At 39.5% G+C, this 203,475-nt stretch carries 173 protein-coding genes and 1 pseudogene (1 of these 174 cut by a window edge); 92 read left to right on the top strand and 82 right to left on the bottom strand.

The genetic code is table 11. The features are described 5' to 3' along the window. Positions 1-141: 141 nt before the first annotated feature. The gene (locus tag ACFE6N_RS11625; RefSeq protein WP_378936578.1) at positions 142-1,797 is read right to left on the bottom strand and encodes a glutamine--tRNA ligase/YqeY domain fusion protein; all 1,656 of its coding nucleotides are present in this window, start codon (positions 1,795-1,797) and stop codon (positions 142-144) included. Positions 1,798-1,910: 113 nt separating this feature from the next. Between ACFE6N_RS11625 and ACFE6N_RS11620 the strand changes: the two genes are divergently transcribed. The 7 genes from ACFE6N_RS11620 to ACFE6N_RS11590 all read left to right on the top strand — a co-directional run bounded on the left by ACFE6N_RS11620 (position 1,911) and on the right by ACFE6N_RS11590 (position 6,988). Further along, a complete protein-coding gene (locus ACFE6N_RS11620) occupies positions 1,911-2,333 on the top strand; it encodes a cobalamin B12-binding domain-containing protein (RefSeq protein ID WP_378936576.1) in 423 nt (140 codons plus the stop codon). 3 nt (positions 2,334-2,336) lie between these two features. Next, positions 2,337-3,116, top strand: a complete 780-nt coding sequence (locus ACFE6N_RS11615) for an enoyl-CoA hydratase/isomerase family protein (protein WP_378936574.1) — start codon at positions 2,337-2,339, stop codon at positions 3,114-3,116. 147 nt (positions 3,117-3,263) lie between these two features. Then, positions 3,264-4,682 (top strand): sigma-54-dependent transcriptional regulator, encoded by a 1,419-nt coding sequence (locus ACFE6N_RS11610; protein ID WP_378936572.1) that lies wholly within the window; start codon positions 3,264-3,266, stop codon positions 4,680-4,682. A 64-nt stretch (positions 4,683-4,746) separates the two neighbouring features. Then, positions 4,747-5,796, top strand: a complete 1,050-nt coding sequence (locus ACFE6N_RS11605) for an AI-2E family transporter (protein ID WP_090981049.1) — start codon at positions 4,747-4,749, stop codon at positions 5,794-5,796. Positions 5,797-5,867: 71 nt separating this feature from the next. Continuing rightward, entirely contained in the window at positions 5,868-6,134 is a 267-nt protein-coding gene (locus ACFE6N_RS11600; RefSeq protein ID WP_047800161.1) for a YtxH domain-containing protein, read from the top strand. 52 nt (positions 6,135-6,186) lie between these two features. Next, on the top strand, positions 6,187-6,564 hold the full coding sequence (locus ACFE6N_RS11595) for a hypothetical protein (protein WP_090981047.1): 378 nt from the start codon (positions 6,187-6,189) through the stop codon (positions 6,562-6,564). Further along, positions 6,551-6,988 carry a hypothetical protein gene (locus tag ACFE6N_RS11590; RefSeq protein WP_378936569.1) on the top strand — a complete coding sequence of 146 codons (438 nt, stop codon included), beginning with the start codon at positions 6,551-6,553 and terminating at the stop codon, positions 6,986-6,988. The genes ACFE6N_RS11595 and ACFE6N_RS11590 overlap by 14 nt, the downstream gene beginning before the upstream one ends. 209 nt (positions 6,989-7,197) lie before the next feature. Here ACFE6N_RS11590 and ACFE6N_RS11585 read toward each other — a convergent pair whose 3' ends face one another. The 21 genes and pseudogenes from ACFE6N_RS11585 to ACFE6N_RS11485 all read right to left on the bottom strand — a co-directional run bounded on the left by ACFE6N_RS11585 (position 7,198) and on the right by ACFE6N_RS11485 (position 27,946). After that, positions 7,198-7,611 (bottom strand): hypothetical protein, encoded by a 414-nt coding sequence (locus tag ACFE6N_RS11585; protein WP_378936567.1) that lies wholly within the window; start codon positions 7,609-7,611, stop codon positions 7,198-7,200. 441 nt (positions 7,612-8,052) lie between these two features. Beyond that, on the bottom strand, positions 8,053-8,328 hold the full coding sequence (locus tag ACFE6N_RS11580; RefSeq protein ID WP_378936565.1) for a hypothetical protein: 276 nt from the start codon (positions 8,326-8,328) through the stop codon (positions 8,053-8,055). 52 nt (positions 8,329-8,380) lie between these two features. Next, complete coding sequence (locus ACFE6N_RS11575) at positions 8,381-8,767, bottom strand: hypothetical protein (RefSeq protein WP_378936563.1); 387 nt, start codon at positions 8,765-8,767, stop codon at positions 8,381-8,383. Between the two features lie 112 nt (positions 8,768-8,879). Next, positions 8,880-9,344 (bottom strand): hypothetical protein, encoded by a 465-nt coding sequence (locus ACFE6N_RS11570; protein WP_378936561.1) that lies wholly within the window; start codon positions 9,342-9,344, stop codon positions 8,880-8,882. Between the two features lie 723 nt (positions 9,345-10,067). Beyond that, positions 10,068-10,475: a hypothetical protein gene (locus ACFE6N_RS11565; protein ID WP_378936559.1), complete on the bottom strand. Its 408-nt coding sequence runs from the start codon at positions 10,473-10,475 to the stop codon at positions 10,068-10,070. 471 nt (positions 10,476-10,946) lie between these two features. Beyond that, entirely contained in the window at positions 10,947-11,477 is a 531-nt protein-coding gene (locus ACFE6N_RS11560; RefSeq protein WP_378936557.1) for a hypothetical protein, read from the bottom strand. A 1,459-nt stretch (positions 11,478-12,936) separates the two neighbouring features. Further along, positions 12,937-13,374: a hypothetical protein gene (locus ACFE6N_RS11555; RefSeq protein ID WP_378936555.1), complete on the bottom strand. Its 438-nt coding sequence runs from the start codon at positions 13,372-13,374 to the stop codon at positions 12,937-12,939. Further along, positions 13,364-13,522, bottom strand: coding sequence for a hypothetical protein (locus ACFE6N_RS11550; protein ID WP_378936553.1), 159 nt, complete (start codon positions 13,520-13,522; stop codon positions 13,364-13,366). Before ACFE6N_RS11550 ends, ACFE6N_RS11555 begins: the two co-directional genes overlap by 11 nt. A 146-nt stretch (positions 13,523-13,668) precedes the next feature. Continuing rightward, the gene (locus ACFE6N_RS11545; RefSeq protein ID WP_378936551.1) at positions 13,669-14,154 is read right to left on the bottom strand and encodes a hypothetical protein; all 486 of its coding nucleotides are present in this window, start codon (positions 14,152-14,154) and stop codon (positions 13,669-13,671) included. 24 nt (positions 14,155-14,178) lie between these two features. Next, positions 14,179-14,727 carry a hypothetical protein gene (locus ACFE6N_RS11540; protein ID WP_378936549.1) on the bottom strand — a complete coding sequence of 183 codons (549 nt, stop codon included), beginning with the start codon at positions 14,725-14,727 and terminating at the stop codon, positions 14,179-14,181. A 139-nt stretch (positions 14,728-14,866) separates the two neighbouring features. After that, entirely contained in the window at positions 14,867-15,574 is a 708-nt protein-coding gene (locus ACFE6N_RS11535; RefSeq protein WP_378936547.1) for a hypothetical protein, read from the bottom strand. 16 nt (positions 15,575-15,590) lie between these two features. Beyond that, entirely contained in the window at positions 15,591-16,286 is a 696-nt protein-coding gene (locus ACFE6N_RS11530) for a hypothetical protein (protein ID WP_378936545.1), read from the bottom strand. A gap of 9 nt (positions 16,287-16,295) precedes the next feature. Further along, a pseudogene (locus ACFE6N_RS11525) lies at positions 16,296-16,514 on the bottom strand (RHS repeat-associated core domain-containing protein); the annotation flags it as partial. A 21-nt stretch (positions 16,515-16,535) separates the two neighbouring features. After that, positions 16,536-19,394 (bottom strand): DUF6443 domain-containing protein, encoded by a 2,859-nt coding sequence (locus ACFE6N_RS11520; protein ID WP_378936543.1) that lies wholly within the window; start codon positions 19,392-19,394, stop codon positions 16,536-16,538. Positions 19,395-19,459: 65 nt separating this feature from the next. Next, positions 19,460-22,618 carry a DUF5977 domain-containing protein gene (locus tag ACFE6N_RS11515; protein WP_378936541.1) on the bottom strand — a complete coding sequence of 1,053 codons (3,159 nt, stop codon included), beginning with the start codon at positions 22,616-22,618 and terminating at the stop codon, positions 19,460-19,462. Then, entirely contained in the window at positions 22,543-23,397 is an 855-nt protein-coding gene (locus ACFE6N_RS11510) for a hypothetical protein (RefSeq protein ID WP_378936539.1), read from the bottom strand. The genes ACFE6N_RS11515 and ACFE6N_RS11510 overlap by 76 nt, the downstream gene beginning before the upstream one ends. A 562-nt stretch (positions 23,398-23,959) precedes the next feature. Further along, entirely contained in the window at positions 23,960-25,705 is a 1,746-nt protein-coding gene (gene aspS, locus ACFE6N_RS11505; RefSeq protein ID WP_378936537.1) for an aspartate--tRNA ligase, read from the bottom strand. Between the two features lie 148 nt (positions 25,706-25,853). Beyond that, on the bottom strand, positions 25,854-26,489 hold the full coding sequence (locus ACFE6N_RS11500; RefSeq protein WP_378936535.1) for a DUF4272 domain-containing protein: 636 nt from the start codon (positions 26,487-26,489) through the stop codon (positions 25,854-25,856). A 37-nt stretch (positions 26,490-26,526) separates the two neighbouring features. Then, positions 26,527-27,096, bottom strand: coding sequence for a Crp/Fnr family transcriptional regulator (locus tag ACFE6N_RS11495; RefSeq protein ID WP_378936533.1), 570 nt, complete (start codon positions 27,094-27,096; stop codon positions 26,527-26,529). A gap of 29 nt (positions 27,097-27,125) precedes the next feature. Continuing rightward, complete coding sequence (locus ACFE6N_RS11490) at positions 27,126-27,350, bottom strand: DUF2798 domain-containing protein (RefSeq protein WP_090981030.1); 225 nt, start codon at positions 27,348-27,350, stop codon at positions 27,126-27,128. A gap of 191 nt (positions 27,351-27,541) precedes the next feature. Further along, the gene (locus ACFE6N_RS11485; protein WP_378936531.1) at positions 27,542-27,946 is read right to left on the bottom strand and encodes a hypothetical protein; all 405 of its coding nucleotides are present in this window, start codon (positions 27,944-27,946) and stop codon (positions 27,542-27,544) included. Positions 27,947-28,931: 985 nt separating this feature from the next. On the opposite strand from ACFE6N_RS11485, the gene ACFE6N_RS11480 reads away from it, so the two are divergent. The 4 genes from ACFE6N_RS11480 to ACFE6N_RS11465 all read left to right on the top strand — a co-directional run bounded on the left by ACFE6N_RS11480 (position 28,932) and on the right by ACFE6N_RS11465 (position 32,063). After that, positions 28,932-29,489: an RNA polymerase sigma factor gene (locus ACFE6N_RS11480; protein WP_186462311.1), complete on the top strand. Its 558-nt coding sequence runs from the start codon at positions 28,932-28,934 to the stop codon at positions 29,487-29,489. After that, complete coding sequence (locus ACFE6N_RS11475) at positions 29,482-30,009, top strand: hypothetical protein (protein WP_244950698.1); 528 nt, start codon at positions 29,482-29,484, stop codon at positions 30,007-30,009. The genes ACFE6N_RS11480 and ACFE6N_RS11475 overlap by 8 nt, the downstream gene beginning before the upstream one ends. 148 nt (positions 30,010-30,157) lie before the next feature. Continuing rightward, entirely contained in the window at positions 30,158-31,444 is a 1,287-nt protein-coding gene (locus ACFE6N_RS11470) for a hypothetical protein (RefSeq protein WP_378936529.1), read from the top strand. Positions 31,445-31,511: 67 nt separating this feature from the next. Then, positions 31,512-32,063 (top strand): TlpA family protein disulfide reductase, encoded by a 552-nt coding sequence (locus tag ACFE6N_RS11465; RefSeq protein ID WP_378936527.1) that lies wholly within the window; start codon positions 31,512-31,514, stop codon positions 32,061-32,063. Positions 32,064-32,081: 18 nt separating this feature from the next. Here ACFE6N_RS11465 and ACFE6N_RS11460 read toward each other — a convergent pair whose 3' ends face one another. Further along, positions 32,082-32,972, bottom strand: coding sequence for a bestrophin family protein (locus ACFE6N_RS11460; protein WP_090981024.1), 891 nt, complete (start codon positions 32,970-32,972; stop codon positions 32,082-32,084). Between the two features lie 151 nt (positions 32,973-33,123). On the opposite strand from ACFE6N_RS11460, the gene ACFE6N_RS11455 reads away from it, so the two are divergent. The 13 genes from ACFE6N_RS11455 to ACFE6N_RS11395 all read left to right on the top strand — a co-directional run bounded on the left by ACFE6N_RS11455 (position 33,124) and on the right by ACFE6N_RS11395 (position 51,196). Next, positions 33,124-34,647, top strand: a complete 1,524-nt coding sequence (locus ACFE6N_RS11455) for an MFS transporter (RefSeq protein ID WP_378936525.1) — start codon at positions 33,124-33,126, stop codon at positions 34,645-34,647. Positions 34,648-34,652: 5 nt separating this feature from the next. Further along, positions 34,653-34,904, top strand: coding sequence for a DUF6814 family protein (locus tag ACFE6N_RS11450; RefSeq protein ID WP_090981022.1), 252 nt, complete (start codon positions 34,653-34,655; stop codon positions 34,902-34,904). A 315-nt stretch (positions 34,905-35,219) separates the two neighbouring features. Next, positions 35,220-36,176 carry a pectinesterase family protein gene (locus tag ACFE6N_RS11445; protein WP_378936522.1) on the top strand — a complete coding sequence of 319 codons (957 nt, stop codon included), beginning with the start codon at positions 35,220-35,222 and terminating at the stop codon, positions 36,174-36,176. Between the two features lie 158 nt (positions 36,177-36,334). Beyond that, a complete protein-coding gene (locus ACFE6N_RS11440; RefSeq protein ID WP_378936520.1) occupies positions 36,335-38,008 on the top strand; it encodes a glycoside hydrolase family 28 protein in 1,674 nt (557 codons plus the stop codon). Positions 38,009-38,012: 4 nt separating this feature from the next. Next, complete coding sequence (locus tag ACFE6N_RS11435; RefSeq protein ID WP_378936518.1) at positions 38,013-39,947, top strand: glycoside hydrolase family 88 protein; 1,935 nt, start codon at positions 38,013-38,015, stop codon at positions 39,945-39,947. 186 nt (positions 39,948-40,133) lie between these two features. After that, positions 40,134-41,156: a pectate lyase gene (gene pelA / locus ACFE6N_RS11430; protein ID WP_378936516.1), complete on the top strand. Its 1,023-nt coding sequence runs from the start codon at positions 40,134-40,136 to the stop codon at positions 41,154-41,156. Between the two features lie 75 nt (positions 41,157-41,231). Further along, complete coding sequence (locus ACFE6N_RS11425; RefSeq protein WP_378936514.1) at positions 41,232-42,743, top strand: tagaturonate reductase; 1,512 nt, start codon at positions 41,232-41,234, stop codon at positions 42,741-42,743. Position 42,744: 1 nt separating this feature from the next. Then, positions 42,745-44,391, top strand: coding sequence for a UxaA family hydrolase (locus ACFE6N_RS11420; RefSeq protein ID WP_378936512.1), 1,647 nt, complete (start codon positions 42,745-42,747; stop codon positions 44,389-44,391). A gap of 361 nt (positions 44,392-44,752) precedes the next feature. Continuing rightward, complete coding sequence (gene uxaC, locus ACFE6N_RS11415; RefSeq protein ID WP_378936510.1) at positions 44,753-46,153, top strand: glucuronate isomerase; 1,401 nt, start codon at positions 44,753-44,755, stop codon at positions 46,151-46,153. 114 nt (positions 46,154-46,267) lie between these two features. Beyond that, the gene (locus tag ACFE6N_RS11410) at positions 46,268-47,317 is read left to right on the top strand and encodes a PfkB family carbohydrate kinase (RefSeq protein ID WP_378936508.1); all 1,050 of its coding nucleotides are present in this window, start codon (positions 46,268-46,270) and stop codon (positions 47,315-47,317) included. Beyond that, positions 47,314-47,976 carry a bifunctional 4-hydroxy-2-oxoglutarate aldolase/2-dehydro-3-deoxy-phosphogluconate aldolase gene (locus ACFE6N_RS11405; RefSeq protein ID WP_378936506.1) on the top strand — a complete coding sequence of 221 codons (663 nt, stop codon included), beginning with the start codon at positions 47,314-47,316 and terminating at the stop codon, positions 47,974-47,976. The genes ACFE6N_RS11410 and ACFE6N_RS11405 overlap by 4 nt, the downstream gene beginning before the upstream one ends. A 28-nt stretch (positions 47,977-48,004) precedes the next feature. Continuing rightward, complete coding sequence (locus ACFE6N_RS11400; protein ID WP_378936504.1) at positions 48,005-49,450, top strand: MFS transporter; 1,446 nt, start codon at positions 48,005-48,007, stop codon at positions 49,448-49,450. 120 nt (positions 49,451-49,570) lie between these two features. Further along, positions 49,571-51,196 carry an NADP-dependent glyceraldehyde-3-phosphate dehydrogenase gene (locus ACFE6N_RS11395; protein WP_378936502.1) on the top strand — a complete coding sequence of 542 codons (1,626 nt, stop codon included), beginning with the start codon at positions 49,571-49,573 and terminating at the stop codon, positions 51,194-51,196. 669 nt (positions 51,197-51,865) lie between these two features. On the opposite strand, the gene ACFE6N_RS11390 is transcribed toward ACFE6N_RS11395, so the two are convergent. The 5 genes from ACFE6N_RS11390 to ACFE6N_RS11370 all read right to left on the bottom strand — a co-directional run bounded on the left by ACFE6N_RS11390 (position 51,866) and on the right by ACFE6N_RS11370 (position 60,389). Then, the gene (locus ACFE6N_RS11390) at positions 51,866-52,606 is read right to left on the bottom strand and encodes a rhamnogalacturonan acetylesterase (protein ID WP_378936500.1); all 741 of its coding nucleotides are present in this window, start codon (positions 52,604-52,606) and stop codon (positions 51,866-51,868) included. 4 nt (positions 52,607-52,610) lie between these two features. Continuing rightward, complete coding sequence (locus ACFE6N_RS11385; protein WP_378936498.1) at positions 52,611-53,633, bottom strand: pectinesterase family protein; 1,023 nt, start codon at positions 53,631-53,633, stop codon at positions 52,611-52,613. A gap of 178 nt (positions 53,634-53,811) precedes the next feature. Then, positions 53,812-55,377 carry a DUF4957 domain-containing protein gene (locus tag ACFE6N_RS11380; RefSeq protein ID WP_378936496.1) on the bottom strand — a complete coding sequence of 522 codons (1,566 nt, stop codon included), beginning with the start codon at positions 55,375-55,377 and terminating at the stop codon, positions 53,812-53,814. 10 nt (positions 55,378-55,387) lie between these two features. Further along, positions 55,388-57,184, bottom strand: a complete 1,797-nt coding sequence (locus ACFE6N_RS11375; protein WP_378936494.1) for a RagB/SusD family nutrient uptake outer membrane protein — start codon at positions 57,182-57,184, stop codon at positions 55,388-55,390. A 22-nt stretch (positions 57,185-57,206) separates the two neighbouring features. Next, complete coding sequence (locus ACFE6N_RS11370) at positions 57,207-60,389, bottom strand: SusC/RagA family TonB-linked outer membrane protein (protein ID WP_378936492.1); 3,183 nt, start codon at positions 60,387-60,389, stop codon at positions 57,207-57,209. A 261-nt stretch (positions 60,390-60,650) separates the two neighbouring features. Here ACFE6N_RS11370 and ACFE6N_RS11365 point away from each other — a divergent pair, with 261 nt between their 5' ends. Both ACFE6N_RS11365 and ACFE6N_RS11360 read left to right on the top strand, forming a co-directional pair. Then, positions 60,651-61,667, top strand: a complete 1,017-nt coding sequence (locus tag ACFE6N_RS11365) for a LacI family DNA-binding transcriptional regulator (protein WP_378936490.1) — start codon at positions 60,651-60,653, stop codon at positions 61,665-61,667. 123 nt (positions 61,668-61,790) lie between these two features. Further along, a complete protein-coding gene (locus ACFE6N_RS11360; protein WP_378936488.1) occupies positions 61,791-62,975 on the top strand; it encodes a class I SAM-dependent rRNA methyltransferase in 1,185 nt (394 codons plus the stop codon). Positions 62,976-63,075: 100 nt separating this feature from the next. Here ACFE6N_RS11360 and ACFE6N_RS11355 read toward each other — a convergent pair whose 3' ends face one another. From ACFE6N_RS11355 to ACFE6N_RS11335, 5 genes are all read right to left on the bottom strand, one after another. Beyond that, positions 63,076-63,510, bottom strand: a complete 435-nt coding sequence (locus ACFE6N_RS11355) for a carboxymuconolactone decarboxylase family protein (protein ID WP_378936486.1) — start codon at positions 63,508-63,510, stop codon at positions 63,076-63,078. 338 nt (positions 63,511-63,848) lie between these two features. Further along, a complete protein-coding gene (locus ACFE6N_RS11350; RefSeq protein ID WP_378936484.1) occupies positions 63,849-64,418 on the bottom strand; it encodes a Crp/Fnr family transcriptional regulator in 570 nt (189 codons plus the stop codon). Positions 64,419-64,523: 105 nt separating this feature from the next. After that, positions 64,524-65,297: a GLPGLI family protein gene (locus tag ACFE6N_RS11345; RefSeq protein WP_378936482.1), complete on the bottom strand. Its 774-nt coding sequence runs from the start codon at positions 65,295-65,297 to the stop codon at positions 64,524-64,526. 51 nt (positions 65,298-65,348) lie between these two features. Beyond that, positions 65,349-68,159: an outer membrane beta-barrel protein gene (locus ACFE6N_RS11340; RefSeq protein WP_378936480.1), complete on the bottom strand. Its 2,811-nt coding sequence runs from the start codon at positions 68,157-68,159 to the stop codon at positions 65,349-65,351. A 550-nt stretch (positions 68,160-68,709) separates the two neighbouring features. After that, positions 68,710-70,251: an aldehyde dehydrogenase family protein gene (locus ACFE6N_RS11335; RefSeq protein ID WP_378936478.1), complete on the bottom strand. Its 1,542-nt coding sequence runs from the start codon at positions 70,249-70,251 to the stop codon at positions 68,710-68,712. A gap of 116 nt (positions 70,252-70,367) precedes the next feature. On the opposite strand from ACFE6N_RS11335, the gene ACFE6N_RS11330 reads away from it, so the two are divergent. The 9 genes from ACFE6N_RS11330 to ACFE6N_RS11290 all read left to right on the top strand — a co-directional run bounded on the left by ACFE6N_RS11330 (position 70,368) and on the right by ACFE6N_RS11290 (position 80,445). Then, positions 70,368-71,246 carry a TraB/GumN family protein gene (locus ACFE6N_RS11330; protein ID WP_378936476.1) on the top strand — a complete coding sequence of 293 codons (879 nt, stop codon included), beginning with the start codon at positions 70,368-70,370 and terminating at the stop codon, positions 71,244-71,246. A gap of 69 nt (positions 71,247-71,315) precedes the next feature. Next, positions 71,316-73,823, top strand: coding sequence for a M1 family aminopeptidase (locus ACFE6N_RS11325; RefSeq protein ID WP_378936474.1), 2,508 nt, complete (start codon positions 71,316-71,318; stop codon positions 73,821-73,823). A gap of 529 nt (positions 73,824-74,352) precedes the next feature. After that, positions 74,353-75,756 (top strand): tetratricopeptide repeat protein, encoded by a 1,404-nt coding sequence (locus ACFE6N_RS11320; RefSeq protein ID WP_090980999.1) that lies wholly within the window; start codon positions 74,353-74,355, stop codon positions 75,754-75,756. Positions 75,757-75,816: 60 nt separating this feature from the next. Then, positions 75,817-76,584 carry a phosphosulfolactate synthase gene (locus ACFE6N_RS11315; RefSeq protein WP_090980997.1) on the top strand — a complete coding sequence of 256 codons (768 nt, stop codon included), beginning with the start codon at positions 75,817-75,819 and terminating at the stop codon, positions 76,582-76,584. A gap of 84 nt (positions 76,585-76,668) precedes the next feature. Continuing rightward, the gene (locus ACFE6N_RS11310) at positions 76,669-77,412 is read left to right on the top strand and encodes a shikimate dehydrogenase family protein (protein ID WP_378936472.1); all 744 of its coding nucleotides are present in this window, start codon (positions 76,669-76,671) and stop codon (positions 77,410-77,412) included. A gap of 47 nt (positions 77,413-77,459) precedes the next feature. After that, positions 77,460-78,047 carry a gliding motility lipoprotein GldD gene (locus ACFE6N_RS11305; protein WP_378936470.1) on the top strand — a complete coding sequence of 196 codons (588 nt, stop codon included), beginning with the start codon at positions 77,460-77,462 and terminating at the stop codon, positions 78,045-78,047. Positions 78,048-78,090: 43 nt separating this feature from the next. Then, positions 78,091-78,729 (top strand): MBL fold metallo-hydrolase, encoded by a 639-nt coding sequence (locus ACFE6N_RS11300; protein ID WP_378936468.1) that lies wholly within the window; start codon positions 78,091-78,093, stop codon positions 78,727-78,729. A 17-nt stretch (positions 78,730-78,746) separates the two neighbouring features. After that, positions 78,747-80,060, top strand: coding sequence for an ABC transporter permease (locus ACFE6N_RS11295; protein ID WP_378936466.1), 1,314 nt, complete (start codon positions 78,747-78,749; stop codon positions 80,058-80,060). Between the two features lies 1 nt (position 80,061). Next, positions 80,062-80,445, top strand: a complete 384-nt coding sequence (locus ACFE6N_RS11290; protein ID WP_090980986.1) for a hypothetical protein — start codon at positions 80,062-80,064, stop codon at positions 80,443-80,445. A gap of 346 nt (positions 80,446-80,791) precedes the next feature. Here the strand turns inward: ACFE6N_RS11290 and ACFE6N_RS11285 are convergent, their stop codons facing one another. From ACFE6N_RS11285 to ACFE6N_RS11270, 4 genes are all read right to left on the bottom strand, one after another. Beyond that, complete coding sequence (locus ACFE6N_RS11285) at positions 80,792-82,153, bottom strand: IS5 family transposase (protein WP_378936464.1); 1,362 nt, start codon at positions 82,151-82,153, stop codon at positions 80,792-80,794. 330 nt (positions 82,154-82,483) lie between these two features. Continuing rightward, entirely contained in the window at positions 82,484-84,151 is a 1,668-nt protein-coding gene (locus tag ACFE6N_RS11280) for a sodium/sugar symporter (protein WP_090980983.1), read from the bottom strand. 260 nt (positions 84,152-84,411) lie between these two features. After that, on the bottom strand, positions 84,412-85,743 hold the full coding sequence (gene xylA / locus ACFE6N_RS11275) for a xylose isomerase (protein ID WP_378936462.1): 1,332 nt from the start codon (positions 85,741-85,743) through the stop codon (positions 84,412-84,414). 74 nt (positions 85,744-85,817) lie between these two features. Then, positions 85,818-87,302, bottom strand: coding sequence for a xylulokinase (locus tag ACFE6N_RS11270; protein WP_378936460.1), 1,485 nt, complete (start codon positions 87,300-87,302; stop codon positions 85,818-85,820). A 186-nt stretch (positions 87,303-87,488) separates the two neighbouring features. On the opposite strand from ACFE6N_RS11270, the gene ACFE6N_RS11265 reads away from it, so the two are divergent. From ACFE6N_RS11265 to ACFE6N_RS11250, 4 genes are all read left to right on the top strand, one after another. Continuing rightward, complete coding sequence (locus ACFE6N_RS11265; protein WP_090980978.1) at positions 87,489-87,824, top strand: tRNA-binding protein; 336 nt, start codon at positions 87,489-87,491, stop codon at positions 87,822-87,824. A gap of 249 nt (positions 87,825-88,073) precedes the next feature. Beyond that, positions 88,074-88,541, top strand: coding sequence for a nucleoside deaminase (locus tag ACFE6N_RS11260; protein ID WP_145858573.1), 468 nt, complete (start codon positions 88,074-88,076; stop codon positions 88,539-88,541). A 273-nt stretch (positions 88,542-88,814) separates the two neighbouring features. Then, positions 88,815-89,423, top strand: a complete 609-nt coding sequence (locus ACFE6N_RS11255; RefSeq protein WP_090980972.1) for a superoxide dismutase — start codon at positions 88,815-88,817, stop codon at positions 89,421-89,423. A gap of 96 nt (positions 89,424-89,519) precedes the next feature. Next, a complete protein-coding gene (locus ACFE6N_RS11250) occupies positions 89,520-89,981 on the top strand; it encodes a hypothetical protein (protein WP_090980970.1) in 462 nt (153 codons plus the stop codon). A 273-nt stretch (positions 89,982-90,254) separates the two neighbouring features. On the opposite strand, the gene ACFE6N_RS11245 is transcribed toward ACFE6N_RS11250, so the two are convergent. After that, entirely contained in the window at positions 90,255-91,187 is a 933-nt protein-coding gene (locus tag ACFE6N_RS11245) for a LysR substrate-binding domain-containing protein (RefSeq protein ID WP_378936457.1), read from the bottom strand. Between the two features lie 198 nt (positions 91,188-91,385). Between ACFE6N_RS11245 and ACFE6N_RS11240 the strand changes: the two genes are divergently transcribed. Next, a complete protein-coding gene (locus tag ACFE6N_RS11240; RefSeq protein WP_378936455.1) occupies positions 91,386-92,516 on the top strand; it encodes a glycoside hydrolase family 130 protein in 1,131 nt (376 codons plus the stop codon). Positions 92,517-92,567: 51 nt separating this feature from the next. Here ACFE6N_RS11240 and ACFE6N_RS11235 read toward each other — a convergent pair whose 3' ends face one another. Further along, entirely contained in the window at positions 92,568-93,494 is a 927-nt protein-coding gene (locus ACFE6N_RS11235) for a GDP-L-fucose synthase family protein (protein WP_378936453.1), read from the bottom strand. Positions 93,495-93,607: 113 nt separating this feature from the next. Here ACFE6N_RS11235 and trmB point away from each other — a divergent pair, with 113 nt between their 5' ends. The 5 genes from trmB (at position 93,608) to ACFE6N_RS11210 (ending at position 96,079) form a co-directional block, all read left to right on the top strand. Beyond that, complete coding sequence (trmB, locus tag ACFE6N_RS11230; protein WP_378936451.1) at positions 93,608-94,258, top strand: tRNA (guanosine(46)-N7)-methyltransferase TrmB; 651 nt, start codon at positions 93,608-93,610, stop codon at positions 94,256-94,258. Beyond that, the gene (locus ACFE6N_RS11225; protein ID WP_378936449.1) at positions 94,258-94,593 is read left to right on the top strand and encodes an MGMT family protein; all 336 of its coding nucleotides are present in this window, start codon (positions 94,258-94,260) and stop codon (positions 94,591-94,593) included. The genes trmB and ACFE6N_RS11225 overlap by 1 nt, the downstream gene beginning before the upstream one ends. Positions 94,594-94,649: 56 nt before the next feature. Then, on the top strand, positions 94,650-95,003 hold the full coding sequence (locus ACFE6N_RS11220; RefSeq protein WP_378936447.1) for a carboxymuconolactone decarboxylase family protein: 354 nt from the start codon (positions 94,650-94,652) through the stop codon (positions 95,001-95,003). A 102-nt stretch (positions 95,004-95,105) separates the two neighbouring features. Further along, on the top strand, positions 95,106-95,480 hold the full coding sequence (locus ACFE6N_RS11215; RefSeq protein ID WP_378936445.1) for a four helix bundle protein: 375 nt from the start codon (positions 95,106-95,108) through the stop codon (positions 95,478-95,480). 8 nt (positions 95,481-95,488) lie between these two features. Beyond that, the gene (locus ACFE6N_RS11210; RefSeq protein WP_378936443.1) at positions 95,489-96,079 is read left to right on the top strand and encodes a DNA-3-methyladenine glycosylase I; all 591 of its coding nucleotides are present in this window, start codon (positions 95,489-95,491) and stop codon (positions 96,077-96,079) included. Between the two features lie 52 nt (positions 96,080-96,131). Here ACFE6N_RS11210 and ACFE6N_RS11205 read toward each other — a convergent pair whose 3' ends face one another. Further along, complete coding sequence (locus ACFE6N_RS11205; RefSeq protein ID WP_378936441.1) at positions 96,132-96,812, bottom strand: hypothetical protein; 681 nt, start codon at positions 96,810-96,812, stop codon at positions 96,132-96,134. A gap of 56 nt (positions 96,813-96,868) precedes the next feature. On the opposite strand from ACFE6N_RS11205, the gene ACFE6N_RS11200 reads away from it, so the two are divergent. From ACFE6N_RS11200 to ACFE6N_RS11190, 3 genes are all read left to right on the top strand, one after another. After that, positions 96,869-97,567, top strand: coding sequence for a type II CAAX prenyl endopeptidase Rce1 family protein (locus ACFE6N_RS11200; protein ID WP_378936439.1), 699 nt, complete (start codon positions 96,869-96,871; stop codon positions 97,565-97,567). A gap of 95 nt (positions 97,568-97,662) precedes the next feature. After that, positions 97,663-100,470: a DNA polymerase I gene (polA, locus tag ACFE6N_RS11195; RefSeq protein ID WP_378936437.1), complete on the top strand. Its 2,808-nt coding sequence runs from the start codon at positions 97,663-97,665 to the stop codon at positions 100,468-100,470. A 137-nt stretch (positions 100,471-100,607) separates the two neighbouring features. Next, entirely contained in the window at positions 100,608-100,994 is a 387-nt protein-coding gene (locus tag ACFE6N_RS11190) for a hypothetical protein (RefSeq protein WP_378936435.1), read from the top strand. A 201-nt stretch (positions 100,995-101,195) separates the two neighbouring features. On the opposite strand, the gene ACFE6N_RS11185 is transcribed toward ACFE6N_RS11190, so the two are convergent. The 5 genes from ACFE6N_RS11185 to ACFE6N_RS11165 form a co-directional block, all read right to left on the bottom strand. After that, positions 101,196-101,873, bottom strand: coding sequence for a metal-dependent hydrolase (locus tag ACFE6N_RS11185; RefSeq protein ID WP_378936433.1), 678 nt, complete (start codon positions 101,871-101,873; stop codon positions 101,196-101,198). 53 nt (positions 101,874-101,926) lie between these two features. After that, positions 101,927-102,232 carry a YbaB/EbfC family nucleoid-associated protein gene (locus ACFE6N_RS11180; protein WP_090980942.1) on the bottom strand — a complete coding sequence of 102 codons (306 nt, stop codon included), beginning with the start codon at positions 102,230-102,232 and terminating at the stop codon, positions 101,927-101,929. A 23-nt stretch (positions 102,233-102,255) separates the two neighbouring features. Then, positions 102,256-103,239: a hypothetical protein gene (locus ACFE6N_RS11175; RefSeq protein WP_378936430.1), complete on the bottom strand. Its 984-nt coding sequence runs from the start codon at positions 103,237-103,239 to the stop codon at positions 102,256-102,258. A gap of 4 nt (positions 103,240-103,243) precedes the next feature. Next, positions 103,244-104,473 carry a serine hydrolase gene (locus tag ACFE6N_RS11170; RefSeq protein WP_145858605.1) on the bottom strand — a complete coding sequence of 410 codons (1,230 nt, stop codon included), beginning with the start codon at positions 104,471-104,473 and terminating at the stop codon, positions 103,244-103,246. 68 nt (positions 104,474-104,541) lie between these two features. After that, positions 104,542-105,093: a cupin domain-containing protein gene (locus ACFE6N_RS11165; RefSeq protein WP_378936428.1), complete on the bottom strand. Its 552-nt coding sequence runs from the start codon at positions 105,091-105,093 to the stop codon at positions 104,542-104,544. A gap of 268 nt (positions 105,094-105,361) precedes the next feature. Here ACFE6N_RS11165 and ACFE6N_RS11160 point away from each other — a divergent pair, with 268 nt between their 5' ends. Then, positions 105,362-105,739 (top strand): GxxExxY protein, encoded by a 378-nt coding sequence (locus ACFE6N_RS11160; protein ID WP_378936426.1) that lies wholly within the window; start codon positions 105,362-105,364, stop codon positions 105,737-105,739. A gap of 421 nt (positions 105,740-106,160) precedes the next feature. Here ACFE6N_RS11160 and ACFE6N_RS11155 read toward each other — a convergent pair whose 3' ends face one another. Together ACFE6N_RS11155 and pdhA are read right to left on the bottom strand one after the other, a co-directional pair. Further along, positions 106,161-107,837, bottom strand: coding sequence for a 2-oxo acid dehydrogenase subunit E2 (locus ACFE6N_RS11155; RefSeq protein ID WP_378936424.1), 1,677 nt, complete (start codon positions 107,835-107,837; stop codon positions 106,161-106,163). Positions 107,838-107,867: 30 nt separating this feature from the next. Further along, complete coding sequence (gene pdhA / locus ACFE6N_RS11150; protein ID WP_090981414.1) at positions 107,868-108,863, bottom strand: pyruvate dehydrogenase (acetyl-transferring) E1 component subunit alpha; 996 nt, start codon at positions 108,861-108,863, stop codon at positions 107,868-107,870. Between the two features lie 496 nt (positions 108,864-109,359). On the opposite strand from pdhA, the gene ACFE6N_RS11145 reads away from it, so the two are divergent. The 3 genes from ACFE6N_RS11145 to ACFE6N_RS11135 all read left to right on the top strand — a co-directional run bounded on the left by ACFE6N_RS11145 (position 109,360) and on the right by ACFE6N_RS11135 (position 111,446). Then, on the top strand, positions 109,360-109,917 hold the full coding sequence (locus ACFE6N_RS11145) for a C40 family peptidase (protein WP_090980930.1): 558 nt from the start codon (positions 109,360-109,362) through the stop codon (positions 109,915-109,917). A 204-nt stretch (positions 109,918-110,121) separates the two neighbouring features. Then, positions 110,122-111,219 carry a CapA family protein gene (locus ACFE6N_RS11140; RefSeq protein ID WP_378936421.1) on the top strand — a complete coding sequence of 366 codons (1,098 nt, stop codon included), beginning with the start codon at positions 110,122-110,124 and terminating at the stop codon, positions 111,217-111,219. A gap of 44 nt (positions 111,220-111,263) precedes the next feature. Next, on the top strand, positions 111,264-111,446 hold the full coding sequence (locus tag ACFE6N_RS11135) for a hypothetical protein (RefSeq protein ID WP_378936419.1): 183 nt from the start codon (positions 111,264-111,266) through the stop codon (positions 111,444-111,446). Positions 111,447-111,519: 73 nt separating this feature from the next. Here ACFE6N_RS11135 and ACFE6N_RS11130 read toward each other — a convergent pair whose 3' ends face one another. Then, positions 111,520-111,705 carry a hypothetical protein gene (locus tag ACFE6N_RS11130; protein ID WP_090980928.1) on the bottom strand — a complete coding sequence of 62 codons (186 nt, stop codon included), beginning with the start codon at positions 111,703-111,705 and terminating at the stop codon, positions 111,520-111,522. 118 nt (positions 111,706-111,823) lie between these two features. Next, entirely contained in the window at positions 111,824-113,866 is a 2,043-nt protein-coding gene (locus ACFE6N_RS11125; RefSeq protein ID WP_378936417.1) for a M13 family metallopeptidase, read from the bottom strand. Between the two features lie 166 nt (positions 113,867-114,032). On the opposite strand from ACFE6N_RS11125, the gene ACFE6N_RS11120 reads away from it, so the two are divergent. The 3 genes from ACFE6N_RS11120 to ACFE6N_RS11110 all read left to right on the top strand — a co-directional run bounded on the left by ACFE6N_RS11120 (position 114,033) and on the right by ACFE6N_RS11110 (position 116,986). Next, on the top strand, positions 114,033-114,965 hold the full coding sequence (locus ACFE6N_RS11120; RefSeq protein ID WP_378936415.1) for an SPFH domain-containing protein: 933 nt from the start codon (positions 114,033-114,035) through the stop codon (positions 114,963-114,965). A gap of 198 nt (positions 114,966-115,163) precedes the next feature. Next, complete coding sequence (locus ACFE6N_RS11115) at positions 115,164-116,057, top strand: SDR family oxidoreductase (RefSeq protein WP_378936413.1); 894 nt, start codon at positions 115,164-115,166, stop codon at positions 116,055-116,057. Positions 116,058-116,065: 8 nt separating this feature from the next. Beyond that, positions 116,066-116,986, top strand: a complete 921-nt coding sequence (locus ACFE6N_RS11110; RefSeq protein ID WP_378936411.1) for a helix-turn-helix domain-containing protein — start codon at positions 116,066-116,068, stop codon at positions 116,984-116,986. Between the two features lie 60 nt (positions 116,987-117,046). Here the strand turns inward: ACFE6N_RS11110 and ACFE6N_RS11105 are convergent, their stop codons facing one another. From ACFE6N_RS11105 to ACFE6N_RS11090, 4 genes are all read right to left on the bottom strand, one after another. Further along, the gene (locus tag ACFE6N_RS11105) at positions 117,047-119,236 is read right to left on the bottom strand and encodes a carboxy terminal-processing peptidase (RefSeq protein WP_378936409.1); all 2,190 of its coding nucleotides are present in this window, start codon (positions 119,234-119,236) and stop codon (positions 117,047-117,049) included. A 242-nt stretch (positions 119,237-119,478) separates the two neighbouring features. Further along, the gene (locus ACFE6N_RS11100) at positions 119,479-120,165 is read right to left on the bottom strand and encodes a hypothetical protein (protein ID WP_378936407.1); all 687 of its coding nucleotides are present in this window, start codon (positions 120,163-120,165) and stop codon (positions 119,479-119,481) included. A gap of 29 nt (positions 120,166-120,194) precedes the next feature. After that, positions 120,195-121,037, bottom strand: coding sequence for an isoaspartyl peptidase/L-asparaginase (locus ACFE6N_RS11095; RefSeq protein ID WP_378936405.1), 843 nt, complete (start codon positions 121,035-121,037; stop codon positions 120,195-120,197). A gap of 86 nt (positions 121,038-121,123) precedes the next feature. After that, positions 121,124-121,999 (bottom strand): cyanophycinase, encoded by an 876-nt coding sequence (locus ACFE6N_RS11090; RefSeq protein WP_090980911.1) that lies wholly within the window; start codon positions 121,997-121,999, stop codon positions 121,124-121,126. Positions 122,000-122,296: 297 nt separating this feature from the next. On the opposite strand from ACFE6N_RS11090, the gene cphA reads away from it, so the two are divergent. Next, positions 122,297-124,912: a cyanophycin synthetase gene (gene cphA, locus ACFE6N_RS11085; RefSeq protein WP_378936403.1), complete on the top strand. Its 2,616-nt coding sequence runs from the start codon at positions 122,297-122,299 to the stop codon at positions 124,910-124,912. 161 nt (positions 124,913-125,073) lie between these two features. Here cphA and ACFE6N_RS11080 read toward each other — a convergent pair whose 3' ends face one another. The 12 genes from ACFE6N_RS11080 to ACFE6N_RS11025 all read right to left on the bottom strand — a co-directional run bounded on the left by ACFE6N_RS11080 (position 125,074) and on the right by ACFE6N_RS11025 (position 135,848). Continuing rightward, a complete protein-coding gene (locus ACFE6N_RS11080) occupies positions 125,074-125,529 on the bottom strand; it encodes a PA2169 family four-helix-bundle protein (protein WP_090980907.1) in 456 nt (151 codons plus the stop codon). 125 nt (positions 125,530-125,654) lie between these two features. Next, positions 125,655-126,572 (bottom strand): glycosyltransferase, encoded by a 918-nt coding sequence (locus ACFE6N_RS11075; RefSeq protein WP_378936400.1) that lies wholly within the window; start codon positions 126,570-126,572, stop codon positions 125,655-125,657. 399 nt (positions 126,573-126,971) lie between these two features. Continuing rightward, on the bottom strand, positions 126,972-127,733 hold the full coding sequence (locus ACFE6N_RS11070) for a class I SAM-dependent methyltransferase (RefSeq protein WP_378936398.1): 762 nt from the start codon (positions 127,731-127,733) through the stop codon (positions 126,972-126,974). Positions 127,734-127,745: 12 nt separating this feature from the next. Beyond that, entirely contained in the window at positions 127,746-128,393 is a 648-nt protein-coding gene (locus tag ACFE6N_RS11065) for an FkbM family methyltransferase (protein WP_090980899.1), read from the bottom strand. Continuing rightward, a complete protein-coding gene (locus ACFE6N_RS11060) occupies positions 128,390-129,709 on the bottom strand; it encodes a flippase (RefSeq protein WP_378936396.1) in 1,320 nt (439 codons plus the stop codon). The genes ACFE6N_RS11065 and ACFE6N_RS11060 overlap by 4 nt, the downstream gene beginning before the upstream one ends. 248 nt (positions 129,710-129,957) lie before the next feature. After that, entirely contained in the window at positions 129,958-130,476 is a 519-nt protein-coding gene (locus ACFE6N_RS11055; protein WP_378936394.1) for a DUF1569 domain-containing protein, read from the bottom strand. Positions 130,477-130,495: 19 nt separating this feature from the next. Continuing rightward, a complete protein-coding gene (locus tag ACFE6N_RS11050; RefSeq protein WP_378936392.1) occupies positions 130,496-131,200 on the bottom strand; it encodes a DUF4476 domain-containing protein in 705 nt (234 codons plus the stop codon). Between the two features lie 79 nt (positions 131,201-131,279). Next, entirely contained in the window at positions 131,280-131,969 is a 690-nt protein-coding gene (locus ACFE6N_RS11045) for a YjjG family noncanonical pyrimidine nucleotidase (protein ID WP_378936390.1), read from the bottom strand. 854 nt (positions 131,970-132,823) lie between these two features. After that, on the bottom strand, positions 132,824-133,153 hold the full coding sequence (locus tag ACFE6N_RS11040) for a low molecular weight protein tyrosine phosphatase family protein (protein ID WP_378936388.1): 330 nt from the start codon (positions 133,151-133,153) through the stop codon (positions 132,824-132,826). A 52-nt stretch (positions 133,154-133,205) separates the two neighbouring features. Next, positions 133,206-133,850: a uracil phosphoribosyltransferase gene (gene upp / locus ACFE6N_RS11035; protein ID WP_090980885.1), complete on the bottom strand. Its 645-nt coding sequence runs from the start codon at positions 133,848-133,850 to the stop codon at positions 133,206-133,208. Between the two features lie 85 nt (positions 133,851-133,935). Next, positions 133,936-135,204, bottom strand: a complete 1,269-nt coding sequence (locus ACFE6N_RS11030) for a DUF7033 domain-containing protein (protein ID WP_378936386.1) — start codon at positions 135,202-135,204, stop codon at positions 133,936-133,938. Between the two features lie 137 nt (positions 135,205-135,341). Continuing rightward, positions 135,342-135,848, bottom strand: a complete 507-nt coding sequence (locus ACFE6N_RS11025; RefSeq protein ID WP_090980881.1) for a DUF6702 family protein — start codon at positions 135,846-135,848, stop codon at positions 135,342-135,344. Between the two features lie 185 nt (positions 135,849-136,033). On the opposite strand from ACFE6N_RS11025, the gene ACFE6N_RS11020 reads away from it, so the two are divergent. The 6 genes from ACFE6N_RS11020 (at position 136,034) to ACFE6N_RS10995 (ending at position 143,686) form a co-directional block, all read left to right on the top strand. After that, positions 136,034-136,618, top strand: coding sequence for a HupE/UreJ family protein (locus ACFE6N_RS11020; protein ID WP_378936384.1), 585 nt, complete (start codon positions 136,034-136,036; stop codon positions 136,616-136,618). A 12-nt stretch (positions 136,619-136,630) separates the two neighbouring features. Then, a complete protein-coding gene (locus ACFE6N_RS11015; protein WP_378936382.1) occupies positions 136,631-139,003 on the top strand; it encodes a M1 family metallopeptidase in 2,373 nt (790 codons plus the stop codon). Positions 139,004-139,644: 641 nt separating this feature from the next. Beyond that, complete coding sequence (gene uvrB / locus ACFE6N_RS11010; RefSeq protein WP_090981410.1) at positions 139,645-141,687, top strand: excinuclease ABC subunit UvrB; 2,043 nt, start codon at positions 139,645-139,647, stop codon at positions 141,685-141,687. A gap of 76 nt (positions 141,688-141,763) precedes the next feature. After that, on the top strand, positions 141,764-143,056 hold the full coding sequence (locus ACFE6N_RS11005) for a DUF3472 domain-containing protein (RefSeq protein ID WP_378936380.1): 1,293 nt from the start codon (positions 141,764-141,766) through the stop codon (positions 143,054-143,056). A gap of 56 nt (positions 143,057-143,112) precedes the next feature. Continuing rightward, a complete protein-coding gene (locus ACFE6N_RS11000; RefSeq protein WP_086548157.1) occupies positions 143,113-143,310 on the top strand; it encodes a YwbE family protein in 198 nt (65 codons plus the stop codon). 127 nt (positions 143,311-143,437) lie between these two features. Further along, a complete protein-coding gene (locus ACFE6N_RS10995; RefSeq protein ID WP_090980868.1) occupies positions 143,438-143,686 on the top strand; it encodes a DUF4834 family protein in 249 nt (82 codons plus the stop codon). A gap of 604 nt (positions 143,687-144,290) precedes the next feature. Here ACFE6N_RS10995 and ACFE6N_RS10990 read toward each other — a convergent pair. The 4 genes from ACFE6N_RS10990 to ACFE6N_RS10975 form a co-directional block, all read right to left on the bottom strand. Beyond that, a complete protein-coding gene (locus ACFE6N_RS10990) occupies positions 144,291-145,211 on the bottom strand; it encodes a TIGR01777 family oxidoreductase (RefSeq protein ID WP_378936377.1) in 921 nt (306 codons plus the stop codon). A 5-nt stretch (positions 145,212-145,216) separates the two neighbouring features. Next, positions 145,217-146,032 (bottom strand): DUF393 domain-containing protein, encoded by an 816-nt coding sequence (locus ACFE6N_RS10985; RefSeq protein WP_378936375.1) that lies wholly within the window; start codon positions 146,030-146,032, stop codon positions 145,217-145,219. Between the two features lie 219 nt (positions 146,033-146,251). Beyond that, on the bottom strand, positions 146,252-146,791 hold the full coding sequence (locus tag ACFE6N_RS10980) for a GbsR/MarR family transcriptional regulator (protein WP_244950703.1): 540 nt from the start codon (positions 146,789-146,791) through the stop codon (positions 146,252-146,254). An 18-nt stretch (positions 146,792-146,809) separates the two neighbouring features. Next, positions 146,810-147,904, bottom strand: coding sequence for an alginate lyase family protein (locus ACFE6N_RS10975; protein ID WP_378936373.1), 1,095 nt, complete (start codon positions 147,902-147,904; stop codon positions 146,810-146,812). 130 nt (positions 147,905-148,034) lie between these two features. On the opposite strand from ACFE6N_RS10975, the gene ACFE6N_RS10970 reads away from it, so the two are divergent. The 18 genes from ACFE6N_RS10970 (at position 148,035) to ACFE6N_RS10885 (ending at position 169,050) form a co-directional block, all read left to right on the top strand. Beyond that, positions 148,035-150,530: a YfhO family protein gene (locus ACFE6N_RS10970; protein ID WP_378936371.1), complete on the top strand. Its 2,496-nt coding sequence runs from the start codon at positions 148,035-148,037 to the stop codon at positions 150,528-150,530. Positions 150,531-151,288: 758 nt separating this feature from the next. After that, entirely contained in the window at positions 151,289-152,143 is an 855-nt protein-coding gene (locus tag ACFE6N_RS10965; protein WP_378936369.1) for a UDP-2,3-diacylglucosamine diphosphatase, read from the top strand. Between the two features lie 20 nt (positions 152,144-152,163). Beyond that, a complete protein-coding gene (locus ACFE6N_RS10960; protein WP_378936367.1) occupies positions 152,164-153,153 on the top strand; it encodes a glycosyltransferase family protein in 990 nt (329 codons plus the stop codon). Between the two features lie 490 nt (positions 153,154-153,643). Further along, positions 153,644-154,624, top strand: coding sequence for a DUF6427 family protein (locus tag ACFE6N_RS10955; protein ID WP_378936365.1), 981 nt, complete (start codon positions 153,644-153,646; stop codon positions 154,622-154,624). 155 nt (positions 154,625-154,779) lie between these two features. Further along, complete coding sequence (locus ACFE6N_RS10950; RefSeq protein ID WP_378936363.1) at positions 154,780-155,514, top strand: type III pantothenate kinase; 735 nt, start codon at positions 154,780-154,782, stop codon at positions 155,512-155,514. A gap of 1 nt (position 155,515) precedes the next feature. Next, a complete protein-coding gene (locus ACFE6N_RS10945; RefSeq protein WP_244950704.1) occupies positions 155,516-156,808 on the top strand; it encodes an OmpP1/FadL family transporter in 1,293 nt (430 codons plus the stop codon). After that, entirely contained in the window at positions 156,808-157,380 is a 573-nt protein-coding gene (locus ACFE6N_RS10940; RefSeq protein ID WP_090980845.1) for a hypothetical protein, read from the top strand. Before ACFE6N_RS10945 ends, ACFE6N_RS10940 begins: the two co-directional genes overlap by 1 nt. 257 nt (positions 157,381-157,637) lie before the next feature. After that, on the top strand, positions 157,638-159,722 hold the full coding sequence (locus ACFE6N_RS10935) for a SurA N-terminal domain-containing protein (protein ID WP_378936360.1): 2,085 nt from the start codon (positions 157,638-157,640) through the stop codon (positions 159,720-159,722). Between the two features lie 65 nt (positions 159,723-159,787). Then, a complete protein-coding gene (locus tag ACFE6N_RS10930; protein ID WP_090980841.1) occupies positions 159,788-160,303 on the top strand; it encodes a DUF2480 family protein in 516 nt (171 codons plus the stop codon). A gap of 349 nt (positions 160,304-160,652) precedes the next feature. Then, the gene (locus ACFE6N_RS10925) at positions 160,653-161,426 is read left to right on the top strand and encodes a DUF3108 domain-containing protein (RefSeq protein ID WP_378936580.1); all 774 of its coding nucleotides are present in this window, start codon (positions 160,653-160,655) and stop codon (positions 161,424-161,426) included. A 2-nt stretch (positions 161,427-161,428) separates the two neighbouring features. After that, positions 161,429-161,992: a DUF3109 family protein gene (locus ACFE6N_RS10920; RefSeq protein WP_090981404.1), complete on the top strand. Its 564-nt coding sequence runs from the start codon at positions 161,429-161,431 to the stop codon at positions 161,990-161,992. 432 nt (positions 161,993-162,424) lie between these two features. Then, complete coding sequence (rfbB, locus tag ACFE6N_RS10915) at positions 162,425-163,477, top strand: dTDP-glucose 4,6-dehydratase (RefSeq protein WP_090980840.1); 1,053 nt, start codon at positions 162,425-162,427, stop codon at positions 163,475-163,477. Next, entirely contained in the window at positions 163,477-164,025 is a 549-nt protein-coding gene (rfbC, locus tag ACFE6N_RS10910; RefSeq protein WP_293743985.1) for a dTDP-4-dehydrorhamnose 3,5-epimerase, read from the top strand. Before rfbB ends, rfbC begins: the two co-directional genes overlap by 1 nt. Next, complete coding sequence (rfbD, locus tag ACFE6N_RS10905) at positions 164,022-164,879, top strand: dTDP-4-dehydrorhamnose reductase (protein WP_378936357.1); 858 nt, start codon at positions 164,022-164,024, stop codon at positions 164,877-164,879. The genes rfbC and rfbD overlap by 4 nt, the downstream gene beginning before the upstream one ends. A 68-nt stretch (positions 164,880-164,947) precedes the next feature. After that, positions 164,948-165,808, top strand: a complete 861-nt coding sequence (gene rfbA / locus ACFE6N_RS10900; RefSeq protein ID WP_145858687.1) for a glucose-1-phosphate thymidylyltransferase RfbA — start codon at positions 164,948-164,950, stop codon at positions 165,806-165,808. Between the two features lie 238 nt (positions 165,809-166,046). Beyond that, positions 166,047-167,324 carry a nucleotide sugar dehydrogenase gene (locus ACFE6N_RS10895; protein WP_378936354.1) on the top strand — a complete coding sequence of 426 codons (1,278 nt, stop codon included), beginning with the start codon at positions 166,047-166,049 and terminating at the stop codon, positions 167,322-167,324. A 273-nt stretch (positions 167,325-167,597) separates the two neighbouring features. Next, positions 167,598-167,981 carry a PleD family two-component system response regulator gene (locus tag ACFE6N_RS10890; protein ID WP_090980831.1) on the top strand — a complete coding sequence of 128 codons (384 nt, stop codon included), beginning with the start codon at positions 167,598-167,600 and terminating at the stop codon, positions 167,979-167,981. Beyond that, positions 167,968-169,050 (top strand): sugar transferase, encoded by a 1,083-nt coding sequence (locus ACFE6N_RS10885; protein ID WP_378936352.1) that lies wholly within the window; start codon positions 167,968-167,970, stop codon positions 169,048-169,050. Before ACFE6N_RS10890 ends, ACFE6N_RS10885 begins: the two co-directional genes overlap by 14 nt. 110 nt (positions 169,051-169,160) lie before the next feature. Here ACFE6N_RS10885 and ACFE6N_RS10880 read toward each other — a convergent pair whose 3' ends face one another. From ACFE6N_RS10880 to ACFE6N_RS10865, 4 genes are all read right to left on the bottom strand, one after another. Next, positions 169,161-171,299: an OmpA family protein gene (locus ACFE6N_RS10880; RefSeq protein ID WP_378936350.1), complete on the bottom strand. Its 2,139-nt coding sequence runs from the start codon at positions 171,297-171,299 to the stop codon at positions 169,161-169,163. Between the two features lie 3 nt (positions 171,300-171,302). Further along, positions 171,303-172,223, bottom strand: coding sequence for a type IX secretion system membrane protein PorP/SprF (locus tag ACFE6N_RS10875; RefSeq protein WP_293743993.1), 921 nt, complete (start codon positions 172,221-172,223; stop codon positions 171,303-171,305). Between the two features lies 1 nt (position 172,224). Then, positions 172,225-175,827, bottom strand: a complete 3,603-nt coding sequence (locus ACFE6N_RS10870) for an Ig-like domain-containing protein (protein ID WP_378936348.1) — start codon at positions 175,825-175,827, stop codon at positions 172,225-172,227. A 176-nt stretch (positions 175,828-176,003) separates the two neighbouring features. Next, positions 176,004-176,624 carry an acyltransferase gene (locus ACFE6N_RS10865; protein ID WP_378936346.1) on the bottom strand — a complete coding sequence of 207 codons (621 nt, stop codon included), beginning with the start codon at positions 176,622-176,624 and terminating at the stop codon, positions 176,004-176,006. 84 nt (positions 176,625-176,708) lie between these two features. Here ACFE6N_RS10865 and ACFE6N_RS10860 point away from each other — a divergent pair, with 84 nt between their 5' ends. The 6 genes from ACFE6N_RS10860 to ACFE6N_RS10835 all read left to right on the top strand — a co-directional run bounded on the left by ACFE6N_RS10860 (position 176,709) and on the right by ACFE6N_RS10835 (position 184,687). Then, complete coding sequence (locus ACFE6N_RS10860) at positions 176,709-177,410, top strand: TolC family protein (protein ID WP_134204576.1); 702 nt, start codon at positions 176,709-176,711, stop codon at positions 177,408-177,410. Continuing rightward, a complete protein-coding gene (locus tag ACFE6N_RS10855; protein ID WP_378936344.1) occupies positions 177,410-179,566 on the top strand; it encodes a GumC family protein in 2,157 nt (718 codons plus the stop codon). The genes ACFE6N_RS10860 and ACFE6N_RS10855 overlap by 1 nt, the downstream gene beginning before the upstream one ends. Positions 179,567-179,664: 98 nt before the next feature. Next, the gene (locus tag ACFE6N_RS10850; protein ID WP_378936342.1) at positions 179,665-180,750 is read left to right on the top strand and encodes a glycosyltransferase; all 1,086 of its coding nucleotides are present in this window, start codon (positions 179,665-179,667) and stop codon (positions 180,748-180,750) included. Between the two features lie 23 nt (positions 180,751-180,773). After that, complete coding sequence (locus ACFE6N_RS10845) at positions 180,774-182,186, top strand: O-antigen ligase (RefSeq protein WP_159435199.1); 1,413 nt, start codon at positions 180,774-180,776, stop codon at positions 182,184-182,186. Between the two features lie 89 nt (positions 182,187-182,275). Beyond that, positions 182,276-183,445, top strand: coding sequence for an acyltransferase family protein (locus tag ACFE6N_RS10840; protein WP_378936340.1), 1,170 nt, complete (start codon positions 182,276-182,278; stop codon positions 183,443-183,445). A 21-nt stretch (positions 183,446-183,466) separates the two neighbouring features. Continuing rightward, entirely contained in the window at positions 183,467-184,687 is a 1,221-nt protein-coding gene (locus ACFE6N_RS10835; protein ID WP_378936338.1) for a glycosyltransferase, read from the top strand. Positions 184,688-184,981: 294 nt separating this feature from the next. Here ACFE6N_RS10835 and ACFE6N_RS10830 read toward each other — a convergent pair whose 3' ends face one another. The 6 genes from ACFE6N_RS10830 to ACFE6N_RS10805 all read right to left on the bottom strand — a co-directional run bounded on the left by ACFE6N_RS10830 (position 184,982) and on the right by ACFE6N_RS10805 (position 191,229). Continuing rightward, positions 184,982-186,193, bottom strand: coding sequence for a glycosyltransferase (locus ACFE6N_RS10830; RefSeq protein ID WP_378936336.1), 1,212 nt, complete (start codon positions 186,191-186,193; stop codon positions 184,982-184,984). A gap of 15 nt (positions 186,194-186,208) precedes the next feature. Continuing rightward, positions 186,209-187,027 carry an alpha-1,2-fucosyltransferase gene (locus ACFE6N_RS10825; protein WP_378936334.1) on the bottom strand — a complete coding sequence of 273 codons (819 nt, stop codon included), beginning with the start codon at positions 187,025-187,027 and terminating at the stop codon, positions 186,209-186,211. After that, on the bottom strand, positions 187,024-188,361 hold the full coding sequence (locus ACFE6N_RS10820) for a flippase (RefSeq protein WP_090980803.1): 1,338 nt from the start codon (positions 188,359-188,361) through the stop codon (positions 187,024-187,026). Before ACFE6N_RS10820 ends, ACFE6N_RS10825 begins: the two co-directional genes overlap by 4 nt. Next, positions 188,362-189,339: a hypothetical protein gene (locus ACFE6N_RS10815; protein WP_378936332.1), complete on the bottom strand. Its 978-nt coding sequence runs from the start codon at positions 189,337-189,339 to the stop codon at positions 188,362-188,364. Between the two features lie 111 nt (positions 189,340-189,450). Next, a complete protein-coding gene (locus ACFE6N_RS10810; RefSeq protein WP_145858719.1) occupies positions 189,451-190,227 on the bottom strand; it encodes a glycosyltransferase in 777 nt (258 codons plus the stop codon). A 102-nt stretch (positions 190,228-190,329) separates the two neighbouring features. Further along, complete coding sequence (locus ACFE6N_RS10805; RefSeq protein WP_378936330.1) at positions 190,330-191,229, bottom strand: glycosyltransferase family 8 protein; 900 nt, start codon at positions 191,227-191,229, stop codon at positions 190,330-190,332. Positions 191,230-191,414: 185 nt separating this feature from the next. Between ACFE6N_RS10805 and ACFE6N_RS10800 the strand changes: the two genes are divergently transcribed. Further along, positions 191,415-192,218, top strand: coding sequence for a glycosyltransferase family 2 protein (locus ACFE6N_RS10800; protein ID WP_378936328.1), 804 nt, complete (start codon positions 191,415-191,417; stop codon positions 192,216-192,218). 250 nt (positions 192,219-192,468) lie between these two features. On the opposite strand, the gene ACFE6N_RS10795 is transcribed toward ACFE6N_RS10800, so the two are convergent. Together ACFE6N_RS10795 and ACFE6N_RS10790 are read right to left on the bottom strand one after the other, a co-directional pair. After that, positions 192,469-193,380, bottom strand: coding sequence for a hypothetical protein (locus ACFE6N_RS10795; RefSeq protein WP_378936326.1), 912 nt, complete (start codon positions 193,378-193,380; stop codon positions 192,469-192,471). Positions 193,381-193,382: 2 nt separating this feature from the next. Next, the gene (locus ACFE6N_RS10790) at positions 193,383-194,723 is read right to left on the bottom strand and encodes an MBOAT family O-acyltransferase (protein WP_378936324.1); all 1,341 of its coding nucleotides are present in this window, start codon (positions 194,721-194,723) and stop codon (positions 193,383-193,385) included. 424 nt (positions 194,724-195,147) lie between these two features. Here ACFE6N_RS10790 and ACFE6N_RS10785 point away from each other — a divergent pair, with 424 nt between their 5' ends. Both ACFE6N_RS10785 and ACFE6N_RS10780 read left to right on the top strand, forming a co-directional pair. Next, entirely contained in the window at positions 195,148-196,068 is a 921-nt protein-coding gene (locus tag ACFE6N_RS10785; protein WP_378936322.1) for a glycosyltransferase family 2 protein, read from the top strand. 30 nt (positions 196,069-196,098) lie between these two features. Next, the gene (locus ACFE6N_RS10780) at positions 196,099-197,265 is read left to right on the top strand and encodes a glycosyltransferase family 2 protein (RefSeq protein WP_378936321.1); all 1,167 of its coding nucleotides are present in this window, start codon (positions 196,099-196,101) and stop codon (positions 197,263-197,265) included. 616 nt (positions 197,266-197,881) lie between these two features. Here ACFE6N_RS10780 and ACFE6N_RS10775 read toward each other — a convergent pair. After that, positions 197,882-198,559 (bottom strand): hypothetical protein, encoded by a 678-nt coding sequence (locus ACFE6N_RS10775; protein WP_378936319.1) that lies wholly within the window; start codon positions 198,557-198,559, stop codon positions 197,882-197,884. Positions 198,560-198,768: 209 nt separating this feature from the next. On the opposite strand from ACFE6N_RS10775, the gene gmd reads away from it, so the two are divergent. The 3 genes from gmd to ACFE6N_RS10760 form a co-directional block, all read left to right on the top strand. Further along, positions 198,769-199,902 (top strand): GDP-mannose 4,6-dehydratase, encoded by a 1,134-nt coding sequence (gmd, locus tag ACFE6N_RS10770; protein ID WP_378936317.1) that lies wholly within the window; start codon positions 198,769-198,771, stop codon positions 199,900-199,902. 71 nt (positions 199,903-199,973) lie between these two features. Further along, on the top strand, positions 199,974-202,436 hold the full coding sequence (locus ACFE6N_RS10765) for an SLBB domain-containing protein (RefSeq protein WP_407951644.1): 2,463 nt from the start codon (positions 199,974-199,976) through the stop codon (positions 202,434-202,436). Positions 202,437-202,475: 39 nt separating this feature from the next. Then, on the top strand, positions 202,476-203,475 hold the 5' portion of the coding sequence (locus ACFE6N_RS10760; RefSeq protein WP_378936313.1) for a Wzz/FepE/Etk N-terminal domain-containing protein. Its footprint extends 95 nt past the window's final position; the window shows 1,000 of its 1,095 coding nt (coding positions 1-1,000); it begins with the start codon at positions 202,476-202,478; its stop codon lies beyond the right edge, outside the window.

Below are 203,475 nucleotides of genomic sequence, written 5' to 3'. Positions count from 1 at the left end.
CCTGGCAATAGGTGAATATCATCGGTTGTCAAGAGATACTGTTTCAACAAACCGCTGTATACCGAACGGTACGTACAGTGGTGTGAGAGGACAGATAGGGAACTAATCCCTATCTTCCTACTCGATTGGTTTAAAATATTATTAATTTGGCTTCTTAAATGTATCTTTTAGCGTTACTGTTCTATTGAAAACCAATTTATCGGCTGTTGAATCTTTATCTAAACAGAAATAACCTTTACGGATAAACTGATAGCGGCTTTCTAAATTGGCATCTGCCAAAGCAGGTTCGATATAAGCGTTTGGCAATACCGTTAAGCTTTCAGGGTTTAAATAATCTTTAAAATCACCTTCTTCAGCATCTGGTGTTTCTGAAACAAATAACCGGTCATAAAGGCGGATTTCGGCTGTTTTAGCGTGTGGTGCACTCACCCAATGGATGGTTCCTTTAACATTGATCCCGCTCGTGTCGCTTCCGCTTTTCGATTCCGGAATGTAAGTACAATGAATTTCGGTCACGTTTCCATTTTCGTCCTTCACAAAATCTTCGCATTTAACAATATAAGCGAATTTTAAGCGTACCATTGCACCAGGAGCCAGGCGGAACCATTTTTTTGCCGGCACTTCCATAAAATCTTCACGTTCTATCCAAAGCTCATTGCTAAAAGGGATCACTCGTGTGCCACCTCCGTCTTCAGCTTCAGGATTGTTTTCACCGATTAAATCTTCTGTTCCTTTTTCGTAATTCGTAATGACCAGTTTAATCGGGTCTAAAACTGCCATTACGCGATTAGCCGTTTTATTTAAATCCTCACGGATGCAGAATTCCAATAAGCTGAGTTCAATTAAGTTTTCGCGCTTGGCAATACCAATACGTTCGCAAAACTCACGGATACTTTTTGGTGTAAAACCTCTCCTACGCAAACCGCTGATGGTAGGCATGCGCGGATCGTCCCATCCATTTACCAGGTTTTCGTTAACCAGTTGAAGCAGCTTACGCTTACTCATTACTGTACTGGTGAGATTTAAACGGGCAAATTCATATTGTTTGGAAGGAAAAATTTCTAATTTTTCGATAAACCAATCATATAATTCGCGGTGCGAAACATATTCTAAGGTACAGATGGAGTGGGTAATATGCTCAATACTATCGCTTTGTCCGTGAGCAAAATCGTACATTGGGTAAATGCACCATTTATTGCCTGTTCGGTGATGTTCTGCATGTTTAATGCGATAGATAATCGGATCGCGCATCAACATGTTCGGACTGGCCATATCGATTTTAGCTCTCAAAATATACGCACCATCAGGAAATTCTCCATTTTTCATTTTTGTGAAAATGTCTAAATTTTCTTCAATGCTGCGGTTTCGGTATGGGCTATCCTGTCCTGGTTCAGTTGGTGTGCCTTTTAAAGCTGCAATTTCGTCTGCAGAGCTTTCATCAACATAAGCCAGACCTTTTTCAATCAGCTTAACGGCAAAGCCATACAGCTCATCAAAATAATCTGAAGCATATAATTCATTTTTCCAGTTAAAGCCCAGCCACCTGATATCTTCTTGCTGACTGTTTACATATTCTGTTTTTTCGGTAACCGGGTTGGTATCGTCAAAACGCAGGTTGGTATAACCGCCGTATTTTTGTGTTAGTCCGAAATTTAAGCATATCGCTTTAGCGTGGCCAATGTGTAGATAACCATTAGGTTCAGGCGGGAAACGCGTAACCAAAGTTTCATACTTACCACTATTTAAGTCGTTCTCAACAATTTCTTCAATAAAGTTCAATGACTTTTCTTCACTCATAAAAACCTGTAAATTAGGAATGCAAATGTAAAAAGATTAGTGCAATTCTACTTGTTTTAGTTAATGATTAATTTGAAAGCCAAAATCGATACATTTACATCAACTTAATATGAATGATGAGCAAAGTATTAAATCGGCCTATCCGTGTTTTAGTAGCTAAAGTTGGATTAGATGGCCATGACAGAGGCGCTAAAGTAATTGCAACTTCCTTAAGAGACGCCGGCATGGAGGTAATTTATACCGGCTTGCGCCAGACCCCTGAAATGGTGGTCAATACTGCACTTCAGGAGGATGTAGATGCCATCGGGATCTCTATTCTATCTGGTGCACACATGACGGTTTTTCCAAAGATTATTCATTTTATGAAAGAAAAACAGTTGGATGATGTGTTATTAACTGGTGGTGGGATTATCCCCGAGGTAGATCGGTTGAAACTAGCCGCTATGGGTGTTGGAGAGCTGTTTCCTCCGGGTACAACAATGGCCAGTATTGTAGAATATATTCAGAATTGGGTAACAGAAAATAGAAATTTTTAAGCTATGGCATATCAGAATTTAATTTCAGAACTAAAGGAAAACATTTTATACGTTACGATAAATAGGGAAAAGGCACTAAATGCTTTAAATAAAGATACGTTGGCAGAACTTGCAGATGTAATTGCCTATGCAGATAAAACGGATGAGGTAAGAGGGGTTATTTTAACAGGCGCGGGTGAAAAGGCCTTCGTTGCAGGAGCCGATATTAAAGAGTTTTCTGATTATAGCGGTAAGCAGGGAGAAGATTTAGCCAAACTTGGTCAAGATAAGGTTTTTAATGCTATTGAAAACTCTCCAAAGCCATTTATTGCCGCAATTAATGGCTTTGCTTTAGGTGGCGGATTGGAGTTGGCTATGGCCTGCCACATGCGTATTGCGGCAGGCCATGCAAAGTTGGGTTTGCCGGAAGTTACTTTAGGATTGATTCCGGGTTACGGAGGTACGCAGCGTCTTACCCAATTGGTTGGAAAAGGCAAAGCGATAGAAATGATTACAACTGCAGGCATGATTACGGCTCCGGCGGCAGAAAAAATAGGCCTGGTAAATTACGTTGTTCCGCAGCCTGATCTGATAAGCAAGGCCGAAGAAATATTGAATTTGATCAAACACCGTGCACCATTAGCTGTTTCGGCTGCCATAAAAGCGGTAATCGCAGCGGTAAACAATAATAATGGCTATGCTACCGAAATTGAGGCGTTTGGGAAATGTTTCGAAACGGCCGATTTTAAAGAAGGGGTATCTGCATTTGTTGAAAAGAGAAAGCCAAACTTTGCCGGAAAATAAGATTAGTGTAGTATTAATCTGATGTTTTGTATAACAAAAATGTTGCAAATCCTTTTCAATGCAAATTTTTTTGAGTAACTATGTTATTTAATTATTAACTCTATATGTTGTCGATGTATATGGGTTTTTAGGATAACAACGCTGCTCATGAAAAAGAAGATACTCATTGTTGACGATGAAATTAGCATCGGCTTATTGCTCTCCAGATTTTTAACCAAAAAAGGATTTGAAGTTTCGAATGTAACAAGCGGTAAAAAGGTGATGCAGGCGCTTGGAAAAGAGCGGTTCGATCTGGTATTGTGTGATTATCGTTTAGATGATACAGATGGGAAGGAAATTTTAATCTATATTAAAGAGCACTATCCACATACCAGTGTGATTATTATTACGGGCTATTCAGATATTAAACTTGCTGTAGAACTGATCAAACTTGGGGCTTTCGATTATATTGAGAAACCGCTTTACACGGATGAAATTTTAAATACCATTAATAAGGCCCTGGAAGCGCAGGGCGAATTAAGATCTGTTAAACATTTCGATCATGCCGGATGCAAGGGTGTTTCTGATCGGTTTAATTGTCAGGAGTATATTAATGGCGAGAGTGCAGCTTCAGCGTTCTTGCTGAAACAGATCCAGCTCATCGCACCAACAGGTTATACCGTTATTTTAACGGGGAAAAGTGGAACGGGAAAAGAATGTGTGGCCAAAACCATTCATTTAAATAGTTCTCGTCGTGAACAGCCTTTCATTGCCATGGATTGTGGTTCGTTAACCAAAGATTTAGCGGCCAGTGAATTTTTTGGACATGAAAAAGGAGCATTTACCGGTGCTGCCTTTACTAAAATTGGTCATTTTGAACAAGCTAATGGTGGTACATTATTTCTTGATGAGGTCGGTAATTTGTCGTACGAAATCCAGGCAACCTTGCTCAGGGCGGTGCAGGAGCGGAAAATAAAGCGGATTGGCAGTACAAAGGAGATTGATGTGGATGTACGGCTTATTGTAGCTACCAATGAAAATTTAAAGGAAGCGATCGAGAAGGGTGCATTTAGGGAAGATTTATATCACCGATTTGATGAATTTTCGATACACGTGCCGGCATTGAAAGATCGTGACCAGGATATCCTGATTTTTGCCGAACACTTTTTGGCAACAGCAAACCAGGAACTGAATAAAGAAATCAAAGGCTTTTCTTATGAAGTGAAGCAGTGTTTATTGGCATACAACTGGCCTGGTAACGTACGCGAGCTGAAGAACGTGATCAGGCGCATTGCCTTATTAACTGATGGCGACTGGATTGAACCGCATGTTTTGCCACTGGAATTTGGGATGGCTGATTACCCGAAGAAACCGGGTGAAAAAAAAGCCGCACTTTTTCCGCATAGGTCAAATCACGATCCGTCTCTCAATTTACGCCATGCGGCTAAAGAAGCTGAATATCATACTATTTTAGAAGTATTGAGGACGGTTAATTTTAACAAAACCAAGGCTGCAAAAATCTTGAATATCGACAGAAAAACACTTTATAATAAAATCAAATTTATTGATCCTGAAAAAGGAATATAAATCTTAAATCGGGAAAACAAAACCGGCTATTTTAGGATTTAAAGAATAACCTTATTGTCTAAAAATGTCAGTATTTTCTTATAAGCAACGAAATAACATCAACCTGGTTATTATTATTGCGCTTGGGGTGTTAATTGCGTATTCCCTTCAGAGTATCTTTGGTGCAATTTTAAGTACTTTGGTGTTATATACGATCATGAGGCCAGCCTATATCCATTTGGCTGAACACAGGGGATGGAACAAAAGAGTAACGGCTATTTTCCTCATTGTCATTTCCATTATACTTATTGTGATGCCTTTTTATGCGTTAAGCAGTATGGTGATCAGTAAAATTTCAGAATTGAAGAATAATGAGGTTTTTTTCAGGAATTTACTGATTAAACTACAGCACCTCATTCCGTTTAAAATTAACCAGGGTCTTATTCAGGAAGGATTAAACCGCTTAGGCAATTGGGCTACCGACCTTTTTCCTTCTTTACTATCAAGTGCAGTAAATATTGTGTTAAGCTTGTTGGTCGTTTACTTCTTACTCTACTTTATGCTGATTGAGCGGGAAAGATTCGAATTTTCCCTGATAAAATATGCCCCATTTAGGGAACAAAACGCGCTTCGTTTTGGCGATGAAATGAGAAATACCACCTATGCGAATGTATTGGGCCAGGGATTAATCTGTCTTGTTCAAGGCTCATTGGTAAGCCTGTCTTTTTATGTTTTGGGTTATAAAGACCCGATGTTTTGGGGTGTAATTACAACTTTTATTTCCTTTGTACCTGTTTTAGGACCTCCTGTTGTTTTTGTGCCCGCTGCGATTTTACAGATCGCAAACGGAAATAATTTTGCAGGTTGGGCCATGCTTGTTTTCGGTTTTGTAGTCATTATCAATATTGATAATGTGCTGCGGTTTATGATTGCAAAAAAAGTTGGCAATATTCATCCTATAATAACAGTAATTGGCGTAATTATTGGTATACCTTTATTCGGAATACTGGGCCTTGTTTTTGGTCCGCTACTATTATCTTATTTTATACTGCTGGTTAAGATTTACGAAACCAGCACGCTTGCATCAGAAAGATTGGAAAGAATTAAAACAAATAATGAGCATAGCGAGTTATAATATAGCTTAACAATAAATAATGTAGTAGTTTTATATTGTACATCATTGTTAAACCCTTAAAATAATTAATTATGAATGATAACTCAAAAGTTGTAGTTGCGCTTTTAGCTGGCTTAGCTGCCGGTGCAGCTCTAGGAATTTTGTTCGCACCAGATAAAGGTGATGAAACCCGTGATAAGCTTAGCCAGTCATTGAAAGATCTTGGCGATTCTATCAAAGATAAAGCTGCAGATGAGATTAATAATCTGGCTAGCCTGAAAGATAAAGTAGTAGACTCGATTAAAACTAAATTGAGAAGCGTAGAAGAAGAATATAGCGACGACGTAGAGCACGCATAATAAATAAACATTGCATAGCCGGGTTTTTACCCGGCTAAATCTCATCTGAACTATGCAAGAGAATAAAGATAAAAGTATTGAAGATCTGATAGATGACGCCAAAGGCTTTTTAGATGCCAGGGTTGAGTATACCAGACTTTATATTGTAGAAAAAGCGTCGAAAATTTTTGCTGATCTGGTAACCAGTACCACTGTTATCGTTTGCTTTATTTTGGCCTTTTTATTTGGCTCTGTAACATTGGCACTATACGTATCCGACCTTTTGGGCAGTTATGCAGGAGGTTTTGGCTGTGTTTCCCTATTCTACATTTTACTGGCCGTTATTGTTTATTTAACCAAAGATAAATACATTGAAAAAGCCATTATCAATATAGCGATCAGGAAATATTTTGATAAACTTGCAGATAAGGAGGAAGATGAGAAGTTATAAAGACATCCGTAACCTGGAAGACTTACAGGCCAGAAAATTAGAACTTAAGGTGGAGTATACGCTTAAGCAAAATATGCTTAAAACAGATACCAAAACTTTCTTTAAACAATTTACACTTAGTGCACTGATAAAGAAATATGCAACGCCTAATAACCTGTTCAAAGCCGATGAAAAATTAAATATAAGCGGTACAGCCATGTCATTGCTTTTACCTATGGTGATGAATAAAACCCTATTCAGAGGTGCTGGTTTTTTAACTAAGGCAGCTGTGGGATTCGTATCTGGTAAGGTTGGTAAATCGCTTGATGCGGAACATTTATCGGCAATTTTTAATTCTGTTAAAGGCTGGTTTGGTAAAAGGAAAGAGCAAAAACAAAAGAAATTTATAGACTATGGGATTCCACCCGATAGCGAAACTTATTAGTTCTTTATACAAAACTTAATATTGAAAAGCGCCAAACAAATTTTGTTAAGCGCTTTTTTGGTAATTTAATTGAAAAAGATTCTGTAGTCTTACTTATGGATTGTTTAGAAGTTCATGTCATCGTTAGAATAACTTAACACCGATTCTTATCGACCACACTACCTTGATATATATATATCACAGTTGTTTTGGGCCAATTAGAAATTTCTTTATTTTTTTTTATAAACAGTTATACTAATAATTGTTCCATATTCACCTCCATAATTTACAATCTCAACCTCAATTGGCAAATCTGATTCTAGATTCAATTTCTCAAAGCGTTTAGCAGCCGAGGCATCTCGATTGTTTAAAGCCTTTCCAAAATAATAACTGGCGTTTCTTATATATTTATCACTATCTGTATAAAAGTCAAGCATCATGAAAGAACCATTATCCGTTATTCTGATACTTCTAAATTTTTCGTTTTTGTTCAAAGAATAATCTCTGAACTCTACGCATTGTTGAGACCAGTATCCATGGTTTGTGCCTTCTAAATTGATATCCGTCAGGCTATTCGTTGTTATGATTGTCCACAAAAGAACATTGCTCTTTACAAGTGACATGAAGTAAGGTATTTCTTTCATACTTTATATTGTATCGGCCGGAGCCACATAAACTTTCTCTGTGGTATTTTTATTTGATTTTTATTATTCCATTTGTAAGTTTTCAGGTATTTTTAGTTCTTTTCTTTTTTGTTGGTATTTGTTTCACCTTTTAAATTCTCGGAGCAGATATTTGTTGTTACCAAATCCAGCTTTGAGATTCCGTTTTTCGCTACAGGGATATATTTTATTTTTTGAAAAGAAGTATTTAACAATAAAAAAGCTAAATTAAGAATCTAAGTTTTAAAAAAACCACTTATAGGATGAAGGTGTGTTCTAAACCTAATAGGTATAACTTAGACAACGAAAAGTAATATTGCTTACTACCATAGGTTTGTTAAATTGATAACGATAATGTTTATTATGATCTACGGATAATAATAAGGTATTGGCTAATCCTTCATTCGATCCTGCTCTTTTAGGCTAGGAAACTTGCAAAAATCTATCATTAAGTATTTTAACATACTCTAAATCCATATAATCCACTAAATAGATTGTGTCTTTAGCACAAGTAATGGCTAATGTCCCCAAAGCTGGATTATAAGCCAGTTGAACCTGAACTTTAGTTCCATCAAAGGACTGCAGTTGAAAGGTCTGTGCATTTACTATATTAAATAAACAAATAGTCGTTAAGAAAATGAATATCATCACTTTCATTGTTATTATTCTCATATGTGTTGTTATCTTTTCTAAATCCAAAGAGTGTTGAGTTACCGGCTATCGTAGTTATATAAAAAATGCCTTGATAGACTCATTGAAAATTGGAGTCCGTACCACGCACACCAGGCGGAGGGCTTGCACTCCAACTAATGGCCCCTTTTGAATAATCCATTATCGCACGATTGTCGTAAGCCTCTAACGCGCCAACTATATAGGGCAATTTACTTGCCCTAATTTGATCCATAGTCATACTCATAACCATTTTGTATTCATATCGGTTAGGATGTCTAAGAATTTGATAGTTACCTTTTACAGTGCCTCCGAAACCTTTGCTATGAATAGATGCCGCCATCCAATTAGGATCATTTAAATTTGACTTTACTGCATCCAGCCTATTCAGTAAAGCACTTCCTATTGCTCTGGCAGAAAGACGGTTTCCAGCTGCTTCACCCAATGCGATCGCTATGAAATCTTTCAACCCTAACGGGTGCCCCTTTGTGCCATTTTTATCTTGCTCCCTAGTTTGCGTACGAAAAACGGTATGCGATATTGATCACTCTAGACATAGAAGCCCATGCCAAAATAATTAACTATAATAAGTTTTCTTGTGGATATAAGGTAGCATCAATAAGTTGGATTGAACGCTGGGTGCTTTCCATGGGGATACGATTATCGTGAATATTATTGCCTTTCAAAACCTCCTTAGGTTTGGGAAAAGGTATAACGAGTGTTAATTTTTGAACGTAAGATAATGTATCGTTAAAAACACGACTAAATGTTTTCTGACCATTATAAATTCCAGAAGCAGAAACCGTCTTGATTCTTTTTGGGTAATTGAAGTAGATATGGGAGTCGAGGTTTCCCGGAATACCACCTACTGTATCAAGTAAAACCTCATTATTTACTTTTACTAATAGCCTCTCATTTGGATAAAGCATAACTACGGCAACAGTAAAATTTGCATTGCCTTTATCTGACGTCCTATAAGTCTTATTTGCTGCATTTTTACATCCCAAAAGGCAGATTCCAAGCATTACATATAATAAATTTTTCATCTCATTTTTTTATTTTGTCGCCATAAAAGTAAAACATAACATGCAATAAATCAGAAGATAATCTTATCCGAAAATAATACAGATATTTAAAATCTAACTCTCATTCTTTTTGAGTCTCTACATTTGACTCTAATAGAATTTCTGACAGTAAGTCTTTACTTGTCGATTTCAAAGAAGATATTCTAAGCATAAATTGTAATATCGCTGGCACAACCGCTAATAGACCATAGGAATTACCAATTACCACTAGACTCAAAAAAATGCTATCGCGAAGTTGTCTACCTGAAAGGAAATCGTCTTTTCTTTCTCATCTGTAATAAGATAGCTCTGAAGTCTTGATATTTTTAAAAAAATATTATATTTTAAATCTCTCAAATTCGATCTAGAATACATAAGGATCTTAAATTTTAAATTCATATTGTAAAAAAGAAATGCGCTTCTTAATCAATTCAAACCAAATCTGCGAATATAACTATTCGTAAATTCTCCATTTTTTGGTGCCATAAGAATTGGTTCACCTATTAGATAAGTGTATCCAATTGATACTGAAGCAGAGTTTCTAAATACATAACTTGCACTAAGTCCTGGGCCTAGAGTATGGTAGGTAGATGACTGACTATATGGAAGAGAACCATAATAAGCACCACCTGAAAGTGCGTATACCGGTCCAGCGATATCAGAAAATGTTGTATTCTTTCCCTTTACTAAATACCCATGAGAGGCTCACCCCACTCCGAGAGCAAACGTGTTTGTGTAGTAAACAGTATAGTAATATTGAGCATAGTTTTTATTTGAGGTGACATAGCCATATTCTATTGTCCCCCCCCATTTCAAAGAAGCTGTAGCTGTGATATTAAATGCGGTTTGAACTTTCCCGTATTTTGCTAATTCAGCAGCATGTGGATCCCTCTTTGAGCCATTTTTATCTACTTCTCTTTGCGGACGAGATTGTGTGGCATAAGCCATCGAGAAACTTGACCAGTCAATATCACCTCTTTCAAACGATGGTATATACAATCCGGACTTGTTGTCATATTTGTCCCGTCCAAACATGTCCTTGCCGGAGCCAACGATACCCTCATCCATGTCATCATCAGAGTCGTGTCCTCCTTTGGAGTCTTTATCGGCCATACCACTTGGGTCTATAAACCTTAACGGGTTATTTTTTCCGTAAGTATATGGCGACTATTACACAGCGACTTCCCCCAGCGCATCTACGCCAGTCCACCTGCCGATTCGACATCACAGCAAGAGTTTTTGAGTTTTTTCAAAATACAATTATTCGAGCTTCAGCTACTTGATAGCAATACTACGCTTAAAATGCAGCTTGGCTTCTATCTCCTTATTGGCACTATCTTTTAATTATAAAAGCATCCTATTACGCATAATCATTAACCAGAAACCAACCCCTATCATAATAAATGAAAACAATATATATATTAATACCATGATGTTTCCTTTTTTAATTTTGTTTTTTGTCTCCTTCTTATAAGTTTTAATGAGTGCCTTATATTTTTTTTATGAACAAAGAGGAAATAATTAACCATAGTTATTATACCAATAATTAGAGGGCCTTCAATAAAGGGATTGCCGAATTGAAGTTTAACACCGAAAAAAGCGTATAAAACAAACCCAACGGTAAGAAAATTCAACATAATCAAGAAGCTTAAAAATATAAGTGATAATGATAATGCAACATCTCCATTTCCCACGGACACCTGAAATCTGTAAAATCGATAATAAATGTAATTGATTTTTTTTCGCATTTTTATTTAATTGCTCCATAGCCACCGAAACCTCCGGTTGCTGAATCAAGAATAAAATAGTTGCGCTAATACCGAACCCAATTGGACCTAGAAAACCAACTCCGGTCATCACTATGTCTATGCCGGCCTTTATTCCAACGGAAGCATCAGTACCACCATTATAATAATACATTCCCGCTCTTGTTGCTGTAATTCCCGTGGCAACAACCGCTGCTGTTACACCCAAAACCTTTGTTGCGCTCAGAACTTTAATCCCTGCCTTACCCAAAGCATTCGTCATTCTCCATGCTTTTTGTGTCTCTCGCAATGCATTAAATTCACTCCAGCTTCGTGCAGATTTGAAATTTGTTCTTACAGCAAAATCCATTAGCTCGTTTTGGGCACTTATCCCGACAGAAAAGCTCCTACACTTGAATTTACATTTCCTAAGGTCCTTTGAAGCACCTCTCTCTGACTAGCTTTCTTATAGGCTAGTCCAATTTCACCACCTTTTATTTCCACTCTGCTCCGGCCATCGGCTTACTGTCTTGCATGATAAGGTACTAATGTACACAACTGATTTTTATTTTTTCAATCGAGCTTCTTCAGTTGAAAGAAAAAAGAGTTGGCCGTTCGCATCGCCGGACGTTTTAACAGAACAGGTTATTGTTGTACTGCCGTCCGATAATGCCATTATGTTAAGCAGCAAAGCTGCGCATATCCAGTTGGCCTGCGCACCTGATAAAGCCGATCATCTGTTACGCAAAGGTAGCCCCGAAGCTAGTGCAGTAAAGGGACTTTCGCGGCATAACCCCACGCAGCCTTTTACGTACAACCCATTTATTCCACGTTCCCTTGACAGCCCCGTCTTCTCCCGCTTTTTGTTGCTTAACAGAAGATCACCTAAACATCTATGCCCATATTTATATATGCAGATAGACGTATAAACAGCTAAAGACATTAAATAACTAGCAGGTAAAGTAATTGTCCGATAAGTACCAGAACATCGATCGGGATGCTTTGAACCGGCTGAAACTGATCGAAAAGCTACCGCAGGATGAACGCTCGCACCTCTTTGCTACAATGGATGTGTTCTTTGCCAAGCATAAGCTGCAAACTCTGCTGAAATAAATTAGACAAACCAAGTCGCGCAGGTTTGCCAACTCCAATTCCGCAGGGCGGCAATGGCCAAGTAGTTTTTGTGGCACCCAAAAACACAACTTGCAGCCTTAAGAAACAAACGTATTAACAGATATATAGATAGTTGTATATAGAGCTATATAACTTCTAATCTCAATAATAAAGGATCATTTTGTTCTTTTTCTTAAGAGTTTTGATGAGTTCGTCAAATATTTTTATACTCTCTTTACAGTAATATGCAAAGCTTAAATATGATAAAATACATCTCGGAGAATTATTATTCCAAAGCCTATTCCAAAAATAGGAGCAAAAAATATTATTATGAAGAATAGGCTAAATGTAAAACCGCTAAATTTATACTTGTTTTTATACCTCTCAATGACTGATTCATAACTTAACCTATACCTTTTTTTTACTAACAAGAAAATAAAAGAAATTAATACGATTGTAAATACAGCAAAAAAAAACTTACTATATTCAAATATGCGTCTACTAATTAACCACATATACAGGAAGGAAAAGATAAGAATAAGATAATTAAATATATTGATACACAAAACATTAATACATCTGCTTTTGATGTCGTTATTTTTTTTATTCACCAAGATCAAAAAACCATTCGTAATAAAAATTATAAAATCTACTATCATTCAACTTAGTTGCTATTCATTAAACTAAACATAATGAAACTGTGTCATTTTTTCTTCTTAGTTTTTCTTCCGATGTACACCAAACACAATTATTAAAGCTATTGGCAAAAGAAAGGTAAGTAAAATATAAAAGCCTTTCAAAATTCTGGTTTTCTTTGTTTCGTCTTTCCAATAAAAGCGATATTGATTGTACTTCCCATTGTATTTCTTATAATTATAAAGCATAAAGAAAAGAGAAATTGCAATTCCAAGGTAACCGAATGGTTTCGAATAAAAAGCTCTTTTATCTGCTGTCAATAATTGCTTACTTATTTCCAAAACGATTACTCCAACGGAAATAGTCTGCAATATTGAAATGAAGGCTATCCCAGTAAAGCCAGTCCGGCCATCTCTTTTAAAGAAAAGCTGAGTAATCCTATAATAAATATATTCAAAAAAGAAGTTTGCTTTGCGATCTGATGAGTTCATGTATATCTTATTGTAGTTAATTTCCAATGGCACTATCAACCCCATCTTTAATTCGATCAGTTAATGTTTTACCTGTTACTAGCCCTGTGCCTAAATCGAATACGCCATAAACAAGCCCAAACACTGGAAATACAACTCCAACTCCTAAAATAAGTGCCTTAGCTTCACTTTTCACTATATAAACTTTAAATCAAGTAGTTGTCTGATTCCTAACCCTTCTATAAATAGATGTCTCTCTTTTACTCTACTAATGGGAAGCGTGTGAAAACCTATGATATCAACGAAGCAAAAAATAACATTCTGGCTAGATATTTTAGATACCTAATCCACTTTATGAAGACCTTTAATACTAGGTACGAAGTTGGAGTTGAAAAAATCTACAAGCGGTTTTATTCCTACACTTTCAGCTTGATAACCACCCGAGATTTTCGTCTTATTATAGGCTTTAGTCAAATAAACGTTTGTTTTAATAGGCTTAACTGTTTTGTTTTGTGGTTCAACTTTTAACTCGAATTCAATTAAATCCCGATTGACTTTTAATTCTATAGTTGTTCTGATAGCATAATCGTCGCTAATATCTCCAACTGTATCAGTTATATAATATTTTCCAAATGGTTTTGATTTAATATATTTATCAATATCTGTTACTAATTCATCAATACTCCCTTGATATTCATAGTCTTGAATAGGTGCCGTTTGTTGACTTATACCACCCACAAAATAAGCCACTATACCTAAGGCAGTAAGTATTATAACAGAATATATTGCAATTAAGATTTTTCCCATTTTAGCCGAATTTTCAGGCATTTATTTAATAAAATTACATTCACATCAATTAATAATATGAGTTAATTTCAAATTCAACTCCTCAATTAACCTGATGACTTCTGTTGGAAGTGATCTGTCATAAGAGATTTCTTTCAAATATTTAAATTGCTTGATTGCATGAATTAATTTTTTGTCATTGCTATATTTAATATTTTCAAAGATCAGGTGTTGTATGGGCAAATCGATTAAATAATTTAAATTATCTAATTCAACATATTCCAGACGTAAGGACTCTATCTTTTTAAAGTTAGAGAGCCATTTAGGTATAATAGAATATGTTACGGCATTGCGTGTTTCAATCGAAAAGCTTGGCTGAAGAATGATTTCTTTTACTTCATAAATATCTTTGCTAATATTTAACGGTAAAATATTTTCATTAAATTCAGGAGTGGTAAATAGCATATAAGGGTTATTATATAATCCTACAACCGTGCATTCCAGACTTACGTATAGTAGGTTTCCTGTTCCTTTAGAAGTATTTAAATCCGCGTGAATAACTCCACTTCCTTTTATAATTGATCTAGGAATTTCTTCCTGGTATGGTTTTTTCATATCATTAAAAGAAAAGAGAGTTAACAAAACCGTATTAAATCTGTAACCTTCCCTAAAATGTTTCCCCCACTTTTGTAGCTACTTATGCCACAAATAATGTGATAAGCCCGAAACACATGGTTCCGATAAACTGGCTTATTTACAGCGACATAGAATAGAAATCATTTTTGTTTTTGGTATACCAATTACCTTTTATATAATAATATTTATCTTTTTCTATCTTCACGACAGGTACATTACCTTTAAAGTTGCTTTTATTATTGTTATTATTTGAATCATGAAACGTGTAATACCCCGTTATCGGTTCTAAATAACTTAAGAAAACTCTATTCTTTTTATCAAAGTTTAGGAATGCAGTTTTATTAAATTTATAGTTAGACTTAAAGTTATTTTCGACACTTTTTTCATTATGAATATTTAAATTTAACCTATACGTGTTCATATTATATCCAGATAATTTTACCCCTACTTTAAAAAGAGAGTATTCAATAGGTCTCATATCATAAGTTGTAAGTGAGTTGATATGTAATGCTTGACGAAGCCTACCATTAGATACATATAGTATTATTTTATTCATAGCATCTTCATTAGATCCAGCTCTCTTGACGTATTCGATTTGTAAAAACACTTTGTTTAGAACATGAATAGTATTGATGCTCATGTAGTCATTTATAAATATAGAATCTTGCAAATAACTAGTCGTTAATATTCCGCTAGAAGGTGCGTAGAACAAATTAATCTTTACTTTCTTACCTTCGAAAGATTCTAATCCATAGGATTGAGCATTTGCAAGATTTGTAGTGAAATACAATCCAAATAAAAATCCAATAATTATCTTTTTTATCATAGCTTAAATTTATTTGTCATCTAAATCTAAAAAATGTGGAGTTCCCCGCCACTGTAGTAATTGTAAATATTCCAGAATCAACTTGCTGAAAATTACTATCTCTAGCCCTTGCTTGAGGGGTTAGGGGTGTAGCACTCCAACTAATTGCTCCATTAGAATAATCTGTAGTTTCTCGATTATCATATGCCTGCAATGCACCAACTATGTATGGCAGTGAACTAGCCCTAATTTGGCTTATTGTCATACCCATAACCATTTTATATTCATATTGATTAGGATGGCGAAGGATTTGATAATTACCTTTTACAGTGCCTCCAAGACCTTTACTATGTATTGAAGCTGCCATCCAATTAGGGTCATTTAAATCAGATTTGCCGGCATTTAATCTATTTAATATGGTGCTTGCTATTGCCCTTGCAGATAAGCGATTACCTGCGGATTCGCCAGCTGCTATTGCAACAAAATTTTTTAACCCAGCCGGATCACGTCCTTGATTGACATTGTCATCTCCCAACTTACTCTGTGGCCTGTACTGTGTAGCATAGGCCCTGGTTAAATTTGACCAGTCAATATCCCCTCTTTCAAAAGCTGGTATATACTGTCCAGACTTGCTGTCATATTTATCACGTCCAAACATGTCTTTACCGGAGCCAAACATGCCATCATCCATGTCATCATCGGAATTACCGCCCTTTGAATCTTTATCACCCATACCGGTCGGGTCGATATACCTTATCGGGTTATCTTTTCCATAGGTATATGGCGACCATTGCATAGAGATCTCTGCCAGTACATCTACACCTGTCCACCTGCCGATTAAAGGATCATAATGCCTGGCCTCATAATCATACCAGTCTGTTTCTTCCTGTAGCTCTTTTCCATTGTAAAGATAATTATTTTTTGGGCTGTTTACCGCTGATCTGCTGGCAATGGCAGAACCAAAAGCATAGTAGTCATTCCTTTACAACAAGATTGGGGTGAGCTGATTAGTGGCATCAGCAGGATCCCAGGTAAAGGTAAGCCTTGTATTGCCCTGGTAGTCTTTAATGTCATATTCATATTTATATACAGCACCTGATTTCCTGGCCCGCCCCTCTTCGGTTTGTACAAAACTAATGGAGGGGGTATTGCCGGTATACTCGTATTGAAGTCCGTTGATGTATTCAATGATGGTGGTGGTACCATTACTGCCGGAGAGTTTCCGGAGTTTATTTCCATCTGCATCATATACATAGCTTACCGTACTACCATTAGATTTGCTTATTGTTTGCGGAAGATCCAGCTGGTTAAATACAAGGCTGGTCAGTCCCTTATTCAGGTCTTTAATCGTGTTGCCATTTCCATCATAAGCATATTCGCCCGATTGTTTCACCGCATCGTTGAAGCCACCGGCTACTGTTGCCGCATCATCAATGCGATCGTGTTGCAGACCGGTATAGGTATAGCTGAGGTCATCAATAAGTGCCGGCGAGGAGCCGTTTTTTTCATAACGCTTCAGGCTGAGGATGTTACCCATCCTATCGTAACTCATGCTCTCGTTATAAAAACCATCATTAGGGTTCGCAGCAGAAGATACGGTCGAAGTCAGGCGGTTCAGCTTGTCATAATTCAAATTGAACAGTAAGGCATCATAGGCAATGCCTGAATAAGGAGCTGTTTTATAATTTACGGAACCAATATTCCCGCTATACTGTGCATTGCTTGCATTATCGTATTTCAGTTCCATACCGAAAAGGTCATTGTTATCTGCATTGGTGATTCCACCATCGTGATTAAGTACCGGATTATTAATGTGGGTAATCCAGCCCCTGGCATTATAGCGGTAATCTACATTTTGGAGAAAGGAAGACCCATTTAGTGAGTGTAATCCTTTTTTGACGGGCTGCCCGATCTCATTGTAATCGATCTTACTGAGCATCACTGGTGCCTGCGCCGTAGCCGCCTCATGGGTGATGGTATCCTGTGTGCTGATTTTACGACCCATATGGTCGTACGTATAAACATCACTGGTGGTGAGCTTCAGGCTGGCGGAGCTACCGTTGGAAACATAGTGCCTTTTGCGCATCCAGGTTGGCTGTTTCAGGAAATTATATTCAACCGTAACATCATCATAGTTAGATGTACTCAGGCCGGCATGCCCCCCCAGATAATGTTGCGCAAATGTCCTGACAACAGTGCCCTGATCATCATAATACTGTACTGTCCATAAGTAATCTGAAGTATTCAGCACTAGGGTTTTGGTTGCGGTAACCATACCGTTGGTTTGCCTGGTGTATAAATTACTGTTCTGAAGGTCGTATGCAGGGGGTAGTCCTGGAATGCCTGAATAGCTATCATAATACATGATCTTCAGTACGCCCGACATTCCTGTTGGCCAGGCGGTATTGGAGTAGCCATTTGCCGTACTGGCAGGGGCTTCCCATAAGGTACCTGAGGCATCTACCGCATTTCTGATATCAAGATTATAATTGTTTCCGGCTGTGGTACCATATTCATAAATGCCGGTGATCACCGTTCTTCCCAGCGCATCGTATTTAGTTACCGTCCATTGCTGCGGGCTTTTCATCCGTTGTACGGAATCCTGAGTAGCCACCAATTGGTCAAGTTTATTGTATACCAGGTATTCCCAGCCTTTTCCTGGTACTTTCTTTTGGACCAGCCTGCCCCTGGCATCATAACGGTACTGGTAGGCCATTGTGTTGATAGATGCCGCTGATAGCGGCGAAGGGTCGTCCGCATTCATCCCGGGAGTCAGTACATAAGCCAGCTGATTACGCTCATCATACACGTAATATGTACTGAGCATTTCTGCTGTAGCTCCTTTAATGTTATAGGTCCTGGTCAGTACGGTATTTCCTTCCTTGTCTTTATACTCTTCCGTGGTGCCAAAGCAGCCATCGCCGGGTTTCCAGTTTTCGTTTTTAAGGATGCTTACAGTAAGCAATCCGGGTGCGTATGTTGCGGTGTTACCCGTTCTCACCAGGCTATAACTGCCGTCCGAATTCACGATAGCCTGGTAATAGGCTACCTTTCTGCTTCCCGGATTATTACCGGTATTGGAGGTGTTGAAAGTGCTGGCCTGGTCATTGCTGGTAAATGATGCCCTCAGGGTGTGATCATTATCCGGAGCGGAACTGGTTTGCCAGGCCATTCCGTAATTGCCCTGTTCTACCACTCTGGCCAGAGACGAATTTTCAAATACGGTTTGAGCAAAAGGCGTTGAAGTTTGTATGATACCGCCAACCCGGTTGCCATCAGTTGTGCTTCCGGATGAGCTGCCGTAAAATGCAGCCTGTTCTGCCAGGGCTGCTGATTTGTAACTGCCGTCACTACTGGCCGCTGCCGCGGCATAGAGAAGGTATTTTGTCGACTGTCTGCCCAGCTGATCATAGGTAATGGGTTGCACCAGATCCCTGCCCGAAGGGCTACCTTTTACCTGTATGCTTTGTGCCGGCCGGCCAAGGCCATCCAGGTATTGTACCGTTTGCATGAGCTCACAGGCCGTACGGCTGTTTAACGATCCTGCATCGGTGATGGCAACCCTGGGGATGCTTCTGAGGATGTAATTCTGATTATTAGATGGTGCGGCGTTTAATGATAAACAACTGCGGATATACAGGCGCAGGCTCCGTCCTTCCGATGAGGTAAAACTGAATCCGGGATTCAGTGTAATACTCGATGGACTATAATATTCTCCGGGATCTGCGGGGCTATCCATTGGCGCGCTGACTAAGGTCTGTGCGTTTGATGGCGCATGGTAAAGTAAGCAGAGCGCTAAAAAAACACCCTGAATGATTTTGATGGGCTGGAGGTTAATCATGACTGGTCTGAGGTATTTAGGCTAACAGTGAGCGGAACAGATAATAATTTTTTTGTTCAGGTTTTTTAATCTAGTGGAGGTTGGGTAGAACACGTATCGTTATTCATCATAAAATTAAAATATTCGTTTCCGGAACTTCCTACAGTCACTGTTCCCCATGAAGAAGGATTACAGCTTTGAAAACTGTTGTTGCGGTACATCCTGACGCTACCTATAGGCCCCGTTGTGGTGACGGTAATGTTATACTGCCCCGGCGGAACACTGAAGCTGCCCGAAGTACCCTTGGCTAAAGCGGTGGTTGAATAAGTGATGCTGCTTCCGGTTTTGGTAAACTTCACCTGAATGGTACTGGTGGTATTCTGGTTATTGGCGACATTTACCGTAATAGTGGGCAAATAGCAGCTTCCTAATCCGTTAACGGCTGCACCCTGGCTGCTGATATAGCTGGCGGCCTGTGCATCGGCATTGGCCTGAGAAATCTCTGAGCTGTATTTTCCTGCCGGCACCGAAACGATATAGGGCGCAGCTACCTCTGGTGAAACACAGTTTGATCTGTAAAAGGTACCTTGCTGGGCAACATTATAATACACACACCGGCCCAGCAGATTTGCATTGGCCTGTCCGTTGGCCGAAACTTCATTCTGTGCCTGGTTATCGGCATCGGATTGAGATATTGCGGATACATAACTTCCGGCACCAACGGCATAAGGAATGATTGTACCCGTTCCGGTGCCGCAATTACTTTTTTGATAATCACCGGTTTTAACAGTATTATAATAAAAAACTTCGGGATTGCTGGTTACAGGTGCAAAATTATAGGCGTATTGCTCCAGTATGTTTTTCTGATCATCACGGACCGTTTTGAGTCGCAGCATGGCATCGTATTCATAACTTTTCGACCGGCCTGATGCATCTGTCTCTGCTGTCAGCTGGCCGCGTGGAGAGACATAAGCACTCGTCAACATTTTTGCCGTTTCAGGGTGTATCCTCAGTTCGTCGATCAGCTGGTAACCACTAATTGATGAGGGTAACGTGGTATAAGCCGTGGAACTATATGTCCAGTTTCCACCGGTGTTTTTATACCAGAAGCTTAGCAGATACTTTCTGTTACCACTGAGGGCAGGCATGACGGGCAAAGTGTAGGCACCACCATTCAGCAATTTGCTTTTAACGCCAGTTTTACTGTCGCTGGATATATTGGAAACCTCTTCCTCGAAACCATTGAAGTAAATTTCGGAAACGGCAGCATTAACTACTTTCGCTACAGGTAGCTGGTTATTGTAACCCCAGATTACAGCCGTTGACGTGCCATTACTAATGTCGCTTTGGATAAGATTGGCGTAAGTCTGGTTGTAAGTGTAGTTAGCAACGCTTCTGTAGTGCTGGTCCATATTAAAAGCGCCCTTACCTGTATTATAAGGCAATGCGCCTGGTGTGCTGCCTGAAAATTTAAAATTACCAAGGTCTAAAGCTGTCAGGCTTTCCAACTGAAAGTCAGCAGTTTTTAGCAATGGGTTGGTGGCATCATAGGTCTGTAATTTACCAGAAATGATCCGGATGTTCCCGGTAGCCGGGTCAGTTACATAACGGACATTTTCAATGGGCTGCTCTATAATATGATTGGTCAGCATCTGGTTAATGAAACCGCTTCCTGTCTGGTAATCCTGTGGATACAAGGTGAGGTCAGTCGTCTTTTTGCCATCTGTTCTGATGACTTCTGTTCGGGTAAGTAACTTATTTAAAGGATTATCATAATAATAGTTAACAGTCTTCACCACAGGTGTCGGACCATCAAATAAGCTGTCAACGGCTGTAATGGGCACGTAAGGGTAGGTGTAAAACTTATATGATCCTCCTTCATAAACATAGGGGCCGCTGAGGGAGGCTCCCGCAACACCATAATCACATACCTGGTATCTTTTGGCGTCCGTTTGTCTGACAAAGGTTCGGTTATTGCGTAGTGGCTGGTAAGTAATGGTGGTTGATTTCAATTTGCTGCCATTATTGTTAAATACAGCAGAATATTTGAGTTTACCCCTTTCCAAAGCCAAGGATGAAAAGTTATTGGTTAAACTTTTTTCGTAAAAAAGTGTCCCTAGTACGTTTTCATCAAGATGTCCATCGTCATAATTCGTGTATTTGCTGACCACATAACTATTATCGGCATAAACCTCTGCAACTTCGGAGTATCCGATCGGACTTCCTTCTGCATTTTCGCTCATGGGAATTACAGAATTCTGTGATTTCAGCGAAGATTTAAATTTTTCACCGCTTAGTAAAGTATCTGTAAAAAGCCGGTAGTGCTCCGGTTCATTTTTGATCACGCCACTGGACAACTTAACCAACTGGTTAGGTGAAGTAAAGTTTTTAAGGTAGTAATACTTAATGCCCTTTACCTTTTTGGATAAGGGATCATAGTCAAATATCGATTTAATACGCAGACCTCCACCTATTCTGTTCTTGTTCAGTAAAGATTTGTCTGCATCATTAACCGCCAAAGAGTAGCTGTTGGACTCAAAGAAGAAAAGTTTATATCCTCTGGTTGGGTAGACGATCCGTCTTAACGTCGCCGTAGTACAATAGGCAGGATCCACCAGGCGGGGTAAGCCAATGTCATCTGATACAGACGATGGACTTGTACGGTAACCCCAGTCATCTACATATTTAGATAAGTAATTGCCTAATGGGTAAGTATCCTCGTAATAAAAACGGTAAGGTGGAAGGGTGTCAGCAACACTGGCAGAAGGGTTGCTCTCCTTTAAAGAAAGTAAAGTGAGCCTTTTGTTGTTATCGTTGGTGTAATTGAAACTAAATTGTTTGATTACCTGATTATTATATTTATCCTTTAGTGTAAACTTGTCGAGTTTTTTCCATTGCAGGTTATTCAAAATACCAGGGTAGGTTGTTAGTCCGTTTTGTCTTAAATAGGGCATAAACTTATAAAGTGTAGTATCAATGCTGGCCTGTCTCTCTGCGTCTGTCTGAAACGTTTGTTGTTGGGATGCAGCACTATTTGACCTCACTTTATCATAAACTGCATAATTAGAACTGTAAATGGAATTGGAATACCGCAGTTCTGTTGTGGTAGAGCGGTCGAATTGTACATACTCATTAGTGGTTTCGATGGACTTCAGGTACACCGGGGCAATCAGATTGCCTCCGAGAGATGCCGATGTCCGGTCCGTAATGGCGGCAGAATTACATACCTGTTTATTGGAAAGCACAATATCAGATAACTTTGAAATTTATTCCAATACAGGACATTAGTGTATTGATCTCTTTCATAGGTCAGATTGATGCTGTGTTTGCTATCGGCGGAAATAACCTGTGTTAAGTACCAGGATGTGGCTGTCCATTGGGTAGAATTCTGACTGAAAAAATCAAGGCTGTAATCTATAGCATTATTGTTGCCACCGAATATGTATTGGGTGCCATCTCCCGTGATAAGCGTAAATTTGCCAAAATTCCGGTGATAATTAGTGATCCCGTTGGTGTTGGGCGGGGCTGTAGTTACAAATGGCGCAATAAAATCGGCGGGGTTAAAAATAACCTTTACATCACGGTCGCACCTGACTTGCCAGTTTCCCTGGTCATCCAATAAAAAAGTTCCTGAAATTCCACCCGCACTGAAAGAGAATTCATCTGGTGATGCATCTATATTATTGTCCGCCTTGATTTTGAGTTTGTTAAGCGTGTACCAATCTGTGCCAGCCATCGAAGGATAATTATCGTAAAAGCCGCCCTTGTCTGTTTCCAGTTCGTCTTCCAGGCCTTTTACGATTCTCGTAATACATCCGCCAGCGCGTAAAGACCAGCCCAAACCGACCCAGCCTGGATGATTATCTACCTTAACTCCACCGGCATGATAGCTCAGTTCTAACGGTATTTTCAGGCTTCCGTCAGATATAGTATAAAGCGGAATAGATATAGATGGTATGCCGGTATATTTTGAGACCGGCACTTCCATATACATACCCAGGTTTGCAGCGTTTGCGCTCGGCATGCTGATTGGAAATTGAGGCTGTAGTTATGCAAAAGATGTTTGTGCAACCAAAAAGGTTACAGCAATAGTGAGTGCGTTAAATAATCGCATTAGTGTAGAGGTTTAATATTAGACGATATTTAAAATAACAAAATTTGTCATAAATATAAACTTTTTATCAGTTTAAATATACGTTGATTAATATAAAAAATGGTATGAATTACAGTGTAGTGCTGAAATGATCAACTAAAACGATATTCCATTGTCTCAAAAATTAGTATATTTTTTTAATTATATCATTTTCTCCCCTATGCTTCCCTAAAATTCTTAAAGTGAGTACAATAAGATGTAATGTTTGGAAGCATTTAGAAACAGAATGAGTATCTGATCAAATTAAAGTTTGTTTTTGGATGTGATATATTCTGTTTGATGGTTTGAATTGGGAAATTTATGCCAATAATATTCTCTATCTAGGCCAATATGGCTATAATTATTTAGCCATAAACAAAAATCCTCTGGTGAATTTGACTGGTTTGCCAGATTCGCCAGAGGATAATGGTATTTACTCAGATTAAAATGGGTTTTACAAATCCGTCTTTATCTTCAATTCTTTTAATTGTTTTTCGTCAATCGTACTTGGACTATCAATCATCACATCTCTGCCCGAATTGTTTTTAGGGAAAGCAATTACATCGCGGATAGAATCCAAGCCAGCAAAAATTGAGGTTAAACGATCGAAACCAAATGCAATACCGCCATGCGGAGGTGCACCGAATTCGAAAGCATCCATTAAGAAACCGAATTGCTTTTGTGCTTCTTCCGCGCTAAAGCCTAAATGTTTAAACATTAAAGCCTGCAACGCGCGGTCATGGATACGGATAGATCCGCCACCTACTTCTGTCCCATTAATGACCAAATCGTATGCATTGGCGCGTACTTCTCCAGGATTGGTATCCAATAGAGCGATATCTTCTGGTTTTGGCGAGGTGAACGGATGGTGCATGGCATGGTAACGTTCGGTTTCTTCATCCCATTCCAAAAGCGGAAAATCCAATACCCAAAGGGCAGAGAAGGTATTTTTATCGCGTAAACCTAAACGGTTACCCATTTCTAAGCGAAGCTCATTCAGTTGTTTACGTACTTTATCTGTAGAACTGGCCAATATCAATAACAAATCGCCTTTTTCTGTTGCGAAAGCCTCGCTCCATTGTTTGAGGTCTTCCTCATTAAAAAATTTATCTACAGAAGATTTTATGGTTCCATCGTCATTATGACGGGCATAAATCAAGCCTGTAGCGCCAATTTGCGGGCGTTTGATAAAATCTGTTAATTCATCCAGTTGCTTGCGTGTATAACTTGCTGCACCTTTAGCATTGATACCAACAACTAACTCTGCGTTGTCAAATACAGGAAAGCCTTTGCCTTTTACCAGGTGGTTTAGCTCTACAAACTGCATGGCAAAACGGGTATCTGGTTTATCAGAGCCATACAAACGCATTGCATCTGCATATTGCATACGAGGTACCTCTGGTAAATCATAGTTACGTACTTCTTTAAATAAAGTACGGATCAGGCCTTCAAAAGTATTTAAGATATCTTCCTGCTCAATGAACGACATTTCGCAGTCGATCTGCGTAAATTCCGGCTGACGGTCGGCCCTTAAATCTTCATCCCTGAAACATTTTACAATTTGAAAATAACGGTCAAAACCCGATACCATCAATAATTGCTTAAAGGTTTGTGGCGATTGAGGTAAAGCATAAAACTCACCTTCGTTCATGCGGCTAGGCACCACAAAATCTCTCGCTCCCTCTGGTGTCGATTTAATTAATACAGGCGTTTCTACCTCAATAAAATCTAAGGCATCTAAATAACGGCGAACCGATTGCGCCATTTTATGACGTAAAACCAGGTTATTGCGCACCGGGTTACGGCGTAGATCCAAATAACGGTATTTCATACGCAACTCATCACCACCATCTGTTTCATCATCAATCATGAATGGAGGTAATTTCGCCGCGTTTAAAATCTCCAAAGCAGAAACTTTGATCTCTACTTCACCGGTCGGCATTTTTGGGTTTTTATTGCTTCTTTCTACAACTGTACCTACCGCTTTGATCACAAATTCACGGCCTAAAGTACGTGCGGTTTCACAAAGCCCGCGATTATCGTCCATGTTAAAAACCAACTGGGTAATACCATAACGATCACGGATGTCGATAAAAGTCATACCGCCTAAATCTCTTGATTTTTGTACCCAACCACATAGCGTAACACTTTCGCCTAAGTTATTTAGGTTTAATGCACCACAAGTTACTGTTCTTAACATATATATAATCTAAATTGAGTGGCAAAAATACCGATTTTGTTTTAAAGTTTAAGATAGAAGATTTAAGGAAAATTTTGCTAATGATTATTATTGCTTTGACCACAAAGGCACAAAGATCACAAAGAAAAATAGTTGGCAATTTCAACAATTAGGTATCTGTTGTAATATGATCCCAGTTATCTTCATAAAACGTGATCCAATTAATTGCCCGATGCCATTCCGGAACTACATCCTGATTGATATTTTGAACTTCTATATCATCTATGCCAGACTGTCTTACTGCCCAATGTATTCTATAAATTAAATCAGAGGCATCAAGGATTTCAGTAGTATCCCTGATCACCGCCCCATTTATAAACTCTTCACTTGACTCCATATATCCTGGGATCAAATTGACTGTTCCAGATGCCTCTTCCCTAGGTAAACCTAAATCATCGATCTTATTTATGGCCCAGAGCATTACATAAAGACATTCAATTGTCCAAGAAATGCTAATAGTCTCTTTTTCACTTAATATATCTTTAGTGAAAAGTTTTTGCTCTCTTTGAGAAACGTGGCCCCATAACTTTTCTGTTTTGAGATAAGCGATAATATCTTCTCTATCATCACGATTATCAATTGTGGTATTTAAATATGCAAGAATCAAAATCCGTTTAGCAATATCTGCGGCAGGTCTGATTACCGCTTCGCTTTCTTCCTCTATTAGGGGTAAATATTGATTTATCGGGATGTTATTTTCTTTTAGGATTATTTCAGTTTGGTTCTTACGTTGTTGGGCAGTCATCTTTAATGATAATTTAATTTAGCATCACAACCTAAATTTATGCTTTTGATTTTAATCTGCTCAGCGTTTCTTGTGATATGTTTAGGTACGAAGCCACCATCCTATTAGGCAGGCGCATTACCACAGTTGGATTCTGCGCCAGCAACTGGCGGTAACGCTCGGTCGCATCAAGTGTAATAAACGACATTAAGCGGTTGGTATTGGTTACGTAAGCATATTCCAGATAATGGCGGTAAAATTTCTCCCACTGCGGGATCATTTGAAGCAACTGTTGAAAATCGTTTTGCGAAATGTAGTATAGACTCGTATCTTCTACAGCTTGGACATATTCCTTTGAGATATCGTTGGTAATGAAACTTACCAGGGCTGAGGCAAACTGATTTTCAAAAGCAAAATGCCGGGTGGCTTCCGTACCACCGGCCGTTAGGAAGAAAATTCGTAAGCAACCTTTATCAATAAAGTAAAGACGCTGACATGTTTCCCCAGGACTGATCAGGATTTCGTTTTTCTTTACCTGCACCATCTTGAAAAAAGACAATACCTGTTCGAGCTCCGCATCGCTAATGATAATTTTTGCACTGATATAACTGGAAAGCTGTTCTTGCATGATATGACTTCTGCCAAATGTAACAATGTTTAGGTTTTGGAGGTAACCTTCTCAGCCAGTTTACGTGCGTTGGGAATAATAATGAAAGCTGCCAGATAAGCTACGGGTAACATTACGCTCCAGGCCTTCAAGAATTTGAGGAACCAATCCTCGCCAAAACCATAGTTTCGCATTAAACCCACAAATGCCATAATTAATGTCATTGGGATCACCACAAAAAGTGTGTTGATGTGTTTGAAATGTTCTTTTTTCATATTGATTTTTTTAATACATCAAAGTTGAGGGTATTAAAAAACTTAACCTTTGATGTAAGTCAAAAAATGAAAGCAAGCTAAATTTAAGTAACATGACAAACCTGATAAAAATATTTATTATTTCTTATGAATAGAATTTAGAAACCTGAATTCGATTCATGATTTTTTTCGAAGATATTCATAATGAAGATTTAATATTTTTCTTCCAGCACAATTTCAAGCGTAATTACTTTCCACTCTCCCTTAATATTTTTCCAATGATAAATTTCTTCAGTCTGTACGGTCTGTTTTTTTGAAAAAATAAGCAGGTTTGGTTTTATAAGAACCGATTTACGTGCAATTTTCTCAGTAAAAATATCATTCTCTGCAGAAGATCTGATTCTATAATGACTGGTTTGTATAGTTTTGGCTCCGCTGAAATATTTTTTTAGGTCGATGGTAAAATCACGTTTGTTTATCGCAGTTTTTTCAAAGGGTGTGAAACTCAAATCGTCGGCAAATATATCCGTATACGCTACGACATCTTTACTCTCCAGCGCCAGGTTTGCTTTTTTATGTATTTCGTTTATTGCTGAAATGATTAAGTCGGTTTCCATGCCATGAAGTTAGCGGTTTGGATCAGGGATTTCAAATTTATGATGAACTCGCAGCTGAATTTCCATAAATGTTAAAAAGCAAAGGCATTTAATTGCCGATACTTATCAATCATTTCTGTTTTCTGGAAATGAGCGGCAGCATTTTATCGTCCTGCATTTCCCAATACTAAAAAAAGTATTTCTATTTTTTTGGAAATGAAAGGTAGCATTTCATAGGTGCTTTCGTCCCGCCATTCGCTTGTAGTCCTCATTTCGTTTCCCTCCATTCCGGGCTACTCGCTGCTGTCGGGTTTATTAACAAAGGTTTGTTCAAAATAGCAGTCTCTTCCGGAGGCTAAGGTAAGATAAACCCGGATTGTCGGGGAGCGCTTCCGATCCTTCATCGGAACTCGTACCAAAGCGGGACTGAAATTGCGAAAAGTGCAGAATCCTGCATTTCCCAATACTTAAAAAGTATTTATATGTTTTGGAAATGAAAGGCAGCATTTCATAAGTGCTTTCGTCCCGCCATTTGCTTATAGTCCTCATTTCGTTTCCCTCCATTCCGGGCTATCCGCTGCTGTCGGGTTTATTAACAAAGGTTTGTTTACAATAGCTATTTTAAGTGGTTAATTAAAGATTTGGGTTTCTAGCACATGCTTAGGTTAAATAAACCTGATCGGACGGACGCCAATTTCCTTCAAATTGGCTGGAGGGAGAGCAGGACTGAACATGCCAAAGGCACAGGACCCCTTGTTTCCAAAAACCTGAAATCAATAGTCATCTGTTGAAATAGTGCTTTAAAAGAACCTGATTTATATGTATTCGTCATGCTGAATTTATTGACGATTCAGAATTGAAAATATCTTACCTGAGATAATTTAAATATACTATGTTTCAGATATTTCCGCAGTGTTAACCAGAAATTAAGATATTTTAAAATTTTTTCTACCTTGATGCAACGTTTTAAAATCACTGATGTCTTATCATCAGAATATTCGAAATTTTGGAAGCCGTATACATCGATAAAAACCTCGAACTCGTAAAAAAATGCATGCAGGGCAGTCGCGCAGCACAGTTTGAATTATACAAGCTGTATGCCAAGGCAATGTATAATGTGGCACTGCGCATTTTAAATTATGAGGAAGAAGCAGAAGATGTTTTACAGGAAGCATTTTTAGATGCATTTACCAGAATTGTTGATTTTAGACAGGAAACTACCTTCGGCCTTTGGCTAAAGCAGATTGTGATCAACAAATCCATCAATTACCTGCGTAAGCGCAGGATGGAGTTTGTAAGTACAGACGAAATATCGGAAGTGCCTGATGAAGATAGTTTTGATTACAGTGAAATGCAGTTACAGGCCGAAGAGATAAGGCAGGCCATTACCCAATTGCCAGACGGTTACAGGGTGGTGCTGAGTTTGTACCTGTTAGAGGGGTATGACCATGAGGAGATTGCACACATTTTAAAAATAAGCGAAAATACCAGCCGTACACAGTACATGAGGGCTAAAAAAAAGTTAAAGAGTATTTTAGAAATGAAAGGGATGAGAGATGAATAATAGATTAGAAACCTTTGTAAAAGAAAACCGAAAAGCTTTCGATATCATGGAGCCTTCGGCAGATCTTTGGGCAAAAATTGAACAGGGTTTAGATCACAAAAAGAAAAAAAAACCGGTAAAACTGTATTTATGGATGAGCGCAGCGGCAGCTGTAGTGGTCGTTTTTGGTTTGGTCTGGTTATACGTAGGGAAATTGCAAAACAAAGATTTAGAAATAGCCGACGTTAGTGCTTCATATGCCAAAAAGGAAGTCCATTTTACGGGTCTAATTACCGAAAAGAGGGATAGCTTAGCCATTTTTGCCTCTGCAAATCCGGAACTTTATAAAAAATTTACGGCTGATTTAAGAAAACTCGATGAAGATTACGAAAAATTAAAAGCAGAGTTGCCAACTTCGCCCAACCAGACTTTTGTGGTAAAGGCTATGGTTAAAAACCGTGAAATACAATTACAGTTATTAAAACAACAATTATTAATTATTAACCAGGTTGATGATTACAAAAGAGTTAACCAGATTTAATACAAGGCGAATAAAACAGCTCTAATACTGAAATCGGTCTTGATGTTTGATTCAACATACTTGATACTAAGAGGAGAACGCTCACCACATCGAAAGTTTAAGGCCAGCCGGCAGGTTTTAAGCATACAGGTGTTTAATATTTAACAACATGAAAACAATAAAAATATTTTTGGCCCTTTTGGCTTTAATTGCCGTAAAAACCAGTGCGCAAGAAGTGATGGTGAATAGTCCATCGGAGAAAGTGCTTATAGAAAATGTGGAGAAATCATCGCTGATAGCGATGGTAAGTAACTCAAAATATAAGCAAACGGGCAGCGATGCGGAACGTTCAAAATCATTTAGCAAAAGTTTTAATGTAGATAGAAATGATAAGGTGAATTTAAATAACCAGTTCGGATCTATTTTAATTAAAACATGGGATAAAAAAGAGGTGCGTGTGGATATAGATATTAAAGCCTATGCCAACTCAGATGGCGATGTACAGAAATTGATCGATGGCGTAAGTATTGATGCTACTAAAAATGGCGACGTGGTTTCATTCAAAACTAACATGGGCGACAGGAACGGACGTTATGGACGTGGGGTAAAAAATGGAGTAACTACCTGGCGAAGGGAAGTAAAGGTGAATTATACGGTGTTTATGCCGGCAGTAAACCCTTTAACTGTGCTACAACAATATGGTAATGTTGAAATGGGTAATTTTGCAGGCCCAACCTCACTAAAAGTGGAATACGGCAATCTTGTAGCCGGAAACCTCAGCAATACCAACAACTATATCAATGTTCAATACGGGAAATGTGATATTCAGGATTTAAATGCAGCTGTGATTAAGCACGAATATAACGGACCTGTAACCATCGGTGCTGTAGGGACTTTAGAACTCGTTGCTGAATACGTAGCCGTAAACATCAATACCATCAGAAAATCTGCGGATCTTAAAGTAGAGTATGGAAGAGGCTTAACCGTTGGCACTATTGGTGGCAACTTGCTCCTGAGTGCCGAATATGCCAAAGTTAACATCAATACGGTCAAAGGAAATGCGGTAGTGAAACAAGCTTACGGCGATTTGAATATTGCGTCAGCAGGTAAAATTGCAGTTAATGCAGAATACTCGAATGTTAATTTAGGTACATTGAATGGTGATGCCACTATCAAAATGGACTACAACCGTCTAAATGTGAACGAAATTACTCCGGCCTGTAAAAACTTCACTTTCGGCGGTGAATATGCAAATGTTGGATTGGGCTTTGCAGATCGTTATAATGGTAATTTCAATGTTTCTACCTCTTATGCCGGCTTTAAATATGGTTCAAACGTAACATCAAGTTTGGTCAGCAAAGATGATGAAACCAAACGGTATACGGGCAAAATCGGTAGCGGTGGCGCTGCAAACGTATCCATAAAATCTGAATATGGTTCCATTACCTTTAAATAAGATTTTCTAAACCAAACAAATTTAAAGTCCTGCCTTAATGGCCGGACTTTTTTTATATTTATTGCCGATGAAAATTTATCTGATCATCCTGTTAAATATCTTTTCTTTTACCGCGCTGGCTCAAGATGCCCCGGTTAAATGGGCTACGCAGGAAACTTTTTTCGAAGATCTGATTGGGAAAAGCTTACCCACTTTTAATGGGGTAACGGTCAATAACAAGCCGTTCTCCAATATCGACCTTAAAAACCAGGTGGTAGTGATTAACTTCTGGTTTGAGAAATGCCCACCCTGTATAGCCGAAATGCCAGAATTGAATAATTTTGTAGATAAATATGGTAAAAAGTCCGTTCGGTTTATTGGCATTACACATGATGGCCCTGCCAGTGCCAAACGATTTCAAAAGCGCAACGGTTACCAATATGAAATTGTATCGTTAAGCAAAGATGAGATTAGCAAACTAAATATCAATCACGGTTTTCCGTCGAATGTGTTGGTTGGGAAGGATGGTAAGATTGTTTATGCCACAGCCAACATTTCTTTTTGCGATCCGCAATTTAAAGCTAAATCGGCTCTTTTTGAAGAAAAATTAAAAGCGTTATTAATAGAAGAACTGGATTGAAGTAAGAAAACCTGAAATTTAAAGAACGTATTCGTCATTTATAGGTTTAACGGGCTCTGGAATTTCTTCTTCTTCAAGCATTTGCAGTAGATTGATTTCTATCGTTCTTGTAATTTGGTTAAGCGGAACACCAGCCGAATTGTTTTCGAAAGGGTTAACCAGGCTCATTCCATTAATCTGCGTAGAAACAAAAACGAAACCGATCAACCAACCCAAAAATATAGATGCCGGACCTGCATCCTCACTGATTACCAGGGTAAATGTTACGACAAACAGCCAGATAAATACTTTAGTCAGATAAGAATAGGTAGTAGGGAAAATGGTGTTTTTAATACGCTCACTCATGCCCATTGAATCCGAAAATCTGGTCAGCATTTCATTAATTTCAATAAAACGGAAGCCATCAATGGCATTTGATTTTGATAATCTTTGCAAATCTCTTGATTGGATATTTAAAAGGGCATTATGCTTATTGGTATGTTTTTCTATTTCTTTCAGATCGGCCTCAGTTAAATATTTGGTATAAATCTCATCTATCGTTCCTCTTAAATTGGCCTTTAAAGCATATAAAAAACCAATATGCCTGTAAATCATACGTTTTACGCTTTCCTCGTCTTGATCAACATAATTGAGCAGCGCCCTTGCAAAAGAGCGTGAATCATTTACCAAAGCGCCCCAAACTTTTCTTGCCTCCCACCATCTATCGTAAGCCTGGTTATTGTTAAAACCGATAAAAAAAGCAATGGCTGTACCTAAAAGTGTTGGGATGATAGATGGAACGGAGAAATGATGTGAGATTAAATATTCGCGTACGAGATAAGCTACGGTGCAGGAGGCAATCATAATCAGGTCAACTTGCCACGTATTTCTTAAAATTCTACTTAATCTGATATTCTGTATTAACAACATATAATATAACGGAAAATGAATGAGCTACGGATGAAATTACAAAACTAAGGCCAAAATGTTTGATCATGTAACAAATTAAGTGACAAAGATTACAGGTTGCCGTTTATGGCGTAAATGTTTATCTTGGTAAACCAAATATTCCTGACCATTTATGAGCGACCATTTACCCAAGAACAATATTTTTAAAGTAATCGGTGCATCCTCTTTGGGTACATTGATTGAATGGTATGATTTTTACATCTTCGGCAGCCTTGCGGTTATCATTGGTCATCAGCTATTTCCGGAGGATGCAGGTGCATCAGCCTTAATCAACACGCTGGCTATCTTTGCGGCGGGTTTTATTGTTCGTCCGTTTGGTGCATTGGTTTTTGGCAGACTTGGTGATTTAATTGGCCGCAAGTATACTTTTCTGCTCACTTTGGTGCTTATGGGCGGATCGACTTTTTTTATCGGTTTAATCCCTTCTTATAAAAGCATTGGTTATGCTGCCCCAATTCTGGTTTTAGTTTTGAGGTTAATCCAGGGTTTGGCTTTGGGTGGCGAATATGGTGGTGCAGCTACTTATGTGGCAGAACATGCCCCAAAAAACAAACGTGGCTTTTTTACCAGCTGGATCCAGACTACGGCTACATTGGGTTTATTCCTCTCGTTAGGGATTATTGTGATCACAAAAAATATCCTGGGTGCCGAAACGTTTGGAAATTGGGGTTGGAGAATCCCTTTCCTGTTATCGATTGTACTGGTTGTGGTATCGATTTACATCCGCATGAAAATGCACGAGTCGCCCCTGTTCTCTAAACTGAAAGCTGAAGGAAATATTTCGAAGAATCCATTAAAAGAAAGTTTTAACAATAAGGCTAATTTTAAAATGGTGCTCCTGGCATTATTTGGCGCCACAATGGGTCAAGGCGTAGTCTGGTACACCGGACAGTTTTATGCACAATCCTTTTTGGAAAATACCTGTAAGCTGGATTTTAACGATTCGCGGTATATTTTACTCTGGGGAATTGCTTTTGCTACGCCGTTTTTTGTGGTTTTTGGTGCCTGGAGTGATCGGGTGGGACGAAAGTGGATCATGTTAAGTGGAATGCTTTTAGGCATTCTGTTTTACCGGCCAATATATCAGGTCTTTTTGGATGATACCGATTATACCAAAATTGAACAAGCTGATATTTTATCTGTAACTCCAGCTCGCGCAACTGCTGTTTTAATGGAAAATTTAACCGATAGCTTACGAACCGTTTCTACCAAAGTAAGCCTTAAAAACGGAGCTTCCTTTAACAGGGTGCAAACAGATACCGTTTCTGCAACAAGGGGGATTCTTTTGGGCAAAGAAATTATAAAAGATAAAGTTTTGCCAACACCGGTATTCTGGAAATTTGTTGGCTTGATTTTCTTCCAGATTTTGCTGGTTACCATGGTTTATGGTCCAATTGCGGCTTTCCTGGTCGAATTATTTCCGACCAAAATCAGGTATACCTCTATGTCGCTGCCCTATCACATCGGCAATGGTGTTTTCGGGGGGCTTGTACCATTTATCGCCACACTAATTGCAAGTTTTTCAGGCGCAACACCATTGTCCGGTCTTTGGTATCCAATTGGGGTGGCAGCGCTAAGTTTGGTTATTGGCACAGTCTATTTATCAAATAAACGAGACGAAAAAATTAATGACTAAATAAGATGAATACGTTAAAGAAATTTTTAGGACTGGTTTGGATGGTTTTAGGACCATTAACGATGACTTTTTTGTTTATCCAGGCGATAGATAAGGTAGGCTTAACGCATACCGATATCGAACGTACCAATACCATATTGCAGTGGGCAATTATTCTGTTTATTTTCCTCCCCATTAGCCTGGGTTTGATGATATTTGGCTTTTATGCCTGGAAAGGTGAGTACGATCACCTGCCAGAAAGTTCCGAAGAATTGTAGTTTTTTAGCTAAGCTCTTCACAGATTTAGCTTCCGGGCCTTGGTATCCTTGACCTCGCTATACTCCGCCACCATTGCAGAATTCTTTAATGTGGTCGATCTTAAACCGGAGTAGTGCAGAACGGAGAGATCTATAAAGTTAAGTTAATACTATGCAATCGTTCCCGGCATCGTTTGCAATGTTTAATTTATAAAAAACTTCATTCTGCTGAGTTTTAATGTTTAAAATTGTTCATCATATATTTTAAAATACGGCTGCGTAATAAAGTTTAACCTTTTACGTGGCCGGTTTTAATTTTAGCCTAACCAAATGGATATGAAAGTAATCAGCCTGTTCTTTCTGCTTGTATTATCATTTGCCGCAAATGCCGCTGATGTAAAACCTGATTTTATTGTGGCTGCAGATGGAAGTGGAAATTTTAAAACCATACAGGAGGCCATTCATGCGGTGCCTGATTTTAGGAATAAAACAACTGTAATCTTTATTAAAAAGGGTATTTATAAAGAGAAATTGATATTACCTGGCTCTAAAAGGAATGTGAAATTTATTGGCGAAAGTTTAAACGAAACCATTTTAACTTATGATGACTACGCCCGGAAAAAGAATATTTTTGGTGAAGAAAAAGGGACATCCGGCTCATCAAGCTTTTACATTTATGGCGAAGGCTTTTCAGCTGAAAATATCACTTTCCAGAATTCATCAGGCCCTGTGGGACAAGCCGTAGCGGTTTGGGCAGGTGGAGATAAATTAATTTTTACCAATTGCAGGTTTTTGGGCTTTCAGGATACGCTTTATACTTATGGAGGCAATAACCGTCAATATTATAAAAACTGCTATATTGAAGGTACGGTTGACTTTATCTTCGGGGCATCGACGGCCTGGTTCGAAAGCTGTACCATTTTTTGCAAAAAAGCAGGTTATATTACGGCTGCCTCAACGGCTGATACCACAAAATTTGGCTACGTTCTCAACAAATGTACAATCAAAGGCGATGCACCAGCCAATAGCTTTTATTTGGGCCGTCCATGGAGGCCATACGCAAAAGTGGCCTATCTCAACTGCGAATTACCTGATTTTATCCGACCGGAAGGCTGGAACAACTGGGATAAAGAAAGCAATGAAAAAACGGCTTATTTTGCTGAATATAAGAGTACCGGAAAAGGATCCGATCCTAAAAACAGGGTAAAATGGTCACACCAACTGACAGATGAAGAATATAAAGGCTATATTTTAGAAAACGTTTTCCGTGGATGGAATCCTGAAGCAAAATAATGTTGTAAACGTCTGATATACTGTGTTTAAAGTTCTGTCTGTAATGAGTGTTTTGCTGCATTTTCCGGCAACGATTGCATAGATTTCTCTTCTGTTTTAACTTCAAACAACGTACACTTGTTATTACAATAACCAAGTATAATTTAACAGCGCAAATAATGAAACATATTTCTGGCCGTTTATGCCATATTAAAGTAGCTCTCGCTTGCTTAGTTTTAACAGCAGCTGGTTCTGCCATGGCGCAACAAAAGCCAGGCTTACCCATTATCCGGCAGGTTAAATTTAAAGAAGATACCACGAGCATTGTTGCTTTTGGCGCAAAAGGCGATGGTATTACCTTAAATACCGAAAGCATTAATAAAACCATTAGCAGCGTGAGTGAAAAAGGCGGAGGAGTGGTGTTAATCCCGTCGGGCTTGTGGTTAACTGGCCCTATCGAACTAAAAAGCAACGTAAACCTGCACCTTAAACGCGATGCCATCCTACAATTTACCGCAGATTTTAATCAATACAAATTGGTACAGGGAAACTGGGAAGGTCAACCCGCATGGCGGAACCAAAGCCCGATTTCAGGTGTAAACCTCGAAAACATTGCCATTACCGGAACAGGAATTATCGACGGGAATGGTGGTGCCTGGCGTATGGTTAAAAGAGATAAACTTACTGAAACACAGTGGAAGAATCTCGTAGCATCCGGAGGCATCGTTAAAGCCGACGGAAAGATGTGGTACCCATCTGAAAAAACCCTTAAAGGCTCGAATACCAAAAATGCCGGTGTAATTGAAGCGGGCAAAACTGCTGCAGACTATGATGATATCAAAGATTTTCTCCGTCCGAATTTATTGGTGTTAACAGGCTGTAAAAAAATACTTTTAGAAGGGGTTACCTTTCAGAATTCGCCGGCGTGGAATTTACATCCTTTGCTTTGTGAAGATCTCACCTTAAGAAATTTGCAGGTAAAAAATCCTTGGTTTGCACAAAATGGCGATGGTGTTGATGTAGAATCATGTAAAAACGTATTGATTGAAGGCAACACTTTTGACGTTGGAGACGACGGAATCTGCATTAAATCAGGAAGAGATGAAGCGGGCCGCAAACGGGGTATACCAACCGAAAACGTGATTGTTAGAAACAATGTGGTTTACCATGCGCATGGCGGTTTTGTAATCGGTAGCGAAATGAGTGGCGGGGCAAAAAACATCTGGGTGTACAACTGTTCTTTTATCGGTACTGATATTGGTTTACGCTTTAAAACTACGCGTGGCCGTGGCGGTGTGGTCGAGAATATTTATATCAATAACATCAACATGATTGATATTCCCGGCGAGGCCATTTTATTCGATATGTATTATGCAGCTGTTGATCCGGTTCCCCTGGCTGGCGAAAAGCGGGAAGCCATTAAAACTGTTACCGTTCCTGTTACCGAAGCTACCCCACAGTTCCGAAACTTTTACATCAAGGATGTAGTGGCTAATGGTGCCGAAAAAGCGATATTTTTTAGAGGTTTACCTGAAATGAACATTAAGGATATCTACCTGGAAAACGTAACCATCAAAGCCAAAAAAGGAATCGAAATCATTGAAGCTACCGGAATTTTTCTAAAGAACATCAACATCATTGCAGAAAATACCAGCCCCTTGGTGATGATCCAGAATGGATCAAATATTAATATCAGCAGCTTAAAGTACCCTGATAACAGCAAATTGCTTTTTGATGTTTCCGGCGAAAAAACAAAAGGTGTAAAAATTGTTGCAACGGATGTTTCTAAAGCTAAAACAGCTGTCGTTTTAGGTACAGGTGTAGCAAAAAAAGCACTGGAAATTTCAAAATAACAACATGATGAAACAATCGATCTTATATACAATAGTTGCATTTATTGGTTTTTCTGTTTTAACACACCGTGGGTTTGCCCAAAAAAAGTTATCTGAACAGTTAACCTTAACTGCGATGGAAAAACTGTTTCAGGATACGACGCTGCTAAAAGGTGCCAAGGGCCCCAAATGGACGTACGACATGGGGGTTGTTCTGGAAGGTGCAGCTGCCGTTTGGCGAAATACCGGCGACGGGAGGTATTTTAAATATATCCAAAGTTCGATGGATGCCTATCTGGATAAGGAAGGCAACATTGCTACCTATAAACCGGAAGATTTTAATATTGATAACATCAAAAATGGCCGCTCATTATTGCTGTTGTATAAAGTTACCGGGCAGCAGAAATACCTGTTAGCCGCAACTAAATTATACGATCAGCTGCAAAAACAACCGCGTACCAGGGAGGGTGGTTTCTGGCACAAGAAAATTTATCCAAACCAGATGTGGCTGGATGGTTTATACATGGGTGAGCCATTCTACGCTGAATATGCTAAACTGATGAAAAAGGATGCTGCTTTTGATGACATTGCTAAACAGTTTATCCTTATGGAAAAAAACTCGCGTGATGCAAAAACAGGGTTGCTTTACCATGGCTATGATGAAAGTAGAAGCGAACAGTGGGCGGACAAGACAACCGGACGTTCGCCAAATTTTTGGGCCAGGGCAATGGGCTGGTACATCATGGCTTTGGTGGATGTGCTGGATAATTTTCCTGCAGATCATCCGCAAAGGAAAGAATTACTGGCTATTTTAAATCGTACGGCAACTGCAGTAGTGAAATACCAGGATCCAAAATCAGGTGTTTGGTTTGATATTCTAGATATGCCAACCCGAAGAGGAAATTACCTGGAAAGTTCGGCATCGAGCATGTTTGTGTATGGCTTGGCTAAAGGCGTTCGTAAAGGCTGGTTAGCATCATCTTTTATGGCTGCGGCTAATAAAGGTTATGCGGGTTTAAAGAAAGAGTTTGTGGAACAAGCAGGAACTGAAAGGATAAATTTGACTAAAACAGTTTCCGTATCCGGTTTGGGCGGAAAACCAAAATACCGGGATGGAAGCTTCGACTACTATATTAGTGAAAAAGTAATTACCAATGATCCGAAAGGCGTAGGCGCATTTATTTGCGCTGCTGTTGAAATGGAAATAAACCAGTTGCCAAAACCGGGAAAAGGATTAACCGTTACCATTGATAATTTTTTCAACAATGAGTATATGGTTGGCCCAACCGGAGATAAAATCCCTTTCCATTACTTGTGGGAAGAAGATGATAACAATGGATTTTCTCTATTCGGAAAAATGTTTAACGATGCTGGTGTAAAAACCAATACGCTTAAAGTTGCACCAACAACTGTAAACTTAAAAGGCAGCAATATTTACATTATTGTAGATCCGGATACTGAAAAAGAAACTGCGAAGCCCAATTATATGAATGCTGAGCATGCGAAGCAAATTGCAGCCTGGGTGAAAGCTGGTGGGGTTTTGGTACTGCTCCTAAACGATGCAGGCAATTGCGAAATTTCAAAATTCAATGTTTTGCCCGAAACTTTCGGGATCCATTTTAATGAAGATAGCCGCAATAAAGTTCAGGGTGCGAATTTTGAACAAGGGGCAATAAAAATCCCGGAAGGAAACGCTATTTTCAAAACAGCTAAGAAAGTATACATCAAAGAAATATCGACTCTTGTGGCTAAGAGTCCGGCTGTTTCTGCTTTAGCCGATAAGGGAGACGTGATTGTTGCCACCGCAAAATATGGCAAAGGGACAGTTTTCGCCGTGGGTGATCCATGGTTTTATAATGAATATATCGATGGTAGAAAACTACCTGCAGCGTTTGAAAATTTTAAAGCCACGAATGATCTGGTGAATTGGTTGATCAAGCGAGTGCCGGGGAAGAAATAGGTTTATTAACCACAGATGAAGTGGATGAACACAGATAAATAGTGGTTCGTGGAGACACGAACCGTGGCATAAGAAGGAAAAGTACTCCGTGCTAATCTGTGTCTCGGTGGTAAAAACTAACCATGGCGTAAAATAAAATTAGTGATCTGTGATGACACAGACCACGGCACAAACAGAATGATGAAAATGAGAATATTGTTAACCCTAATCTGCAGCACTTTATTATTGTCGTGTTATGCACAACAATCTGTTGATTCTACAGCAGATAAAATGCTGGTTTATCAATTGGGCAATGGCGGCTGGCCAAAGCAACTGGAAGATAAAAGTGTAGTTAACTACGACGCTGCTTTAACGCCAGCCTTGTTGGCCAAAATAAAGGCAACTAAAGATTTACATGCCACTTTCGATAATAAAGCTACCAGTAGAGAAATTGTTTACCTGGTAAAGGCATATAAAAAAAAGCAGAACAAAGCTTATTTAGCTGCTGCTGAAAAAGGCCTTGATTATATTTTATCGGCACAGTATGCCAATGGTGGCTGGCCACAATATTATCCTGATCAATCTTCTTACCGATCGGAGATTACTTACAACGATGATGCAATGATCAATGTGCTGAACATATTACAGGATATTGCCATGCAAACAAACGATTTCGATGTGGTAAACCCAGCCTACATGAAAAAAGCAGGAAAAGCAGTTGCGAAAGGCATTGATTGTATTTTAAAAACGCAGGTGAAACAAAATGGCGTGTTAAGCATTTGGGCTGCACAGTATGATAAAGATTCGATGTTGCCCGCAAAGGCCAGGGCTTTTGAGCCAGCCTCATTGAGTACCAGCGAATCTGTAGGGATTGTGCGCTTTTTAATGCGGATCAAAAATCCTTCGGTTGCAGAAAAAAATGCCATTACTGCAGCAGTAAAATGGTTCGATACTTATAAAATTGTAGGCTTCCGCTTTGATAGGCCGAAAAATCCTAAAGCCAATGTCAAAGCTGCGGCCTTGATCCAAGATTCAACGGCAATTGCCTGGGCGCGCTTTTACGACCTTGATCAAAATACCCCGATTTTTGGTGATCGCGACAATGCCATTAAAACAAAATTAGAAGAATTAAGCCTTGAAAGGCGCAATGGCTATGCCTGGTATGGCAACTGGGCGCAGAAATTAATTGAAAAAGAGTACCCTAAGTGGTTAACCACAAATGGCAAATAAACAGAAGTATACTCTTCAAAAAGAAATATAATTCACCTTGTGCCTCGTTGCCCTGGTGGCCAAATAACATTAGCAATGATTTTAAACAAAGAAAATTTAAAGAACATTAACGGCGAAAAGGTTACAAAACCTACACCCGAAATTTTAGCATTACCAGAGCGGGTAATCCAGTTTGGTACCGGGGTTTTACTGCGTGGTTTACCTGATTATTTTATTGATAAAGCCAATCAGAAAGGAATTTTCAACGGTCGTGTACTTGTTGTTAAATCCACAGCAAAAGGTGGTGCTGATGCCTTTTCGAAACAGGATAATTTATATACACTTTGTGTAAAAGGCATTGAGGATGGGGTTAATGTTGAAGAAAATTCGATTAATGCTTCAATAAGCCGGGTTTTAGCAGCTTCGCAAGATTGGACGGAAATTTTAAAAGCTGCCCATCAGCCCGAAATGCAGATTGTAATTTCTAACACCACAGAAGTAGGCATTGTAAAAAGCGAAGATAAAATCACTGACCATCCTCCACAATCTTACCCTGGCAAACTGCTTGCCTTTTTGCACGAACGCTATAAAGCCTTTAACGGCTCAGTAGAAAGCGGAATGGTGATCGTGCCAACAGAACTCATTAGTGATAATGCCGACAAACTGAAAGAAATTTTGCTTGATCTGGCTATCCACAATAAATTAGGCTGGGATTTTGAAAACTGGTTAAAAACAGCCAATCATTTTTGCAAAACCTTAGTTGACAGAATTGTGCCAGGAAAACTTCCGGAAGCAGCGCAAAAAGCCGTTGAAAATGAACTGGGTTATGAAGATGAACTGATGATCATGGCCGAGCCTTTCCGGCTTTGGGCGATCGAATCATCAAGCGAAAAAGTGAAAGAAGTATTAGCTTTTGCAAAAGCAGATAAAGGTATCTTTATTGTTCCTTCCATTGATAAATTTAAAGAACTTAAACTCCGTTTGCTTAATGGTACACATACCATTAGCTGCGGGCTGGCTATTTTAGCAGGCTTCGATACCGTAAAAGAGGCCATGGCAAATAAAGATTTCTCGGACAATGTATTAAAACTGATGAAAGATGAAATTGCGCCTGTGGTGGTGAATGAAGATATTGCCTACAGTGAAGCAATTGCCTTTGCAGAAAGTGTAATCGACCGTTTTAGTAATCCATCTTTAGCACACCAGTGGCAGGCCATTACTCTAAATTTTACCTCAAAAATGCAAATGCGTAATATGCCGCTCATCAGGAGATATTATGCTTTAAAAAATGAAGTGCCTCAGCTTACTGCTTTAGGTGTGGCTGCCTACATCCTTTTCATGAATGTGGATAAACAAGGTGATACTTACACAGCAAACGTAAACGGAAAAACCTACCCCATACAGGATGAATTTGCGGAAATTTTATACGAATACTGGAAAAACCCAGAAACCGTTGTAGATAATACCCTAGGCGACAGGCGCCTGTGGGATAAAAACCTTAATAATTATCCAGGCTTTAACGCAGCCGTAAAATCGTACGTTGATTTATTACAGAACAAAGGTGCAAAAGAAACTTTAAGTAACTTGCATTCAGAAACAGCAATTTAAAATGGTTACTAGAATTTTAAAAATCCATCCTAACGATAATGTATTGGTTGCTTTGCAAAACCTGGCAAAAGGCGAAACCATTATTCACGATGGACAGGAATATATTTTACAGGATGACATTCCGGCCAAGCATAAATTTTTTATGCAGGATATGAACCCAGGCGATCACATCATGATGTATGGCGTATTGGTAGGAAAAGCACAGCACTTTATCCTTAAAGGTGGTTTAATGGATACCGAAAATACCAAACACGCGTCTGATCCTTTCGAATTCCGTCCGTACCATTACGAATGGCAGGCACCTGACGTGGCTAAGTTTGAAGGCAGAACCTTTAATGGTTACATCCGTAGCGATGGCAGGGTAGGTACTGCAAATTATTGGCTGTTCATACCGACCGTTTTCTGCGAAAACCGCAATCTGGATGTCATCCGCGAAGCCTTACACAACGAGCTGGGCTATGCAGTAACAGATAAATACAAATCATACGCGCATCAACTGGTTGAAGCCTATAAAAATGGTGAAGTTTTAGGTGAAGCCGATCCGGAATCTATGGGTATGGCTAATCCATCTGCCAACCGGGTATTTAAAAACGTTGATGGCATTAAATTCTTGAATCATCAGGGCGGTTGTGGTGGTACGCGTCAGGATGCTGCTGTGCTAAGTAAGTTATTGGCTGCATATGCCGATCATCCTAATGTGGCTGGTGTAACGGTATTGAGTCTAGGCTGCCAGAATCTCCAGGTGCACGATTTTATGGAAGATCTGAAGCATCGTAACCCTAATTTCGATAAACCTTTGTTTGTTTTTGAACAACAACAATCGCAGAGCGAGGAACAGCTGATTAAAGAGGCCATCCGTAAAACCTTTATCGGTTTAACCGAGATCAATAAAATCGAGCGTCAGCCAGCGTCCTTAAGTAAACTGGTGCTGGGGGTAAAATGCGGCGGTAGTGATGGTTTTAGCGGGATCAGTGCCAACCCTGCTGTGGGCTATACTTCCGATTTATTGGTGGCTTTAGGAGGTACCGTGCTCCTTGCTGAATTCCCTGAGCTTTGTGGCGCTGAACAACAGTTGATTGATCGCACTAAAGATGAAACAGCAGCACGTAAGTTTATCCAGTTAATGACGGCTTATAACCAGGCTGCAGAAAATGTAGGTTCCGGATTTTTTATGAATCCATCACCGGGCAATATTAAAGATGGTTTAATCACTGATGCCATTAAAAGTACCGGAGCAGCCAAAAAGGGCGGGACATCACCGGTAGAAGATGTGTTGGATTATACCGAGCCTGCAACTAAGCCCGGATTAAATTTAGTTTGCACACCTGGAAACGACGTGGAAGCCACTACAGGAAAGGCTGCATCAGGTGCGACCTTAATTTTGTTCACCACCGGTTTAGGAACGCCAACAGGCAATCCGGTTTGTCCGACCATCAAGGTATCAACTAATAATGCTTTAACGAAGCGAATGAGCGATATCATTGATATCAACTGTGGTCCTGTAATTGAAGGCGAAAAAACAATCGAACAAATGGGCGAAGATATCTTGGAATATTGCATTAAAGCGGCTAGCGGTGAAGTAATTCCTAAAGCGGTGTTGCTTAATCAGGATGATTTTATCCCATGGAAAAGGGGGGTGAGTTTGTAGTCCGAAGTCGGAAGACCGGGGTCGGAGATTTGCGTGGCTATCCTTGCAACCGCCTTTAGCTTGCAGTTGCCGCTGTCTGTGTCCCATTGCCGTGGTCTGTGTCCCCACAGACCACAAACAAATAAAATACAAATTGAGTTCCGGTCTGTGAGGACACAGACCGGGGGTTAAAAAAATAAATAGATAAGTATTTTAATTGCCGTGGTCGGTGTCCCGTCGCCGTGGTCTGTGTCCCCACTGACCACCAACAGATAAAATACAGATTGAGTTCCGGTCTGTGAGGACATAGCCGGAGCATAAATAAAACATGAATAGATAAGTGTTTTGATCATTTCAAATCTACTGTCTCAAATAACATAGAATGAAACCTTTTTTAGACGAAAATTTTCTTTTGCAAAGCAAAACTGCTGAAAAGCTTTATCACCATTTTGCAAAATCACTACCCATTATCGATTACCATAACCACCTGATACCGGAGCAGATTGCCAATAATACGCAATTTGCCAACATCAGCCAGGTTTGGCTTGCTGGCGATCATTACAAATGGAGGGCCATGCGTGCTAATGGAGTGGATGAAAAATACATTACCGGTGTAGGATCTGATTACGAGAAATTTGAAAAATGGGCCGAAACCGTTCCTTATACCTTACGCAATCCGTTATACCACTGGACACATTTGGAACTTCAACGTTATTTTGGTATAAACGACCTGCTTTCGGGCAAAACGGCCCGGAAAATTTATGATGAATGCGCTGCTAAACTGCAAACGCCTGAATATTCAGTACGTGGTTTGTTAGCCAAAATGAATGTAGAGGTTGTTTGTACTACCGACGATCCTTTAGATAGCCTGAACTTTCATCAACAACTGGCAAGAGAAGGCGCTAACCTTAAAATGTTGCCAGCTTTCCGCCCGGATAAGGCCATGAACAGTGATGATATTGAAGGCTTAAATGAATATATCGACAAACTGGAAACGGTTGCCGATAAAAGCATTAGCAGTTTACAGGATTATATTGATGCTTTAAAAGGCCGCCATGATTACTTTGCAGCAAACGGCTGCTCGGTTTCCGATCATGGTTTAGAGCAGATTTATGCTGAAGACTATACCGAAGCTGAAATTGCATCAATCTTTGATAAAATCCGCGGTAAACAAACTATTTCCTACCAGGAAAACCTGAAATTCAAATCGGCTATGCTGGTTTATTTTGCAGAATGGGATCATGAAAAGGGCTGGGTACAACAATATCACCTTGGTGCTTTGCGTAACAACAATGCCCGTATGTTAAGACAATTGGGACCTGATACCGGTTGGGACTCAATCGGCGATTTTAGCCAGGCCCGTATGCTATCGAAATTTCTAAATCGCCTGGATAATCAGGATAAACTGGCTAAAACCATTATCTATAACCTTAACCCGGCAGATAATGAGTTGATTGCCACCATGATCGGTAACTTTAACGATGGCTCTGTAGCCGGTAAAGTGCAGTTTGGTTCAGCATGGTGGTTTTTAGACCAAAAAGATGGGATGATCAAACAGTTAAATGCCTTATCAAACATGGGGCTTTTAAGCCGCCTGGTAGGGATGCTTACCGATTCGCGCAGTTTCCTTTCCTTTCCCCGTCACGAATATTTCAGGAGGATTGTTTGTAACCTGTTTGGAGAAGATATGGAGAATGGCGAATTGCCTAATGATTTGGAATGGGTGGGCAAGATTGTGCAGGATATTTCGTATTTTAACGCAAAAAATTACTTTAAATTTTAACCAAAATCAGGCTTTAGAAGGGTATTTTATTGGAATCAAATCATTTCAATCGTTTTCCTTTCATTTTCATTCGGTTGCCGAAAACAGGATGAAATACGCCGATCAGATATAAAAATGAGTACCCAGATATTCGCTTCATCAGCAAAAGGAAAAAAAGTTTTAAGCTTTGGTGAAATACTTTTACGCATCTGTCCGGATATGGACGGAGCATGGTTAAAAGAAAATAAATTACCGTTTTACGTGGGTGGCGCCGAACTCAATGTGGCCACTGCCTTAGCCTTATGGAACGTACCTTCGGCCTACCTTTCGGCGGTGCCTGATAATTCGGTTACCCGCGAAATCGTGGAATACCTTAATGTACGCAATATTGATACTACACCTACGGTTTACCATGGCGAACGTTTAGGTTTGTACTATTTGCCTAAAGGGAAAGACCTTAAAAATGCCGGGGTAATTTACGACCGGGCCAATTCGGCCTTTGCGGGTTTAAAAGTTGGACAGATTAACTGGGACGAAGTTTTTGAAGATGTTGCCTGGTTCCATTTCAGTGCCATTTGCCCTGCCATTAACCAAAATATTGCTGACGTTTGTTTGGAAGCCTTAAAAGTAGCAAGTGCTAAAAATATTACCATTTCACTTGATTTAAACTATCGGGCAAAGCTTTGGAAATATGGAAAGGAACCGATTGATATTTTGCCTGAGCTGGCTCAATATTGCACGCTGATTATGGGGAATGTTTGGGCAGCCAATAAAATGCTGGGCACTGCGCTTCACGAAGATTTAACAGTGGCAGAGGGTTATGCAAAGGAAACGTTACTGCAACAGGCAACTGATACTTCTAAAGAAATATTAAGTTTGTTTCCGGCGTGTAAAGCGGTTGCCAATACTTTCAGGTTCGATCATGGAAAGGGAATACGATATTATACCGCCATTTATACAGACAACGAATTAACGGTTTCGGAAAAATACGTTTCTGATGAAATTTTGGATAAGGTGGGCAGTGGAGATTGTTTTATGGCTGGCCTGATTTATGGCTTTTACAACCAGTTACCGGCCCAAGAGACCATAAGTTTTGCCACAGCAGCGGCATATGATAAATTGTACATTCCAAGCGATGCTACAACCAGTACTGTAGCTGATATAGAAAAAAGAATAATAAGATGATTAGCAACAAGCACAAAATTTTAGATGCCATTTTAGAGCAGGGCATGTTACCGCTTTTTTATCAGGATAGCGAATCAGGCAGCATAGAAATATTACGCACCTTGTATAAAGCCGGTGTTCGTGTTTTCGAATACACCAATCGTGGTAAATCGGCTTTGTCAAACTTTAAAAAGTTAAAAGAAATCCGTGATGCAGAAATGCCCGATCTTTATTTAGGTATCGGAACCATTAAAACGCCTGCTGATGCCAATGCTTTTATCGAAGCTGGAACCGATTTTATTGTGGCACCGATCGTAAATCCGGCAGTTGCCGAAATTGCAAACAAAATCGGAATGCTTTGGGTACCGGGGTGTATGACACCGACAGAAATCAGTGTGGCACAGGAACACAAAGCTATGCTGATAAAAATTTTCCCGGCAAATATTTTGGGCCCTGAATTTATTTCTTCAATTAAAGATCTTTTTGCCGGACAACTGTTTATGCCAACAGGTGGGGTAGAAATAAATGCTAATAACCTAAAAACCTGGTTTAAAGCTGGTGTTTGTGCCGTTGGGATGGGAAGCAAACTAATCAGTAAGGATGTAATGAGCAAAGGGCTTTACGATGAGCTTTTCGACAATACCCAGCTGGCACTTGAACTTATCAAGCAAAGTAAATAACCCCAACCCCTAACCACACACAAACGAAATGAGCCAACCAAAAATCAGCAATTACAGATGGACTATATGTGCACTGTTATTTGTTGCAACTACCATTAACTATTTAGATCGACAGGTACTCTCGCTTACATGGAAAGACTATTTTGTTCCCGAATTTCATTGGACAGATAGTGACTACGGAACCATTACGGCATTATTTTCCCTTTTTTATGCCGGATCAATGTTGGTAGCAGGACGGTTTGTTGATTGGATGGATACCAAAAAAGGTTTCCTTTGGGCAATTGGAATTTGGTCTGTGGGTGCCTGTATTCATGCTTTTTGCGGTATTGCTACTTCGGGAATCATTACAGGTTCGTGGGTGATGAGCTTTGCAGGTGCAAAAGAGGCATTGTCTACTGTTGGCAATACTACATTAATTCTATCAACCAGTCTTTCGCTATTTATTTTTGCCCGTTTTGTACTGGCCCTTGGTGAGGCCGGAAACTTTCCGGCAGCCATTAAAGCTACAGCCGAATATTTTCCTAAAAAGGACCGCGCATTTGCCACCAGTATTTTTAATGCAGGTGCAACAGTTGGTGCCCTGGCTGCCCCAGTTACGATTCCCTACATTGCCGATGCTTATGGCTGGGAAATGTCGTTTATTATCATCGGTGCCTTAGGTTTTATCTGGATGCTTTTCTGGATTTTACTTTATGGCAAACCTGAAAACCACTCAAGGGTAAGTCAGGCAGAGCTAGCTTATATTCAACAGGATATTGTAGCACACGATCAGATTAGCGAAACGGTTACCGCAGCATCACCGGTAAAAAAACTATCTTTTGTTGATTGCCTTAAATTTAAACAAACCTGGGCCTTTGCTTTTGGTAAATTTATGACCGATGGTGTTTGGTGGTTTTATCTGTTTTGGTCGCCCGCATACCTTAAAGATATTTATAAAATGAGCGGTACCGAAAGTGCTTTTCCCCTATTTATACTCTACGTAATTACCTTGTTATCCATTATTGGAGGCTGGCTGCCATCCTATTTTATCGATAAGAAAAACATGAACCCTTACGATGGCAGGATGAAATCCATGTTAATTTTCGCCTTTTTTCCATTATTGGCATTGTTGGCCCAGCCTTTAGGTCTTTACAGCTACTGGCTGCCGGTAATTATCATCGGTATTGCAGGTGCCGCACACCAGGCATGGTCGGCCAATATATTTACTACGGTGAGTGATATGTTTCCTCGCCAGGCCATTGCAACCGTAACCGGAATTGGTGGTATGGCCGGAGGTGTAGGATCTTTTTTCATTAACAAAGGTTCAGGAGTACTGTTTACCTATGCCGGCGATACACAGATGGCTTTTATGGGGTTTCAAGGTAAAGAAGCTGGTTATTTTATCGTTTTCTCTTTTTGTGCGGTAGCTTATCTCATCGGCTGGACGGTAATGAAAGCCCTTGTTCCAAAATATAAGGTAATAGAAGTTAAATAATTCAACCCTAAAAGATTTAGGCAATATAATTGTGCTTAAATCTTTGATATCTTTTTTAAAGTGCTAATCTATACTTAAACTATAGACTTAACATTAATTTAACCTAATCACAAACCCAAATTGAGTACATTGCTAAACCTCGAAAGTATTTTCGTTGAAGAGAGCCAGATTCCAGATGAATTTAGGCTCAAGGAAGAAATCAATCAAAAGGAGTTTCTTTCTAATGGAGAAATGAAGCCATGGAATGGACCATGTAATGAAGTGTTTTCTCCTGTATGCGTAAAAACCCCTGAGGGTTTAAAACGAAAACGCATTGGTAGTTTTCCTGTTTGTACGGAGAAAGAGTCGGCAGAAGCATTAGATGCAGCCGTAGCAGCCTATGATAATGGTCGCGGACAGTGGCCTACCATGAGTGTTGCCGATCGCATTAGCTGTGTAGAAAACTTTACACAAAAGATGATTGAGCAAAAGGAAATTGTTGCCAAACTGATTATGTGGGAGATTGGAAAATCTTATGCCGATTCGGTTAAAGAATTTGACCGTACGGTGGAGTATATCTACGCCACTATTGATGCGTTGAAAGATATCGACAGGCAGTCGTCACGTTTTGAAATAGAGCAGGGAATTGTGGCCCAGGTGCGCCGTTCTCCCCTCGGCGTTGTACTTTGTATGGGTCCTTTCAACTATCCTTTAAACGAGACTTTTACCACGCTTATCCCGGCTTTGATTATGGGCAATACCCTCTTATTCAAACCACCTAAGCATGGTACCCTGTTGCACTATCCTTTGTTAGAGGCTTTCCGTTCTAGTTTTCCTAAAGGTGTAGTGAATACCATTTATGGCCGCGGCAATACCATCGTTCCAGGTTTGATGAAATCTGGTAAAATCAATGTGCTTACTTTAATTGGTTCAAGTAAGGTTGCTAATGAACTGAAAAAATTACATCCTAAGGTAAACCGTTTGAGGGCGATTTTAGGTTTGGATGCCAAAAATGCGGCCATCATCACTAAAGACGCCGATCTTGATCTGGCAGTTTCCGAAACGGTACTGGGTTCGCTTTCTTTTAACGGACAACGGTGTACCGCAATTAAAATCGTTTATGTGCACCGCAGTTTGGCGCAGGAATTCTTAAAGCGCTTATCTGCCGAAGTAGAAAAACTAAATTTTGGCATGCCTTGGGAAAAAGGCGTAAACCTTACGCCATTGCCTGAACTGAATAAACCCGAATATTTAAAGGAATGTATTGATGATGCTGTTTCACATGGTGCTAAAGTGATCAATACAAATGGGGGGCAAACCTTGGAAACATTTGTTTATCCGGCCATTGTTTATCCGGTAAATGGTAATATGAAACTTTATCGCGAAGAACAGTTTGGCCCGATTGTTCCGGTGGTACCATTTGATGACCTGGAAGAGCCTATCGAGTATTTAATTGATTCGCCACATGGTCAGCAGGTAAGTATTTTCAGCAATAATGCTGCGGTAATTTCTTCGTTGATTGATCCTTTGGTTAATCAGGTAAGCCGTGTAAATATCAATTGCCAGTGCCAGCGCGGACCTGATGTTTTTCCTTTTACAGGCCGTAAAGACAGTGCTGAAGGTACACTTTCCGTAGTGGATGCCTTGCGTTCATTCTCGATCCGTTCTTTGGTGGCAACCAAATTTACAGATGATAATAAAAAGTTATTGAACGAAATTGTTAAAGGAGATGATTCAAACTTTTTAAGCACGAAGTATATTTTCTAGTGGCTAGTTAACTAACATAGATCGTCATTGCGAGGAGGAACGACGAAGCAATCTTAATGCGTAAGCCAATAGCGATCGTTGTAAGATTGCTTCATCGGCTGAAAAAGCATCCTCGCAATGACGATTTTTCAATTTCGTATTCTCAGCTGTCATTCTGAACGCAGTGGAGAATCTTTATAGTTTGGCTTTATAATGGTCTCACTTTTAATTAGGATTATTAAAATCCGCATTCGTAATGCAGGATAAGTGCTTTGGCGATACAATCGCCTTTCTCGTTCATCTTCGTTTCAAACGAAGACGATGATCGCCTTCATACATCATTTGGTATACATTTATCTATTTATGCTGTTGTAAAAGAAAGGATCCTTTACTGGCGTTCAGTACGACAATGCCCAACGCTGTGTACTCAGTGAATTTCTCGGTGTACTCGGTGGTAAAAAAGATGCTTCACTGCACTACCATTGACAGAATCTTATAGAAGAATCGTCATTCTCGCGCATGCGGGAACCACGGAGTGCTCAGCGAAGCTAATCTTAAAGCGCTTGTATTAAGATTCCCAATCAAGTTGGGAATGACGATCTCTCAAGAGATATACCTACTTAAAATTTATCTGTCAAACATATTGATTTTTATAAAATAAATTATCCCTCAGGATGACAAATGAGACTTTTACTTCAAACTTTTAGCTAAATTCAACTTTAACTCCTTAATCCCTTTCATCACCAAACCAGCAACCTGTTTGGCGCCCTCCGGACTTAGATGCGTATCATCTTTTTTGCCTTTTGGATAATTTACATTTCCCGAATCAACATAGTTGAATAATTTGATGGATGGTTTATCTCCCAGTCGCATTAATAAACTTTCCGTTTTTGCCAGCATATCAATTAGGGGCACCTGAAGTGAATCGGCCACCTGACGGGTTATGCGCGGATAATCGCCATGTGAATCCACTAGCACACCGTTTTTGAAGCTTCTGCGGGAGATTGGCGTGAGTAAAACCGGAAAGGCATTTTTGTTTCTCGTTTCTTTAATATAGTTAATCAGATTTGTTTTAAAATCGGCCAGCGAAACACCAACCGCCGGCTTATCCACTTTCTCATCGTTATGTCCAAACTCAATGAACACATAATCACCTGGATTTAACTGTGCCAATACCGGATCCCAATGTTTTTCCGCCCTGAACGATTTGGTACTCCTGCCGTTTAATGCCCGGTTATCAACCGTAACATCGTTTTTAAAATAAGATTGTAGTGCCATTCCCCAGCCCGTTTCAGGATAGGCCTTTTCTTCTTTATTGGCTGCGGTAGAATCACCAATGATGTATAGCTTCGTTTTCTTTTGTATGAAAGCAAAGGAGCATAAAATGAATAAGGCTCCAACTGCAAAAAACTTAAGGCAATTTGTTCTCATTTTATTAGTTTTTAATTGGATTCCACTGATCCGCTCCACCCAGTATATTTTTTAATGTATATTTTCCTGCCTCTTGATCGCTGAGCTGTCTTGTCCAAGGCAATCTCGTATTAGGTGATGCTCCAGCGCCTTTACTTTTATATTCCGCATAAAAAACCGTTAATTCTTTGTCTGGAAACATCTTATCGCCTTTCCACGGGTTCCAGCCTTCGGGCAAAATATGTTTACCCAAATCACATTTGATGAATACTGTTTTTGCATAAGGCCGCCATGGTCTGCCGAGATAGGCTTTTGTTGCCATTGAATCTGCAATGAGCTTACAATTTAAAAAAACAAATCCGAATTTTTGCTGTGCAGAAGTTGAAGCGGCGGTTACATAAGAGTTACTTAAACTTTTGATTGTACAGTCATTAAAAACAACGGTTGCCTTGCCAAAAATGAAATCGGTAGTGCCTTCTACATAACAGTTTTGGTAATACTGGCGGCTATTTTCAATTGCTGCATAAAGCGTATCCTGATTGCCCAGAAACCTACAGTTTATTGCTACAAAACGATCGCCTTCTACATGCAGAGCAACAGCCTGTCCAACGCTTCCGGATGAATTGATAATGGTTAAATTTTCAAGGTGGATATCATTCCCCTGGACCAATGCGGTAAAAGAAGTATATGTGCTAAAGTTAACATTGCCAAATTGGTCTTTGCCAGTCGGATTTGGCTTCCCCGAATAATCATTATTGGTAATAATGGTATTTTCGGCACTTTCGCCAATTAAAGCAATTTTCGTTTTCCATGATGGGATAATCAGCTTTTCTTTATAAATTCCCTTTTTCACATAAATCTTAACTTCTTTCTCCCCTAAATCCCTTATCGAATTTACGGCCTCCTTTATGGTTTTATAATTTGCACTTCCATCCTGAGCAACGGTTATGGTTGATGGATATTTGGGATCCTGCGCATAAGCCCCTAAACAAACACTGATGTAAAGCAGCAAGGTAGCGCCGATATGGATTAGTACTGATTTGATCATTTAGTGGAAAAATTCTTCAGGCCAAATTGCTATTTAAAAAAAGACTATACCATTACTTGTATTTTAGCGCTAATTTTTCATGTTGAGCCTGTCGAAACGCCCTGTGAGAATTTAAGAACGCCGCTCGACAAGCTCAGGATGACATTATGCTTATGATACAGCTACTAAGATAAGTCTATTAATTTCTCCATCTCGGGTCGCCAATTCCATTTGTTTTTAAATCTTGCTGACTGATGGTAAAATTACCTGTAGCAGGTGAGGTAAAACCAGGATTAAGCGTCGTATATGTTCCGGCATCATATTTAGCACCGGCAGTTGCACTACCCGAAATAAAAGTTGGGGCAGCAAAATAGTTGTTCGCTGTAAAATTTCCCGCTACAATGTTAGTAGAAAGCTGGTTGGTTAAAATGCCACCAGAGCTGGCTACTATATTTTTTGAAAAGTAAATCTCATGTTTGGCTAATCGAACGTAAAACAACCTGTTTGAAGCGCCATTGCTAATTCCATTTAAGGTATTGGTAACAACATTTATAACGGATATTATGCTGGGGAAATTGGTTGAGCCTGCAGGGTCCATCCTGATAAAATCTCTGGCCATAACAGCGGCATAAACTGTGTTGTTGGTAAAATTTAATGTTTTGGTCAAACCCGATCTAAAATCGATAAAATCTCCGCCATTACATTCAATATTGTTAATGATATTTCCCTTAAAAGTTACCGACTCGATAAGTACCTTTAAATTTACATAGAAAAGCCCTTTGGTATAGTTTCTTACAACTGAATTTTCCAGTACGAAATTCCCGTAAGCGTTATCAGATGCTTCATCGTAAATAAAAGTTTGATTCCCATTTAACGATCCGGTGCCATCCAATATCACATCTTTCACCGTTAAACCTGCATTGGCCTTTAATCTCAGAACCATGCCGTTAATAATCGGTCTGTCAGTTGGTTTTGTTCCCCTGATGGTAATTGATTTTGATGCAATAACATCTGCGTTTACGGTATAAGTTCCTGGTGCAAGCCCAAAAACAGTCCCGGCAGTGGCATTTGCAATCAGGGCGGCCAGGTTATCTGACGGGCTTACCAGGGTTGCACCTGTAAAATTATAAAGTGTGGTAAAAGTTGCCGTTCCCCTAACTTTGCTTCCCGCGAGCAATTTTGCTGAGTAATCAGTTTCTCCGGTTAAGCCTGTTATGGTTGCTTCCCCAGCAGCAATCTCTGCTGCGGTAACTGTATGTGTGATATTTCCGGGTAATATGGTAATTGTTGTTGCTGTTTCGCCAGGGGTCCAGTTCAGCACAACTGAACTAGCGGTTAGTTTGGTTTGGTTTACCGTTTGGAAAATCTGTTCAGTATCTGTTTTTGCAGATGTGCTTACCCATTTGGAATCTGCAATACCCTGTGCAACACCTTTTACCCTGATTGCATATTGCGTATCGCCTATTAATCCGGTAATGGTGTAGGGTAATTGTGCTGTGGTAATGCTGGTTATAGATTTTACCGGAGTACCTGTAAAATCAGCATTATCGTATACCTCAATGGTATAAGATGTGGCATTCGGTACAGCGTTCCATGTTAATTTAACACCAGTTTTATTTACAATGGTCGCTGTTAAACCGGGAGTAGAAAAAACCCGGTCGACCTCAAGTTTGGTAATTTCTTCTAAGTTATTTTTTTTACATGCCGATAAACAAACTGTCGCCATGAGTAAGAAGTGGTATATATATCTATTAATCTTTTTCATAACCTCTGGTTTATAAGTTTAAAGGCTTATTATTTAACATTCCGTTAGATGAATCTAAAAATACCTGCCATATTGGCCAATATTGCTGAAGGTTGGGGTCTTTTGTATAGAGGGCGTTCCAGTATGAAACCGTTTCTCCGGTTGTAACCATCGTCCAGGCTTTATTTGAAGTGTATCCTAAAGCAACTCCCTGCGCGTCGGTATCTCCAAATTTCAACCCATAAATTTCTACCGTTTCGCCATTAGCAGCTGTCCGGTAATAGATTTTGGCGGGTAGGGCAGCATATTTACCCTGCCTGTTTTCTAACTGCTGTAATTTAGTTTTGGCTTCAGCCAGTTTTGTGCCCAGCAAGTTCCATCGGATCAGGTCACTTTTTCTCAACATTTCTCCTGTAAATTCCAGGGCTCTTTCATTCACTATTGCCTCAAAAAAGGCCGATTTAGATGCAGTTGCCGTGGCCATAAAAGCGGTAACTTTATTAGGTGCTGTAGGGAAGGCCCTGTCTCTGATCATTTTTAGATATGGCGCAGCAGCTGCCGGCCCATCAAGATCGTTAATGGCTTCGGCAGCCATGAGCACCACATCGGCATAACGCATGTACATCCAGTTTAACCCATCATCATTGGTTGCCGTTACCCTTCTTTTCATCCACTCGTAACGGTATTTGCCAAAATACAAACGGCCAAGCGACGAAGGTACCTGTATCGCACCTTTTGTTCCATCGCCACCGTCCCACTCATAAGGCACAACAGTTACATCCCTGCGTACATCATCATTATCATATTCGTACAGCATAATAGGGTTCGGTCCGTCAGTTCCGCCTTTATTCTGGCCTGTGTACTGGTCTGTTTTAATGTGTCTTACACCCAGATCAAAAATTACGCGTCCCCGGCCATCGCTAAATGGAATTTCCCACATCGACTCCAAACCTGCCGCACCGGTTTCCTCATTCAGTTTTCTAAAAACTTCTTCAAATCCAAGAAGCCTTAATTTGCCACTGTTGATAATATCAAGGCACTCTTTTTTGGCAATGGCATACATTTTATCGTGCGATAATTCAGGATCAGAGCTTAATTTAACTGTTCCATCAAGGCGCTGCGCATAGCCTCCTGCGGCTAATGCCAAACGCGCCCTTAAACCTTTTGCAAAAGCCTTGTTTACCCGCTCAACTCTCGCTGTTGTGGTGTTCTCGCCTGGCCATGGCAGGTAACCTGCAGCTTCATTTAAATCAGCTAATAATTGTTTATAGATGACATCACGGTCGCTTCGGGGCAGATAAGCTGTTGCAGTAGTAATGGGTTCAAAACGTGCCGGCACATCGCCCCAGCCTTTTATGAGGTCGTTGTATATCACAGCCCTCAAGGTTAAAATCTCACCGAGGATCTGTGCCATTGCAGGGTTGCTTTCTATATTGCCATAGGTTCTAATGCCCCTTATGGCCAGGTTAGCTCTTTCAATACCTTCGTAAAATTTAGCCCATGCATTATCGGTAGTATTCATTTGGCTATTGTTCACATTACAGTTGTAATTAGAGAGTTTAGCTTTGTCATCATCAACCGATTTTAATGTATTGTATACTTCTGTATCATTGTTAAGTCCGTAGAACACTAAAAAACGGCCCCTGTATGAATTGGTTTCCCCAAATGATTGAAGTACGCCAGCTATAGAGCCTTCAGCTAAACTTGGGGTAGAGAAAATAACAGACTCATCTAATGAAGATTTTGTTGGTGCATCTAACGTTTTTTTACAGCTACTAACAAAGGTTATTCCTGCAATTACAAATAACGTATATATAACTTTTTTCATTTTCTTGAAATTGAATGGTCTTCTAAAAATTAACGTTTAGTCCGAATAAGTAAGACTTACTTCTTGGGTAAGCAGAATAATCAACTCCGGGTGTAAGTGGTGTATTTCGTCTCGTCGAAACCTCTGGGTCGAAACTGGTATAATTAGTCCATAACCAAACGTTATAAGCAGAAGCATAAAACCTTAATTTTTTCATCTTTAACTTGCGCGATATTTTTTCAGGTAAAGTATACCCAAGGGTAAGTGTCGATAACCTTAAAAATGAACCATCTTCCACAGCCCAATCGCTTAAAACAAAAGTTCTGGTATATGGCGACCATAGGGTGGTGTTTGCATTCATGGCAGATAATTCAGCAGGATCGTTACTTATTGTTCCGTCTGCCCTTAAATTTGTCCAGCGCTGTCCGCTTTCCATAATCGAAATCAGGTTTCTGGAAGCGTATTTACTGGTAGAGGTATATTCGATCTTATTGGCATTATACACATCGTTTCCATAACTCCAGTTAAAATACGCACCAAGATCAAAATTGTAAATTCTTGAGTTAAGCGAGAAACCGCCAGTATTTAACGGGTTGGTGTTACCGATGATAGATCGGTCAGATAAATCAATTTTTCCATCCCCGGAGATATCTTCAATTTTCATTGTACCTGGGCGTACGGTGCCTACAAATGCAGTAGCATCAACTACGCCTGGTTTTAATATCCATTTGCCGCTGGTGGCATTATAACCTGTAAAGTCAGAGACTTCATATCTTCCGGCACTTTTATATCCGTAAATACGGCCAATTGATGCGCCTTCCTCTACAAGATAATCTACACCAATTTCTGTTGATGCCCATCCCGAGGTACCATTAATGTTTTTAACCGAGCCTAGGGAAATAACCTTATTGCGGTTAAAACTGATGTTCGCATTAACCGTTAGGTCGAAATTTTTTTCTTTTATGGCGTTCCAGTTTACAGAGAATTCTAAACCTTTATTCTGCGTTTGGCCCAGGTTACGGTATTGTGCATCATAGCCGGTACCTCCAACCGGGAATAAGATGAGAAGGTCTTTTGTTTTATTTAAGTAGGCATCAATTGTTCCGGTAACTTTTGAATTAAATAAGGCAAAATCAAGTCCGATGTTTCTGGTGATCGTTGTCTCCCACTTTAAATCGGGATTTGCCATAATTTTAGATGCCGCCCAATAGTTGTTGAAACCATTTATCCAGGTTGTGGTGGAGTTTTGGAACGATTGGGTAATTTGCCCTGGAGGGATATTGTTGTTACCTGCAGCACCATAACTTCCCCTTAATTTTAGATCTGTTAACCACGATTTTGTACCGTTCATGAAGTCTTCCTGAGAGATTCTCCAGCCGGCAGAAACCGATGGAAAGTAGCCCCAGTGGTTTTCGGCAGAAAATTTAGAGGAACCATCCGCCCTGAATGTTGCACTTAACAGGTACTTGCCTTTATAATCGTAATTGGCCCTGCCGAAAAACGAAAATAATTTATCATCAGGCAGAAAGTTGTTATCGATGATCGAAGCTTTACCTTGAGTGGTTAATACCCTGGTTTGCTCAAATCCAAAAGTTTTAGGAAAGCCATGCACTTCAGTAGTTAAAGTATTCTGCTCCGTTTTAATAAATTCCTGACCTAATAAAATATTAAGGTTATGGCTTTTGCCAAGGATCTTACTAAAGTTATAATTAAGCGTATTCGTATTTCTAAAACTATTTCTAGTGGTGTTCATGGAGTTCAGCGTCGGCAGATTAGGATAATCGGCAAGGTTTTTTACGTAGTAGGTTGTAATGCCGTAAAAGCGGTCCTGATCATTCCTAAATCCGTCGTAACCTACTTCAGACCGAAGTTTTAAATTATCGATAATTTCATAAGTTGCTGCTCCGTTGATATTATAGGTTTTACGGTGCACATACTGGTCGTTATCAGAAATGGCTACCAGTGGATTGTATAAATTAAATTCATCATTGGTATCTGTCGATGCCGTTAAGCCCGGTACCGGAAAGGATGGGTATAGAATGGCATATTTTAAACGGGAGTCGGCTGAAGATTTTTCATTTTGCTCATTTGCCCCACCACCATTGGTCTTGGTGTCGGCATAGCGAAAACCAAAATCTAACGTTAAGGCGTCATATAATCTGTGGTTTAATTTAAAATTAATGTTCTGTCTTTTAAAATCAGACATTTGCATAATGGCCTTATCGGTAACAAAGCTATGGCTTAGGCTGTATTTGGTTTTGTCGCTTCCACCTGTGATGCTTAAGTTCTGGTTAAAAGTGCTTCCTGTACGTCCGAATACCAGGTCTTGCCAATCGTTTTCAGCAACATTATCATATAAATCTATATCCTGGTAATTCCCGAAATATTGAGTGTAATCTGTTGGGGTACCATCCAATAATGCGCGTTCGTATTGCCAGTGTACGTAATCTGAAGCGGACAGTACGTCTAGTTTTTTGGCTAATTTTCTTATTCCACCGAAAACATTATAGGTAATATTGGTTTTTCCGTCTTTACTGTTTTTGGTGGTAACCAGTATTACGCCGTTAGCCCCTCTTGAGCCGTAAATGGCTGTTGATGATGCATCTTTTAACACATCAATTGATTCGATGTCCTGTGGGGCAATGTCGGCTATTGAAGTTACCGGAAAGCCATCAACGATATAAAGCGGGGAGTTATCTCCCGTAATAGATCCTCCTCCTCTTACCCTTACGTTGATCTGTGCATCCGGCGATCCTTCCGATGAGGAAATATTAATACCAGCTACCCGGCCCTGTATGGCCTCGAGCGCCGAAGATACCGGAGCGGCGGCGATTACATCAGCACCTACAGAACCAACGGCACCTGTCAAGTCTTTTTTACGCACAATGCCGTAACCAACATTAACAGTTACCTCTTGAAGATTGTTGGCATCTTCATCTAAAGTTACTGACAGTTTGGTTTCATTTGTGACCGAAACATTTTTGGTTTTATAACCAATGTAGGTAAAAGTTAAAACTGCAGCATTTGCAGGCATGCTGATCTTGAAAGTACCATTCGTATCGGTACTGGCTCCATTTTTTGTGCCAGCAACGGTAACACTCACGCCAACCAGCGGCTGGCCGTCTTTTTTATCTTTTACGGTACCGGTAACCTGCCTGGTTTGTGCATGAGTTACTGATAATCCAAAAAAAGAGAAAAATGCTAAAAAGAGTAGAACTCTGCTCATAATTTATTTATTTGAAAGTGATTTGGTTATTTAAGCTGTTGCAATCGCTTGCATGTAGAATATAATTCTATTTTGAGATGCTATAGTTGGTTTATATTTGGTTACATTAGATTAACAATTTTACAAACTAAAAAGCAATTGAAACCAGATTTAACTAAAAAAGTGTGCAAACGTTCCCAAAAACGTTGACTTAACGTTTATAATATTGCGGTACAAATCGCCTTAAAAAAATATTTTTTGTAACTTGTACGCAATACGAACATGAGATTTGAAACATCTACCATTAAGGATATTGCTAAAGCACTTGGGCTGTCAACTTCAACAGTGTCCCGTGCTTTAAGAGACCGTTACGAAATAAGTGAAGAGACTAAAAAGCTGGTTTTGGCCTATGCCGAAAAGGTTAATTACCGTGCCAATCCCATTGCGCGAAGTTTAAAAGAACGCAGAAGTTATTCTATCGGCATTATTGTGAGCGAAATTGCAAACAACTTTTTTTCTCAGGTGATTAACGGTATCGAATCGATAGCCTATGATAAGGATTATCATGTGATTATTTCACAAAGCCACGAATCATACAAGCAGGAAAAGCTAAACGTAGAGCACCTCGCATCACGCTCTATTGATGGCTTGCTGATTGCACTTTCGTCTGAAACGCAGGATATTGATTATTTAAGAGAATTATATGCCAAAGGCTTACCCATTGTGTTCTTTGATCGTGTGCCGGGGGATTTTGAAACGCATAAGGTAATTGCCAATAACTTTAAAGGTTCTTTTGATGCTACAGAACACCTTATTTTATCAGGAAAAAGAACCATTGCGCATTTAACCAATTCAGAAAACCTCTCTATAACGAAAGAAAGATTAGCGGGCTATAAAGCAGCTTTAGCCAAGTATCATATCGAATTCAGACCCGAATTGGTGAAATATTGCCAGCATGGCGGCATGCATAGCGCAGAACTGGAACAAGCAGTGAAAGAATTGTTGCCGCTTAAGCCCGATGGGATTTTCATTTCGAGCGACCGCTTAACCACAGGCTGTATTATGGCGCTAAAGAAAACCAATCCTGAGGTGGCGCATAAACTTGCTATTGCAGGTTTTACCAATTCTAATCTGGTCGATTTGTTCTCGCCATCTCTCACTTCTGTAAAGCAGCCCGCATTCGAAATGGGACGGGTAGCAACCGAATTATTAATTTCAATGATTGAAGCAAAAAGGCCTGTTACCGAGTTCGAAACAAAGGTTTTGGATACGGAGCTGGTACATATGACGAAGCGGTGAGCAACTGGCGTTAAGCGGGTGGCGCAGGCCGTATAGCGCTTATGAAACGCTTATCGCTAAGCCACAAATGCTTTGCTCCAAACTCCCAACCCTCAACTCCAAACTAATTATTACCTTTGTAGTATGGTAGAAATCATATTAAAAAAAGGTAAAGAAAAAGCAGCACTACAAAGGCATCCATGGGTGTTTTCCGGAGCATTAGAAAAAGTTAAGGGAAAACCGGAAGACGGTGATGTGGTAAAAGTTTTTGCTTTCGATCATGAATTTCTCGCCTATGGATACTTCAATAGCAATTCGCGTGTTGCCGTTCGTTTGTTAGAATGGGATGAAACGCAAACGATTGATCACAGCTGGTATCAAAACCGCTTAAAACAGGCCATTGCCTCACGTCAATTCATTTTAAACGAACAAACCGATACTTGCCGTTTGGTTTTTAGTGAGGCTGATTTTCTGCCGGGTTTAATCGTTGATCAGTATGCCGATTTCCTCTCGTTGCAGATTTTAAGTTCGGGAATAGAGAAAGTAAAAGCAGAAATCGTAGAAATTTTAAAAACTGAATTAAATCCAAAAGGAATATTCGATAAAAGTGATGCAACTGCCCGTAACCATGAGGGCTTGCCTGTTGAGAATGGGTTACTTTGGGGCGAAAATCCACCAGAGTTTTTGGAGGTAAAAGAGAACGGGATTATTTACCACATTAATATAGCCGAAGGGCAAAAATCAGGTTTTTACTGCGATCAACGTGATAACAGATACATTTTAGCCAGTTATACAAAAGGGAAGAAAGTTTTAGACTGTTTTAGCTATAGTGGTGGTTTTAGCTTAAACAGCCTGGCAAATGGCGCTGCAGGTGTTACCAGTGTTGATAGCTCGGGCCTAGCCATTGAAACCCTAAAGCAAAACGTTGCCCTCAACCAATTTGATGGCAAAAAAGTAACGGCGATCCAATCGGATGTGAATAAACAACTCCGGGCTTTTAAAGAAGCGGGCGAGTTGTTTGATGTGGTTGTGCTTGATCCGCCTAAATATGCGCCATCGCGTTCGGCGTTAGATCGTGCAGCGAGGGCTTATAAAGATTTAAACCGTTTAGGCATGCTATTGCTGGAAAAAGGTGGTCTTTTGGCAACTTTCTCCTGCTCTGGTGCCGTTGATATTGAAACCTTTAAACAGATTATTGCCTGGGCAGCGCTTGATGCAGGCAAAGAAGTGCAGATTATTAAACAATTCTGCCAACCAGAAGATCATCCCGTACGGATTTCCTTTCCTGAAGGAGAATATTTAAAAGGATTGTTGTTAAGGGTGCTTTAAGTCATGCAAACTATTTTAACTACTAAGACAAGTAGCCTGACGTTACTTTGAATGTAACGGTCATTAGGTGTCTTAGTAGTAAATTGAAATCAATAACTGATTATCCAACCATCACTTTAGCCGTAATGGCCAACCTGTTCCAGGCATTAATGGTCACTATAGCCATAATAACCTGCGCCAATTCCTGTTCGTTAAAAAAGCTGGACGCTTTTTGATAAGTCGCATCAGAAACATGATGACTGATTAAGGTCACCTCTTCTGTTAAAGCTAAAACAGCCTCCTCTTTTGGGGTAAACAAGGTTGTCTCCCGCCAGGCATTTAATAGATACAAACGTTGTTCAGTCTCGCCTATTTTACGGGCATCTGTTGCGTGCATATTTAAGCAAAATGCGCAGCCGTTAATTTGTGATGCACGCATTTTAATCAATTCCAGAAGAATGGGATCCAGTTTGCTGGTTGATAAATATTTCTCCAAACCATACATGGCCTGGTAAGCTGCGGGTTCTGCTTTTGCGATATCAATTCTACTTTCCATTTTATTTGTTTTTTGATTACTTTGTAAAGTTCCTGATTCCGTTATCGAAAAAACTTAATGTAGTTTAAGAAATGATTGTTTAACCGCAAAGGGCAATAAGGCTTTCGCAAAGTGCGCAAAGTAGGGCTAAAAGTCTTCTTAGTTCGCCATTTAAATGTTATTGGGAAAATTGATGCGATTTCTTTCGATCTCAGTGCAGAAATCTATGGGTAATTTATTGATATAGAACTTGCAGGTTTCTCTATTCCGCTTTGCTCCGGTCGAAATGATTAAAATCAGTAAGCCCAGCCCTGCGTGCTTCGCGTTTCTTCCTCTGCGAACTTTGCGGTTTACAACGATTATTTCTTTGCCCTGATTTTACTTAAAAATTCGGGGGTAAAACCCAGGTAAGAAGCCAGCATATATTGTGGCACACGTTGTACAAATTCAGGAAATAAACGATTGAAATTACGGTATCTTTCTTCCGCTGTTTGGCTATAGAGGAATTTTATCCTGCGTTGCGAAGCCTGATGGTTTTTTTGGAGGATTAATCTAAAATACCGTTCCAGCTTTGGTAATTTATGGAACATTTCATCATAGTGGTGGTTTTCAATGGCGATTACTTCGGTTGATTCTGCTGCCTGTATATAAAACTCAGATTGTTCCTGAAAAAGAAAGCTGGTTAGATCGGTAATCCACCAGTTTTCTATCGCAAATTGAGTAGTCTGTTTAGTACCTTTCAGATCTATAAAATATAGCCTTAGGCAGCCTTTTACTACAAAATAATTTGATCTGCAGGTTTGCCCTTGCTCTAGTAAAAAACCTTTCTTTTTAACAGAAATAAATTGAAGAAAAGACGCCAGAATTTCCTGCTCATCTTTATTCAGGTTTATAAATTTATTAATATGCTGATGAAGCGCGCTACCCATGGTTGATCATTAACTGTGCGAAAATAACGATAACCATCAGGATTCAGCTTCACTAGATTGAGGATAATTTAAATCAGAAGCAGAATACTGTAAATCTTTCACCGCTTACATATCTGCGGCTTTTAAAATGTCGCTTGCATAATTGCCCCAGTCTTTTAATGCGCCTTTTAAAATATCGCTCAGCTGTTTTTTACTAACAGGCTTTCCTTTAGTGGGTGCCTTAAGCTTGTCGTCAGCTATTTCTACATCCTTTACTCCGGTGGCGAACCAGGTAATATGTTCACGCGGCAATGCCACACCTAATATCATGCCCGGCAAACCGCTAAAGGTTTCCGGTCCTCCTGATACCGGAATGCTTTCTGCATAAAAAGCGACCACATAGATTGAATCCATTATCAGGGCGTTTGCCCTACGACAATCGTAACCAGCAATGGTTCTGAATTCGTCTGTTATTTTCCAGTTAATCTTGCGGATAGAATCTTTAACGAGGTAGGTTTCTTCGTAAACTGATTTTTGATTGACGCCCGTACCTGACTTTAAATTTGTTAATATAATATTGTTCTGTTTAGCAGAAGCGAAATTGTTAGCCCAACTGTTATTAGTGCTTTCATCAGCCATTGGATTAAACAGCGTCAGGTCGTTTTTAAAAATAAGCTCACTTTTTAAAGTTTTAAACTGCGGGTTATTTTTTTGGTACTGTTCCAGGGCCTGGGCACTCCAAAAATTATCCGGGTAACGTTTTGCCTGATCCTTAAGCAAAGCATATATGTTTATTTTCTTTTCAAACTCAATAATACCCTGGTGTACAAATCTGGCATTTTGCGCCATTGCATAATTTATCGTGCAGATTAGCGTGAGTATAGCGTGTTTTAGTTTCATTTATAATGCTTTAAAAGGTCTGTTTATACGGTTTCGTTATAGCTGATGCAATTATTTTTGAGGTGTTCCTCCACCCATTTTATTAAAATCCCAAACTAAAGAGAACATAAAATATCGGCTGATATTATTGTAATTGGTTTGTGTAATCATATTCGAATAGGCATACCGTCTAAATCCACGGTTTTGGTTGAATAAGTCATTTCCACGGATGGTGAATTTCAAATCTTCCTTTTTGAAGAAGGATTTTGTAATCGAAGCATTAATGATGATTTGCTCAAAACTAGTGTTAAATGCCGGCGATTTTGGGGTATAGGTATATTCGCCATCGGCCTGGAGTTTGATTTTCTTTGGTAAAGTAAAGCTCATGCCTCCCCAACCCTGTAAGCCCCATCCTTTATTAGACCGTTCTTTCTGTAACGAAGCAACCTGGGCGTTATAACTGGGGCCAAAACTTAAATAAATTTCACTCTTATCTTTGTATCGGTTAATATTTAATGAAGGACTAAAATTGGTGTTCACTATCTGGTTTAATTCTACCTCATCGCTGAGCTGACTTTTTACATAACTGTAACTGGTACTACCACCTGCGTTTAAACTTAAGCCTATTTCGGAATCAAATAAAAATTTCAGCTTTCTGTTGATGCTACTGTAGATATTGTAATTGATGGGTGTTTTTCCGGAGAGATTAACAGACTGGGCAATTGTTTTTCCAGTGCTATCAGTTTGCGTATTGCTAACAATGGCTTTATTTACGAACCCGAAACCGCCGCTTATGTATATTGATTGTTGGCTTAACACTTTATAAGAATTATAACTTGCATTAAAGCGGCTATTAAATGATGGGGCCAGGTTGGGGTTGCCTAAAGGTTGATACAGTGGGTTATCATTTACTTTTACAGGCTGCAACTGGTCTACCGTTGGTTGGGTGGTGTTTCCGTTATAGCCGATGCGGAAAGATTTCTGTGCAGAGAATTTATACTGATAACTGGCCTGTGGCAACCAGTTAACAAAACTCCTTTTATAACGCTGGCCGGAAAGCTGCTCCAGCTGATCGAAATTTACAGCACTTAACTTACTTCCTAAACTAATGGTTGTTTTTGTGGTTTTATAATTAAAAACTGCTCCACCCTGATTGATATATTGTGTGGCTTTAAAATCGTTACTAAATTCTTTATCCAGTATATTATAATTTCCTGGTGTCGATTGATTAAAGGATTTGCGGTCAGAACGGCTGTCATTAAGGCCAAATCCATAATTCAAAACTAACGCTAGCGACTTGCTCAGTGGTTCGTTATAGGTTAAATTGGTACTAAGGACAGCATTACGGGTAGTGTTCGTTTTAAATTGATCAGTTACTTCACCGCCCTTTTTTACACCAGCCTCGTCAAAATACTTTAAATCCGAATATAAAAAACCTTCACTGGTGATCTGGTTAACCTTTTGACTGATATTAACCGAATAATTACGGCCCGGTTTTTTAAGCTTCTTGGTATAAAGTGCAGAGATGTTAAAATTTTGCTCTTTACCATCATTGCTGTTCTTCTGGTCATTACTATTTAACTTAGAGTTGTCGCCTCTTAAACCCTCACTTTTTGAACTAGAGGTATTTTCGCTGTTTTTAAGCATTCCATCAATGGATACCTTTAAATTACTGGTAGTATCCAACTTCACGGTATAAGTGGCATCCAGTTTTTGCCTAAATACATTCCGGTCAGAAATTTCATCGGTATTGGTATTGATGATCCCATCTGGTAAATTATTTTGGCTTAGGGTATTTTTAGTGGTTTTAATCCCTAGAGCACCCAGTTTATAATTGGTATTAATCGTTTCCTTATCATTGTTCCATTTATTATCATAATGTGCACCCCCGGTTATTGCCCTTGGTATACCCTCTCCATAATAATTACCACTTTCAAGTTCATCTCCGCCACCATAGCTAAACCAGATACTTCCATCATCACCCATTTGCATATTATCGTTTCCTGCACCCAGTTTGTTGTTGTCCTGCCAGCTTAGTCCCGTTGTACCATTATTGCCAGCTGTGCCATAAACAGAAAACTTCTGTTTTGCTTTAAAGCGATTGAACAATACCTGGCCCTTATAAAAATCATGCGTACCGTAACCCGCATCAACTTTTCCGAAATAACCGCTTTTTTTATCTTCTTTTAGTTTAATATTGATTGTCTGTGTTTTCTGCCCGTCATCAACCCCGGTAAATGCTGCCTGGTCGCTTGATTTTTCGTACAGTTGTACCTTATCTACCATATCCGCCCGTAAGTTTTTAGTGACCAGTGTTGGATCATCACCAAAAAACTCTTCGCCATCAACCAGTACTTTCGGTACCGTTTTACCCTGGGCGGTTATCTTTCCATCTTTATCTACCTGTATACCGGGCAGTTTTTTTAGTAAATCTTCTACCTTATCATTCGGCTGGATATTATAGCTCGAAGCATTAAATTCTGTAGTATCACCCTTAATTTTAATGGCCGCTTTTTCTCCCTTGATAATTACATCAGCAAGTATTTTCGCCATTCCTGTAAGGTTAATGTTACCAAAATCTTTTACATGGGTGGTAGAATCGAGTGTGAAATGGTCTACAAAATCGGCATACTTCGGATAGGAAACCAGTAAAATAAATTTTCCGTTTTTAATTCCGGTAAGTTCGAATGTGCCATTGTCTGCTGCCCGGGTAAATTTTACCAAAGTAGAATCTTTTGCACTTAAAATGGCTATTGATGCTCCTGACAAAAGCGCTGTAGATGCGGTGTCAATTGTTCGGCCTTTAATGCTGTGAAGACCCTGCGCTTTGGAATAGGTGGTGATAAAAATAAAAAAGCTTAGCGAGAGCAGTAGACGTTTCATAGACAGGATTTGGTTTTGTTTACCGAATATAAACTAATGCATTAGTTATTTGTAATAGTTTAACTTTTTTTAACAAAAAAAATATGGTCCTCGTTTAAAACGAGGATCGTTGAGTGCTGCATTTTTAATGCGGATAAGAAATCTGGTTTGTTAGGATTTCAAATCCTGATTAATAGAAAAAGTTTGCGCTGGAAGCGCGTTTCTCATTCATCCTCGTTACAAACGAGGACGATTTTACCATTTCAAATCCCTGCTAGCATATAATTACAGATCGAATTTTATACTTGTATGGTCCTCGTTACAAACAAGGACGATTTTTATAATTTAAATCCCGACAACATTTAATTACAGATTGAATTTCATACTTGTATGTGTCCTCGTTTAAAACGAGAATCGTTGAGTGCTGCATTTTTAATACAGATAAGATATCTAGTTGGCCAGGATTCAAATCCTGACCAATAGAAAAAAGGTTTGCGCTGGAAGCGCGTTTCTCATTCATCCCCGTTACAAACGAAGACGATTTAAAATTTCAAATCCCGGATATCTCTGATTAGAGATCAAATTTAATACCCTGCGCGAATGGCAAGGTATTCGAATAATTGATGGTGTTGGTTTGCCGGCGCATATAAGCCTTCCAGGCATCCGATCCACTTTCACGGCCACCGCCAGTTTCTTTCTCCCCACCAAAAGCCCCACCTATTTCAGCGCCCGAAGTACCGATATTTACGTTGGCTATACCGCAGTCAGATCCATTTGCTGATAAAAACTGTTCTGCCTCTCTCAAATTTAAGGTCATAATGGCCGATGATAATCCTTGCGGAACAGCGTTTTGCAGGGCAATGGCCTCGTCTAATGTTTTATATTTAATCAGGTATAAAATGGGTGCAAAGGTTTCGTGCTGAACAATTTTATAATCATTCTGAACCTCGGCAATGCATGGCTTCACGTAGCATCCGCTCGCATATTCATCGCCCGCTAAAACGCCTCCTTCTACCAAAAAATGGCCGCCTTCAGCCTTACATTTAGCTATCGAATCTAAGTAGGCCGCAACCGCATCGGTATCAATCAGCGGACCCACATGGTTGTGTTGATCTAATGGATTGCCAATGCGTAACTGTGCGTAAGCTTTAACCAGCTTTGCGGTAAAAGCATCATATACACTTTCCTGGATAATTAACCTTCTGGTTGAAGTACACCGCTGGCCTGCAGTACCAACCGCGCCAAATACCGCACCGATTAAACTCATATCCAAATCGGCATGTTCTGAAATAATAATGGCATTATTACCGCCGAGTTCCAACAGGCTTTTCCCTAGTCTTGCACCCACAGCAGCTCCTACCGCCTTGCCCATGCGTGTTGATCCAGTAGCAGAAATTAAAGGAATTCTTCCATCGTTGGTCATGAGTTCGCCGATTTCCCGATCGCCTAAAACCAGGCTGCATACGCCTTCAGCTATATCATTATCGTTAAAAACTTTTGCTATAATATGTTGGCAGGCTATGGCGGTTAAAGGTGTTTTTTCTGATGGTTTCCAGATGCATACATTGCCGCAAACCAAAGCCAGGGCTGCGTTCCAGCTCCAAACCGCTACCGGGAAATTAAAGGCCGAGATAATGCCAACAATTCCCAGTGGATGCCATTGTTCATACATCCGGTGGCTGGGGCGTTCGCTGTGCATGGTTAAACCATACAGCTGCCTGGATAAACCTACGGCGAAATCACAGATATCGATCATTTCCTGCACTTCGCCTAAGCCTTCCTGTAAACTCTTTCCCATTTCGTAAGAAACCAATGTGCCCAGGGCATCTTTATTTTCACGAAGTGCATCCCCAAACTGGCGTACCATTTCTCCCCTTTTAGGGGCTGGAACCGAACGCCAGGCCATAAATGCCTCCTGTGCTTTGGTTACAACAGTATCATAATCGGCTGCGCTTGCAACTTTAGCTGAAGCAATCAGTTTGCCATCCACAGGAGAATAACTCTCCAATGTTTTCGCGTTTGCAGTCCCGCCCCAGTTACTTCCTGTGCTGTAGGCTGCATTTTCTGCTTTTACGCCTAATCTGTTTAAAATAGATTGAATATCTGTAGCCATATTTCTAACGGTTTACACAAAAAAACAAAAAATAAGGGAATGCAGGCTACATTTTGCCCTTAACTTTATCACAATTCTTAATATCTTACCCTAATTTTACTCATCATCAGTATTAAATGAAAAACATTAAACTATTATTGGTTGCGCTTTTATGCTTCGGACTCAGCCTTAATGCGCAGCCTAAAAAGGCTACCAACACCCTGCTTTGGGAAGTATCAGGAAATGGATTAAAGAAACCTTCTTACTTATTTGGAACACATCATTTTACAAACAAAGAGTTTGCAGATACAATGCAGGTTTTACAGGAGAAATTAAAATCGGTTAATGGTGTGGTGGGCGAAATTGTAATGGATGGAACCTTACAGGGCCGGATGGCCCCATTTTTAGTAATGAAAAACAATACACTTGACAGTGTATTTACCCCAGCCGAATACAAAGAGGTAGACGATTATATTAAAGCCAGAAATCCGGCTGTAAACTTAAAGCAATTAAACCGATTTAAGCCAGCAATGGTTGGTGTGCTGATTATGCTTCTTGACAACCCCGAAATGAGAAGTCTGACGAATGGCATAGACGAAAGCTTTCAAAAATATGCAAAAGCCAACGCTAAATCTATATACGGCTTAGAAACGGCAGAATATCAGGGCGCATTGTTATTTGATGACGATCTGCAAAAACAGAAAAAAGCCCTGCTTAAATCAGTCAGGGAATCGGATAAGAATAAGATTAAATTGCAGGAACTAACGGGTTATTACCTGGCGCAGGATATCGATAAATTAACCCAGTTCTTTAATGCACAGGATGAAGAAACTAAAGAGTTTATGACCGAGATGCTTAAAAACCGGAATCGACGCTGGCTGGACCAGCTCCCTGCCCTGATGGAAAAGGAATCGTTGTTTATTGCCGTTGGCGCCGGTCACTTAGTAGGTGACGAGGGCTTGATAAAGGGACTGCAGGCTAAAGGTTATACCTTAAAACCGATAGCAACCAAATAAAAGTAAATGGTAATTACCACAATTCTTAATATCTTGCCTTCAAGATACTGACTTATTAAAATCATAAAAATGAATAAAAAAATTATTGCCTGTGGCATACTATTGGCAGCGGTTTTTGCAAGTAATCCGCTTTTGGCGCAGGAAAAAGCCATAGAAAAATCAAACCTGGGCGTTTATCGGGTAACCCCAACCAAAATCAATGATCTGGTGCATACCAAACTCGATGTTTCATTTGATTACGCCAAGCGCTACCTGTATGGTAAAGCCTGGATAACTTTAAAGCCTCATTTTTACACCACCGATTCACTCACACTAGATGCGCAGGGGATGGACATTAAAACCGTTGCGCTGGTTGGAGCCAAAGCAAATACCCCCCTTAAGTACACGTATAAAGATAATAAGTTGTATATCAATTTAAATAAAAAGTATACCAATAACGAAAAATATACAATATACATCGCCTATACAGCGAAACCTGACGAATTAAAAGTAAAGGGAAGTGCGGCCATAACCGATGCCAAAGGTTTATATTTTATCAACCCTGATGGTACCGATAAAAACAAGCCTACCCAGATCTGGACGCAGGGCGAAACAGAATCTTCATCGGCCTGGTTTCCAACAATTGACAAACCCGATCAGAAAACAACCCAGGAAATTTCGATGACGGTAAAATCGAAATACACTACCCTGTCGAACGGGAAATTGGTAAGCCAAAAAAATAATGCCGACGGTACAAGAACCGATACCTGGAAAATGGATTTACCCCACTCGCCATACTTATTTATGATGGCGATAGGCGATTTTAAAATCACTAAAGACAACTATAAAGGCAAAGAAGTTAGTTATTACCTGGAGCCGAAGTACGCACCATACGCGAAACAGATTTTTGGTAAGACGCCTGATATGATCCAGTTTTATAGCAATTTGTTGGGTGTAGATTATCCATGGAATAAATATGCGCAGGTGGTAGCCAGAGATTATGTTTCAGGGGCGATGGAAAATACTACAGCCACTTTACATGGCGAACAGGTACAAAAAACAGACCGCGAGCTGTTGGATGGAAACGAAGAAGGTACCATTGCACATGAGCTTTTTCACCAATGGTTTGGAGATTATGTCACCGCTGAATCTTGGTCTAATTTAACCATGAATGAATCTTTCGCCACTTTTGGCGAGATCATCTGGCATGGGCGTGATGCCGGTAAGGATGCGGAAGATAAGTCGCGTTACGAAAAATTACAGTCTTATCTTGGTTCAACTAAAAAAGGCGAAAGTCCGGTTTTGGCCCGCTTTTATTACAATGATAAGGAAGACATGTTCGATAATATTAGTTATGCCAAAGGCTCGGTCATTCTGTATGCCCTAAAAAACCAAATGGGCGATGAAGCTTTCTACAAATCGCTTAACCGCTACCTCACTACCAATGCCTTTAAAAATGGCGAAACGCATCAGTTGCGTCTGGCAATGGAAGATGTTACCGGAAAAGACTGGAGTCCTTATTTCAATCAATGGTATTACAATGGTGGTCACCCGATTTTAAGTATCGATTATGGTTATGAAAATGGAAAAGCAACCATTAAAGTTAAACAAACACAGGATACCAGCGTACAAACCTTTACGTTGCCGGTTAAACTTGATATTTATGCAGGAGGTAAAAAAATCAGGAAAGAAATTCTGATCAATAGTCGTGAGCAGGATTTTAGTTTTGAGGTAAGTGCCAAACCAGATTTAATCGATTTTGATGTGGATAAAATTTTAGTTGGCGAAACCAATGACAATAAAACGGCCGAAAACTATTATTTTCAATACAAAAATGCGCCAAGTTATGCCAACAGGATTGAGGCTATACAGTTTATTATGCAGAGCAAAGCCAACAGCGGTCAAATGGTGCTATTAGAAGGTTTGAAAGATAAATCGGCAGATTTACGCGCGCTGAGTATTGCCGGCATTAATTTAGAAGATGCCCAGGTTAAAGCAGTAGCGTTACCTGTTTTACTTCAGATTGCCAAAACAGATAAAAATACAGATGCCAGAGCAGCTGCAATTGTGAAATTAGCTGAAACCGGAGACCAGGCCTATAAAGCTTTAATGTCAGAAAGTTTGAAAGACAGATCTTACAGGGTAATTGCTGCGGGCGTTGATGGTTTGGCTAAACTGGCACCGCAGGAAACGACGTCGGCCATAGCAGCGTTAGATGAAGAGACGAGGACGCATATCGCACCGTCAATCGCTACCTTATACGTCAGCGATCCAAAGGATGACTATCAGGCATTTTATGATAATATTATGCTTACAGGTGATAGGGATAAGATATTTGGTGTAATTGGTCAGTATTTTCAGTATTTAAGAGCAAATACCAACCCTGCAGTTACCGAACAAGGTATAACGAATATTGGTAATGCTATTGAAAGATTAAAATTGCAGCCTTATTTAAACAAACAACTTGCTGGTGCTTATAATGCTACTGCCCAGGGCAAAACTAAGCAGGCAAATGCTGCAAGCGGAGAAGAAAAAGCCAAATTGAATAAGCAGGCGGAGTTATTTAAAAAAGGAGCTGCCGATTTAGGAAAGGAGTAAATCTTATTCCTCCAACAGGTCGTCCTTTCGACCGGAGTGCAACGAAGTGGAGAAATCTGTGTTTGATAGATCTCTCCATTCCACTGCGTTTCAGTCGAGATGACGACTTTTTTTATTGATATGCAGTAACTCCTAGGATTATACAAGATCTATTTACAGGCTCTTTTCTCCCCGTATCAATAACGTAAACGGTTTGCCAGTCCTGGTTTCTTCATCGCTTTGAGCAAATCCCCTTATAATAAAGCAGACAAAAACAGGGCAAACACGGTTAATCCTTTCATCCCTCTTCATTAGTATATGCCATAAATTTATAGTATTTTTGTGGAAGAAGGGAAAAGGAACCGCGAGGTTGCAACAAATCTATCGATTATCCACACATCTTAACTATAGTTAACAGGCTTTATATTCAGCTGTTTAGCGCTTTTGCGGCTATTGATGTTAATAATTATTTTAAAAACGGATAATTAAAATTGCTAAAATTATAATGTGTTTTTCTGCTTATTGGCACGGTTCTTTAATAGTATAATATATGGAAGAAGAATTCTTTTTTGAATCCAACGAAGATGCACAACGTTCAGTAGAACGTTACGAAGAAATGCTGCGGAACCAGGATCAGTATTTTTTCGATGCAGGGGCATTCGAATACATTGTAGATTTTTACATTGAGAAAAATGATCCGGTCAAAGCTTTGCAGGTAGTTGATTTTGCAATCAGTCAACACCCTTATGCCACAATTTTTTTAATTAAACAGGCTCACCTCTACATCTTAACGAACAATAGCGAAAAGGCTTTTATCGCTTTGCAAAAAGCTGAGCTTTTAGAACCATCAGAACCAGATATTTATCTGCTCCGCGGTAATATTTTTCAGAATACCGAACGTTTTGACGAGGCTTTGGAAAATTATGAAAAAGCTTTGGGACTGGCCGAAAGTACGGATGAGATATTATTGCAGATGGCTTATGTTTATCAGAGTATGGGCGATTATGAAAGTGCCATTACCTATATCAAGCTTAGTTTAGAGCAGAATATGGAAAACCAGGATGGTTTGTATGAGCTTGCTTTCTGTTATGATGTGTTAGACAAACAAGAAGAAAGTATCAAATTTTATCAGCAATATATTGATACTGATCCATATTCTTATGCGGCCTGGTACAACCTCGGTAATAGTTTCCATAAGTTAAATCTTTTCGAAAAAGCGATCGATGCTTATGACTATGCCATCTTGATTAAAGAAGATTTCAGTTCAGCCTATTTTAACAAAGGAAATGCGCTGGTGCAGCTTGATAAATATGATGAGGCGATAGAAGTTTATAAACAGACTTTTGAGTACGAACAGCCCAATGCCGATACTTATTGTGCCATTGGCGAATGTTACGAGAAACTGGAGAAAATGGATGAGGCCCGTTCTTACTATAAAAAATCGGTAAAAATGGATCCTAAAATGGCTGATGCCTGGTTTGGGATCGGGGTTACACTTAATTTTGAGGAACGTTATTTCGAATCATTACACTTTTATAAAAAAGCGATAGACCTGGAAGCGGAGAATGCAGATTTCTGGTTCGCCATGGCCGATGCTTATTATAAGCTGGGCCAGATTGATGAGTCGATCGAAGCATATGAAAAAGTACTGGAGTTTAATCCTCTGGATGTTGAAGCCTGGCTGGATTTTAGTACTGTGCTCTATGAACAGGGAAAATTGCGTGAAGCAGCGGAAACAATGGCGGAGGCAATTAAAAATAACCCTGAAGCTGCAGAACTGTATTATAGGATGGTAGCCTATCTTTTCGCCATAGGAAACTATGCTGATGCATTGGGCTATTTGGAAACCGCTTTAACAACTGACCCAGATAAACATTATATTTTGTTTGAATACCTACCGCAATTACAGGATAATAGTGCCATTTTGAGTGTTATAAACCGATATATAAGGTAACGACCTTGTGAGAAAAATTTAACAAATAAATCTGAAAATTTTTTTCACTTTTGTACGCATATGAATTATCCTTTATTAAACGTTCCCGAACGTCCGACTAAACCGCGCCAAAAGGGCTTAACAATGGTTATGGATAAGGGATTGAGCCTACGCCAGGTTGAAGATTTTATTGAAGTTGCCGGCATACATACAGATATTGTAAAATTAGGTTGGGCAACATCGCATGTTACGCCAAACCTTAAAGAAAAACTGGCTTTATATAAAAGCGCAGGCATTCCTACCTATTTTGGTGGAACATTATTTGAAGCTTTTATTATCCGTAACCAGTTTTCAGATTACCAGCGTGTTTTAGATCAATACGGAATGGAATATGCAGAAGTATCTGATGGGTCTATCGAAATTGAGCACGACAAAAAATGTGGATTCATTAGCGAACTGGCTAAACAGGTTACCGTTATTTCTGAAGTAGGCAGTAAAGATGCCGCTAAAATATTTGCCCCTTACAAGTGGATCAAATTAATGCAGGCCGAAATTGAGGCAGGCTCATGGAAAGTAATTGCAGAGGCCCGCGAAGGTGGTAACGTTGGTATTTACCGTGGAAGCGGTGAAGTACGCGAAGGATTGGTTGATGAGATTTTAACGCAGATTCCGGAAGAAACCATTATCTGGGAAGCTCCTCAAAAAGAACAACAGGTTTGGTTCATTAAATTGATTGGCAGTAATGTAAACCTGGGTAATATTGCCCCGGCAGAAGTAATTCCGCTAGAAACTATCCGTTTAGGATTACGTGGTGATACTTTCGATTATTTCCTGAATAAGGTAAAATAAAGACAAAATTCGTCATTGCGGGGCGCATAGTTAAATAAAACTTACAGGTTTTAAAAGCCTGTAAGGTTTGCTTGTTATATCAATATGAAAACATACGGTTTAATCGGTTACCCACTTTCTCACTCGTTCTCTAAAAAATATTTCACCGAAAAATTTCAAAATGAGGGCATTACCGATCATCAATATGAGCTTTTCCCGATCGCAGATATAAAATCGCTGCCTGACCTGCTGAGTGAAAATCCATCACTTTTTGGCCTTAATGTAACCATTCCGCATAAAGTTAATGTGCTGTGTTATTTAAATGAAGTGGATGAAGCTGCAGAAAAAATTGGTGCTGTAAATTGTATTTCAATCAGAAGCTTTGAAGGTGAAAGCTATTTAAAAGGTTATAATACCGATGCTTATGGCTTTGAAGAATCGCTAAAACCATTGTTAGGACCTCAACATAACAAAGCGCTTGTTTTTGGCGATGGTGGCGCAGCAAAAGCGGTAAAGTATGTTTTGGAAAAGTTGAATATCGAATACCAGGCAGTGGTGCGTAAGGCAACTGCAGGAACCATATTATATTCGGAGATTACCCCAGAAATTTTGGCTTCGCATAAATTATTAATCAATACCACGCCGTTGGGCATGTCACCAAATGTAGATACCTTTCCGGATATTGATTACAGTTTAATCGGGCCTGAACACCTGGCTTACGACCTGGTTTATAACCCACTCGAAACTGCATTTCTGGTTAAGGCTGATGCTGGCGGTGCAAGAACAAAAAACGGACTTGAAATGCTGCATCAGCAAGCTGAAAAAGCCTGGGCCATCTGGAATAAATAATTTAGCTTATCTTTATCCTGTTAACCAGTAAGCAGATTTTTTGAGGAATGAAAATAAACCAGTTGATTTTTTTACTCTTTGCACTGCTTTTATGTGTAACAGCTTGTCAAAACCACGATTACAGCCCGAAACCAAAAGCCTATTTCAGGATTGTATTTCCTAAAAAAGATTATACCACATTTACCAAAGCAGTTCCCTTTACGTTTAAATACCCGACTTATGCTACGGTAGAGCAAGATCAAAGCCGCGATGCTCAAAAAAACTGGTACAATTTGCACTTTAAACAATTTAACGGCTTTCTGCATTTAACTTATTATGATGTTTCAGGGAAAAGTGAGTATGATGAAATGGTGGAAGATGCCAGGAAGCTTGCCTTTAAACACACCATAAAAGCAAGTGCGATAGATCAAAAAATGATTAATTATCCTGACCATAACGTTTATGGCGTTTACTATGCCATTGAAGGGAATACGGCATCTTCCGTTCAGTTTTTTTTAACAGATAGTGCTAAACATTATTTTAGAGGAGCTTTATACTTTAATGAACGCCCACAATACGATTCTATTGAACCCGTTGTTAAATTTATTAAAAAAGATATCGATACCTTGATTTCTACTTTCAGGTGGAAAAATTAGTTTATTATTTCTGTTCCTTTGAACAGACTTTTTTTAAATACTTATGATTACAGTAAAAACCTTCACTTTTAACGCTTACAGCGAAAATACCTATGTGCTTTATGATGAAACAAAGGAATGTGCCATTATTGATCCAGGTATGTACGAAGGTTTTGAGCAAAATGAATTGGCCGCTTTCATTAAACAGGAAGATTTGAATCCTGTTTTGTTGCTTAATACACATTGCCATCTTGATCATGTTTTCGGCAATAAATTTGTGGCTGAAACCTATGGTTTAAAACCACAGTTTCATGAAGGTGAATTGCCGATTTTAAATGCCGTTCCAGGTTATGCACCATCAATGGGCTTTACCCGTTATGAGGTATCTCCTTTGCCAGATACCTTTTTGCCTGAAACAGGGACGATTTCTTTTGGTAGTAGCAAACTGGAACTGATTTTTGCTCCGGGACATTCGCCGGCACACCTTTGTTTTTACAGTGCGGCTGATCATATGTTAATAGGCGGCGATGTGCTTTTTTATGGCAGTATCGGTCGTACTGATCTGCCAGGCGGCAACCATCAGCAATTAATTCAAAACATTTCCGATAAACTTTTTGTCTTACCTGATGAAACCAAAGTTTATCCTGGCCATGGACCAGCAACGAGCATTGGTTTTGAAAAACAACATAACCCGTTTTTTTAAGGTGAAATGTATAATGGATGTGGGATGATGTAATAACCCGTTCGCATATTCCATCTTACATCGTTGCATCTTACATTTTAACTATATTTACTGCTGTGAATACATCGTTTTACATTGCCAAAAGGTATCTTTTTGCCAAAAAGTCAACCAATGCCATTAATCTGATTTCGGGCATATCAATGGTCGGCGTAATGGTTGGCAGCGCAGCTTTGATTATTATCTTGTCGGTTTTTAATGGGTTAGAAACCGTGGTGCTGAATATGTTTGATACCATTACACCGCAAATTGCGATTACACCAGCTAAGGGGAAGACTTTTGATCCGAATACAGGTTATTTTAATCAGCTTAGAAAAAATAAAGATGTGGCGGCTTTTACCGAAGTGCTGCAGGAAAATGCATTGTTGAAATACAATAATAAGCAGGCTGTGGGAATGGTAAAAGGGGTAAGTTTAGATTACTTAAAGAACACAAAACTAGACAGTACCATTAAGGAAGGCCGTTTTATATTGCATAACAAAAGCGGTGATAATGCGGTAATCGGTTCTGCATTACAAAGTTATTTGGCTGTTAATACAGTTGATCCTTTTACTGAGCTGGAAATTTATTCACCAAAAAAGGATATCGCTGTAAATACGATCAATCCAGCTGATGATTTTGTGGTCAAAAATATCCGGGTTAGCGGTGTTTTCGAAGTGCAACAAGATTTCGACAATGGGATTATTGTTCCACTCGATTTTGCACGTGAGCTGCTTGGGGAAGATAAAAATGTATCTGCTATCGAAATTAATCTGCAACCAGGTGTTGATGTAGATGATTTTAAAGATGAAATAATCGAAAAGGCCGGTAAAGATTATGAAGTCAGAAATCAGGCCGAACAAAATAAGTCACTCTACCATATCTTAAATACCGAGAAATGGGCCGTGTATATTATCCTTACTTTTATCCTGATTATTGCTATATTTAATATCATAGGGTCGTTAACCATGTTAGTCATCGATAAGGTAAAGGATGTGGCCATTCTAAGCAGTTTAGGCGCAGGAAAGAAATTAATCAAACGTATATTTTTATTTGAAGGCATGATGATTACCATGTCTGGCTGTGTATTGGGGCTAATCATAGGAATTATATTTTATTATTTTCAACATACCTATGGGTTGATTAAAATGGGTGATGAAGTAAATAAAACATTGGTAAGTTCTTATCCGATTGCATTAAAATGGAAAGATTTTGTATTAGTTTTTATTACGGTAGGTATCTTCTCATTTTTGGCATCCGCTTTGTCATCCAATTTAAGCGTTAAAAAGATAGATCAAATTAATCAAACGATATAAAATGAAGTTATTTAAGCAAGCAATTGTACTTGTTGTGCTCCTTGGCGTAGCCGCTACAGCTTGTAACAGGAACGATAAAGCCGAGGGAGAAAAGAACAATCTTAAAATTGTAAAGGGTTTGTATACATTTGGCCCTGAAATGAAATCAATTACACTATGTGAGGATACCCGCGAATTTTGGGTTACAGACAGTGTGAAAAAATTAGAGTTATCGTACAGTAATTTAGGCTTCGAAAAGCCTTATGAGCCGGTATATGTAGAACTAGAAGGTTATTTTACCAAAACCGATACCGCTACCGTTGCAGCCGATTTCGATTCTACCCTGGTGGTTACTAAAGTGATCAAAATAAGCAAAGAAATTCCAGACGGACCTTGCGCACAATAATTTTCTATCCATAGAGTTAAGCGCAGCTCTCTACGGATTAATAAACAGAGTTGGGTTTTCAAACTCAATATTTCCGGTTAAACAAAGGTCAATTTATCGATTAAGTTCTTGTGAGCCGGGTTTGGTTAATTACATGGTCTTATTCTATTTTTTGAAGCGCGATTGCAATGCTGGTTGTTATTACAGTCATGCTTTAGGTTATCAGTACGGTCTCATGCTTCTTACCCTGTCCGTAGAGTTAGCGCAGCGTCTCTACGGGCTGATGAATAGGATTGAGTTTTCAAACTCAATATTTCAGTTAAACAGAATTTAATTTATCGATTAAGTTCTGGTGAGCCGGGTTTCGTTAATTACATAGTCGTTCCTTAAAAAGTCTTTGAACAAAGATTGTATCATATTTTGGTTGTTGCATGAATGTTTTTACGAGCTGAACAAAGCGTAAAAAAAGCGCCCAAAGATGATCTGTCCAGATATTCATCATCCTTTTGAAGTTCATCGCGGCGGCAGCTAACATTACATTGATTTTATCGCCTTTTATTCCTTTGTAAAAATTGCGGCTTAAGCGATGATCTGTTTTCAGATGCCCGATCTTAGGTTCGATGGCCGCTCTTTTGTTAAAGCCTGCCTTTAGTTTGGTCTTTCGGTAGTTCGTTAGTTTACTGCTGAAAGTTTTTGGGGTATGGATAGTAGTTCCGAGCGCCTCTTTTCTCCCCCGGTAACCCCGGTCTACAAAGACCTCTTTAAGCGTATGACCGGTTAACCTTTGCTGTTGTTCCAGAGCTGCATCCAGTGTATGTCCGTCGTAGTCATTCCCCTGAATATTGATTGCACCGATGATCACACCGCTGTTTTGGGTGACTGTGATGGATACTTTACTGCCAAACTCGTATTTTTTATGCTCTTTGCCTTTGCTGATGCATACTACATTCGGCTCATGCAGGCTATACACCTTGCTTTTGTCCTGCCGTTTTTGGAGGAGTACCCGCTCAAACAGCTCCAGGTCGGTTTTGTAGTTTTCTGCCGGTAATTTCCTTTGTAGTTCCCGTACCAGTCTGCCCGCTATTGTTTTTACTTTTTTGTCTGCTTTCCGCGCTTTGGCTCCGTTCTTAGGATGGTTGCGGAAACGCTGTTCAACACTCAACTTCTTTAAAGTGCGGGTATAACGCTGACGAAGCACGAGTCCTGCTTTGTCAGCTATCCCGATACATTTTTTGATGATCTTCCGGTGCAGTTTGCTATCGGTAGGATAAGTAATGTTCTTCTCCTGTACAGTAGTGTCTATGCTGGCATTATCTTCCTTGCCACCTTTTCCATTGATACGGATACTTTCCTTGAAGATCAGTTCCACACCTTCGGCACCGATACGGTTACGAAAGTGAACAAGCTCTGATGCCTCACAAGGGGCTTTTGCCGCAAATACCCGCTCTCCGCTGAAATATTGGTAGTAAGCATTCTCTGCCCACTGTTCTACAACACTTTCGTCGCTCAGGTTACGGATGTGCTTGAGAATCAACAGCGCTACCATCAGGCGGATCGGCTTGGCCGGGCGGCCAAAATTCTCCTTGTAATGCTTCTTAAAACTGTCCTCGAACAATTGCCAGTTAACATACTCCGCTAAAATGTACAAAGGATGTTTGTTCGACAATTGCTCCTTTAAACCCGGCTGTAAAAAACTTAATTGTGTTGTGTTTTTTGGTTGGTTAAGCATAAATATCTGCAAGCTTTTGATATAAATATAACCAAAACCCGCAATTTATAATACTGAAATTTATCAACAAATTATTGATAATCAAATGTTTAAATTGTTGTTAAGGGGCGACTACATAGTCTTATTCTATTTTTGAACCACAATTGCAATATTGACTGGTAATTGCAGTCCAGCTTTCCGTTATAAGTCCGCGCTCCCCGCCTGTCCGTAGAGTTAAGCGCAGAATCTCTACGGATAAGTGAAAAATTGAGCATTATTATTATTATATTATTAGAAAAACAAAAAGGCCCGCAATTTTCATCGCGAGCCTTTTGTATACTATTTTTAATTTTACCAGAAGGTAGAGTAAAGCGCAACTAAAATTCCGAATACAATCAGTGATCCAACGGCAAACGAAGGATGAACTTTGAACATGCTTGAATCTACTTCTAAACCATTAGATTTATCGCCTTTGCTGTTCTCGAACATACTGATGGCAAACATCACGATTATACACACTACAAATACAATTCCCATTCTATCCAGGAAAGGTATTTCATAAACTCCATCTGCATTGGCTACCGAGAATCCAAAATTGTGAAGGAAAGATAAATCCATCATTCCTGGCAAGAATTTTAGCAATACCGATAAACCAAAACCACCTATAGTGGCAAATAAAGCTGCATTAGAAGTGGTTTTTTTCCAGAAGAAGCCTAAGATAAACATCGCGAAAATACCAGGACTTACAAAACCTGTATATTCCTGAATAAACTCGAAACCACCTTTTTTGTCAATACCTAAGAAAGGAGAAATGGCAATTGCGATAGCCATTGCAACAATAACAACTACGCGTCCGGTACCTACCAGTTTCTTTTCAGAGGCTGCCGTATTAATGTGTTTCTTAAAAATATCAAGGGTAAAAATAGTAGAGATACTATTTATTTTACCCGCCAGTGAAGCAACAATTGCTGCGGTTAACGCCGCGAAAGATAAACCTTTAAGGCCTGTAGGCAGAATATTCAATAAAGTAGGGTAAGCCCTATCCGGACGAAGTTCGCCACCCGGCATCATTGAATTTACATCAATACCTGTTTTTTCTGTATATAACATATATACCGCAATACCCGGTAATACCACAATTAATGGCATTAAAAGCTTTAAAAATGCGGCAAATAAGATACCTGCCCTAGCCGTTTTCAGATCAGCACCTAAAGCACGTTGAGTGATGTACTGGTTACAGCCCCAATAGTTTAAGTTTACAATCCACATACCGCCAAGCAATACCGTCATACCTGGTAATGAGGCATAATTGGCACTATCTTTTTTGAAAATCATGTGGAAATGATCGGGTGCTTTTTCCCTTAAAAACGATAAACCATCTAACACGCCATGGCCACCAAAATGGTCGCTCACCAAGTTAAGTGCCAGATAAGTAGTTGCTAAACCGCCGAAAATTAAAAACGCCACCTGAATTACATCCGTGTAACCAATTACTTTCATGCCACCCAACGCTATGATTACAGAAAAAATGGCGAGGCCGATCATACAATACCAAAAGCCAATACCCGAAATACTGCTTACAGCGAGTGCACCAAGGTACAAGATAGAGGTTAAGTTTACCACAACATACAATAACAACCAAAACACAGCCATAATCATGGCTACCGTGCCATTATAACGCTGACTCAAGAATTGTGGCATGGTGTAGATCTTATTTTTAAGATATACGGGAATAAAAAATGTGGCTACAATTACTAACGTTGCAGCTGCCATCCATTCGTAAGTAGAAATGGCTAATCCCATTTTAAATCCATCGCCGCTCATGGCTACGAATTGCTCGGCACTAATATTCGAGGCAATTAAAGAGGTACCAATGGCCCACCAGGTGAGTGAACCTTCTGCAAGGAAATAATCCTTGCTGCTCATCTGCTTCTGCTTTTTACGATGGTAAATCCAAAAGCCATAAACTGCCACAATGGCAAAGTAGGCTAAAAAAATAATGTAATCTGTGACTTTCATTTAAGTTATTTGGTTTAGAAATCTAAATGTAGCAAAATCATAAATTAATCTCCGCTTTTTTTGAATTAAAAAATGTTAAAATGACGTTTATTAATTTTGGTCTTCCTCCAATTAAAGATTATTCGGCTAAGATGGGTTATTTGATTATCATTCGCAATAGAATGCGCCCTTCAGTAGAAGAGAAATTTAAGTTTGCTTGGTTTAGGTACTACCGCAGTCTGTGTATACACAGACTGCGGATAATATATTTATTGGGATAATTAAATATACCTGTTAATAAGGTTCTCAAGATATTCCTGCTTTCCGCTGCGTACCTCTGGTTCGCCGTTTTCTGCAGCGTAATTCCTTAAGTCTTCTAAACTTAACTTTCCTTGTTCAAATTCGGCTCCCTTTCCGCTATCAAATGAGGCATAGCGGTCGGCCCTTACCTTTTTGTATTCAGATTTCTGAAGAATGGCATCTGCAGTAACCAATGCCCTTGCAAAGATATCCATTCCGCCTACATGTGCATAAAACAAGTCTTTCTGATCAGTAGAGTTACGGCGGATTTTCGCATCGAAGTTTACACCGCCACCTTGCAAACCACCACCTTCTAAAATGATTAACATGGCTTCGGTTAGTTCATTAATATCATTTGGGAACTGATCGGTGTCCCATCCATTTTGATAATCGCCACGGTTTGCATCGATAGAGCCTAACAAACCATTATCTACCGCAACTTGTAGCTCATGCTGGAAAGTATGGCCGGCAAGTGTAGCATGGTTTACCTCCAGGTTTAATTTAAAGTCTGCCAAAAGATCGTATTCCTGTAAAAAGCCTTTTACTGTTGCCGCGTCGTAATCGTATTGGTGTTTAGAAGGCTCACATGGTTTCGGTTCAATAAAAAATGTTCCTTTAAAACCTTGTTTGCGTGCATAATCTTTAGCCGTATGTAAGAATTTTGCCAGATGCTCCTGCTCACGTTTCATATTGGTGTTTAATAAGCTCATATAGCCTTCTCTTCCACCCCAGAAAACATAATTTTCACCACCAAGGGCAATGGTAGCATCTAAAGCAGCTTTAACCTGGGCAGCGCCATGTGCCAGTACATGAAAATCAGGATTGGTAGATGCACCGTTCATATAACGCTTGTGGCTAAATAAATTCGCTGTTCCCCATAGCAGTTTTACGCCGCTATCTGCTTGTTTTTGTTTTGCATATTCAACAAGGGACTGTAATCTGCGCTCGTTTTCGGCAACGTCATCGCTATAATCTACCACATCCACATCATGGAAACAATAATAAGGAATCTGCATTTTCGTGATAAATTCAAAGGCTGCATCCATTTTATCTTTAGCCCTTTCTACTGCATCTTTTTTTTCATCCCATGGGAAAACGTGCGTTGCACCTCCAAACGGATCTGCTCCATTACCATTAAATGAATGCCAGTAAGCACATGCAAACTTAAAATGCTCACTCATGGTTTTGCCAGCGACTACTTTGTTGGCGTCATACCATCTAAATGCTAATGGATTATTACTTTCCAGGCCTTCAAATTTGATCTGCTCAATGCCTTTGAAAAATTCCGTTGCTCCGGTTACTACTTTTGTCATGTTTTTTTGTTTTTTGATTGATGGTTTGTTGGTCAATGGTTCGTGATAAAAACTCACGATAAAGCGATCAACCGTTAACCAGTTGCTAATTGTTTTTCTAATATTTCTTTCCAATCCTGATAGACCGGCTCATACTCAGCTGAATGTTGAGGCATTAACGTTTTGATGACTTTGTGATTGCTAAAAGCCTCTTCTGCGCTTTTGAAAATGCTGGCACCTATACCGGCACCCAAGGCTGCGCCGACACTGCCATCGTTTTCATAAAGTTCAACCGGAATGCCCGTAACATCTACAAACGTTTGTGCAAATACCTCACTTAAAAACAGATTGGCCTTTCCGGCACGGATAACTTTAGGCTGCATGCCATTTTCCCGCATGATATCCAATCCATAACGGAAAGCAAAAGCAATCCCCTCTTGGATAGCCCGGAAGATGTCTGATTGATTGTGGAGGTTGAGGTCGATGCCCAATAACTCTGCTCCTGTATATTGATTATTTAACATCCGTTCTGCACCGTTGCCGAAAGGAAGTACTTTTAAACCATTGCTGCCTATTGGTGCTTTCGAGGCCTGTATATTGAGTTCAGCATAGCTAGACAGTGGCGCGAAATTATGTTTTGCCCAACGGTACATGCTTCCGGTGCCATTAATACAGAGCAAAACTCCAGTGTGCTTTTTTTCTCCTGAATAGGTTACGTGCGCAAAGGTATTCACTCTTGATTGCTTGTCATAAGTAAGTTCATCGCTTACACCATAAATTACCCCCGATGTTCCGGCTGTCGCGGCAACCTCTCCAGGTTTTAACACGTTTAAGGAAAGTGCATTATTGGGTTGGTCGCCGGATTTATAAGCTACCGGGATGCCGGCAGTTAAATTTAATGCATGTGCAATATCCGTTTTTAAATAACCATGTTCCGAAAATAGAGGTTTTACGGTTGGGATCAGGTTGCTGGAGATGCCGTAATAATCCATTACATCTTTAGAGATTTCGTGGTTTTCAAAATCCCAGAAAATACCTTCGGATAGAGCCGAAATACTTGTAGTGATTTCTCCGGTTAATTTCATTGCAATAAAATCGCCGGGAAGCATGATTTTATCGATGCAGTTATAGATATCGGGTTCGTTTGCTTTTACCCAGGCCAGTTTCGATGCCGTAAAATTTCCAGGTGAGTTTAATAGGTGTTTTAAGGATTTTTCGTGACCGATAGTGTCAAAAGCGCTATTGCCCAGTTCAACAGCCCTGCTGTCACACCAGATAATGCTATCGCGGAGTACCTGCTGATTTTGATCTACCACAACAAGTCCGTGCATTTGATAGGCAATGCCAATGGCCTTGATCTCCTTCGGATCAAAAAGACCGGTTGAATTTAATTTGAGGATGGCCTGCTGAACATTTTTCCACCATTCATCGGGCGACTGCTCTGCCCAGCCTGATTGTAAAGATTTGATGGCTGTTTCTTGTTCCGGATATTGAGCGGTGGCTATATTTTTTTGTGTAGCTGCATCAACAACTGCAACTTTAATGGATGAGGTACCTAAATCAATTCCTAATAAATACATGCTTTCATCTTAATTTAATATTTGGTTATGCAAACGGTTGCATAAAGATAGTGGTAAAAATATAAAACGCAAATTTTTTGTAAATTCCTGTTGTGTTTAATGCCAAACGGTTAAATACTTCGCATCATTTGAAGCTGTATCTAATGCTTTAATATTTTATATTTTTGCGTCATATACATTAATCATATGGAACAAATTACATGGGGCGACTTCGAAAAGGTTGAATTAAGGGTAGGTACTATTCTTGAGGCTTTCGAATTTCCTGAAGCCCGAAGACCGGCATATAAATTAAAGGTAGATTTCGGCGAATATGGCATCAAAATGAGCAGCGCGCAGATTACCAAACATTATACATTGGAAGAATTACCTGGAAAACAGATTGTCGGGGTGATCAATTTCCCTAAAAAACAAATCGGGAAATTTATGTCAGAATTTTTAGTAACCGGTTTCGCTGATGAAAACGGAGATATTGTATTAACTACGGTGGAGCGTAAAGTGCCGAACGGAAGTAAACTGGTTTAATAGTTAGCTTCCGGAGTTTACACGTAATTGCTGCGGCCAATTAGCCCTGATTGCAGCGGAAAGCCCGCAATCCCGGTTTTCGCCGGGAGAGGACTTTGAGCGTAAAGCAGGACTGAAGCAGCCGATGAGCGCTGATACTGCGCTCCAAAACCTAACCAATTTTCAACTCAGACTTCAGCAGTTTTGCCGGCCCTTTGCCGTTGGAGCCTCCGGAAGCCTTTTTGGTCATTATTAACCTATATTTGCCTCATGAGTTTTTACAATTTCGAAAATACCGATCCCGAAGAAGAAGATATTCACTATATGAAACTGGCTTTGGAAGAAGCAAAAAAGGCTTTGGCTGAAGATGAAATTCCGATCGGTGCCATTGTAGTCAGTAAAAACAGGATTATAGGCCGTGGCTATAATTTAACCGAACGTTTTAACGATGTGACCGCACATGCTGAAATGCAGGCTTTTACCTCTGCCGCTCAAACCATTGGAGGTAAATATTTAAGGGATTGCACTTTATATGTAACCATTGAGCCCTGTGTGATGTGTGCCGGCGCAAGTTATTGGACACAGATCGGTCGCATTGTTTATGGCGCAAGGGAAGAAAAAAGAGGCTTTATCTCCAGGAATGCTCAACTGCTGCATCCTAAAACGCTTTTAAAAGGCGGCGTAATGGCTGAAGAATGCGGTATGCTGATGAAGGATTTCTTTGCGAAGAAGAGGTAGTGAGTCTGATTGTCCTCGTTTTTAATGAGGATTATTGAGGTGCGTATTTGTAATGCGTTAAGCGCTGGTATAGCAATTCAATCGCCGATATTGAGCATCCTTTGTTGTAAAGGAGGACGATGCTGATTTTACAAAAAACCTTCCAGCATTAAAGCCTTCAACATTACAACATTAACCCAGAAAGTGATTTGATGATAATAACATGAACAAATCTTAACGTTGTAATGTTATATTTGCTACAGAAATATTTTTTTAATCTTTAAACATAAAACTATGGCTTTTGAATTACCTGCGTTACATTACGCAACCGATGCATTAGAACCGCATATTGATAAAACTACCATGGAAATCCACCATGATAAACACCACCAGGCATATGTTACCAACCTAAACAAAGCGTTAGAAGGTAAGCCGGAGGCAAATTCAAGCATTGAGGAAATTGTTAAAAACATTTCAAAATACCCTGCAGCTGTTAGAAACAATGGCGGTGGACACTATAACCACTCTTTATTCTGGAACATTTTAGGTCCGAACAAAGGCGGTGAGCCAACCGGCGATTTAGCTAAAGCAATTAATGAAACTTTTGGCTCGTTTGCTGAGCTTAAAACTAAATTACAGGAGGCTGGTGCTACACGTTTTGGTTCAGGCTGGGCCTGGTTATCAGTAAGTGCAGATAAAAAACTTCAGGTTTCTTCTACACCGAACCAGGATAATCCTTTAATGGATATTGCCGAAGTAAAAGGAACGCCAATTTTGGGTATTGATGTTTGGGAGCACGCTTATTATTTAAAGTATCAAAACAAACGCCCTGATTATTTAGCGGCAATCTGGAATGTAATCAACTGGGATGCAGTTGCTGAACTTTACAAAAAAGCTTTGTAAGCGAAACGTTTTATAAAATTGAAGAGAAGTCCCGGTGTAGATCGGGACTTTCTTGTTTTAAGATATTTAAGTAACTTCGCATACAAAATATTCAAAATGAAAAGGCTTGTAGTTTTATTTTTAATTATTGTTGGCGTAAATGTGCTGGTACGTGCACAACAGAATAAAATGCCTACCCCGGCAGAAATTGCTCAAAAGAATGTAGATGATCTGGAAAAACGATTAAAACTAAACGGTACGCAAAAAAGTGTCATTTATAGTTATACCTATAACCAGGCAAAAGAACAAGCTGATTTAATTAAAAGACAACAGGCCGGTAACTCACGCGAGGAGGATGTAGATAAATTTTATAAGCTTCAGAACGAAACCTCGAAAAATATCCGCAACGTTTTAAGGCCAGAGCAACAAACCGAATATGATAAAATTATTGAGGAGCGTTTAAGTGGTAAAGGTTTAAAATCAAAAAACAAGAAAAAGAAAAAAGGCGAAGAGGAAGAAGTGGAGAGTGATATCAAAGGATTGCTATCTGCTCCTCCGGTAGAAAAACAAAATCAGTAATATTTTTTAATTAATCATTCTGATCTTTTTAGAATATAAAATCCTGAAGCTCAAAGTTATAAACTGGCGGAGCATGTGGATATGGATAGGGAATTAAGTTAGAAGGCTACGAAATCAATTAATCACAAAATCAATCCTGTAAAGAGTCGTCATCTCGACTGAAGCGTAGCGAAATGGAGAGATCTATCTAGGCAGATTTAGCTTCGCTGAGCCTTCGGGTTCTCGGCTACGTTGCACTCCGCTCGAAATGACGATCGCGGATTAAGTTCGAAATTAAATCCCCACAATATCTTTTTTCTTTTTTTGCTTCATCGCTTTTGGGATAATGACTAAAATCTCATCTTTTAAAGCGTTAAGCATCCGTTTCTTAATAAAGTTTTTATGGGTCACCAAACTAATCTCTCGTACGGGCTCTGGCGATTTAAAATGGCGTACCTTGTTGGTTTGTTTCGCATCCAGTTGTGCGATGGCCAATTCGGGTAATAGTGTTGCACCCCCATTTAAATCAACCATACGCACGAGGGTTTCTACACTACCTGTATTGTATTCGAGTCCCTGTAGCCTGTTGTTTTTTGTAGAACGGCAAATGTTCAATACCTGGTTTCGCATACAATGACCTTCATTTAAGAGCCAGATATTTTCGTCGTTCAGGTCTTCGGCATCAAGTGCTTTCTTTTTGTACAGCTTGCTGTTTTTACTGATGTAACTTACAAAATTTTCATAGTATAGGGGAGTTTCTGTAATGTTTGGATCGGTTAGCGGCGTAGCTAAAATACCGCAATCCAGCACACCGGTTTTTAAGTGATGAATGATGTCTTCGGTGGTATATTCCCAGATTAAAAGCTTTAATTCAGGGTATTTATCCAGCATGGCCGAAATCACCTCTGGCAATAAGTATGGGGCAATAGTTGGGATCACCCCGATTTTCAGCTCGCCCATTACATCTTGCTGCTGACTGCTGATCAACTCTTTAATTTTTCCGCTTTCCTGTAAGATAATTCTTGCCTGGGCAATAATCTGCGAACCAATTTCTGTCGGACTTACAGGCTGTTTGCTTCTGTCGAAAATTTTAACACTGATTAATTCCTCCAATTTTTGAACCTGCATACTTAAGGTAGGCTGGGTTACAAAACACTTTTCGGCTGCAGTTACGAAACTTCTATAAGTATCTACGGCAACAATATATTCGAGCTGAACTAAAGTCATATAGGCAAAATTGATTGATCATTCCAAATATATCAATTTTAACTATAAATAAAAATGATTGGCATTTTGTAGCATGATTTCAACTAAAATAATCGAATTATATGATTCTGTAAACAAAAAGTTGAAGAGCGATTTTGATCTGATTAATTTCAGGTAATTATACTATTACCAGCTTAGCAGATTAATTAGTATTTTAGTATGATGAACAGAACCATTTTGCGTTTATTCCTTTTTGTTGTTTTTCTTCCGCTAGCCCTTTCGGTAAATGCCCAGGATAAACTCCCAGATTGGGCACTTGGGCCGTTTCTAAGGCCAGAAAATGTAAATCCCATTATTTCGCCAAGTGCAGAAAGTTTTTTTATGGATCCCATACTCAGGCAAAAAATAGCCTGGGAGGCCGGCGATGTCTTTAATCCCGCTGCCGCTGTACATAAAAATAAGATCTATGTATTATACCGTAGTGAAGATCGTTCTGGCAATGGAATAGGTATGCGTACTTCCAGGATAGGAATGGCAGAAAGCAGTGACGGCATTAAAATGAAACGTAGTCCGGAGCCGGTGTTCTATCCTGGTGAAGATGAGCAGAAAGCAAACGAATGGCCGGGTGGTTGCGAAGATCCACGTATTGCTGTTACTGCAGAGGGTATATATGTAATGTTATATACACAATGGAACCGTAATATATTCCGCCTCGCCGTGGCCACTTCCAAAGATTTAAAACACTGGACCAAACATGGTCCTGCGTTTGGTAAAGCCTATCATGGTAAATTTAAAGACCTCAAATGCAAATCTGGTTCAATTGTTACGAAGTTAGAAAACGGTAAACAGGTAATTGCCAAAATAAACGGTAAATACATGATGTACTGGGGCGAACGTTTCATAAATATTGCAACCTCAACTGACCTTGTTAACTGGGAGCCTGCATTAAACGCAAAGAATGAACTGGATATGATTGTGAAGCCCAGGGAACACTATTTCGATAGCGATTTAACAGAATGTGGTCCGCCGGCGATTGTTACCGACCAGGGCATATTGGTAATTTATAATGGCAAAAACAGGGGCGATGCCAGAAGGGATACTAATTATGTAGCCAATACCTATTCGGCCGGGCAGGTATTATTCGATATTAAAAATCCTTCAAAAGTGATTGCGCGGCTCGATCAACCTTTTTTTGTGCCTACAGCCCCCTTCGAAAAAAGCGGGCAATACCCTTCCGGTACGGTTTTTATGGAGGGGTTGGTCTATTTCAAAAAGAAGTGGTTTTTATATTATGGCTGTGCAGATAGCCGGGTAGCAGTAGCCATTTATAATCCTGCTTCTCCAAAATAAAGTGCAAAATACAAGGGCGCAACGGTATGATAAACGCCCTTCTAAATTCATTTAATATCGGCTTTCGAAATCCTGATAAGCCAGGGCAATACCTTCTTTAAGCTCGGTTGTATGTTTCCAGCCTAAACGATGAAGTTTACTAACATCCATTAATTTGCGTGGTGTGCCATCTGGTTTTGTGGCATCGAATACCAGTTCCCCATCAAATCCCAGCACATCTTTGATTAGCAAAGCCAGGTCTTTGATGGTTAGATCCTGTCCGGTACCAATGTTGATCAAGTGTGGTTCGTTATAGTTTTGCATTAAGAAATAGCAGGCATCAGCTAAATCATCTGCAAATAAAAATTCGCGCATGGGTGAACCCGAACCCCAAACCACAACTTCTTTTTCATCGTTAACTTTTGCCTCATGCACCTTACGGATCAAAGCGGGCAAAACATGTGAGTTTTGAGGATGATAGTTATCATTAAAGCCATATAAATTTGTGGGCATTACGGAGATGAAATTACAGCCGTACTGATCGCGATAGGCATCGCACATTTTAATCCCTGCAATTTTGGCAATGGCATAAGGCTCGTTGGTGTGTTCTAAAGTGCCTGTTAAAAGGTAATCTTCTTTGAGAGGTTGCGGAGCCATTTTTGGGTAAATACAGCTCGAACCCAAAAACATCAGTTTCTTAACGTTGTTTAAGTACGCGTTATGGATAACATTATTCTGAATGGCTAAATTTTCATAAAGAAAATCGGCTCTGTAAGTGTTGTTGGCTACGATACCACCAACTTTTGCTGCTGCAAGAAAGACATAATCCGGTTTTTCTTCAGTAAAGAAATCAGTAACCGCCTGTTGGCTGCGCAGATCAAGCTCTGATGAAGTTCTGGTAATGATGTTTTCGTAACCCTCTTTTTGCAGTTTGCGGTAAATGGCCGAGCCTACCATACCACGATGGCCTGCAACATATATTTTTGAGTTTTTTTCCACGGTAATTTTTATAAGGCACAAAAATACGATTCCTAAATAAAATTGGCACCAATCTTTGCGGCAAAAGAAACCCCGATTATTGATTTAATTGTATTTTTGCAGAAAAAAAACTTTTGGGTAAAGATAAACTTAGGCGTTTTGCAGAAATAGAAACATTTGCAAACGTATATCAATTAGAACAAGGAAAAGCTTTAAAGGGCAGTTGGGCTTCAGCGCATTTTAAAAATGCAAACCCTATTGTACTGGAACTGGCCTGTGGAAAGGGCGAATACTCGGTAAATCTGGCGAGGCTTTTTCCGGAGAAGAACTTTATTGGGGTGGATTACAAGGGCAACCGCATCTGGCGCGGAGCCAAAACGGCTATTGAAGATGGAATAGATAATGTTGCTTTTTTAAGGATACAGATTGAAAATATACTGGATTATTTTAATGAAGGAGAAATCGACGAAATCTGGATCACCTTTCCGGATCCACAGCCTCAGGATAGCCGTGAGAAAAAACGTTTAACTTTTCCGGCATTTTTGAACCGTTATAAATTGGTGTTAAAACCAGGTGGATATGTTAATCTGAAAACAGATAATGATCAGTTATATGCTTACACTAACGAAAAGGTTGCAGAATTAAACCTTCCTGTACATAAAAATACCGATCATTTGTATACTTCAGATCTGGTTGATGAGGTACTGTCTATCAAAACCTATTACGAGAAGAAATACTTACTACACGATAAAAATATTAATTATATTCAGTTTTCTTTTGAATAATGAATACCAACTTTTATGAACAGGTTTATGAGATTGCCCGGTTAATTCCGAAAGGAAGGGTAACTTCTTATGGAGCTATCGCGAAAAGTTTAGGTGCAGCAAAATCATCAAGAATGGTAGGGCATGCCATGCTTTATGCCGGCGCAGCCTATCCCCAGGTACCTGCACATCGGGTAGTAAACAGCAGTGGATTGCTCACTGGAAAGTTCCATTTTAATCCACCTGAACTAATGGAAGAATTGTTGAAACAAGAAGGCATTGAAGTGAAGAACGATAAAGTGGTAAACTTTAAAAAAGTATTCTGGAATCCGCTGGAGAAATCAACTTTGATTTAATAAAATTAACGTCATGCGCTCACTCAAAAAATCATTCATTCAATAATTAATTATTTATGGGAAAGCTTGTAGAAGAGTTTAACGGCTATCGTGAAAAAATGAACGATAGGATTATGGAAACGGCAAATACAAATATCAAACGTTTTTTTGCGCTTGATACAACCACTTATGCCGATGGAGCTTTAGACGTTAAAACGAAAGAGATGTTGGGTCTGGTGGCCTCAATGGTTTTGCGTTGCGATGATTGTATTAAATACCACCTGGGCAAATGTTTCGATGCCGGTGTAAACCATGATGAAATGAACGAAATTTTCATGATCGCCAATCTGGTAGGTGGTAGCATTGTAATACCGCACTATCGGAGAGCTGTAGAGTATTGGGATGAATTAAGTTCGGAGTTGAGAGTTTAGCGTTTGGAGTTTCTTTGCCTGTTCCAGATTGGAGCCAGGAGTTTCGAAAGCGAATGCATTTAGATATAAGAATATAGCATTGAATTTTTTTATATTTATTATATGGGAACGATTAAAGATTTATTGGCTTATCAGAAAGGATTTAAGCTTTCCATGGAAATTTTCCATATTTCTAAAAGGTTTCCGTCAGAAGAAAAATATAGTTTGACAGATCAAATCAGAAGATGTTCGAGAAGTGTTTGCGCAAACCTGGCAGAAGCCTATAGAAAAAGGAAATATCCAAACCATTTTGTGAGTAAGCTTTCAGATGCTGATACAGAAAATGGTGAAACTCAAACCTGGCTGGAATTCGCTTTTGCCTGTAGTTACATTTCTGATGACGAATTTAACAGGTTAAATGATCAAGCTGAGGAAGTTGCAAAACTTTTGGTTTATATGATGAATAATCCAGAAAAATTTTTTGTTAAACCTGCTTAGCATTTTGTATGGAAACTCTAAACTCCCAGCTAGAAACTCCAAACTCAACTATACGCTGCTCCTGGGCCGGTTCCGATCCGCTTTATATTAAGTACCATGATGAAGAGTGGGGGAAACCTGTTTACGATGATCAGATTTTATTCGAATTTTTGATACTCGAAGGCGCTCAGGCTGGCTTAAGCTGGATTACCATCCTCAGAAGACGCGAAAACTACCGTAAGGCCTTTGCAGATTTTGATGTAAAGAAGGTAGCGGCTTTTACCGAAAAAGATGTAGAGAGGCTGATGAACGATGAAGGCATAATCCGTAACCGTTTAAAAGTGAATGGTGCCATTACCAATGCCAGATTGTTTATGGAAATCCAGAAAGAATTTGGTAGCTTTTCTAAATATATATGGAGTTTTGTTCCACAAGGCAAGCCCATCATAAACCATATTGAGAAGATGAGCGATGTTCCGCCTAGAACGGAACTGTCCGACCAGATCAGTAAAGACATGAAAAAGCGGGGCTTCAAGTTTTTCGGCACCACCATCTGTTATGCATTTATGCAGGCAACCGGGATGGTGAACGATCATTTATTAAATTGTTGTGCAAGATGATTTTTATGCAAAACGATCCTATAATCCTAAAAATCTATTATTAATCCTGGCTTTATTTTTTTGCCGCATTATATTCCTTAACCCATTCAATAACATCCCTGCTATTAAAATCTGTTCCTGCTTCAACTTTGGCTTTTAATTCCGGCTGATCACCTATTTTCTGCAGCAGGATATTTTTAACCTCTAACTTTTTAGCCTCCTCAGTTATTGCTTTCATCGGTACTTCCTGTAAAGGCCCCGCGCCGGGTTTTTCAATAAAATAGCGAACAGCAGGTGCTCCTGCAGGTCTTTCGGGAGCTGAGTTTCGTCCGCCGCCAATACTGATACCACCACCCATACCCATGCCACCAAAACCACCGGTTCCTGTTCCGATACCAATTGATGGCCTGAATTTTACCTTTTTCTCTTTCACCTGTGGCACGAGGGTGCCTCCGCCAAAAGAGTAAAGATTAACCGTTCCCATTTCAATTACCTTTACAAAACGATATTCGAAATTGCGGCCATTGGCAAATCCTTTGCTCACAAAGCTATCGCCATTCCAGAAGAAGTTTTTTACATCCTTTGCAGGCAAAATTACATCCACCTCATCGTTGGCACTGATGAAAACAGAAAAATAATCCGTGCCTTTTATCGTTCCACGGATGACGTCATCATTGTTTTTAACGATAAAATCTTGTGCATAAGTGGTAAACGTTATTGAAAAAAATAAAATAAAAAGGTTAAAAATCTTCATAAGTTAGCAATATCGGATACAACGTAAATTATTTAAAATAATATCCAAAAACAGTAATGATTGAAACGCTCTCAGCATTTTGGGATTTCTTAAAAAAGCCAAAACTTCTAAAACTCAGTAAAGATACTAAATCTCTTTGGAGAGATTTAGTATGGTTGATTATACTCGATTTATTATTTGCCGGCATAATAATGGGCATTTATTATACGCTGCTACATTTCGAAATTATAGATGAATATGTCGAAAAATTCGATATTCTGAAAAAACTCGGTTTGACGGTAGCGCTACTTATTGCCTGTATTTTAGCTCCTTTATTAGAAGAATCATTGTTTAGGTGGCATTTAAGAAGTAAATACCTACCTATATATTTTGTTTGTTCTACTTTAGCCTTAATAGCAGATTATTTTATAAACAGCCCCTTTCTAAAATGGCCAATTTATACTTTTTTCTTTTTCATATCCCTCATTATACGCGGATATTTTAAAAGAATGGATATCCGTAAAAAGGTGGTTTTTCAGCGGCAATCGTTTGGATACCTCTTTTATTATTCAGCCATCATATTTGGTTTAATCCATTTAACCAACATTAAAGACTTAACGCTTAGCGATCCGGTCTTCATTATATTTGTAATTTCGCAATTCTTTTCCGGACTATCTATGGGCTATATGCGCATTAAATATGGTTTAATCTACTCCATCTTACTACACAGCATCTTTAATTTTATAATGATATTACTGGAGTTCTTTTTCAGTTAAATTGAAACTATATCTTTTCTAAACCTTTAACTTTGGTTACTTTTATCATCCGGTAAATTCATTTATCGGTGTAATCATTAAATCAGTGTAATCACATGAATAAAAAACTCTTTCTTCTCGATGGTATGGCGCTTATGTACAGGGCGCATTTTGCACTCAGTAAAAATCCGCGTTTTACCTCAACAGGCATCAATACATCTGCAGTAATGGGCTTTACTAATACCTTGCTGGATGTTTTGAAGAAAGAAAAACCGACACATATTGCCGTAGTTTTCGATACGGACGCACCTACTGAAAGACATACTTCTTTCGAAGCCTATAAAGCACACCGCCAGGCCATGCCTGAAGACCTGGCTGCAGCAATGCCTTATGTACTTAAATTAATTACAGGTTTTAATATTCCGGTAATTACTTCTGATGGCTACGAAGCTGATGATATTATAGGTACACTGGCTAAAAAAGCGGAACAAAAAGGTTATCAGGTTTATTGTATGACACCTGACAAGGATTTTGCCCAGTTGGTTTCTGAAAATATCTTTATTTATAAACCAGCCCGCATGGGCAACGATATGGAAATATTGGGTGTAAAAGAAGTATTGGCTAAGTGGGAGGTCGAAAATGTATTACAGGTTATTGATATCCTGGGATTATGGGGCGATGCTGTAGATAATATTCCGGGTATTCCGGGGATTGGGGAGAAAACCGCAAAAGCCCTGATCAAGCAATACGGTTCTATGGAGAACATTATTGCCCATTCACATGAGCTAAAAGGAAAACAACGTGAGAACGTAGAAAATTTTGCAGAACAGGGATTAATATCCAAAAAACTAGCCACCATTCTGTTAGATGTTCCGGTTGAACTTGACGAAGCCAGTTTAGAACTTTGCGATCCAAGCCGCGATTTGTTGGAGCCATTATTTACCGAATTGGAATTCAGGACGCTAGGGCGCAGGGTATTTGGTGATGAATTCTCGGTAACCACAGCCCGCTTCCAGGAAGGTACTCAAACCGATTTGTTTGGCAATCAATCTGGAGAAACCATCCAATATACCAATACGTTGGAGGAAGAACCAGCAGAAAAATTACCAGCTAAAACCATTGAAAACACGGAACATGATTACCAATTGGTTGATTCTGCCGAACAGCGTGCTGACCTGATTAAACTGTTGCTTGCCGAAAAGCGGATATCATTCGACACTGAGACTACAGGTACCGATGCAAACATGGCCGATTTGGTGGGGCTATCGGTTTCCATTAAACCTGGAACAGGTTATTATATTCCGGTTCCTGCCGAAAGAGCAGCGGCACAGTTAATTGTCGATGAATTTAGAGCCGTATTGGAAAATGAAGCTATCGAGAAAATCGGTCAGAATACCAAATACGATATCCTGGTATTAAAATGGTATGGTGTAGAAGTAAAAGGAAAAGTTTTTGATACCATGCTGGCGCATTACCTGATTGATCCCGATACCCGTCATGGAATGGACGTTCTATCGGAAAACTATCTTGGTTACTCACCGATCTCGATTACCAAACTGATCGGGGCAAAAGGTAAAAACCAGCTTACGATGCGTGATGTTCCTGTGGCAGATGTAGTAGATTATGCCGCTGAAGATGCTGATGTAACTTTGCAGCTGGCACACATCTTTGAGCCCAAATTAAAAGAATTAAATGCAGCCAAACTGGCCGAAGAAATTGAAAACCCTTTGGTTTATGTATTGGCAGATATAGAGAAAGAAGGTGTTCGGATTGATATTGAAACCTTACAGGCTTATTCCAAAGAGCTGGAGACTGAAATTATCAAATTCGAACAGAATGTGTACGACAAAGCCGGAATTAAATTTAACCTCGCATCACCAAAGCAATTGGGAGAGGTTTTATTTGATAAACTTCAGCTCGATCCGAAAGCCAAAAAAACAAAAACCGGTCAGTACCAAACCGGAGAAGATATTTTAATGGCCTTAGCCAGTAAAAGTGATATTGTACAGGATATTCTAGATTTCCGTCAGTTACAAAAACTTAAATCAACCTATGTGGATGCATTGCCACTTATGGTTAATCCTAAAACCGGAAGGGTGCATACTTCCTATAATCAGGCCGTTGCCGCAACCGGAAGATTGAGTTCTAACAACCCCAATTTACAGAATATCCCGATCCGTACGGAGCGGGGAAGAGAAGTGCGTAAAGCTTTTATTGCAAGAGATGAAAACCACATTTTGTTATCGGCCGATTATTCGCAGATAGAGTTGCGCATTATTGCAGAGATAAGCAAGGAAGAAAACATGCTTGATGCTTTTAGCAAAGGGATTGATATCCATACAGCAACAGCAGCCAAAGTATATGGCGTTAGTATTGAAGAAGTGGATGGAACGCAACGCAGAAATGCCAAAGCGGTTAATTTTGGAATCATTTACGGCCAATCTGCCTTTGGTTTATCGCAGAACTTAGGTATTCCGCGTAAAGAAGCGGCTGAAATCATTGAGCAGTATTTTGCCCAGTATCCTGGTATTAAACGTTATATGAGCGATACCATGAATTTTGCACGAGAGAATGGCTATGTAGAAACCATAATGGGTAGAAGACGTTATTTGAGAGATATTAATTCGGCTAACCAGACCGTAAGGGGTTTTGCTGAACGAAATGCCATCAACGCACCTATCCAGGGCTCTGCGGCAGATATGATCAAGATTGCCATGATCAATATCCATAAAGAGATGAAAGCACAGAATCTGCAATCAACCATGACCATGCAGGTACATGACGAGTTGGTTTTTGATGTGCTTAGATCAGAAAAAGAGGCAATGAAGGCAATTATCCAGGATAAGATGGCCAATGCCATTAAATTAACCGTACCCATTGTGGTAGAAATTGGTGAGGGCAATAACTGGCTTGAGGCACATTAAATTCATAATGAATTGTTGCAGACTTATCTTAAATCAAAATGTTTATTATCTTCATTAAAACTTCATATCGATTTTAGAATTTTATATCAACAAAATAAACGAGTAAAATAAAAAATCAGAAATTATGAAACCTCGGAGTGAAACGAAGAAGCTTCATAACAATTAAAAAAAATCTAAAAATTATGAAAAAGTTATTGAGTTTAATCGCAATCGCAGCATTTGGTTTAACAACAGCATTTGCTCAGACACCAGCAACAGCCACTTCAGCTAAAGCTAAAACTGTTGTAAAAAAAGAAGTTAAAACAACAACAGCACCAGTTAAAGCAGGAGCAAAACAGGAAGCTAAAAAAGTAGAGACTAAAACGACTACTGCGGCTGCTAAAGTAAAAGCAGACGGTACACCAGATATGCGTTTTAAAGAAAATAAAGCCAAAGCAGTAACCAAAGTTGCTGGCCCAACTAAAAAAGACGGTACAGCAGATATGCGTTACAAAGCAAATAAAGCTGCCGCTAAAAAAAATTAGGTTCAGGTTTATAATTTGAAAGGTCTCCAATGACAACTGGAGGCCTTTTTTTGTTTAAGATAATTTAATATTAGTGGCGTCACCCTGAAAAAAATCGTCATCCCGACCGGAACGCAGTGTAGCGGAGAGATCTACCTTGAGATAGATTTCTCTCCCGAACATTCGGGATTGCACTTCAGTTGCAATGACGGTTCGGCGAAACTATAAACTTATGGTTTCACCAATCTCCGGTAGTAACAAGGTTTTCTGCTCGCGTGCAAATTTATCTAACGCGGTCTGGGTATCAATTTCGATCACCGGGAAAGTATTATAGTGAACGCCAATTACTTTATCGCAATCGAAATATTTTGTTGCAATCAAAGCATCATCAACATCCATGGTATAATTTCCACCAATCGGTAAGATGGCATAATCCAGGTTATAAATATCCGCTAAAACTTTCATCTCGATGGTTAAACCGGTATCGCCTGCAAAATAAATTTGTTTACCGTCAACTTCAAGCACAAAACCAGCAGGATTTCCGCCATAACTTCCGTCAGGTAGGCTAGATGAATGCGTGGCAGGTACCATGCGTACGGTTCCCCAATCGAAGCTGAATTTGCCAAAATTCATTCCGTGTACTTTCTCTATGCCCTGTTTAGAAACCCAATCAATAATCTCCGGCATTGCAATAACCGTCGCCTGAGTTTGTTTAGCCAGCTCAACCAAGTCTGCTACGTGGTCGGCATGACCATGGCTTACCAAAATATAATCAGCCTCAATCGCCTTAGTGTCTATGTTTTTCGCTAACGGGTTGTGCGATATAAACGGATCAAACAATAATTTTTTACCAGCTGTTTCCAACAGGAAACAGGATTGGCCGTAGTAAGTATATTTCATAGTTTTCGTATCAAGTAGGTTGATTTGAGTATCAGGATTAATTTGATGATATATTATTGGCCAAACATGCCACCTAAGCCACCCAGCATATCTTGTGCTGATGCCTGCATTTCGGCTGCGCTTACTTGTTCTGCACTTGCCATTGCTTTGTTAATAGCGGTTAGCAACAGTTCTTCCAATTCTTCTTTATCAGCACCTTTTAAAAATTCTTCATCAATGGCAACCGCAGTAATGGCCTTGTTTGCCGTTGCAGTAATTCTGATGGCACCATTTTCAACTTCGCCGTATACGGATATGGTATCCAGGCGTTTTTTAATTTCTTCGGCTTTTTGTTGCGCCGCAAATAATTTATCGAACATAATCGTTTTCTTTTATAATAAAACTAAATCCGGCCTAAAATGGTATTGGCCTCATCAAGGAAGCGCTCAATCTTTTTAGTGCCTATAAAGCTTTTAAGGTTTAATACGGTTGTTTTGTTTTTAGCAGGCAAAAAAATCTCTGCCCTAACTTCGGTGCCAGAATAAATAAAATTAGTGGTTTTACGAATCACCTGAAAGCAGATCAGGTCATCAAAGGAATATTCTTTATTAAAACGACCGGCAAAGGTTGAGCGGATCATCTTCTTCTGGTTTTTATCAAAGCGGATATTGGAGGTTGCCGCGAAAAGTAAAGCAAAGCCAATTATCGCTGGGAAATATGTCAACAGTATTTTTTGAAAGGATCCTTCTCCTGAAAGAAAATCAGGACTAAACAATATGGCAACGGTAGCACCGATGAAAATCAATCCAAAAATAAAACCTCCTGTTTTGTTATCGCGCAATTGGTAAACACCACCTTCTTCTCTGAAAAATTTAAAGTCGTAAATGGCCTGTTTAGGAATTATGGGCGCATTAGCGAAAACGAGTTCATCAATTTTTGGCAATACCTCCTGCTGAAAAGCAATTAGGTTGACATCAGTAGGTTTACTATATCCGGCAGAAACCAATAAACCACTGCCGTGCCGGTTACTTTTTCTAAACAGTTTATAATTAAAGCCGCTCCCTAATACTTCGTATGGTTCAACAGAAGCAATATCATCGAAGGGGATTGATCCGATGGGCAAAAAAGCAACCTTTTTATATAAAACCCTGCTGCTTCCGTCAAAAATTACTTTTGTTTCGGCGGCAAAAATCAACATCAGAGGAATCAACAAAAAGATGGCATAATATCCCAAGGTAAAACCCGTAAAATAACCCGGCATTGATCTGAACAAAAAGAAAATGAATGCCGCGAAAAGTACAAAAAAAATAATGCCAATAATCCTTAAATTTCTTTTAGGATAGATGGTTAATGTATCCGGTCCGATTATCCATTTTGTTTTTGCCATAATTTTAGTCTTCGTCTGATCCAGGTAAACTGCCGTTGCCGTGGTATGCACCTTTACGTATAATGGGCATATTTAAATGCTTGTAAAGGTCATCCAAATGCATTAAACTACCGTTTGTTAAGTTGCCTAAAAATATAACCAGAATATTTTTGCTTAAGTCTCTTACATAAATATGGCGGAAACCGTGCCACCATCCCGTATGGTATACTACTTTGTCCATATTCTCGCCGTCAAACATTCTCCAGCCATAACCATAATTAAAGTGACCATTTACAGGCTTATTACGGCCCAAATAAGCAGAATCGAGACTCTTTTTAGTTAGTAATCTACCATTCTTTAAATATTTATCAAATAATACCAAATCATGTACTGTACTATAAATGCCCTTATCTCCAACGGGGCCGTCCAAAAAGTTCTGTGCTACGGAATAGCGCCAGGTACGGTCGTGACCTACTACATCAACCGGGATTTTTTCATATTCGGTTGTACTATATACGTGCGTATGTTTTAATCCGGCTGGTTTAAATACATGCTCCATCATATATTGCGAATAACGCTGGCCGGTTACCTTCTCTATAATGGCCCCCAATACCATAAAATTTGAATTGTTATAATGGAATCGGTTATCTGGTTTGGTATATGGATTAGGTTTGCGCTCGGCAATAACGTTCATTACTTCCTGGTTGGTAACGCCTTTTTTCATGTTGCGTTTTTCTTTACGCCAGATATCATCAATAAAATAAACGTAGTTCATCATGCCACTGCGGTGCGATAGTAACAGCTTTACCGTAATGCCATCATAAGGGAAATTCGGGTAGAATTTTTTTACATCATCGTTTAACGAAAGTTTTCCGGCTTCTACCAGCTGCATTATGGCTGTACCGGTAAATGTTTTGGTAATAGAGGCCAGTTCGAACTCCGAATTGATGTTTAAGCTATCGCGATGGAGATAATCGGCCCAGCCGATTGCTTTTTCATAAAGAATTTTTCCATCTTTTGCCACCAGCATATTTCCGTTGAAGCCATATTTTTTATGCAGGTTATCTACAAAGTCAGCAATCCACTTGTCGCCTTTTTGCGGGTTGTAAACCAGCAATAGGCTATCTGCCTTATCATCTTCTTTGGTACGGACTTTTTTATCAGCTTCCTTTTTTTCTTCAGATTTTTTACCGGAGCAGGCGGTTAGTAAAGTTGCAGAGAGGGCTAATGCTGAACATATATATCGAAAATTCATTTATACTGGGGATAGTGTATTTAAAACCCGAAAATTAAAGAATTTTAGACGGTTGCAACAAAAGAGTTTTACACATTTTCGCAATTTTGGCCATACCAGCACTCAAATAAATGTCCTTTGCTTCCGTAAACCGGGTCGCTATCTGGATTTTTTACCATAGAAATGGTTTTATCAGCTTCAGGACGCTCCTCTGCCTGGCCATATTTAATATCATAATCTGAGCCATTCGGATATGCGCCAACAACCGTAAAGTCATCACTTGAGTTCAGCTTTTTATGGGCTACACCTGCTGGAATAATCACGACATCACCTTTATCCAATTCGATGCAAACACCGTGTTCGCCGCCAAACTGTACGTCTGCTTTACCGCAAAATACTCCCATTACTTCGTGTGTATTGCTATGGTAGTGATGATAATCGAAGATGCCATCTACCCAGGAGTTGGTATAACCGTTTCGTGCAAAAACCCTTTTTATTACCTCTGCAGTATCATCAGGATGCAACCTGAATGTACCTTTGTATATCATTAATGGCAAATTGGGATTATTGGGGAAATTGCCATTTTCTTCAATTTTATGTGCAACCAGATAAGCTTCTTGTATCAGTTTTTCTTTGTCCATGATTTTAGGGTGTTTCAATAGTTAACAATGTAATTGGAAAAGGGTTTCGGGATTTGATGAATTGGGATGATACTGATTCGTGCGGACAGGACCACGGCGTAAAGTAAAGGGTTTAGATTTATCAGGTTTTTCTCCCGCAGATTTGGGAAGATAAACGCAGAGTTGCTCTCTTTTTCTTAAACTGAATTTATAATTTTGATAATTACAGAGATTATAATATTTTTAGTTAATCATCCTCATTTAAAAATACCAATTAAATTTTTATACTATGGATGAGAATGATATCTCCTATCAAATAAGAGGCGCAATATTTACAGTTTACAATGCATTAGGCCCCGGGTTATTAGAATCTGTTTACGAAACGGTATTGACTTATGTTTTAACCGAAAATGGCTTAGATGTTAAGCGACAGGTAAAATTACCAGTCGTTTTTGAAGGTATAACCCTTGATGTCGGCTATCGGATAGATTTATTAATAAACGATCTGGTCATTATCGAAGTAAAATCAGTAGAAACACTTGCGCCAGTTCACCATAAGCAGGTACTTACTTATCTGAAGCTTTCTGGCTTACGACTTGGATTGCTTGTTAATTTTAATTCATCAGATATATCAAGTTCTATATGGCGAAAAGTGAATGGACTTTGATAAATGTTTGTGGCTGATTGATTTGACATCGCATAATTAAATATCTGCGTTATTTGCGACATCTGCGGGAAATTTTTTATCAAATTCATCAGATATATCCAGTTCTATATGGCGAAAAGTAAATGGACTTTGATAACGTTTCTGGCTGATTGCTTCTAAATCGCATAATTGAATGTCTGTGTTATTTGCGACATCTGCGGGAAATTTTTATCAAATTCATCAGATATATCCGTTCGATATGGCGAAAAGTGAATGGACTTTGATAAATGTTTGTGGCTGATTGCTTGGAAATCGCATAATTGAATATCTGTGTTATTTGCGAAATCTGCGGGAAATTTTTATCAAAACTTAAAAGCAAAAAAGCCATCCCAAAGGATGGCTTTTAATATGTAGTCAGTATAAACTGAAAACTGTAAATTGCTTACGCTAGTAACCTGATCGGTTCTTCCAATAAACCTTTTAAGGTTTGCAAGAAAGCTGCTCCGGTTGCACCATCCACTACACGGTGATCGCAGCCTAAAGTTAGTTTCATTACATTACCAGGAACAACAGCACCATTTTTAACCACAGGTACTTGTTGAATCGCACCTACTGATAAAATTGCACCGTCAGGCGAGTTGATAATGGAGGTAAACTCATCTATACCGAACATACCTAAGTTAGAAACAGTAAAGGTAGAACCTTCCCAATCTGCTGGCTGTAATTTTTTAGCTTTTGCTTTAGCACCAAAATCTTTTACCTCTGCAGAAATGTGTGATAGAGATTTTCCATCTGCGAAACGCACAACAGGTACCAATAAACCATCTTCAACGGCCATGGCTACACCAATGTTAGTATGTTCGTTAAATCTGATTTTATCGCCATCCCACGATGAGTTAACAGCCGGGTGTTTTTTCAATGCAACCGCAACGGCTTTAATTACGATATCATTGAAAGAAACTTTAACAGGAGCAACTGCGTTAATAGCTGTACGTGCAGCCATTGCGTTGTCCATATCAATGCTGATGGTTAAATAGAAATGTGGTGCTGTAAATAAACTTTCTGCCAAACGTTTTGCTATTACTTTACGCATTTGCGAAACTGGTTGTTCAGTAAATTTGACTTCACCTACAAATTGTGGAATAACTGGTGTTGGTGCAGCAGATTTCTCAGCGGCCGGAGCTGATGCAGATTCTGTTTTTGCTGGCGCTGCAGTTGGTTTAAAGTTTTCGATATCTTTTTTAATGATACGGCCACCTTCTGCGCTCCCTGCAACCTGAGCTAAATCGATTCCTTTATCTTTGGCAATTTTCTTAGCTAAAGGAGATGCTTTAACGCGGCTATCTGAAGAACTTTCTGCAACAGGAGCAGATGAACTTAAATCAGCAGTTGCAGCTTGTTTTTCTTCTTTTGGTGCTTCGCTTTCAGCTTTGGGCGCCGGAGCTGAACCACCTGCCAAAATTCCGCTTACATCAGTACCTTCAGGACCAACGATAGCGATAATTCCGTTTACTTTGGCAGCCTGGCCTTTTTCTACACCGATGTGCAATAAAGTTCCGGTTGCATAACCCATTACTTCCATTGTAGCCTTATCGGTTTCTACATCAGCAAGTACATCGTCATCCTTAACTTTATCACCCACTTTTTTATGCCATTCGGCAATTACGCCTTCGGTCATGGTATCGCTCAGTAAAGGCATGCGGATTACCGTAACACCTTTAGCAGCCAATTCTTCTTCGCTTAAGCCTCCGCCTTGGGTAGCGGCAGCTTCTTCTTTTTTATCTTCTGCTTTCGGAGCATCGTCTTTGCTTTCAGCTTTCGGACTTGCCGAATCCTGGCTTCCTGACTTTTCTGCTTCTAAAGCCGCTTTATAATCTTCGCCTTCTTTACCAATCACGGCCATGATGGCATCAACAGGAACAGCCTGACCTTCTTCTACGCCAACGTATAAAAGGGTACCATCCCAATAAGATTCCATATCCATTGTTGCCTTGTCAGTTTCTACTTCTGCCAAAACATCGCCGCTTTTCACTTTATCGCCCACCTTTTTATGCCACTTCGCCAAAACCCCTTCGGTCATGGTGTCGCTCATTTTGGGCATTTTAATTACATCAGCCATTATATCTAATTAATTGAAATCTTATTAATATTAGTCCATTACGTAAGGATAGTCCTCTTGCATATATACATCTTTGTATAACTCAGATGCATCAGGCCAAGGAGATTCTTCAGCAAATTTTACTGCCTGATCGACAATTCCTTTTACTTTAGCTTCTACTTCTTCAATCCAGGCCTGATCTGCATATTTTTCTTTCAAAATAGTTTCTCTGGCCAATTCAACAGGATCTTTTGCTTTATAATCTTCTAATTCTTCTTTAGTACGGTATTTTGCCGGATCTGACATCGAGTGACCACGGTACCGGTATGTTCTCATTTCTAAGAAAGTAGGTCCTTCGCCTTTACGTGCGCGCTGGATGGCCTCGTCCATAGCATTATGTACCGCAACAGGATCCATACCATCAACTGGTGCACATGGCATGTCGAAACCTAAACCTATTTTATAGATATCAGTCATGTTAGTGGTACGTTGTACTGAAGTACCCATTGCATAACCATTATTTTCGCAAACAAAAACAACAGGCAATTTCCAAAGCATAGCCATGTTAAAAGTTTCGTTTAATGCACCCTGGCGCACTGCACCATCGCCCATATAACAAATGTTTACGTTATCAGTTCCTTTGTATTTTTCTGCAAAAGCAACGCCGGCGCCTAGCGGAATCTGACCACCAACAATTGCATGGCCACCGTAGAAGTTATGCTCTTTACTGAACATGTGCATTGAACCACCTTTACCTTTAGAGCAACCTGTAGCTTTACCGTACATTTCTGCCATAATACTATCAGCACTAACTCCTAAAGCTAAGGCGTGAGCATGATCACGATATGTTGTAATCATTGAATCACCTTTTTGCATTGCAGATATTGCACCTGCAACTACAGCTTCTTGTCCAATGTATAAATGACAAAAGCCACGTATTTTTTGTTGTCCGTATAACTGGCCAGTTTTTTCTTCGAATTTGCGCATCAGCAACATCGACTCGAACCACTTTAACCAGGTATCTTTATTTATTTCTACTGCACTCATTTTAGGGTATTTGTTTTTTTGCGACAGCAAATCTAATTTTTTTATTGTAATTTTTGACACTTTTTAGTGTAAAAACATCATAGTATTAGGGTTATAATCAGATTTAACAGTTGTTTTACAATTAAATGTAAACCTCTGTTTTCAATATTGCGTTAACATCGATTTTTTATAAGTAAATCAATTCCCTTTATCGTAATATGGAATTAATTTATTCTAAAATTTAATTCTGTGAATCTGCTTATATCCGTAATTTAAAAATAAAGTATTTTCATTGAATAGTACGTAACTAAGAGAAAACTTTTTTTGGAAGACAGCCATTTTTTTACCGGAATCTGGATCAAAAAAGGTGGATAAAAAACAGAAATGTTGATAACTTTCACTTTTTCTAAGATTACATTTGGATAACATTTGTATAATTAATACTTTTGGCAACCGACAATAAGCCCATGTGGTGTACGTTAATGTGTAAGTGAATACCCAAACATAACTGTATAACATGATTAAAAAATTTTTGTTTTCTACTCTAATTGCTATCTGTTCGCTCTCAGCCGCATTTGCGCAGACAAAAACAAAAGAATCTGGTAAAGAATTAAATGATCCCGACAACCTGGCGTCGCAATATTTTTCGCAGGTAATGGGTGTGGCGGTAGATGCAACATCAAATTTAAAACTGTACAAGTTTATTTACGAATGGATCGGAACGCCATATAGTTACGGTGGAAACACGAAAAGAGGCATCGATTGTTCGGCATTCACTAAAGCCATTTACGATAAAGTTTTCAACACGACCATCAGAAGAAATTCACGCGATATTTTCAGCATGGTAGATCCATTATCAAAAGAAGATTTAAAAGAAGGCGATCTTGTTTTCTTCAAAATTAAAAGCAGAAGCATTTCACATGTAGGTATTTACCTGGGCGATAACCGCTTTGCACATGCGTCAAGTTCTCGCGGTGTAGTTATCAGCAACCTTAACGAGCCTTATTACAGCCGTTACTTTTACAAGGGCGGCCGCGTTTTAGAATCTTTTAAGAAAGAATTTACAGTAGAATAGTTCAGTTGGCAGTTAACAGTTTACGATATCAGTTAACAGTGCCTAAATAAAGAATACAATCCTCCTAAAGAAATTTTGGAGGATTTTTTGTTTAATCTTCGTTTTAAAAACCATTCATTTCCTTTAAGTATCGTCATCCTGAATTTATTTCAGGATCTTCTTGCGATAAAAGCGATCAATAAAATAGCCTCCAAGACATACCTTATGAAGCTCATCAACACCATCTTAACCTTACCCTTCGTTGTTATAATCCTGATCAGTTGCACGAACAATAATGCACAGGTTACAATACCGGTAACCAGGCAGGATACCTTAATCAGGAAAATTAAAGATACCATATCCATTACCGCTGTTGGCGACATCATGCTGGGCTCTGCTTTTCCCAATAAAACTAACCTCCCTCCTGATGATGCGGTAAATAGTTTCCAGGCAGTTGATGGTTTATTGAAAGGAGATATTGTTTTTGGCAACTTAGAAGGCTGCTTTCTGAACTCAGGCCATTCGCACAAATGTAATGGCATTAATCCAAATAACTGTTACGCCTTTAGAATGCCGGAGCGCTATGCTGGCGTATATAAGAGTGCAGGATTTAATGTGTTGAGTATTGCCAATAACCATGTTGGTGATTTTGATACGAAGGGAAGGAAAAGCACCGCCAGGATTTTAGATTCCCTCCAGATCCATTACGCCGGACAGCTAAACAAACCTTTTGAAGTTTTTGAAAAGGATAGTGTAAAGTATGCATTCTGTGCCTTTGCCCCCAATGAAAATACAGTATCGATCAATAAAATTGATAGCGCGAAAGCACTTGTGGCCCGATTAAAGCAAATGGCTGATATCGTAATCGTTTCTTTTCACGGAGGAGGTGAAGGTGCAAGATTTGAACACGTTCCCCGTAAGAATGAAATTTTTTATAAAGAAAACAGAGGAAATGTTTATGCCTTTGCACATGCAGTGATCGATGCTGGTGCAGATGTGGTGCTGGGACACGGTCCGCATGTAACCCGGGCTGTTGAAGTTTATAAAAATAAATTCATAGCCTACAGTTTAGGAAATTTTTGTACCTACGGGATGTTCAGCTTAAAAGGCAATAACGGCATTGCACCCCTGCTTCAGCTAAAAATAAATGCGAAAGGCGAATTTCTCTATGCCGATGTGGTATCGGTTAAACAGGATAAAATTAACCGTTTAACCCTGGATGATGACCATAAGGCATTTAAACGCATTAAAGAACTGACGGATGTTGATTTTATTGGTCATCAACTGAAATTTGCTGATAACAGGATCAGTTTAAAAGATTAATCTTCTGCGACATCAATTTCAAATTATTTCAGAATATTTGTCGTATGAAAACAGGGTTAATACTTCATTATATTATAGGTATTGCAGCTGCAATTTTAGTATTGGCAGCCGCTTACTACATCAACCAAAATCCGAAAGATCTGTTATCTGCGGGGATTATTATCCTGGCCGGTTGCTTGGTTGCCTTTAGCCAGTACCAGATCATCAAACAGAAGAAGAAGCAGTAATGTTACTGAGATCGGATGCTAAACAGCTGAAATTAAAAATTTTGATAGGCCATCATTCAGGATGAAAGCCTGGTTAGCTTTCATCCTTTGTGTTTTTTACCAGACCAATTCCAGATACAAAAAATATCAGGCCGATGATACCGTATACCATCAATCCCCTTGTATTTTCACTGTGGTTTACAAATCCATAGCCTGCGTAAATTAAACCGATTATTCCCAGAATGGTTAATACAGTGCCAAAAGTGCGTTTTACGTTCATGCGGTTATAATTTTAATAAGAGTAAGACAAAATATTTTCCCTTTTGTTTTAAACCAATAAAGAAGCCCATTCCGAATGACGAAATGGGCTTCTTTAATAAGTGTTCTGATCATTTCATTTACCAAACACCTAATCGGTCTGTTGGCGCGATATACATTTTTGCGGTAGCAGGAATGTTAAATGCTTTATAAAAAGCTTCCATGTTATATACGGGGCCATTCACACGGAACATTTCCGGGCTATGCGGATCTGTTTTCAACCTTACGCGCATACTTTCATCGCGGGTTTTGATTCGCCATACCTGGGCAAAACTTAAAAAGAAACGCTGATCAGGTGTAAAACCATCAATCTTTTTGTCACCTTTTCCTTGTTCTGTTAATTTAAAAGCATCATATGCAATGTTCAACCCACCAATATCAGCCAGGTTTTCGCCCAATGTTAATGAACCGTTTACGTGCTGATTATCTAATAGTGAGAAGTTGTCGTAAAATTTTTCTACTTTACCGGCCTTCGCTTTAAATTGATCAGCATCGGCTTTTGTCCACCATTCTTTTAAATTACCCATTGCATCATACTGGCGGCCCTGATCGTCGAAACCATGTGTCATTTCGTGACCAATTACTGCACCGATTGCACCATAATTAATGGCATCATCTGCGCTAAAATCAAAGAAAGGAAACTGTAAAATTCCAGCGGGGAAAACAATTTCGTTGAAGGATGGATTGTAATAGGCATTAACAGTAGGTGGTGTCATGCCCCATTCTGTTTTATCTACATTTTTACCCAGCTTATCCATCATTTCTTTATAAGCATGTTTGCTTGCCGACTGAAGATTGGCATAATAGGTGTTTTTCGAAATCTCTACGTCATCGTATTTTTTCCATTTATCAGGATAACCGATTTTTTTAATGAAGGCATTTAGTTTTTCCAAAGCTTTCTTTTTTGTATCCGGTGTCATCCAGTCTACCTTCTGGATTCTTTCTGCATATACTTTCTGTAAATTATTCACCAGGGTTAGCATACGCTCTTTAGCCTCTGGCTTGAAATACTTTTCGGCATATAACTGGCCTAAAAGCTCGCCTAAATTACGATCGGTAGCATTCACAATCGCTTTCCATCTTTCTGTAGGCGCTTGCTGACCAAACAGTGTTTTAGAGAAAAAATCAAACCTGGCATCTCTGAATTTTTTGGTAAAAGCATTTGCCGATTCGTTCAGTGCATCAAATTTTAACTTTTCTTTCCAGATTTCTATAGGCTGACTTTTCAAAAGAGCTGATAGTGTCTGATAATATTTCGGCTGTCTGACAATAACGGTATCCGTACTTGCACCTAGTTTGTTTAGAACAGATTTCCACTCCATATTTGGGGTCAGTTTTTGAAAATCAGCCACCGTCATTTTGTGATAGTTTTTCTGTGGATCGCGCAGTTCAACAGGTGTTGAATGGGACTGGGCAATAGCTGTTTCCAGTTTTAAAATATCAGCGGCATATTTAGCTGCGTTTGCCGAATCGCCTGAAAGGGTAAAGATTTTTGTGACGTATTTGATGTACTCTGATCTGATTTTTTTTGCCTTATCATCCTGTTCGAGATAATAACTGCGATCTGGTAAGGTAATGCCAGCCTGGGTAAATGACAGTGCATTTTTAACGCTTAATTTATCATCTGGTTCAACACCAAAGCCTAATAAATCACCTTCACCATTTTTATAGCCTTCGGCAATGAAATTAATTAAATCCTGATCATTTTTAATTCTATCTATTTTACTTAAAAGCGGCTTTATAGGTTCGATACCCAATTTTTCAATAGTAAGCGTGTCCATGCCGCTGGTGTAAAAATCGCCAACTTTCTGTTCGGTACTTCCTTTGGCTGCTTTCGCTTTGGACGCATTTTCAAGAATGTTTTTCAGGTTCTTCAGGTTATCATTATATAAGGTGTAAAAAGAACCCCACCCTGTTTCGGTTTTAGGTATTTCCGTGTTTTTCATCCATTTTCCATTGGCATAAAGGAAAAAGTTATCACCTGGTTTTACAGTGGTGTCCATGCCAGCCTTATCAAAAAAAACGGTACGTATATTTGCCATATCTGTTTCCTGATGGCTTTTATTCTGACATGCCGCACATAGCAAAATGCCTGCCGCTGGAAGAAATAATTTAATTTTCATCTGTATAAATTTTGTTTTTTAAGTTGTCATATTTATTCATACCACTGCAAGGTTTGAAAAATCCTGATGTTTTCGATTGATATAAGTTAGTTTGAAAAAACTTAAAGCTACGAAATGCCTGGTGTAGTTTGTATGAATTTTTATACCTTCATGAAAAAATCTAATTATGCAATACACCGTTTATATTTTAGTAGTAACAGGAGTTATAATACTGCTAAGTTCATTTGTCACCGTTAAACAAGGCACTATTGCGGTTGTTACCGTTTTTGGTAAGTATCAAAGGCTTTTAAGACCAGGTTTAAATTTTAAAATTCCTTTAATAGAACAGATTTATTCACGAATATCGATCCAAAACCGCTCGGTTGAACTTTCTTTCCAGGCCGTAACGCAGGACCAGGCCAATGTTTACTTTAAAGCCATGCTGCTTTATTCGGTAATTAACCAGGATGAAGAAACCATCAAGAATGTAGCCTTTAAATTTGTTGATGCCACTAATTTGATGCAGGCATTGATCAGAACGATTGAAGGTTCGATCAGGGCATATGTAGCTACGCAAAAGCAGGCAAATGTGTTGGCCCAGCGAAATGAAATTGTGCTGCATGTTAAAGAGCAGATTGATCAGGTTTTAGATGGGTGGGGTTACCACCTTCAGGATCTTCAGTTGAACGATATCACTTTTGATGAGGAGATTATGCGCTCCATGAGCCGGGTGGTAGCATCAAACAACTTAAAGGCTGCTGCCGAAAACGAAGGACAGGCTTTATTGATCACCAAAACCAAAGCTGCAGAGGCTGATGGTAACGCTATTAAAATTGCTGCCACGGCAGAGCGCGAAGCTGCACAATTACGCGGTCAGGGTATCGCATTGTTTAGGGAAGAAGTGGCAAAAGGTATGACAAATGCTGCGCACGAAATGCAACAGGCAAATCTGGATACTTCGGTAATCTTATTTACCATGTGGACAGAGGCCATTAAACAATTTGCAGAATATGGCGATGGTAATATCATTTTCTTAGATGGCAGTACCGAGGGCATGAATAAAACCATGAAAGAAATGATGGCCATGCAGCTGGGGCAGAATCCTCCGAAGAAGGGCTAGCGTATTTTTGATACCGAAAGACTGTTGCAAAGCGTAACAGTCTTTTTTTTGCCTTAATTATTCGTTTTGGCTAAATGAAGAATTGATTAGCCTAAATTGTTACCATTAAATTAATTGAATTTTGAGTGATCATGAAATGCGATTGATATCAATCGAAACGTAATCATTGTACACTATTTAAAAATTAAATTAATCAGGATGAAAGTTTTTGTCACAGGTGCAACCGGATTTGTCGGTTCTGCAGTAGTAAAAGAATTAATTAGCGCAGGTTATGGAGTTTTAGGTTTAGCGAGGAATGAGGTAGCTGAAAAGGCGCTTGTACTTGCCGGAGCCGAAGTACACAAAGGGGATTTGGAAGATTTACAGCGTTTACAGGAGGGTGCAAAATTGGCTGACGGTGTTATTCACACCGGCTTTATACATGATTTTTCACGATTCGAAGCGGTTTGCGAAATCGATAGACTTGCCATAGAAGCTATTGGAAACTCGCTTGCAGGAACCCAGAAACCCTTTATTGTAACTTCCGGAACGCTTTTGGTTAATTCCGGCATATTGGCCACGGAAGAGATGCTGCCTGATTATAATGGTCGAAATCCCAGGCTAGCTTCTGAGAAGGCTGTTGATACACTTGCGGCGAAAGATATTCGTGTATCGGTGGTTCGTTTATCGCCATCTGTGCATGGTGAAGGTGATCATCATGGCTTTGTACCCATGCTGATCGATATCGCCCGAAAAACGGGTTTATCGGCTTATATTGGTGACGGAAAAAACAGGTGGACAGGTATCCACCGGCTTGATGCCGCGAAACTTTATAGGTTGGCGTTAGAACAAGCTACGCCAGGAACACGTTTTCATGGGGTAGCTGAAGAATCAATCCCCCTTAAAGCAATAGCAGAGGCCATTGGTGAACAGCTCGGTTTACCGGTTGTTTCTATACCTAAAAACGAGGCAGCCGCACATTTTGGTTGGTTTGAGCATTTTGCAGCGGTAGATGGGCCGGCTTCGGGGCGTTTAACCAGCGAACTTTTAAATTGGGAACCTCAATATTCCGGTTTGCTTGAAGATTTGGAGCGTGGCATTTATTTTAAGTAAATTGTATCATGGAAATTTCGAACCGATACCATTTTAAAACAATATCAGCTTATCATAAACTTGCAGGGTTGCCTCAACCCGGTCATCCGTTAGTTAGTGTTGTGAATATGGAAGAGGTTAATATGCCATCTGCTGGCCGATTAAAAACGATAATTTTTGATTTCTATTCCATAGCGCTTAAACGAGTACCTGATGCGAAAATTAAATATGGACAACAAATCAGTGATTTTGACAACGGTGTTTTATTTTTCATGGCTCCGGGGCAGGTGTTTACGGTCGAAACTGATCAGAATAAAACCCATCGCCCCACGGGCTGGATGATACTTTTTCATTCGGATTTACTTTGGCACACTCATTTAGCCAAAGCAATTAAGAATTATGATTTCTTTAGCTACTCGCTGTCTGAGGCTTTACATGTTTCTGAAAATGAAGAAGCATTACTTAATTCGATCGCCAAATTGGTAGAAAATGAAACCAATAACAATATTGATCATTATACTCAAAATGTTGTAGTAGCACAAATAGCGCTTCTTCTTAACTACGCACAACGCTTTTATGGGCGTCAGTTTATAACGCGTAAAGCGATTAATCACCAGCTGCTTGATCGACTGGAACATGTTGTTAAAGGCTATTTTGCAGACGATCATTATGGTAACAGGGGATTACCAACAGTAACTCACATTGCCCAAAGGCTCAATGTTTCGCCGGGATATCTATCTGGAATGTTAAAAACGCTTATTGGACAAAACACCCAACAATATTTGCATCAGAAAGTGATTGATTTAGCAAAAGAAAAGCTTTCTACAACAGATCTTTCGATTAGTGAAATTGCTTATGCACTCGGTTTCGAACATTTACAATCTTTTACAAAACTGTTCAAATCGAAAACAAACCTTACCCCTTCGGCATTCAGACAATCATTTGATTGAAATGATAAAAAAAAGCGAGCTACCTCAATGAGATAGCTCGCTCTGTATAAATCCCGTTTATTAAAGTTTTGACGGTGTTGTACCCAGATTCATCACATAATTTCCTGATTGTTGCATGAAATCGCCCATTACTTTTAGCGATTCATCTTCAATGAAATCGAATGCATCCTGCTTGGTAACTTTAGCGCCCTTTTTAAGCGCTGGCAATCCTCTTAATGCCCTTAATTCATTTTGTCTGGCGAGGGTTTTAGCTTCCTGTGCATCGCGCTCTGCTTTAAGTTTGGCCTCGTTCAACGTCACAGAAACTTCGCTATCACGTTTTTTAAGGTCTGCAACATCTTGTTTCAGGTATTTAAAATCCAATGAGTTTGCAATACGCTGCTCGCTGTTTTTGATCAATTGCGCTTTAACAGCACTCAAATTGGCAACTGCTTTGAAGTTCGAACTAGGAATAACATCCCATGGCAAAGCGGATGATTCAGTATCCTCTCCGATTTTATCCATTGGATAAACAGAAGGGAAAACAACATCAGGAGTTACACCCTTGTGCTGTGTACTGCTACCGGCCACACGATAAAATTTCGCCATGGTTAAATTAATCTGACCTAAATTAATATCTGCAGGGTTGGTACTGTTAGGAGAAGTTCCAATGGTTTTATCTTTAGCAATTAATCCTGCTAATCTCTGCAGCATGCCAGGGTTAACCAGTTTATTTAAATCGATTGAAGATTGCACGGTACCTTTACCATAGGTTTGGCTGCCCATAATAATTCCACGCCCATAATCCTGTATAGCCCCTGCAAAAATTTCTGATGCCGATGCACTTAAACGGTCAACCATTACGCCAAATGGACCATCCCAGGCTACACCACTATTTTCATCTTCATCTACCTCGATTTTGCCACGTAAATCTTTTACCTGTACAACAGGACCCCGATCGATAAATAATCCCGTTAACGAAATCGCTTCAACCAATGAACCCCCACCGTTTCCACGTAAGTCCATTACGATTGCATTTACCTTATCGAAGGTCTTTAACGAGTCGATTAATTTTTTAACATCACGGGTGGTGCTTTTGTAATTTTTATCGCCAGCATTTGCAGCTTTAAAATCTGCGTAAAATGCAGGTAAGGTAATAATCCCGATTTTATATTCTTTACCGTTACTGTTGATGGTTTTGACTTTCTTTTTGGCAGATGTTTCTTCCAAAACGATTCGATCACGAACCAATTCGATAATTACCGGTTTGGATGACATTTCTTTACCTACCGGTATCACTTTTAACCGCACTTTTGTCCCTTTCGGACCTTTGATTTTCGAAACGGTGTTATCTAATCTCCATCCCACAACATCCACAAACTCACCATCGCCCTGCGCCACCGCAATAATACGGTCGCCTGCACTTAGCTGTTTGCCTTTAAATGCAGGTCCGCCAGCAATAATTTCAGAAATTTTAACTACCTCATTTTCCAATTGTAAGCGGGCGCCAATACCTTCAAAAGAGCGTGACATGTCTTCGTTAAATGCTGCGGCATTGGTTGGGTTAAAATAATTGGTATGTGGATCAATGGATTCGGTAAAAGCATCCATCAAAATTTGAAAAACGTCCTGATTATTGGTTTTTGAAGTTTGTGATTGTAAATTTTTATACCGTTTGGTTAATGTCTCTACATTCTTTGCTTCAGCAGTACCGGCCAGATTCAAATTAATCAATTCGTATTTTACCCGTTTTTTCCAGTTATCATTTAATGCTGTGGAGGAAGTTGCCCATGGCTGTTTCTCCCTGTCGTAAACATAAGTGTCGTTTTGGTTAAAATCAAATTTGGTTTTAATCTGTGCCAGTGAATAATTAAAATATTCATTAAGCCGCTTAGCGTAAACGTTATAAATAAAAAATGGACCACTTAAGTCGCCGTTTTTAAAATCATCATCTAAGGTATATCTGTATTTCTCAAAATCCTTGATATCCGAGGCCAGGAAATAATTTTTACCCGGATCTAAAGATTTGATATACTTATCTAAAACAATCGAGGAAATAGAATCGTTGATCTTAACTTTTTTATAATTGTAGCTTTCAATCAAATTTACCACCTCTTTAATAACAAGTTGCTGCTGCTCATCAGGTTTCACATTGGTAACCCCCTCAACCATTGGCTGAGTTTTAGGGGCAGCATGACAAGCAAGTACTGCCGCAGTAAAAATTACAAAAAATATCCTCTTTAACATTTCTTTAAATGATTTAAAATCCATTTCCAATTCTATATAGCCAATATGATACCATTTTAGCAAAAAAACAAAAAAGAGACAGCATTATTACCGTCTCTTGTTAAAATTTTATCAAATCTAACCAAAAGCTCTTTATTTAACAATTTCTTATGTAGAACGTTGACTATTATTTTTTGTTTTAACCCAAACACAAAATTTATTTGATTACAGCCGCTTCTGGCTATCTTAAAACAAATGGAGGAGAATTAACGGAATATGTTGCTTATTTAGCTTTGATTTACCTTTTTGCCGGTTTTATTGGCAATCACTTCCCTTGCATCTTTAATCTGTGCTTTATATTGAGTGGTTTTGATGGAGTTGGCCAGCCATTCGGCCGATTTTAGATCTCTCAGCGCAAGTGTAAAGTCTTTCTTTTTAATTTTTACCTGAACAATGCCTAAAATAGATTCGATATAGGCATTGTTGCTTTTTAACTGTTTTGCCAGGATACCTTGCTGGGTATAGAACCACATCGATTGGGTATATTTTGTATTGGCCAGGTAAACTTTGCCTAAAAGGTTATAGGTGTTCATTATTCCTGCCCTGTTCCCGGTTTTGGAATAATTTTTTAGCGCCACGTTCAAGAGAATTTGCTCTGCATCGGCAAAACGGCCAAGTTGATAGTGCATATTGCTCATCTTGATAACGGCCAGCCCATACCTGTTGAAGTTTTTTACGGAATTATATTCAAAAGCTGCTTTGCCAAATAAGGTGAGCGCTTCATTGTAGTCGCCTTTTCGCTCAAAATCTTCGGCTTCCTCGAAAAAGGAATTCCCATCCTCCAGCTCAAATTTAGAAACTGCTATTCTGATCGCACTACCATTAGGTTCCTGGATCTCAGATTTATCTAGATTTTGAGCTTGTAGTTGTAATGATGCAAAAAGGCCAAATAAAGCCAATACAATTTTGGTCATGCAACAAAAATAATACTTTAAATCTAATTTTAGCTAAATACCTGTAAATTAACATCAAAAGATGCCCAAACCATGTAAGGGTGTGAGTCGCAGTGGTAAACTTCACCTGCTGCAGAAATACCTACAATACCTGCAAAGCCATCAAAAGCCTTAAGCTCTGCAAAAGATTTATCAGATGCTTCTTTTAAAGAAAAACCATCGGTAACGCGGGTTACAATTTTTGCAGCCAAAGCGCCACTTACAATATCTTCTCCTACTCCGGTACAGGAAATGCCTGCGTGTTGATTGGCATAGTTGCCAGCTACGGTTGCTGAATCGCTCACCCGGCAAGGAATTTCAAATCCTTTTCCCCCGGTTGAGGTTGCTGCGGCTAAGTTTCCGTCTGCATCAAGTGCTACGCAACCCACTGTTCCTTTGTTGTTCTTTTGGTTTAATTTAGCTTCGTATTCTGACTGGCGCTGTGGGGTAATCGGATTGAAGTATTCAAATCCGTTTGTTCTGGCAAACTGCCGGGCACCGTCACCACTCAATACCCGGTCATCATACGCGAGTAATTTTTGTGCAACCTGTATAGGGTTTTTAATCTCTTCAACATTAATTACACCACTAAATTTCTCCGTTTTACCATCCATCAGGGCCGCACTTAGCCTTACTTTTCCATCACTTTGGATCTGTGAACCTATACCTGCGTTAAACAGTTCGTTATCTTCTAACAGTGCAACAGTATAAACAACGGTTTCTAAAGCTGTATGTGTTTTTAGATATTCATGTCCGAGCGTAACAATTGATGCTAATGCATCTTGTTTAGCTTTTTTCGTTTCCTGATTGGTAGACGATTCGCTGAAGAAACCGCCATGTATAATTAGTTTCATCTTCTTGAGTATTGAAGTATTAAGTAGCAAGTATCAAGATTGGTAAATCCTAACTGAAAATCGCCCACTGTTAACTGCTAACTGAATTAGGCTACAGGCACAACCTTTGGATGATGGATCAACAGGCTATGGTCTGTTAAATCGTATACATCTCCATCACACATGACATGGACCACCATGTTTTTAATGGAAACAGGTTGTCCCATTTCTACATCGGTTAAATTGGTATCGGCCATGGTGCGGCCATCTACTAAAATTACCATTCCAGATCCAATGGCTTCCATTTTATGTCCATCAGAAATGAAAAGCCCGGTGTCTTCACCGAGTCCGATCCCTAAAATGCCAGGATTACTGGCGGCAGCATACAACAAACGGCCAATTCTGCCGCGTTGAACAAAATGTGTGTCTACAATTACATCGTCAATAAAGCCTAATCCTCCGGTAATTTTAACCTCTCCTTTTAGTAAGGCGTCTTTACTGCTGCCCTGATAAATCATATTTTTAGAGCTTGCAGCAGCTCCGGCCGAAGTTCCTGCAATAACTACAGGTTCGTTTCGATATTTTTCCAATAAAATCTGATGGGTTTTGGTCCCACCAAAGATGGAAGAAAGACGGAGCTGATCGCCACCGGTAAAGATAATTACGTCTGCAGCTTTGATACGCTCGTAATTTTCATCAGAATTGGCTTCTTCGCGGTTGGTAATATTAAGAACGCCAACATTATGCACCTCTAGTTGTGCGTAAGCTTTTATATATTCCTCACCAACTTTTTCTGGCATTAATGATGCTGTGGTAATAATCTCGAAACGGGATTGAATATCTCTTAATGATTCTGTAGTAATCCGTTTTAAGATTCCACGCTCGAAGAAATTCATATTTTCAGGTAACCCAAACTGAGTCTCTGCAAAACTACCTGTATTTATTGCGCCACCAATGATGATGAGTTTACCTTTCGGAACCATTCTTTGTGTATTATAATTGTATCGAAAAACCCAAATATATAGGCTTAAGATAAAAAACACGACTTTTTTTGTAAAGAATATTCAATTTATTAACAAAAGTTAAAATATTTTAATCTAAAATTAACAGGATTGCCCTTGAAAATAAAACAAATACGCCTTAAAATTGATTTAGCTAAATGAAACGTCTGTTTTCAAAATAAATGCATAATTTACAGTCATCAATTTCATTCTTGATAGGGAGTATAAAGAGCGATTCTTAAAATTCCTCTTTGCCAAAAAAAACGAACAAAACATTACATGAAGATATTAAATATACAAGTATTAAGAGGACCAAACATATGGTCCATTAACAGGAAGAAATTGATCCAGATGCGACTGGACCTGGAAGATTTAGAGCAAAAACCAACCAACGTAATTGAAGGGTTTAGCGAAAGGATGGAGAAACTGCTGCCAAGCATGTTTACTCACCGTTGTTCAAAAGGTGTTGAAGGTGGCTTTTTTACCCGTGTAAAGGAAGGAACCTGGATGGGACATGTGATAGAACACATTGCGCTCGAAATTCAGACACTTGCCGGTATGGAAACTGGCTTTGGCAGAACACGTATGACCAAAACTGAAGGCATTTATAATGTGGTTTTTAGTTATCTGGAGGAAAAGGTAGGGGTTTACTCGGCCGAAGCAGCAGTAAGGATTGCCGAAGCTTTGATCAACGATGAAGAGTATGATCTGGAACACGATATCCGAAGGATGAAGGAAATACGTGAACTCGAAGCTTTAGGCCCAAGTACAGGTTCGATTGTAGAAGAAGCAGTAAAAAGAAGCATTCCATGGATACGATTGAACAAAAGTTCTCTGGTACAGTTGGGCTATGGTAAAAATCAGGTGCGCTTTAGGGCTACCATGACGGAGAAAACCAGCAGTATTGCGGTGGATATTGCCAGTAATAAGGAAGAAACGAAACGGTTGCTTACAGAAGCTGCCATTCCGGTAGCCTCAGGAGTAACGATTTCAAATCCTGAAGATCTGGAAGCTTCTGTAAAAAAAGTTGGCTTTCCTCTTGTTTTCAAACCACTTGATGGTAACCACGGTAAAGGGGCAACCATTAATGTTAAAACAATGGAAGATGCGGTGGCGGCTTTTGAATATGCCAAAACGTATTCCAGAAGAGTTATTATTGAAAAATACATTACCGGATTTGACTTCCGTGTGCTGGTTATCGATCATAAAGTGGTTGCTGCGGCTCAACGCGATCCGGCACATGTAAAAGGAAACGGGATCCATACCATTCAGGAATTAATTGACAAGGAAAATGAAGATCCTCGCCGTGGTTACGGCCATGAGAATGTGTTAACCGAAATAGCAGTTGATCGCGATACGTTGGATTTATTGGCCAAAAAAGAATATACTTTAGAAACCGTTCCGGAAAAAGGAGAGGTGGTTTATTTAAAATCGACCGCTAATTTAAGTACAGGAGGAACATCTATTGACGTTACAGACATTGTTCACCCACAGAATATTTTTATCTGTGAGCGGATTTCGAGGGTAATCGGGTTGGATATCTGCGGTATTGATATCATGGCACAGAACCTTACCCAACCATTAACCGAAAACGGAGGAGTGGTATTGGAAGTTAATGCAGCTCCTGGTTTTAGAATGCACCTGGCGCCAAGCGAAGGCTTGCCGCGTAACGTTGCGGCACCGGTAATTGATATGCTTTATCCGCAGGGTAAATTGTCGCAGATCCCGATCATTGCCGTAACCGGAACCAATGGAAAAACCACCACCACCCGTTTAATCGCGCATATTATCCGCAGTAATGGCAAACGTGTAGGTTTTACCACCAGTGATGGGGTCTATGTACACAATACCATGCTGATGAAAGGTGATACCACAGGACCAGTGAGCGCGGAGTTTATTTTAAAAGATCCGACAGTAGAATTTGCCGTATTAGAAACTGCTCGTGGCGGAATTTTACGGGCAGGTTTAGGATTCAATGCCTGCGATATCGGTGTGGTTACAAACATACAGGAAGATCACCTGGGGCTTTCTGATATCCATAATCTTGACGATTTAACACGGGTAAAGGCCGTTGTGATTGGGGCGGTACGCCGCAAAGGCTGGGCCGTATTAAATGCCGATAACGGTTATTGTGTCCGTATTGCTAAAGATGCCCGTTGCAATGTTGCTTATTTTAGTATGGATGAAAATAATCCTGTAGTGAAAGAACATTGTAAAAAAGGTGGGATTGCTGCCATCTATGAAAATGGGTACATCACCATTAAAACCGGTGATTGGAAATTAAGGGTAGATAAAGTGACACATATTCCTTTAACTTTCGGTGGTGCCGTAAATTTTATGATCCAAAATGTACTTGCTGCCACGTTAGCAACCTATTTATGGGGTTATAAACCAGAGGATATCCGTTTGTCTTTAGAAACCTTTATCCCTTCGGCAGCACATACGCCAGGCAGGATGAATATTTTCAGATTCAAAGATTTCAATGTGCTGGTTGATTTTGCGCATAATCCTGATGGATTTAATGGTGTAAAAGCTTTCCTTCAAGGTGTTGAGGCGACGGAGCAGGTTGGGATTATTTCGGCAACAGGAGATAGAAGAGATGAGGATATTATGGAAACCGCCCGTATTTCTGCACAGATGTTTGATAAGATCTACATTTGCCAGGAAAAATATCTCCGCGGCAGACAGCAGCAGGAACTGGTTGATTTGTTAATTAAAGGCATCAAAGAAGTTGATCCTGATAAGGAAATTATTATAAACCATAAAAGTACCGCATGTTTACAGATGGCCATTGATGCGGCTAAAAAAGGTTCTTATTTAACCATTTTAAGTAATACGATCGATAATACGATTCAGCGTGTTACAGAGCATTTAGACCGGGAATTGGAATCGTAGTTTATTGACTGATTTATTCTGTCAGTTATCGTCATTCCCAACTCGATTGGAAATCGTAATCCAATAAGTTTATAGATTCTCACCTGCGCGGAAATGACGGCGGTAATAAAAAAACTCCTTCGAACATATCGAAGGAGTTTTTACTTTCATATTTAAATTACTTAAGCCTGAGCATCACGTAATCTTTTGATTTCATCGTGCGACACTCTTAAAGCTGCTTTCTGGTCTGAAATTAATTCTCTGATATTTGATGGGATATCGTCTGCCTCTAAAGCCATTTTATATGCATTTTGTGCGGCATCCTCACCAAACTCGCAATTGTTTAAAACTGTTTTGCGGTCATGGCCGGTAAATAGTGCTTTAACATCCATCCAGGCCCTGTAAATTTTACCGGAATTAGTGGTTCCTGTTTCAATATCTTCACCCAGAGCCGATACTTCTGTTGCCAGCGCCATTTTATATTTTTGGCTTTCGCCTATCATATTTAAAAATAATGTCTTTAAATCGGCATCTTCATCTTTTAATTCCTGACGTGCTTTTTCATAACCTTCAATACGATCGTTATTAATTTGGATCAGATCGTTCAATACCTCTGCTGTTTCTGTTGTCGTTTTCATGTCTTTATTTTTTATAGTTTCGATGTTATAAAATCAACATGAGCAATTAGAAAAGGTTTGTCATTTTTTTTAATTGCTTACAACGGTGAGCGATATTAACTAAAAGAGTAATAGTTGAGCTGTTATTATTTTTTGGAGAAATATTGTGTAAGCTTTTCTTTAACAAAACGTCTCACCCTTGTAACCATATTGCCTTTTCGCTTAGTTAAGAAGCGTTTGATGGCTTGATATGCAATTGGGTCTTCAGCTATTGTGGTTGGGAATTCAACAATTTGTTTAGGATTGATAATAACGTTATAAATATCATTGATTCCGGAATGTACGCCCGTGCCATCGTGGCCAATGTTGTTCACGAGTGATTGCGACGGGTTAAGTGTTATACCGCCTTTTAAAAAGATCGAGGCATACCATCTTATGGCCCAGCTATTGTTTTTTCCTTTTTTAAATTCCTGCATCTGTTTCCAGAAATTCATTTTATGATCAATAGAAAATGCAGCGCTCTTCTTTTTATCAAATTGTTTAAGAAGAACATCAATATTCGGTTCGAAATTTTTCCATGCCCTTCCCCAGGTTGCCCAACCCCAACTTGTTGCTGCCCTGTAAAAAAAGGACTGAGGAAGATCATCTGCTTTTAAAGGGTACATATAAGCGCCAATATGCATCACTTTTTCCTCTTCCCGGTAATGGTTTAAGGCATTGTTGAAATAGGCCAGGGTATGTGGAGAAGTAATGAGATCATCTTCAAATACGATTACCTGATCGTACTCTTCAATTAATTGGGTAACTCCTGTAATTACGGCATTGGCTAAGCCTGCATTAGTCTTACTCTCAATTACTTTAACAGATTTAAAGCCATCAGCTTTTTTAATGATTTTTCTTACTTCAGCAACTTTTTCTTTATCGTTATCGGTTTTGGCACCATCAGAGAAAATATACAAATGGCTTTCTGCTGCCAGCTCATTTTGCTGCAGAAATTGTAATGTTCGCTCAGTATGTTGCGGACGGTTGTATACGAAAAGTGCGATAGGAGCAAGGTTTTGCATGTTGTTTTATTTCTATTGAGCTTACAATAAACTGGCCAGTTATACTTTCAATACGTCATTTCGACTGGAGCACCGCGGAATGGAGAAATCTTTTATAAGGTTTAGCTTCGCTGAGCTTACTGCATCACATCTTGGGTTCACTTTTTTATACGATTAACATATGGTAACTAATGATCGTCATCCTAATAGCTGTCGGATGCATAGGGGAACGGCTTGTTCAAATCGTTGAGAAAGTAACATTTCAGGCTAGTGATTCTTGTTTTAAAGATTCCTTCGCCGGATGAAAAAGCCTTCTCGCAATGAGGATTTCATGAAGGTTAATTCTAATGTCAATCATATTGAATTTTAAAAAAAATACTTTTCGAAAGTACGGCAAACTTAAGTAATATGCTTTAACTACTAAAATATATGCAGATCTTGATCTGATTTTTGAGTTAAAACGGTATAAGCGTTGGCAAACTGTTCCTGCTTTTTCCTCCCTAACAAATTACCTAAGGTTTTCTTTATCCGGTATTCGAGCTCTATTTTTAGCGTTTTAGTAAACGTTTTGGGTGCTTTTCTATTCACAAACTCATTAAATTTTACGGTTTCAGTAGCTGTCATCGATACCTTATCTGCTAAAATTTCCAGCCCTTCGCTTCGCAGTAAAAACCTGAGCGAAGTTGGAGTGTACATGTTAATGTGCCCATAATCCAGAAAGTGTTTCATGCGTTTGTCTACGTCAAAACGGTAGTCTTTGGGTACTTCTACTACAATGTATTTTGCTACGCGTTTTAATTCCCTGATGAGTAACCTTTCGTGTTCTACATGCTCCAGAACGTGCGCAAGAATAACCAGGTCAAATGTATTGTCTTGATAAGGAATTTCGTAACCGTCAAAAGTTTGGGCTTCTTTTAAACTGGAAAGTTTACGGCTTTTTATAAGCTCAACACCGCTTTGGGCAATTTCTAAGGCATAAAGTTCTGGCGCGAAATGCCATTCATTTAAAAAATGTAAAATGCTGCCGTCTCCGGCACCAACCTCCAGTACTTTTTTAGGTTTTAGTCCTTTGCATACGTCGACAATGTTTTGGGCTTTATATTTTGCACCAAGCATTCTCCATGCTACATCGCTATTGGTATAAAAATTATCGTAGGCTGTTTTTACTTCTTCGCTTAACATGGTCCTGATGGGTTAAATACCTAGGCAATTATCCTGTTTATAAAAAACAGAGGTCGCTTTTTCATAGAAAAGTCCTGGCGAAATGCCGCTAAAGCTGATCTCTTTGAAACCTTTGGCTTTTAATAAGGTGCGGGCAGGCTGATAAACCTCACGCTCACTATCATCCAGGACGAGTACGCCATTTGCTGAGAGGGCATCAACGCTATATTTGCAACAGTTTACACGGTCGCGTCCATCAACAATAATAATATCGAATTTTTTGCCAATCAGCGTTGCTTTTTTCGCGTATTCTCCATCTTTCTCCAGCTGGCAGAATATCATTTCAGCATTTCCCGGACTTGTGTTTTTAACTTTATCAAACCAACCTTTATCGTGCTCAACCGAAGTTACAGAGCCAGCTCTTTCAGCATAAAAAATGGTTGAACTGCCAGAGCCATATTCGAAAATATGCTGTGATTTGTTTATCCGTTCTTTAATAAAATCGATAAAAGAATAGGTTACCCAAGGTAAAGCCTTCCCTTTTCCGTCTACAGCTTGTTTTTTATCGAAGGCCGTAAACCAGCCAATGCTGTTCAGGTAGCCCTTGTGTCCGTATGATAATAGTGCCTTAAGCCTGCTTGGCTTTGCAATTAATGTGCTTAATGCTTTAAGAGTACTCAACGTTTAAATATTTTTTGAAATGCGGTGACCAAAAATAGTGATTTTAACATCATTATACCTTGTTGCCGAGTTTTTGGAATTAATAAAAGATAAAATGTCGAACAGGCACAGGCTATTAAGGTTGCAATTGATGCACCAATACCGGCATAACGAGGTATTAGCCAAAAATTTAACAAAATGTTTATGACCGCTCCAAAAGCGGTACGGTAAAAGGAAATCTTTGTATATCCTTCGGCCAATAGATACTGAGAACTGGCACTTCCCAAAAAGACAAATACACCAGACCAGATGTGAATGGGTAACATGTTTTCTGCACCTTCAAAACGTTTATCGTAAATAATACGAATAATAAGGGTTGAGGCAAAGGTAATAACTATTGCAACAGGCAAACTTATTGCGACTAATAAATTATACAGGTTTTGCAGGCGTTTAATGTAGCGGGCATAATCGGTTTTGCGGGCATTTATCAGTGCCGGAAAAACAGAAGTAACAATAGCAACAGGAATAAAATACCAGGCCTCACTAATCCTTGCTACGGCACTATAAATCCCAACAGCACTACTTCCTTCTGTTTTTAACATCACCTGGTCTATTTTCATGTAAATAGATACCATAACAGCCGATAGTATTAAAGGAGCCGATTGCTTTAAAAGTGATTTTGCCCGAGTTTTCTTAAAATGCCAGTTAAATAGATTTAATCCTTTGTTTTGATAAAGTAAAACGAGACCCAGGGCTAAAATAAAACCATCAAAAACCAGTGCCCAGGCAAACCAGATTACTGGCAGATGTAAAACGACTAGTAAAATTTTTACCAGAGCTGAAATAATTACACAGATATTTTGAATATGTACTACATACTTAGATTGTACCTGTGATTGAAAGTAGGAATCAATTACATTAAATGACTTAAAAAATGCGGCGAATGATAGCAGAGCCACAACATAGGTTAAGGGTTCGCCTGGATTATCTGATAATTTATGAAAAACAAGATATAAGCCGATTGAAACGGGAATCAATAATAGGTTAACGCCTAATCTCAGCAATAAAGAAGTTCCTAATATTTCGTCTTTTTTAGCCGGATCGTTTAAAATTTCTCGAATGATAAATGTATCGAGGCCTAAGGCACCAATAGCTGCAGCAATTGCAGTAAATGCATCAGCGAAACTTAAATCACCAAAAGAAATTGGACCCAGGAACCTGGCAACAACAAAGCCGACAATCATGCTTAGTATTTTGCCAAACATCACCCACCCGGTATTCTTTAAATACTTGTTAAATGCTTCTTCGTCAAAACCTTTTATGGTGGGTAATTTCATTAACGCAAAGATGTAAAAAAATGTGCGTTAAGTAAGGTGCTGAAAATTCAAAATATTTTATGGTCGGTAGAACTATCCCCTCTTTTGTTTCCAGTGCCTTTGTCTCAGTAGTTTTTGGTATCAGTCGTAGGAATAACAACCTAACCACTTCTTTTTGTTGCAACCATTACGGGCAAAATGTATTGCAGGCATTGGAGGGTAAAAAACTTATTTATGGTCACAGATTTTAGGATTAGCCAGGTATTAATTTAGGCCTGAAAGCTCTTTTCTATTCTTTCTAACTGTTTTAAATGATGCTTTAAATGTATTTCTATAAACCTAAGCCATTGTTTAGCGTTTAAATACCCTAATCTTGGGTGTTTTGTTTTGCTGGTGGATTTTGAATGTGCAAGCAAATGGTAATTATCGTCCAAAGCTTTTTCAAATTCTAAAATAAAATCGAGTGCTTCTGTTTTACTGATTTTTTTTACCCGCTCTTCCAGCCGTTTAGGCACTTTATACTTTTGTGCCGGAGGTAATGCGCCCAATAATAATATCAGCTTTACTATAAAATGAGTGGGTTTGCTTTCTCCTTTGCCGTTTGCCGCATTTTCCAGGGCGATTAGTGAAAGCAGGCTCGAATCAAAGATATGTGAATATACTTCGCTATAACTCCAGCCGGAAATTGGTGGGATAGTCTGGAAAATATTTTCAGGGTAATGCGATAATTTCGATTTATAGGCATCGACCACCCGATGGATCGATACCTTAACTTTTTCAGCCGTCATTTAATAAAGGTAAGCCGAATTACGGTTTCTCCAAATACTTTAAAAATTCATCTTTATAATAAGGAAATTCAAATATCTCGGCAATCGTAAAATAATTTTGCGGATCTACAACGGTTTGATAGAGGCTTTTGGCAATTTTAAACCGTTCTTCATCAAATGTGAATGTTTTAAGAATAAGTTTGCTCTGACTGCTGGAAAACGAGGCATTTTTACTGACCGCATTGATCAATCTTACCCTTTCGCTGTCAAAATTGGATTTTTTATAACTGGTATAAAATTCCTGAAAAGCCTCCGGAGATAATAAACGGTAGTATGGATCAGGTTGTGGTGGCATTGCCGGAACAATGCCTGTATTAAAAGCTCCGGTATAACCATCAAAATCATCAAGTGCGTACTGCCTGTTTCGAAAGATATTGAGCTGTTTCAGCGTAATTAAACTTCTATTATCCAGGCTTAAAACGAGCCTTTGTTCCGGGGTCACGCTGATCTGCTGTTTTAAGATTACCGTATCGCCCTGAATAATAGATAGTATGGGTGCAGAATTATAGACATCGTAAAAACGGAACCTGCCGGTAGCAGACGAAACGATTTCTTCGTCCAGATATACGGTGTACCTGCCCGGATTAACGATTTCCAGGAAAACTTCGGCAGATCTGCGGTTGTTTTGAGCGAAACTTAGGGTAGCAAAAAGCATTGCCACTCCTAAAAAGATGGTTTTTTTCATTTTAATTAAGGTTTCATTTGTGTGTGTTTTGAATTAATGCGAAACAAATGCCAAAACCAAAACAAAAAAGGAGCAGGATTCAAAAAATTGTTAATAACTCTTCCAAATGAACAATTTGCTGTTTTACATCTTCAGGTTTTTCTTTTTGCAAAGGATTAAAAAAGATGGCTTCCATACCAAAGTTGAGCGCACCGTAGATATCGGCTTCAAGGCTATCACCTATCATGATGCTTTCTGCCTTGATCGCTTGTGCTTTATCCAAGGCATATTCAAAAATGATAGGATTCGGTTTGTTTACACCTACATCTTCTGAAATAATCACATTTTCGAAATATGGATTAAGATTTGAAAGGTTCATTTTGGTTAAGGTGGTTTCCTTAAAACCATTTGAAATAATATGAAGGGTATATTTTTGTTGTAGATAACTTAAAACATTTTCTGCACCTTCAAATAAATTGGTTTTGGTAGGTGAAATACTGACATAATCATCTTCAAACTGATGCGGCACTGCGTCAGGATGGATACCCAGTTGAATAAAAGTTTTGCTAAAGCGTTCTGACCTTAAAAAATCCTTGGTGATTTTACCGAGATGATAATCAGCCCACAACTGATGGTTGTTTTGGGTGTAAGTACTGATGAAATCGGCACAGGATTTAAGTCCAAGTGTGTCTAACTGATAAGTATGATAAAGTTCATTTAGTGTTTCTTCTGCATTGCGGTCAAAGTCCCAAATGGTATGGTCGAGGTCGAAGAAAATGTGTTTTTTCATTTATGATGTTTTCACAAAGGTAACTTAATGATCTCTGATTTACAGATAGACCTAAGTTTGATTATTTATTGCCGTTTTTCATTTTTCTCCTACTGTGATGCAGCAGCCTTTGTTGCTAAACCCGGATTGAAGCGAACACGAAGTGCAACGGAGTAAAGCGAAAAGCGGGGCTAGCCACCGCCAGGGATTACTGCATGCTCATTTCCAATCCTATTTCGGTTCGGTGAGAGACCAGCCCATAGTAAAATATTATTATTGAAAGGAGCGCAGGTTTAGTACAAAACACTGAGTTTCCTCCCATCTTCCGCTTGTACGCTTCGCTGCCTCGTTCCTTGTTGCTGCAGGGTACCGCTGCAACCGGGGCTAGATGGCTGCACCTGCATTTCATTTTCGGGGTGTTGGGTGCAGCAGCCTTTGTTGCTAACCCGATTGAAGCGAACACGAAGTGCAACGGAGTAAAGCGAAAAGCGGGGCTAGCCACCGCCAATGATTACTGTCTGCTCATTTCCAAATCCTATCTCGGTCGGTGAGAGACCAGCCCATAGTAAAATATTATTATTGAAAGGAGCGCAGGTTTAGTACAAAACACTGAGTTTCCTCCCGTCTTCCGCTTGTACGCTTCGCTTCCTCGTACCTCGTTGCTGCAGGGTACCGCTGCAACCGGGGCTAGATGGCTACACCTGCATTTCATTTTCGGGGTGTTGGGTGCAGCAGCCTTTGTTGCCAAACCCGATTGAAGCGAACACGAAGTGAAACGGAGTAAAGCGAAAAGCGGGGCTATCCACCGCCAAGGACCACTGCATGCTCATTTCCAAACTCTATTTCGGCCGGTGCGACACCAACCGATAGTATGATCATCCACGTTCGGCTAAATAATGGGTAACTTTTGAATCAATTTCTTCTATAAGCGCCTCATCCATGTACTGATAATCATCTGGAATATCCAAAGTAATCATTTCTTTTTCATAAACTTCGTGAGGAAAACGTTCCGTAATTCTTTGTTTGTGTTTTTTCTCCATCACAAAAATCAGATCAGCCCAGACAATCAGTTTTGCATTGATTTTAATTCTGGCTGATGGTTCCGTTCCGGCTGATCTTACCTGATGCTCGTGGTGATTTTTATACATGGTTTCGGCAGTTGCACTACGCCATTTGTTTCTGCTGCAAACAAAGAGGATATTCATTTATATTGAACGTTACAGACTCCGGACTAAAGACTCTAGACTGAGGACTAACCTAAACCTTCTCTCCATAAGCTAAATCGCCCGCATCGCCAAGGCCTGGCACAATGTAAGATTTACTGGTCATTTCCTGGTCTATTGCGCCAAGCCAAAGTTTTGCTTTAGGCAGGTTGGCACGTACGTGGGCAACACCTTCGGCGCTAGCTATTGCAGCAACAATATGAAGCTCGGCAATTTTATAGCGGTTAATCAGCTCTTTACAACACATCACCATGCTTTGTCCCGTTGCCAGCATCGGATCGGCCATAATCAATACTTTTCCATCCAGATCCGGAGTAGAAATATAATCCATTTGAATGATAAAATCTTCTCCTTGATCCATTTTACGATAAGCAGAGATAAAACAGCATTCGGCTTTGTCGAAGATGTTGAGCAGTCCCTGCTGAAGCGGAAGTCCGGCCCTGAGTATAGTAGCCAGGACGGGCTGTTCGGCCAAAACACCACAAGTTGATACACCTAAGGGAGTTACGATATCCTGGTCGGTATATTTCAATGATTTGCTGATCTCATAGGCGAAAAATTCGCCAAGCCGCTCCATGTTTTTGCGAAAACGCATCGAATCTTTCTGGATGTGCTCGTCACGAAGTTCTGCAATGAAAGTATTGGCAATAGATTTTGTCTTGCTGATATCGAAAATCATGGTGTTACGTAAATATTATAGATTTGCGGCAAATTGTTTAATCACTAAATGTAGCAATTCCCGGCTAAATAATGTTTCATTAAAGTCAATTCCCCGCATAATCAAGCATTTCTTCGAAAAGTGATTTCAACTTCCTGTATTTGGGATGATCTGACAAGCTTTTCAAGTTCCAGCTACTGTAAAAAGTTCCATTTACCACCTTAACCGCATCAATATATTGGTGCATTTCTTTTACTGCTGCCGGTTGGGTTAGAAATTGCAGGATATGATCAGTTAAGCAGTATGAATTGACTACCAGTGGAGTTACTTTTTCCAACTGAAGGTCATACCAGTTAAATGGTGTACATGTCCCTGCACGAAATCCCATCACATGATCGTAACCCATAGAATAATCAGAAGTGATGCCTGAGTTAAGGAGATTTAAATAGCATATTGGGAATGTTAACGCACCCAGCTGCTGGTTGGTTAGCTTGATGAGGTTTGGATTTATCTTTTTTAGCTTCACCAAACCTTCTTTAATTTCAGTCATTTTCTGCTTGTCGCTGGCGCAGGGCCTCAACAAACCAAGCGATTGGTTATTCAAGGTTTTAGAAATCTCATTTGTTCTGATGTAATCGATTGGAACATCAGGGAAATCGACGAAATAAAGGGGGCTACTTTTTTTTGAAGCAAACATTTCGTTTACCTGCTCAAGTACTTGTTCGTTGTTGATTCCGATTCCTGTTAACCTGTCAAATTTAGCATTCAGGTAATTATTTTCCTTTTTAAAAAGCGCACTGAAAATAAATTTGGTCCTGTTCAGGAAACCTTCAGGCAAATGGGTTAACATACTAAAATGGATGGTGGGCCAGTGCTGAAATTTCTTTTCCTGAAATTTAAAGTCCGGATGCTTTTTCCTGATGATACTTTTAATCATTAATGCCCACTCATCGATAATCGGCTTATCCAACACCCGCCATTTGTGCTGGTAACTTTTTGATGCCTTAAAGGCATCTTCCGTATTTCGATGATGAAGGTATTCTTCGTACCGGCTGATTATGAAAAAGGAAGCAGCAAAAACATCGAATGGTAAGGCAGACCGATCGACAGGAAACGGTACCTGATATTCACCAAATGATAAGGTTTTAGGTTTAATATCCTCTAATTTGTTGGAGAAAAGCAAAGGTGTGCTTTTAAAGAAAAGTTCTTCACCCAAAGGCTCATCGCCATAACTGATTTTGATGTGAGTACTTTGTAAAAAATATTGGCTGTTGCCTGTAAATTCTATTTCTGCTTTAAGAACATCTTTAAAAATGAAATTGAAGATATATTTAATTCTGGGCGTTAATATGTTGGAAAAGATGATCAGATGCATAACTTTATTTTAACAACGCGGTATTTAAAAAAAGAGTACAAGAAATATATCTTAGCCTAATATTAACCTAAAAATATTGACCATTAAAAATTAACGGTAATTTAACACCGGAACACTATCTAATACAAAAACTACAGTTAAAAGTTTGCCGTGAATTTCTTTTCAGGATAAAGGATTTTGGTGCTTTTACGGTTATTACCTTTTACTATATGGACTATACTCATCTGATCATCGAACATATCGTATAAAATACTGTCATTAACTTCAACAGATTTTAAGGTAGGCACTTTTTCAACTTCCAGGTAAATATTGGTGGCTTCATGATCGATCTCAAATCCGATATAATTCATGGCAACGGCCTTGCCATTGGCTTTGAGCTGTAAATGAGCAAGCAGGTATTTTTTTACCAGCACATCCATGGCACTTTTCATATTCGGATTACTCAGATCGGTTTTTTGTTTGTATAATCTGGCTAAAATGGCCTCGAAATCATCAGAAAAGATTCTGCAGCTTACTTCCAAGGTCTTATCCTTTGCATTAAAGTTAACTTCGGTTGTGCTTACGTGCAAGGGATGTTTAGTGCCCGCTTTAACAGAAAAAAAAGCACAGCACAAAAACAGCAGGATATATTTTAATTTATGCATCGGTTTTTTTTAAGAAGTACAAAGTTAGGACTTAAAATTAAGGAAGATAATAGATTTAAATAGCTAAGACCGTAACAAATTTAGTATTTATGCTTTTGTTTGACGGATATTTGGGGTTTTATCATTAAAAAATCTAATTTTAACTGTTGTAAACTATTTTAGTTCCAATAGTTAGCTTATTATTCATGCCCTTACAAGATTTTATTTTTTATTTTAAATTGGGTTGGGCGCACATTATCAGTGCCGATGCTTTAGATCACCAGCTATTTATTTTAGCCCTGGTGGCTATTTATAGTTATGTTAATTTAAAACAGGTGCTGATATTGGTTACGGCTTTTACCATCGGCCATTCATTCACCTTACTGTTAAGCGTTTTGGATATCATCAGGTTTGATAGTAAATGGGTAGAATTCCTGATTCCCTGTACCATCGTCATAACGGCAATCAGCAATCTGTTCAGGAAAAATTTCTCTTTGAAATCAATCAAGATCAATTACTTTTTGGCATTGGGTTTTGGGCTTATCCACGGAATGGGTTTTGCAAATTCCATCCGAATCATGTTGGCCAAAGATCAGCAAATTGGCTGGGGCTTGTTTGGTTTTAACTTAGGTTTGGAGGCCGGGCAGGTTTTTATGGTGATTATTATTCTTTTAATTACCTTTTTAATTTTTAATTATACCCGCATAAAACGAATGAGTTGGGTTTTATTTATATCAGCAGCCGTATTTAGCCTGGCTTTAAAAATGGCTTTAGAACGAATTCCTTTTTAATGAACTATAACAATGAATAAACTATTTACTTTAACCGGCCTGCTTATCTTCTCTGGAGGTTTGGCTATGGCGCAAAATATTCAGAATAACCCTGGCAGCAACCATGGGAATAAGTTTGAGCAGTTGGGTACTATTTTACCAACCCCTAATGAACAGCGTACAGCCAGCGGGGCACCCGGTGTTAAATATTGGCAGCAGCGTGCTGATTATAATATCAAATGTGAGCTGGACGAAAAAAACCTGTTGTTAACAGGAACTGAAACCATCACCTACACCAACAATTCTCCTGACCCTTTAACTTATATCTGGCTGCAGCTTGATGAGAATGAGCATAGCACAGATAGAAATGCAAACTATCAGGATGCGACAAAGATGCCTGCAATAGGCACCACTAAAATGTTAGACCAGTTAAGTACAACCGGTAACAATGGCTATGGTATCAATATTACGAAATTAACAGATGCGGCCGGTAAAAACTTACCTTACACCGTTAACAAAACGATGATGAGGGTTGATTTGCCGGTAGCATTGAGAACCGGGCAGAAATTTATCTTCAACATCAAATGGAATTATAAAATTTCCGACCGGATGAGTGTTGGTGGGCGTGGTGGTTATGAATTTTTCCCGGGAGATGGAAACTACCTGTTTACCATGACCCAGTGGTACCCGCGTTTGTGCGTATACAGCGATTTTCAGGGATGGCAAAACCACCAGTTTACTGGTAGGGGCGAGTTTGCTTTAACCTTTGGCGATTTTAAAGTACAAATGACTGTTCCGGCAGATCACCTGGTGGGTTCAACGGGAGAGTGTATTAATTATAGTGCCGTTTTAAGCCCAACACAGTTGAGCCGATATAATGCAGCAAAAACGGCTGCCGCGCCCGTGGAAATCCAGACCCTGGCCGAAGCTAAACTGGCAGAAACCAAAAAATCTACGGCTAAAAAAACCTGGGTTTTTAACGCTAATAATGTCCGTGATTTTGCGTGGACATCTTCCCGCAAATTTATCTGGGATGCCATGCCTCAAAAAATTCAGGCCAATAACAATACTGTAATGTGCATGAGTTTTTATGGAAAAGAAGCTTATAACCTATACAGTAAATTTTCTACACGTGCAGTAGCGCACACCATTAAAACCTATTCAGATTTCACCATTCCATACCCTTATCCGGTGGCCCAAAGTATCGAAGCTGCAAATGGAATGGAATATCCGATGATCTGTTTTAATTATGGCCGTACCGATGCAGACGGAACATATAGCGAAAGCACTAAAAATGGCATGTTAGGGGTTATTATTCATGAAGTTGGGCACAACTTTTTCCCAATGATTGTAAATAGCGACGAGCGCCAATGGACCTGGATGGATGAAGGTTTGAATTCTTTTGTGGAGTATTTGACCGAAGAGCTTTGGGATAATAAATTTCCAAGTAAAAAAGGACCGGCCTATACCATTGTTGATTACATGAAATTGCCTAAAGATGAGTTGGAACCCATTATGACCAACTCTGAAAATATTGCGCGTTTTGGTCCAAATGCCTATTCAAAACCAGCTACAGGGTTAAATATTCTGCGCGAAACCATTATGGGCAGAGAACTTTTCGATTATGCATTTAAGGAATACTCGAGAAGATGGGCATTTAAACATCCCCAGCCTGCTGATCTTTTCCGTACCATGGAAGATGCCAGTGGCGAAGATTTAGATTGGTTTTGGAGGGGATGGTTTTACGGAACCGATCCATGTGATATATCTTTAGACAGCGTGAAATTTGCAAAAGCCGATTTTCCTAAAGAAGTTCCTGCTGCCAGATCGAGAATGGTTAAAATTGATAGGCCTGCCGTAAATGCTTTTGAGGATATTTCTAAAATCAGAAACCGCGAAGACAAAAAAATCAGCTTCTACGTAGATAAAAACACAGCGGCTCAGGATTTTTATTATAAATACGATAGAGGATTGGTTACTGTTGATACAACTGTTGCCACGAAAATGGATATGACACCACCTATAGAAGCGGTTGCAGAAGCTGATCAAAGTAAATATGCCAACCAATTTTTATACGAATTGAGTTTTAGCAATAAAGGTGGTTTGGTGATGCCTATTATTGTGGAGTTTACCTATAAAGATGGAACAAAAGAAATAGACCGTATCCCTGCGCAGATCTGGAGACACAATGAACTTAAAACTTCTAAATTCTATGTGAAAAACAAAGAAGTGGCTTCAATTTTAATTGATCCGTTACGCGAAACCGCTGATATTGATACATCTAACAATACATGGGGCGGTAAAGCCAAAGAAAGTAAGTTTAAAGTATATAAAGCAAAAGCTGGTGGGGCTGTAAGAGGCCAGTCAGTTGGTAAAAACCCAATGCAGGCTGCTGCTGGGAAATAATAACCTGAGTTCGATGAATAATGTGCTTTAATTTGAGTTATCTGGCTATTTGAATGAACGGTCGTCACCCTGAACTTGTTTCAGGGTCTTTATAGCAAGGCGGTTTAACAGGAAAGATGCTGACCACGAAGTAGCAACAAGGCCATAGAACAAACTACTTTCCTCTTGTAAAATAAATCCGAGCTATCGGATCAGCGTGAGGAAAGGGCTAGACAATTCGTCCTGATAAAGTACATTAAGTTTTAAACATTAATTGAACTCAGGTTAATAGTTTTATCCTCATTTCTAGCGGAGTGTAACGCAGTTTGGAAATTTATAATAGATCTCCCCATTCCGCTGCGTTTCAGTCGAGACAACAATTATAAAACTCCCCGTTGAATTTTGTTCAACGGGGAGTTTTTATTTTCAACATAGTAAATCGAAAATTAAACTTTTGATTTACTAGGTTTGTGTTTGTTTAAAAGCTATAAATGCCATATTGAATTTTGAGGTTCCCTTAAATATCAATTTTCAACTTTCCTGACTTTCGTCTGTTACCCTTTAATGTTAAGTCTTATAATTCCCGCGATTTATCTTTAATAAACGGAGGAAAGAACACAATAATGATTTTAACATCAATTTTTATTAAGTTTGATATACTCATGAAATTTAAAATCACTTCAGAATATAAACCTACCGGAGATCAGCCAAATGCAATAAAACAGCTGGTAGACGGTGTAAATGCTAATGAACACTACCAAACCCTATTGGGTGTAACCGGATCAGGAAAAACGTTCACGATAGCCAATGTAATTGAACAGACCCAAAAGCCTACTTTAATTTTAAGTCATAATAAAACCCTGGCTGCACAACTATACGGGGAGTTCAAGAATTTCTTTCCGGAAAATTCGGTGAATTACTTTGTTTCTTATTATGATTATTACCAGCCGGAAGCCTTTATCGCTTCAAGTAATACCTATATCGAAAAAGACCTGAGCATTAATGAGGAGATTGAGAAACTGCGCTTACGTACCACCTCATCATTAATGAGTGGCCGCCGCGATATTATCGTAGTATCATCCATATCCTGTATTTATGGTATGGGGAATCCCGAAGATTTTTCCCGGATGGTTTTTCGCTTTGGTGTAGGGCTTCGGATTTCGCGAAATGCATTTTTGCATAGTTTGGTAGAAATTTTATATTCCAGGACAACTACAGACTTTAAACGTGGAACATTTAGGGTTAAAGGCGATACTGTTGATGTTTATCCGGCATATCTGGATCATGCTTACCGCATTTCTTTTTTCGGCGATGATATCGAAGAACTTTCAGCAATTGATCCCGTTTCAGGTAAAACCCTCGAAAAACTGGAAGATATGGCCATTTATCCGGCCAACCTTTTCGTTACGCCAAAAGACCGGTTCAATCAATCCATTTGGGGCATACAGGAAGAATTGGAGATCCGAAAAAACCAATTGATTGCCGATCGGCATTTACTGGAAGCAAAGAGATTGGAGGAACGGACCAATTTCGATATCGAAATGATGAAAGAACTGGGTTATTGCTCTGGTATTGAAAATTATTCCCGGTTCTTTGATGGAAGACAGCCAGGGATGCGCCCTTTCTGTTTGCTGGATTATTTTCCTGATGATTATTTAATGGTCATTGATGAAAGCCACGTAACTGTTCCGCAGATCAGGGCCATGTACGGCGGAGACCGGTCAAGGAAATTATCTTTGGTTGAATATGGGTTCCGTTTGCCGGCCGCATTGGATAACCGGCCTTTAAATTTCAACGAATTCGAAGCCCTTGCGCCACAAACCATTTATGTAAGTGCTACCCCTGCCGAATACGAGCTGGAAAAATCAGAAGGGGTGGTAGTAGAGCAGGTCATCAGACCTACCGGATTACTAGATCCTGTTATAGAGGTCAGGCCTGCCATTAACCAGGTTGATGATCTTTTGGATGAAATAGACCTTACGATAAAAGATGGTGGACGTGTGCTGGTTACTACGCTAACCAAACGTATGGCTGAAGAGTTAACGAAATATCTTGATCGCTTAAATATCAAAACCAGGTATATCCATTCCGAAATTAAAACTTTGGAAAGGGTAGAGATTCTGCGTGGTTTACGCCTGGGTGAATTTGATGTTTTGGTGGGTATTAACCTGTTAAGGGAAGGTTTAGATTTACCAGAAGTTACCCTGGTAGCAATTTTAGATGCGGATAAGGAAGGGTTTTTAAGATCAGAAAAATCGCTTATTCAAACCATTGGCCGTGCTGCCCGTAATGATCGTGGACGGGTAATAATGTATGCAGATGGCATTACGGAAAGTATGGAAAAAACCATTTCAGAAACGAACAGGCGCAGGGACATACAGATTGCCTATAATCTTGAAAATGGCATTGTACCCAAAACGGTCGGCAAATCGAGAGAAGCAATTTTAGAACAGACCTCTGTACTCGATTTCTCGCAAAAAGCAAGCGATAATAAAGCAAAAGCCTATGTGGAAAATGCTGAAATCAGTATTGCGGCAGATCCAATTGTACAGTATATGGGTAAGGCCGAACTCCAGAGGGCAATTGATAACACCCGTAAGGATATGCAGAAGGCAGCAAAAGATATGGACTTTTTACAAGCTGCGAAGCTACGCGATGAAATGTTTGCGCTTGAAAAGATGTTTAACGAAAAATTCAGCAAGTAACGATTTGGTTTTAAAGATTGATTTTTAGATAATTTGAGTTAGAATTGCTTTCAATAAAATATCTGAAAATCATCAAATGAGATTTCTAAAGTGGGTAGTGCTAATCTTAATGGGCGTTCCGGGGCTTAAAAGTCACGCCCAAAATGCTGCGGCAATTTATCTTCCTCTTGGGGGCAATGCTTACAGTTCTCTACATGAAGATGCTGAAAAAAGCTTGTCTGACCGTGGAATTGTCAACTGGTCTAACCCAGGTGAATATTTTACAGCCTATCTAAGGGTTTCAAAGCCAGGTACGCTGTTCATTTCTCTTAAAGATAAACCTGCGGTTGAAGGGCAATCTACTTTAGAATTCTCTATTAACAATCAATCCAAAAAAGTAAGTTTTGATGAAGCCAAAACTTTTGACGGTAAAATTGGCGATTGGATAATCAAAGATACCGGTTATGTTGCCATCACCGTAAAAGGGATAAATAAAAGTGGCGCTCAATTTCCTTGCATCCAAACGTTAAACATTAGCGGAACGGCAGTAGAAGGAAAAACTGCTTACGTAAAAAACAACGAAGGCAATTTCTTTTACTGGGGCCGGCGCGGACCGTCGGTTCATTTAAATTATCAACAGCCTGAAAATATAAATGTAGCATGGTACTATAACGAAGTAACCGTGCCAAAAGGAGAAGATAAGTTAGGTTCCTATTTTATGGCTTGTGGTTTTGGTGAAGGTTATTTTGGTATGCAGGTGAACAGCCCGACGGAAAGACATATCTTATTTTCGGTATGGAGTCCTTTCCATACAGATGATCCTAAAAGCATTCCCGAAGCGCATAAGATCAAAATGCTAAAGAAAGGCGAAGGTGTATACACAGGAGAATTTGGGAACGAAGGTGCCGGGGGCCAGAGCTACCTGAATTATATATGGAAAGCAGGAAAAACCTATAAGTTTTTGCTGCATGGGGCGCCCGGAAAAGATAGCTTAACCACATACACTGCTTATTTCTTTATTCCCGAAACCAATAAATGGCAGTTGATAGCCAGCTTTTCCAGGCCGAAGACTAATACTTATTTAAAACACTTCCATTCCTTTTTAGAAAACTTCTCACCAGTACAAGGAGATTTATCACGAAAAGTTTTGTTTGATAACCAATGGATCTGCGATGATAAAGGAACATGGACCGAATTAAAGGTTGCACGCTTCACTACCGATAATACCGGAGCAAAAGGCTATCGGATGGACTTTCAGGGAGGGATCAATAATGGTGCTTTCTATTTAAAAAATGGAGGCTTTTTTAATAATTATACCATGCCGGGAAAAATCTTTAGCAGAAGCACTAGAGGTAAAAAACCTGAAATTGATTTCAGCAAACTACCCTGACATTCAAAATAATTATGGAATTTTGAAATCTTTATTATCATTTTATTACAGCACAAATGGACGGGCAGAACAGAAAAGACATTTATCCGGGCTTGGAAGTCGGAATCATACTGAAAAAAGATCAGCGATCAGGAAACATCACCTATGGCGTGGTGAAAGATCTGCTTACTTCATCCGCATTTCATTCCCGGGGGATAAAAGTAAGACTGGAGGATGGTCAGGTTGGCCGCGTAGCAGAAATTATAGAAGATTAAGGGCAACATTGAAACTTTTATAGCTTTGTTTGCGTATTATATTTGTAATCAAATTGCAATTAAAGGCCTAAAAAGTAACAAAATAAAAGTTAGGTCGTCTATATTTGTAACAACAGTAATTTAAAGCATGGCATTAGTAAAATTCATTTTTATTACAATATTGGTACTTTGGCTGATCAGAATGTTGATCAGGCTAATTTTACCTATGCTGTTTAATAACCTGGCCAGCAAAATGCAAAGTCAGGCTACAGGACAGCAGCAACAGCGGCGACAGAAACCTGAAGGTTCTATTTCTATCGACTATATGCCGCCAAAACCCGATCAAAGTAAAACAGATAAACTTGGCGATTTCGTAGACTACGAAGAAGTAAAATAAACTAAACCCCGAACCTGTTTCGGGGTTTTTTGTTAATGTCGTTCCGTTGTTAGTTCTCCCTGCGTCATCGTCACCCTGATCCGATAGCCATCGGATTTATTTCAGGGTCTTATTGAAAAATGTAAAAAGCAGGCTATTATAATTGAATTTTACTTCTAATTTGTCTCGTTGAGCTTAGCGTGTACTGAGCTTGGCGAAGTATCTAAATGCATTTAAATATTTTAAAGAGGTCCTTAGACTACCCTATCAATGACAGATATTTTATGGGATTGATAATAAGCAAGAGATACTCGTTCAAATTGCAAATTGCTCATCAGCCCTCCAAATGTATTGAAAAATGCTAAATCTATCATTTATAGATTTTAAAAAAATGAGTCGTCATTGCGAGGAGGAACGACGAAGCAATCTTTCAGGTTAATGGTCCTTGCTATAAAGATTGCTTCGTCGGCTGAAAAAGCCTTCTCGCAATGACGATCTTTTGGAAGGGATCATTTCTATTGATGCTACTGGCAACCATATTGATTCATACAGAATAAATTATCCCTTAGGATGGTATTTGTAATTATTGTATAGCCTCTATGTTAGGTTTTCGGAGTGCTAAAATTTAATTTTTTAAAATATCTTCAACAGCTCCCTGGATGTTCGGATATTTAAATTCAAATCCATTACTTAGCAATATTGTTGGTTTAACCCACCTGCTTTTTAAAATCAGTTCCGTTTCCGTACCGATAATTTTTGCCCCAATGGCCAGCAGCCAGGCCGGGGCAGGTAAACCGAAACTGCGACCAAAAGCTTTTCTGATGCTGCGCATGAAAACATGATTTTTAATCACATCTGGGGCCGTGCAATTTACAACTCCTTCGATTTTGGGACGATTTAGTAACCATTCGATACTGCATACAGCGTCCTCTTCGTGGACCCAGCTCATATATTGTTCGCCATTGCCCTGTTTGCCGCCCATCCCTAATTTCACCAAGTTAAGTAAGCGTGGAAATGCTCCATCTTTCAGACCTAAAACAATACCCATTCTAAGTGCTATTTTTCGGGTGTTGGGCGTGTTGGTTTTAAAAAAACAGTTTTCCCAGGCTTTGCATACCTCAACAGAGAAGCCGTTGCCAATTTCGCCTGTAAATTCATCCTGTGGTCGGTCTTCTGCATGGCGGTAAATGGTTGCAGAAGTAATGTTGATCCAAAGTTTTGGTGGATTTTTCATTTCTTCAATGGCTTTACCAAGTAAATGAGTGGGAATCAACCGGGAATCAAAAATTTCTTTTTTGTTTTTCTCCGTGTACCTGCAGTTTACATTTTTACCACAAAGGTTAACCAAGAGGTCTGCCCCTTGCAAACTGTGTACCCAATCTCCTATTGTTTTGCCATTCCAAACCAGTGTTTTAATGTTGCCTTGTTCAGCTTGTGGCTTTCTCGCCAGAATGATCACTTCATCGGCCATGCCGCTAAAATATTTCGCCAATACGCCACCCAGATAACCATTTCCGCCAGCCAGTATAATTTTTCCGTATTTCATGATCTTTATAAAATTAAGATTAAACCCAAAGCAATTAAACGATACAATGCCCAGGTAATGCTCATTATCCAGCCCAGCTTTAATAATTTACTTCTACGGATATGCTCTAGAAACATTAACCCAGCAACCATTAAAAAGTAAAATAGGAAAAACGATGGCTGAAAGTCGAAATATTCTGCAAGTATTATAATGGGTAAAAGCAGAAGAGAACCCGCGAAAGAAATGGTCATCATGTTCCCTAAGTAATCCCAAAGTTTTTCCTTTCTATAAAAGCTGATAATAATACCCTGAAAAAATAGCTGTCCACCGCAGATTAAATATTCGCGGTATTTACTGCCTAATGGGACAAAATCTGTCAAAAGATATGCATAGTCTGTCAAAATGTAGGCGGTAATGGCACAGGTTAAAAATAAATATGCAATACGATAGCGCCGGTTAAAACTGGGTTGTAAGGTATTTTCTTTAACTGCTACCGGAATAATCACTTTGCGGTTGTAAGAAATAAATGCATAGAGCTTACGCATTAGATGAACAAATGGACCAAATGCAAATAAAGGCCTAAAGAAGGGCATAGCATAGGCAATAATTTTGAATAAACTTTGGATGCCGTAAGTAACTTCGCCGGTTTCTGTATTCACCAGGGCAATTTCATTAGCCGCCCTTTGCTGGTCTACCAGTGGGCAAATATCTGGTGGCATTTCCTGGTAAGCCTCCCTGCCATCTTGCGCTAACATCCCTGTTTTGACAAAAGCTTTAGTATAGGCATAACACATTGGGCACTCATTGTCAAATAATATCACGTGGTTTTTAAGTGTTTTCATTTATTTAAATTTTGGTATTTTCAGTAAAAAATGAAAGTTTGAATTAAAAAATAAAGCCAAACAATTGGTCAGGCTTTTTGGGTGAGGTGTAAGGTTTAGGGTTTAGGGTGGATGGTTTAAGGCGTATGGTTAAGGTTTCAAGTAAACTTGTCTTGCTGCTCTCATCTTGATACTTGCTAATTTAATCTTGATACCAAACTCCTAAATCCCCTCCCCAATCTATTTAAATACCTTTAATATCGAACCCCAAAACCAACTTTCTTCGGCTTTAAGCATTGTTTCTAAAGTTTTGTCAACGTTTACCGCAAGTTTGTTAATATCGTTTACTGATTTTTTAAACGTTTTATACTCCGGATCTTTTTCGTCGCCCACTACAGTTGATAGTTCATTTAAAACTTTTAAAACAGGTTCCAGTTCTCTTTTTTTGCGTTCCTTGGCTACCTGGCGTGCAATGTTCCAAACATCCTTATCCGCAAAAAAATATTCCTTACGTTCGCCCGCTTTATGTTGTTTTTCAATCAAGCCCCATCCAATTAAATCGCGGAGGGTCATGTTTGCATTTCCCCTTGAAATGCTGAGTGCATCCATAATTTCTTCCGTCGTAAGTGCTTCAGGAGAAATTAACAATAAGGCATGTACCTGGGCCATGGTGCGGTTAATTCCCCATTCGGAGCCCAGTTTTCCCCAGGCTTCTATAAATTTTAATTTCGCTGCTGCCAATTCCATAAACAAATATAAATATTGTTTTTTAACTTTCAAAAATTATTGAAAGTTTATTTATTTTGTAAGTTTGCTTTCGCGCTTAAGTTCGTCCGGTATGGTTTGCCAGTCGTTACGATTGTTAATGAGCCTTTTTAAGAGATCAGCCTGGTTCACATCAAAATACACAGCTAGTTTTAGTACCGGTAATGCTAAATCCGGTTTGAACATTGTACCAGGCGCAAATCCGGGCTCATTGTTTTTGGCCCGGTCTCGATCAAATTTAACAGTCGTGTGTACATATTCTTCATGTTGTTTTTCACCATTGATATATGGAATCAGCCACTCTACAGATTTTTTGATGGAAGATCCTTTTGGCGACTGATAAGTGTAGAAGTCTGGCCCCTTTGCCCTGTCGATCATAATGGCTAATTTTAGCATCGGTTCCAGGTCATAAATGTGGTAATGCATGGCATCACGTTCTTTAAAATCCAAACTTGTTCCATCGGAAAATAAATTGATGTTAATGTGGCTTTTTAAATTTTCGATTGTCCATTTAATAAACTCCTGATTATTTAAAACATAACCAATTTCACCAACTTCCTTTAACCGGTGCGCGTTCCAGTTGTTAATGGCGGTGGCTCTTCCAGTTTTCATTCGTTTGCTGTTAATCTCAGCACTTGCTGTTTCCGTCAGCCATTGATCAATCTGTTGTTTATCTTTACCGGCTAGGTCTCTTCTGATCAGATCATAAGCCTCAATGGCTTTATCCAGATTGGTATCGTCAATAGGATCGCCATCTGGTTTATTGATTTTCGCCCATGCACCAAGAAATTCTGCACATTTGTTTAAATATTTCCGGTCATCAGTAATCCGGTATTGCAAGGCCAGCGCAAACATTTTGTTCATATCTGCCAGGGCTGATCTGGTTTTCTCTTTTTTTGGATTGCCCTTTAATAATCCTTCCGTTCGGATGGTATCAATTGGGTTCGGTGTTTCATTGAGATAGTTTAATGCCGCTTTTTCAAAGCCCTGGTATAATTTTTTAGTTTGCCCGGCATTTTTGATCTGCGCTTTTAGCTTTTTGATTTCGTCGTTATTTAAACTTACTAGCTGAGCAAACGAAGAAAAAGTTAAGGCGGCGAGCGCAATCGTAACAACAAACTTTCTCATAATAAATAGGTTGAATTTTTATTCTTGATCACAAATCTAATTTTTTATTCAGCATGCATTTCATTTATTGCTTTTTTATACCGCCCAATTTTTTATTTTTGACGTTCGTTTAAAACTTAAACAAACCTTAATGAATAACTGGTTTAATAAAAATGGCATTCACTTGGCCATTATTGCATTTTTTGTAGTCATTACTTTTGCCTACTTCAGTCCTGTTTTACAAGGCAAGGCGCCACAGCAAGGCGATGTTTTGCAGGCTAAAGCCATGCAGAAAGAAATTATGGATATTAAGGCAAAAGATGGTAAAGGACCACTTTGGACCAACCAGATGTTTGGTGGTATGCCCGCTTATCAGATCTGGGTACAGTATCCGCTTAACATTACTACCTATGGTATCGATGTAATTAAAGGGATATTTCCTGACCCGGTTGGAACGGTTTTATTGTACCTTTTAGGCGCGTATTTATTGTTCTGTGTATTGAAGATAAATCCATGGCTTGCAGCTGCAGGCGCAATCGCTTTTGCTTTTACCTCTTATAATTTTATCATTATAGCTGCAGGGCATAGTAATAAAGCTTTGGCTATTGGTTTCTTTGCCCCTATTTTAGCGGCCATCATTCTCACCATAAGGGGAAGATACCTTGTTGGTGCAAGTTTATTGGCATTGTTTATGGCTTTAGAGATTCGTTCGAACCACATCCAAATGACCTATTATTTATTTATAGCCTTATTTATTTTAGGTTGTATCGAGCTCTATCATGCCATCAAAGCAAAGCAGCTTCAAACTTTTGGTAAATCAATCGCTTATATTGTAGCAGGTATTTTCCTGTCGGTGTTAGTAAATGCAGGTACTTTATGGACCACCTACGAGTATGGTAAAGAAACTATCCGTGGTAAATCTAACTTAACAACCGATAAAGCCGAACCAGCAAATGGTTTGGATAAAGCATATGCCTACCAATGGAGCCAGGGTGTTGGCGAGAGTTTCTCATTCCTGATTCCGAATATTTATGGCGGTGCCAGCAGTATTGATGAAATGATCAAACCTGAAAGTAATACCTATAAAGCGGTAGAGAAAAGTCTTCAGGGTGTAGATCCCCGTCAGGCCATAGGCTATGTTGCACAAAATTTGGGCACTAACCAGTATTGGGGCAATAAGCCAGGTACATCTGGTCCATATTATTTTGGAGCAATTATCTGTTTCTTGTTCGTTTTTGGCTTGTTTATTGTAAAACACCGCTGGAAATGGTGGATACTGGGAACCAGTGTTTTGCTATTGTTCCTGTCATTCGGACAAAACCTTCCATTTATCTCTGATCTCTTTTTTGATTACCTGCCAGGTTACAACAAATTCAGGGCAGTTGAATCTATTTTGGCTGTTGTTGGCTTACTGGTTCCTTTATTGGCAATACTGGCAATTAAGGAAGCACAGGACGGTAAATACGATCAAAAATATTTAGTACAGCGTTTAACATGGTCTGCAGGTATAACCGGTGGTTTCGCCTTAATTATTGCCGTAATCCCGACTGCATTTTTCAGCTTCACACAGACTAACCAACCACAGGTTTTGGAAGCTTTAACACAAACCTTACAAAATAACCGTGCTGCGGCTATGGAGATTTTAAATGGCGTTGTTGCTGATCGTGTATCTTTGGCACGTACCGATGCTTTACGTTCTTTATTGTTTATCGCCGTTGGTTTTGGTATTACCTGGGCTTTCATCACCAAAAAGATGAATATGCAATTGGCCTTTGGTTTATTGGCTTTATTTGTGCTGATCGATTTATGGCAGGTAGACCGTAGATATTTAAATAACCAGAACTTTGTAAGCAAATCTGAACTGGAGAATCACTATCAGCCCAGAGATGTAGATAATTTTATCTCCGCCGATAAAGATCCAAACTTCAGGGTTTTCGACATGTCTTTGGGTGATCCTTTCAAAAGCGCAGAAACCTCATATTTCCATAAAACAGTTGGTGGTTTTCACTCGGCAAGGTTAAAACGTTTCCAGGAACTGGTAGATAACCAAATGACCAAAAGCATTAATCAGGATGTGCTGGATATGTTAAATACCAAGTACATTATTACACAAGATCAGCAAAACGGATCGTATAAAATGCAGCGTAACCCAACAGCTGCGGGTAATGCCTGGTTTGTACAAAGTGTACAGTTTGCTAAAAACGCCGACGAAGAAATGAAGGCAATCAGCAGTTTCGATGCAAAAAAAGAGGCTATTGTTGATGAAAGATATAAAAACCTGATTGATACCAAGCGTTTAGGCACTGGTCAGGAAGGGTTTATCAAATTGACCAGTTACAATCCTGATCATTTAACTTACGAATACTCAACGGCTAAAGATGCCATTGCAGTGTTTTCAGAGATCTATTACGATAAGGGCTGGAAAATGTATGTGGATGGAGTAGAAAAGCCATACTTCAGGGCCGATTACGTTTTACGTGCAGCACAATTAGAGGCCGGTAACCATAAGCTTGAGTTTATTTTCCATCCAACATCATATTACACGGGAGAGAAAATCTCTTTGGCTGGATCAATCTTGTTATTGGCCGGATTAGGTTTTGGCTTTTATTCAGAAGAAAAGAAGAAAAAGAAAGCGGTTAAAGCTTAAATTCTTTTTAAATAATTTATAACCCCGTGGGATTTGATCCTACGGGGTTTTTTCTTTCGCAACTTTTTTCAATGATATCCAGCCACGAAAACGCAAAAGTACGGAGTATCTCCTCGTTTTGTCATCCTGCCTGATAATTTATAGCATGAAAATCAATGGATGAGGTTTTATCTCTGGCTCAATTCTCGCATCAGCTCGCCGCCTGCAACGGTCAGGGGAGATTGAGCAAGAAAAGCATTCCATCTTCAGGGTTGCAGATGCACCAAACCTTTGTTTCTAAACCCGATAGAGCGGAATAGCCCGGAGCGCAGCGAGGACTATAAGCGATAACGGGACTTTAATTGCCAAGAACAATGAACCGCTCATTTTCGAAATCCAACCTGCAATTACCTTTAGTTTGACCTACAAACCACTTATTTATAACAATCCGAATTCCAATATTTTCCAGGTAAATGACAAACCGAAAGCGGTTGACCAATTAAGCACCCTTACTCATTTTAACAATCTTTATCAAATGGCATAATAATTTAACAGTGTCGTAACATTTGTTTGATATCCAGCGTCTTATCTTTGTAATGAAAATCAGGTAATATGTTAGAGTCATTCTTTGCCGTATGCTTATTAATTGTTGTAATTTATTTCTTTAGCCCGTTTGAGGTAAAACTCGATGAGGAAGAAGAGTGGTAACACGTTTAACTTAACTCTAAACTGCTTAAACCGGGCGGTATTAATATCCTTTCCCCTGAACTTTCCTTTTTATGGATAAAAGAAATCTCGATGTAGTCGTAATCTCTGATGTACACCTGGGTACTTATGGCTGCCATGCTAAAGAACTTTTAAAGTATCTTAAAAGTATTAAACCCAAAACATTAATCTTAAATGGAGATATTATCGATATCTGGCAGTTTAGCAAAAGTTACTGGCCCGAATCGCATATGAAGGTCATCCGTAAGCTGATGAAATTCGTTTCAGAAGGGGTGCAGGTTCACTATCTTACCGGAAACCATGATGAGATGCTTCGCAAATTCGACGGCATGGAAATGGGTACTTTTCATTTACAGAATAAGTTGATTTTAGAACTGGACGGGAAGAAGGCCTGGTTTTTCCATGGTGATGTTTTTGATGTGACTATGCAGCATTCCAAGTGGCTGGCTAAATTGGGAGCTGTTGGTTACGATACGCTGATCCTGATCAACAGTTTTGTAAATTGGGTATTAACGGCCTTTGGAAAGGAAAAAATGAGCTTTTCAAAGAAAATCAAAGCCAAGTTTAAAGATGCCGTTAAGTTCATCAACAGTTTTGAACAAACGGCAGCAGAACTGGCTATTGAAAAGGGTTATGAGTATGTGGTGTGTGGCCATATTCACCAGGCCGAGCAACGCGAAATATCAACTGCTGCCGGAAAAGTAACGTATCTGAACAGCGGTGATTGGGTAGAAAGTTTAACGGCTTTAGAATACCAGGATAAAAAATGGACGGTATTTAAGTATGAACACCAGCATTTTACGAAAGATCAACTGGAGGAAGGAATGCTCTCAGATGCAGAAGATTTGAAGAGTAAACTGGACATCAATATTCTTTTGCAGAATATAAAATATGAAATTGCCCAATAATTTTAGATATTCGGGCATAAATGAAGATACTTTACGCAATACAGGGAACAGGTAACGGTCATATCAGCAGGGCACGGGAGATTATTCCTTTGCTTCAAAAATATGGCGAACTGGATATTTTGGTAAGTGGTACGCAGGCCGATGTAAAACTAAGTCAGCCTGTAAAGTACCAATTACATGGTTTCAGTTTCATCTTTGGTAAAAAAGGCGGGGTAGATCATTATAAAACCTGGTTGAATATGAATCTTTTCCGTTTTAGGAAAGATATGAAACGGCTACCGCTTAAAGAATACAATCTAATCGTTAACGATTTCGAACCCGTAAGTGCATGGGCCTGTAAATTGCAGGGTATTGAATGTGTATCATTAAGTCATCAGGCAGCATTTAAATCGAAAAAAGTACCCCGCCCCAGAACTCTAGATTGGGGTAAGCTTATTTTGAGCCGCTATGCGCCTACCAAATACCACATTGGCTTCCACTTCGACCGTTACGATAGCTTTATCCATACGCCGGTAATCAGGGCAGAGATCCGAAACCTGAAAAATGAAAATTTAGGGCACTATACGGTCTATCTCCCGGCCATTGACGATAAACGCCTGGTTAAGCTTTTTACACAACTCCCTGAGGTTACCTGGCAGGTTTTCTCCAAACACAGCAAAATTGCTTATCGCGAAGGGAATGTTTTTGTGGAGCCGGTTAATAACGAAAAATTTAACAAAAGCCTGGCTACCTGCGAAGGTTTATTTACGGGCGGAGGTTTTGAGGGCCCTGCAGAAGCGCTTTATTTAAAGAAAAAACTACTGGTTGCACCCATGCGTTTCCAGTTTGAACAGCAATGTAATGCCTATGCCTTGAAACAGTTTGGCTTGCCTGTTATCTGGGGAAGTACCCGTAACTGGCTGCCAATTGTTAAAAACTGGGTAGAAAATCCTCAGCAACATGAGTTCGATTTTCCGGATGAAACCGCCCGGATTATTGATGATATGGTGAAGAAATACGCGAGAGTTTAGGTTATAGTCCTTAGTCTGGAGTCCTGAGTCTGTAGTCCAAAGTAGATAGTCAGCAGGTCAAATTAAAATGTCATTATAGGGAAGCTTTTTCAGCTGACGAAGCAATCTCTTATTGCAATGTGGAATTCCAATGGACAATTATGTACAGCTCTATGTTTTGGCTTTTCTGCTTAAGTTCAGTTGCAATGTATGAAGTAATCTAAACCTAAGGGACAGGAGCGGGCATCCCGATTTTTCATCGGGATAAAGCGTATGGCAGGGCTACCTTAACCGAAAAGAACAGAAACCTGCTTTCTAAAAAAAAATAACACATTCGCTCTTTAGTATATACTTTCTTCTTACCCCACTGTCTCCTACTCCGCTCAGACTAACCATTCTATAATTCCTGGCTTTTGAGCTTTGTTCTTTCCGCTCTAATCTTCTTTCCGCTTTAATCTTTCTTCCCCTACTCTAAAATTATTTTCTTTACTTTGCCTACTCTTTTAAAGGCATGATTAATCAGTTTAGAAAACTAAATCCAGTTAACCTCGTATTCTTGCTGGCGTACACGTTCTTTTTGCGTATTGCCATTTTTCAAGAAACGCATGATCAACTGAACTTTGATTTTTTGGAGCCTTTTGCGCGTTTACTGATCAATATTGACTTAGATCATGCTTTTACTCCTTATACCAATATTTTTATTGCGGCACTTCTAGTGTATGTACAGGCATTAGTTTTCAACCGGGTGGTGAATAACCATAATTTGTTAGCCAAACCTAATTTTCTGCCAGGGCTGATGTTTATTACGGGAACAAGCCTGTTTATGCCTTTTATGATCCTGAGTCCGGCATTATTATGTAACTTTCTGTTGATCTGGATTATTGATAAATTTTTAAAACTGGGCAAAAGTGCAAATTCCATCACTACCATTTTCGATATCGGGATGATTATTGGAGTTGGAACCTTAATCTATTTTCCGTTTATGGCCATGTTGCTGATGATCTTTTTAGCGTTGTTGCTTTTTAGATCTTTTAACTGGCGCGAATGGGTGGCTGGCTTAATCGGCTTTATTACGGTTTTCTTCTTTCTGGCAGTGTTTTATTACTGGAATGATAATTTAAGCTCGTTTTATCAGATCTGGAGGCCCTTGGGGAATAAGTTTCCCTCAGTTTTTAAAATCAACTATAACGATTATCTGGTACTGATTCCGGTAACGGTAATTATGATACTGGCATCGCTACAGCTACGCGAAAATTTTTTCAGAAGTTTCATCAGTACAAGGAAAAGTTTTCAGCTGTTGTTTTTCATGTTTCTTATTTCTGCAGCCAGTTTTTACCTTAAACCTAATTTCAGGACGTGGCATTTTCTGCTTTGCGTGCCACCCGGATCGGTACTGCTGGCCTACTATTTCAGCAATGCCAAAAAGCGTTGGTTTTACGAGACATTATTCGTTTTATTTGTGCTTTCCATACAGTATTTTCTTTTTGTTTAACCTTTTTTAACAAATAACTAGAATGAAACTTAACAAAGATTGATAGCTTTGTGAACGATTTTATAATTGAAGCTTTTTAGTTTTAATTAAGATGGATAAAAAAATGGTGACATTGGAATTTCTAAGAACATATTATTTGCAACGGGAGATTTTAAATGCGTAGTTTAAGCATCGATATTGGAAATTCTGCTGTTAAAGTTGGTGTTTTTGCAAATAAAGAAATTGTTCACCATCAGCGTTTTAATAAGATCGGGATACTCGATCTGGCTCAATTGATTGAGAAGTTTTCGCCAACAAAATCTATCATTAGCAGTGTTAACCAGGAAATCGGGCCGTTAGAGGTATTTTTGAAAAAGCATACAGCTTACATCCGTTTTTCAGCCCTGTTAACAAACGGTGTGCAGAACAGATATAAAACACCGGTTACACTGGGTTTAGATAGGTGGGCTGCTATTCTGGGTGCCAACGGTTTACATCCGTCAAATGCCAGTTTAGTGGTTGATGCGGGTACCTGCATCACCTATGATGTTTTAAGCAGCTCCAGAGAATATTTCGGAGGCAGTATAAGTCCGGGTATAAGAATGCGCTTTAAGGCAGTGCACGAGTTTACGGGGCGCTTGCCATTGGTAGACTGGAACGAACATGATGAGGTACCGGAAGGAACCGACACTTTATCGGCCATTAAAAATGGTGTTTTACAAGGGATAATAAATGAAATTGAAGGCTTTATTGCCATAAATAATAAAAAAGAAAGTGCTCTGAAGGTAATTATAACGGGGGGAGATGCTAATTTTTTGTATAAACAATTACAAAACAGCATCTTTGCGCCTCAAATTATAAAAGATCCTTACTTAGTATTAAAAGGATTAAATGAAGCTATTGCAGATTAAAATGTACAAAAGAATAAATTATATTGCAACCATACTCGTTCTTGTTTGTGGTTTAAATGCTCAGGCACAGGTTACCACTTCATCACCATATTCAAGATATGGACTCGGAAATATAAAAGGATCTTTATTGCCTCAGTTTAGGGCAATGGGTGGAATTTCTACCGCTGTAAGCAAAGTTACCGGCTTCAATAATATAAATATGCAGAATCCCGCATCATATGCTGGTATTTCGCTAACCACTATTGATATTGGTATGAGCGCAAGTGTAACCAACCTTACGCGCAACAATTTAAGCGAATCAAGTTTTAACTCTACTTTCAGTCACCTGGCCTTTGCCGCTCCTGTTACCAGAAGATCGGCATTGAGTTTTGGTATTTTACCTTATTCCGATCTTGGTTATAACTACAGGAATACCGTAAAAGTTGATACTACAACCTTAAATCAGCTTTATGAAGGAGAAGGCGGTTTATCAAAAGCTTATTTAGGCTATGGTTACCGTTTTGGCGACCATTTAAGAATTGGCGGTAACCTGGAATACATTTTCGGCAACCTTCAGAACACCCGTGCTACGGAGTTTAATAGCGCAGGTTCTTACAATGCGAAACTTCAGACCAAAAATAGTGTTGCCGGCTTAAGCTATTCTTATGGTATTCAGTACGATTTTACATTAGGTAAAAAAACAATCGTTACCCTAGGTTACTCGGGAAGCACTTCCGGAAAGGTTAACTCTACCCTTACTTCATATGCTACTTTGTATACAAGAGATCAGGACGGGAATGAGAGTACTGCTGCAGATACTTTAAATACGGTAAATAACGGAAAATCAAATCTTACTTTACCCTTAACCCATAATTTTGGGATCGCCATCCAACAGAATGATAAATGGTTAATTGGCGCCGATTTTAGAATGGGTAAATGGTCTAAAACCAGTATCAATGATGTAAACCAGGGTTTGCAGGATAGCTGGGGAGCTTCTTTAGGTGGGCAATGGACACCAGATGCATTTTCTTACAATAGTTACCTGAAGCGTATAGATTATCGTATCGGTTTTAATTACGATAAGACTTATATTAAAATCGGTAATCAGGATATTAAGCAAATGGGTGCATCTTTAGGTTTTGGGTTCCCGTTACCTACTGCAAATGGTGGTACTGCATTTTATAAAATCAATTTTACAACAGAACTCGGACAAAGAGGAACATTAAACAATAATCTGGTTAAAGAGCAGTATATTAATTTCCACCTGGGTTTTACCCTGAACGATACCTGGTTTCGTAAGTACCGCGTAGATTAATGAAATTAAAAGCATTTTTATATGGTCTGTTTCTGGTATTGCCTTTTTTTCTGGCTTCCTGTGGAGACGACGATCTAAAAAAAGCAGATGCTGTTTCGATAAATAAGACCATCCTCTCCCGCGACCGAACTTTAGGTGTAGATATTATTTACAGCGATTCTGCCAGGATCAAGGCAAAAGGTGTTGCCCCTATCCTTGATAAGGTTACGCCTGCTAATGGCAGCACTTATCAGGAGATGATTAAAGGAGTCAATATCGACTTTTATAACCCGAACGGTACCATTGATGGAAACCTGGTGTGCGATTATGCCATTAGAAGGGATAATGAGCTCAAAACGGAATTCAGGAAAAATGTAGTAGTGAAAAGCAGTAAGGGTGATACCTTCTCCTCTCAGGAATTAATCTGGGATGAATCGAAGAAAATTTTCTACTCCAACCAGCGGGTATACGTAAAGGGAATTGATGGAAGCGTGGGTGAAGGAATAAATTTCAAGGCACCACAGGATTTTAGTACCTACGAAATGGATAGCGGAAATGGCGAATTGAATATGAAAGAAGGCGTAGCACCCTAAGCAATGTAAAATGTGAGATGTAAGATATGAGATGTGAGATGGGTGAGGTAATCGGAAACCTTCGAAATATTTATAGATTCAAAGCCAAATTTCTTTTCTTCCATCCTCCATTTTTCCATCTCCCATCCTCCATTCTTACCTCTTCCATCCCCCTAATAATTAGGTGCTTGATAAATAAAATTTTGTATTTTCTTTTTTAAGGCAAATTTGTATCTTGCGCCCTCTTAAAAAAGAACTAAATAAATTATAAATACAATATGGGATTAATGACATTTTTGCGCAACCGTGCAGGCTATATTCTGGTCTTTGCAATCGGTTTTGCAATTGTTGCATTTTTAGTAGGTGATGCAATTAACGTGGGTAAACCTTTTTGGTCAGCAAATCAAAAAGTGGTAGGAACTATTGATGGTAACGACATCAATATCGATGAGTTCGGGCCAAAGGTTGATCAGGGGGTAAACCAGATGAAACAGCAATACGGTGGTAGTGCCAATGCTCAGATGACGGCTATGGCTGTTGATCAGGCCTGGAATGCAGAGTTAGCAAAAGTTTTGTTAACTAAAGAGTATGATCGCTTAGGTTTAACCATCTCAGAAGACGAGTTGTTGGATCTGTTACAAGGTCAAAACCCTAGCCCGTTGATCAAACAATATTTTTCCAATCCACAAACCGGACAGTTGGACCGTGCTACCTTGATGAACTTTTTGAAATCAAAAGATCCTCAGGCTTTGCAACAATCTAATATGTTACAGGAAGAAATTAAAAACCAGGCATTACAAACCAAATATTCCAACTTAATCCGTAACTCGGTTTATGTAACTTCATTAGAAGCTACAGATGAATATAACAACCGTAACAAACTGGCTAATTTCAAATATGTAAGTTTAGATTATGCTTCAGTTCCTGATAAATCGGTTAAATTAACGGATGCTGATTATTCAGAATACTATGATCAGAATAAAGCGCGTTTTAACAATCCACAGGAAACACGTGCTTTTGAGTATGTTACTTTCAGTATCAGTCCTAATAAAGCCGATTCAATGGCCATCAAAGCTCAGGTAGATAAAATTGCTGCTGATTTCCAGGTGGCTAAAAATGATTCACTTTTTGCAGCGATCAATTCTGACGTAAAGGTTCCTTTTACCTATATTACAAAAGGTAAATTGGATCCTGCAGTTGATTCAGCAGTATTTGCTTTACCTGCGGGCAGTTTCTACGGTCCGAAATTAAGCGGTAACTCCTACAAAATTGTAAAAGTGGTGGCTACCCGTATATCTCCTGATTCGGTAAAAGCAAGCCATATCTTAATCGACCCGGCTAAAGTTGGCGGCGAAGATAAAGCACTTAAATTAGCTGATTCATTAAAAGGATTGGTTTTGAAAGGTGGCAATTTTGCTGAACTGGCTAAAAACTACAGTGTAGATGGTTCAAAGGATAAAGGTGGCGAGTTAGGTACGTTTGCGCGTGGTGCAATGGTTCCTGAATTCGAAAATGCTGCTTTTGATGGCAAAACCGGTGATATTAAAGTGGTAAAATCTCAGTTTGGTTACCATGTGATTAAAATTGAAAAGCAAATCGGTTCTTCTAAAGTAGCTAAATTAGCCTATGTAGAAAAAGCACTGGCCGCAAGCAGCAAAACCCAGGCTGCCGCTTATAAAGCCGCGAGCAGTTTCTTAACTGATGTAAAAGGTAACGATTTCAGTAAATTTGCAGCTCAAAAGGGCCTAAAAGTAGGTACAGCAGATAGAGTTACAGCAACACAGGGATTTGCGGCAGGTTTAGATAATCCACGTAAACTGATCCAGGATGCTTACGCTGCAGATAAAGGTGATGTTTTACCAGAAATTTATACCATGAGCAATGCTTATGTAGTAGCACGCTTAACCAACATTAGTCCTAAAGGCATTTTATCATTAGCTGATGTGAAAAAAGAAATCGAGCCGATGGTACTCAATGCAGTTAAAGCAAAACAATTGAAAGAGAAATTAGCTAATGCAGGTAAGGGAAGTATCGATCAGGTAGCGGCTAAAGTTGCCCGTCCGGTTAATCCAGTACAGAACGTAGTATTTGCCAATCCGGTAATTCCAGGTGTTGCTCAGGAAAATGCATTGGTGGGAAGTGTATTTGGTTCACAGCCGGGCAAATTGTCTGCTCCTGTTCAGGGTGAGCGTGGTGTATATGTATTTACCGTTGATGGATTTACAAATCCTGCTCCAATTGCAAATATGTTTAAACAAAAAGAAAGCATGTTGTTAAGTTTAGGTCAGCGTTCATTAGGATCAGCTTTCCAGGCTTTACAGGATAATGCCAAGATAAAAGACAATCGCGTGAAATTCTATTAATTAGAAAATATGTAATTTTGTAACCGTTCCGATGATTAGTCGGAACGGTTTTTTTATTTAAGGCCATGGAAATTCAGGAAAACATTATAAATAAAGTTGCCAATAGTGGTTTAATTACTTTAAACCTTGAAGATTTTTATCATAAGGGCGAAAGAGTTGTGTATGATATTGCAGATAATCTGTTTCACGGCTTAATGCTTAGGGAAAAGGATTTTCGGGCATTTATAAAGGATCACGATTGGGCGCAATATCAGGATAAAAATGTAGCCATTACCTGTTCTGCAGATGCTATTGTGCCAACCTGGGCCTATATGCTGCTGGCCAATAAGCTAAAGCCCTATGCAAACGAAGTGGTATTCGGCGATTTAAATACTTTAGAGGCCGTATTGTTTACCAAGGCGTTGGCTAAAATCAATCCCGGTGATTATGCAAATGAACGTGTGGTGGTAAAGGGATGCGGCGATATCGAGGTGCCGGTTGCAGCGTATGTAGAAGTTACCAATTTGCTTACTCCGGTAGTGAAAAGTATTATGTTTGGCGAGCCTTGCTCTACCGTACCTGTTTATAAAAGGAAAGATTAAATTTTAAGCCTCCTTGCCATAAGCAATCGTCATGCTGATCCGATAGCTATCGGATTTATTTTACAAGTAGAAATCGTATTTTCAATTGTCTTGTAGCTAATACCTAGTCAGCATCTTTTGAAAATACACTCTGATCCTGATTTTCGTGGTTAGTTTTACCTTGAAATTAAATACCGGAATTACGGTTCAAAAGGGATAGTATTAATCGATCTGTGCTCCGTAGTTAAGCATGAATATAAGAAAGATTGAATTTTGGTTGGCTTTTTGTATATCTTCATAGAGGGGAAATTTGACCATACTGTTAAACATGGTTTTTTCCTCATAACACACACAAATGAGTACAAAAGCAATGAAAAAAATATTGATAACGGTTACAGCGGGCCTGTGTAGTTTACTCTCGGTAGCACAACAACTCCCTTTAAAGAAAGAGGCTGTATTTCAGGAGGGTGAGGTATTACAGTATAAACTGAGGTATGGGTTTATTACTGCGGCCGAAGCCACGATTAAAGTAACCAATTCTGATTTAAAGTTTGATAACAAACCAACATATAAACTCACGGTTGATGCACAGACTTCGGGTACATTTGATATCTTTTATAAGATAAGGGATCATTACGATTCATATATTGATAAAACTGATCTTTTACCTTATTTCTATCAGGAGAATATCCGTGAGGCCAGTTATAGACGAGAGGATAAGGCGCGTTTCAATCAGGATGGAAAGAAAGTTGTTTCCAACAGGGGTACCTTTACCACACCAACCAATCAAACATTTGATCTCGTTTCAGCATATTATTTTGCACGAAGCCTGGATATGAGTAAAATCAAAGTTGGAGATAAGTTTAAGTTGAACTATTTCTTGGGCGATGAAATTTCAGCATTGGAGGTAGAATATATCGGTAAAGAAACGGTAAAGAGTAAGTTAGGCAATATCCGCTGTTTGAAATTCAGTCCATCTATTAAGCCTGGGCGTATATTTAAAAAAGATAGCAGGTTATACCTTTGGGTAACCGACGATGGAAACCGGGTGCCGGTAAAGGCTCAGGTTGAGATATTGGTTGGTGCAGTTACAATGGAATTAAAATCAGCCGATGGGCTGAAATATGCTTTAGCAAAAGAATAATGATGATAGAAGTTGAACAGGTGCTGGTGCACGAAGATGTATTGAAAGAAAACTTTGTTTGTAATTTAAGCAAATGCAAAGGAATCTGCTGTGTGGAAGGCGATTCCGGAGCACCTTTAGATCATGACGAAAAAGCCGTTTTGGAAGAAATTTATCCTAAAATAAAACACCTGTTAAACGAAAAGGGTATCAAAGCGATTGAAGAACAAGGCGTTTATGTAGTGGATGAAGATGGAGATTTAACTACCCCTTGTGTCGATAAAAATAAAGAATGCGCTTATGTGTTGTTCGAAGGCGGTATTACCAAATGTGCGATAGAAAAAGCTTATGAGCAAGGTATTGTTGAGTGGCAAAAGCCGATTTCCTGTCACTTGTATCCTATCCGGATTACCAAATATCCGGAATTTGAAGTGTTAAACTATGATCGTTGGCATATCTGCCATGATGCCTGTACTTTTGGCCGCGAACTCAAAGTGCCGGTATACAGTTTTCTAAAGGGGCCGCTAATCCGAAAGTATGGAGAGCAGTGGTATAAAGAATTGGAGAGTTCTGTGGCGGCATTATAGTGATCAACACTGTGCTGGTTAAGTTCTCAATGACGCTATATGAAGGTTAACTATGGCTGTATTTCAGTAATATTTGGGTTAATGTAGCTCTTTATAAGGATTTGAAACCTTTTTCTAGTCAGCAAGTTCAGTATTCAGCTGAGATTCCGCCTTTTGGTATTAAGTAATTGTTAAAAAATTAACATTCTTACTACATGAAAATTTATTTTATCAATAATTGGTGTGGAATAAGGTGGTGAAAAAGTGCTAATATAGTAAATATTTAATAAAATTAGCTTCGAATTGTATTTTAAGTGAGCTAATTAGCGTTTTCTTTGGCAATTCGTTAAATAGAAGTTGATTTTTAGCAATGCAGGAGCTAATAATGTCAAATTAAGTTGTTTGTTGTTTAAAAAACATTTAATTTAGCACGACCGAAAATCAATTTATAACGTGAAGAAAATCTTAATTACTGGTGGTGCGGGCTTCATTGGTTCCCATGTAGTTCGTCGTTTTGTTAATAACTATCCTCAATACGAAATTGTCAATTTAGATAAGCTTACTTACGCAGGTAATCTGGCTAATTTAACTGATATTGAAAATAAACCGAATTATAGATTTGTAAAGGAAGATATTGCTGATGCCAATGCAATGTTTGATCTATTTAAAGCGGAGAACTTTGATGCTGTAATTCACCTTGCAGCTGAAAGTCACGTAGACCGTTCTATTTCAGATCCAACGGCCTTTGTAATTACCAATGTAATCGGTACAGTAAATCTATTAAATGCTGCCCGCGAATACTGGAAAGGTGATTACGATAAAAAACGTTTTTACCATGTAAGTACGGATGAGGTTTATGGTGCTTTAGGCGAAGAAGGCATGTTTACTGAAACCACAGCTTACGATCCGCATAGTCCATATTCGGCATCAAAGGCTAGCTCCGATCATTTTGTAAGGGCTTATCACGATACTTATGGTATTGATTGTGTAATTTCTAACTGCTCAAACAACTACGGATCTCATCATTTTCCTGAAAAGCTGATTCCATTAGCCATTAATAATATTAAAAATAACAAACCTGTGCCGGTTTATGGTAAGGGTGAAAATGTTCGCGATTGGTTATGGGTAGAAGATCATGCCCGGGCAATTGACGTAATTTTCCACAACGCTAAAACAGGCGATACTTATAATATTGGTGGGCATAACGAGTGGAAAAATATTGATCTGATCAACTTGCTTTGCACAATTATGGATCAAAAATTAGGTCGCGAAGCAGGTGAATCAGCTAAATTAATTACTTATGTAACTGATCGCGCTGGCCACGATCTACGTTATGCTATTGATTCTACCAAACTGCAAAAGGAATTAGATTGGGTGCCGAGCTTACAATTTGAAGAAGGCTTGGCAAAGACAGTAGACTGGTATCTTCAAAACGAAGAGTGGTTAAACAATGTTACTTCTGGTAACTATCAATCTTATTACGAACAACAGTACAGCGGTAAATAATGGAAATTGAACAAACAGGCTTAAAAGACTGTCTGATAATAAAACCAAGGGTGTTTGAAGATGCCAGAGGTTATTTCTTCGAAAGTTTTAATCAAAATACCTTTGAAGAAAAAACTGGTTTGTCAGGAAGATTTGTTCAGGATAATCAATCCTATTCTTCTTATGGCGTTATACGGGGCTTACATGCACAAACCGGTGAATTTGCGCAAGCTAAATTGGTGCGTGTAACCAAGGGTGAAGTATTGGATGTTGCCGTAGATGTACGTCCAGGTTCGCCAACCTACGGTAAGCATGTTGCTGTGCGTTTAAGCGCAGAAAACAAACTACAGTTGTACATTCCGAGAGGATTTGTGCATGGTTTTTCAGTGTTGAGCGAAACCGCCGAATTTTTATATAAATGCGATAACTTTTTCAATAAGGCTTCAGAAACCGGCGTGATTTATAACGATTCTGACCTGAATATCGATTGGTTAATTCCTGAGGAACATCAGGCTGTTTCTGATAAAGACTTACTTTTAAAACCATTTGCTGAACTTCAACATATATGAGCAAGATATTAGTAATTGGCGCGGGTGGACAGTTGGGCCAGTGTTTAAAGGTAGTTGCGGAGCGCAGAGGGATTACAGAAATTGTTTTTCCGGCAGAGCAAGATGCAAATATCTTAAATGAAAGTGGTTTAAATGACCTTTTAGCTAAAGAACAACCGGGCTTTGTAATTAATTGTGCAGCCTATACTGCTGTTGATAAAGCAGAAGATGAAGCTGATCTTTCCAAATCAATCAATGAAACGGGTGCTGCTTATTTAGCTTCAAGCTGCCTGGCAAATGGTGCCACGTTAATCCATGTTTCTACAGATTTTGTTTTTGAAGGTAATGACGTTAAGTTGCTAAAGGAAGACGATGAAGCAAAACCGATCAATGTTTATGGTGTAACTAAATTAGATGGTGAAAAAGCGGTGGCCTCAATATTACCGGCCCATTTCATTATGCGTACCAGCTGGTTATATTCTGAATATGCAAATAACTTTGTGAAAACCATGCTTAAACTTGGTGCAGAACGTGATGAACTGAATATCATTGCCGATCAGGTGGGTACGCCGACCTATGCTATCGATCTGGCCAATGCAATATATGATATCGTCGAATCCGGACAAACCAGCTATGGCATTTACCATTACAGTAATGAAGGGGTAACTTCATGGTTCGACTTTGCAAAGGCTATTTTTGATGTTAGCCAAACCCAGGTCAAAGTAAATCCTATTCCTGGTTCTGCTTATCCGACCAAAGCTTTGCGACCAGCATTTTCAGTTATGGATAAAACTAAAATTAAGGAAACTTTTAATATAGAGATTCCTTATTGGAGAGATAGTTTGGTAGCGTGTATAAAACAAATTAATAAATAAAGTAATACGGATATTGAGATCAGTGCTTTCATCTCAATCTAAATTCTTAAATCTCAAATCGAATACTAATGAAAGGTATAATCTTAGCTGGTGGTAGCGGAACGCGTTTGCATCCTTTAACTTTGGCTTGTAGTAAACAAATGATGCCGGTTTATGATAAACCGATGATTTATTATCCTCTATCTACACTAATGTTAGCAGGGATAAAAGAAATCTTAATCATTTCTACACCGCATGATCTCCCAAATTTTGAGAAATTATTAGGTGATGGCGCAAATTTAGGCTGTAAATTTAGTTATGCTGTGCAGGCAGAACCAAATGGTTTAGCTCAGGCTTTTGTAATTGGCGAAGAATTTATTGGTACAGATAAAGTGGCTTTGGTTTTAGGTGACAATATTTTCCATGGTGATGGGATGGCCAAATTATTACAGGCCAGTTCTGATCCGGATGGAGGAGTGGTGTTTGCTTATCAGGTATCAGACCCTGAACGCTATGGCGTAGTAGAGTTTGATGCAAATAAAAAGGCCATATCTATCGAAGAAAAACCTGTTCAGCCTAAATCTGATTATGCCGTACCTGGTTTGTATTTTTATGATAATGAGGTAGTGCAAATTGCAAAGAATGTTAAGCCTTCTCCGCGTGGTGAATATGAAATTACCGATGTGAACAAAGTTTACCTGGAGCGAGGCAAATTAAAAGTTGGCGTATTGAGCCGTGGAACGGCCTGGTTAGATACCGGAACCTTTACTTCATTAATGCAGGCAGGGCAATTTGTACAAATTATCGAAGAACGCCAGGGCTTAAAAATCGGGTGTATCGAAGAAATTGCTTATCGTATGGGTTTTATCGATGCAGAACAGCTTAGAACCATTGCTACCCCACTGGTAAAAAGCGGTTACGGAAGCTATTTACTTAAACAGATTAAGTAGTTTATTATCTTATTATTATAGTTGATCGCTGATGAATTGGAAAGCATTCATCAGCGATTTTATTTTTACTCCCATATTATCCTGAATTTTTATCAGATCTGAAATAATGTATCCCGAGCTACTATAAGTGGCGCTTTCTTCCTGATGTTTTTATTGGTTCCCGATTTTCAGCATTAATTAAGCCGCAATTAAAGCTTTCGCGATTTATCTTATCTTTGTCCCGGTCACCAAAGAAAAAATGAATATAAAAAAGCGAATTGCGATTATAGGTTTAGGTTATGTTGGGCTCCCGCTGGCTATCGAATTTGCAAAAAAATATAAAGTAGTTGGTTTTGATATTAACGAAAGTCGTGTTGAAGATCTAAAGCAATTGAAAGACCACACTCACGAAGCAAATTTAGATGATCTGAAAGCTGTACTTTCCTCATCAGAATTTGGCTTAACATTGAGTGCAAGCCTTGAAGATTTAACAGCTTGTACTGTTTTTATCATCACTGTACCAACACCTATAGATCACCTCAAACGGCCGGATCTACAGCCATTACTTGGGGCCAGTAAAATGTTGGGTAAAATTCTCAAGGAAGGCGATATTGTAATTTATGAGTCGACCGTTTACCCGGGTTGTACCGAAGAAGACTGCGTACCGGTTTTAGAAGAGCAATCAGGATTAAAATTTAATATTAATTTTTTCTGTGGTTATTCGCCAGAGCGGATAAATCCCGGTGATAAAGTCAATACCCTTACGAAGATAAAAAAAGTTACCTCGGGTTCTACGCCGGCAATTGCTGCTGAAATTGATCAGCTTTACGCTTCTATCATTACTGCCGGTACGTATCTTGCGCCTAGCATTAAAGTTGCAGAAGCTTCAAAAGCCATAGAAAATGCACAACGAGATGTCAATATTTCATTTGTTAATGAACTGGCCTTGATTTTCGACCGCATGGAGATTGATACGGCTGATGTATTGGCTGCTGCTGCTACCAAATGGAATTTTCTTAATTATAAACCAGGTTTAGTAGGCGGTCATTGTATTGGTGTTGATCCCTATTATTTGGTGCATAAGTCAGAAGCGTTGGGGTATAAACCAGAAGTAATTCTGTCCGGACGCAGGGTAAACGACAATATGGGCATGTTTGTTGCCAACAAAATGATTAAAATGTTAGTGGCAAGAAATAAAGTAATTAACGCAGCCAAAGCCCTCATATTAGGTTTCGCTTTTAAAGAGAATTGCCCGGATACCAGAAATACGAGGGTAATTGACATTTATAAAGAACTCAGATCTTTTAGTATGGAGGTAGATGTATATGATCCATGGGCCAATGTAGCTGAAGTGAAGACTGAGTATAATATCCAGCTGATTCAATCTGATGATTTCAATCACTATGATGCAATTATTTTAGCTGTGGCGCACCAACAATTCCTGCAGATTGATTATGCTGCTTTAAAGGCAAAAGGATCAATTATTTTCGATACCAAATCGTTTATCAGGCGCGATTTGGTTGATGGTAGATTATAATTCTTATTTGATTGGATTATTGCCGTATAAAATAGCAATATCCTCGTCAAAAGGTAATCAAATTTACTTATTAAAGCAGAATTATCCCCATATTTTCCGTTTAATTTGATGACTGAATATGTTAACGAATTAATAAATTAACGTCCTTTTCAAATTTTCATTCAGGAATCGGATATTCTTTTTGATCTATGTCAAAAAATGTGAAAAATCAGGAAAAATGTATTTTTTCTTCTACAGGTTCTGGTTAGATTTGTTTTAATCTAGACTAACAACATGGAACTAAAAAAAATTTTGGTGATTGATACAGAAATTCACATGCTAAACCTTTTAGGGGTGATTTTAAAAGGTCGTTATGATCTTTCGATGCAGTCGGGACCTGTTGAAGCCATGCAATGGTTGCATAAGGGAAATATGCCAGATATCATTATCTCAGAAATCAATATGCCATATATGAGCGGGTCCGAACTCATCAGTAATCTTAAGATCAGTGGGCTCTACAGGCATATACCGATTATCGTTCTTTCCGGAATCAAAGATCTCTCGACGCAAATAAGCGCCATACCTTTTAAAGTTGATGCATACTTTTCCAAGCCCTTCAATCCGCTCGATCTGGAAATGGCTATGAGTAATATACTAGCAAGCCATGCAGTCAACTGATGATAAAGGAAATGGGATAGTTGTTAATGATTACACGCGCATTATTTATGCTGGGAAGGAATTTCTCACCCAACTCCTTCCAGAATTGCAACGCCATTTTAAAGTGGAAACGCATAAAGATATTGCGACTCTTGGAGAGTATATTTCAAAGCAGACCCTGCTGAGTCTTCCGGATGCGATATTGATAGAAGTGGATGAGGACGGTGAATGTTTTAGGTTTGTAGAGAAACTAAAGCTAAACACGTTGCTTAGGGAGATCGTGATTATATTTTTATCGGCCTCAGCCAGTCCAAAGTTATCGCAGATTGCTTTGAGGCTTAATGTTGGTGATCTCTATATTGCGCCAATTCCGGTTAATGATCTTTGCAACAGGATTAAATTCCTGATCAGGTTGCGTGCTTTTCAGCCCCGGGTAAGCGATTCAGCTGCAGTCAGAGTAACAGCGCAATTCCCAGTAAAAAAACGGATTTTCGACCTGTGTATATCATGCTTTGTTTTTCTATTGCTGATTCCTGTATTTAGCTTAATCGCGCTTCTAATCCGCATAGAATCCAGAGGACCGATCATATACAGGAGCAAACGCGTGGGGGCGGGTTATAAAATATTCGATTTTTTTAAATTCCGCTCTATGCGTCACGAAAGTAGTAACGATTTGACCAACCTTTCAGCACTTAACCAGTACGCACCTACTGAGGGTACTTCGCCTACTTTTATTAAGATAAAGAATGATCCGAGGGTTACAAAGGTTGGGGCCTTCTTACGCAGATACAGTTTAGATGAGTTACCCCAGCTTTTCAATGTAATCAAAGGAGATATGTCTCTTGTAGGAAACAGGCCTTTGCCACTTTACGAAGCAAAGTCGCTGACATCCGATGAATGGGCTTTACGTTTCCTGGCACCGGCAGGGCTTACGGGTTTATGGCAGGTGAGCAGAAGGGGAAAAGGAGAAATGTCTGAACGGGAGCGTAAAAAACTCGATAATTTTTATGCCAGAAAATATTCTTTAAGACTAGATCTGGCCATCCTTATTGCAACATTCGCTGCGATGAAGCAAAAGGAAAATGTGTAAACCTTCCAAGCCGAGCTGGTAGCAATTGTTGTTAAATTAAAAAAGCATATCATTTCTGATATACTTTTTTAACAAATTTAATATTTACAGGTAAGCAACCTGCCTCATTTTTATCTGTCCGAACAGTTCTCCCTGGTGATATTAACGCCATTTAGAATCACATCAAATTCTGTCCGTCTGTTAAGTTGCTGGTCTTCCTCTGAACAGTTAACGCCATCGTAACAGCGATTAACTAACCGGGTTTTTCCATAGTATTCCACCTTGATCCGGTCCGATTGGATACCACGCGCAACCAGGTATTGTTTGGCAGCTTCACCACGTCTCAATGACAGGTTTCTGTTGTATTCTTCTGATGCCCTGCTATCGCAATGGCTGGAAGTTATGATCGTAATTTCAGGGTATTTTCTCATCAGTTCTACCAATTCGTTCAACGCGCCCCTGGCATCAGGCCTTATTTCTGATCTATCTAAATCATAATATATATTTTTTACGGAGAAAACTTTTTTCAGTGAATCGCAATGGTTTAGCACATACTGTTGAGCGCTTTCTGTTCTGTTCAATCTGATGTCGAGATTGATTACAGAATCCTTTTGTATTCCTACTGACGTGGTAAACTGGATATTGTTGATATAGCCAAGTTTTTGAGCTGTAACCTCATAGTCTGTCTCTGCAGGTAACTCTCTTTTAAACCGTCCCTGGTTATCTGTTTTGATGGTATCAGTGCCATCCAGGTGGTGCATAAGGATCCGGCCTCCGGCCAGGGGAATCCGAGTTCTTGCATCTGTAAGGGTTCCTTGCAAAATAATTTTGTAAGTAGATCTTCTAAACTCGTAAATATTGTCGTTTCCTTCCCGGTTAGAGCTGAAATAGCCTTTCTTGCCGTCTGGAGTTAAAATAAGCGCGAAGTCATCTTTAGATGAGTTTATAGGAGCACCCATGTTAACAGGCGCGGTTGTCGGTTTCATTTCTTTAAGCGGCACCTGGAATAGGTCCAGTCCTCCAAAACCGGCAAGTCCGGTTGATGAGAAAATCAAATTCCCGTCATGATCAAAACTTGGGAACATTTCATTCCCTTCCGTATTGATCAGCTTACCCATGTTAATGGGGCTGGTCCATTCGCCACGGCCAGATTTTACACAGTAATATAAATCTGTACCCCCAAAGCCGCCGGGACGGTCAGAAGCAAAAACAAGAATATTCCCGTCAGGAGTTAATGCCGGGTGGCCGGTAGAATACTCATTGCTATTATAAGGAAATTCTTTGGTTGCACTAAGATTAGGTCCATAAGCTGTGTAAAGCTTCAGTTTGATGGTTCCATCACTGCTCTTGGAGGTTTTTCCGTTTAAATAGTTATTACCGGTAAAAATGATGGAACCGTCAGGAAACACGGCTGCTGCCGCAGTGTGATATTTATTGTTAAATACTCCACCTAGTTTTTTGACCATTTTATGCTGACCATAAATCAGGTTTAAGGTATCTCTTTCTATCGCACTGGTATAGGCAGACAAAACGTTGTTATCATTACTGGTTTCTGGTGTATCATCATCATTATACCTGATTTTCTGTTTATCTGCAGAACTTTGCGAATTAATTAAACTGTCCTGGTTAATTACCTTTAAGTCTGAAAGTTTATTAACATAATAGAGCTTGCTAAAAGGCGTATTGTCCCATTTAAAGATATGTTTTGAAAAATTTTCCGATTGCCGGTTACTGGTAAACATCAGACCTTCTTTGTAGAAAGTTGGAGCATATTCGGAAGCCTGGGTATTAATATTTAAAAAACCTATCTTCCAGTGATTTGAATTTTTATTGATCTTGGCCAGGTTTGTAGATGCAAAAGCCGCTGCTCTTTTATCTGCAGGTACTAATGAGAGGTATTTTCTATACCACCGTTCTGATTCTTCATACTGTTGGTTGTTGGCTAAGCTTTCGGCATAATATAACGCCCACTCATTCTTCATAGCCGGTTGTGAGGTCAACTTCCGGTAGGCTTTCAACGCTCCGGGGTAATTTTTAATCATTTTGCAGCTATAGGCCAGCATGTCCAGCGCCTCTAAATTGGTTGAATCTTTTGCCAGTACCCTTTTAACCTTACTGATTGTAGAGACATATTCAAGCCCATTAAAACTCTTGCGTGCCGCATTTAAATCATTCTGGATGTTTGGATTGTTTTGCGCATATATGGAGGTACAGAGGGCGAGAGTAAGGCCTAGGTATATTAACAACGTTACTTTAAAATCAAATTTCATAACTTAGAAAAATCTTGGTGATAATATTTTGTTTTTTTCAAACCCAAATTCGTACCTCAACATAATCTCATGACTGCCTGAATTAAAGTTTTGCAGTTCAGTGGTGCTTCTGTCATAACTATAACCAATACGTATCTGAGGACTAACCTGCACTTCGAGCAGCGCACTGATGTCTGCATTTGTCCGGTAACCGGCCCCGATGGCCAGTATATTTTTAATCCATAGTGACGCATTAAAATCAGCTTCCACAGGGGCACCTTTTACGCCTTTAACCAAAAATGAGGGTTTCAGCTTGAAGTCTTCAGCAAGAGGAAAGACATAACCTGCGGTAACGAAAAGATGCGGCACCTGCCTGGCTTGTAGGTTGTTCCCGTTGGCGTTGCTGTTAAGGCTATTGCCCAGTAAATCTTGCACAGCCAGGCCAAGGTAGAATTTATCCGAATTGTAATATACTCCTGTTCCGAAGTTAAACAGCGTTTTACTCGCATCATTCATAAATGCAGGATCGTAGCCTGGATTTGAACTTAATGAAACACTGCTAAGTCGTGCAGTGTAATGGCTAATGGAACCTTGCAGACCAAAGCTCAGGCTTCCTTTTTCCATTCTTATCCGGTAGGCTGCGCTTGCAGAACCACCTGTGGTTTGGGTAACACCTAGTTTATCGCTAAAAACCTGCAGGCCTACACCAAATCTCTTATTTAAGACAGGAGCATCGATAGTGAATGTTCCTGTTCTGGGTGCCCCTTCTATTCCTGTCCACTGGTTACGGTAAAGTGCAGTTGCCGATACCAGGTTCCTGCTTCCGGCATACGCAGGATTTATGGCAAGCGTATTGAACATGTATTGCGTATACATAGCGTCCTGCTGGCCCCAGCTTTTAGTAAAAAGCAGGCACATGGTTAAAATTATAATATATCTTTTCATCTTATCTGTTAATTGTAATATAGCCCACACGTCTGTCCGTTCCATCAATGGTCAAAATATAATAATAGGTTCCTGCCGGAACTTCTTCTCCCACATGGACACCTTCAGTCGTTTTTCCATTCCAGTCGTTCTGATAACTTTTCGATTGGTAAATCAGATTTCCCCAGCGGTTAAAAATGCTTAAGTTGATCTTTTTTCCGTTGGTATTGCCAACTACAAAATAATCGTTAATGCCATCATTGTTTGGAGAAAAACCTCCCGGGATGAAAAGATCTTCCTTGATCAGGTTAACTACGGTTGGTTGCGATGGACTGACGTCTCCTGCGGTGATCGGGTCTGGTTTAGTTCCATCCGTAGAAACGTCTGTAGTTTTGCTGTTGTCACTTACCGAAAAGCCTTCAGCAGTAGCCGAGTTGCTAAAATTACCGTCATACTTATCTAAAGATACCTTAACTTCGATATCAATCGTGCCCGAAGCAGATTTAGCTAATGTATTGCTCCCTGTAAGCATGTTTTTGTCAGCTAAACCATTGAAACCGTTATTTGCGGAAAGGCCACCTGTTGCGCTGATTTTTAATACTTCAAAAGTATTTCCTCTAAAAGTTGCAAACAGATCGTCAGTTACATTGATATCTCTTATTGCTATTTGGCCAAAGTTGGTCAGCACAAATGAATAGCTAACCGTATAGCTTCCGTCCTGATTTCGAACCGGTGTTGATTTTAATCGTTTTGCCAATCCGATTTTGCCAGGAATAAGTACCGTAATCGTAACCTTACCTGGAGTAGAAGGGGTACCATCTTTATCTACAATGATATAGGTAAACTCATCAGGGCCTGAATAACCCGGGTTGGGCGTGTAAATCGGCTGACCAGTAGTGGGATCAAAAGTTATTGTACCATGTTTAGGCGGATCAGTTATCGTAACCTTTCCTCCGGAAGCAATTGGAACATTGATTAATTTCGGTCCATTTACCGGGGTTTCTACGCTGATATTTGGCGCATTGATCACAACCGGCGGGTTCACGGTTACTGTTACGGCAATTGGGTCTGAATCAATGCCGTCAACAGTTCTTAAGATGTAAGTGAAAACATCCTGACCGCTAAAGCCTGCATTAGGCGTGTAAATAGGTAGCCCGGTGGTGGTGCTTACGCTTACATTGCCATTCTTAGGGGCTGTTACCCATACCACATTGGTGCCGCTTTTGCTGGGATCATTATCCTTTACCGGCATTTCAACTGAGCGGTTAAAAGGAGTGGTATAGGCATCTGCGGAACCTAAAGGTTTTACAGATACGGTTACACTGATGGGATCTGACGAAAGTCCGTCAACAGTTTTAAGCGTATAGGTGAAGTTATCTTTTCCTGAAAAGCCCGGATTTGGGGTGTAAATCGGGTTCCCTGAGGCATCAAAACTGATACTGCCATTTGTTGGCGGAGTTTGTATAGGTGTTGTGGTACCCGTTTTAGAGGGGTCATTTTCCTTTACCGCTATAGTGATGGGAGTTCCCGTAACAGTAGAGGCCGCATCAGGATTACCCAAGGGTTTCACATTTACCGTTACCGTGATCGGATCAGACTGTAACCCGTCTTTATTCTGTAAGATGTAAGTAAAGCTGTCTTTTCCACTAAAGCCGGCATTAGGTGAATAAGTGAAAGTTCCATCAGTATTGAGTACCACAGTGCCTTTCAGGGGATCAGTTTTTTTGATGACAATTGATCCTGCTTTACCAGGGTCATTATCCATTACATGTATAACTACAGGCAAATCAGTTGCAGTATTAGCAATATCTGCCGTACCAACGGGTTTGATGTTTACTGCTATAGTTACGATTGCGGTATTGGATTCGGCACCATAATTATCTTTTACAGTGTATACAAATGAATCATAGCCGCTATAGTTTGCCGCAGGCCTGTAGTTTACAATGCCGCTCACCGGATCAACAACAAGTGTTCCATGTAAAGGCTGGCTTTTAATGCTGATGGATGAGGCATTGATCGTGTAATTGCCATCGGCATCAGTATCATTGCTAAGTACGCTTATCGGTATATTTGTATCTTTACTTGTGGTTACCGTATCATTAACGGCTACAGGTATACGGTTAACAATCAGCTTAACTTCATCTGAACGTTGACATCCTCCAGGTGAAGTAAAGGTCCATTTGAATGTGTAAATGCCACCAGTTAAGTTGTTGATAATTGCATTTGGCTGTTGTGCATTTACCAGTGATGCCCCTGCTGGTCCTGAAGACTGCGTCCATAAACCACTGTTGGTACCGCTACTATTACCCTGCAGTACATATGTTGTGGTAGGAGTAGAAATATTAAGCAGTTGGTCAACTCCGGCATCTGGCTGACTTGGTGCAGCAACATAGGTTAATGAAATGGTTGCCGGATTTGATGTTTTTCCGTACGAATCCTGCACCGTATAAGAGCCGGATACCGTACCAAAAAGATTTGGTTCAGGTATGAACTGGATACTACCCTGAGAATTTACCGAAAAAGTTCCTTTTCCGGAAACAGTATAACTGTTTTGTATACCATTCTGGTTAGGATCAAGGTCGATTGTTGATTTATTCAATACAGCACTAGGGTTAGCGGTTGTATCATTAGCAGTTACATCTATCACGGCCTGATTGCCCTGACATAGTGTTAAAGCATCGTTTTTGGCCACCGGATTTATTAAGCCCGTCTGGTTATGTGCATCGATACTTACTTGTCTGATCTCGTGAAAGTTGGTGAGGTCGCCGGTTGAAGAAGCAAAGCCGTAACGCAGGTTATCCGGAGCTGCCTCAGCATAGTAAAAGTTATCAATCACTGTGGTGGTAATTGGCTTTGCTCCACCACGTGTAACCCTTACCGTTATATTAAAGCCTCCTGCAGGTTGCGGGGCAAGATCCATATAAACCCTCCTATACCCCGCATTGGTTGAGTCAGGCTGGCGTTGTCCGCCGTCTCCCACAAGAGGGAACCCGAATTGACTCATTTCGGCACTGGTCAGATAGCTGTAATTACCCGAGGTCAATGCAGCACCATTTCCCCTGCCCCTAAGGGTTATCGAGCCAGGCCTAAATCCTATGCCACCCTGCCTGCCTTCAGTCGGATTGGAAAAATTTCCATATTCGTCAAGGCCGATGGCCAGGTAGCCATTACTCACTCCGGGAGAGATCGGGGTAGTTGTCGTAATCTGTGCATATCCGAGAGAACCGCCGAATCCGCCGATAACAAAAGGATTTGCATTTGCATCAAAAAGAAAGAAACTGATTCCATCGGCACCTGTGCCACCATATATATAATATTCAAAGCTAACTTTAAGACCATTACCCGAAGGGAAGTTAGTGGTATTGATGACATAGCCTTTCTGATTTTGGACATTGCTTGTTAGCCTTAAGTATCCATCTCCATTTGGATCCAGAGGGGTACCTGTATGGCTTGAGGTAGCCATATCGTAAGCACTACCCGCTGCGGTTAAAAAAGCAGATGGGGCACCGCCAAAAATTATTCCTTTTGAGGTGGAGTTACGGAAACTTTCTACATAAGGGAACTGGGCAAAAGCATTTTTAAAGATAAAAAGAGATAATACGACGATTATCTGAAAACGTAACATTTTTATCATAAACTTGGATTGATAGTTTGTTGATTTCTAACTTGCAAAGTTAAAAGCTAATTTCCAAACTCTTATATATTTAGCTCAAATTATTGATAATTCTCAAATTAATAACACCGGCAACCTGCTGATTTCGGTCAGCCAGGATTTAGCGCCATCACAATAGGGCTGATAGCTTAACTTATTCTGGACCATAACCCAGTTTCAGGATGGTATTTCTTGATCACTTTTGCCGGATTACCTGCTGCCACACAAAAATCCGGAACATCTTTGGTCACAACTGCACCTGCCGCAATTACCACATGTGCGCCTATCGTCACTCCGGCTGTTATAACCGCATTGGCTGCAATCCAGCTGCCATTACCAATTTTAACTGATGATGTAACTACGGGTTGTTTAGAGATAGGCAGATCAATGTCCTGGTAGGAATGATTAAGGCCGCTGATCACTACATTTTGGGCGATAATGACATCATCACCAACATGTACCGGTCCGATAATTACGTTACTCATTCCAATCAGCGTCCTGTTTCCAATGTAGACCGCGCCAACCCCGTTGTTGATTGTACAAAAATCCTCTATTATGGAGTCATCGCCCATTTCAAAACTGTTAAAGGGTAAAACATCCAGCCTTGTTCTAGACCTGATGCGGCTATTCTTACCTTTTTTATGAAAGAAAGGATTTAAAAAAAGGCTTACCCATATTCTTGGGCGGGCCTCACCGGTAGGGATCATCATCCAGTGTACAATTTTTTTTAGCTTTTCATTACCCTTTACTACTTTTAAGAGTGATTTCATTACAGATCTTAATTATGGTTATCTTTACAATATTAGCATAATTTAAATCATAACCATATATTTGATCTTTACTGCAATCGTTTTATGATTAGAAACCAACTCAAGCCGTTAATGGTGTTTTTTATCTGCACCCTGCTTAAGTTAAACAGCGTTCTCGCTCAAGAAAGTATTTTAAGCGAAGTTTCTTATTTATATATGGAGAAACTTGTTGCGGCGGCTAAAGCCAACTATCCGAGGGTGGGTGCTCTTAATAACCAGATCAATATAGCCAAAAGCGACCTTTCCGGGGCGCGACTTTCGTGGCTGGAGCCTTTGTCCTTTCAGTACGTTGCCCGCTCAAACCAGGCAACAGCCAATACTGTGGTAGATCTGCAGACTGCTGATCTGCTTACAGGATATCAGTTTGGTATTTCCATCAATCCCGGCTCTCTGTTAACCAAGCCGAGCCAGATTAAAAAAGCAAAAGAACAGTTAAGAATTGCCCAGTCTAACCAGGCAGAATATTTTCTTGAGCTGGAGGCACAGGTAAAATCCAGATATGTTACACTTCTTCAGTTTCAAAAATCGCTTGCACCGGTCAACGATATGTATCTCACGGCACAGAGTAATTTTGAAAACATGAAAATCAAGTATCAAAAAGCCGAGATAACCTTTGCAGAATACAACAGTGCGTCGAATTCCTTGAGCAATGCCCTGCAGGCCAAACTGCAGATGGAAGCCAGCTACCTCAATGCAAAAATTTCACTCGAAGAATTAACGGTTAAAAAGTTGGAAGAAATAAAATAATGGCTGAAGGATATAAATTTTTGAAACTTGTCAAACGCTACCGTCTGGCATTGATATTGGTCCCTTTGATTACCATTATCATCACTACATTTTTAGTGCGCAACCTAAAGAGTTCGTATATATCCCAGGCCCAGATCTCAACCGGGATTGTGGATGAAACACAGCAACAGTCAGTAATTATTGAGGCGGTCCAGGGTGAACAGGTGCGTCAGCAGTTTAGCAATCTCATTGAGATGATCCGTATGAAAAGGGTACTCAATCAGGTATCCTACTTGTTAATGATACACGATCTAACCACCAATAAACCTTTTAAACCCAAAAGTGACCTGGTTGAAACGCTGAATAAAGACGCTGTTGCCCATGCCATTGAGGTATATCGTAAAAAATACGAAAATAATGAGGAACTTGATATCAACGTTCCTGATGAGGAGGGACTTACAAGGGTGCTCAAATCAATGAATTACGATGCCGATGCCCTTAAAAGCAAAATATCTGTATTCCGTTCCGGAGAAAGCGATTTCATTACCGTACAATCTGAAGCTGAAAGCCCGGAGCTGGCGGCGTATATTGTAAATACCCTGTCTTCAGAATTCATTAAAGGTTATACTTCGCTCACCAAAGCTTCGCAGGGTAAGGCAAACAATTTTTTGAGGAATATGCTCAGGGAAAAGACAGATACCCTTGCCGCACGAATGGCCAGACTGAAGAATTATAAAATCAAAAACAAGGTCTTAAATCTCACCGAACAGTCTAAGCAGTTGTATTCTTTAATCCTGGATTATGATACCAAAAAACAGGAAGCCATTGAGAAGACTGCTGCATACGCCGGTGCGCTTAATGAGATTGATGCAAAGTTTAATCCCAAAGAGCGGAGCTATATCGAATCCAGGCTCTCTAAAGTAAACCAGGGATTGGTGGAAACTAAGGCAGAACTAAGCAGTCTTTACGACCTCTATCTTAAAAACGACCTTGACGAAAGGTATAAAAACAGTTATGATTCCCTTAGAAATAAGCTGACTGAACAGATTAACAAATCTTCTGATCAGTACATCAACAATCCCCTGAGTGCTAAACAGGAACTGGTCAGTCAAAAAATCAATCTGGAAATACAGATGGATATATCCCGGTACGGAATAAATTCTCTTGAAAATAAAATTAATTCACTAACCAGGGATTTTGAGAATTTAGTTCCACAGGAAGCAGAGGTACAGACCCTGGAAATGAGTGTGGATATCGCCAGCAAGGAGTATCTGGATATCCTGAACAAATACAATCAGAGTAATCTCGAATCCGGGGTTGAATCTAAGATGAATATTGTCCAGATGGGCGTTGGCGGACTTGCACAGCCTTCGAAGAAATTTCCGCTGATGGTGCTCAGTGGTTTTGTGAGTCTTGTTTTCTGTCTTTTGGCATTATTTATCATTTTCATTACCGATAACCGAATACTTGATGCGAAAACACTGGCCGCGAAAACGTCGGTGCCTGTACTCGGTACGATACCAAAACTCCCGGCTCCGCTTGAATCGCTGAATAGCTCATGGGAGGATCCGGCCCATCATGATTTTTGGGCCAGCATACGTTCCATCCGATATGAGCTGGAGTCGGCCATGCAGGATAAGGTGATCGTTATTTCCAGCTTTGGGCCTTCTGAAGGGAAAAGCTTTTTTGCCAGGTGCCTTGCAAGGTCATGGGAAAAAACAAATAGAAAGGTATTGTTGATAGATGGGAATTTTACACATCCCTCGCTAGGTCAGGCCAGGGCCGGACAATATGTGGAGGATTTTTTACAGGGAAGAGAACAAGTTGGGCAACAGGAGCCGATAGAAATGATTTCGGTGTTAAGCAACCGTGGCAAAGAAGGATCTCTTTTGGAACTTTCCAGTGCTCAGCAGATCAATCAACAGCTGGATAGGGCAAAAACAATATACGACCTGATTATTATCGATGTTGCCGCGATCAATGATAGCAGCCTCGTGAGAGAATGGTTTTCCTTTACACATAACGCCGTAGCGGTGTTCAAATCAGGAGAATCAATCAATGAAGATAAAAAGGCATATCTTGCTATGCTTAAAGAAACCGGGATTTTTAGGGGATGGATACTTAATATGGCCGAAACGGGTTCGGGCGAACTGGAGTTTTTTAAGACAAAAGGATAATGGACGCGTTTGTGATCTGGCATTGGATATTATACATTCTGGGAATCATTATTTGCTTCCATCTTCTTTTTCCGATGGTGCTGTTTTTATGCTGGAAGTTGTCCGCCAAACCAGTAAGATCTTTAAATACGGGTACAACCAACAGGGATTATGGAATTATTTTAACGGCTTATGAGCAGGTAGATTTTGTAGCCGATGCGGTCAAATCCCTTCTGGATATGAACTATTTAAATTTTCATATTTATGTGGTTGCGGATAACTGTAAACCATCTGAGGCGCTTATTTTTACCGATGATCGTGTTGACGTTTTGTTTCCCGAGAATGTTTTAGCCAGCAATACGGCCTCTCACTTTTATGCCATTGAGCATTTCAGGCGTCAACATCAAACAATATTGATCATGGATAGCGATAACCTCGCTCATCCGCAATTGATTAATGAGCTGAACAAGTATTTCGGGCTGGGGTTCCATGCTGTACAGGGACTCAGATCAGCTAAAAACCTGGAGACTACAATTGCCTGCCTGGACGCGGCAAGGGATATTTATTACCATTTTTATGACGGGAAAGTGATCTTTGAACTTGGATCATCTGCAACGCTTGCGGGCTCGGGTATGGCGTTTGATTCGCAGCTCTACATACGAATGCTAAAAGATATTGATATCAAGGGCGCCGGATTTGATAAAGTGCTTCAGGCCCGTTTGATTGCTGGTGGCGAAAGAATTGCTTTTGCCCAGGACGCCATTGTTTATGATCAGAAAACCTCCGCTCCGAAGCAGTTGGTCAGCCAACGATCGCGTTGGATCGCTACCTGGTTTAAGTACTTCAAATTTGGGTTTGGAATTCTTTATCAAGGTGTGGCAGGCGCTAATCTTAATCAGCTTATCTTTGGTGCAGTGCTGCTAAGGCCGCCACTGTTTATATTCTTATCACTGGCTGTTTTGTTAATGGTCATTAGCCTGTTTACCACCCAGCTATTGGCACTTGTAATTTTCTTTTCCCTGATTATTTATGTAATTAGCTTTTTGATTCCGGTTTTAAGCAAAACAACCGATAAAAAAATTCGCAGGGCGCTGGTTTTTATTCCTAAATTTATATTTTATCAATTTGTATCCTTAGCCAAATCTGTCTTCTCTAGCAAGCCAAATGTGGCAACCAGGCACAGCCTCAAAAATAACAGCAGATGATGTGGTCCAACCTATCATATGAGATGAAAAAAAAGCTGGTAATTCTTATTGCTATGCTATCATTTGCTGTCGGCTCAGCTTTACTCACCGTTAAGCTCGAATATTATGCCGTTTTCCTGGCACTGCTTTTTGCAGGAGGCATTGTATTTACGATTGCATTATTTTCCAATCCAAAAGTTGGTTTTCTCGTTTATCTCGTATACTGTTTCTTTATTGCGGGCTTGCTGAAAAATACGGGATTGCCTTTTGGCCCCCTAATGGAGGTTCTGCTCGGCGCTACCTGGCTTTCGCTGCTGGTTAATTATAAGAAAATCGACTGGAAAGAGATCCATAATGATCATATTATCATCGCGCTCATCTGGTTTTCAATTAACATTCTGGAATTGGTTAATCCCGAAGGGGCCAGTTTGCTGGGTTGGCTAAATGAAGTACGTTTTACAGCTTTCAACTGGTTGCTAATCGCCCCTATTGGCTTCTTATTGTTTAAGAGTAAACGCGACCTTGATGTTTTTTTTATCATGATCATATCCCTGTCTGTTTTAGGTACGCTTTATGGAATCAAACAATATTATATAGGGGTTTCTGCCGGTGAGCAACGGTGGCTTGATGAAGGAGGGGCAACCACCCATATTATTGATGGCAGGCTCCGGGTATTTTCATTTTATACTGATGCAGGCCAGTTTGGTGCCTCTCAGGCCGCAATGTCGGCAATCACAATAGTGATGGCCTTAGGCCCTTTTAAAAGATGGAAGAAGATCTTATTATGGATATCCGGATTAATACTCTTTTATGGAATGCTAATTTCCGGCACCAGGGGAGCATTTTTTGCATTTGTGGTGGCCAGCATCTTTGCCATGTCACTGAGTAAAAATTTTAAGGTGCTCTTTGCGGGGCTTTTCTTCGTTGTTGCCATGTTTGGTTTTCTCAAATACACCACTATCGGAAGTGGGAATTACCAGATTGTTAGGCTACGTACCGCTGTTGACCCTGAAAATGATTCCTTTAATGCCAGGCTGATCAATCAGGCCACGCTGAAAGAATTGATGAAGAACAAACCCTTCGGTGCAGGGGTGGGAAGTATCGGATTGAACGGGATTAAATTTAATTCAGAAAAATATTTATCAAATATTCCGCCAGATAGTTATTGGGTTAAGATTTGGGTAATGTACGGACCTGTGGGCCTTGTGATATGGTTTTCACTGATTATGTATATGCTTGGAAAGTGTTGCGGAACGGTGTGGAACATTCAGGATAAGGGACTCAAAGTAAAATGCATTGCGCTAACATCCGGTACCGCTGGTCTGTTTTTTTGTAGTTATGGCAATGAAGTAATGAATGGTTTTCCATCAGTAATCATTCTATACATGTCATGGTCATTTGTACTGATGGCCAATAACCTGGATGTAAAAAATGTAGCAATCTCAAAAAATAACTAATTTCAATATGCCACTAGGACTCTTGGTCATACCTGCAGCTGTATTTTTTGTATTTGGTTTTATCAAAGGATATAAGAAAAGTAAGAATAATGTATAAATTTCTGCAATCCATACCCGATAAACTGGCCAGGGTCACCTCTGGAAGGAAGCTCATCAGCGAGATTGATGGACTTAGATTTTTTGCGATCCTTCCGGTGCTTATACAGCATTTGAACGAGCGTTTTGAGCGGAACACCACGATCGATTTTATCCATCCCAAAGCAGATACATTTGCCTATTTTCTGGCGTACAGGGGGTTCTTAGGGGTTTACATTTTTTTTGTAATCAGCGGGTTTATCCTGGCGCTCCCATTTGCTTCATACCATCTGGCCAGCGGAAAGAAAATAGGTATCAGGCAATATTTCTGGAGAAGGCTTACCCGGCTTGAACCACCTTATATTTTCTGGATCAGTATTTTCTTTCTGGTTTATGTATTTCAGCGCCATGTGTCTTTTTTCGAATATCTTCCGCATTATTTTGCCAATATCACCTATACCCATGCTATTTTTTATGGTGTATGGTCTCCCTTTAATCCCCCAACCTGGACCCTCGAAATCGAAATCCAGTTTTATATTCTTGCGCCATTTCTTTCCTATTTTTTCTTTAAAATACCTAAAAAAGGTATCAGACGCGGACTGAACATTGGCTTTATCCTGGTGCTGATGTTGCTCCAGCAATATTTTAAGTGGTACCTGCCACCGTTTAGTCTTTCAATTTTAGGCCATCTTCACTATTTCCTAATCGGCTTTATGCTGGCTGATCTTTATATCTCTGATTGGGCTTCAATTAAAAAAAGCAAATTTTATGATATTGTAGCCGTACTTGCTCTTGCAGGGCTTATTGGTTTATGGAGCTGGGGTTTTGAGTTCATTAACAGACTGGCGGTAGTAATTTGTCTTTTTGTTTTTTTTATTGCTGCATTTAAAGGAAACCTGATTAACCGGCTGATTACCAACAGGTGGGTGATGGCCATCGGTGGAATGTGTTATACCATATACCTTATTCATCTTCCCTTTGCCGAGTTTTTTATCCGGTTGAGCAAATATGTAACCTTCACGCGTGATTATACCATTAATCTGCTCTTGCAGCTGGCCCTGTTTCTTCCGGTTGTACTCGCCTTAAGTGCCGTATTTTTTCTATGTTTCGAAAAGCCTTTTATGGATAAAGACTGGCCTTCCAGGGTTGCGCAACGGGTTTCATCTATCTGGAAAAGGCAATAACTTTTGTGAAGAACACACACTATGGAACTAAAGGACAAGGTAATCGTAATATTGGGGGCCACCAGGTTTGATTGGAAATTTGAATCCACCAGTTATCATACCGCCAAATTTCTGGCGGAAAACAACGACGTATATTATGTTGATTTTCCCTATACGCTTAAAGATTACTTCAAAAGAAATCAACAATCAGACATTGCTTTAAGAATTCCACATTTTAAGAAAGGCGCAAAAGGAATTCTTGATACAGGATTTCCGGGTTTAAAGATTTTAATCTTGCCGTTGTTACTTTCTCTTAACTTTTTGCCCGAAGGGCGTATTTATCGTTGGTTATTGCGGTGGAACGAACGCATGATTTCGGCCAGGATTAACCGGGTTATGGCAGAGAGGGGCGTTGATGAATTTGTTTTTATCAACTCGTTTAATTTCCACTATCCCGGTGTTGCTAAAATGCTTTCCGGGGCAATACTGAAGATTTACCATTGTGTAGACCCTATTATTACGGCTTATGATGAGCGTCATGGATTTGTATCCGAAGATTTGCTCATCAAAAACAGCGATCTTGTAATCTGCACAAGCAAAGCACTTTATCGCGACAAAATTAAAAAGAAAAAGCAGACTTTTTTTATTCCTAATGCAGCCGATTTGACGGTTTCCTCACGGGCGCTGGATCCGAACCTGCTCATCCACCCTTCCGTATCTGATATCCCCAAACCGGTTATCGGTTACTTAGGTGCAATCGAACGCCGTATCGATTTTGATCTGTTGATAAAGGTTGCCACGATGAACCCGGATAAAAGCTTTGTACTGGTTGGGCCTACCGCCCGGGAATTTGTTCCTCAGGAGTTTGAAGAAATGCATAACGTTTATTTTCGCGAAAGTGTGCGCTATGACGAGATGCCGGCAGTGGTAAAAGGATTCGATATTGCAATGGTTCCGTTTAAAAAGGATGGAGTGAGTGCAACAATTTTTCCGCTAAAATTATTTGAGTACCTGGGAACCGGTAAACCAGTGGTGTCTACAGATTTTAATATGGATCTTCTGGAGTTTACCTTTGATTCTGTCCGCTATTGCCACAATGCTGATGAGTTTTCTTCAGCCATTTCTTTTTATCTTGAAAATGATAACGGGGAAGCTAAAGCAATCAGGTTGTCAATTGCTGCCGATAATACCTGGGCAAGGCGTATGTCAGAACTGGGCAGTCTGATCGCTGAGTTTTATCCCGAAAAAAAAGGTAAAAATTAACTTTTTTAACGTGAATTATGGGTCTTAATTTTGCCGATAGGCATGGATGTTTGGCTAAGCCAAAGTACAAAATCTTCGTTCTCGGCATCACCGGCCTAACAAATTTTTCGGGAAGCAAAGTCAAAGCCCACTCCCTGCCTTTAATAGAAAAATTTTCAGCCGGCGTTTTTTGCTTCTTTTTGACGTCAAAAAGAAAGAAGCCCGTCCGGCCAGGACAGAAAGAATGCTCAAGTAATATAAAAATACAGTTTTTAGTACCACAAGTAATCTCTTAGATCCGTAATTGACGTTTTTTTAAGACAACATTTCCTTGTACAGATTGATATGTTTACTGATGGGATCATTGCGTTTGTACCACTCAAGAAGGCGCTCTCTGCAGCTGTTTAAAGTTGCCGCTTTTACTTTTTTTGAAATAATTGCTTGTCTGATTAGTTTCCGCAGTTCAGCTACATCACCCGGATCAAATAAATAACCACTTATGCCAGGCTCAGTATAATCAATCATTCCCCCTGTTGCTGATGCAATCAGCGGTGTGCCACACAGTATAGCTTCGGTGCCGGTAAGCCCAAAGGTTTCCTCCAGTGAGGGATTAATGAAAAAGTCCATTGCACTGTAAAGCAGTGAGTGAAATCTTTTATCGTGCACAGGTTCAAAGCGGATGATATTGATGGCGCGCTCATTGTCCGTGTTAACTTTTGCCCTGATTGCCCCAAAAGTTAAAATGGTAATAAACTTTTTCTCATCGGCTTCTAAACCCTCAATGGCCTCAAGCAAAAGCCAATAACCTTTTCTGTAATTTTCAAGATCATCAGCACCCGTTCCAAGTATCAGTGAATCTGCCGGAATATTAAGGGCTTCCCTTGAAATAGTCTTGTCAATTCGTCTGAAACCGGCGATATCAAGCACACAGGGAATCTGATCGCATTTTACGCCAGGAAGATATTGTTGAATTTTTTGCTGTGTAAGCGTACTGCTCGCAATAAACCTGATGCCGGAAGAACGAATGCTTTCATGTTTTGTTCGCTGAAGCAAATCTTCTGCATTTTTGAAATTGGGATTACGTAACACGTCCTGTTCATAATGAAAACCACCTAATATCGGGTTTAGGTCGTGAGCGGTCCAAACCATCGGTTTTTTTATGGCTTTAAAAAAGGTCGGGACATCTACAAAGTCCGATATCCAGTGGAGGTGGATAAGGTCGGCATGTTTTACCCGTTCATCCTGTTCCAATCGGTAATGCGAAAAAGGAAAGCTAAAGATTTCATACTTTCCTGTTTGTCCTTCCGTAATTCTTGTGTTTTTGTCTATGCCCAGTTTCCTGGTTACCCGGTTGGTAAACGGCCTTTTTTGATCGGTCTTATATACACCAGGTGAAAGATTTTCATTGAGGGCATGCATACAAAGCACTTCAGATTCGATGCCCTGTTCCAAAAGCGCCTGATGAAGACGCATAACAGCAATTCCTGCCCCACCGGTAATATAAGCTGTAATATGAAGTATCCTCATCCGTTATGGTTAAAATTAGGCCTGATCAAAAACGTCGCACCATATAAATTTATCTGTCATCACCCTTTTTGGATGCTCCTTCCCAATGCGGAAACCTAACCAGTTTTTTGGTGCATATACCGTATTGTTTTTATCTGAGAGATAAGCGGCCCACCAAGCAAAACTACTGTTGGAAATAATGGCGATGTCAGCATTTTTTATAATCTGAAAATCAGTAATCTCATTATTTGATGAGAATATATAGTTAGGCTGTTCACCAAAGTAGGTCTTTACATACTCAATATCATCACTCACAAAATAAACGATACAGTCTTTAGTATCGCCAAGGGCATCCAGTCTCGTTTTGAAATAAGACATCGGCAGGGAGATGTCTCTTTTGCCATAGTTCAGGTAATCCGTTCGCCGGATATGGACAACAATCGTTTTATTCGTCCGGAAAACAGTTCCGAATTCCGCTTCGAAAAGATCGGTGAATTGCTTTTTAAGCTTGATGTTGAATCCTCCTCGAATATTCCTGACATAAAAATCGGTTTGGAAGAAACCCTTGTAGATGGTGCGTTCTTTCACTTCTACCGGCCGCGGAACCTGGATACTTTCAATGTAAATCTCGTTAAATCTCAATACTTTGGGCAACATGCGGGTATATACCGAATAGAGCTTTGAAGATAAGGTCAGGTTATCGAATGTCCCCAGGTCAAAATATTTGGTCAGGTAGGCATGATGCGGATTTACAAAAAAAAACGATTTTCCTTTGTTGTTTGCTTTTAAATACTGAAAGAAAGCATATTGGAAAATCTGGTTTCCAAGCCTCCCGATAAATTTAACTCCGATCATAAATCTGCCTTTTTTAAAATATATTTATTGATGAATTCAGGGTAAAAGCGATAGGCATATACAAATGCATTGAGTGCATTTACCTTGAGTTCTCTCCACAAAATAACCTGTGATATGCTAAAACCGAAAATGTTAGCAATAAGGGTAGCATATGCCGCACCGATTACCCCGTACCGGTGGATGAGGAAATAATTCAGCGTCAGAATTACGCAGGTATTAACAATTACAATGATAAAAGTAACCCTTGTTTTTCCGATGGAATCGATAATTACCCCAAATTGTCGCCCAAACGGACCGAATATGCAATAAAGTAAGGTGATGTTGAGTATAGGAACAGTGTCGGCATACTTATCTCCGGCCAAAAGCTTAATAATTAGCCCATCAAACAGATAGATGAAAATGATTGCGGGGATTACCATGGCCAGGATGGTGCCAACCGACTTCTCATACAGGTATTTAATGGCTTCCTTTCCTTCCGTTTCTATGCGTTTAGAACTTTGCGGAAACACAATAGTGGCTACAGCATTGGTAGGGATATCGATCAGATTGCCAATTCTCACTGCAATATTGAATGAGCCGGAGGCAGCCGGTGATATGATGCCTGCAAGCATCCACTGATCTATCGTACCAGAAAGAATGGAACTAACCGAGGTAGCAAATGCATACTTGCCATAATGGAATATCCGGCTGATCCAGTTTTTACTAAACCGGTAAGAGAAGCTGATGAAGTTTTTTACATAGGCCCAGGAGATGGCGATGCTAACCAGTACAGCTAAAATCTGTACATATACCAGTGTCATCAGATTGGTCTTGATGCCAAAAAAAAGGCATACGAATAAGAATAAGCATAACACGGACTGTCTTGCCAAACCGCTGAAAAGCACACCTGTATATTTAAAGTTGGCCTGCTCAATGCAATTGAACTGGGTCAGGATTCCGGAAAAAATAAATACAATATTATACAGGTGAAACATGGGTTCAAGTTCCGGTGCTTTGAGCAATCTGGAAAGATAACCTGCGAAAATCAGGTTTAACAAAATGCAAAGAACCGTAAGGCTTCCACTAATGGTAAGGGTTGCAGAAAAGATATCTGAATGTTCTTTTTTTTCAGACCCCGACATAAATTTGATCAATGCACTCTGAATAAGTCCGTTACGTATAATTTCCAGGATCGTTACCGTTTGCAAAAATATTCCCCACACACCATAATCATTTTTTGTAAGAAGTCTTACCAGTACGAAGAATATCGCAAGGTTGATCAGTGTGCCGGAAAAGTTCTGCAGGATATTGATAATCCCGGATTTAATCCAATAGTTATTTTTTGTTCCGCTCATTTAAGCCTGATTTGAGGATAATGGTTTTCTTTTCAGATGTGTTGCTGCCAGTTCCAGTACGTCCTGATCACTTTTGGCATGGTATACCGCTGCATTTGAGAATTTAGGGTAGAGTTTTGTGAAACAACCAAAATAGTGTTCCGGCCCTTTTTTAGATAAAAGGATATTTACGCCGCCAAAATAGCTGGCCAATGCGCCCGTTCCCCCGTGTGTAGATATAAAATGTTCCGCATTGGCATATACCATCAGCTGGAAATGGTTAAAGTTTCTCGCTTTGCCCAGGTTTTGTTTAAACATGTTTTCCATTAACAGCACTTCAGGGTGCTGCTGCTCAATCCAGTCGTATTCATTTAAATCGTAAATATCGCTGTTGTCATTCGTAATATTTTCAGGTCTGGGTCTGTTGTAAATAATCTGGTATTCAGATTTATAGCTGTTGATCAGTTCATCTAAAAGTGCAATGCTTAAAAAACTGATCGGCGGACCGTCCCATTCCATATTATAGCGGTTGGCAATAATCAGGATAGGTTTGTTATAACGATAAATGTCATTGCCATACACCTCTTTTAAGGGAACTTGTGCCCACTTACGCATGTTGTAGTTTTGGCTGTAAAGAATCCGGGGTGTTTCAAAATTATAGTTTCCCGGCGTAGTTCTGGAATCAAATGTTTCAAGGTGTTCAGGCGAAAAAAAATACAGTTCGGAGGTATATTTTGCCCCTTCGGTTTGCAATAGGGTACCGTTTTTGAAATGCCAGTAGGCAAATGGCAGTGCAAAGGCCAGATCAGGAGTAAACTCTCCGCTAAAGGATATTTTTTTATAGGGCTTTTTAATTACATAATCACTGATCAGGTATTTCCATTGAATGACCTGGCATAGATAGGTGTCCCTAAAAAAATAGCGGTAATTCGCAGGAACGTTATAATGCCTGATTTTTGTATATAAACCTAAAATTTTAACAATTAATTTCCTTAGCATGTCACAGGTTATTTTGTAGCTATTTTCATTTTTTATGCTGATGCCAGCCAGGGGTTTTGTGGTAATTTAGTCGTAAAGTCGCGTTAATCAAAAGCTAAGCGCTGCGCAACTTTAAAAATAATAGTTCAGGTTAAATTTTATGTGCCTGTAAAGGTGCCTGGCCACCCTGATCATCATATTGGTGGGATGCCGCTTCCAGTTCCGTTTAAAGGTACTGGGTTCTTCACTCGAGTTTCTTTGATCAAAAAGACCCTGAAAGTCTTCATAGAATAATCCTTTACCCTTACGCTTAAGAAACGACATCATCATGCTGTATTCTGCCTTTTCTACATTAACCCCTTCCTTATAATCGCCAAACTTGATTAAAAAATCACTTCTCCTCAGGTGTGGATGGTCACTGTACAGGTAGAATTTATTATAGGTACTCAGAATATCTTTAGGGTTAAAATGCATTTCAGAGAAACCTTCAGCAAATGGTTTCAGAAAAGGAAAACGCTGATAGGCATAAAACCGAACGATATCCAGGGTGGGGTCATTCTGCATAAAACCGATTGATGCAGAGAGTTTCTCCGGAAAAAGTTCGAGTGGAACAAAATCTTCCTGTACATAAAGCGTAAGCGGAAGTGTTGCGTTCCGCTGTCCTTTATTAATGTTATTTCCTAGTCCGGCATTTTTTGGCGTAGTAATGAGCTTAAAACCAAATTCAGGCTGGAGTTTTTTAACCAGCACCAGGTTTTCGGCTGTACTGCAATCATCAGACACAACAATTTCACCAAATTTGCAACCCAGCGACGCGAAAGAGGAAAGTAATCTGGCAAGGGAGGCAGGCCTGTTAAAATGGGTAACCAGCAAGGTTACCTCTGGAAAATTGAACGCTTTTGACTGCATGTATTGATAAATTGTTAGCTGGAAAAGATTTCCACTGCTGGTCTTAACCTTTTGGGGGTACAGCTTACAGAAGCGGATCTGAACATGTATAAATTTATTATTTTATTTCAAAGCAAAAATTTTTTTGACTGTTTTTTTTACTTTGTAAAATCCTTTTCTGAAAACCCTTACATAATCGGGTACAATTTTGAAGTCTGCCCAGGGGGTCATTTTCAGATACCGGAAAAACTCGTTTTTGTAAAACTGGCTGCCATTATACGATGAATAGATCGGTTTAATATCAATAAAATGCATAATAAAGGGATCCTTTACATCTACCCCGGCCTTGCAGTTCCAACGGTGGTCGAGTTCTTTCCAGCTATTGGCAAAAACTACGTTCAGGGCATATTGATCTGCTAAAAGCAGCGAATCTTTATTCTCCTCTACGCAGGTCAGTATTTTTTGAGGTATATTTTCGTTTTTCCATTTTTCAATATCGATTACCAGCAAACCTGCATTGAAATATTTCGTCTCCGGATCAAGCCCAAGTTCACGGTAATTAGGTATTCCTGCCCATTCGCAACTTACCGTTGCCGAATGGTCCTGTACGCAACCCACGGTTCTACCGTCCAGTTCCACCGACCATAACTCCGATATATCCCTGTTTACAATCATATCTACATCCAGATAAATGACCCGTTTTGCGGCATCACCTACAATATAAGGCGCAAACATTCGCATATAGGTAATCTGTGGCATCCCGGTACCGTCAATGGGGAGGTGCATATCCCTGGGCAGAACCGATTCCATCTCATGAAAGCTGAGGGTATAATCATTACCATCAACCATTGATCGTAGCTTCTGAATGTTCAGTTTGGAAATTCCATTATCAATAATCGCGAAGGCAATCTGCTCACCGGTTTTATGATTGGCCTGTACCGATTTGATCAGGGGGGCCAGTAAAATGGCATAGTGGTTATCCGTAGCGATAACAATATGGATAGTTTCTCTTTGTTTGGACATTCGTTTGAAATAGAGGCTTTTTGTTTCGGTAGAACATACAAATTTAGGGAATTAAAATTATTATTCATCTTTTTAAACCTTATCGATCTAAATTTGAAGTTTTGACCCGCTTACCCATTCAAATATATTGCAAACCTTAAAATTATTGAAGTATTTATTTAATATTGTGTTTTAAAACATCAGTCATGTGGCCAATCAAAGTTCCTGAACATATTAAACAGTTTATCGATAAACGGTTCACCTCCGAAGAGTTGGGCGCTAAGGCCAGGGCCTCCTATAAAACGATCTCTAATGGTGTTCCGGAAGTATCGGTGGTTATGCCGGCATTCAATGAGCAGGATAATATCATACCTACCCTCGCCTCTTTGGCTGCCAATAAAACAAAAAGGGTGGTAGAAATTATTGTGGTAAACAACAATTCTACCGATCAAACTGAAGCTCTTGTTAAAAGTACTGGTGTACAATGTATCCTGGAAAGCAGGCAGGGAATTACTTTTGCCCGTAACGCCGGCCTTGCGGTTGCCCGCGGTAAATACATATTAAATGCTGATGCTGATACCATTTATCCTGCAGACTGGATTGAACAGATGACTGTGCCGCTGGAGAACCCCGGCATTGCCCTTACTTATGGTAGATTCGCTTTTTTGCCTATTGCAGAAACAGGTCGCGCAACCTATTTTTTTTACGAACACCTGGCAAGGCTTTCGCGGTGGATGAATAAGGTTTTTAAGGAGGAGGCCGTAAATGTATATGGATTCAATTCAGGCTTTAGGCGCGAGCAGGGAATCGCCGTAGATGGTTTTAACCATCCACCGGGAACCAATGAAGATGGCTGGCTCGCACTAAAATTGCGCAATAAGGGCTTTGGAAAACTCCATCTGGTTACCGCCATCAGCGCGCTGACCTGGACCACCGACAGAAGAATACAGCTTGATGGCGGATTAATAAAGGGTTCGTTAAAAAGAATAAAACGGGTACTGGGTGGATAATTTCCCTAAAATCTGAGTTTGATCATCATGAAAAAATGCTGAAACAAGCTAACATCGACAGACTCCTCAAAAAAAAATCGTCTTCTCGACTGTAGCGAAGCGAAATGGAGAGATCTTTAAACTGAGTTCTTGAGATCTGGTTTAAAAGATCTCTCCCCGACCATATCTGGCGAATGGCTTTAAAAGCCACATTATTTATTGAACTCAAATTAAAAGGTTAATGGATGGAGCCGAAAGCTAACAAAGATGATTACCTTGCAAAAACCGGCATCATACGCCTGGTGAAATCTTCTGCACCCTTTTGGTTGATGTGGATTTCGTTATAAAAAAAGGTTGGGTCGTGCTGATAAATATCACCAAAATTTAAATATTCAACCCCTTTATCCCTTTTCATCTGCAGGGTAAATTCAGCTATGTTCTGTTTATACTGATCATCAATTTTAATGTCGGCCACTGGCGCGGTGAATAAAATAAGTTCGATTTTATTGGCTTTACAAAGCGAAATGATGTCATTCAGGAATTTATATTTGCCTTTCAGATCAAAAGTCAGGTCTCTCAGTTTTGCAGGCCCTTTATAGGCCACATCTGGATAAAAGAAATCACCATAACTATCGAAATCCTGGGGCAGTATATTAAATCCATCATTAATTACCTCGTGTATTCCCCATAGGGTGTTGTATTTGGCATACCGGTAAAAAGGTATATATCTGTACGCATACCACTCATATCCAAACTGTTTGAAGTGATCAAATACCACAGGTTCTTTAAGGTATGGAAAAAATTTAGGCACGGCAAAATCAAAAATTTCTTCCGTATTAGAAGAGAAGGGATCAATCTGCAGGTATAATTTTTTGATTTTATTATTTTTCAGTATAAAGAGCTTCAGCATCAGGTACTGATCGGTAATCGAACTGCCGTCTACGGAGATGTTGATCCCTTTCTTTTTTGTCTGCTCCTCGATCATTTTTAGGTCCAGCGATGTATATGCCCTTGAATTTCCATGAACGGCAAAATCAAACTTCTGGTTACTAACCTTGTCCAGCCACTGTATTTTGGTATAATTTCCTTTCTGAAATACATAGGTGAAACCTTCATCCAGCAACCAGAACAGGAGATAACAGATCAGAAGTAGTTTAAATAGCTGAATAAAAAAATTCTTCATGGCTAGAATTGAAAATAAATGAAACTGCTTTGTGATACCAGTACTCCGAATAAGGCAATGAGTAGAATTAAAGTGAGGTAACTTAAAAAACGTACCGATTGATAGGCATAGAAATAATATTGCACCCTTTGGTTGCCCCAAAAACCTTCAAAGATGAGCAATAACAAAATCAGTGGAAAGCCTACGGCGAAGTTGTAAAGATCGGCCCCTGTAGATTGCCTGATCTCAGCAATAAAGGAATGACCATAATCAAAAAGGTTTTTGATAATCGTAAAAGAATCATGGAGGTTGTTAGCCCTGAAAAAAATCCATGCAAAACATACCGCTGAGAATGTCCAGAATGTACCCAGCCATCGCGGGAGTTTAAAATTGAAAAACTTTTTTCGCTGATTTAACGATTCAAGTGAGATCAACAAACCGTGAAGCGCTCCCCAGATAATAAAATTTACACTTGCCCCGTGCCATACCCCTGATACCAGGAAAGTAATGAATAAGTTAAATATCCAGCGGCCCATTCCCACCTTGTTTCCTCCAAGCGGAATATAAAGATAATCTCTGAACCAGGTAGAAAGGGAAATGTGCCATTTGCTCCAGAATTCGCGTATTGATGATGAGAAGTAAGGCTTGTTGAAATTTCTCATCAGGTCAACTCCCATCATTTTGGCTACACCTATGGCAATATCAGAATAGCCTGAAAAATCGCAGTAAATCTGAAAAGCAAAAAATATGGTGGCACAAAGCACTGATAAGCCATGGTATGATTCGGGATTGTTGTAAACCAGGTTCACAAAAAATGCCAGCCGGTCTGCCACCACTACTTTTTTAAACAGCCCCCATAATATCCGCCTGGCGCCGATAATCAGGTTGTCAGCCTCAAGCGGCTTTAAGTTGTTAACCTGTGGAAGAAGTACCTGCGGGCGGTTGATGGGGCCTGCCACCAGTTGTGGGAAAAAGGACACAAAGAGCGCAAACCTGCCAAAATTCTTTTCAGCAATCATATTTCCACGGTAAACCTCTACGGTATAGCTTATGCTCTGAAAGGTATAGAAAGAAATCCCGACAGGAAGAAGAATTTTTGCACTATGCAATAAGAGTGGTGATCCAAGCCATGCAGATGTGGTATTGATACTGTCGAGAAAAAAGTTAAAATATTTAAAGTAGAAAAGAAGTCCGAGGTTGGTGATGATACTGATGCAAAGGAGCATTTTTTTCCGCCGTTGCGCTGCTGTTTTCTCTATCTGCCTGGCTACGAAAAAATCTATGGTTGCAGGGAAGAAGAGCAGAAAGATGTATTCCCACTTCCAGCACATGTAAAAAAACAGGCTGGCAGCCAGCAACATCATCCACACATATTTTTTTGGTAAAAAATAATAAAGTAAGAGAACCGTAGAAAAAAACAGAAAGAAACTGAGGGAATTAAAGAGCATGCAGGTCTAAATTTCGAAACATCTAAGATATAAATAGAACCCCCATAAATGCAATTTTTTATTAAATAATCAGTCCTTTTCTTTAGAATGCTCAGTTGTAAAGCGGTGTTCATAAATCCGATTTTATAGATAAAAGGAATATAGATCAGCTGCATTTGCTTAATCTGATCAGCTTTTCCTTAAATTTTAAGCCTTATTTAGTGTTATTATTATAAATTTGATCACGCATAGCAGTAGCTTGAACCGGGCCGAAACCGGGTAAACGGTTAGCTGCTACCCAAAACCTGCAGATGAAAAGCATTAAAATGGACCCACAATTTTTTAAATCCCTAAGCAACCGATGATAAATCTGACTGAAAATCTGCAGGGCAAAAAAATTTCAGTTATCAGTGTAAATTATAATCAGCCAGCGGTAACCCAACAATTACTCGACTCCATTTTTACAACAAACACTTATCCCAACATCGAGATCATAATTGTGGATAACGGCAGCAAGGAGCATTTTATTCCTGTTTGGAAGGAGCGGTATCCTCAGGTTAAATTTATTCAATCGGAGCTGAATCTCGGGTTTGCAGGAGGAAACAACCTGGGGATCGCAGCAGCAGATGGCGATTACCTTTTTCTGGTAAATAATGATACCGAGTTTACTCCCGGCCTGTTGGAAACGCTTAGTGCAACTTTTCAGGATTTTCCTGATACCGGGGTAGTATGCCCAAAAATCAGGTATTTTGAGCATCCAAATAAGATCCAGTACGTTGGTTTTACAGAACTTACCTCGATTACAGCCAGAAACCACTGTTTGGGTCAGTTTGAGGAAGATCAGGGGCAGTACGACAACAAAGTCTTTATTACCGCTTTTGCGCATGGCGCAGCAATGATGGTTTCGCGCGCAGTTTGCGAGCAGGCGGGATTAATGGCAGAGAATTTTTTCCTCTATTATGAAGAGATGGATTGGAGCCTGAACATCCGAAAAGCAGGGTTTAAGATCCGGGTGAATACGTTTGCCCAGATTTACCATAAAGAATCCGTTTCGGTCGGGGCAGATAGTCCGCTTAAAGTTTATTACATGAACAGGAACCGGATATTGCTGGTGAGAAAGCATTTCGCTTTTTATAAACGGACGCTGTTCTGCCTTTATTTTGGCCTGATTGTATTTCCGAGAAACTTCCTGAAATTCCTGATCAGAGGTAAGCTTAAACATATTAATGCCTTGTTCAGAGCGGTCTATTGGAATTTCAGCCACAATACCCAGTCATTTTAACCCCAAAAACATATACCAATATATTATTTTATGCAAGTTTTCTTCATTATCGCTATTCTGCTGGTGTTTTATACCTATATCGGCTATGGGATTGTACTATACTTTCTGATTTTGGTTAAACGTGTATTTGCTCCGGCCGTTCCGAAAGTTTTTGGTGATCAGGAGCTGCCAAGCTGTACACTTATTGTAGCGGCTTTCAATGAGCAGGATTTTATTGAAGAGAAGATTAATAATACGCTGGCCCTTAATTATCCTGCCGGGAAGCTTCAGCTCATTTTTGTTACAGATGGCTCAACAGACCGTACGCCGGAAATTGTTTCGCGTTATCAGCAGATTCACCTCATGCATTCTGCAGATCGTAAAGGGAAAATTGCAGCGGTGCACCGCGCCATGGAAAGTGTTGACACCGATCTTGTTGTTTTTACTGATGCAAACACCTTCCTTAATGCAGATGCCCTGTTCCATCTTTGTAAACATTATGCAGATGAACGCGTGGGTGGGGTTGCAGGCGAGAAAAAAGTATATGCTGACAAGCACGCCGATGCAACTGCCGGAGAAGGGATTTACTGGAAGTATGAATCGAAACTGAAGGAATGGGATTCAGAACTGCATACTGTTGTAGGTGCGGCAGGCGAATTATATAGCATCAGGAGGTCACTTTATCAGCCCGTGCCGAAAAATAGTATCCTTGACGACTTTATGATCTCGATGCGGATTGCAGAAAAGGGTTACCGCATCAAATATGAGCCCGATGCTTTCGCCCAGGAAACTTCCTCTGCAAATATCAGTGAAGAGCTCAAACGGAAGGTCAGGATTGGAGCCGGAGGTATTCAGTCGGTTATTTGGCTAAAATCATTGATGAACCCATTCAATGATCCTATGCTTACCTTCCAGTACATCAGCCACCGTGTGCTGAGGTGGACACTGACGCCGCTGGCGCTCATTGCTGCCTACCTCACTAATGTGCTTATTATAGCACAGTACGGCGGCAATATATATTATACCCTGTTTTTATTGCAAACGCTGTTTTACCTGATGGCACTTTGCGGTTTCTGGCTGGAAAAGCGGAAAATCAGACTTAAGATTTTATTCATTCCCTATTATTTCTGTATGATGAATTATGCGGTAGTGGCAGGTACTTTACGGTTTTTTAAAGGAAAGCAATCAGCGGTATGGGAAAAGGCAATCAGGAAATAAGCTTGCTGTTGTTGGCATAATATTTTAAGTCGCAATTTAGAACAGAATTTTATTTCTTTCCCCATCATTCTCGTGCAGGCGGGAGCCATAACTTGCTCAGCGAAGCTAATCTTAAAGCGCCCTGCAATAGCATTAGGATTCCCAAAATAAATTGGGAATGACGACGTATCAAAATATAAGTTGTTTGATGGGCCAGTGTAAATCTTTTTGATACAACCTTATCTTTCAAGCTACAAGAAGGCATTTATTAGAAAAAATATTAATTATCCAAACGAGAGGGTGCTAAAAGAGAAGATATGTACCTGTGCATCTGGCGCTATAAACTTGAATTCGATTTATATTGGAATCATAGTTCGCGTTTAGCCCCTTTACCTCATGCGATCGTTATGCTGAATTTATTTCAGCATCTTTCCTGATACCCTCCCTTACTATAAAGACCCCGAAACACCCGTCTGACTAGCCGAGCAAAGCCCAGGGTGACGACCGTTCATTCAAGGCGCGAAATAACCTAAATTACAGCCCATTGATCGAAACCAAGTTAATAATCGAGGTGGATTTATAAATATCAGTGTCAGATTTTTCTCTGGATTTTTTGTTAATCGCCCTTCAATTAAAGCTAATTTCGTCTGCTGATGTTAAACTGAATTCCGGCAGAGAAAAGGTTGAGCAGAAACTCTGATTTTTGATAGGTATTTACCGTCCTCGAAGTTCCGTTTGCATCTGTTAAATCCTGGCGTTCATACGAATAAAAATAATCAAGACTACTTTCTGCAAATAAATTCATGTAAGGGAGTAAATTGAGCTTCACACCAATTACAGGCGACACAACCAGTCCGTTTTTTGATGACTCCGCATACCTTGCCGTAGCCGCAAACATGGTAGTGCCCGGGTAAGTATTTCCGCTAAACCGATTGGAGCGGTAGCCCAGGTCTATTCCAAAATAGGGTTGAATCCGGGAATAGGTAAAGTTCTTTTCAAAGCCCACTTTAAAGGCAAAATCGGTCACTGTACCCACTGCTGTTTCACAATTTGCGCAGGTATTATTAAAGGTGATGTCTTTTCTGTAAAAATTCCCCCCAACCCGGTAGCTGATCTGGTTGTCATTGAACTTCATCAATAGCGCATTCGCGTATGTATGGCTAAAATCCTGATAATTGGTTTGGTTGAGTATTTTGGGCAATTGCATGATGCTATAGGCTCTTAAACCAATGGAGTAATTGTAATCTGCACTTGTTTGAGAAAAAATGAAAGGCGAGTGTGCCAAAAGAATTAAAAGGAGTATAATTTTTTTCATTTGAAAAGGATATCAACATCAAAAGTAAAGATATTTATCAGAAGTAGATTACTAATAAGCATTTATATTTTAAATACCAATAGCTTGAAGACGGTAGAGTAGAAAATATCAATTTTTTTACATTCTTATTAATTGAACTGAGCTTGTCTGTCATTTAGCTAAAAAAAATATGTATGTTTGCTCTCTTAAAAGGTTATCAAATAAAGTATATGAAAGTTGCGTTAATAACAGGTGTTACAGGCCAGGATGGGGCTTATCTTGCAGAATTTCTGCTCAAAAAAGGATACAAGGTTCATGGTTTGAAGAGGCGGTCGTCGTTATTTAATACCGATCGGATCGATCACCTGTACCAGGATCAGCATGAAAGCAATGTTAATTTCAAACTTCATTTTGGTGACCTTACTGATTCCACAAACCTGATCAGGATCATCCAGGAGACACAACCTGACGAAATTTATAACCTGGCAGCCATGAGCCATGTGCACGTGAGCTTTGAGATGCCTGAATATACGGCTAATGCAGATGGAATAGGTACGCTTAGGCTTTTAGAAGCCATCAGGATACTTGGATTAACCAAAACCAAAATCTATCAGGCCTCTACTTCAGAATTATATGGCCTGGTACAGGCGGTGCCGCAAAGCGAAACCACACCTTTTTATCCGCGTTCGCCTTATGCTGTGGCGAAAATGTATGCTTATTGGATTACGGTAAATTACCGTGAAGCTTATGGCATGTACGCCTGCAACGGCATTCTCTTTAACCACGAAAGCCCCTTAAGAGGAGAAACTTTCGTAACCCGTAAAATCACCCGGGCTACGGCTAAAATTGCCCTTGGTTTACAGCAATGTCTTTTTTTGGGTAACCTGTCTGCCCAGCGGGATTGGGGACATGCAAAAGATTACATTGAAGCCATGTGGCTGATTTTGCAGCAGGAAAAACCCGAAGATTACGTAATTGCAACCGGGGTGACCACAACGGTTAGGGATTTTGTACGAATGAGTTTTGCCGAATTGGGAATAGAAATCGAATTCAGCGGAAAAGATGAATATGAAAAAGGCGTTGTAATCGGTGTTGACGAAGAATTAATGAACAGTTTAGGATTAAATGCGGATATTGTAAAACCAGGGCAAACCGTGATTCAGGTTGATGCCAAATACTTCAGGCCAACGGAAGTTGATTTGCTGCTTGGCGATCCTACGAAATCAAAAACCCAGTTAGGTTGGCAGCCTAAATACGATCTGCCTGCACTGGTGAAAGAAATGGTGCATTCAGATTTGCAGGTCATGAAAAAAGACCAGTATTTAAAAGAGGGCGGCTTTAATACGCTGAACTATTTCGAATAATCAATAAATAATAGTACTTCCTATACCTAATAAAGTTGAAAAACATATTTACAACCTTTCTATTTCTGATCATGCTGACTGTTTTCCAGCAGTCAATGGCTCAGACCAATTACGCAAATGTAAAGGTCGACGACCTGAATGATACGCAAGTGAGGCAATTGATACAGCGTGCAGAATCTATCGGTTATAATGATGCACAGTTGGAGCAGATGGCCGCTGCACAAGGGATGAAAGCTGAGGAAATCCAAAAACTGCGGATAAGGGTAGAGAAAATCCGAAAGCAGGATGGAACAGCCAGTGGTGCTGCGCAGGGCAATATCACGTCGAATAGTGGTGCAGCAGAAAGCGATGAACGGTCAAGAACAGCAGTCAGAATTAACCGCGATTCAACCAATAGTATACAGGGAAACAATAATATATTCGAAGGTTTAAAGCCTAAAATCTTCGGGAAAGAACTTTTTTCCAGCAGTGGCCTTACGTTCGAGCCCAATCTTAGAATGGCCACTCCTAAAGGCTATGTCATTGGGCCGGATGATGAACTTTTGATCGATTTAAGTGGCGATAACGAAGCCAGTTATAAGCTGAAGGTTAGTCCTGATGGAATTATACGGTTACAGTATGTCGGAAACATTTCTGTTGGTGGCCTTACCATTGAACAGGCGATCAGTAAAATCCGTAGCAGTCTGGGCTCCACATACCCTTCATTAAAAACAGGCAGGACAAGTGTTGCGGTAAATCTGGGCAATATCCGGACGATCAAAATCACCCTGGTTGGTGAAGTGGTAAAGCCTGGCTCTTATTCCCTTTCTTCCCTGTCAACCGTGTTTAATGCTTTAAATGCTTCAGGCGGGCCAAATGAAAACGGATCATTCCGTAAAATTCAGGTCATCAGAGGAAACAAGGTCGTGTCCACCATTGATGTGTACGACTTCTTGCTCAATGGTGTTCAAAAAGGAAATATCCGTTTGCAGGATCAGGATGTGATTAATATCCCGGTTTACGAAAAACGCGTTGAAATGTCTGGCGAAGTGAAAAGACCGGCCTTGTTTGAGGTCGTATCAGGTGAAAACCTGGCTGACGTGCTGCGTTTTGCCGGCGGCTTTTCAACCGAAGCTTACAGCGCCAACATTAAAGTATTGCAAAATACCAGCAGAGAACGCAAAATTATTGATGTTCCAAACAAACAATTTAATAGCTATACGCCTCAGAATGGAGATAAATTTATTGTAGATGCCATTTTAGACCGTTTTGCCAATAAGGTGGAAATCAATGGGGCTGTTTTTCGTCCCGGGATGTATTCCCTGGAAGATGGTGCTACTTTAAAAAGCCTGATTACGAAAGCCGAAGGCTTAAAAGAAGATGCCTTTTTAAACAGAGGTTATATTAACCGTTTGAATTTCGACAATACCGCCAGTTTGATTTCTTTTGATGTGGCGAAGATCATGTCTGGTGCACAAGCCGACATACCGCTTCAGCGAGAGGATAAGGTAACGATATCGTCTTTGTTTGACCTGAGAGACGAATATAAGCTCAGTATTCAGGGAGAGGTAAGGCAGCCTGGCACATTCGATTATGCAGATAACACCAGTGTTCAGGATCTAATCCAAATGGCAGGCGGATTTAAAGAAGGTGCTACGCCTAGCCGGATTGAAATCTCCAGAAGGGTTAAAAGTGCAGATACTGTAGGTAAAACTTCCCGTACAGCAGAAATATTTACGCTTTCAGTTGACCGTAACCTGAAAATTGAGGGGCCGACTTTTGTGCTACAGCCTTTTGATATTGTATCGGTAAGAAATGCTGAAGGTTATTCCGTTCAGAAACAGGTCAAACTAGAGGGGGAGGTTCTGTATCCGGGAGTATATACCATTACCAACAAAAATGAACGTATTTCTGATGTGATCAAAAGAGCCGGTGGGCTCACTTCTTATGCTTATGCTGAAGGGGCCAGTCTGAAACGCCCGGGTGCCGAAAAAGTAAATCCAACAGATAAGAATGCGATTAATAATAAAGAAGAGGAAGACAAAAAATACCTGAACTTAAAACGTGCTCAGGAAGCTGGTACAAAAGATACTTTATCGGCTGAAATCGAGCAGAAACTCATTCAAAGTGATTTGGTTGGCATTAATCTGGAACGCATCATTGAAAAACCATTAGGCAAATATGATTTGATTGTGGAAGACGGGGATGTGATCCGTATTCCGCGTACCTTACAAACCGTTAAGATTACCGGAGAAGTGCTTAATCCAAATAGTATAGTTTATCTGCCAGGAAAAAGCCTGAGGCAATATATCAATGGTGCGGGTGGTTTTACTTCGAATGCGAGAAAAGGCGGTACCTATATTAAATATGCGAACGGATCTGCAGCAGCAGTGAGTAGGTTTTTGTTTTTTAATAATTATCCTGTTGTTAAGCCTGGTGCAGAGATATTGGTTCCGAAAAGAGCAGAAAGAGAACGGTTAAGTGCCCAGAGTTGGATTGGGATTGGCACGGCTGTTGCCTCTTTAGGAGCAATTTTAGTTAGCATACTTAGGTAATTGCTTTAAGGGTAAAATATCTATCATATTAAAATTACAATGGCAGTTAGCAATCTGAAAACCGATAATGAAGATAAAGTTACTATCACTGGGATTCTTCTCAGAATTGTTGAATGGTATCAATACTTAAAGTCCAAATGGTTATTAATATTTCTTTTCGGTTTTCTGGGAGCACTCATCGGTGTGGGCTACGCGTTTCTTAAAAAACCGGTCTACACGGCAACGACAACTTTTGTGCTTGAGGAGGGCGAAAAATCCGGTGGATTTGGGGGGCTGGGAGGACTTGCGTCAATGGCTGGGATCGATCTCGGTAGTGGAGGAGGTGGGATATTTCAAGGTGAGAACATACTGGCGCTCTACAAATCTAGAACTATGCTGGAAAAAACACTGTTGAGCCGGGTCATCATAAGCGGAAAACCACAACTGTTAGTAGAAAGATATATAGAAGCCAATAAATTAAGGGAAACATGGAAAAAAAATCCCGGGCTTTTAGCTATAGACTTCAACAGGGTGGATACATTGAGGTCCGCTTCAGAGATCAGGCTCAAAGATAGTCTAATGAGTACTATCGTTGCAGATATAAACATGGCCTATTTGACTATATTCAAACCAGATAAAAAACTCAATACCTTACAAGTTGACGTTAAGGCGAAAGATGAGGTATTTGCGAAACTCTTTAATGAACGTCTGGTTAAAAATGTAAATGATTTCTACATATCAACCATTACAAAAAAATCAGTTAGAAATATCAGTATACTTCAGCATAAAACCGACTCAGTCAGGGCTGTAATGAACGGCGCAATATTTTCGTCGGCAGCTGTAGCAGACGCCACCCCTAATTTAAATCCTACAAGGCAGATCCGCAGAGTTGTTCCCATGCAGCAGTCACAGTTTACTGCAGAAACTAACAAAGCTGTGCTAAGCACGCTATTGCAGAATCTGGAACTTGCGAAGATGTCTTTGTTAAAAGAGCAGCCCTTGATACAGGTAATTGACGAACCAATTTACCCTCTTTATAAAAAACGGACGAGTAAAACGA

The sequence above is a fragment of the Pedobacter sp. BG31 genome (assembly GCF_042464845.1).
GTDB lineage: Bacteria > Bacteroidota > Bacteroidia > Sphingobacteriales > Sphingobacteriaceae > Pedobacter > Pedobacter suwonensis.
This window is presented reverse-complemented; position numbering and strand designations above follow the sequence as displayed.

Excerpts from the sequence above, each read along its gene's own strand:
- ACFE6N_RS11055 (WP_378936394.1), bottom strand. The coding sequence starts at position 130,476 with ATGACGGCTGAAAAAGTTAAGGTATCGATCCATCGGGTGGTCGATGCC.
- ACFE6N_RS11620 (WP_378936576.1), top strand. The coding sequence starts at position 1,911 with ATGATGAGCAAAGTATTAAATCGGCCTATCCGTGTTTTAGTAGCTAAA.
- ACFE6N_RS10895 (WP_378936354.1), top strand. The coding sequence starts at position 166,047 with ATGAATATAAAAAAGCGAATTGCGATTATAGGTTTAGGTTATGTTGGG.
- ACFE6N_RS11445 (WP_378936522.1), top strand. The coding sequence starts at position 35,220 with ATGAAAGTAATCAGCCTGTTCTTTCTGCTTGTATTATCATTTGCCGCA.
- ACFE6N_RS10845 (WP_159435199.1), top strand. The coding sequence starts at position 180,774 with ATGAAAAAAAAGCTGGTAATTCTTATTGCTATGCTATCATTTGCTGTC.
- ACFE6N_RS11135 (WP_378936419.1), top strand. The coding sequence starts at position 111,264 with ATGAAAACAGGGTTAATACTTCATTATATTATAGGTATTGCAGCTGCA.
- ACFE6N_RS11225 (WP_378936449.1), top strand. The coding sequence starts at position 94,258 with ATGAATACCAACTTTTATGAACAGGTTTATGAGATTGCCCGGTTAATT.
- ACFE6N_RS11305 (WP_378936470.1), top strand. The coding sequence starts at position 77,460 with ATGAAAATAAACCAGTTGATTTTTTTACTCTTTGCACTGCTTTTATGT.
- ACFE6N_RS10775 (WP_378936319.1), bottom strand. The coding sequence starts at position 198,559 with ATGAAAAAAATTATACTCCTTTTAATTCTTTTGGCACACTCGCCTTTC.
- ACFE6N_RS11420 (WP_378936512.1), top strand. The coding sequence starts at position 42,745 with ATGGTTACTAGAATTTTAAAAATCCATCCTAACGATAATGTATTGGTT.
- ACFE6N_RS11020 (WP_378936384.1), top strand. The coding sequence starts at position 136,034 with ATGCCCTTACAAGATTTTATTTTTTATTTTAAATTGGGTTGGGCGCAC.
- ACFE6N_RS11615 (WP_378936574.1), top strand. The coding sequence starts at position 2,337 with ATGGCATATCAGAATTTAATTTCAGAACTAAAGGAAAACATTTTATAC.
- ACFE6N_RS10940 (WP_090980845.1), top strand. The coding sequence starts at position 156,808 with ATGAAATTAAAAGCATTTTTATATGGTCTGTTTCTGGTATTGCCTTTT.
- ACFE6N_RS10965 (WP_378936369.1), top strand. The coding sequence starts at position 151,289 with ATGGATAAAAGAAATCTCGATGTAGTCGTAATCTCTGATGTACACCTG.
- ACFE6N_RS11590 (WP_378936569.1), top strand. The coding sequence starts at position 6,551 with ATGAGAAGTTATAAAGACATCCGTAACCTGGAAGACTTACAGGCCAGA.
- ACFE6N_RS10945 (WP_244950704.1), top strand. The coding sequence starts at position 155,516 with ATGTACAAAAGAATAAATTATATTGCAACCATACTCGTTCTTGTTTGT.
- ACFE6N_RS11450 (WP_090981022.1), top strand. The coding sequence starts at position 34,653 with ATGAATACGTTAAAGAAATTTTTAGGACTGGTTTGGATGGTTTTAGGA.
- ACFE6N_RS11030 (WP_378936386.1), bottom strand. The coding sequence starts at position 135,204 with ATGCATCTGATCATCTTTTCCAACATATTAACGCCCAGAATTAAATAT.
- aspS (WP_378936537.1), bottom strand. The coding sequence starts at position 25,705 with ATGTTAAGAACAGTAACTTGTGGTGCATTAAACCTAAATAACTTAGGC.
- ACFE6N_RS11270 (WP_378936460.1), bottom strand. The coding sequence starts at position 87,302 with ATGTATTTATTAGGAATTGATTTAGGTACCTCATCCATTAAAGTTGCA.
- ACFE6N_RS11490 (WP_090981030.1), bottom strand. The coding sequence starts at position 27,350 with ATGAAAAAAGAACATTTCAAACACATCAACACACTTTTTGTGGTGATC.
- ACFE6N_RS11070 (WP_378936398.1), bottom strand. The coding sequence starts at position 127,733 with ATGTTAAGCGAAGAAGTAAAAACAGCCTACGATAATTTTTATACCAAT.
- ACFE6N_RS11360 (WP_378936488.1), top strand. The coding sequence starts at position 61,791 with ATGGTAGAAATCATATTAAAAAAAGGTAAAGAAAAAGCAGCACTACAA.
- ACFE6N_RS10995 (WP_090980868.1), top strand. The coding sequence starts at position 143,438 with ATGGCATTAGTAAAATTCATTTTTATTACAATATTGGTACTTTGGCTG.
- uvrB (WP_090981410.1), top strand. The coding sequence starts at position 139,645 with ATGAAATTTAAAATCACTTCAGAATATAAACCTACCGGAGATCAGCCA.
- ACFE6N_RS11005 (WP_378936380.1), top strand. The coding sequence starts at position 141,764 with ATGAGATTTCTAAAGTGGGTAGTGCTAATCTTAATGGGCGTTCCGGGG.
- ACFE6N_RS11495 (WP_378936533.1), bottom strand. The coding sequence starts at position 27,096 with ATGCAAGAACAGCTTTCCAGTTATATCAGTGCAAAAATTATCATTAGC.
- ACFE6N_RS11175 (WP_378936430.1), bottom strand. The coding sequence starts at position 103,239 with ATGGCAAAAACAAAATGGATAATCGGACCGGATACATTAACCATCTAT.
- ACFE6N_RS11350 (WP_378936484.1), bottom strand. The coding sequence starts at position 64,418 with ATGGGTAGCGCGCTTCATCAGCATATTAATAAATTTATAAACCTGAAT.
- ACFE6N_RS11090 (WP_090980911.1), bottom strand. The coding sequence starts at position 121,999 with ATGGTTCCGAAAGGTAAACTCATCATCATTGGTGGCGCAATAAATACA.
- ACFE6N_RS11045 (WP_378936390.1), bottom strand. The coding sequence starts at position 131,969 with ATGAAAAAACACATTTTCTTCGACCTCGACCATACCATTTGGGACTTT.
- ACFE6N_RS11245 (WP_378936457.1), bottom strand. The coding sequence starts at position 91,187 with ATGACTTTAGTTCAGCTCGAATATATTGTTGCCGTAGATACTTATAGA.
- rfbA (WP_145858687.1), top strand. The coding sequence starts at position 164,948 with ATGAAAGGTATAATCTTAGCTGGTGGTAGCGGAACGCGTTTGCATCCT.
- ACFE6N_RS11565 (WP_378936559.1), bottom strand. The coding sequence starts at position 10,475 with ATGGCCGATAAAGACTCCAAAGGAGGACACGACTCTGATGATGACATG.
- ACFE6N_RS11260 (WP_145858573.1), top strand. The coding sequence starts at position 88,074 with ATGAGTTTTTACAATTTCGAAAATACCGATCCCGAAGAAGAAGATATT.
- ACFE6N_RS11570 (WP_378936561.1), bottom strand. The coding sequence starts at position 9,344 with ATGAAAAATTTATTATATGTAATGCTTGGAATCTGCCTTTTGGGATGT.
- ACFE6N_RS10865 (WP_378936346.1), bottom strand. The coding sequence starts at position 176,624 with ATGAAATCACTCTTAAAAGTAGTAAAGGGTAATGAAAAGCTAAAAAAA.
- ACFE6N_RS11115 (WP_378936413.1), top strand. The coding sequence starts at position 115,164 with ATGAAAGTTTTTGTCACAGGTGCAACCGGATTTGTCGGTTCTGCAGTA.
- uxaC (WP_378936510.1), top strand. The coding sequence starts at position 44,753 with ATGAAACCTTTTTTAGACGAAAATTTTCTTTTGCAAAGCAAAACTGCT.
- ACFE6N_RS10950 (WP_378936363.1), top strand. The coding sequence starts at position 154,780 with ATGCGTAGTTTAAGCATCGATATTGGAAATTCTGCTGTTAAAGTTGGT.
- ACFE6N_RS11295 (WP_378936466.1), top strand. The coding sequence starts at position 78,747 with ATGTGGGATGATGTAATAACCCGTTCGCATATTCCATCTTACATCGTT.
- ACFE6N_RS10975 (WP_378936373.1), bottom strand. The coding sequence starts at position 147,904 with ATGAGAAAGTTTGTTGTTACGATTGCGCTCGCCGCCTTAACTTTTTCT.
- ACFE6N_RS10800 (WP_378936328.1), top strand. The coding sequence starts at position 191,415 with ATGTGGCCAATCAAAGTTCCTGAACATATTAAACAGTTTATCGATAAA.
- ACFE6N_RS11400 (WP_378936504.1), top strand. The coding sequence starts at position 48,005 with ATGAGCCAACCAAAAATCAGCAATTACAGATGGACTATATGTGCACTG.
- ACFE6N_RS11185 (WP_378936433.1), bottom strand. The coding sequence starts at position 101,873 with ATGAAATATACTTACTACGGCCAATCCTGTTTCCTGTTGGAAACAGCT.
- ACFE6N_RS11165 (WP_378936428.1), bottom strand. The coding sequence starts at position 105,093 with ATGGACAAAGAAAAACTGATACAAGAAGCTTATCTGGTTGCACATAAA.
- ACFE6N_RS11265 (WP_090980978.1), top strand. The coding sequence starts at position 87,489 with ATGGAACAAATTACATGGGGCGACTTCGAAAAGGTTGAATTAAGGGTA.
- ACFE6N_RS11465 (WP_378936527.1), top strand. The coding sequence starts at position 31,512 with ATGAAAATTTATCTGATCATCCTGTTAAATATCTTTTCTTTTACCGCG.
- ACFE6N_RS10970 (WP_378936371.1), top strand. The coding sequence starts at position 148,035 with ATGAATAACTGGTTTAATAAAAATGGCATTCACTTGGCCATTATTGCA.
- ACFE6N_RS11470 (WP_378936529.1), top strand. The coding sequence starts at position 30,158 with ATGAAAACAATAAAAATATTTTTGGCCCTTTTGGCTTTAATTGCCGTA.
- ACFE6N_RS11310 (WP_378936472.1), top strand. The coding sequence starts at position 76,669 with ATGAAAACATACGGTTTAATCGGTTACCCACTTTCTCACTCGTTCTCT.
- ACFE6N_RS11560 (WP_378936557.1), bottom strand. The coding sequence starts at position 11,477 with ATGGATTTTGCTGTAAGAACAAATTTCAAATCTGCACGAAGCTGGAGT.
- ACFE6N_RS11095 (WP_378936405.1), bottom strand. The coding sequence starts at position 121,037 with ATGAAACTAATTATACATGGCGGTTTCTTCAGCGAATCGTCTACCAAT.
- ACFE6N_RS11285 (WP_378936464.1), bottom strand. The coding sequence starts at position 82,153 with ATGCTTAACCAACCAAAAAACACAACACAATTAAGTTTTTTACAGCCG.
- ACFE6N_RS10875 (WP_293743993.1), bottom strand. The coding sequence starts at position 172,223 with ATGAAAAGATATATTATAATTTTAACCATGTGCCTGCTTTTTACTAAA.
- ACFE6N_RS11025 (WP_090980881.1), bottom strand. The coding sequence starts at position 135,848 with ATGCATAAATTAAAATATATCCTGCTGTTTTTGTGCTGTGCTTTTTTT.
- pdhA (WP_090981414.1), bottom strand. The coding sequence starts at position 108,863 with ATGAGTGCAGTAGAAATAAATAAAGATACCTGGTTAAAGTGGTTCGAG.
- ACFE6N_RS11410 (WP_378936508.1), top strand. The coding sequence starts at position 46,268 with ATGAGTACCCAGATATTCGCTTCATCAGCAAAAGGAAAAAAAGTTTTA.
- ACFE6N_RS10920 (WP_090981404.1), top strand. The coding sequence starts at position 161,429 with ATGATAGAAGTTGAACAGGTGCTGGTGCACGAAGATGTATTGAAAGAA.
- ACFE6N_RS11125 (WP_378936417.1), bottom strand. The coding sequence starts at position 113,866 with ATGAAAATTAAATTATTTCTTCCAGCGGCAGGCATTTTGCTATGTGCG.
- ACFE6N_RS10985 (WP_378936375.1), bottom strand. The coding sequence starts at position 146,032 with ATGAAAACACTTAAAAACCACGTGATATTATTTGACAATGAGTGCCCA.
- ACFE6N_RS11365 (WP_378936490.1), top strand. The coding sequence starts at position 60,651 with ATGAGATTTGAAACATCTACCATTAAGGATATTGCTAAAGCACTTGGG.
- xylA (WP_378936462.1), bottom strand. The coding sequence starts at position 85,743 with ATGACAAAAGTAGTAACCGGAGCAACGGAATTTTTCAAAGGCATTGAG.
- ACFE6N_RS11330 (WP_378936476.1), top strand. The coding sequence starts at position 70,368 with ATGAAAAACATTAAACTATTATTGGTTGCGCTTTTATGCTTCGGACTC.
- ACFE6N_RS11000 (WP_086548157.1), top strand. The coding sequence starts at position 143,113 with ATGGACGGGCAGAACAGAAAAGACATTTATCCGGGCTTGGAAGTCGGA.
- ACFE6N_RS10810 (WP_145858719.1), bottom strand. The coding sequence starts at position 190,227 with ATGCAGTCAAAAGCGTTCAATTTTCCAGAGGTAACCTTGCTGGTTACC.
- ACFE6N_RS10890 (WP_090980831.1), top strand. The coding sequence starts at position 167,598 with ATGGAACTAAAAAAAATTTTGGTGATTGATACAGAAATTCACATGCTA.
- ACFE6N_RS11475 (WP_244950698.1), top strand. The coding sequence starts at position 29,482 with ATGAATAATAGATTAGAAACCTTTGTAAAAGAAAACCGAAAAGCTTTC.
- ACFE6N_RS11380 (WP_378936496.1), bottom strand. The coding sequence starts at position 55,377 with ATGAAAAAGATTAATAGATATATATACCACTTCTTACTCATGGCGACA.
- ACFE6N_RS11180 (WP_090980942.1), bottom strand. The coding sequence starts at position 102,232 with ATGTTCGATAAATTATTTGCGGCGCAACAAAAAGCCGAAGAAATTAAA.
- ACFE6N_RS11315 (WP_090980997.1), top strand. The coding sequence starts at position 75,817 with ATGAATTATCCTTTATTAAACGTTCCCGAACGTCCGACTAAACCGCGC.
- ACFE6N_RS11435 (WP_378936518.1), top strand. The coding sequence starts at position 38,013 with ATGATGAAACAATCGATCTTATATACAATAGTTGCATTTATTGGTTTT.
- ACFE6N_RS11460 (WP_090981024.1), bottom strand. The coding sequence starts at position 32,972 with ATGTTGTTAATACAGAATATCAGATTAAGTAGAATTTTAAGAAATACG.
- ACFE6N_RS11355 (WP_378936486.1), bottom strand. The coding sequence starts at position 63,510 with ATGGAAAGTAGAATTGATATCGCAAAAGCAGAACCCGCAGCTTACCAG.
- ACFE6N_RS11145 (WP_090980930.1), top strand. The coding sequence starts at position 109,360 with ATGATTAAAAAATTTTTGTTTTCTACTCTAATTGCTATCTGTTCGCTC.
- ACFE6N_RS11290 (WP_090980986.1), top strand. The coding sequence starts at position 80,062 with ATGAAGTTATTTAAGCAAGCAATTGTACTTGTTGTGCTCCTTGGCGTA.
- ACFE6N_RS11385 (WP_378936498.1), bottom strand. The coding sequence starts at position 53,633 with ATGATCAAATCAGTACTAATCCATATCGGCGCTACCTTGCTGCTTTAC.
- ACFE6N_RS11205 (WP_378936441.1), bottom strand. The coding sequence starts at position 96,812 with ATGAAGATTTTTAACCTTTTTATTTTATTTTTTTCAATAACGTTTACC.
- ACFE6N_RS11100 (WP_378936407.1), bottom strand. The coding sequence starts at position 120,165 with ATGACCAAAATTGTATTGGCTTTATTTGGCCTTTTTGCATCATTACAA.
- ACFE6N_RS11120 (WP_378936415.1), top strand. The coding sequence starts at position 114,033 with ATGCAATACACCGTTTATATTTTAGTAGTAACAGGAGTTATAATACTG.
- polA (WP_378936437.1), top strand. The coding sequence starts at position 97,663 with ATGAATAAAAAACTCTTTCTTCTCGATGGTATGGCGCTTATGTACAGG.
- ACFE6N_RS10785 (WP_378936322.1), top strand. The coding sequence starts at position 195,148 with ATGATAAATCTGACTGAAAATCTGCAGGGCAAAAAAATTTCAGTTATC.
- ACFE6N_RS11585 (WP_378936567.1), bottom strand. The coding sequence starts at position 7,611 with ATGAAAGAAATACCTTACTTCATGTCACTTGTAAAGAGCAATGTTCTT.
- ACFE6N_RS10955 (WP_378936365.1), top strand. The coding sequence starts at position 153,644 with ATGATTAATCAGTTTAGAAAACTAAATCCAGTTAACCTCGTATTCTTG.
- ACFE6N_RS11155 (WP_378936424.1), bottom strand. The coding sequence starts at position 107,837 with ATGGCTGATGTAATTAAAATGCCCAAAATGAGCGACACCATGACCGAA.
- ACFE6N_RS11105 (WP_378936409.1), bottom strand. The coding sequence starts at position 119,236 with ATGGATTTTAAATCATTTAAAGAAATGTTAAAGAGGATATTTTTTGTA.
- ACFE6N_RS11220 (WP_378936447.1), top strand. The coding sequence starts at position 94,650 with ATGGGAAAGCTTGTAGAAGAGTTTAACGGCTATCGTGAAAAAATGAAC.
- ACFE6N_RS11375 (WP_378936494.1), bottom strand. The coding sequence starts at position 57,184 with ATGAAAAAAGTTATATATACGTTATTTGTAATTGCAGGAATAACCTTT.
- ACFE6N_RS10805 (WP_378936330.1), bottom strand. The coding sequence starts at position 191,229 with ATGTCCAAACAAAGAGAAACTATCCATATTGTTATCGCTACGGATAAC.
- ACFE6N_RS11215 (WP_378936445.1), top strand. The coding sequence starts at position 95,106 with ATGGGAACGATTAAAGATTTATTGGCTTATCAGAAAGGATTTAAGCTT.
- ACFE6N_RS11015 (WP_378936382.1), top strand. The coding sequence starts at position 136,631 with ATGAATAAACTATTTACTTTAACCGGCCTGCTTATCTTCTCTGGAGGT.
- ACFE6N_RS11210 (WP_378936443.1), top strand. The coding sequence starts at position 95,489 with ATGGAAACTCTAAACTCCCAGCTAGAAACTCCAAACTCAACTATACGC.
- ACFE6N_RS11300 (WP_378936468.1), top strand. The coding sequence starts at position 78,091 with ATGATTACAGTAAAAACCTTCACTTTTAACGCTTACAGCGAAAATACC.
- ACFE6N_RS10820 (WP_090980803.1), bottom strand. The coding sequence starts at position 188,361 with ATGAGCGGAACAAAAAATAACTATTGGATTAAATCCGGGATTATCAAT.
- ACFE6N_RS10765 (WP_407951644.1), top strand. The coding sequence starts at position 199,974 with ATGCTGACTGTTTTCCAGCAGTCAATGGCTCAGACCAATTACGCAAAT.
- ACFE6N_RS11340 (WP_378936480.1), bottom strand. The coding sequence starts at position 68,159 with ATGAAACGTCTACTGCTCTCGCTAAGCTTTTTTATTTTTATCACCACC.
- ACFE6N_RS10795 (WP_378936326.1), bottom strand. The coding sequence starts at position 193,380 with ATGAAGAATTTTTTTATTCAGCTATTTAAACTACTTCTGATCTGTTAT.
- ACFE6N_RS10840 (WP_378936340.1), top strand. The coding sequence starts at position 182,276 with ATGTATAAATTTCTGCAATCCATACCCGATAAACTGGCCAGGGTCACC.
- ACFE6N_RS11510 (WP_378936539.1), bottom strand. The coding sequence starts at position 23,397 with ATGCCGAGCGCAAACGCTGCAAACCTGGGTATGTATATGGAAGTGCCG.
- ACFE6N_RS11335 (WP_378936478.1), bottom strand. The coding sequence starts at position 70,251 with ATGGCTACAGATATTCAATCTATTTTAAACAGATTAGGCGTAAAAGCA.
- ACFE6N_RS11325 (WP_378936474.1), top strand. The coding sequence starts at position 71,316 with ATGAATAAAAAAATTATTGCCTGTGGCATACTATTGGCAGCGGTTTTT.
- ACFE6N_RS10815 (WP_378936332.1), bottom strand. The coding sequence starts at position 189,339 with ATGCTAAGGAAATTAATTGTTAAAATTTTAGGTTTATATACAAAAATC.
- ACFE6N_RS11540 (WP_378936549.1), bottom strand. The coding sequence starts at position 14,727 with ATGAAAAAACCATACCAGGAAGAAATTCCTAGATCAATTATAAAAGGA.
- ACFE6N_RS10835 (WP_378936338.1), top strand. The coding sequence starts at position 183,467 with ATGGAACTAAAGGACAAGGTAATCGTAATATTGGGGGCCACCAGGTTT.
- ACFE6N_RS11240 (WP_378936455.1), top strand. The coding sequence starts at position 91,386 with ATGATGAACAGAACCATTTTGCGTTTATTCCTTTTTGTTGTTTTTCTT.
- ACFE6N_RS10825 (WP_378936334.1), bottom strand. The coding sequence starts at position 187,027 with ATGATCGGAGTTAAATTTATCGGGAGGCTTGGAAACCAGATTTTCCAA.
- ACFE6N_RS11040 (WP_378936388.1), bottom strand. The coding sequence starts at position 133,153 with ATGAATATCCTCTTTGTTTGCAGCAGAAACAAATGGCGTAGTGCAACT.
- ACFE6N_RS11605 (WP_090981049.1), top strand. The coding sequence starts at position 4,747 with ATGTCAGTATTTTCTTATAAGCAACGAAATAACATCAACCTGGTTATT.
- ACFE6N_RS11130 (WP_090980928.1), bottom strand. The coding sequence starts at position 111,705 with ATGAACGTAAAACGCACTTTTGGCACTGTATTAACCATTCTGGGAATA.
- ACFE6N_RS10790 (WP_378936324.1), bottom strand. The coding sequence starts at position 194,723 with ATGATGTTGCTGGCTGCCAGCCTGTTTTTTTACATGTGCTGGAAGTGG.
- ACFE6N_RS10880 (WP_378936350.1), bottom strand. The coding sequence starts at position 171,299 with ATGAAATTTGATTTTAAAGTAACGTTGTTAATATACCTAGGCCTTACT.
- ACFE6N_RS11440 (WP_378936520.1), top strand. The coding sequence starts at position 36,335 with ATGAAACATATTTCTGGCCGTTTATGCCATATTAAAGTAGCTCTCGCT.
- ACFE6N_RS11455 (WP_378936525.1), top strand. The coding sequence starts at position 33,124 with ATGAGCGACCATTTACCCAAGAACAATATTTTTAAAGTAATCGGTGCA.
- ACFE6N_RS11625 (WP_378936578.1), bottom strand. The coding sequence starts at position 1,797 with ATGAGTGAAGAAAAGTCATTGAACTTTATTGAAGAAATTGTTGAGAAC.
- rfbD (WP_378936357.1), top strand. The coding sequence starts at position 164,022 with ATGAGCAAGATATTAGTAATTGGCGCGGGTGGACAGTTGGGCCAGTGT.
- ACFE6N_RS10960 (WP_378936367.1), top strand. The coding sequence starts at position 152,164 with ATGAAGATACTTTACGCAATACAGGGAACAGGTAACGGTCATATCAGC.
- ACFE6N_RS10935 (WP_378936360.1), top strand. The coding sequence starts at position 157,638 with ATGGGATTAATGACATTTTTGCGCAACCGTGCAGGCTATATTCTGGTC.
- ACFE6N_RS10860 (WP_134204576.1), top strand. The coding sequence starts at position 176,709 with ATGATTAGAAACCAACTCAAGCCGTTAATGGTGTTTTTTATCTGCACC.
- ACFE6N_RS11520 (WP_378936543.1), bottom strand. The coding sequence starts at position 19,394 with ATGATTAACCTCCAGCCCATCAAAATCATTCAGGGTGTTTTTTTAGCG.
- ACFE6N_RS11160 (WP_378936426.1), top strand. The coding sequence starts at position 105,362 with ATGGATGAGAATGATATCTCCTATCAAATAAGAGGCGCAATATTTACA.
- gmd (WP_378936317.1), top strand. The coding sequence starts at position 198,769 with ATGAAAGTTGCGTTAATAACAGGTGTTACAGGCCAGGATGGGGCTTAT.
- ACFE6N_RS11600 (WP_047800161.1), top strand. The coding sequence starts at position 5,868 with ATGAATGATAACTCAAAAGTTGTAGTTGCGCTTTTAGCTGGCTTAGCT.
- ACFE6N_RS11080 (WP_090980907.1), bottom strand. The coding sequence starts at position 125,529 with ATGAAAACGACAACAGAAACAGCAGAGGTATTGAACGATCTGATCCAA.
- ACFE6N_RS11050 (WP_378936392.1), bottom strand. The coding sequence starts at position 131,200 with ATGAAAAAAACCATCTTTTTAGGAGTGGCAATGCTTTTTGCTACCCTA.
- ACFE6N_RS11060 (WP_378936396.1), bottom strand. The coding sequence starts at position 129,709 with ATGAAATTACCCACCATAAAAGGTTTTGACGAAGAAGCATTTAACAAG.
- rfbC (WP_293743985.1), top strand. The coding sequence starts at position 163,477 with ATGGAAATTGAACAAACAGGCTTAAAAGACTGTCTGATAATAAAACCA.
- ACFE6N_RS11320 (WP_090980999.1), top strand. The coding sequence starts at position 74,353 with ATGGAAGAAGAATTCTTTTTTGAATCCAACGAAGATGCACAACGTTCA.
- ACFE6N_RS10855 (WP_378936344.1), top strand. The coding sequence starts at position 177,410 with ATGGCTGAAGGATATAAATTTTTGAAACTTGTCAAACGCTACCGTCTG.
- ACFE6N_RS11545 (WP_378936551.1), bottom strand. The coding sequence starts at position 14,154 with ATGCCTGAAAATTCGGCTAAAATGGGAAAAATCTTAATTGCAATATAT.
- ACFE6N_RS10780 (WP_378936321.1), top strand. The coding sequence starts at position 196,099 with ATGCAAGTTTTCTTCATTATCGCTATTCTGCTGGTGTTTTATACCTAT.
- ACFE6N_RS11370 (WP_378936492.1), bottom strand. The coding sequence starts at position 60,389 with ATGAGCAGAGTTCTACTCTTTTTAGCATTTTTCTCTTTTTTTGGATTA.
- ACFE6N_RS11255 (WP_090980972.1), top strand. The coding sequence starts at position 88,815 with ATGGCTTTTGAATTACCTGCGTTACATTACGCAACCGATGCATTAGAA.
- ACFE6N_RS11595 (WP_090981047.1), top strand. The coding sequence starts at position 6,187 with ATGCAAGAGAATAAAGATAAAAGTATTGAAGATCTGATAGATGACGCC.
- ACFE6N_RS11390 (WP_378936500.1), bottom strand. The coding sequence starts at position 52,606 with ATGAGAACAAATTGCCTTAAGTTTTTTGCAGTTGGAGCCTTATTCATT.
- ACFE6N_RS10870 (WP_378936348.1), bottom strand. The coding sequence starts at position 175,827 with ATGTTACGTTTTCAGATAATCGTCGTATTATCTCTTTTTATCTTTAAA.
- ACFE6N_RS10885 (WP_378936352.1), top strand. The coding sequence starts at position 167,968 with ATGCAGTCAACTGATGATAAAGGAAATGGGATAGTTGTTAATGATTAC.
- upp (WP_090980885.1), bottom strand. The coding sequence starts at position 133,850 with ATGATTTTCGATATCAGCAAGACAAAATCTATTGCCAATACTTTCATT.
- ACFE6N_RS11610 (WP_378936572.1), top strand. The coding sequence starts at position 3,264 with ATGAAAAAGAAGATACTCATTGTTGACGATGAAATTAGCATCGGCTTA.
- ACFE6N_RS11500 (WP_378936535.1), bottom strand. The coding sequence starts at position 26,489 with ATGACTGCCCAACAACGTAAGAACCAAACTGAAATAATCCTAAAAGAA.
- cphA (WP_378936403.1), top strand. The coding sequence starts at position 122,297 with ATGAAGATATTAAATATACAAGTATTAAGAGGACCAAACATATGGTCC.
- ACFE6N_RS10830 (WP_378936336.1), bottom strand. The coding sequence starts at position 186,193 with ATGAGGATACTTCATATTACAGCTTATATTACCGGTGGGGCAGGAATT.
- ACFE6N_RS11140 (WP_378936421.1), top strand. The coding sequence starts at position 110,122 with ATGAAGCTCATCAACACCATCTTAACCTTACCCTTCGTTGTTATAATC.
- ACFE6N_RS10990 (WP_378936377.1), bottom strand. The coding sequence starts at position 145,211 with ATGAAATACGGAAAAATTATACTGGCTGGCGGAAATGGTTATCTGGGT.
- ACFE6N_RS11405 (WP_378936506.1), top strand. The coding sequence starts at position 47,314 with ATGATTAGCAACAAGCACAAAATTTTAGATGCCATTTTAGAGCAGGGC.
- ACFE6N_RS11170 (WP_145858605.1), bottom strand. The coding sequence starts at position 104,473 with ATGAATTTTCGATATATATGTTCAGCATTAGCCCTCTCTGCAACTTTA.
- ACFE6N_RS11110 (WP_378936411.1), top strand. The coding sequence starts at position 116,066 with ATGGAAATTTCGAACCGATACCATTTTAAAACAATATCAGCTTATCAT.
- ACFE6N_RS11280 (WP_090980983.1), bottom strand. The coding sequence starts at position 84,151 with ATGAAAGTCACAGATTACATTATTTTTTTAGCCTACTTTGCCATTGTG.
- pelA (WP_378936516.1), top strand. The coding sequence starts at position 40,134 with ATGAGAATATTGTTAACCCTAATCTGCAGCACTTTATTATTGTCGTGT.
- ACFE6N_RS11530 (WP_378936545.1), bottom strand. The coding sequence starts at position 16,286 with ATGGGTGATAAAGATTCAAAGGGCGGTAATTCCGATGATGACATGGAT.
- ACFE6N_RS10925 (WP_378936580.1), top strand. The coding sequence starts at position 160,653 with ATGAAAAAAATATTGATAACGGTTACAGCGGGCCTGTGTAGTTTACTC.
- ACFE6N_RS11535 (WP_378936547.1), bottom strand. The coding sequence starts at position 15,574 with ATGATAAAAAAGATAATTATTGGATTTTTATTTGGATTGTATTTCACT.
- ACFE6N_RS11075 (WP_378936400.1), bottom strand. The coding sequence starts at position 126,572 with ATGCAAAACCTTGCTCCTATCGCACTTTTCGTATACAACCGTCCGCAA.
- ACFE6N_RS11425 (WP_378936514.1), top strand. The coding sequence starts at position 41,232 with ATGATTTTAAACAAAGAAAATTTAAAGAACATTAACGGCGAAAAGGTT.
- ACFE6N_RS11250 (WP_090980970.1), top strand. The coding sequence starts at position 89,520 with ATGAAAAGGCTTGTAGTTTTATTTTTAATTATTGTTGGCGTAAATGTG.
- ACFE6N_RS11485 (WP_378936531.1), bottom strand. The coding sequence starts at position 27,946 with ATGGAAACCGACTTAATCATTTCAGCAATAAACGAAATACATAAAAAA.
- ACFE6N_RS11345 (WP_378936482.1), bottom strand. The coding sequence starts at position 65,297 with ATGAAACTAAAACACGCTATACTCACGCTAATCTGCACGATAAATTAT.
- ACFE6N_RS11200 (WP_378936439.1), top strand. The coding sequence starts at position 96,869 with ATGATTGAAACGCTCTCAGCATTTTGGGATTTCTTAAAAAAGCCAAAA.
- ACFE6N_RS10930 (WP_090980841.1), top strand. The coding sequence starts at position 159,788 with ATGGAAATTCAGGAAAACATTATAAATAAAGTTGCCAATAGTGGTTTA.